The 164,338-nt window shown below is 44.1% G+C and carries 142 protein-coding genes, 1 other RNA gene, 1 pseudogene and 1 riboswitch (1 of these 145 running past the window's edge); of the genes and pseudogenes, 52 read left to right on the top strand and 92 right to left on the bottom strand.

Annotated features, from left to right (window positions below; genetic code table 11):
• The 3 genes from recB to AACT19_RS00275 all read right to left on the bottom strand — a co-directional run.
• Positions 1–3,020, bottom strand: the 5' portion of a protein-coding gene (recB, locus tag AACT19_RS00265; protein ID WP_076644746.1) for an exodeoxyribonuclease V subunit beta. The gene continues 655 nt to the left of window position 1, outside the view; only the first 3,020 of its 3,675 coding nucleotides appear in the window; its start codon is at positions 3,018–3,020; its stop codon lies beyond the left edge, outside the window.
• 446 nt (positions 3,021–3,466) lie between these two features.
• Complete coding sequence (gene recC / locus AACT19_RS00270) at positions 3,467–6,943, bottom strand: exodeoxyribonuclease V subunit gamma (protein WP_076644747.1); 3,477 nt, start codon at positions 6,941–6,943, stop codon at positions 3,467–3,469.
• Between the two features lie 127 nt (positions 6,944–7,070).
• Entirely contained in the window at positions 7,071–8,066 is a 996-nt protein-coding gene (locus AACT19_RS00275; RefSeq protein WP_076644748.1) for a TDT family transporter, read from the bottom strand.
• Between the two features lie 163 nt (positions 8,067–8,229).
• On the opposite strand from AACT19_RS00275, the gene AACT19_RS00280 reads away from it, so the two are divergent.
• The 5 genes from AACT19_RS00280 (at position 8,230) to AACT19_RS00300 (ending at position 12,519) form a co-directional block, all read left to right on the top strand.
• Entirely contained in the window at positions 8,230–9,126 is an 897-nt protein-coding gene (locus tag AACT19_RS00280; protein ID WP_004735186.1) for a LysR family transcriptional regulator, read from the top strand.
• A gap of 88 nt (positions 9,127–9,214) precedes the next feature.
• Positions 9,215–9,508 (top strand): YebG family protein, encoded by a 294-nt coding sequence (locus AACT19_RS00285; protein ID WP_004735185.1) that lies wholly within the window; start codon positions 9,215–9,217, stop codon positions 9,506–9,508.
• 155 nt (positions 9,509–9,663) lie between these two features.
• Positions 9,664–9,747, top strand: a riboswitch (Fluoride riboswitch).
• A gap of 194 nt (positions 9,748–9,941) precedes the next feature.
• Positions 9,942–10,634 (top strand): iron-sulfur cluster assembly scaffold protein, encoded by a 693-nt coding sequence (locus tag AACT19_RS00290; protein ID WP_076644749.1) that lies wholly within the window; start codon positions 9,942–9,944, stop codon positions 10,632–10,634.
• Between the two features lie 24 nt (positions 10,635–10,658).
• Entirely contained in the window at positions 10,659–11,648 is a 990-nt protein-coding gene (locus AACT19_RS00295; protein WP_017087715.1) for a GGGtGRT protein, read from the top strand.
• A 229-nt stretch (positions 11,649–11,877) separates the two neighbouring features.
• Positions 11,878–12,519: a MarC family protein gene (locus AACT19_RS00300; RefSeq protein WP_076644750.1), complete on the top strand. Its 642-nt coding sequence runs from the start codon at positions 11,878–11,880 to the stop codon at positions 12,517–12,519.
• Between the two features lie 132 nt (positions 12,520–12,651).
• Here the strand turns inward: AACT19_RS00300 and AACT19_RS00305 are convergent, their stop codons facing one another.
• On the bottom strand, positions 12,652–14,646 hold the full coding sequence (locus tag AACT19_RS00305; protein ID WP_076644751.1) for a bifunctional metallophosphatase/5'-nucleotidase: 1,995 nt from the start codon (positions 14,644–14,646) through the stop codon (positions 12,652–12,654).
• A 505-nt stretch (positions 14,647–15,151) separates the two neighbouring features.
• Between AACT19_RS00305 and dapD the strand changes: the two genes are divergently transcribed.
• A complete protein-coding gene (gene dapD / locus AACT19_RS00310; RefSeq protein ID WP_076644752.1) occupies positions 15,152–16,183 on the top strand; it encodes a 2,3,4,5-tetrahydropyridine-2,6-dicarboxylate N-succinyltransferase in 1,032 nt (343 codons plus the stop codon).
• Positions 16,184–16,301: 118 nt separating this feature from the next.
• On the opposite strand, the gene AACT19_RS00315 is transcribed toward dapD, so the two are convergent.
• Together AACT19_RS00315 and purL are read right to left on the bottom strand one after the other, a co-directional pair.
• Complete coding sequence (locus tag AACT19_RS00315; protein ID WP_017084444.1) at positions 16,302–16,835, bottom strand: DUF3332 domain-containing protein; 534 nt, start codon at positions 16,833–16,835, stop codon at positions 16,302–16,304.
• 264 nt (positions 16,836–17,099) lie between these two features.
• Positions 17,100–21,011: a phosphoribosylformylglycinamidine synthase gene (gene purL, locus AACT19_RS00320; RefSeq protein WP_076644753.1), complete on the bottom strand. Its 3,912-nt coding sequence runs from the start codon at positions 21,009–21,011 to the stop codon at positions 17,100–17,102.
• A gap of 328 nt (positions 21,012–21,339) precedes the next feature.
• Between purL and mltF the strand changes: the two genes are divergently transcribed.
• Together mltF and AACT19_RS00330 are read left to right on the top strand one after the other, a co-directional pair.
• Positions 21,340–22,908 carry a membrane-bound lytic murein transglycosylase MltF gene (gene mltF, locus AACT19_RS00325; protein WP_076644754.1) on the top strand — a complete coding sequence of 523 codons (1,569 nt, stop codon included), beginning with the start codon at positions 21,340–21,342 and terminating at the stop codon, positions 22,906–22,908.
• A gap of 318 nt (positions 22,909–23,226) precedes the next feature.
• A complete protein-coding gene (locus tag AACT19_RS00330; RefSeq protein WP_004735176.1) occupies positions 23,227–23,361 on the top strand; it encodes a hypothetical protein in 135 nt (44 codons plus the stop codon).
• Positions 23,362–23,419: 58 nt separating this feature from the next.
• Here the strand turns inward: AACT19_RS00330 and tadA are convergent, their stop codons facing one another.
• The 7 genes from tadA to AACT19_RS00365 all read right to left on the bottom strand — a co-directional run bounded on the left by tadA (position 23,420) and on the right by AACT19_RS00365 (position 30,412).
• Positions 23,420–24,076, bottom strand: coding sequence for a tRNA adenosine(34) deaminase TadA (tadA, locus tag AACT19_RS00335; protein ID WP_076644755.1), 657 nt, complete (start codon positions 24,074–24,076; stop codon positions 23,420–23,422).
• Between the two features lie 85 nt (positions 24,077–24,161).
• Positions 24,162–25,451 carry a hemolysin family protein gene (locus AACT19_RS00340; protein ID WP_076644756.1) on the bottom strand — a complete coding sequence of 430 codons (1,290 nt, stop codon included), beginning with the start codon at positions 25,449–25,451 and terminating at the stop codon, positions 24,162–24,164.
• Positions 25,452–25,692: 241 nt separating this feature from the next.
• On the bottom strand, positions 25,693–27,255 hold the full coding sequence (locus AACT19_RS00345; RefSeq protein WP_004735172.1) for an AbgT family transporter: 1,563 nt from the start codon (positions 27,253–27,255) through the stop codon (positions 25,693–25,695).
• 297 nt (positions 27,256–27,552) lie between these two features.
• Positions 27,553–28,002 carry a prepilin-type N-terminal cleavage/methylation domain-containing protein gene (locus AACT19_RS00350; protein WP_076644757.1) on the bottom strand — a complete coding sequence of 150 codons (450 nt, stop codon included), beginning with the start codon at positions 28,000–28,002 and terminating at the stop codon, positions 27,553–27,555.
• Complete coding sequence (locus tag AACT19_RS00355; RefSeq protein WP_076644758.1) at positions 27,992–29,296, bottom strand: hypothetical protein; 1,305 nt, start codon at positions 29,294–29,296, stop codon at positions 27,992–27,994. The genes AACT19_RS00350 and AACT19_RS00355 overlap by 11 nt, the downstream gene beginning before the upstream one ends.
• A complete protein-coding gene (locus AACT19_RS00360) occupies positions 29,293–29,925 on the bottom strand; it encodes a PilW family protein (RefSeq protein WP_076644759.1) in 633 nt (210 codons plus the stop codon). Before AACT19_RS00360 ends, AACT19_RS00355 begins: the two co-directional genes overlap by 4 nt.
• Positions 29,906–30,412 (bottom strand): GspH/FimT family pseudopilin, encoded by a 507-nt coding sequence (locus tag AACT19_RS00365; protein ID WP_004735168.1) that lies wholly within the window; start codon positions 30,410–30,412, stop codon positions 29,906–29,908. The genes AACT19_RS00360 and AACT19_RS00365 overlap by 20 nt, the downstream gene beginning before the upstream one ends.
• A gap of 102 nt (positions 30,413–30,514) precedes the next feature.
• On the opposite strand from AACT19_RS00365, the gene AACT19_RS00370 reads away from it, so the two are divergent.
• Positions 30,515–30,946: a type IV pilin protein gene (locus AACT19_RS00370; protein WP_076644760.1), complete on the top strand. Its 432-nt coding sequence runs from the start codon at positions 30,515–30,517 to the stop codon at positions 30,944–30,946.
• Between the two features lie 137 nt (positions 30,947–31,083).
• On the opposite strand, the gene dnaJ is transcribed toward AACT19_RS00370, so the two are convergent.
• From dnaJ to grpE, 5 genes are all read right to left on the bottom strand, one after another.
• Complete coding sequence (gene dnaJ / locus AACT19_RS00375) at positions 31,084–32,229, bottom strand: molecular chaperone DnaJ (protein ID WP_004735166.1); 1,146 nt, start codon at positions 32,227–32,229, stop codon at positions 31,084–31,086.
• Positions 32,230–32,514: 285 nt separating this feature from the next.
• Complete coding sequence (gene dnaK / locus AACT19_RS00380) at positions 32,515–34,428, bottom strand: molecular chaperone DnaK (RefSeq protein ID WP_004735165.1); 1,914 nt, start codon at positions 34,426–34,428, stop codon at positions 32,515–32,517.
• 389 nt (positions 34,429–34,817) lie between these two features.
• On the bottom strand, positions 34,818–35,855 hold the full coding sequence (locus AACT19_RS00385) for a polysaccharide lyase family 7 protein (protein WP_076644761.1): 1,038 nt from the start codon (positions 35,853–35,855) through the stop codon (positions 34,818–34,820).
• A gap of 255 nt (positions 35,856–36,110) precedes the next feature.
• On the bottom strand, positions 36,111–37,385 hold the full coding sequence (locus tag AACT19_RS00390) for a dicarboxylate/amino acid:cation symporter (protein ID WP_004735163.1): 1,275 nt from the start codon (positions 37,383–37,385) through the stop codon (positions 36,111–36,113).
• Between the two features lie 392 nt (positions 37,386–37,777).
• Entirely contained in the window at positions 37,778–38,359 is a 582-nt protein-coding gene (grpE, locus tag AACT19_RS00395; RefSeq protein ID WP_017059864.1) for a nucleotide exchange factor GrpE, read from the bottom strand.
• A 143-nt stretch (positions 38,360–38,502) separates the two neighbouring features.
• Between grpE and nadK the strand changes: the two genes are divergently transcribed.
• From nadK to bamE, 3 genes are all read left to right on the top strand, one after another.
• Complete coding sequence (gene nadK, locus AACT19_RS00400) at positions 38,503–39,387, top strand: NAD(+) kinase (RefSeq protein ID WP_076644762.1); 885 nt, start codon at positions 38,503–38,505, stop codon at positions 39,385–39,387.
• A 294-nt stretch (positions 39,388–39,681) separates the two neighbouring features.
• Positions 39,682–41,346: a DNA repair protein RecN gene (recN, locus tag AACT19_RS00405; protein ID WP_076644763.1), complete on the top strand. Its 1,665-nt coding sequence runs from the start codon at positions 39,682–39,684 to the stop codon at positions 41,344–41,346.
• Between the two features lie 167 nt (positions 41,347–41,513).
• Complete coding sequence (bamE, locus tag AACT19_RS00410) at positions 41,514–41,873, top strand: outer membrane protein assembly factor BamE (protein ID WP_004735159.1); 360 nt, start codon at positions 41,514–41,516, stop codon at positions 41,871–41,873.
• Positions 41,874–42,089: 216 nt separating this feature from the next.
• On the opposite strand, the gene AACT19_RS00415 is transcribed toward bamE, so the two are convergent.
• Entirely contained in the window at positions 42,090–42,401 is a 312-nt protein-coding gene (locus AACT19_RS00415) for an RnfH family protein (protein WP_004735158.1), read from the bottom strand.
• Between the two features lie 3 nt (positions 42,402–42,404).
• Positions 42,405–42,833 (bottom strand): SRPBCC family protein, encoded by a 429-nt coding sequence (locus tag AACT19_RS00420; RefSeq protein ID WP_004735157.1) that lies wholly within the window; start codon positions 42,831–42,833, stop codon positions 42,405–42,407.
• A gap of 119 nt (positions 42,834–42,952) precedes the next feature.
• Between AACT19_RS00420 and smpB the strand changes: the two genes are divergently transcribed.
• The 3 genes from smpB (at position 42,953) to AACT19_RS00435 (ending at position 45,273) form a co-directional block, all read left to right on the top strand.
• Positions 42,953–43,438 (top strand): SsrA-binding protein SmpB, encoded by a 486-nt coding sequence (gene smpB, locus AACT19_RS00425; RefSeq protein ID WP_004735156.1) that lies wholly within the window; start codon positions 42,953–42,955, stop codon positions 43,436–43,438.
• Positions 43,439–43,504: 66 nt separating this feature from the next.
• Positions 43,505–43,871, top strand: a transfer-messenger RNA (tmRNA) gene (gene ssrA, locus AACT19_RS00430).
• 160 nt (positions 43,872–44,031) lie between these two features.
• A complete protein-coding gene (locus AACT19_RS00435; protein ID WP_076644764.1) occupies positions 44,032–45,273 on the top strand; it encodes an integrase domain-containing protein in 1,242 nt (413 codons plus the stop codon).
• A gap of 39 nt (positions 45,274–45,312) precedes the next feature.
• Here AACT19_RS00435 and AACT19_RS00440 read toward each other — a convergent pair whose 3' ends face one another.
• The 8 genes from AACT19_RS00440 to AACT19_RS00475 all read right to left on the bottom strand — a co-directional run bounded on the left by AACT19_RS00440 (position 45,313) and on the right by AACT19_RS00475 (position 59,025).
• Positions 45,313–45,516, bottom strand: a complete 204-nt coding sequence (locus AACT19_RS00440) for a helix-turn-helix transcriptional regulator (protein WP_076644765.1) — start codon at positions 45,514–45,516, stop codon at positions 45,313–45,315.
• Between the two features lie 114 nt (positions 45,517–45,630).
• Positions 45,631–46,956 (bottom strand): McrC family protein, encoded by a 1,326-nt coding sequence (locus tag AACT19_RS00445; RefSeq protein WP_076644766.1) that lies wholly within the window; start codon positions 46,954–46,956, stop codon positions 45,631–45,633.
• Entirely contained in the window at positions 46,946–49,435 is a 2,490-nt protein-coding gene (locus AACT19_RS00450; protein WP_083717858.1) for an McrB family protein, read from the bottom strand. The genes AACT19_RS00445 and AACT19_RS00450 overlap by 11 nt, the downstream gene beginning before the upstream one ends.
• A 51-nt stretch (positions 49,436–49,486) precedes the next feature.
• Positions 49,487–50,842: a restriction endonuclease subunit S gene (locus tag AACT19_RS00455; RefSeq protein WP_076644767.1), complete on the bottom strand. Its 1,356-nt coding sequence runs from the start codon at positions 50,840–50,842 to the stop codon at positions 49,487–49,489.
• A complete protein-coding gene (locus tag AACT19_RS00460) occupies positions 50,842–52,416 on the bottom strand; it encodes a class I SAM-dependent DNA methyltransferase (RefSeq protein WP_076644768.1) in 1,575 nt (524 codons plus the stop codon). The genes AACT19_RS00455 and AACT19_RS00460 overlap by 1 nt, the downstream gene beginning before the upstream one ends.
• 181 nt (positions 52,417–52,597) lie before the next feature.
• Entirely contained in the window at positions 52,598–56,101 is a 3,504-nt protein-coding gene (hsdR, locus tag AACT19_RS00465) for a type I restriction-modification system endonuclease (RefSeq protein WP_076644769.1), read from the bottom strand.
• 269 nt (positions 56,102–56,370) lie between these two features.
• Positions 56,371–58,650: an ankyrin repeat domain-containing protein gene (locus tag AACT19_RS00470; protein WP_076644770.1), complete on the bottom strand. Its 2,280-nt coding sequence runs from the start codon at positions 58,648–58,650 to the stop codon at positions 56,371–56,373.
• 228 nt (positions 58,651–58,878) lie between these two features.
• Complete coding sequence (locus AACT19_RS00475) at positions 58,879–59,025, bottom strand: hypothetical protein (protein WP_019823990.1); 147 nt, start codon at positions 59,023–59,025, stop codon at positions 58,879–58,881.
• A 175-nt stretch (positions 59,026–59,200) separates the two neighbouring features.
• On the opposite strand from AACT19_RS00475, the gene radC reads away from it, so the two are divergent.
• From radC to AACT19_RS00490, 3 genes are read left to right on the top strand one after another with little or no spacing between them, the layout of a single operon-like run.
• The gene (radC, locus tag AACT19_RS00480; RefSeq protein WP_076644772.1) at positions 59,201–59,668 is read left to right on the top strand and encodes a RadC family protein; all 468 of its coding nucleotides are present in this window, start codon (positions 59,201–59,203) and stop codon (positions 59,666–59,668) included.
• Complete coding sequence (locus AACT19_RS00485) at positions 59,665–60,111, top strand: DUF2787 family protein (RefSeq protein ID WP_076644773.1); 447 nt, start codon at positions 59,665–59,667, stop codon at positions 60,109–60,111. The genes radC and AACT19_RS00485 overlap by 4 nt, the downstream gene beginning before the upstream one ends.
• 38 nt (positions 60,112–60,149) lie before the next feature.
• Entirely contained in the window at positions 60,150–60,587 is a 438-nt protein-coding gene (locus AACT19_RS00490; protein ID WP_019823996.1) for a DUF2787 domain-containing protein, read from the top strand.
• Between the two features lie 3 nt (positions 60,588–60,590).
• Here the strand turns inward: AACT19_RS00490 and AACT19_RS00495 are convergent, their stop codons facing one another.
• On the bottom strand, positions 60,591–60,932 hold the full coding sequence (locus tag AACT19_RS00495; RefSeq protein WP_076644774.1) for a YkvA family protein: 342 nt from the start codon (positions 60,930–60,932) through the stop codon (positions 60,591–60,593).
• Positions 60,933–61,071: 139 nt separating this feature from the next.
• Between AACT19_RS00495 and AACT19_RS00500 the strand changes: the two genes are divergently transcribed.
• Together AACT19_RS00500 and AACT19_RS00505 are read left to right on the top strand one after the other, a co-directional pair.
• Complete coding sequence (locus tag AACT19_RS00500; protein ID WP_076644775.1) at positions 61,072–61,323, top strand: hypothetical protein; 252 nt, start codon at positions 61,072–61,074, stop codon at positions 61,321–61,323.
• Between the two features lie 181 nt (positions 61,324–61,504).
• Positions 61,505–62,473 (top strand): helix-turn-helix transcriptional regulator, encoded by a 969-nt coding sequence (locus tag AACT19_RS00505; protein WP_076644776.1) that lies wholly within the window; start codon positions 61,505–61,507, stop codon positions 62,471–62,473.
• Here AACT19_RS00505 and AACT19_RS00510 read toward each other — a convergent pair.
• Positions 62,470–62,697, bottom strand: a complete 228-nt coding sequence (locus tag AACT19_RS00510) for a helix-turn-helix transcriptional regulator (RefSeq protein ID WP_076644777.1) — start codon at positions 62,695–62,697, stop codon at positions 62,470–62,472. The two genes, AACT19_RS00505 and AACT19_RS00510, sit on opposite strands and share 4 nt — an antisense overlap.
• Positions 62,698–62,774: 77 nt before the next feature.
• Here AACT19_RS00510 and AACT19_RS00515 point away from each other — a divergent pair, with 77 nt between their 5' ends.
• Together AACT19_RS00515 and AACT19_RS00520 are read left to right on the top strand one after the other, a co-directional pair.
• Positions 62,775–63,764 (top strand): GTPase family protein, encoded by a 990-nt coding sequence (locus AACT19_RS00515; RefSeq protein WP_076644778.1) that lies wholly within the window; start codon positions 62,775–62,777, stop codon positions 63,762–63,764.
• A 107-nt stretch (positions 63,765–63,871) separates the two neighbouring features.
• A complete protein-coding gene (locus tag AACT19_RS00520; protein ID WP_076644779.1) occupies positions 63,872–64,318 on the top strand; it encodes a hypothetical protein in 447 nt (148 codons plus the stop codon).
• Positions 64,319–64,357: 39 nt separating this feature from the next.
• Here AACT19_RS00520 and AACT19_RS00525 read toward each other — a convergent pair whose 3' ends face one another.
• The gene (locus AACT19_RS00525) at positions 64,358–65,005 is read right to left on the bottom strand and encodes an inovirus Gp2 family protein (protein WP_076644780.1); all 648 of its coding nucleotides are present in this window, start codon (positions 65,003–65,005) and stop codon (positions 64,358–64,360) included.
• A 180-nt stretch (positions 65,006–65,185) separates the two neighbouring features.
• The gene (locus AACT19_RS00530; RefSeq protein ID WP_076644781.1) at positions 65,186–66,268 is read right to left on the bottom strand and encodes a hypothetical protein; all 1,083 of its coding nucleotides are present in this window, start codon (positions 66,266–66,268) and stop codon (positions 65,186–65,188) included.
• A gap of 130 nt (positions 66,269–66,398) precedes the next feature.
• On the opposite strand from AACT19_RS00530, the gene AACT19_RS00535 reads away from it, so the two are divergent.
• From AACT19_RS00535 to AACT19_RS00555, 5 genes are all read left to right on the top strand, one after another.
• On the top strand, positions 66,399–67,082 hold the full coding sequence (locus tag AACT19_RS00535; protein ID WP_131825214.1) for a hypothetical protein: 684 nt from the start codon (positions 66,399–66,401) through the stop codon (positions 67,080–67,082).
• Positions 67,083–67,303: 221 nt separating this feature from the next.
• The gene (locus tag AACT19_RS00540) at positions 67,304–68,593 is read left to right on the top strand and encodes a tyrosine-type recombinase/integrase (protein WP_076644783.1); all 1,290 of its coding nucleotides are present in this window, start codon (positions 67,304–67,306) and stop codon (positions 68,591–68,593) included.
• Positions 68,594–68,848: 255 nt separating this feature from the next.
• Positions 68,849–70,006, top strand: a complete 1,158-nt coding sequence (locus AACT19_RS00545; RefSeq protein WP_076644784.1) for a site-specific integrase — start codon at positions 68,849–68,851, stop codon at positions 70,004–70,006.
• A gap of 82 nt (positions 70,007–70,088) precedes the next feature.
• Complete coding sequence (locus AACT19_RS00550; protein ID WP_076644785.1) at positions 70,089–71,324, top strand: helicase RepA family protein; 1,236 nt, start codon at positions 70,089–70,091, stop codon at positions 71,322–71,324.
• A gap of 239 nt (positions 71,325–71,563) precedes the next feature.
• Positions 71,564–74,341, top strand: a complete 2,778-nt coding sequence (locus tag AACT19_RS00555; protein WP_076644786.1) for a TrlF family AAA-like ATPase — start codon at positions 71,564–71,566, stop codon at positions 74,339–74,341.
• 66 nt (positions 74,342–74,407) lie between these two features.
• Here the strand turns inward: AACT19_RS00555 and AACT19_RS00560 are convergent, their stop codons facing one another.
• Positions 74,408–74,752 (bottom strand): hypothetical protein, encoded by a 345-nt coding sequence (locus AACT19_RS00560; protein ID WP_076644787.1) that lies wholly within the window; start codon positions 74,750–74,752, stop codon positions 74,408–74,410.
• A gap of 177 nt (positions 74,753–74,929) precedes the next feature.
• On the opposite strand from AACT19_RS00560, the gene AACT19_RS00565 reads away from it, so the two are divergent.
• A complete protein-coding gene (locus AACT19_RS00565) occupies positions 74,930–75,769 on the top strand; it encodes a hypothetical protein (protein ID WP_076644788.1) in 840 nt (279 codons plus the stop codon).
• Positions 75,770–76,061: 292 nt separating this feature from the next.
• Here the strand turns inward: AACT19_RS00565 and AACT19_RS00570 are convergent, their stop codons facing one another.
• Entirely contained in the window at positions 76,062–76,388 is a 327-nt protein-coding gene (locus AACT19_RS00570) for a M48 metallopeptidase family protein (protein WP_339373535.1), read from the bottom strand.
• Positions 76,389–76,870: 482 nt separating this feature from the next.
• Between AACT19_RS00570 and AACT19_RS00575 the strand changes: the two genes are divergently transcribed.
• The 6 genes from AACT19_RS00575 to AACT19_RS00600 are packed head-to-tail and all read left to right on the top strand — an operon-like array spanning position 76,871 to position 78,984.
• A complete protein-coding gene (locus AACT19_RS00575) occupies positions 76,871–77,332 on the top strand; it encodes a hypothetical protein (RefSeq protein WP_083717859.1) in 462 nt (153 codons plus the stop codon).
• Entirely contained in the window at positions 77,322–77,654 is a 333-nt protein-coding gene (locus tag AACT19_RS00580; protein WP_054542203.1) for a hypothetical protein, read from the top strand. The genes AACT19_RS00575 and AACT19_RS00580 overlap by 11 nt, the downstream gene beginning before the upstream one ends.
• A complete protein-coding gene (locus AACT19_RS00585; protein WP_076644790.1) occupies positions 77,644–78,345 on the top strand; it encodes a hypothetical protein in 702 nt (233 codons plus the stop codon). The genes AACT19_RS00580 and AACT19_RS00585 overlap by 11 nt, the downstream gene beginning before the upstream one ends.
• A gap of 59 nt (positions 78,346–78,404) precedes the next feature.
• The gene (locus AACT19_RS00590; protein ID WP_065682674.1) at positions 78,405–78,686 is read left to right on the top strand and encodes a ParE family toxin-like protein; all 282 of its coding nucleotides are present in this window, start codon (positions 78,405–78,407) and stop codon (positions 78,684–78,686) included.
• Positions 78,687–78,701: 15 nt separating this feature from the next.
• Positions 78,702–78,845 carry a hypothetical protein gene (locus tag AACT19_RS00595; protein ID WP_165689831.1) on the top strand — a complete coding sequence of 48 codons (144 nt, stop codon included), beginning with the start codon at positions 78,702–78,704 and terminating at the stop codon, positions 78,843–78,845.
• Position 78,846: 1 nt separating this feature from the next.
• Positions 78,847–78,984, top strand: coding sequence for a hypothetical protein (locus AACT19_RS00600; protein ID WP_165689832.1), 138 nt, complete (start codon positions 78,847–78,849; stop codon positions 78,982–78,984).
• A gap of 156 nt (positions 78,985–79,140) precedes the next feature.
• On the opposite strand, the gene AACT19_RS00605 is transcribed toward AACT19_RS00600, so the two are convergent.
• The 4 genes and pseudogenes from AACT19_RS00605 to AACT19_RS00620 form a co-directional block, all read right to left on the bottom strand.
• Complete coding sequence (locus AACT19_RS00605) at positions 79,141–81,021, bottom strand: ATP-dependent zinc protease family protein (protein ID WP_076644791.1); 1,881 nt, start codon at positions 81,019–81,021, stop codon at positions 79,141–79,143.
• 305 nt (positions 81,022–81,326) lie between these two features.
• Positions 81,327–82,136, bottom strand: a pseudogene (locus AACT19_RS00610) (M15 family metallopeptidase).
• Between the two features lie 82 nt (positions 82,137–82,218).
• Complete coding sequence (locus AACT19_RS00615; RefSeq protein ID WP_076644792.1) at positions 82,219–82,947, bottom strand: DUF429 domain-containing protein; 729 nt, start codon at positions 82,945–82,947, stop codon at positions 82,219–82,221.
• A gap of 46 nt (positions 82,948–82,993) precedes the next feature.
• A complete protein-coding gene (locus AACT19_RS00620) occupies positions 82,994–83,827 on the bottom strand; it encodes a YeeE/YedE thiosulfate transporter family protein (protein ID WP_371690344.1) in 834 nt (277 codons plus the stop codon).
• Between the two features lie 216 nt (positions 83,828–84,043).
• Between AACT19_RS00620 and AACT19_RS00625 the strand changes: the two genes are divergently transcribed.
• The 4 genes from AACT19_RS00625 (at position 84,044) to AACT19_RS00640 (ending at position 89,454) form a co-directional block, all read left to right on the top strand.
• Entirely contained in the window at positions 84,044–84,982 is a 939-nt protein-coding gene (locus AACT19_RS00625) for a hypothetical protein (RefSeq protein WP_017091456.1), read from the top strand.
• 197 nt (positions 84,983–85,179) lie between these two features.
• The gene (locus AACT19_RS00630; protein ID WP_076644794.1) at positions 85,180–85,947 is read left to right on the top strand and encodes a 1-acylglycerol-3-phosphate O-acyltransferase; all 768 of its coding nucleotides are present in this window, start codon (positions 85,180–85,182) and stop codon (positions 85,945–85,947) included.
• Positions 85,948–86,094: 147 nt separating this feature from the next.
• Positions 86,095–87,450: an MBL fold metallo-hydrolase gene (locus tag AACT19_RS00635; protein WP_076644795.1), complete on the top strand. Its 1,356-nt coding sequence runs from the start codon at positions 86,095–86,097 to the stop codon at positions 87,448–87,450.
• Positions 87,451–87,906: 456 nt separating this feature from the next.
• Positions 87,907–89,454, top strand: coding sequence for an alanine/glycine:cation symporter family protein (locus tag AACT19_RS00640; protein WP_017084421.1), 1,548 nt, complete (start codon positions 87,907–87,909; stop codon positions 89,452–89,454).
• Between the two features lie 159 nt (positions 89,455–89,613).
• On the opposite strand, the gene AACT19_RS00645 is transcribed toward AACT19_RS00640, so the two are convergent.
• The 5 genes from AACT19_RS00645 to guaB form a co-directional block, all read right to left on the bottom strand.
• On the bottom strand, positions 89,614–90,207 hold the full coding sequence (locus tag AACT19_RS00645; protein WP_004735131.1) for an acetate uptake transporter: 594 nt from the start codon (positions 90,205–90,207) through the stop codon (positions 89,614–89,616).
• A 547-nt stretch (positions 90,208–90,754) separates the two neighbouring features.
• The gene (locus tag AACT19_RS00650; protein ID WP_076644796.1) at positions 90,755–92,305 is read right to left on the bottom strand and encodes a Na+/H+ antiporter NhaC family protein; all 1,551 of its coding nucleotides are present in this window, start codon (positions 92,303–92,305) and stop codon (positions 90,755–90,757) included.
• A 276-nt stretch (positions 92,306–92,581) separates the two neighbouring features.
• A complete protein-coding gene (locus AACT19_RS00655) occupies positions 92,582–94,291 on the bottom strand; it encodes a chitinase (RefSeq protein ID WP_076644797.1) in 1,710 nt (569 codons plus the stop codon).
• A 323-nt stretch (positions 94,292–94,614) separates the two neighbouring features.
• Positions 94,615–96,168: a glutamine-hydrolyzing GMP synthase gene (gene guaA, locus AACT19_RS00660; RefSeq protein ID WP_017079884.1), complete on the bottom strand. Its 1,554-nt coding sequence runs from the start codon at positions 96,166–96,168 to the stop codon at positions 94,615–94,617.
• Between the two features lie 202 nt (positions 96,169–96,370).
• Entirely contained in the window at positions 96,371–97,834 is a 1,464-nt protein-coding gene (gene guaB, locus AACT19_RS00665) for an IMP dehydrogenase (protein ID WP_004735127.1), read from the bottom strand.
• Between the two features lie 269 nt (positions 97,835–98,103).
• Between guaB and xseA the strand changes: the two genes are divergently transcribed.
• Positions 98,104–99,450, top strand: coding sequence for an exodeoxyribonuclease VII large subunit (gene xseA, locus AACT19_RS00670; protein ID WP_076644798.1), 1,347 nt, complete (start codon positions 98,104–98,106; stop codon positions 99,448–99,450).
• Positions 99,451–99,557: 107 nt separating this feature from the next.
• Here the strand turns inward: xseA and ureG are convergent, their stop codons facing one another.
• From ureG to trmJ, 34 genes are all read right to left on the bottom strand, one after another.
• Positions 99,558–100,196, bottom strand: coding sequence for an urease accessory protein UreG (gene ureG / locus AACT19_RS00675; protein ID WP_076644799.1), 639 nt, complete (start codon positions 100,194–100,196; stop codon positions 99,558–99,560).
• Between the two features lie 46 nt (positions 100,197–100,242).
• Positions 100,243–100,923 carry an urease accessory protein UreF gene (locus tag AACT19_RS00680; protein ID WP_076644800.1) on the bottom strand — a complete coding sequence of 227 codons (681 nt, stop codon included), beginning with the start codon at positions 100,921–100,923 and terminating at the stop codon, positions 100,243–100,245.
• 42 nt (positions 100,924–100,965) lie between these two features.
• Positions 100,966–101,562, bottom strand: coding sequence for a HupE/UreJ family protein (locus tag AACT19_RS00685; protein WP_076644801.1), 597 nt, complete (start codon positions 101,560–101,562; stop codon positions 100,966–100,968).
• Positions 101,563–101,636: 74 nt separating this feature from the next.
• Complete coding sequence (ureE, locus tag AACT19_RS00690) at positions 101,637–102,089, bottom strand: urease accessory protein UreE (RefSeq protein ID WP_004735122.1); 453 nt, start codon at positions 102,087–102,089, stop codon at positions 101,637–101,639.
• 112 nt (positions 102,090–102,201) lie between these two features.
• Positions 102,202–103,905, bottom strand: coding sequence for an urease subunit alpha (ureC, locus tag AACT19_RS00695; RefSeq protein ID WP_017084416.1), 1,704 nt, complete (start codon positions 103,903–103,905; stop codon positions 102,202–102,204).
• 39 nt (positions 103,906–103,944) lie between these two features.
• Positions 103,945–104,280: an urease subunit beta gene (locus tag AACT19_RS00700; protein ID WP_076644802.1), complete on the bottom strand. Its 336-nt coding sequence runs from the start codon at positions 104,278–104,280 to the stop codon at positions 103,945–103,947.
• An 11-nt stretch (positions 104,281–104,291) separates the two neighbouring features.
• Positions 104,292–104,594: an urease subunit gamma gene (gene ureA / locus AACT19_RS00705; protein ID WP_004735119.1), complete on the bottom strand. Its 303-nt coding sequence runs from the start codon at positions 104,592–104,594 to the stop codon at positions 104,292–104,294.
• A 133-nt stretch (positions 104,595–104,727) separates the two neighbouring features.
• Positions 104,728–105,675: an urease accessory protein UreD gene (locus AACT19_RS00710; protein WP_076644803.1), complete on the bottom strand. Its 948-nt coding sequence runs from the start codon at positions 105,673–105,675 to the stop codon at positions 104,728–104,730.
• Positions 105,672–106,367: an urea ABC transporter ATP-binding subunit UrtE gene (gene urtE, locus AACT19_RS00715; RefSeq protein WP_054542217.1), complete on the bottom strand. Its 696-nt coding sequence runs from the start codon at positions 106,365–106,367 to the stop codon at positions 105,672–105,674. The genes AACT19_RS00710 and urtE overlap by 4 nt, the downstream gene beginning before the upstream one ends.
• A gap of 1 nt (position 106,368) precedes the next feature.
• Entirely contained in the window at positions 106,369–107,211 is an 843-nt protein-coding gene (urtD, locus tag AACT19_RS00720; RefSeq protein ID WP_004735116.1) for an urea ABC transporter ATP-binding protein UrtD, read from the bottom strand.
• Entirely contained in the window at positions 107,208–108,380 is a 1,173-nt protein-coding gene (gene urtC / locus AACT19_RS00725) for an urea ABC transporter permease subunit UrtC (protein ID WP_076644804.1), read from the bottom strand. The genes urtD and urtC overlap by 4 nt, the downstream gene beginning before the upstream one ends.
• Before the next feature lie 10 nt (positions 108,381–108,390).
• Positions 108,391–110,019: an urea ABC transporter permease subunit UrtB gene (gene urtB / locus AACT19_RS00730; RefSeq protein WP_076644805.1), complete on the bottom strand. Its 1,629-nt coding sequence runs from the start codon at positions 110,017–110,019 to the stop codon at positions 108,391–108,393.
• Between the two features lie 133 nt (positions 110,020–110,152).
• Complete coding sequence (urtA, locus tag AACT19_RS00735; protein WP_076644806.1) at positions 110,153–111,439, bottom strand: urea ABC transporter substrate-binding protein; 1,287 nt, start codon at positions 111,437–111,439, stop codon at positions 110,153–110,155.
• Between the two features lie 294 nt (positions 111,440–111,733).
• The gene (locus tag AACT19_RS00740; RefSeq protein WP_004735111.1) at positions 111,734–111,961 is read right to left on the bottom strand and encodes a zinc ribbon domain-containing protein; all 228 of its coding nucleotides are present in this window, start codon (positions 111,959–111,961) and stop codon (positions 111,734–111,736) included.
• A gap of 36 nt (positions 111,962–111,997) precedes the next feature.
• Positions 111,998–112,999: a sensor domain-containing diguanylate cyclase gene (locus AACT19_RS00745; protein ID WP_076644807.1), complete on the bottom strand. Its 1,002-nt coding sequence runs from the start codon at positions 112,997–112,999 to the stop codon at positions 111,998–112,000.
• A 289-nt stretch (positions 113,000–113,288) separates the two neighbouring features.
• Positions 113,289–114,209: a metal-dependent hydrolase gene (locus AACT19_RS00750; RefSeq protein WP_076644808.1), complete on the bottom strand. Its 921-nt coding sequence runs from the start codon at positions 114,207–114,209 to the stop codon at positions 113,289–113,291.
• Between the two features lie 133 nt (positions 114,210–114,342).
• The gene (gene der / locus AACT19_RS00755; RefSeq protein ID WP_004735108.1) at positions 114,343–115,824 is read right to left on the bottom strand and encodes a ribosome biogenesis GTPase Der; all 1,482 of its coding nucleotides are present in this window, start codon (positions 115,822–115,824) and stop codon (positions 114,343–114,345) included.
• 158 nt (positions 115,825–115,982) lie between these two features.
• A complete protein-coding gene (gene bamB, locus AACT19_RS00760; RefSeq protein ID WP_017084409.1) occupies positions 115,983–117,143 on the bottom strand; it encodes an outer membrane protein assembly factor BamB in 1,161 nt (386 codons plus the stop codon).
• Between the two features lie 10 nt (positions 117,144–117,153).
• Positions 117,154–117,768 (bottom strand): YfgM family protein, encoded by a 615-nt coding sequence (locus tag AACT19_RS00765; protein WP_076644809.1) that lies wholly within the window; start codon positions 117,766–117,768, stop codon positions 117,154–117,156.
• 79 nt (positions 117,769–117,847) lie between these two features.
• On the bottom strand, positions 117,848–119,116 hold the full coding sequence (hisS, locus tag AACT19_RS00770) for a histidine--tRNA ligase (RefSeq protein WP_004735105.1): 1,269 nt from the start codon (positions 119,114–119,116) through the stop codon (positions 117,848–117,850).
• Between the two features lie 70 nt (positions 119,117–119,186).
• Positions 119,187–120,308, bottom strand: a complete 1,122-nt coding sequence (ispG, locus tag AACT19_RS00775) for a flavodoxin-dependent (E)-4-hydroxy-3-methylbut-2-enyl-diphosphate synthase (protein WP_004735104.1) — start codon at positions 120,306–120,308, stop codon at positions 119,187–119,189.
• Between the two features lie 7 nt (positions 120,309–120,315).
• Entirely contained in the window at positions 120,316–121,251 is a 936-nt protein-coding gene (gene rodZ, locus AACT19_RS00780; protein ID WP_017090952.1) for a cytoskeleton protein RodZ, read from the bottom strand.
• A 440-nt stretch (positions 121,252–121,691) separates the two neighbouring features.
• A complete protein-coding gene (locus AACT19_RS00785; RefSeq protein WP_004735102.1) occupies positions 121,692–122,834 on the bottom strand; it encodes a bifunctional tRNA (adenosine(37)-C2)-methyltransferase TrmG/ribosomal RNA large subunit methyltransferase RlmN in 1,143 nt (380 codons plus the stop codon).
• 473 nt (positions 122,835–123,307) lie between these two features.
• Entirely contained in the window at positions 123,308–123,742 is a 435-nt protein-coding gene (gene ndk, locus AACT19_RS00790) for a nucleoside-diphosphate kinase (RefSeq protein ID WP_004735101.1), read from the bottom strand.
• 106 nt (positions 123,743–123,848) lie between these two features.
• Positions 123,849–125,144: an aminopeptidase PepB gene (gene pepB / locus AACT19_RS00795; RefSeq protein ID WP_076644810.1), complete on the bottom strand. Its 1,296-nt coding sequence runs from the start codon at positions 125,142–125,144 to the stop codon at positions 123,849–123,851.
• 206 nt (positions 125,145–125,350) lie between these two features.
• Entirely contained in the window at positions 125,351–125,551 is a 201-nt protein-coding gene (iscX, locus tag AACT19_RS00800) for a Fe-S cluster assembly protein IscX (protein ID WP_004735099.1), read from the bottom strand.
• Positions 125,552–125,643: 92 nt separating this feature from the next.
• A complete protein-coding gene (gene fdx / locus AACT19_RS00805) occupies positions 125,644–125,982 on the bottom strand; it encodes an ISC system 2Fe-2S type ferredoxin (protein ID WP_076644811.1) in 339 nt (112 codons plus the stop codon).
• Positions 125,983–126,002: 20 nt separating this feature from the next.
• Positions 126,003–127,853, bottom strand: coding sequence for a Fe-S protein assembly chaperone HscA (hscA, locus tag AACT19_RS00810; RefSeq protein ID WP_076644812.1), 1,851 nt, complete (start codon positions 127,851–127,853; stop codon positions 126,003–126,005).
• 22 nt (positions 127,854–127,875) lie between these two features.
• Positions 127,876–128,391: a co-chaperone HscB gene (gene hscB, locus AACT19_RS00815; RefSeq protein ID WP_009848288.1), complete on the bottom strand. Its 516-nt coding sequence runs from the start codon at positions 128,389–128,391 to the stop codon at positions 127,876–127,878.
• Positions 128,392–128,471: 80 nt separating this feature from the next.
• The gene (gene iscA, locus AACT19_RS00820) at positions 128,472–128,795 is read right to left on the bottom strand and encodes an iron-sulfur cluster assembly protein IscA (RefSeq protein ID WP_004735095.1); all 324 of its coding nucleotides are present in this window, start codon (positions 128,793–128,795) and stop codon (positions 128,472–128,474) included.
• 103 nt (positions 128,796–128,898) lie between these two features.
• Complete coding sequence (iscU, locus tag AACT19_RS00825; RefSeq protein WP_004735094.1) at positions 128,899–129,276, bottom strand: Fe-S cluster assembly scaffold IscU; 378 nt, start codon at positions 129,274–129,276, stop codon at positions 128,899–128,901.
• Positions 129,277–129,309: 33 nt separating this feature from the next.
• Positions 129,310–130,524 carry an IscS subfamily cysteine desulfurase gene (locus AACT19_RS00830; protein WP_076644813.1) on the bottom strand — a complete coding sequence of 405 codons (1,215 nt, stop codon included), beginning with the start codon at positions 130,522–130,524 and terminating at the stop codon, positions 129,310–129,312.
• 27 nt (positions 130,525–130,551) lie between these two features.
• Entirely contained in the window at positions 130,552–131,073 is a 522-nt protein-coding gene (gene iscR, locus AACT19_RS00835) for a Fe-S cluster assembly transcriptional regulator IscR (RefSeq protein WP_017079865.1), read from the bottom strand.
• A gap of 116 nt (positions 131,074–131,189) precedes the next feature.
• Positions 131,190–131,918, bottom strand: coding sequence for a tRNA (cytosine(32)/uridine(32)-2'-O)-methyltransferase TrmJ (gene trmJ, locus AACT19_RS00840; RefSeq protein WP_004735091.1), 729 nt, complete (start codon positions 131,916–131,918; stop codon positions 131,190–131,192).
• A gap of 180 nt (positions 131,919–132,098) precedes the next feature.
• Between trmJ and suhB the strand changes: the two genes are divergently transcribed.
• Positions 132,099–132,902, top strand: a complete 804-nt coding sequence (gene suhB, locus AACT19_RS00845; protein ID WP_004735090.1) for an inositol-1-monophosphatase — start codon at positions 132,099–132,101, stop codon at positions 132,900–132,902.
• Positions 132,903–133,148: 246 nt separating this feature from the next.
• Here suhB and secF read toward each other — a convergent pair whose 3' ends face one another.
• The 5 genes from secF to queA form a co-directional block, all read right to left on the bottom strand.
• Complete coding sequence (gene secF / locus AACT19_RS00850; RefSeq protein WP_004735089.1) at positions 133,149–134,096, bottom strand: protein translocase subunit SecF; 948 nt, start codon at positions 134,094–134,096, stop codon at positions 133,149–133,151.
• Positions 134,097–134,110: 14 nt separating this feature from the next.
• Positions 134,111–135,967 (bottom strand): protein translocase subunit SecD, encoded by a 1,857-nt coding sequence (secD, locus tag AACT19_RS00855; RefSeq protein WP_004735088.1) that lies wholly within the window; start codon positions 135,965–135,967, stop codon positions 134,111–134,113.
• A 20-nt stretch (positions 135,968–135,987) separates the two neighbouring features.
• Positions 135,988–136,317, bottom strand: a complete 330-nt coding sequence (gene yajC, locus AACT19_RS00860) for a preprotein translocase subunit YajC (protein WP_004735087.1) — start codon at positions 136,315–136,317, stop codon at positions 135,988–135,990.
• A 110-nt stretch (positions 136,318–136,427) separates the two neighbouring features.
• Entirely contained in the window at positions 136,428–137,564 is a 1,137-nt protein-coding gene (gene tgt / locus AACT19_RS00865) for a tRNA guanosine(34) transglycosylase Tgt (protein WP_004735086.1), read from the bottom strand.
• A gap of 194 nt (positions 137,565–137,758) precedes the next feature.
• Complete coding sequence (gene queA / locus AACT19_RS00870) at positions 137,759–138,811, bottom strand: tRNA preQ1(34) S-adenosylmethionine ribosyltransferase-isomerase QueA (RefSeq protein WP_076644814.1); 1,053 nt, start codon at positions 138,809–138,811, stop codon at positions 137,759–137,761.
• Positions 138,812–139,145: 334 nt separating this feature from the next.
• On the opposite strand from queA, the gene AACT19_RS00875 reads away from it, so the two are divergent.
• Both AACT19_RS00875 and AACT19_RS00880 read left to right on the top strand, forming a co-directional pair.
• Positions 139,146–139,589: a CBS domain-containing protein gene (locus AACT19_RS00875; RefSeq protein ID WP_004735084.1), complete on the top strand. Its 444-nt coding sequence runs from the start codon at positions 139,146–139,148 to the stop codon at positions 139,587–139,589.
• Between the two features lie 275 nt (positions 139,590–139,864).
• On the top strand, positions 139,865–141,805 hold the full coding sequence (locus tag AACT19_RS00880; RefSeq protein WP_076644815.1) for a HAMP domain-containing methyl-accepting chemotaxis protein: 1,941 nt from the start codon (positions 139,865–139,867) through the stop codon (positions 141,803–141,805).
• Positions 141,806–141,913: 108 nt separating this feature from the next.
• Here AACT19_RS00880 and AACT19_RS00885 read toward each other — a convergent pair whose 3' ends face one another.
• Positions 141,914–142,819, bottom strand: a complete 906-nt coding sequence (locus tag AACT19_RS00885) for a hydrogen peroxide-inducible genes activator (protein WP_004735078.1) — start codon at positions 142,817–142,819, stop codon at positions 141,914–141,916.
• 209 nt (positions 142,820–143,028) lie between these two features.
• Between AACT19_RS00885 and AACT19_RS00890 the strand changes: the two genes are divergently transcribed.
• The 5 genes from AACT19_RS00890 to AACT19_RS00910 all read left to right on the top strand — a co-directional run bounded on the left by AACT19_RS00890 (position 143,029) and on the right by AACT19_RS00910 (position 147,050).
• Positions 143,029–143,637 (top strand): peroxiredoxin C, encoded by a 609-nt coding sequence (locus tag AACT19_RS00890; RefSeq protein ID WP_004735077.1) that lies wholly within the window; start codon positions 143,029–143,031, stop codon positions 143,635–143,637.
• Positions 143,638–143,956: 319 nt separating this feature from the next.
• Positions 143,957–144,700 (top strand): copper homeostasis protein CutC, encoded by a 744-nt coding sequence (locus AACT19_RS00895; protein ID WP_076644816.1) that lies wholly within the window; start codon positions 143,957–143,959, stop codon positions 144,698–144,700.
• A 99-nt stretch (positions 144,701–144,799) separates the two neighbouring features.
• Complete coding sequence (locus tag AACT19_RS00900; protein ID WP_076644817.1) at positions 144,800–145,729, top strand: LysR family transcriptional regulator; 930 nt, start codon at positions 144,800–144,802, stop codon at positions 145,727–145,729.
• Between the two features lie 128 nt (positions 145,730–145,857).
• Entirely contained in the window at positions 145,858–146,409 is a 552-nt protein-coding gene (locus tag AACT19_RS00905; RefSeq protein ID WP_076644818.1) for a porin family protein, read from the top strand.
• Between the two features lie 149 nt (positions 146,410–146,558).
• Positions 146,559–147,050, top strand: a complete 492-nt coding sequence (locus tag AACT19_RS00910; protein ID WP_017087862.1) for a hypothetical protein — start codon at positions 146,559–146,561, stop codon at positions 147,048–147,050.
• A 9-nt stretch (positions 147,051–147,059) separates the two neighbouring features.
• On the opposite strand, the gene phoU is transcribed toward AACT19_RS00910, so the two are convergent.
• From phoU to AACT19_RS00930, 4 genes are all read right to left on the bottom strand, one after another.
• Entirely contained in the window at positions 147,060–147,758 is a 699-nt protein-coding gene (phoU, locus tag AACT19_RS00915) for a phosphate signaling complex protein PhoU (protein ID WP_004735072.1), read from the bottom strand.
• A gap of 75 nt (positions 147,759–147,833) precedes the next feature.
• Positions 147,834–148,652, bottom strand: a complete 819-nt coding sequence (pstB, locus tag AACT19_RS00920; RefSeq protein ID WP_004735071.1) for a phosphate ABC transporter ATP-binding protein PstB — start codon at positions 148,650–148,652, stop codon at positions 147,834–147,836.
• The gene (pstA, locus tag AACT19_RS00925) at positions 148,653–150,362 is read right to left on the bottom strand and encodes a phosphate ABC transporter permease PstA (protein WP_017087861.1); all 1,710 of its coding nucleotides are present in this window, start codon (positions 150,360–150,362) and stop codon (positions 148,653–148,655) included.
• 120 nt (positions 150,363–150,482) lie between these two features.
• Positions 150,483–152,699: an ABC transporter permease subunit gene (locus AACT19_RS00930; protein ID WP_076644819.1), complete on the bottom strand. Its 2,217-nt coding sequence runs from the start codon at positions 152,697–152,699 to the stop codon at positions 150,483–150,485.
• A 200-nt stretch (positions 152,700–152,899) separates the two neighbouring features.
• Between AACT19_RS00930 and ppk1 the strand changes: the two genes are divergently transcribed.
• Together ppk1 and ppx are read left to right on the top strand one after the other, a co-directional pair.
• Positions 152,900–154,996, top strand: coding sequence for a polyphosphate kinase 1 (gene ppk1 / locus AACT19_RS00935; protein WP_076644820.1), 2,097 nt, complete (start codon positions 152,900–152,902; stop codon positions 154,994–154,996).
• Positions 154,987–156,498 (top strand): exopolyphosphatase, encoded by a 1,512-nt coding sequence (ppx, locus tag AACT19_RS00940; RefSeq protein WP_076644821.1) that lies wholly within the window; start codon positions 154,987–154,989, stop codon positions 156,496–156,498. Before ppk1 ends, ppx begins: the two co-directional genes overlap by 10 nt.
• A gap of 90 nt (positions 156,499–156,588) precedes the next feature.
• Here ppx and AACT19_RS00945 read toward each other — a convergent pair whose 3' ends face one another.
• The 3 genes from AACT19_RS00945 to phoB are packed head-to-tail and all read right to left on the bottom strand — an operon-like array spanning position 156,589 to position 159,584.
• Complete coding sequence (locus AACT19_RS00945) at positions 156,589–157,566, bottom strand: PstS family phosphate ABC transporter substrate-binding protein (RefSeq protein ID WP_076644822.1); 978 nt, start codon at positions 157,564–157,566, stop codon at positions 156,589–156,591.
• Positions 157,563–158,861, bottom strand: coding sequence for a phosphate regulon sensor histidine kinase PhoR (gene phoR, locus AACT19_RS00950; RefSeq protein ID WP_004735065.1), 1,299 nt, complete (start codon positions 158,859–158,861; stop codon positions 157,563–157,565). The genes AACT19_RS00945 and phoR overlap by 4 nt, the downstream gene beginning before the upstream one ends.
• A 33-nt stretch (positions 158,862–158,894) precedes the next feature.
• Positions 158,895–159,584 carry a phosphate regulon transcriptional regulator PhoB gene (phoB, locus tag AACT19_RS00955; RefSeq protein WP_004735064.1) on the bottom strand — a complete coding sequence of 230 codons (690 nt, stop codon included), beginning with the start codon at positions 159,582–159,584 and terminating at the stop codon, positions 158,895–158,897.
• 193 nt (positions 159,585–159,777) lie between these two features.
• Between phoB and rdgC the strand changes: the two genes are divergently transcribed.
• The 3 genes from rdgC (at position 159,778) to AACT19_RS00970 (ending at position 162,604) form a co-directional block, all read left to right on the top strand.
• Positions 159,778–160,692 carry a recombination-associated protein RdgC gene (rdgC, locus tag AACT19_RS00960; RefSeq protein WP_004735063.1) on the top strand — a complete coding sequence of 305 codons (915 nt, stop codon included), beginning with the start codon at positions 159,778–159,780 and terminating at the stop codon, positions 160,690–160,692.
• Positions 160,693–160,898: 206 nt separating this feature from the next.
• Positions 160,899–162,317, top strand: coding sequence for a prephenate-dependent tRNA uridine(34) hydroxylase TrhP (gene trhP / locus AACT19_RS00965; RefSeq protein WP_017087856.1), 1,419 nt, complete (start codon positions 160,899–160,901; stop codon positions 162,315–162,317).
• Positions 162,318–162,349: 32 nt separating this feature from the next.
• Positions 162,350–162,604, top strand: coding sequence for a YfhL family 4Fe-4S dicluster ferredoxin (locus tag AACT19_RS00970; protein ID WP_004735061.1), 255 nt, complete (start codon positions 162,350–162,352; stop codon positions 162,602–162,604).
• 42 nt (positions 162,605–162,646) lie between these two features.
• Here the strand turns inward: AACT19_RS00970 and AACT19_RS00975 are convergent, their stop codons facing one another.
• Complete coding sequence (locus AACT19_RS00975) at positions 162,647–162,955, bottom strand: hypothetical protein (protein ID WP_017079848.1); 309 nt, start codon at positions 162,953–162,955, stop codon at positions 162,647–162,649.
• Positions 162,956–163,230: 275 nt separating this feature from the next.
• Positions 163,231–164,070 carry a penicillin-insensitive murein endopeptidase gene (mepA, locus tag AACT19_RS00980; RefSeq protein ID WP_017092456.1) on the bottom strand — a complete coding sequence of 280 codons (840 nt, stop codon included), beginning with the start codon at positions 164,068–164,070 and terminating at the stop codon, positions 163,231–163,233.
• Positions 164,071–164,338: the final 268 nt, after the last annotated feature.

Consider the following 164,338-nt stretch of genomic DNA (forward strand, 5'->3'; position numbering starts at 1 on the left):
AAGTGAGTGATTACTTGCGCGTTATGTACACTGGTTGCTGGCTCGGTAAATTCAACATCCTCAAACAAGGTATGTAAGAAGGTTCCCGGACGAGCGCCACGAGGGAAGGTGAATATAGAACGTTCCGGTTCAATCAGCTCAGACTCATCTTGCTCATCCGCCGAATCAATATCAAAGCCAGACACCTCAATCGTGGCATCATGACTTGCGCCGTGACTGCCTTGTTTTACAAGCCCCGAGTAACTGGTGATTCGCCAAGCTCGGTCAATTGAAGCCTTCAATTCACTAGCATGTAAGTCTTCACTCACTTGCTCTGTCTGTACAAAAACGTGCTCGTGCGCGGTAGGCGTTTCAGACAGTAATACGCTTGAATTCTTACTCTCAATCGCTGACAAAGCTTGATTCAACTCAGCAATGCCTTGTTCTTGTCCGTTTTGAACCAAGTAGCCCATCGCACTTAAGTGAACGCCAGTTGGCTCTTTAGTTGAACGCCCTTTACGTAGCGGTGCCATGCCAATAAAACATCCATAAACAGCACGAGTCAGCGCTACGTAGATCAAGCGTAAGTCTTCCGCTAATCGCTCTTTATCGGCTTGCGCTAAGGCACTATCGCTACCCGTAATATCAAGCACTGTGGTATCTGAGTCGTGATCGTAGAACTTGCCTTCACTCGCTTCACGGTAGCTCGCGACAAACGGCAGAAATACTAGATCATATTCCAGACCTTTCGATTTATGAATAGTAACGATTTGAACTAAGTTTCTTTCTGATTCAAGGCGTTGAATGTCGTCATCACTCCCGCCTAAACCATTTTGTGCATCTGATATCACTTCTGCCAACCAACGCAACAAGCCATAGTCACTGTCGAGTTCTTGTCTTGCTTGTTGCAACAACTCGCCAATGTGCATTAAATCAGTGAGTGAGCGCTCACCATTTTCTTCTTCCAGTAAGCGTTCCGCGAGATGTCGTTTACTGATCACGCTGCGCAGCATTGGCAGCACGCCGCGCTGAAGCCACAACTTACGATATTCTCGAAATTCGTTAACGACGTTTTCCCAAACCACTTCATCGTTGTTGAGTTCATCCAATGATGCCGCATCCAAAGCAAACAACTCTGAGGCTAAACTGGCGCGCAACGCGCGGTCGTTTTCAGGTGTCAGCACCGCTTGCAATAGGCGTTGGATGTCTTGTGCGACCAAACTGGTGAATACACTGTCTCGGTTAGACAAGTAGACACTCGCAATGCCTTGCTCAGACAGCGCGTTCTTGATCAGACGACCTTCACTACCGGTTCGAACCAAAACAGCAATATCACCCGCATTCACGGCATGTTGTTTTTTGCCGTTATCAAAATAGGCTTGTTGATTTTGAGAAGCGATCAGAATGGTTTGAATTTGACTCGCTGTCGCCTCGGCCATGGCTTTGTGATATTCGCCTTTCGGCAATGGCTTATCTTCCGCTTCTTGTAGCCAAAAGGTCAGTGCATGCTGGGTTTCTCCGTTCATCACCCATTGGCGTTTATCAGCCGATGGGCTAGCAGCAACGGGTAAGAATGGAATGTCTTGATCGTAGATAAACGGGCTATCCGAATTCATAAACACTTGGTTTACCGCGCTGACCATATCAGCACTCGAACGCCAGTTAGTCCCTAGCGTGTAGTGAGCACTAACTTGGTTTCTCGCCTTAATGTAGGTAAAGATATCCGCGCCACGGAAGCCGTAAATTGCCTGCTTCGGATCACCGATCATAAACAAACCGCATTGCGGGTTATCTAAATAGATTCGGCTAAAAATACTGTATTGCAACGGATCGGTATCTTGGAATTCATCAATCATCGCTACTGGGTATAAGGTGCGAATTCTCTCCACCAGCCGTGATTGCTCATCTACATCGATTGACGCGGATAACTGAGTCAGCAAATCATCAAACGATAACCACTGCTTCTGCTGTTTAGCCTTAGCCAACATAGTTCGACAATGAGTAATCGCATGTGCCAGCAAAGGAGCTTTTAGATCTGCTGGAGAATTTAAGAAGTCTTCAATCGCTTCGAAAACTGCGTGTTGAGGTGCAGTGCCTTTTGGTGTTTTTTCAATTAACGTTGCTTGTGAGAACTTCTCTAGTTTATCTGGAAACTGGTAATCATGAGTGTCGCTTTGCGCCCATGCTGTGACGGCTTCTAACCAAGTCGGCAAAGACTTCTTAGTGTAGCTGCGCTTATTCACATCCGATCCAGAAATCAAAGCCAAAAAGTCCGCTTCGGATTCACACCACAACGCCTTAAGTTGCTTCACTTTATCTAGGTTTTGATTGTGCAGAGTTTGCAGGTCGCCCGACATTGCTTCGACGGTTAGCTTTAGTGGAGAACCCGTCAGATAACGATTTACGTCAGCCAATAGAGAAGCGGGAGAACCCCAGATATTACGAACCTCACCTGCTAATTGAATTGGCAATGGGTAGAACTGTTTACGCCAATAGTCGGCAACCACTTGTGCTTTTAGGTGGCTTTCATCGGTCACAAATTCATTATCAAAGCGGCTTCCAGACTCGAAGGCATTTTGAGTCAACATTCGCTGACAGAAACCGTGAATGGTGTAGACCGCTGCTTCATCCATTTGTCTTTCAGCGTTAAGCAGAGTTTTAGCTGCGCCAGCATGATCATCGATGGCTTGTAACAAAGGAGCAATCACTGGGTCGTCACTTTGCCCACGTGCAAACGCAATCCGTGCATCATGGATTCGAGCACGGATACGATCTCGCAGCTCAGCGGTAGCCGCTTCGGTAAAGGTCACCACTAGAATTTGGTCTACAGTTAGTGGCTCATGGTGTCGTGTAGCTTCCGTCAGATCTCCTTGCGGCGCAGCAGTGCCGTGCCCCAGCAGTAAGCGCAAATACAAGCCAGCAATAGTAAATGTTTTACCCGTACCCGCCGATGCTTCAATTAAACGCGCGCCATGAAGTGGAAACGTCATGGTATCGAGTGTTTTTGGAGCGATTACCTGAACACTGCTTGTGGTCGTCATGCCTTACTGCCTTTTGATAGATGAGTCTGTTAAAAATGTGACTATTGTTACAAATGTGACTATTGTTACAAATGTGACCTAGCGTGGAAAACGTCATTCAATTTACGTCCTACGCATATTTGTTAATAGTTAGTGCGATCTCTCTCACGGATCAATTCAGATCGCCTCGCTACTATGCGCCCACGAGTTCAGGAGCGCCTATGAGTTTTGTACTTTACGGCGTTACTTTGAACCACAGAATAATGGTCCCTCTGACCTGTGGCCGTACAGCGAACGCCCTACACTAATAATGATTTACTGGCGGCCACTTTATTTCCTGTACCTTACTTCCCTTCGCCTTGATTCCCTTCACCTTGAAAGCACGCATCCCAAATGCTGACCAGCAACTCTCTTTCGTTTTTCATTAATTCAGCACACTCGTTATCGATCTTGTCGATCACAGCCACTTACTCCTGATCTTCCAGATCGGCAGCAGCCAACCTTGCCGCCTGTAACACAAGCGTTGAATACATCCGTGACTCAGCAGCCAACTCATCGCCCCATTTAGACCAGATTCGTGAGATGTAGGTATCTCTACCCTCGCCCGTGAAGGCGAAGCTGTCATTAAAGGTATCGGCCATTTTCTTAAGGGACTTTTCTTCGTCATCGACCCATTTCCCACGACTAAAGCCCGCTTCAACACCAGCTAATGCGGTTTTCGGGAAGTAAGGCAATGGCGCTGTCATGCCTTGATAAAACAGTCGTACTAACTCAGCCAGCAAACTCTTCGCCTGCTGTACATCGCCAATCGGTTGTAGCGTTTGGTGAACCACGCCTTCTTTTCTGTCGTAGCCAATAATATGGGTCGTTTTTCCGTGTCCCATCACTGCACAACATAGATGATCAATCCACGCTGCCAAATAATCTTGAGAGCGTATTTTACCGCTACGGAAACGAACTAGACCCGATTGATAGTTTTGAGTTAACCAACCCATCAAACGAACAGGCTTACCTTCGCCTAACACATCAAATTCGATATTCACTTCGAGATCTTGCTGCGGTGATCCGCTCACAAATCGAATCTCTTTGGCTAAGTCTTCCGCTTGAACACGGTTGGTTTCAAATTCGATATCACCAAAGGCGCCGACCGGTAATCGGCCCTGTGCTTTTTGCTCAGAGACAAACAATCGAACCGCTTCGTCTGCACCTTCAGGGTGGTCTAGCAGCACTTGCAGCAAAGCATCCTTAAGTTGGAAACTCTCTAAACCATTAAGTACAAATGGCTCATCGTCTTCCATCACAGGAAGTGGCGGCTCAAATACCACTTTTAGGCGGCGATTAAAGAAGTACTGCACTGGCAAACGCCAAAAACGCTGTAACTCAACCAAGTCGAGTTCTAACGGGTACGTCGCACCCAGCAAATAATCATCCAATGCACGATTGAATTCACCACTGCGTTCGCCAGAACGATTTGCCGCAGGTAGCCACTCTTTGGCGTAGCTCAATACATGGCTTGCGTCACCTTGAGTAAACGCAGCAGGGCTGAACGGTGTCATGGTGTGTTCAAAGCTGATCGCTTGAGTCAGGTTGATGCCTGAATCATCACTTGGTAATGCTTGATCTTCACTTAAGCAATAGTTCTGTTGGCAGTACTCGATCAACTCTGAAACCAATACCGATGGCACTCGCTCGGTATTATCTTGAATAGAGCGGCCGACATAGCTGATGTATAAGCACTCTTGTGCTGACAACATCGCTTCTAAGAATAGATAACGGTCATCATCACGACGAGAACGATCACCTGGACGAGTGCGCCCATTCATTAAATCAAAACCTTCTGGGGGCATTGAGCGAGGGTAAACCCCGTCATTCATGCCTAATAGACAAACGGTTTTGAACGGAATAGAACGCATCGGCATCAAGGTACAAAAGTTAACTTGCCCCGCTAAGAAACGCTGGCTAATACGTGCACCAGATAACTTATTATTGAGGTACTGGTAGATAATGCTTGGCGACAACTCTTGCTCATACAAGGCATCATCAAGCTGTTCATTTAATTGAGAAAGCGCATCACGAATCGACTTAAGCACCATCTCGCCTTCTAGTTCAACCGCAAAGAAATCATCAATCATTTGCAGCAAGGTTTCACGCCACATATCGATAGATTGTGTTTCAGTTAAAAGTTGACGGTAATGGGCAATACGATCGATAAAGTGAGCTAACTTGCCTGCAAGTTCGGCGTTAATGCCTTGAACTTCGTTATAAGCGGCAATCGGAGAGTGTTCAGTTTCAAATAAACCCGCAGAGTCCGACATCGCATAGCCTAATAACATTCGCTGAATGCCGAATAGCCAAGTGTTTTGCTCGGTCGCAGGTAGATCAAATTCTGTCGCCGTTGAAGCATCAACCCCCCAACGGATACCCGCTTCTTCAACCCACTGCTTGGCTTGCTCGAATTGAAACTCGTCAATACCAAAGCGTGCCATCATCGCAGGAATTTCTAATAGCTCTAGTAACTCAGAGGCTAAACAGCGCGTGTTCGGTAGCGCGACTAACTGCATGAAGGCGGTCAGAATTGGGCTTTCTTGGTCTGCGGTTCTATCAGAGATCGAGTAAGGGATATAACGCTCACCAGGAGCATTACCAAATACCGCCTGAATCGCTGGGCTATAAGCATTAATGTCAGACACCATCACGATGATATCGCGTGGCTTCAGTGTCGAGTCGGCATCAAACATCGCCAATAGCTGGTCATGAAGAACTTCAACCTCACGCATTGGGCTGTGACACGCATGTACGGTCAGAGAGCGATCACCAAGCTCAACCACCTGTTTATGGTTGCTAGAATCTAAGATGTGGTCGTCTTGATGTTCTTCTAGCTGGAGAATATCGGCTTGCAGCTGATGAAGTAGGCTGTCTCTCTCAACATCAATGAAAAACTCGTGCTCTTCGCTGTCAGATTGAGATAACAAGAACAGGTTATCTCTGCCTAATTTACCCATAGACGCCAGCAAACTATTACCGACAGCTTGGCTGGTGTGTAGTTCGTCTTCAACGTTGGCTTCAATGCCATCTTTCAGTGGTGAAGCTTCACCTTCCAATTCAGGTAAACCATCAATCAAAGCAAACTGCTTGCGGCGCTGTGCTTCGACTCTTGCCAAGTATTTACGATCGCGAATATCGCCCCAGTAATGTTGGCAAGGATTGGTAAACATCAAGTGCACATCAATCTGCTCGCCAAGCGCTTTCAATGCATCCATGTAGCGAGGAGGCAACGAAGAAATACCAAACACAAATAAGCGTTTAGGCAGATGTTGCAGTTGACCTTGTTGCTTGGCTAGCGCTTCAATGAAGTCGTGATACAAGTTGCCACGGTGATACTTAGATTGGCCTTGAGACAAGGTTTTCTCATAGAGTGCTTGCCACAAAATCGGTTGCCAAGGGTGCTCTTGTTGTCCCTCATCATCGATAAGTTCTGCAACGGGCTCTCCCGCTTCCCACATCGCTATCCATTCAGGTCTATACACCAAGTAGCCATCGAAGATATCGGCAATTTTTTCTGCCAATTGGTACAGTTTCGAATCATCTTCGTCGTTTTCAAGGTAGCGTTGTAGAGGTAAAAAATCAGGGTGGTCAAGCTTAGCGGGTAGCAAACTCATCAGCTTCCACGTCATCGCTTCTTTGTTAAAAGCACTGCGTTTAGGAACATCTGGAAGTACTTGGGTAAACATATCCCAAATGAAGGTTGCTGGAAGTGGGAAATCGATATTTGCTGCTACGCCAAACTCTTTGGCGAGTTCCATCTTAAGCCATTGAGACATACCTGGGCTCTGAACCAAGATCTGCTCTTTTTCGAAAGGATTGGCTAAAGGATCACTTTTGATTAAGTGAACGAGAAGGATTTTTAAAGTATCAACTTTATTGGAATGGTAAACAGTAAACAAAGTGCACTCACGCTAATCTTGCCACAATATAAAGCCAGATTAGCATAAGTGCCGTGTTTGGATTAGGAATATAAGCTTATGAAATACTGAAAACTTAAGGTCCGTTTATCTTTTGAACTATTGCTTCTTACAATCTACTACCTACCGCACTTAGAACACGGTGAGGTTTGTAATTCATGTAATAACGAACCGCCACATAACCCACTACAAACGTTGCCACAATTAATTCTAGATACGCTAGGTTGAACACTTGATCCACATAGTGAGCTTCCACACCAACAGTTTGCATCCAAGCCGCCAATTTGAATAACGCCGTTGCACCAATCACGATTGGGAAAGTAAACGCCGCATAGCCTGGGCTGAATGGCAGACGAAGTAGTTTGAAGAACGCTGCGTAAATGATGAACGTCATTAGCACTGCAATACCAAACAATAGACCGATGATAACTGGCGAAGGATTTGCCGTCACCGTTAGGTAGCCAGCTAGAGATAGACTTGCTGGTGCCGCCATAATCGCAATGGTTGGCTTTGCTGCGTCAGGCACTTCATGAGAGAAGATCAAACGGTAAATCATGAGAGGTAGCATTACCGCATAAACCAATAAGCCAAAGACTAAAGTCGCGTGAGCAACGGGTTCTAAGATCGGGTTACCTGAAAAAGAAACGTCTGCCACGATAATACCGATTGGTGGTACAAACCAGCTTGGCACCATGTGGTGAATCTCAAAGTTTTTAGCTCTGTGGTATAAGAAGCTCACCAAGAACACGACATGCAAAGCTACCGAAGCGAGCCACACCGCTTCTTGTAAGAATTGAGAGATTGGAGCCAACGAAGCAGACACCACCATACAACCCATCGCGAATGTGGGTACAACACTGCCAACAACAGGATGTGCAAGGTCTTCACGTAATAAGTGGCCGTGAATCAAAAATTTCACAGCTAAAACAAGAAGTAATACCGCCGCAATGCCAGCACTGATCCACTGCACAAAACCCGGTGTGTGTAAGATACCTTGTGCGACTAAAACACCATCCCAACACCAGCCTAAGCTTGCAATTGCGAGAGCTAACCCTGCCATGGGTGTTGGAGCTCCTGTTAATCTATATTTAATACGTTGAATCATGTCAGCCTCTCTTAAACTTAATTCACTAAACTTGTGAACTCATCAGCTTGTTGAAGCCATAATACGCTTGCGCTTCGTTAAACAATATCCAATTATATATAACAAGTGTTCATCAATACTGAACAGAATCCATTTTCACCAGCAGAGTAAAACTAGGAATCTGATGGCTAATATTTCAATTAAACAACTCAAAGTGTTCGTCACTATTACCCAGCACTCGACATTGACCGCAGCCTCTGAGGCTCTGTTTCTGTCTAAGGCCGCTGTCAGCATGGCGCTAGGCGAAATGGAGAAACAACTCGGTCACTCTCTATTTGACCGGGTTAATAACCGATTAATTCTCAATCAAGAAGGACAAAAGCTTCTTCCTTTGGCGGATGAGATATTACATCGTGCTGCTGGTATTGATGTTTTGTTCCGTGACGACCAGCCTTTAAGTGGCAATCTAAAGGTCGGTGCGAGTGACACAATTGGTAATCAGGTCGCACCGTTTATTCTGTCTGGCTTTCGTGAACGAACTCAACATCAGGATCAAAGCTTGTTCATTTCAAACAGTGCGCTGATCTGCCAAAAGTTGGTGGATTATGAACTTGATATCGCGCTAATTGAAGGAAAAACATTACACCCTGAACTCATTTCGAGTCAGTTTAGCAGCGATGAAATGTGTATTATTGTTAGTAATCAACATCCTCTCGTTTCAAAAGAAAAAGTGACTTTAAGCGATTTAGAAGATAGTCACTGGATTCTACGTGAATCAGGCTCAGGGACTCGCGAGTTTTTCCTTCGTGCCGTCGCACCGCGTATCGAACACTGGTATGAATCCTTTGAACTCAACACCACCGAGGCGATCATCAATTCAGTTTCTGCCAATCTTGGATTCGCGTGTTTATCACGACTGGCGGCGCAACGAGCAATTGACTCAGGCCGAGTGAAAGCACTCGATGTCCCACTCGACATGAAACGACGTTTCTGGATGCTGGTACACAAAGACAAATACCAGAGCCCGCTGCTGAAATCTTTCATGAGTTATTGTGAAGACTGGGCTACACATCAAGATTGAGGCCGCATTGTTAGGGCTCCAACTGGACTTTTAACATCAGAAACTGTATAAAAAGCCAGTAAAATTTATCAAACTTAGAGGATTAACCATGGCTGTTATCGTCAAGTACGTGGTCGAACGCAACGGAGAAGAGAAAATGACTTTTACCTCTAAAGCCGAAGCTGACGCATACGACAAAATGCTGGATATGGCTGATGAGCTTTTTGAACTGTTAAGCAAAAGCGACTTAGTTGAAGATGAAGGCAAGCAAGAAGAACTTGCAATGTACCTAGCGAAGAATAAAGAAGAAGTTCTTTATGCATTAGGTGCTAAGCGCAAACCAGCTCCGAAAAAAGAAAAGAAACTTGAAGCTGTTGAAGACGCAGAAGAAGATGCAGCGTAACTAGCTGATACCTCTGTTGAAAACGTCAATGACACCTCTAATTAGAGCTCGTTATTGGCGTTTTTTTATACTTATCGAAATATAATGAACTCTGTTTATAGTCGAAATCGCTCTAAACATTCGCTTGCATGAAAGTGTGATAAAGATCTAATCTATAGCCATCAGGTGATGGGGTTCCACCTAAGCTTTTGCTTCAACCGCCCGTTCTTTCGAACAGTGCTAATGACTCCTACAGAATCGAAAACAGGTAATACTGTTGGATGTATCGCTATTCCTCCATTTTGAAATGGGCTTAGTCTCTTAAGACCGAGCTTCATGACACCTTTGGATTATCGATACTCAAGATCTGTAGTGAATTAGCCGCACCTCTTCCAACACGTCCTGTTTTCTCAACACTCTAGGTCTTCAATGACTCTAACTGTGAGAAAACATTATGCACTACTCTTCAGAAATTCAATCAATGTGCCCTATTCAAAGGGGTGATCTGCACACTTCATCGCCAATTCCAGTTGAAGGCGCTATGGTTAGTCCAAAAGACGTTATCGCTATTTCTGGCTTAAGCCATGGCGTCGGCACTTGTGCACCACAACAAGGTGCAGCAAAACTAACGCTGAACGTAAAAAACGGCATCATCGAAGAAGCACTAATCGAAACGATTGGTTGTTCAGGCATGACTCAATCAGCCGCGATGGCAGCCGAAATCCTCACCGGAAGAACCATTCTTGAAGCCCTAAATACCGACTTAGTGTGTGACGCTATTAACGTAGCAATGCGCGAGATCTTTCTGCAATTTGTTTACGGTCGAACTCAGTCTGCTTTCTCTGAAGGCGGTCTAGAAATTGGCGCCGCATTAGAAGACTTAGGTCAAACACAACGCAGCCAAGTGGGTACTAGCTACTCAACCGCAGCGAAAGGCGTACGTTACCTAGAGCTTGCAGAGGGTTACGTGACCAAGCTTGCACTTGATGACCACAGCGAAGTGATTGGCTACGAGTATCTCAACCTCGGCAAAATGATGAAGGCGATTAATCAAGGCGTGTCAGCCAATGAAGCAGCAGACCTTGCTATGGGAACCTACGGTCGCTTCGATGAAGCTGTAACCACCATTAATCCACGCCAACAATAATTTTTGCCAATTTAGAGGAAAGATATGATGAACACTCAATTTAATGAATCAGTAACTCGCGTATTGGCAGAAATGAACTTCGACTCTTTAGAGCAAGCGAACCAATACTGTAAATCACACAATGTCGACCCAAAAGCCATGGTGATGGACACCCAACCTATTGCTTTTGAAAGCGCTGCCGATGCTTATATCCTTGGTTCAGCACTAGCAATATTTCGCGAAGCCACCAGCGCAGAACAAGCAGCGAATATCATTGGTGAAGGGCTCCAAGCATTTACCAAACCCGGCAGTGTTGCTGAACAACGCCAAGTCGGTATCGGCCACGGCGCATTGGCTGCGCGTCTTCTCAATGAAGAAAGCCACTGTTTTGCTTTCCTTGCGGGCCATGAATCTTTTGCTGCTGCAGAAGGTGCGATTAAAATCGCACTCAACGTCAACAAATCACGTCACAATCCATTAAAGGTAATCCTAAATGGTCTAGGTAAAGATGCGGCTTACTTAATCTCTCGCATCAATGGTTTTACCTATGTTCGCACTCAATACGATTACCAAACGGGTGAACTTGTTGAAACAGAACGTCGCCGCTTCTCACAAGGCCCTCGCGGAGAGATCTTGTGTTACGGCGCTGATGATGTACGTGAAGGCGTGGCAATCATGCACAGAGAAGAAGTGGATGTAAGTATTACGGGTAACTCAACTAACCCAACGCGCTTCCAACATCCTGTTGCAGGTATCTACAAAGCAGAACGTACTCGCCAAGGTTTACCTTACTTCTCAGTTGCTTCAGGCGGCGGTACAGGTAGAACATTGCACCCAGATAACGTGGCCGCAGGTCCAGCGTCTTACGGCATGACAGATACCATGGGCAGAATGCACGCTGACGCTCAGTTCGCAGGCAGTTCTTCTGTTCCGGCTCACGTGGCAATGATGGGCTTCATCGGTATGGGTAACAACCCAATGGTCGGTGCAACGGTTGCATTAGCTGTGGCAGTGAGCGAATCTCTGAACGCATAACGACAAAATTGAGCGCCACGATTTATCCATAGAGTAGAGTCCGTTAACTGAGAAAAAAGTAATAACAAACGACCAAAACTCTACACCTATCACTAAAACCAAACAGCCAGCCTTATGCTGGCTGTTTTTTATTCACACTTGCTCTACTATCTATTTCTAATAATTATTTGTATCTAAGATTAAATACACAAACCATTGGTATTTAACTGCATCTTTTCAAAGGAATAATATGAAAGAGCTCATCATTCATACCATTACCGTGTTCATGGGCTTTTTTGCCATCATGAACCCTATCGCTAATACGCCAATATTTCTTGGATTAACCGGTGACAATGACAGGGAAACGGTTAAATCTATCGCATTCCGATCGGTACTCATTGCCTTCGTTATCGTCAGTACTTTTGCGATCTCTGGCAAACTGATCTTTGACCTCTTTGGTATCACGCTGTACGCGCTGCGTATCACAGGTGGTATTCTGGTCTTTTTGATTGGCTTCCACATGCTGCAAGGTGATTCAACACATTCAAAAGCAAAAGAGAAAGTAAACTCAGATGCCCAGCGAGACGCAGCGCTAAGTATCACCGTATCACCTTTGGCCATGCCCATACTGGCTGGACCGGGCACCATTGCCACTGCGATGAACTTTGCTAGTACCGAGGGGATTTACGAGACCATCATTACCATTGTGGCATTTGGCCTCCTCTGCACCCTAACCTATGTCTTATTTGTATTCGGCGAACGCTTCGTTAAAGCGGTCGGACCAAGCGCATTGAACGTGATTACTCGAATGATGGGCTTGATACTCGCCGTTATCGGTATGCAGATGTTGATTGAAGGGATTGAGCAGGCTTATAAGGCGTTGTTTATCTAGATTTTCTCACTAAGTTTTATACAAAAATAGCCAGCGATTTGCTGGCTATTCTCTTTTACGGTCAATATAAAACTTTGTATTTTAATACTTTTATTTACAATACATAACGATCCGATAAGAGCGGCATCAGTATTATTTGTATTCCATCGTTGTTGTTTCAAAGCCTAGTGGTTCTAATACTTTCTTATGCTCAGCCCAAGAAATAAATGATTCTGCATCAGTATTACATTTTTCACCTGAACCATCCGCACATGGTTTAATACCACCGTCATAGTTGACGCTATATTTCTTGGTATTTCCATCGTATGTCAAGTTGTTAACTTTGTACGTTTTAAAACTATCGCCTGAAATGACAATGTCTTGACGATCTGTAGATGTTAGTTGAGCATCGCCTAATGCATTCCAACCATCACTACCACTTGCATTATAGTTATTAACGATAACAGTGTAGTTAGTAGCATCGCTCATTGTCGTCCAGACTGGATTTTCTTCTGTTCCAGTATTTACCTCAAGAGCCGTCACTGTGCCAGATACACCTTTCACATCTTCTGTAAACGTGTAACGCATGCCCGATACGTAAGGGAACTTACCAGCATGAGCACCTTCCACAAGCGTCGGCTCAATTGTGCTGTCAATGAGGTCTCGAATCACCTCGCCTTTAACGGTTAAAATCGACAAGTAGTTCGAGAATGGTAATAATTCTAATGTAGCATTGCCTTCCCTGAAATCACCTGACGCAATATCCGTTCGAACACCACCAGCTCCCACCAAACCAATCTGAACATTTTTGCCAGTAACCGCTGTTACCGATGGTTGATTTGCCCAATAAATCATACCTTGAGCAATCATAGGAGCAACATCTGAACCGTGCTTATCAGTTCCAGCATCACCTGGACGGCGCTCATGACTGATTTCAGTCGGTGCAGCTGCAACAACATCACCATAAGCAGCTTCGAGAGCTGGCTTATAAGTTGCGTCGATACGGGTTCTTAAATCAATATCTTCCTCTTTTGTTGTGATTTTTTCATTATTATCAATAAACGAAGTTACATCATCTTTATCAGTGCTAATCATTTGATGTTCTCGATGAGAATCATGATAGAACTCATCATTTGATAATAAAGTATTGTTCCCAACGCATGACATGAGATTGCCATTTATGTCAAATGATACATCAACGTCTCCAATAGCTTCCGCATATTGGCCAGCTTGAACCACACAAGTATTTTGTGTTTTGTCTTTTTGTGGAATCATTTCGGCGTAAACACCATTATTACCTTGATCAAGATCGGTAAAATCACCAAGTAAAGTATGAGAATGACCGCCAACAATGATATCGATACCCGTTGTATTGGCAGCAAGCTCCTTATCGGCAGCATTACCTATGTGTGATAGAACGATGATTTTATTCACACCCTTGGTTTTTAAATCATTTATAGTGGCTTGAGTTGCTGTAATTTGGTCACTAAATGTCACATCACCAGTGCCGGTAGCAATCGTTGGCATATCCCCCAAAACAACACCGATTACCGCAACAACTTTCTCATCATCACTTGCATCAGAAACAGAGGTAATTGCTCTTTTTTCTGAGCCTTCAAATGCAAACAGTTGATAAGGGTATAAATTATCTACATTACTTAAAGACTGATCTTTTGATGCATCCATATTATTTGCTAGCACGGGAAAACTAACCGTATTGATGAACGATGCGAGCTTGTCGGTATCTAAATCGAATTCATGGTTCCCAAGTACCATTGCATCTAACCCCATGCGTGACAACAAGTCTGCGTTTGCAGCACCTTCATTTAACTTAAAGTAAGCAGTACCTTGCCATGCGTCACCACCATGCAAGAATAACAAAGGTTCTTTGTCAGCTTTAGCATATGCTTTGATATCATCAGCGGCTTTCAATAGGCGAGGATAACCGCCAAATTCGTTATAAACCTTCTTGCCATCAGTACCCATAGTAAAACTGGATTTTACAGGATCAAAATTTGAGTGAGTGTCATTCACATGTGCTATGCGCAATGTCATATCTGGAGCAATAATATCGTCATCATTATCCGAGCCACAACCAACCATCGCTACGCCGATAGAGAGCACCAGTAAAGACTTAGTAAAATTCATAGAAGATCCTTTATTAATCGTTTTAATGTCGTTATGGCAGGCAATATACTGACATCTTGCAGGGTTTTAGTGATCGTTCTCTTAATTACACGTCTGGAAAATTGAGTATTTACCCTAACTGTAGGCACAAGCGATTAATCAACAGAAGTCGAATAATTCTGATAATAAACATGAATTTATAAAGAAAGTGTGACTCACTCTATTGATACTGCTAACAAGAGGATGAGCTAAAGATAAGTGTCAGGTGTGGAAATGAAATGGCACCGCGTTACTTGAGTAAGCACGCCCATATTTGAAAGCGAGGTATAATATCCGGATAATGAAAACTATCTCTCAAAAGACAAGCAATATCATTTTACAGACTTTATCCCGATACGCCCTTTCATAACGAGGGCGCTCTCTTTATGATGAACGCAATTAAATTAACTTTGCTAACGGCAGCGCTTGTTATTCGAGCCGCTGTTATGGAATAGCAAAATCAAGACTCAACACATGGAGATTCAACATGGCTTACTTTTCACTAGCCTTCGGTACGGCAACCAAAAACCGCGACAATAAAATCATTGAAGCGTTCTTCCCTAACCCACTTCTAAACCCAAGCGACGCTCTTGTAGCAGCTGTAGCTGAAGTGTCAGGTTACGCTGAAGGCAACCAAGCTATCGAAATCTCTGCTGCACAAAGCGCAGAACTAGCGAAAGCATTCGCAGCAAACGGCGATGTAGCAAACGCATCTTTCGCAGAAAAAGCAGCAGCATCTGAGCAACCACTTGTTCTTGTTGTTCTTGCGACTGACGAGAAGCCAGCATCAGTTGCTGAAGGCTTCCTAAAGCTACAACTTATCTCTAACCGCCTAGTACAACCACACGGTACAGTACTAGACGGCATCTTCGGTCTACTGCACAACATCGCATGGACAAACGAAGGCCCAATCGACCTTCCTGAGCTACCAGAGCGTCAAATCGAAGCTCGCCTTGCGGGTCGCGCTCTGTCTGTAGATTGCGTAGACAAGTTCCCTAAAATGGTGGATTACGTAGTACCAACAGGTATTCGTATTGCTGATACTTCTCGTGTTCGTCTTGGCGCACACGTAGGCGAAGGCACAACGGTAATGCACGAAGGTTTCATCAACTTCAATGCGGGTACTACTGGCGTGAGCATGGTTGAAGGTCGTATCTCTGCGGGTGTTGTTGTGGGTAACGGTTCAGACATCGGCGGCGGCGCTTCTATCATGGGTACTCTGTCTGGTGGCGGTACTATGGTTATCTCTATCGGCGAAAACTGCCTGCTAGGCGCAAACGCGGGTCTTGGCTTCCCAATGGGCGACCGTTGCACGGTTGAGTCTGGTCTTTACGTGACTGCGGGTACTAAAGTTCGCATGCTAGATAAAGAAGGCAACGAAGTAGAAATCATTAAAGCCCGTGACCTTGCTGGCGTTTCTGACCTTCTATTCCGTCGTAACTCGATTACTGGCCAAATTGAATGTCTTGCGAACAAGTCAGCTGTTGAACTGAACAGTGAGCTACACAGCAACAACTAATCTACGCGCTAGATGCTAAATGCTAGATGCTAGATGCTAGATGCTAGATGCTAGAAAATACGAAGCCGCTGGGGTTAAATCCAGCGGCTTTTCTTTTATAGCGGTAAAACAGGGAAGGTTATGCTTTTTCTGCTGCTAGCTGTTCAAGAGCTTGAATCGAAGTCTCTGAAACCAATGTTCCATCCATGTAGTAACTGACCTTGTCACCATCACGAATCCCCGTCAGAACAGCCTTCTGACCATCGTTATAAGTGATGTCCATTTGAATGGTGTTCTCATCGATCTGTTGCATCTCACCCCATTCAATATGGCGATTATTGAACCCAAGTGGTGCATCTTTCAGTGAATCGTCAAGGCTATCGTTCACATCAATCATAGTATCGACTTTACTATCGAATATATGAGGCGCGCCAGTCAGTGGGTTTTTCCCTGCCCAGAATTCGATCGAGTTAAATACGATGTAATCGGCTGCGAATGTTAAAGCGTAAACTGGAGCAAGCAAGAAGTTGACCCCTGCACGAGCGTAACGGTTATCTACAACCTCAACGTTGAACTTCATTAATTTACCAGTAACGGCATTACTACCGACACACCCAGCTAACGACATGACAATCGCTGCCACTGCAACTGCTTTTGTGATTGTTGTTTTCATAGATCCCTCTTATGCCACGATGATTGATTCAGTTTTTGAACGGCCAAATTGAATTGTTCTTGTATGAACACAAGAAATGATGGCCTAACAAATTGATTCCATAACATTTAGCGTAGTGGAGATTTTTAGAACAGCAAACTGCAAACCTAATTTGTTTCACTCTGGTTCCTGAAGAGTTGCCAATAAAAAAGCGCAGACCTTTCGATCTGCGCTTTTCGTTTTTGCTTAACCTAGCCTAGATTAATGCGGCCTGTAAGAAAGTGATTAACCCACATTCTTACGTGCGTTTTGGAACATACGCATCCAAGCGCCGTTCTCGCCCCAACCTTCTGGAGACCAAGAGTTTGCAACCGTGCGGAATACACGCTCTGGGTGCGGCATCATGATAGTCACGCGGCCATCGGTCGTTGTTAGACCTGTGATAGCGTTTGGCGAACCGTTCGGGTTGTTCGGGTATTGCTGCGTTTGGTTACCGTTGTTATCAACGTAACGTAGAGCAACCGTACCTGAGTTTTCAATCGCGTTTAGGTGGTCGTTGTCACGCACTTCTACGCGGCCTTCACCGTGAGAAACAGCGATTGGCATACGAGAACCTTCCATGCCGTTGAAGAATACAGAATCAGACTTCTGAACTTCAACGAGGCTGAAACGAGCTTCAAAACGTTCTGATTCGTTACGAACGAAACGTGGCCAGTACTCTGCACCAGGGATAAGTTCACGCAGGTTAGACAACATCTGACAACCGTTACACACACCTAGAGAGAAAGTATCTTCACGCTTGAAGAAGTTTTCAAATTGGTCACGCGTAGAGTCGTTAAATAGAACCGACTTAGCCCAACCTTCACCAGCGCCCAGTACATCACCGTAAGAGAAGCCACCACATGCCACAAGGCCATTGTACTCTTCTAGTACCGCTTGACCCGTTAGGATGTCGCTCATGTGAATATCGGTTGCTTCGAAGCCTGCGCGGTCAAATGCTGCTGCCATTTCAACGTGAGAGTTAACACCCTGCTCACGTAGAATCGCCATCTTAGGCTTAGCGCCCGTGTTGATGTAAGGGGCAGCAATATCTTCGTTTACATCAAAGCTTAGGCTAACGTTTAGACCAGGGTCTGAATTGTCTTTCTTCGCTTCGTGCTCTTGGTCTGCACAGATTGGGTTATCTCGTAAACCTTGCATCTTATGCGTCGTTTCAGCCCAGATAGTACGTAGTTCAGTACGATTACGTTGGATTACAACATCTGCGCCTGACTTAATCACTACTTCGTCTGATGCTTCAACAGAACCGATTACGTGTGAACACGCTTCTAGGCCATTGGCTGCAAGCGTAGAAAGGACTGCGTCTAGGTCGTCGTTACGAACTTGGATCACCGCACCTAGCTCTTCGTTGAAGAGTGCTGCTAGCGTATCTTCGCCTAGCGCCGCAATATCAGTATTAACACCACAGTGACCTGCGAACGCCATTTCAGCTAGCGTTACGAATAGACCGCCATCGCCTTTATCGTGGTAAGCCACAACTTGGTCGTTTGCTACAAGCGCTTGAACGCCTTCATAGAAACCTTTTAGTTGTGCTGCATTGTCTACGTCTGCTGGCTTGTCACCAAGCTGCTTGTAAACTTGCGCTAGTGCTGTAGCACCCATACGGTTTTTGCCGTTACCTAGGTCGATAAGAACCAGTGAAGTGTTGCCTAGTCCTTCAAGGTTATCAGGGGTGCGCAATTGAGGAGTGATTGTCTTACGAACATCTTCAACACGTGCGAACGCAGTGATAACAAGAGATAGTGGAGACGTTACTTCTTTCTGCTCGCCATTCTCTTCCCACTTAGTCTTCATCGACATTGAGTCTTTACCCACAGGGATAGTTAGACCCAGTGCTGGACATAGCTCTTCACCAACCGCTTTAACCGCTTCGTAAAGACCAGCATCTTCACCTGGGTGACCTGCTGGAGACATCCAGTTAGCTGACAATTTAATGTGTTTGATATCGCCGATGTTGGTCGCTGCGATGTTAGTGATTGCTTCACCAACCGCTAGACGAGCTGACGCGCCAAAGTCTAGAAGTGCAACTGGCGTACGCTCACCAAGAGACATTGCCTCACCGTGGTAAGAGTCGTAACTTGCTGCTGTTACTGCACAGTTAGCAACAGGAACCTGCCATGGGCCAACCATTTGGTCACGAGCCACAAGGCCTGTTACCGAGCGGTCACCGATAGTAATAAGGAATGTTTTCTCTGCCACTGTTGGTAGGCGAAGAATACGGTCAACCGCTTCGTTTAGTTCGATACCAGAACGGTCAATCGCAGGATTGTTTGCTTTTAGCGTCTTCGCGTCACGGTGCATCTTAGGTGTTTTACCTAATAGAATGTCCATTGGCATATCGATTGGCGTGTTGTCGAAGTGAGAATCTTCTAATTTAAGATCACGCTCTTCAGTTGCTTTACCAACAATCGCGAATGGAGCGCGTTCACGCTTACAAATCGCTTCAAATGTCGCTAAGTCTTTATCAGCAACCGCCATTACGTAACGCTCTTGAGATTCGTTACACCAGATCTCAAGTGGGCTCATGCCCGGCTCATCGTTTGGCACGTCACGTAGGTTAAAGATACCGCCACGCTCGCCATCGTCTACTAGCTCAGGAAGTGCATTCGAGATACCGCCCGCGCCCACATCGTGGATGAATGCGATTGGGTTCGCATCACCAAGCTGCCAACAACGGTCGATAACTTCCTGACAACGACGTTCCATCTCTGGGTTTTCACGTTGTACAGAAGCAAAATCTAAGTCTTCAGAAGAAGAACCAGAATCCATTGAAGATGCAGCACCGCCACCAAGGCCGATGTTCATCGCAGGACCACCAAGAACGATTAGGCTTGCACCTACTGGGATCTCTTTCTTCTGAACATGATCATCACGAATGTTACCTAGACCACCAGCCAGCATGATTGGCTTGTGGTAACCACGTACTTCTTCACCTGCGTGAGAGTTTACTTTCTCTTCGTAAGTACGGAAGTAACCTAATAGGTTTGGACGACCAAATTCGTTGTTGAATGCTGCGCCACCAAGAGGACCTTCAAGCATGATATCCAAAGCAGTAACGATACGGCTTGGCTTACCAAAGTCTGTTTCCCAAGGTTGAACGAAGTTCGGGATCTTCAGGTTAGATACAGAGAAAGCAACCAGACCCGCTTTTGGCTTACCGCCAATACCAGTAGCGCCTTCATCGCGGATTTCACCGCCTGAACCTGTCGATGCGCCCGGCCATGGAGAGATTGCCGTTGGGTGGTTGTGCGTTTCAACTTTCATCAAGATGTGTGTTTTTTCTTGGTGGTAGTTGTATTGGCGAGTTTCTGGATCTGGGAAGAAACGACCGACTTCAGAACCTGTCATTACCGCTGCGTTATCTTTATAAGCAGACAGAACGTGTTCTGGTGTCGTTTCAAAGGTGTTCTTAATCATCTTGAACAATGATTTTTCTTGCTTAACGCCATCGATAGTCCAATCAGCGTTAAAGATCTTGTGACGACAGTGCTCTGAGTTCGCTTGTGCAAACATCATTAGCTCGATGTCAGTCGGGTTACGACCTAGCTTCTCAGTGAAGCTTTCAAGAAGGTAATCAATTTCGTCTTCTGCAAGTGCTAGACCTAGGGTAACGTTTGCTTTTTCAAGCGCTTTACGTCCACCAGTTAGTAGGTCAACTTCCGCATAAGGAGCAGGCTCAGCAACAGTGAACAGTGCCGCCGCTGATTCGAAGTCAGTGAAAACCACTTCCATCATACGGTCGTGCAGAATGGCTTTCAGCTCAACAAGTTGAAGCTCAGAAAGTTCAGAAGAGGTTTCAATGTAGAAAGCAGTACCGCGCTCTAGACGTGACACTTTAGCCAGTCCGCAGTTGTGTGCGATATCTGTTGATTTTGAAGACCAAGGCGAGATAGTGCCCGGGCGTGGCGTTGCAAGCAGCAATAAACCTTCAGGTTCATGCTCTTCAATCGTTGGACCGTAAGTCAGTAGCTTTTCTAGCTTCTCAACTTCAGACGCATCTAGGTCTGCCGTTAAATCAGCAAAGTGGGCAAACTCAGCGTAAATACCTGTTACAGGTAAGCTTAATTCACGACAAAGCTCTAAAAGCTTGTTAACACGAAACTCAGATAGAGCTGGGGAGCCACGCAAAATTCTCATGTGCTTAGGTCTCTTATGCAGTTGATTAAGGTGATATTGGAATAAATTCAGTGGGTTATAGGAACAACCTAACTGTTTTCTTCGAAGCTATTCCCGAAGGTTAACAAACCTATGCCGATTCCACCTCTTCAATGCGAGCGCATTATAAAGCATTTCTTTTTGTGACGTAACACCAAAAGCAACCGTTTGCGTTATTTTTTTCATCTAACGATATAAATGACAGTTTTGCTGCATTTATCAGCACTTTTACAACTGTTTAAATAAACCTGCTTTGCCAGCCTTGCGGGGTTTGGTATAAAGGGCTTCCACTTTTCGAGATTTCATTTTGATGCCTAAATTTACGCTCATCTTTTCGTCTAAGTTCCTTCTGCTCGCTATTGCCCTTTTTGGGTTGGCTGGATGCCAGATTGAATCTGAACCTAAAAGTGTCCTTGAGCAGATACGAGAGCGTGGCGTTCTTCGTGTCGGCACCCTGAATAACCAACTCTCTTATTACATCGGTCCAGATGGTCCTGCTGGCTTGGACTACGAGTTAGCTCGCGAGTTTGCAGAAGAGCTTGGTGTAAAGCTTGAGGTTAAACCTGCTTACCGTCTATCCGGCCTATTTCCTACGTTAAAGAAAGGCGAGATCGATCTTATCGCAACGGGGTTAACACAAAACAGCAACCTGACACGTGCCTATCGCGCTGCGCCCGCTTATTATTATGTAAGCCAGCAAGTCGTGTACAAAAAAGGCCAGTGGCGCCCAAGAAACCTTGAGCAACTGATCAAGTTCGAGAATGAGCGTCAGGCTGATTTCGTAAAAGCACAAACTGAATCAGAAGAGATAGCGACTACTGACACATTGACGCCATCTTTGGTTGTAGTGAAAGACTCACACTTTGAGCCAACATTAAAACAGCTGCAAAACACACACGATGACTTTATCTACGATGCGATCGGCAATGCTGATATCAACGACTTGCTAAAAGAAGTCTCTACAGGGGAACGCTTGTTTACTGTGGCGGATTCGATTGAGCTGTCACTCGCACAACGTTTATACCCAGACGTCGCTTTGGCTTTTGAACTTACAGAAGACCAACCGATCTCTTGGTATTTACAGAAGTCTGAAGATGAGAGCCTTTATGCGCTGCTGATTGAGTTTTTCGGTAACCTAAAGCAGTCTGGTGAGCTCGCTTCACTGGAAGAGAAATATATTGGCCATATCGGCACCTTCGATTATGTCGATACTCGTGCCTTTATCCGCGCCTTGGATAGCAAGCTGCCAAAATGGTCTCCACTGTTTCAGAAATATTCGCAAGAATTTGATTGGCGCTTGATTGCTGCTTTGGCATACCAAGAGTCACACTGGAACCCTGTCGCACGCTCTCCAACCGGTGTTCGAGGCATGATGATGTTAACGCTACCAACTGCGAAGAGCGTTGGTGTGACCAATCGTCTTGACCCTAAACAGTCGGTACAAGGCGGGGTTGAATACCTGCGTCGTATCGTTAACCGAGTGCCCGACTCAATCACTCAACACGAAAAGATCTGGTTTGCGCTTGCCTCATATAACGTAGGTTACGGGCACATGATGGATGCTCGTCGCTTAACCAAAGCACAAGGCGGTGATCCTGACGCTTGGGGTGATGTGAAAGACAGGCTGCCTCTGCTAAGACAGAAGAAGTACTACAGTAAAACTCGTTACGGTTATGCGCGTGGTGATGAAGCAAGGAATTACGTTGAGAACATTCGCCGTTATTACCAAAGCATTATCGGCCATGTGAATAAGCGTAATAAAGAGGAAGAAGCGAGCCTTGAAGGGTTGGTGGTTATCCCACCTTTAGAGATCTCGGGCGCTGAATCGACAATCAGTGCGGCTGAATCCGCTGTCGATGAAGCTGAGTCTTCCAAATAAATAAAAAAGAGCAATGCTATATAGCGTTGCTCTTTTTTTTATACATGGGCCTTTGGCTCGTATTGGCTGTTTCGCATTAAGAAGCTAAACCAGCAAAGTGACCGTTAAATTTGAGGTGTCATATTGCAGTAACAATCGAACTTTATAACGTCACACCATAAGCGACATCATGCTCGGTTGGATTCAGATACTAACCATTGCAAGAGTGGTTCAGAAAGCTAACGCTAAGTTCGCGACAGAGCTCATAAACAAATAACCACTATAATTAAAACTGAAGTCATAATTACAAAGCCAGACGACAAATAGGAAATCGTTGAAATGATGAAGAGTAAACTGAAATCGAAGCGCCTTGATAAGACCGTTGCTGCAAACCGTCGTAAGCGTATGCTTTCAAATAATAAGAAGAAAATCATTTGGCGCAACCGTGCTTTCATGCAGATACTTTCTGAGTAAATATACCGAGTAAGTTTTCTGCGGCACTCTTGCTATCGAGAGTGCCGAAAGCTTGCTGTTATTTTTTGTTACAGACCTTGTTTTTGTTACAGACCTTGTTCTTGTTACTGACCTTATTCTTATTACTTGCCTTGTCAGATTCTAAACACTGCTCTTCCAACAGACGGTCTTGCTTTCGCTTTTCTTTTATCTCTTTTCTACGACGCTTGAAAAACGCTTGCAGTTGCTCACGGCACTCTTGTTCTAACAAACCATTTTCCACGTCTGCATAGTGGTATGAGGCTTGGCTTTCAAAGAGGTTCAATACCGTACCTGCTGCGCCTGCTTTTAAGTCAGGAGCCCCAAACACAATGCGCTTTACTCGGCTGTGTAACAAAGCACCTGCACACATTGGGCAAGGCTCAAGCGTGACGTATAAGGTGGTATCGAGTAAGCGATAGTTTTCTAAAGCTTGGCCCGCTTTACGCAAGGTTTCGATCTCTGCGTGTGCCGTGGCATCGTGGCTTCCAATAGAACGGTTCCAACCTTCAGAAATAATCTCACCCTCTTTTACCAACACGGCACCAACGGGAACCTCTCCCTCTTTCTCTGCTTGCTTAGCAACCTCGATGGCGCGTCGCATGAAGATTTCATCTTGAGGGGTGAATTGATGGTCTGACAAAGGGAACTCCAGAAAACAAAGGATAAGAACAAAAAAAGGTATGCGGAGAAGCATACCTAATCTTAGTAATAATGAACAATAAAGAGATAACGAACAACAAGCGCGGGCTTGTTCGTTTAATCTCTAGCTAGCGGCTTATCTAACTAACAGCATCGCCTAGCTCATTGACTATTTTTGTCGCTTTCACACTCACAATACGGTTGTTCTCGACCGAGATAATTTCAAACTGCCATTGCTGGCACTGAACGACTTCTCCCGTATCGGGTAAACGCCCGATTAACCAAGTCACAAGGCCATTCAATGTTTGGAAGCCTTCGCTTTCCCCTTCTAACTCTGACAGCTCTAAGCGGTTCTTGAGCTCACTGATAGGGATTAATCCATCCACCAGCAATCCGTCTTCCACTTGCTCTGTCCATAGGTCATTGGGGTTATTGGATAACTCACCTGCAATCGCTTCGAGAATATCGTAATGAGTCACAAGGCCTTGCACATCGCCATACTCGTCAACAATGAATGCCATCTCAGTACCCGACTCTTTAAAGTAGCCAAGTAACCGCAGTGCCTTCATCGATTCTGGAACATAGATCGGTGACTTAGACAGCCCCATGATGACTTGAATACTTAAATTGCCCGCCTGATTCAGCAAGGCTTTGGACGACACCGTACCGACCACTTTATTGAGATGATCTTGGCACAATGGAAATACACTGTGCTTTGAAGAGCGCAGTTTCTTAAATATCTGCTCTACAGGTTGCTCAATATCTAGAAAGTCGACGTCTCGACGTGGCGTCATCAAAGAGCTTACAAGGCGATCATCAAGCTGCAAGATATTGCGAATCATCTCTTGCTCGCCACGCTCAATCACTCCAGATTCTGAGCCCTCTTTCACCAGTGCATGGATATCGTCTTCAGTGACACTATCTTCTTCACCGCCACGCCCCATCAGCTTTAAGATGCCTTCGGTTGACGCAGACAACGCAAACACAAACGGCGTTGCGATTTTAGATAACCAGAAGATTGGTAGCGCGACTAACACAGCAATATTTTCAGCTTGAGACTGAGCAAAACGCTTTGGTACCAACTCACCCACAACAATCGCGAAGTAAGTAATACCGACAACGACTACCGTAGTAGACAAGATATTCGCTTGTGTTGGGTCGAATCCCCACAGCTCAAGTTGAACGGCCAGTGGCGCAGAGAGCGTCGCCTCGCCCACAATGCCGCTGAGTAAGCCGATTACCGTAATACCGATTTGAATGGTTGAAAGGAAGCGGGTTGGGTTTTCTTTGAGCTCAAGAGCAATCTGAGCGGAGCGATGTTTTTCGGCTAAGCGTTTCAGCCGACTATTTTTTGCTGCTACCAATGCAATCTCTGACATGGCAAACAGACCATTTAAAACAATTAACCCTACTAAAAGCAGAATCTTCATGTGGTTTGGATTTCCTAATTTTACCGGCCAACAATTAGCCGTGATCCGGAGTATAAGCTGAGTGCCTTTATTTTGAATATAAAAAGTTTTGGATATAGAAAGTTTGGGATATAAAAAGTCTTGGCTATAAACATCTTGGATAAAAAACGGAAAAAGATGGCGAAAAAAAGCCCGCACATTTCGGTGCGGGCTTCGATGATTTTTATGTTAGTTCGTTTGGCTTTTCTTAGCTTTACTTATCTTACATTGTGTAAGTGTAAGGAGCTTGGATACCTAGTGGGATACCAAGAGCCCAGTAACCTAGCAAGAAGATAGACCAACCGATTAGCATAGCAATCGAGAATGGCATCATTAGAGAAGCTAGAGTACCAATACCTGTCGACTTAACGTAGCGTTGACAGTAAACAACAACCAGTGGGAAGAACACCATCAGTGGAGAAATGATGTTAGACACTGAGTCACCTACACGGTAAGCCGCTTGAGATAGCTCTGGAGAGATACCCACAACCATTAGCATAGGAACTAGGATAGGACCAATCAGTGCCCACTTAGCTGAAGCAGAACCTACAAGAAGGTTAACTGCAGCCGTTAGTAGAATCATACCAACAACCGTTGCTTCACCAGGAAGATCCATCGCTTTCAAGCCTTCAGCACCGTAAAGCGCCAGCATAGTACCGATGTTTGATTGAGCGAATGCAGATAGGAACTGAGCACAGAAGAACGACATTACAATGTATGCGCCCATCGTGGCCATTGTCTCAGACATCGCTTTGATAACATCGTTACTATTCTTGAATGTACCCGCTACACGGCCGTAGACGATACCCGGAATAATAAACAGAATGAAGATCAGAGGAACGATAGACTTCATTACTGGTGCTGAGAACGCCGTTAGTTCACCTTCAGGCGAACGAAGTGCTGAGTTTTCAGGAACCAAAGCAGCGATAAGCAGACCAATACCTGCAACCATAGCCCAACCAGCGAATTTGAATGCTTTAGATTCAATCGCTGTGAACGTACCTAGATCAGGTGCTTGTTCAGCATCTTCATCTACTGGAGTTTTTGCAAGACGAGGTTCAATGATCTTCTCTGTCACGTACCAACCGATACCAACAATGAGAACTGAAGACAAACCAGTAAAGAAAATGTTCGCTAGAGGGTTAACCACGTATGCAGGGTCAAGAACGTTTGCCGCTGTTTGAGTGAAGCCTGCTAGTAGCGGGTCAATACCTGAAGGAATGAAGTTCGCTGAGAAACCACCTGATACACCAGCAAACGCTGCTGCAATACCCGCTAGAGGGTGACGACCCGCTGCGTGGAAGATGATACCGCCAAGAGGGATTACTAGAACGTAACCTGCATCTGCTGCTGTGTGAGACACGATAGCAACAAGGATTAGCATTGGCGTTAATAGCTTAGCTGGCGTGAAGTTCAGCATCTTCTTAAGGCCAGTCGTAATGAAGCCTGAAGAGTCAGCAACGCCAACACCTAGCATAGCAACAAGTACGATGCCTAACGGTGCGAAGCCTGTGAACGTGGTAACCATATTCGCTAGGAAGCTAGCAAGCGCTTCACCAGTTAATAGGTTGTTTACTTCTAGAGCAGCACCCGTTTGAGGGTTGATTAGGTCGAATGAAAGATTCGATAAAAGTGCAGATGCTACCCATACGATAACTAGAGCCCAGAAGAACAGAATTGCAGGGTCTGGAATTTTGTTGCCGGCGCGTTCAATGAAGTTTAGAAAGCGGTCCATCCCACTGATCTTCTCAGTCGATGGTGCTTTTTTTACAGCTTGGTTACTCATTGTAACTCCATATGTGATGTTGTTTGTTTAGGCCTAATAAAAGTTTTGACCATGGCCTATTGGTACAGCACATATTCTATTAAAGTCGCTGTTAAAAAGCACAAGGTTCCACATCATTTTCCATAAATGGAGACATATTTTGCAAAAATACTGTACAACAGCAACAATATAAAAACACAAAAAACACCATTCCATATACAGAGTTTTAACTGGCACGTAAACAATGTCCGAGGAGTGAAAACTATCAGTAAAGAGGATGCTTAGGCCTTGGCATGCAGTAAACGTTTGCTTAATAGATCAATCAAACTCACTGTATTTGGAGAGCATAGTCTCGAGGTAAATGCTTTGCGAATGGTTCATACGATCTTGCCATGCAACGGAAACAGTAATGCTTTTTAACGCACTAGACAAAGCGCCAGCAGCATTCTCCACCTCACAAGTCATCGCATACCCAGAGTCCGACAAACCGGATAAAGGATCTGAGCTTGCCGTGTTGAGACAATAGTTCGCTTTATTGAGTTGCGAAAAAGGAATAAGCCCTACTGCCCCACTCACATCCGAGACTCGCGTTCGATAATATTCCATTTGCCTTTCAGCAAAGTGAAGTGCCTCTACACTGTGAAGCGCAAAGTCCGACTTTTGCTCCGCATAAACTTGCAGCTTAACCAACCCTAGAGAAGCTACACCGATCAATAGAAAAGAGATAAGAACCTCTATCAGGCTAAAACCTGAGTGTTTAGAAATCATTCCATGATCCTCGCTTCCATTTAGCTTTCAAAGGAACACTATGAGGGTTGTATTCACCGATATAATCCAGATTGATTGACCCCTGAATTGTCGATAACCCACCAACGGAATCAAAGAACATCCCTCCTTTAGGAAAAAAAGAAGCAAATCCAATATAAACCGAATTGATCTGTACTAAACCTGCGATAGGAACCGTATCTGGAACTTTAGCCCACAAACCACTCAATAGGTCGGTATCGACATCGGGAGAATTAGGATTATCAAATATACTCATATCATTTAGATGATAAAAAGATCCATCAAATACGCTTGCGTTGCCGTTCGCAACGATGCCGTCTTGAATCACTAATGAACGTGGCGTAATAACTCCTGGGATAGGTTCAACGACATTAATCGCAGGTGAGTAAACCACACAATCACCTATAACCCAGACCTTATTTTCCCCACTTGAAAAGGCATCATTAATGGCTTTACTACATTTACTACCTTGATATTTCCCACCAACCAAGTCTGTGTGTTTAGGAGGAGATGTAGTCCGGTCAATAAGGTCGATAACATGATAATCAAGCTTAATTTGGTCGATGTTCTCTGAAGTTTTTGGCACTCCAAAGTAGTTAGAGAAAGTATCGATATCCGGATCGAATTTGAAATCTGATTGAAATGAGTTTGAAGGTAATGAACCCGAAGAATCGATAATTGCATCACTACTAATATTGGTGGTTTGCTGGCAAGACTCGAAGGAAGGAAAAGGAGGTGACTCTGGTGTAATTGTCTTTAAACGTCCTCCTCCCTTTTGCTTATAGATGACACTATCTAAAAATCGAACAGAGACACACTCGTTAATACCATCAGCAGCAGTAAGAGCAATATCGGGATTGATGTCGATGTTGTGATCAGAAATAAATTCTAAACTTGCATTGGTTTGCATTACTCCTAATCCCGAGGCATCTTCAAAGCTAATCTCTTTGCTCAGCGATAAAGATTGATAACTCGATACCAACAAATTCGGTGTGAGAATTTCTGATTCCAAAGTAACGACTTTCGACTGCTGGCAATGATCCATTAAACCATGGGGAATAACAGTAAGATCATTTTCAGCTATGTAAGTGAAGCCACACTCTAAACCACCTTCTGCTAACCAGTGAGCTTTGCGCCCTTCCACCTCATTCTGAGCCACTTTAATTTGATGAAACACACTGCGATACGTGCCTAACGTCACCACTAAAGCACCAACTAAAAGCACCGATGTGATCAACAAGGTCACCACGCCGCGTTGCTTTCTAAACACCATCATTGCCAGTTCCTTTGTTTAACGGAAACCGAAACCGATTTGGTAACACCTGCGGTTGGAATTGAAGCCGTAATGCTGATATCGGTAAACGTGGTTTTAATAGAGTTCTGCTCTAATAACTGAGCATCAACGCTGAATGCGTCTACCTCGATCAGGCTGTCATCGAAAAGTGAGTAACATCCAGTAACCTGATTAAAAATAGGAATCGCCTCAGATACAGTGGTGCCCTTCTCACAAATTTGTAGCTTGGTTCCATCTTTCCGATAAACGATATTTCGATTATTTTTATTTCCGTTCGAGCCCTCTCTGAAATAGACAAACCCAACGGCAACACCGCCACTCACTTGGATGGTGTTACTCGCTCCAGACAGCTTGATTGAGTAACCATTAGAGCCATCGTAGCCCGCCCGTTGGATATCCTCCTTCATCACCTGCATCGTGCTTGTTAGGTTTTGTAGCAGCAATAATTCAATGCCTTTGTCTTTGGCTATTCTCTGCCCTGTTATAAAGACACTACCGATAATCGAAATCGCGAACACACCAATCACAGACGCCACCATTAACTCAATTAATGATGTGCCTTGCTGCTTGCTAGGAGCTACCGCTGTCGATTTAACAGGCATCATAGCCATACTGTGCACTCGATTCACCGCACACCTTAATTCGCCCCGGTGGACTGGATAATTTGATCAACATCCGATCGGTTGAAGCTGTATTAGGAGAAAGGTAAATCGTCCCTCTTGCTGGCCTTCCTCTCACACTCTCAAAGCTAATTCTTGCGCCTGTGTAGTTATGAGAAAACGAGACATCTCGAAACGGTTGACCCGATAGCATCACCAGCGTTTCGCCGGAGAGATCTTCGGTCGGCTTCAACAACAGACTCCACTCCCCTGTAGATTGCTCTTCATTTTTATCCATCGAGAAATGAACCCAAAGATCTTGATTCCTTTTTACTGACTCTGACTTAGCCTGAATAAGAAAACCATTCAACTCGCCAGCCAATCGCTGCATCTTCACGGTTTGCGTTACTGAACTAAAACTCGGGGCAGCCGTCGCTATCAGTATCGATAACACCGACACCGTGATTAACAGCTCTATTAAAGTAAACCCGCGAGTCATTTCCCAATTTCCTATGTAATACTGCTCGTAACCGTATTTAATCTTGCGCCGATGCTACCACCGGAGAAAAATAGGCAGAGATATTAAAGGAAACTACTCGCGATGATTCGAAGAAATATATGCAACAACAACAACTTAAGCATTAGGGGGATGACATTGATCGAATTATTGATCGCTATCGCCATCGTGGGGATACTTGGTGCCATTGCCTATCCAAGTTATACGAGCCATGTAATTAAAGCGCACCGAGTCACCGCGATAGCTGATATGACAAAGATACAATTGGAAATGGAGACGCTGTACACGGGAAACTATGCATCCGCAGCGGAGAATATTATTTCCGGAGGGACATGTTTGTTTTGCGATACCGACACCAGCCGATACACGTTAGCGATTTCGGCGAGTAGTACAACCTATGCCATACAAGCAGAACCACTTTCACAGCAAGTGAATGATGAATGTTTAGACTCGAATACCGATAAGTTGGAATTGCACCACTCAGGTGTTTCAGAGCCAGAAGCGTGTTGGAAGTAACAAGAGCAACCACCAAAGGGCTCGATAATTTATCTGAAAAATCTAGACTCTTTCTTCTCTGATCTTCTTTTCTCTGATCTACAGATACAAAAAAGCCTGCACACTGGCAGGCTTTAAAAATTTCAATTCACTATCAATTACTTAGTTAGGTCATCGAAGAAGTTTTTAACACCGCTGAAGAAACCTTCAGACTTTGGCTTGTGCTTGCTTGCCGCTTCACCACAACATGTTTCTTCGAATTCACGCAGTAGTTCTTTCTGGCGAGAGCTTAGCTTAACCGGTGTTTCAACCACTAGTTTAACGATTAGGTCACCCACACCGCCGCCACGAACGCCTTTCACGCCTTTGCCACGCATACGGAACATACGGCCCGTTTGTGTTTCTTCTGGCACTTTAAGGTTTACACGACCATCTAGTGTTGGAACTTCAACTTCACCTCCTAAAGCAGCCATAGAGAAGCTTACTGGCACTTCACAGTAAAGGTTGTTGCCGTCACGCTCAAAGATGTTGTGCTCTTTTACGTGTACTTGTACGTACAAGTCGCCAGCTGGAGCGCCGTGCTCCCCTGCTTCGCCTTCGCCAGATAGACGAATGCGATCACCAGTATCAACACCTGCTGGGATCTTAACGTTAAGCGTTTTCGTCTTCTGTTTGCGACCTTGACCATGACATGAGTTACATGGGTCTTTGATGATCTTGCCTTTACCGTTACAAGTAGGACAAGTCTGTTGAACCGCAAAGAAACCTTGGCGCATTTGTACCTGGCCGTGGCCATGACAAGTACCACACGTTTGTGCAGAAGAACCCGCTTTCGCGCCGCTACCGTCACAAATATCACACTCTACAAGAGTTGGTACTTCGATTTCTTTAGATACACCACGAACGGCTTCTTCTAGAGAAAGCTCCATGTTGTAACGCAAATCAGAACCACGTTGTGCACGCGCTTGACCACCACCGCGACGACCGCCGCCAAAGATATCGCCAAACACATCACCGAAGATATCGCCGAAATCACCTTGGCCACCGCCGCCGTAACCGCCGCCACCCATGCCACCTTGTTCAAAAGCTGCGTGGCCGTATTGGTCGTAAGCTGCTTTCTTTTGAGAATCGGTTAGGATCTCGTACGCTACTTTTACTTCTTTAAATTTGTCTGCTGCGCTGTCATCACCCTGATTACGGTCCGGGTGGAATTTCATCGCTAAGCGTTTGTACGCTTTTTTAATATCGCGCTCTGATGCATCGCGGCTTACGCCTAATACTTCGTAAAAATCACGTTTTGACATGTTCTAGGTCACCAAATAATTGCTACTACCGAATGATCACTTCAGTAGTCTATGTATCAATCTAGATAAAAGTTCTGCCGGCTGAAACGCCGAATAAAGCTATTATCTAGATCGACAAGTCTAAATACAAATTTACGGGCGTGAGAGTTACCTCTGACGCCCGCAATAATAAGTCTTTGAGACAAATATCTAAGCAGATAGCTTGAGTCCTAAGTGGAAGCGCGGAGCCTACGTTAGTAGGTGAGCACTTCCGACAACGAAATCAGGCTACTCTGCGACGAAAAATTATTTTTTGTCTTCTTTAACTTCTTCAAACTCTGCATCAACAACGTCGTCATCTTGCTTAGGTTGTTCACCAGCGTCAGCACCAGCTTGTTCAGCTTGAGCTTTCTGTTGAGCAATTTCCATTAGCTTTTGAGCTGCTTGCATAAGTTCTTGAACTTTAGCGTCGATAGCTTCTTTGTCGTCACCAGACTTAACTGATTCTAGAGCTTCGATAGCTGCTTCGATTTTAGCTTTCTCGTCTGCAGGTAGAGCTTCACCAGCTTCTTCTACTTGCTTCTTAGTGCCGTGAATCATTTGGTCAGCTTGGTTACGTGCAGTTACTAGCTCTTCGAACTTCTTGTCAGCTTCTTTGTTAGCTTCTGCTTCTTGAACCATTGCTTCGATCTCTTCCTCAGACAAACCGCCTGATGCTTGGATAGTGATCTTCTGCTCTTTACCTGTCGCTTTATCTTTAGCAGATACGTTCAGGATACCGTCAGCATCTAGGTCGAATGTTACTTCAACTTGTGGCATGCCACGTGGTGCTGGTTGGATACCTTCTAGGTTGAACTGACCAAGAGACTTGTTGTAAGTCGCTTGCTTACGCTCACCTTGAAGAACGTGGATAGTTACTGCGCTTTGGTTGTCTTCAGCTGTAGAGAACACTTGATCCGCTTTAGTAGGGATAGTTGTGTTTTTCTCGATAAGCTTAGTCATTACACCGCCCATCGTTTCGATACCGAAAGATAGAGGAGTAACGTCTAGAAGAAGAACGTCTTTAACTTCACCAGCTAGTACACCACCTTGAACAGCAGCACCCATTGCAACAGCTTCGTCAGGGTTCACGTCTTTACGTGGCTCTTTACCGAAGAACTCAGTTACTTTAGCTTGAACCATAGGCATACGAGTCTGACCACCAACTAGGATAACGTCAGTGATTTCGCCTACAGATAGGTCAGCATCTGCTAGAGCAACTTTTAGTGGCTCAAGAGAACGTTGAACTAGGTCTTCAACTAGAGACTCAAGCTTCGCACGAGTCACTTTGATGTTCATGTGCTTAGGACCAGTCGCATCAGCAGTAACGTAAGGTAGGTTTACGTCAGTTTGAGTAGTAGAAGAAAGCTCGATTTTCGCTTTTTCTGCTGCTTCTTTAACACGCTGCATTGCTAGTGGATCAGATTTAAGGTTGATACCTTGCTCTTTCTTGAACTCATCTACTAGGTAGTTGATCATGCGGTTATCGAAATCTTCACCACCAAGGTGAGTATCACCGTTAGTTGAAAGAACTTCGAAAGTCTTCTCGCCTTCTACTTCATCGATTTCGATGATAGAGATATCGAATGTACCACCACCAAGGTCGTATACAGCGATAGTGCGATCACCACCTTGCTTGTCTAGGCCGTAAGCCAGAGCAGCAGCAGTAGGTTCGTTGATGATACGTTTAACATCTAGACCAGCGATACGGCCAGCATCTTTCGTTGCTTGACGTTGAGCATCGTTGAAGTAAGCAGGAACAGTTACAACTGCGCCAGTTACTTCTTCGCCTAGGAAGTCTTCAGCTGTTTTCTTCATTTTCTTAAGAACTTCAGCAGATACTTGAGGAGCAGCCATTTTTTGGCCTTGCGCTTCAACCCATGCATCACCGTTATCAGCTTTAACAATGTTAAAAGGCATGATTTCGATATCGCGTTGAACTTCTTCATCTTCAAAACGACGACCGATTAGACGCTTAATCGCGTATAGCGTGTTTTGAGGGTTAGTAACTGCTTGACGTTTCGCAGGTTGACCAACTAGCGTCTCGCCTTCAGTGTATGCGATTACCGATGCTGTTGTGCGTTCGCCTTCAGCATTTTCTAATACGCGTGGTTTGTCACCGTCAAGAACAGCAACACAAGAGTTAGTAGTACCTAAATCAATACCAATGATTCGACCCATCAGGCTTTCTCCGAATAAATTCTATTTAGTTTTTTGCTATACCCACTATGTGGGGGGTAGTAATCAGGGATTCAACCCTAATACACAAATTTAAGTGCAAATGTAATTTGCTTTCGTATGCACCATAGATAAGGGCTGCAAACTAATTTTCAAGGGAAATAGGTAAAAAAAATCTGTTTTTCCCCCTATCTTTCTACTTAAAGGTAAAAAGTGGCTTACCCCTTACTGCTTAAGGCTCGAAAGTTGACATATTCACGCGTTCATCTTCATAAATAAAATGTCTCCCTATTCTATCTCGCATAAAAAAAGACCTTCATATGGAAGGTCTTTTTTCAACTAACAGCGAGTCGAACCGTTATTGATTCTGCACTATTTTTGATTCGGCAATATTATTGATTAAGAACTAACTGGTAGAAGCTTGCTTGGGTGTAGTCACCCGCTTCCATACCACGCCACTCACAGGCAGAACTCGACTTCTTAGTATTACACTGGTTATACGCACCCGCTTTGAAGTACATCCAGTCTTGACCGTAACCAAGATCGATATCGTGTCCCTGATATTTGCCCTTTGCCAAGTCAACATCATAGGTCTTCACAATAGGATAGGCTGAATTTGGATTTTTAGTAAAGGTTAAGTGCATGATGTTATCTTTGATATTCACATCATATGAGAACACTTCACCTAGCTTGATACCATCAGTAGGATCAGAGCTGCCTTTTTTCAGATTGTATTGGCCAAATACATCATGGCGAATGTCTTTACGAAGCTTCTTACCGTTTTCATCCTTCGCATTTTTCATCTCTGTCGGCGGGTTTAATTCATAGTTCCACGTTAGCGAACCATGCTCATGCTCTGGCAATTTGCGGTAAACAATTTTCAGAGGTTCATTATCCGACCCATGGATTTGACCAATAACCACAGAGAATGCACCGGTTTTCTTATAGTTACCGCTGGTGCTCACCTGATCAACAGAAAGTGTTGCCGTCATCTGCCCACCGATAGAGCCAAACTCTTCCGCGTTCTTATGGCTTGAAATCGCGAAGTTGTTGCTCGGCGCAGAGTAGCTATCCGCTAGCATCGCTCTTAGCTCACTACGCGTGTTTTTACTGTTTGGCGTCGTTGGAGCTGTATTCGGAGCCACAAACACCATCGCACCAGATTCAGCATCCGTGTAGAACCATTTAGGGTGAACGTAAGGCGTGTCTACATTCGACAGTTCCTTTTTACCAATCTCCAGCGTTTTACCTTTTCTAGACCCTTCAGTCGTCAGCTCCGGTAAGTTAATTTTCCATTTAGATAAATCGAAGTTTTGTGCTGGTGCTTTTGCAGGGTCAAGATTGAACTGTTGACCAATATCGTGATTAGAAGCAAGAGCGGGAGCGGCTAAAAGGCTGGCAGTCAGTAGGCTAAGGTAAGACAGCTTCATTATTGGGTTTCCTTTATGTCGTCATAATGTAGGTTGCCAGAACAATAAAATAATATTGTATTATTATATGTGATCTATATTAAAGATTGAAAACTGATGACCAATTCGGCGCGAATAAAAAGAAAAAATGAGACTTAACACCAATCAAAGATCTTTTTAGCCAAGTTATCAGATAGCCCAAAGCACTTATCATCAGAAACAAAAAGCCCCGCTCTCATTGAGCGGGGCTTCTAATTATCAAATCTTAATTAAGAATTATGCTTCTGCTTTCTTTAGCTCAGCTTCTTCGTTAGCTTCAACGCCGATTTCGTTTTCAGATTTCGCTACGATAGTGTTAACCGCAGTATCACCAACAACGTTAGAAGAAGTACAGAACATGTCACAGATACGGTCAACAGCAGCAACAATCGCTAGACCTTCTGGTGGCAAACCTAGTTGGTGCAATAGAACACCGACCATAACCACACCACCACCAGGAACACCACCAGCACCGATAGACAGTAGCAAGATAGTTAGACCTAGAGTAAAGATATCAGCAGTGTTGATTGGCTGACCGAATGCGTTTGCTACGAACATAGTTGCTAGTGCGATGTAGATAGATACACCAGACATGTTCATTGTTGCACCTAGTGGTACACCGAAACCTGCCACTGACTTAGATACGTTTAGTTTGTCCGTTAGAGTACGCATTGTTACTGGAATCGTCGCGTTCGAGCTTGCAGTCGATAGTGAGAAAAGGATTTGCTCACGAGTTGCACGTAGGAACTGCTTTGGAGAAATACCAGTGAATGAACCAACCATCATTGGGTAGAAGAAGAAGATCCAGAACACAAGCATCGCTACAACAAGCGCTACATAGCCAGCAACTGACATTAACGTGTTTGCATCAAGTGTTGCACCTAGTTGAATCATCAGAGCAAATACACCGTATGGCGCAAGGCTCATTACTAGGCCGATAAGCTTCATCATGATCTCGTTAGCCATCTTGAATGTCTTGATAGCTGGGCCACCACGAGAATCAAGAGCTTGGATAGCAAGACCAGTCAGAATAGCCATGAAGATGATTTGCAGCATGTCTCCACTTGCAAATGCTTCTACAGGGTTGCTAGGAACGATATTAACAACAAGAGAGAAGATATCTGGCGTTTCAGTTGTTGTAAGCGCAATTGTCTCAGAAACTGTACCCGCTAGATTCGCACCAGCACCCGGTTGGAAAATAAGACCAATCGTTAGCGCTGCAGAAATCGCGATGATGGTGTTAATAATGTAAAGACCAAAGGTTTTACCACCAAGACGACCGAATGAACGAATATCTTTTAGCTCAACGATACCGCAAACAATAGATACGTATACAAGAGGTACTACAAGCAACTTGATAAGTGATACGAACATACCACCAGCACCTTCAGCTGCGCCGAGTAGGTACGTATCAAAAATAGCAATGCCGCTGAATAGGTACTGAATAGCAGTACCAATAATAAGGCCGGCAAACAAGCCTACAAAAATCTTACTTGAGAGCGATTTATCCATCGTTCTTCTCCAGTTTGTTGTGTTTAAAAATTGTACTTTTATAGTTATATATGCGACCCAAATCGCTATATTGCAGTGGATTTTACATACAAAGGTAACAATTAAAAGCATTTATTTACAAAAACACTACAAGCGTGACATCAAAACATTTCTTCATTAACAACCAGTTTCATAATATAAAACTCTAAATTACTGTTCTGGATAAAATAAAAAGAACGACATTCTTAATGCGATTTTGGTGACTATTCACGTGGACTCTCAAGTTACAGGCATAAAAAAAGAGAGGCATATGCCTCTCTTTTCATTTCACGTTAACCAGTGAATTATTTTGTCGCCGCTATTTTGTTACTTCACAATTGCAATAATCAACTGCTTGGCAAACGGCCACTCAATTACTTAGCAACCATTACCATTGCAGGGCGAATAACACGGCCGTTAAGCTCGTAGCCTTTCTGCATAACAAACATCACAGTGTTTGACTCGTGGTCTGGGCTTTCTTGAATCGACATGGCTTGGTGGAATTCAGGGTTGAATGCTTCACCTTCAGGGTTGATCTCTGTAAGACCAAATTTAGCCACTGTATCTACGAACGTTTTGTGAGTTAGCTCAACACCTTCAAGAATCGGCTTAACCGCTTCGTTCTCAGCATCTGCAGCTTGTACTGCACGCTCTAGGTTATCGATAACAGGTAGTAGGCCTTCAGCGAATTTGTTTAGCGCGTATTTACGTGCTTTATCCACTTCTTGCTCAGTACGACGACGCATATTCTCAACTTCAGCCTTTGCGCGAAGAACAGAATCTTGCTGCTCTTTCACTTTAGACTCACTAGAAAGCAGTGCGGCTTCTAGTTGAGCAATTTTTGATTCCTGCTCATCAGCCGCGTCTTCATTCAGTTCAGCTTCTTCAACTTTCTCAGCTTCAGCAATGATCTGATCTAGTTCTTCTTCGGTTACTTTGTTTTCTTCGTTGCTCATGATATCTCCAGAATTCGTTTTCAATGCCAGTGACAGGCGTGTTTGCGCCTCAAATTGATATAAAACACTCGCATAGACGTTCAACTTGCCTTTATTATGGGGATGAAGAATTTTGATTCAAGCCTAATTCGTTTGGAAACGTTATGAAAAAGCCATTTGAAGTCATCGCAATTATTGGTAAACCTCGAGATCAGCAAGCAATTCAGACTCATAGAGAGCTCTATCAGTGGTTAAGTACTGAGAGTTATCAAGTGTTTGTTGATGATAGGCTCTCCAGCATTTTGGACGATATCCCACAAGAACATTTTTCTAGCCTGATTGAATTGGGTAAACGTGCCGATCTCGCAATTGTTGTGGGTGGTGATGGAAATATGCTCGGTGCGGCTAGAATCTTGTCACGTTTCGATATTTCAGTGATAGGTGTTAACCGAGGTAATCTTGGTTTCCTAACCGATCTCAACCCTGAAAACTTTCAGAGCGCGCTGACTGATGTGCTTAAGGGAGAGTTCATGGAAGAAGAACGCTTCTTACTTGAAACTGAAATTCATCGTCACGGCCAGATAAAAAGCCACAATGCAGCCCTTAATGAGGCTGTACTGCACCCCGGCCAAGTCGCGCACATGATCGAGTTCGAAGTGTATATCGATGACAGCTTCGCCTTCTCACAGCGCTCTGATGGCTTGATCGTCTCAACACCGACAGGTTCTACCGCTTATTCGCTTTCTGGCGGCGGCCCTATCCTGTCATCAAGCCTAAATGCTATCTCACTAGTGCCAATGTTCCCGCACACCCTTTCAAGCCGCCCACTGGTGGTGGATGGAAAGCGTCGTATCAAGTTGATCGTATCGCCTGATAACCGCGGTACACAGGAAGTCAGCTGCGATGGCCAAATCTCGCTACCGGTTTCGCCTGGCGACGAGATCCATATTTACCAAAGCCCGAATGTACTCAAGCTGATCCACCCTAAAGACTACAACTACTACCATGTTCTACGTAACAAACTAGGCTGGTCGAGTAAGCTGTTCTAAAAGAATAAACGCTCCAGTGGTAACCGAAAATTTGAAAGGCTGACGACATTCGTCAGCCTTTTTTATTGCCAGTAAAAAGCCCGTCGGCTCACGCTTCTCTTCAATTCCTTATACCGGCAGTCCCGAGAAGGAGGAACGACTGAGTTGGGAATCTATAGCGGTATCAGTGATCTACGGACGCACTCAATTCTGAGTTCGGTCACAAAAAATTTTCACCTGTCGACTTTACTGTATAAAGAAACAGTATATACTGATCTTATATACAGTATTATTCAGTTATACAGGTAAATAAAAATGCTGGCTCATCTAAGTGTTAATAATTTCGCTATTGTTAAGTCTTTACAGCTAGAACTCTCTAAAGGCATGACAACAATCACCGGAGAAACTGGTGCGGGTAAATCTATCGCTATCGACGCTTTAGGCTTATGTCTTGGAGGAAGATCCGATGCAGGAATGGTTCGACAAGGTGAAGAAAAAACCGAAGTCAGTGCCGCTTTTTTACTTGAGAACAATCTGCACGCTACTCGCTGGTTAGAAGACAACGAATTGCTTGATGGCAGTGAGTGCATCCTGCGCAGAACCATCTCAAAAGAAGGTCGTTCTCGTGCATTCATCAACGGTAGCCCTGTCCCTCTTTCGCAATTGAAATCACTTGGACAACTGCTGATCAACATCCATGGTCAACACGCGCATCACCAGTTGATGAAAAGCGATTACCAAATGGCGATGCTTGATCAATACGCAGGCCACTTGAACCTGTTGAAATCGACACGTAACGCCTACCAAGCCTGGCGACAAGCCGATAACCACTTAAAAGAGTTACGTGAAAATAGCCAGCAAAACCAAGCTCAAAAACAACTTCTTGAATACCAAATCAAAGAGTTAAATGAGCTGTCTATTGGGGAGGAAGAATATGAAGACCTCGAACAAGAGCATAAGCGCCTCTCCAATAGCGGAGAATTGGCCACAACCTGTCAGCAAGCTATCGAGCTTATTTATGAAGGCGAAGAAGTTAATGCGCTTGGTATTCTGCAATCGGCCAATAACTCCCTGATTCAGTTAGCTGAGCTTGATGAAAGATTGGCTGAATTGCCGAGCTTATTGTCTGAAGCCATTATTCAGATTGAAGAGACCAATAACGAATTAAGAACCTACCTAGACAGCATTGATGTCGATCCGGGTCGTATGGCTTACGTTGAAGAGCGTTTCTCTAAAGTGATGTCGATGTCTCGTAAGCACCACGTGTTACCAGAAGAGCTTTACAAGCACCATCAAGACTTATTACAACAGGTTGAAGCACTTGATTGCTCGGATGAAAAACTCGATGAATTGGCCAATGATGTCGAGAACCAATACCAGTCGTTCGTTGCCAAATCAGAGAAGCTTCATAAATCTCGAACTCGTTATGCAAAAGAGCTCAACAAACTGATCACGCAAAGCATGCACGAACTGAGCATGGAAAAAGCGCAGTTTGCCATTGAAGTGAACAACACAAACACGCACCCTTCCCCATTGGGTATGGATAACGTGACCTTCATTGTTTCGACCAACCCAGGCCAACCAATGCAGCCAATTGCCAAAGTAGCTTCTGGTGGTGAGTTATCACGAATCTCACTGGCGATTCAGGTGATAACAGCTCAAAAAGTGGATACACCAAGTCTTATTTTCGATGAAGTCGATGTGGGTATCAGTGGACCAACGGCTGCGGTTGTCGGAAAAATGCTACGTAAGCTAGGCGAATCTACGCAGGTGATGTGTGTGACTCACTTACCTCAAGTTGCCGGTTGCGGTCACCAACAACTGTTTGTTGCGAAGAACACGAAATCAGGTAAAACCGAGACTCAAATGCACACGCTTGATGAACAACAACGCGTTTCAGAGCTTGCTCGACTGCTTGGTGGCAGCCAAATTACCGAATCGACACTTGCCAATGCAAAAGAGTTATTAATCGCAGCTTAGGTTACATATTCGGCAACTTTCTGATAATTTACCGAAAATTCTTGGCAATTTTGCAACTTAATTCAAAATTGCCAGTCATAACAAGCTCAAAGCGCAAGGAGCTTTTTACTTCTTGCTGGAGCTTGTTTATTATCAGGCAGTATTTTAGCGAAGAAAGATCTCAAACTATGCGAATTAAAAAGTGGTTAGTTGCAGTTCCACTTGCACTAACAATGTTGACCGGTTGCTCCCTACTAGAGAAGTTGGTTTATCGAATTGACATCAATCAGGGTAACTATGTTGAACAAGAAGCTGTCGATCAGCTCAAGTTTGGCATGACAAAAACACAAGTTCGTTACGTTATGGGCTCACCAATGCTTATCGAAAACGGCTACCCAGATACGTGGTACTACATTTACCACCACCAAAAAGGCCATGAAGACCCTATTCAGAAAAACCTAGTCGTTAACTTTGATGCCACAGGCACTCTAGTAACGATCAACGGTGATTTTGAAGCCAGTGATGAGTTCTTCGAAAGCCTTCGCTAGCTTTCAACTAACAAAGCTTTCCAGTCGACAAAGCTCTTAGCCGATAAAGCTATCAGTCGACAAAACTATCAGTCGACAAAGCAAGAATCGCAAAAGCCTGCTCACATGAGCAGGCTTTTTAATATCTGCTAACAAATTAGCTGCGTTGTCTAACCAGCAAGCACAAAAAAGCTCGCCAACATAGCGAGCTCTCTTCTTAGTCAAACTTGTTTGGCATTACGATTTAGCAGCGGCCGCTTTTGCTTGTTCAGCACGCTTACGGCGAATCTCTTTTGGATCCGCTAACAGTGCTCGGTAGATTTCGATACGGTCTTTATCACGAACCGTCGCATCTAGCTTAACGTTGCGGCTGAATACGCCAACCTTGTTTTTCGCTAAGTCGATTTCTGGATACAGTTCCAAAACACCAGACTGCGCAATAATCTCTTCCACAGTCGCGTTCTTGTTCACCACCAAGGTAAACACACGCTGCTCGTGCGGAAGCGCAAACACAACCTCTACGTGGATCATATCCGATTCAATAGTCATGGCTTAATAAACCTGTTTCGCGCGTTGAGTAAAAGCACTGACCATATTGCTCGTCAGCTCATTGAAAACCTTACCAAATGCCATTTCAATCATTCGGCTAGAAAATTCAAACTCCAACTTAAGCTCAACCTTACACGCTTGCTCATCGAGCGGAGTAAAATACCAACCACCCTGCAATTTTTTGAACGGGCCATCCACCAGCTCCATCAAGATCTCAGCGCCATCCGCTAAGCGGTTCGATGTGGTAAATGTTTTGCTGATACCAGCTTTAGAGACATCAACCGAAGCCACCATAGTTGAATCTGAAGATTCGATCACACGTGAACCAGAACACCCTGGCAAAAACTCGTGATAACGAGCAACATCATTGACCAAGCTGAACATCTGGTCGGCACTAAACGACACTAATGCTGAACGAGTAACCTTTGGCATATAGACTCCTGTTAAAGACAGCGTTACATTAACACAAACTGCAATTTTAATTGTATTGGGCCAGAGCGCAAATAAAAAGGATTCCCCAACTAGGGTGCAATCCGTATAATGAGGCCATTATGGCAAAGAATAAATCAAAATCAAAAGCCGGTAGTAATACCATTGCGCTTAATAAGAAAGCTCGCCACGAATATTTCATCGATGATGAGATAGAAGCGGGGCTTGAGCTACAAGGCTGGGAAGTAAAATCCCTACGTGAAGGCAAAACCAATATCGCAGAAAGCTACGTCTACATCCGAGACGGCGAAGCATTCATCAGTGGTATGACGATCACTCCGCTCACTCAGGCGAGTACTCATATCGTGGCGAACCCAACACGTATCCGTAAACTACTTATGTCGAGAAAAGAGCTCGACAACCTTATCGGTCGTATTAACCGTGAAGGCATGACACTTGTCGCAACCGCACTTTACTGGTCTCGCTCTTGGGCGAAGATTAAAGTTGGTGTCGCGAAAGGTAAAAAGCTGCACGATAAACGTACTGATATGAAAGAAAAAGATTGGGCGAGAGATAAAGCACGAATTATGAAGAGTAATTTGCGTTAATTTTAAGCACTTAAACGCACAGTGCTAGACAGGCAATGCTTTTCTGGTACTATGCAAATAACACTTGGGGCTGATTTAGGATTCGACAGGAATTTTGAAGTCTGAGGTGCATGCCGTGGGGCGGTTGGCCACGTTAAAAGCCGCAAAAAAATAGTCGCAAACGACGAAAACTACGCACTAGCAGCTTAATAACCTGCTCAGAGCTCTCTTACCCTAGCTTCCGCTCGTAAGACGGGGACCAATAAGAGATCAAACCCAAACTAGCTAGCGCGGATTCTCCCACCTGAGAGGAAAAGCGCGAATAACAATTCAGGTTAGCCTTTAACTAGCGTGTCGGTTCGCAGGTTGCTGGTGAAATTAAAGATCGACTAAGCATGTAGTACCAATGATGAATGATTTTTGGACGCGGGTTCAACTCCCGCCAGCTCCACCAATTCATAGAAAAAGACGTCCTAGGGCGTCTTTTTTTATACCCGAAGAAAAGTAAATCAATAACTTAGCGTGCACACTAGTCCTATCTCGTTCTGGACAGCTCATTTTTTTAGCAGTACGCTTAGCAGTACCGATTCGATAATGCTAACTTTGGTACTGCTATGGCGAGAACAACGAAACCTCTAACTAATACGGAAATTAAACAAGCGAAGCCAAAAGAGAAGGTTTATGACCTGCGAGATGGTCAAGGACTTGTACTCCGTATAAAGCCTAATTCATCAAAGCTATGGCTGTTTGATTACTATCGACCATACACTAAAAAGCGCACCACCCTTAGCTTTGGTAGCTACCCTGAAGTCTCTCTAGCTGAAGCTCGTGAACTTAGGTCACAATCACGGAAGCTACTATCGGATAATATCGATCCAAAAGAACACCGAGAACAAATCGCTTTAGAGCAACAAGGCCACCGTAGTGCAACACTCGAAGTTGTCGCTAAAGATTGGTTCGAAATAAAAAGAAAAAAAGTAACACCAAACTATGCAGATGATATTTGGAGCTCTCTTAAGCTTCATATCTTCCCCGCTCTTGGACCGTATCCAATATCAGAGCTACGCCCTCAGCACGCTATAGATACAATGAAGCCTCTAGCCCACAAAGGTAACTTAGAGACCATCAAGCGGCTTTCTCAACGTCTCAATGAGGTTATGACCTTTGCATTGAATACAGGACTGGTGGATGCAAACCGCCTAACCGGTATAAAGGCGGCGTTTGAAACACCGAAGAAAAAACACATGCCGACAATAACACCGAAAGAGTTACCTGGTTTAATGCTCGCCATTAACAAAGCCAACATAAAACTCACGACTCGATGTCTTATTGAATGGCAACTTCATACTATGTCGCGCCCAAATGAAGCTGCTGGAGCTAAGTGGGATGAAATTGATTTTGATAATAAATATTGGGTGATACCTGTCGAGCGTATGAAAATGCGCAAAGAACACGTGATACCGCTCACAGAGCAAACCTTGGGATTATTGGATGTAATGAAACCAATCAGTGGTCATCGTGAGTTTATCTTTCCTTCAGACAGAAACCCAAAAACTCATATCAACCCTCAAACGGCGAATATGGCATTGAAGCGTATGAACTACAAAGGGAAGCTAGTTGCCCATGGACTCAGAGCTTTAGCAAGTACGACGCTCAATGAGCAAGGGTTTGATTCAGATGTTATCGAGGCTGCACTCTCTCATATTGATTCAAATGAAGTGCGTAAAGCGTACAACAGAGCTGACTACTTAGACCGACGTAAAAAACTCATGGCTTGGTGGAGCAATCACATCTCGAAAGCATCTCAAGGTGACCTTTCAGTTACAGGTACTCGTACACTTCGCGCTGTCGGGTAAAAAATAAAAAAAGCTAACCACCAAGGTTAGCTCAAATATTCACACTTCACGTCGGCTTTCTTGAACTCGCTGATCAATCCATTGCTGAACTTCACTTTCAACCCATGCTACACAGCGATAGCCCAATGATATTTGTGCAGGAAATTTATTCTCTCTCACAAATTTATAAACACTCGCTCTCGAAAGTCCAGTCATAGCTATGACCTCTTTTAACCTGATTAGTCGCGTTGGTAGTTCTTGCATATATTCACCCTATGTCTGTTAATGTCATTAGGTAATATATGTCTATAAACTTTTTGCTGAGATCCCACCAACCTAAAGCCGTATACTAATATCGACTAAGGGCACTCGCTGCTCTTATATTAATCGACATTCTTTAGGCCAGACCACTCCAGCAGTGGATCCCTCCTCGATTACAAACGGTACAATCCACAACTTCAACTTGTTATCACCACTGGTATTGAAGTCGAAACTCTGCCCTATGGCTGTCTCAAAACCATCGTGTGCGGGATAGATCAGAAACATCTCCCTTTCATCTGAATTATCATCGAAATAGTGTTGTCCATAGGCAAACATCTGATAAAAATCGCTTTGCGATAGACCGTACTTATCGGAACCGTTGTCTTTTGTCTGGTCCACTAGCTTCCACTTAGTATCCAAAACACTCACAACACATCCACCCTTTTCAAGCAACAAGTCGGGCTGTAACTTAAACCAACTCGCTTGTTTATGCTCCACCAAGCTTTTACGTTTAACCTGACTTTTCACAATAAAATCATCAGGCACCTGCTGACGTAAAACCTTGGCTACATAGTCTTCGAATACTCGTTCCATTGGAAACAGAAGAGAGATAGCTCGGTTACTTCCTTTCATTGTCTGAGGTGAAAAGCCGTTGAGTATTAACGTAGCCCAAGCAATAGGGGCGTGGTAGTAACTCATTCCCCTATCTAACCTTAATCTCGATAGATCGCTTTTATAGTCACGGCTTAAAGGAACCTCTTCGAAGATAAAAAAGAGTTCCTGTAATTGCTTCTTGTGCTTAGGGATACGGGAAAGTTTGGCAACAATATTCAATGCAGAATGGAGCAGCCTATTAGCAGGTCGATCCACCAAATACTCTTGATATTCGCAATAGAACTTGTGTTTAGTGACCAGGTTGTTGCGCAATTGACCTGCGGCAACGAGCTTACCTTTCTGATAGGCAAGGTTGTCTACAGTCTGCACATAATCACTTTTCAAGCCCTTCTTAACAAGGTTAAGGACTGAATTAATAAACTGACCAATAAACACCTCAAGCAGAGGCATTTTCTCTTCATGAATTAACGCACTAGACGTTTGAACATGTGAAAAACCTTTAAGAGCGCGAAGCATGACCAATAATGATTTTCGAGCGAGTGTCGGATTAGACGACGTTCGACCAATTTTAGGCAACACTTCGATATGAGTACCATCGGGAGTAAAGATCACTCCCGCATGATTACGCACCTGTAGTGCTTCACTCCCTGATTTTTTACAAAGCCGGAACAGCTTATTGTCTTCTTTCGAACCTAGTGCTATCTGCTTTAGAAAAACGAAGGCTGAGGGCGCTATAGGCTCTACATGATTCACTTCTCTACATACATCACTAGACTCACTGACCAGATAAGAAAACTCAAACAGGGAGATCTCTTTGTTAGTTCTCATCCATCACCTGTGCGGCAAGCTCCTCACTCAACTGTGGCTTGTAGACAGCAAGATAGCACTCACCATTGGTCCAGATATCATCGTTTTGATCGGCTAAAGTATAACGATACTCGTCTGATACGTAGCCATCGGGTTCATACTGATTGCCGAACAGCCGTTGGTACTCAACCTTTTCTCGGCGCACAAATTGCAGAGCTTGCAGTTCTTTTCGATCACTACCGAGCTTTTGACTATCCCCTAGCACGAGACGGATCTTGCTCCAGTCATCATGAAAATACTCTTGAAGCAAAGGAACGATTTTACCGATAAAAGCCTTGGCGAGGTTTGATAGCGCCTCATCATGATTCCCAGCTTTGGCAGCATTATAGGCAGGAAAGAAGAAGGCATGCCCTAGCGTATGTTCCCTGTCGTATAAGGCTTCGATACGGTCATTCAGCGACTTCAATAACTCAGCGAGATCAATATGTTGATTATTGCCAATATCGATTAAACCATCGGACTCAAACAAGCGGATATCTGGCATCATTTCGATGAACTCGAAACGTCTGCGTAACGCTGTATCCATCAAGGCGATAGAGCGGTCAGCTGTATTCATTGTGCCGATGATATCGACATTCGAAGGCACGCTAAATGGTCTACCGCTATAGGCAAGATTGACAGACATAGGGTGAGCACCATCCTTACGTTTGTCGGTCTCTACTAGCGAGATCAACTCACCGAAGATCTTCGAGATGTTGCCACGGTTAATTTCATCAATAAACATGGCGTATTGAGAGTCTGGATCTTGCTCTGCTCTACGGCATAGCTTTAGAAACTCTCCGGGCTCAACAGAATAATGTACGTTTCCCTCACCATCCGTGGAGGCTCTAAGCCCTTCAATGAACTCTTCGTAACCGTAGGACTGATGGAACGTGGTGGAGGAAAAGCGTTTCACAACCGTTCCGGGTGGTGGTCCTTGCTCTAACTCTTTATGTAGAACCAGTAGTTCATCCACCAGCTCCAATTTGTCATCGAGAAGGTGCCAAACCGAATCACTTGTTTTATCAAACACCGCAGGTTCACCACGGCCTTTGTAATTAACGGTTGTCGAGTTCGGTACAGTGAACTTCTGTAAGTAACTCCATGCAGTCTGGCTTAAATTCCCGTCTCGATTATTCACCTTTGCTTTAGTCTGGAAGTATTTACTGGCAACGATATCAGACACTTTCGCCTTTTTATCTAAACTAAGAAGTGACAGCACTAACACTTGCATCCAATTCAGTGGCGCTATTTTTTCTTGTAGCCAAAGATATGCATCAACACCTTCTGTCTGACTTTTATACTTGGCTTGCAGTTGCTGTAGTTTGTAAGTTTTACCCGTACCCGGAGGCCCAAAAAGAATCACATTTTGAGAGCTTGAGGTTATCTCCTTTTCCACGCTGTACTCCTCTCCATCTTCTTGTATCTGGTCCATGTCTTCAATTTTCTTGTGTCGTTTAGTTGCCCATTCGTATAAGTTCCACAGATGAATATTTCTCGTATGTACATCCCAGTCATCTGGAATCAAGGTGTTCACTACCTCAACTAGCTTTTGATTATCAATGATCCAGTTACCTGTTGGTTTAATAGATAATTGAAACTGTTTTTTAAGACAGTCGATAACGGTGCTTAAATAATCTCTGCCAGCGATACTGGTATACTGCTCTGGAGATGCAGCACCAAATAACCTATGAATGACAGTCCACAGTACACGATCAAACTCACCGTCCGTACGCCAATTTTTTAGAGTACTTTCATAAGTCTCTTTCGCGGGGGACTTAATAATTTTTTCCGTCAGCTTTTGCAAATAGCTAACGTTATTGCTTAGCTCTCGTTTGTACATAAAGCCCTGCCCAACACTGGCAATACCGTTGGATTTCTCATACCAGAGCTTATGTACATCCTCCTCTGATACCGTTTTTCCTTCTTTTATCTGCTTAGCCAACTGACAGGTATCTTGATAGTCTTTATACCAACCATTGGGGTTAAAATGACTTTGTTTATCCCAAGATAGCAATTGCGTTAATGAATGGTTGTTCTTGCCAGAATCCCATAACTCCACCAATACCTCTTCATATTCATTTTTAACCAGAATACCTGATGTTTGTGGGCTCCACTGTTGGTCTGGCATCGCTGAGTTAAGAAGTAACATAGGCAATAAACCCTCTTCGCAAGAGTGGCGAATGTCTTCTAGTTCAAATCGAATATAGGCTGTCTGCTTTTCTGGATTTTTCCAACCTGAATCCAAGTAGCTTTCTTTTGTCACCTTACCTCTTGCGATAATTCCTCTAGGCTCAGCACCTAAGCGGATTAAGTAAACTACATCACCTATCTTGGGCTTCTTACTGTGACAAGACCAACGGACTTCATCTCCGACTTCGTAATCCAACTTACCGCTTTCGTTTCCATCACCACCTGTAATGAAATGCTTTGGGTTCCACGTTAATAAATACTCTGACATTTTCATACCCACAAAAAAGCACGCTCAATGGCGTGCTTATATAATTATCAATTATGCTTTCGCTGCGCGTTTTTTGGCAGCTTCCGCTTTCTTAGCTGCTTTGGCTAACGCTTCAGCTTCCTCGCGGGCCTTAGCGATACGCTCTAGCAGCTTGTCGGCGGACTCATCGTTTGGATCTTGCAGCACTAACTCACCTCGGAAGGCTTTGGCTAGAATACTTTGTGTAAGGTTATCAACTCTGACTTGGGCTTTTTTTACCTGCGCTTCGATAGTGTTAGCAAACACGAAATATTGGTCGACCAAGCGGACGATTTCTTTTTGCTCTTCTTTAGGGGGCAAAGAACAATAGAAAGCTCGCATTTTTTTTATACCAAAGGCAGACTGAGAGGTTGAGTTTGCTTGTTTCGCTATCTCTTCCATAGTTAATGGTGAAGATAAAAAGTATTGGATATATTTAGGTACAGTCAATTCTAGTGCTGGTTGAATCAATATTACGTTAGCCGATAGGGTATAATCGATTCCCATAGGTAAAACAGTCGCTTTTCCAAGCGTTCCTATTTTCCCAAAAACAAAGTCGCCTTCTTTCAAGGTATATCGCTCATTGTGTTCTTTCAAAATCTCAAAAGAAACTTTTCTCGCATTATCAAAATCAATTGAGCCATCTTCACACAAATCACCAATACTAATGTAAGGTACACCTCCTTCGACGACTTTTGGCGTTCTATGACTTGGGTGAGGATCCTGTATATGAGCAGCTTCTTTTAGAAGAATGTTTTTCCAAGAGCCATTTAACGCCTCACCACGCCACTCCTCTGTCAGCTTTCCGGAAACCGCTGAAGCCAGTACCGATTGGCGAAAGCGTTTGAGCAAATCAGGGATACCATCTAAACGTGCTTTGATGGTGTCGACCTGCGCCAATACTTCATCAAGTTTTTCTACGATGCGTTTTTGTTCGGCTAGTGGAGCCACTTTAAATGGGGCTTCGGAAAACTTACTTTTATTGATAATGGGAACAGTAGTTGCCGACGCATTAAATTTAAGCCAACTCGACAGTGTCCTACAATAATAAAATGCATACTTAGGCAGAATTAAATCGTCAAATTCTATAGAGTTAATTTGTTGATTTGTTGCCATTGGCTGCGTCGCCAAACCGACGCGACCTATGTTGCCAATACACGTTACAAGAACACTCCCTTTTTTGAGAACTCTTGCTTTACCGCAACCAAGGTCCGATAAAGTCTCCTCTGCCTGACTTAGTTCTTTATCGAAATCTATATCTCCAGGTTTAACAAATGGTATATTCCCATCATAGAACTCTGGGTTCTTCCTTGGCGGTGTATTTCCCGTCACCGTATTTCCAACAACAGACAATTTTGAATTTAACCAACCTTTTGGCAGTTCACTCATTACTTTGCCTCCGGCTTTTCTGCTAAGCCAAATGCTTCTTCAAGTAATTGTTTTTGAGCCTCAGCTTCATCATTCGCACCAAGTGATTGCATTAGTTGGTAAATTTCTGACATTGCTTCGGTCAGCTCTGCCATGGCTTCACCCGCTAGTAACTTAGGCTCTGGCAGGTTTTCTGCGCTGGTAGCTTCTAGGTCTTTCAGCCAAGAAATATCTAAGCTATCGCCTTTGGTGTCACGGATGTACTCGCGGCTAAACTTCTTCCAGCGAGCATTTTCTATTGTGTTTTCAGCGTCACTCTCAACTTCACCAAGCTGTTGCCATACACCTTCGTTACGCGGTGATTGACCGTTAGCATCGCTACCATAAGCTTCAATAAAGGAAGCGAAGTGTTTTTCAGTCAATGGACGTCGTTTACCAAAAGTATTCATGTTAGTACGCATGTCGTACACCCATGTACTGGTCGTGCAGTTTTCTTCTTGATCTTCGTTTTCTGGCGTGCCTTTTTGGAAGAAAAGCACGTTGGTCTTCACCCCTTGGGCGTAAAAAATCCCTGTAGGTAAACGCAAGATGGTGTGAAGGTTACACTTGTTCATTAGGTCCGCTCGAACCTTTTGCCCAACTCCCCCTTCAAACAAAACGTTATCAGGGAGTACGACAGCCGCGCGACCACCCGGTTTTAGATGACGATAAATGTGTTGCAAAAACGCCAGTTGCTTATTACTGGTTTCATAGGTCAAATCATCACGAGTTGGACCACCACCGCCTTTGGATGTGCCAAACGGTGGGTTAGAAAGAATCAGGTTCACTTTCGGTAGTTGTGCCCCTTCGCCACTTAGGGTATTACCTTGATGAATAGCACCTTCGCCCTCACCTTCAATACCGTGTAATAGACAGTTCATCAAAGCTAAGCGACGCGTAGAGGGAACCAACTCCATGCCGTTATAAGCTTTACGCTTTTGAAAATCTTGCTCTTTTTCACCTAAATCATAAAGGTCATCGGTTTTATCTTTAATAAACTCATGAGCAGCGATTAAGAAGCCTGCCGTACCTGCTGCGGGATCTTGAATCGTTTCCCCAGCTTTCGGATTCATTAACTTAACAATCGTGTCAATTAGAGGACGTGGAGTAAAGTATTGACCTGCACCCGATTTGGTTTCATTAGCATTCTTCTCTAACAAGCCTTCATACAAATCACCTAGACCATCTTCACGCGCTGAGAACCAATCAAGTTCATCAATACGCTTCACTAATTGACTAAGGTGCTTAGGCTCTTTAAGGCTTGTTTGTGCACCTGCATAAATTGCAGCAAGCAATGGATCATGGTGTTTACCCAGATCAAGCAGCATTTGACGGTAGTTATCATACTGTTTAATACCGGTTTGAGTTGCGATATCCGACCAACGACACCCTTCAGGCAATACATGTTGAGTAATTCCGGCTTCCGCTTGTTCGGTTTCCATTTTTATGAACAACAACAGCACTAATTCAGTGACGTAGTCCGTGTAAGTAATACCGTCATCACGTAGTACGTCACACAGTTTCCAAAGTTTTTGTACGATTTCATTGTTGTTCATTTTGCTTTTTCCTAGCAGGTGCACAGCTTGTTTTATGTAAACGAGCTGACAAAATACAAATAAAAATAATTAGGCTGAGTGTATCACTCAGCCTTTAAATTAGCTTTGGCCTTATGACCGTTCATTTACTGATTGACGACAATACCACCAGTACCGCCTTAGAGCGGAATGCAAGTTTTTGTTAACCTTGTTGCTGCCAAATGTGCTCATTTAGTGCTGCTAAGACTTGCTCTAGCTGCCCATTCAAACGCTTATCTAACTCCATACAGCCGCCATCTTGAGCAAAGCTTCGATTAATATCATCCGTTTGTAATACAATTTCTTTCTTAAGTTGCTTAGCAATGCGATCCAACCATTTGAGCTGAGGCTTAGTCCATGAGTGCATGGCATAGATACTATCCATTGCCATATCAATACGTCGCTCATAAGGCATTAGCGCTTCACCTAGCGCCGCCCTGCGTATGTGACCAACTATCGACGCAGCAATATCGCGATTCGTTGTCTTCTTCCATGCGCTTTGTAAATCGGCTTCTTTAAAATCTTGGTTATCCAGTAAGATTCGAATCTCTTTTAACTGAGCACGAGTTAGCTCTTTGGGCTTACTCACAACGGCATTAAGAGCGGCATTACTATTAAGATTGTCTTTAATAAAGCGCTCAAAGGCGGTGAGATAATCCTCTGGTTTACTGTAAGCGGAAAAGTTCTGCTCTCGAATGATAAACTCATCCTCATGATCAGAAATAATGTATTTCTCACCTCCATTTAGCATCCCTCGCACACTCTCAACTCGCTTAGCCAAACTACTGTGCTGCTTTAGCATTTGTGCTGCTTGCTCAGGTCCAGCTTGGTGCAATTGCTGGTGGATTTTATCAGCAGGACATCCCCACTCTTGTTCAATACTTTCCAGCTCTTGTTTCAGGATTGGGTCTTTTTCTGCTCGCGTCTGCGCCTTGCGCATAACACGCATGACCTTTTGGCTTAGTTCATCAAGAGCATCTTCTGCAAAGCTGCGTCCTTCTTCACTGCCAGCTAAATCAAGATTACGCTCGTCAGACACTTCATCAATCAATTGCTCAATTGTAATATTCGGTCTTTTAACCACTGGCTTCATGGTGTTCACTTGCTCTAACGAGGCATACAGGTCAACCGGGTCAAAGATTCTAAATACGGTTTTTCCAATTTCATCACAACGACGGGTAGCTCGACCTAACATTTGTTCGTACAAAATGCGCGACTTAACTCTGCGCATAAAGACAAGATTACAAATCTTAGGTACATCAATGCCTGTAGTAAGTAGATCGACCGTAATTGCTACATTGGGGAAAGTTTCGTTTTTAAACTTACGAATGGCTTGCTTCACTTTATCCGTGCTACCCGTAATTTTTTGCACGGCATGAGCTGGCACATCATCACCGTGGACCTTCTGGAGGGCTTCCACCAGTAAGCGTTCTACTCTATCTGCGTGTTGATCGGTAACACAGAAGATCATGGTTTTCTCTTGGCTGGTTGGATCGATATCTTCAGCTAGAGCTTCACACACCGTACGATCAAAATTCTCGTTAATCACAGTGCGGTTGAAATTCTCAACATGAAAATCAAGCTCGTCCTCAAGCTCTACACTATTCACTTCTCCCGATAAGGTATCAACAACGTCGACTTGCTCACCTTGATTGAATTTTATACCCGCTTGGTTAAGCCTTGTTTTATAGGTGATTGGAGTTTCATGATCGATAAGATAATCTTCAGCCACCGCCTCGCGATACGAATAAGTGTAAACGGGGTGACCAAAAATCTCTGCGGTATGCGCGGCTGGTGTGGCAGTTAAACCGATTTTTACGGCATCAAAGTAATCAAGCACACGACGGTAACTAGAACGATAAAGGTTAGGGTCTCGCGCTACTAACTCAGCTTCACCCAACTCTTGATCCAATGTATAACCACGGTGAGCTTCATCAACGATAATACAATCGTATTGGTCAACGGGTAGGATCACCGCATTATCATTGTCGCTGTCTTTGTCTTCAAACAAACGCTTCACCATGGCCTGCACGGTCGCAACATGTACGCGAGTCTCGGCCTCTGGCAACTTATCTGACATTTCTTTTATGTCATAGATTTTGGACAAACGACGTTTTTGCTCTAAAGGTGTTTCATCGAAAGCTTCAGTCGCTTGATCACCTAGAGCAGAGCGGTCGACGAGAAATAAGATACGCTTAAATCTTTCCGTTTTCAGGAAGCGGTAAAGCAGACCAATGATTGTCCGTGTTTTACCCGTACCTGTAGCCATGGCTAATAAGCTTTCACGTTTATTTTGAGCTAGTGCTTCTTCTACCGCGATAACAGCCTTTTTCTGATATGGTCTCAGCCCAAGGTACTCAAACGGCTCAACAACCATCTCTTGCTGTGCTTTATGGTGATCTCGATGCAGTAAGTCCAGTAGCCCCGCGGGACTCATAAAGCTCTGACAGGCACGTTTTGCATTAGAAGCTAAACGACAATCACGGAACCATGTTCCGCTTTGCTCTTGCATTTGACGTAAGAAAGGCTTGCCATTACAAGCAAAGACAAAAGGTAGTTTATAGTTGGCTTCACCTTCACATCCTTGCCACGATTCGCTGCGTCCAGCCTCTATCCAAGCTGGCTTAATCTCGTCTTCAAGGTCAACGATACTTTGAGGATCAAACTCTCTGCTATAACGCTCTGCTTGAGCAATTGCGCCAGAAACGTTAATGCGCTTTCTTTTCGCTTCAACGGCTGCAATAGGGATTAAGCCAACAAACAAGACATAATCAGCACGATGCTTCTGCCCCTGCATTTCCCACTCTGCAATTGCCATATTACGTCCTTTCTCAGGACGAACACCTTTACGGTAATCAAGAACAACTGAGTCAGCTTCCCACCCGGCATCTCGTAACTGCTGATCGATAATGAATCGAGTTTGCTCTTCCGTTAAGTCAAAACGGCTATTTTTAAGTATCTCGACACGCTGCTTGAGCGTTTTAGCTTCTTCAGCTTCATCGAGGTTGGTCGGTTGTTCTTGGCTGCGCTCACGTAATTGGGTTTCTAATTCACGAATGCGAGCTTTAGCTTTCTCTACACTCATTGAATCATTGGCTTCTAATACGGATAGCTGCTGCTTGAATCCAACCAGAGATTTGAATTGACGGTGTGGTAAAGCAAAGTCAACGGATTGCTGCGCTTCCAACTGCTCAATAACTTCTTTTAATCGCGCAATCTCTTTCTTGGATTGCTCGACCAATTCAGCTGTTTGCTCTTCAACTGGCGGGACATACTTTGGTGGCTGAAAATTAGCTTCACCTGTCTTAACTCGATAGTAAATCGTCGCAGCTTTATGAGAGATTTCTAAAGCGTGGCCTGCTGCAACCGGATTATTGTAATAACCATGCGCAGCTTTGTTGCCATGCTTTCTCAGTGCATGAAATATTGTTAATCGTTCATCATCTAAGAGTCCCCGATTTCCCAACTCTTTTAGCTGGTCAAAGGTTGATAAATTCGGAGCGAGCTTAACTAGCTCTGCGATAAAGCCAACGATCTCTTCGGAGAGTAAACGAACCTTAAACAAGGTAGTGTGAGGGTCTTGGTGTAAATTGCGCTCAGCCGAAAGCGCAATCGCATACAAGGTGTCATTAACCCCTTGTAAAAAATCAAAATTGGACGAAGCCATGAGTGTCCCTGAGCCAACTGAAACTGTGGCTCAGTTTACACTAGATGTTTAATATTTCTGCACTTTTTTATTATACTTGGGGTAAGAAATACTAGTTAGACACCTTAAAAAGTCTAACTTAAAGTACTTCTAGTTTTAAATCTGTTTGCTCTTCTGGGGCTTACAATTTTTTAAGGAGTAACAAGATAACAACCTCACACTCGCGGTTAGACAATTCAGAAAATAGAACAACAAGAGCCCGTGTGTTCAGGTTCTTGTTTCGAGAATAGTTAGAAGGAGGTATTCGGTTCTAATTCGGGAAATAAGTAATCCAGTACTTTCTCAGAGTTCCATTTGCACGCAATGTCAAATAGACCAGCACGCAGATTTTCCGCACGAGTAAAACAGGTACCTTGCAGATCAACTTTATGATCTTGAGATTCTATCATCGTCTGTATTAACTCGACTTCATCGAATTCGACCGCTAACATCAATGGTGTGTAACCTTCTAATGCCGTGCTATGTTTCGCATTAGGGTTGGCACCATGTTTAATCAAGTGCTTTGCGATATCTCGAAAACCTTCTGCTGTCGAGTGTTTTAAAAATGCTTCCTTTTCAAGCTGCAAATTTATACGGGATATTTCTTGGAAATCTTCGTCTTGAGACATTTTCTCAATCGATCTTTTCAATTGTCCTAAATCATGAGGAAGCCATCCAAAACCATGTGCTCGAAGTGATTTTAGGTTCATGTCAGAGAACTTCATTTGCTCTGTGGTCCTAGTTACCTCTTGTGGGCGTGTATGGCGAGCTATCAAAGCAATAGCAGTAAACAAAGGTGTTTCATTCCCCACGTCATGTCGTTGGTCAACGTTGGCTCCCATCTCAATCAGCTTTTCAACTACGTCGAGACGGCCTGTCTGCACACCACAACCAAGCGGCGTAAGCTTGCGTTTCGCCGTTACGGTATCTAGGGTTTGTGGAGTATGGTTATACTTAGCTAACTCCCAAAAGTTATCGTCCCGCAAAGTACCAGTAGGAAATAAAGTCACTTGCATTTCTTGTACGGCAAAAAGAATAGCCGACTCCTGATTCGTAGATAGATTATCAACATCCGCCCCAGCCTCTAGCAACTTAGAGACAGACTTTGATTTACTCATCATAGAGAAATAGACTAGTTGAGGCATTTTCTTGCTACCCCCTCCCATTAAGCCAATGTTGATTTCTTTATTCGGTTTACTCAAATCAACATCAGACTCACTACCCTCAATTAAACACACACTACTGTCTTTTGGTGGGTTATCAGGATATACAGCACCAGGGAAGAAAGACTCTTTGGTAAAGTAAGAGTCAAACATATTAGCAAAGGCTAGGATCTCCCACTCTTCGATATCCGGTGCTTTTTTCCTCGTACTCTCATTTTGCGGGCCATCAGGTGCCATATCGATATCTAACATTACAGCCATACGACGTAAACGGTTGATAAATGGTTTATCCGGTTTGGGCATTCGGCATGCGGCGATAATAGCCTCCCGAATGATACAGACAGCATTCTCGCCTTGACGATAAATAACCTGCTCGAACGCTTTTTTATACTCGCCAATCGCAAGTTCTAGCTCACCACAATGAAGCTCAAGTCTCGCTTTCATCCAATGACGAAAATATGAAGTTTCATAATCTTTATCTAAATCGCTTTCATATTTAAGCCTTCCAAACAAAATTCGACAATGCTCTTCCGAATCAACCGTTTTAGGCTCACGTAAGCGAAGTAGATAATAAAGTTCCAAAGCCAAAGGCACTGAACGCTGGTGTTTTAGGCTCGCCTTTTCTAATAGCGCCTCCAGGGCACTGCGATAACTATCCTCTATGCTTTCAAGCGCACTAGTATGCAGTAGCGATACATCCATTTTCGGGAATTTTCTGAAGAAGTAATCCCATAAGCGTGCAACCAAGAAATTGACCTTGAATGCTAGCCAGGATTTCTCAGTTCGAAGCTTTCGACCAATCAGATTGATAGAGCTGAGACTTGGTAGCTCAGCTTTATCAGGTAAAGCCCAAGTTCGTAATCTTTCCTTACTTTCAGGAGAGAGAGAACGATAGTGCTGTGGCCATTGAGGTAGTTGTTTCAATCCATTAATCACAATAGAAACGAATGACTGTTCACTTTGAGCGACTACTATTGAGTTAAGGGGAACATCACCAAGAATATCGTCACAGAATAAGGACAAATTAAAAGTAAGAAAGTAACGGTCCAAGAAAGCGCGAGCATCTTCAACCTTTACACCATCTAATGGCGCCGCCATCATTAACTCACGATATTGCTCTACGAATCGATCAAACCCAGCAACAAATCGTTGTGCCATAGATTCATTAATAAAACCTTTTACGGGCTCATAGATCAGTTTCTGTTTGAGTTCATGATAAAGCGCTGGTGTGATTTCATTATTTTTACAAGCACCATCGATTTTTTTCGCGATACTACTATCAATACCCTTGGTTCCTAGCCCATTAGCAAACTCGCGTAGCAGAAACTGGATGCTGTAATAAGGTGTTTCGATTTTTTGTTTAGTCATACTGAACGTTGAATATCTTTATTAAAGTTTTGAAAAGCTCGTCTATCACTTGGCGTACTTGGGACTGTGAATCGCTTCCCTGCTGGCGAAAAAATAGAGCCATGTTTTTTACAGCGTTGGAACCGCCAATTACTTTTCACCAAATGGCAAACCAACTTCTGTATATCCTTGTTATTGCTATATCTTTTCATAATTGATGAGGGGGAAATGTTATCTCCCCCGCACTCCCTACGATTGACTATTTTTCGCAGCGGCTGATTGAGCTCTCGCAGCAAAACTTCCTTTGGCTACTTGACCACCATTTGCTTTCGCTTGTCCGCCTTGAATGCGTGCAGCGGCTGACGGGGTCATTGGTGTTGATTTCGCTTTAGACATGTTCATTTCTCCTTGTGTGTTTGAACACAAACAAGTTAACAATCGCTGCTTAAAAACGCACGGGGGCAACTGGAGAGTTTTTTTATTACTACCCGCCCACGCTAAAAACATAAATAATTTCAGATATATATCATCTTCGTGCACCTACTACTCAACTCATTCTAAGGAGTGTTTCATGCACGATAACAACTACTATTTTGATGGTCCTGTCACCGCCGACAGGGTGCTCGACGCAGCCGCAGAAATCCTTGCAGCACGGGGCCTCCGAGGCGATCAATATTGCAATCCAGAACTCACTAAAACCTACCTTTCTTGCAAATTAAAAGCTTATGAGAGAGAGGTCTTTGCTGTAATGTTTCTTGATAACCAACATCACCTTATTTCATTTGAAGAGCTTTTCTTTGGCACCATTGACTCAGCCAGTGTCTACCCTAGAGAAGTGGTAAAAGCCGCATTAAAGACAAATGCCGCAGCAGTCATCTTTGCTCACAATCACCCTTCAGGGGATGCAACACCGTCACAAGCTGATAAGCGAATCACTCTAAAACTAAAAGATGCATTAGCTCTGGTGGATATCCGGGTTCTTGATCATATTGTCATTGGGGATAGCGCCGTCTCTTTTGCAGAAAGGGGGCTACTATGATTCAGAAAAGATATGGCGACATTGCCTTAAACGATACCTTTCATCATTGCTTACTCGCGATTATCAAGCAGTATGATATCCCTAGTCATGCTCAGCGAATTATTCTTAACTGTAGAGAAACAAGCTACTACAGAACCAAAGAAGGGCTACACCCGGTTGAAATTCAACTCTACCGAATATCCCTTTCCACTCCTTGGCAGCTTATCTGTCTAACAAGCTTTTCCTACTCAGATACTCAAAGCCACGAACTAGAACCTGAACTCTATTTTCACTTGCCTAACCTTTGGTGCTATCAGCCCGATTGTGGGTCGGTAAGTCTTGAGCACCCCAAAATTAAAACGCTATTAGAAGCGTGGATGCAAACCTTAGCCTGTCATTTAACGCAGTGTAATTATGATGATATCCAACTAACAATGACCAGTACCTTTGACGCCACTTCATAGATCGAAACCCCATTATCACCAACACTAGGAGACGTAATATGTCGACTCTAAACTTTGCCCCGCCATCTCTACCAGTATCAAAACAACTCCAAACTTTACTTAGTCAGTACTGCCAGAATTTCTTTTCTTCAGAAGAGACCAAAGCCACCAGCCCTACAGTCACGATTAACTTTCGAGACAAGAGTTATAGTGCAGAGGAAGGGGGTTACCATCCTGTAGAAATAAGCCTCAACATTAAGGAAGACCACACGCTAGACATTCTCTACATCACTGATTTTGCCTATATGGGTAACTACTACCCAGAACTAGAACGCTGCATAGACTTTGATTTTGGGAATCAAGTGGTCTTTACAGTGGCAACCGGATGGCAAAGCATTCGCTCTGAAGGAATTGATGAACTGTACAAAATGTGGGAACAAAATTTTCTGTATTACGTTAAATCTGAATGCTTCGACAACATCGAGCTTACCCACTAACCCCTACCTTTCTAGCCAGACTTTCACTTGTTGCTTTGCTTCTTCCTTATGCTCTTGTTTTACATGGGCCCCAACAGAAGCTAACGCAGCCATCAATACACTAATGTCATCACTGTAGCCTACACCCACCAACACATCCGGTATAGCGTCAATAGGGAAGACAAAGTAACCCAGAGCACTCAATATCGCCGTTTTAACCCAACGTGGTGTATCGCTATCTTTCGCACAGTAATAAAGGGTTAAGGCTGTTTCAATAACATCGCGTCCTGCTTTTCTGGCGTAGCGTTTGAGCTTATTCCAAAACGAGTGCTCATTAAAATGTCTTTGGTGCTGGGTGTCTTGCATCGTATGCCCTCCATTAAAGCTTCAGGATACTGGCTAGCACATTCATTTCTAAGACCAACCTTTAGCGAAGGCGACATAAGTTAACGCATCAATTTGTATTATGCATTGGCACTCAACACTTAATAAAAAGGATCACCAAATGGGATTTTGGGACAACGTTGGAAAGCTTGCGAAAGCAGGCGCACAAGCAGGAGCTAAAGTAGCTTCTGACACGTACGGTGACATGAAAGAGGCACAAGCCGATGCGGCAAGTAAGGGAGATGATCAGTTGGCACGTACCCTTGCAAATCGTTCAGGCGGTACATGGGCTATAGGAGCCGCTCGTCAGGAGCTTAAAAATCGCGGATATAGTGATGATGCGATTCAAAGCATGATAAGTCGTCACCGCTAGTGATAACTAAGGGACACGGTAAACTTCCGTGTCCGATTCTTTCTTTATTTTAGTCAAAAACACTGCGACACAAGTCAACGCAGCGCCTCGTAAACTCTCTTCAATCAATTCGTTAGCTCATTGTCTTTACTCATTTCATACATGAGCGGAGAGGTGTGCGCTTAAAAAAATAAAGCCATCTATGGACGATACCAAGCTTAATCGCTCACAACATTACATACAGCTGGTTCTTGAGATTTATAAGCGTATTCCTAACAGTCGCAAGATCACAGCAAAAGAGATCCAACTGCAACTCAGTGAAATCGGCATTGCTCGTTCAGAGCGGACCATTCAGCGTAATCTCACCGATATTGCTCAGTTCTTTGATGATGTCGATGTAGATACGCGCGATAAACCTTTTGGTTACAGTCGCCGCTCACAGAACTTGTTATCACATGGACCACAGGAGGCTGTACTGCTCAGCCTAACTGAAAACTATCTACGCTATCTTCTTCCTGTCAATTTAATGAAAACGCTCGACAGTGTTTTCAATGATGCTAAACAACACCTTTTCCCAACCACCAGCAATATGAAAGAACGCCAATGGTTAAGAAAAGTGTGCTTTGTTAATGAGGGCGTACCACTACTCCCTCCCCATATCGACAACAAAATATTTGAGAAGGTTAGTTATGCTCTCTTCCACAATCGTTATCTATCTATTTGTTATACCAATGCCAACTTAGAGTACAAAAGCAAAGACGTCATGCCATTGGGTCTAGCACAACAAGGCAGTCGTCTGTATCTGGTGTGCCGCTTCCATGGTCACACCAACGAACGCTCTCTGGCATTACATCGCATCAATAAAGTCAATGTATCTACTTTTGATTTTACTTACCCAAGTGACTTTGACCTAGAACGGTATGAGCTAGATGGCCGCTTTTACTTTGGTGAAGGAAATGAAGTAAACCTATCTTTTTGCATTACCCATGAAAGCGGGTATCACCTACTTGAAACACCCTTGTCGTTGAAACAATGTGCTGAGTTAGTGGACGGAGGATATCAAATCACTGCAACGGTGATCGATTCACCTCAACTTGATAGATGGTTACGTGGTTTTGGGGATGATGTTTGGGACATTACTAAACAGAAAAGTTCTGAGAAAACCGCTTAGGCTATTCTCTCTTGATCCAAGATTGGTGAGCGTACTCCTAAGCGCTCATCACGATCCGCCACTCTCTCTATCACCCAATCTTGAACCTCACTTTCTACCCATGCCACACATCGATAGCCAAGCGAGACAGACTTAGGAAACTGGTCTGCATCCATCAGCTTATATACATACGAACGGCTCAAGCCCGTCATTTCAATTATTTCTTTTAATCGAATTAGTCTCATTTTTCTTTCCTCATGAATTACTCGTCATAAGGAGAGAGCTAGTTGTAAATTTTTCGCACTCTAACCAAGGAGCACCTATGCCTGAACATCACGACCTATTCACCACGCTTGAAAGCGAGATACGTCAAGCACCGCTTAATGAACAAACGCGAACTAAGCTACTCGATAACCTTGAACAAATGAAAACCACAGAACTCAATATCCTGATCACGGGAGCTACTGGAGCTGGAAAAAGTTCTACGATAAATGCCCTTTTCGACATGGCGATTGCAGAAGTAGGTACAAGCTGTGAGCCACACACCCAAGGAATTAGTCAGTACCGCTTGAACAACCTAATTCTTTGGGACAGTCCGGGCTTAGGGGATGGAGTCGAAGAAGATGAGCAACACGCTCGCTTACTAGAAAAGACATTGAAAGCCAAAGATGACCAAAAACGTTTTGTGATCGACTTAGTCCTTGTCGTTCTTGATGGGGGTTCACGTGACTTAGGGACACCCACCACTTTAATCAACGACGTACTTATTCCTGCATTAGGGAAAGAAGCTCAGCACCGTCTAATGATTGCCATCAATCAAGCAGATAATGCTTTGAAAGGGAACCAAGCCTGGAACCATGAAAGTAATACTCCAACTTCCGCAGCAAAAGCTCACCTAGAAGCCATGGTGAACTCCATTCATCGCCGTGTACTACGGGCTACAGGGGTTTATTTAAAACCGATTTACTACGTCGCTGGTCACTGTGATGGCACAACCAAACAACGTCCCTATAACCTCTCCAAGCTGTTGTATCTGATTGTTGAACGCCTACCAAAAAATAAACGGCTCATACTGGCGAATCGTACGCTTTCCCCTCGACATGAGAATTGGGAAGACAACGATGCCAGTGATTACAACAAAAAAACCAGTTTTAGCTTATGGGAAGCCATCTTCGATACGACAACTAAAGGTGCAGAGTATGGGGAGGAAATAGGAAGCATCTTTGGCTCGACAGGCCAACACATTGGGAAAGTCATAGGAGGCGCGCTAGGAGCCTGCCTAGGTGGCTTGCGTTACATCTTCGGCTGGTAGGTAGTCTCATACAGCCCAACCTCACAAACCAACACTCTCTTCGACACAAGTTGTCGTAGCCATCTTTTAGTATCAATTCATTGAATAATAGATAAAGGATATCTCTCATGAAACCTATTGTAATTACCGCAGCACTAACAATGCTTATGACCTTTACTGCGTCTGCTGAAGGCTACAAAGTCGAATACAAAGACATCAACACCCGATGGGGACCAAAAACGAAAATATATGTAACGTCCCTCTTTGACTACTCAACTGTCTTCGGTATCGAAGTCAACCGAGGTAACTGTGAAGTCGCTAGACCTGAAACACCAAAGATTACCGTCAACAAGAATAAGTACAGCCAATCTGAAGTGTTACTCAAGAACATGAGTAACCCTGATTACAAAAAGCCATCCAATAATAGCAAGTCTGGTGGTGTGAAATGGCTTCCTTATCCCGAAGTGGATTTGAAGTACGGAGAGTCTACTGGTTATGTCACTACAACGCCCTGTAGAGTCCTACAAATTGACATTCACTCTAGTGAAGGTAGTTACCGCTTTAATGCGGATTAAACAACTGAAAGGCCACAGGGGCCTTTCTTTTTTGCCTTATCACTTACGACTGCTACCAAAGTTTTTCTCTCTGCTCCCATACTGTTTACTTTCTCCCTTAGCAAAGTAACTGACTCGGTAGAAGGCTTGCTTGTATTGTTCCTCAAAGATTTTGCTATCGTTCCGCCTATTAATTTCATAGCGACCATTATCTGGGAAGTTAATAACACTATTTACTTGTTCGACCTTAATACCTGTAGCGCTTGCCCAAGCTTTAGAAATCATGCCTGAAATATAATCACTCGTAATGTTGTCATAAGGCCCGATACTTTGAAAAACATCACCGTTAAGCAATACAGCAACATGGTAATGAGGATGCTCAGAAGACACTACTTCCTTGCACCAAATAAATCTTGGCTTACATTGTCGTTTGTTACCCTTCCGCTTTAAGTAGGCAGATAACATCTCTTTAAAGGATTCTTGAAATTTAGTGATTTGCTTACTTGATACTCCCCCTGTTGAAAGCACAGTGGGGTACTTTAAATCCACACGCAGTAATAACGTTCGTGGATGTTGACCCAGTGCATTATCAAACGCTTTCTTGATTGAAGAGAGATAGGATGCTTTTAGTTGTCCTTTCTTGGAGTATACCGGCAAGTCCATATCATCAATGGTGAGTATTTCTGCATGTTCAAGATAATTGTTCATTTCTATCATTCCTATTGGTTAGTGTTCTCAATAGGTAGATAGGTTGTTGTAATTAATTAGATAAGATTAAAGGTAATAATATTATTACCGACAGTTTTCGCCCCCGACCTTTAGTAAGGTTCCTTTGCATAGTAAGGGATTATCTTAGGTATAAACTTGCAATTGTTACTCTGATAAAAACTAATCGAAAAAGACTAAAAACCTCTCCATGGGAGACTTATAACTTAACTCAATGTTATCCAATGATAACTCGGTAATGGCGTCCTGTTGTCTAAGAACAAAATGACAAATCCTGATTGCCCTCTTTACCATAAACTCTAGCAATTGCCTCTGATACTCATTAGTAATATCCAACCTCTCGAAAACAGTTGTAATTGCATTTCGATAGTCCTCTATGCAAGTTTCCTTAGATATTTTTTTACAATTTATTAGCCCCAGAACTAACACTTCTAACTTGTAATCAATCTGACGCAGTAAACTATGAGTTAATTGTTGCTCCAAGACAACATAGTAAGCAAATCTGCCTAACGTCCTTCTATCAGATTTAGGTTTATTGTTTCTATGATACTCTCTATCAACATCAACCAGAGAGACGATACTCCCCCCTTCTGAAAATAGGATCTCTGTACCTTGGGGACGTTTTATTCCTAACGTCTGTAAATCCAAAAAGTACACTGCTTTACATTTACCCAGGTAGTGATGACAAACTCCGGGAATATAATGCTTGATGGTTTCCATCTGCTTCAATTTCTTCACCATCGATTGAACTCTCTTTTCAGTGCACCCCATCCAATGAGCGATTTCGACAACACCGACGTTATCTACAGTCCCCACTCCATTTGATACCCCTACCAATATTGTAGCTAGCATCCTACAACCGGGAGCGAGAATGCTCTTACTACGAATTAGCTTTCTAATTCTGGATAAAGCTAAGGAGCTCAACTCCACCGAACTTTTTTCGATAAGGCTATCCAAAACCTGTTGTTCGATTTGATAACTCGATACTTGTCTTCCTCGCGATCGCTTATCATCGGTTTTAACATTCGGAACAATAACTCCCAAGTTCAGCAGTTGCTTTTTACTCTTCACAATCTGAGTTCTAGAGAAACCATAATCTTCAACCATATCTATTAGTCTCTTGCTGTAATTTTGTGTTGGTGACATGTCCCTACACATAAAAATAAGCAACATTTTGCTTTCAGCACTTAAACCTTTAATGCGTGAATAAACTATCTTTGCGTATATCAAACTATTTAAATCCATACTCAGGGGTATTATTTCCAGACTTTATTATAAATCTGGACTATGTACTGTGACTAAGTCCTCAGACATAACTACAACAAAGGCTGTACAATTCTCAAACAAAAAAAGCAAGAAATGTGTGGTTAGGAAATTGAAAATACTGAAAGACTTTAGCTTTAAAAATGAAAAGCATACCGCTTGGCTCACCCAATACTTAAAGAACTCCCGTGAAAAATCTAATCCGCGTCAACAAAATTTTTTTCAATTATTACCAATCTTTGAAGATGTAAATGGAGAGATATTTGAGCAATTTGTAAGCTCACTGCCGAAGGACGATGCCGAAGCAATGGTATTACTAAAGAGACTAAAAGCAGCTTGGACAAAACAACTAACTAGAAGTAAAGATAAGAGTAACGGTGCAACATATTACAACTTAGAGTTGACCTCACAGCTTAAAACAGAGTTAAAAAAATTAGCAGGAAAGAATAGCTACAAAGAAACAATAGAAGGCCTAATAACTAGTGCTTTTCAGGAAGAACAGAAAATACGAAAAAAGAAAAATCAAGAAGAAACTCTGACACTCCAAAACCTTAAAGCCATTGAGCTAAGTAACGAGCTAAAAGCGAAAAACCTTCAAATTATTGAACTGAACGACGAGTTGAAGTCGAAAAATGAAGAGGTTGTAAAACTACATACAGAGCTAGAAGCACTTAGGCTAACTTCTAATAAGCCAAGGAAGCCTAGCCACCCAGAGGATGACCTACCAGTTAAGCTGACACTATCTCGCCGTACCAGAGCTACTCTTTATGTGAATTCTAAAGAAAAAAGCAATTAGTAGAACTTAACTCTTCAGGATTGATATTTAGCAGTACCATTAGCAGTATTTAAATAATCAAATTAACTTTAAATCAAATGAAAACAAAGAGATAAAACACCAATTCAGATGACGCCAGCCCACCAAACGTTTGGAAAGGGCGATAAGTTACTGACTTATCGCCCTTTTTTTATTTTTGGATTCGATTATTTGGCTGTTTGTACTAAAACTTGGTACTAAACATGCGATATCTCACACAATCAAAAACAGGAATTTGGTATTTCCGATTTCAAATTCCAGCGATACAACGCCCCCTTTTTGGTGGACGTCGAGAAATAAAACGCTCTCTGCGTACCACAGTTCTTGAACAAGCAAAAATTACCGCCCTCGAGTTAGAGATAGAAACAAGAAAAATGCTTCTATCCCAGTCTCAAGAACCGATTATCAAAGCAAGCTCATACGACAAGCCTACGACGTCCTCAAAAAGAACGTTGAAGAAAGAACTCACTCCGTTCGAATTATTAGAACTCTATTGCACTTACAAGTCGGACTACGTCACCTCCAAGACATTAGAAGGACAAAAGGCGAAGTGTAGAATAGTGCTTGAGCTATTGAACAAGGTGAAGTTAAAGGATATCAGGAGAGCTGACGCAGAGCGCATTCGCTACCAACTCAAAAGCTTCCCTGCGAATTCGAAAAAGCTTCCCGAGTTCAAAGGGCTAACTAACTTACAGATCTTAAGTCTCAATCAAAAGGTAAAAAAACAGGGGCTCTCCGAATCCAGTATAAAAGACTATGTACAAAAGCTGTCCTCATTCTTTGAATGGTGCTTGCAGAATGAACATACTGACGTAAACCCATTCAAATCAATTAAGTTTAAGAAGACTCGCAAAGATAGTGACTCAAAGAATCATTACACAACTGAACAACTTCGAAAGATATTCAGTAACGACATCTTCACCAAAAAGATATTCAAGCACCACTACCAATATTGGTTGCCGTTACTCGCAATATACACTGGAGCTAGACTAAATGAGCTTTGCCAACTTTATACCGATGACATCGCCAGACTCGATGAAACATGGTGTATTCGGATTAGAGCAGTACACCCCGACCAACGACTTAAAAATCTAAACAGCGAAAGAGTTATCCCTATTCACAACGAACTTCTTCAACTAGGCTTCCTCGACTTTGTAAAAGCTCAAACACACGACCGATTATTCAGTGAGTTAACGCTCAAGCGTGACGGGTACGGAACAGTCGTTAGTAAGTGGTTTGGACGCTTTAAGTCAGACCTTGGCTTCAAGAAGGGACACGACTTTCACTCATTTAGACATACTTTTGCAACCTTCTTAAAGTGTGCCGATGTTAACGTTGTAGTCGCAGCCACAATCTTAGGTCATGGGAGTGGCTCAATTACCTATGACCACTATGGGAAACGACACACCCTGTCCAGATTAAATGAAGCAATCAACACAGTCCCCCAAATATCCCCCCAGACAAGTAGAACGATTTGGAATATAGGGGCGTAAATTAATTAAAAAGAGGAATAAAAAGAAAAACTGCCAGTTCGAGAAGCTGTTAGATTACGGTAAGAAATTATTCTTGTTAAAGCATAAACATCCACTTGTTATTACCAAATGCAACCAAGCTGTCAACACTAAAAAACATTATATTTCATACACTTAAAATAAAAAATCAATAGTGCATGAAAAAATATATTGGTTGATGGTGGCTCACTACCGAGACTAAAGTGTGCCCGAAGCTTACAGCAACAGGTAGTAACAATGAAAACATCATTCGTATCAAAGCAAGTCAAAACAGCCCTTTCAGTTCATGATTTGAAGAGTCAAATAGGATTCGCAAAGCTGCGTAGTGAGAAGGAAAAAGAAGAGCTCACACTAGCTCAAGAAATAAGCCAATTCCTAGAGCGGGAGAAAAAGAAGCACAAATCCAGAAAACACATGCGCTCACTCGAGTACAGTCTTGAACTACTCAAGGAGCTTAGCAATGCAGGGTCTATCAAAGACATCGACTTTCAATGTGCGGAAGATCTAACACAGGCATTATTTTTGTTTCCTGCACGTAGGAATCAACAGCCGAAATTAGAGAAACTTCAAGGATATGAAGCCATTGTGGCCACTCTAGAACACGGCTTAGATACTATCGAAAAGTCAACCGTCCTAGGTATCGTTCAACGTTGGTCTTCTTTCGGAAAGTATTGTGTCAAACGAGAGTTCACCAAAACCAATGTGTTCTCAGGTTTAATATCTAAATCAGAAGTGACTTATAACAAACGCCACCCATTCAGTGACGAACAACTAAGCAAAATTTTTGCTATGCAAGATTATGCTAACCACAAGTATCTGCATCCATATTACTACTGGATCCCACTTTTGCTTCGTTTCACTGGAGCTAGGTTAAATGAGCTATGTACGTTGTATACATCCAGTATTGTGAACGTCGACAGCATCCCTTGTTTAGTCATAAACGATACCTTAGAAGCTCAACGAATCAAAAACAGAAACTCTGTACGCTTGATACCAATACATCATCGGCTAATTGACTTGGGTTTTCTCAAGTTCGTTAATTCACTAGAAGACGGACTAATTTTCAAAGAATTAAAAGAGGTCAATGGTTACCTCTCCCATAATGTATCGAAATGGTTTAGTCGACGTCGTCAAAAACTAGAACTGAAGAAAGGGTTCGATTGTTACTCATTTCGTCATCGCTTTATCACTGAACTGCGAGAGAGGGACGTCTCCTTTCCTTGCATTATGAGTCTCGCAGGACACTTATCCAACGATGAAGAAAAAGATCTAGACCAATGGTTGAATTCGCATACAAATCGAAGCTATTCGCATCCAATGAGCCCAAGAGTAACTCAGCCAATCATCGAATCTATTGATTGCAGTCATACCAAGCACTTACGCCCTTTTTCTTAAATATCTAATTAACGTTACCGCCTAGCTACCTAGGCGGTTCTTAGTGCCACATTCTTATTCTTCGAATCAAGTTAACTTAAATATGTTAAATAAAATCATAAGCTTTTTCTTTACCCGAACTACAAATAACAATGAGGGCAGCGCTTCTGAAAGAAACGTAGCACCACCTCTACACAAAAATAAATTGGAACCACATTTATCTAATCAGAATGTCGTAAGAGAAACGAAAGATCGATCTACCCCCTCTACTTCAAATTCCCCTAAAAAGAAGGTCATCAATGACTCATCTCCTGAGTCAAAGAACATCACCCCCCACAAAGTATTGAGGTTTCTTAGAGGCTCACAAGGTTTTGACCGCTCTGTCACATGGTGTATTAACAACATCATTCCTGCGAGGTCTCTTGGTGCAATTGTTGCGCCTTCGTCATCGCTCAAATCATTCATTGCAATTGATCTAGCGTGCTCAATTTCAGCGGGAATGGATTGGTGTGGTAATAGTGTAACTCAGGGGGCGACACTATATGTCGCTGCCGAAGGGGCGTTAGGTGCTAGTCGTCGAATCCGAGGTTGGGAAATTAAAAATGATGTCGACGCAAAAAATTTGTTTGTACTAGATCATAGTATATTCCTAACTTCTCATGCTGATAAAAGTGCGTTAATCAGCATGATAACTTCCATAGAAAAAGAGAATAATGTGAAGTTTACATTGATCATATTAGATACTTTGGCTCGAAACTTCTCAGGCGATGAGAACACACAAAAAGATATGGGTGAGTTCATTAACGAATGTGACTCATTAAAATCAGAAATAGGCTGCTCGGTCTTATTAATTCACCATACAGGTAAAGATACTTCGAAGGGAGGTCGCGGCAGCTCTTCCCTTCGTGCCGCATGTGACTATGAATTTCAAATTCAGCGTATCCACAATACTCATTCAGCAAACTTCATCTGTACAAAACAAAAAGATGCTGAGGAGCATCCCCCTGTTGAGATTTGCTTAGAGACTATCAATTTAGGTATTTTCGATGACGAGGGGATAGAAATAACAACACTAGTAAAATCCTCCGACTCCATCGTAAAACAAACCACGAACAATGAACTAGCTAACCGAATGTTTCTCTTTATCGAAGAACAGCCTGATGGAAAAACTACAAGAAAGCAGATGAGGGAGCACCTTTACCCTTTGCAAGACAAGCTAGATGATAAAGAAAGAAAACAGTTACAAAGAGCCATCACTGAGCTTTTAAGGTCAGATAGAATTCGTATTGCTCAACAAGGAAAGCGAGCGGAAGACGGCGATGAGATTTCCGTACTATAAAAGCCTAACGTGACATGTGACAGACATATATGTCTGTCACATGTCACGTAAATATATAATCGCTCCTCGCGTTGAATTGAAAATTCAATTCGAGGGGGGATTCCCGCGATAGCGGAGCTCTTCTTAACTACGCCCCCACCCCCAAATTTGCGAACGTCAAAGTAGTCACCCAGTTTCTGTTGAAGTAAAATCTATGGCATATAAATTATTCTTAATTTAACCGTCCTAGAAGGTTTGCAATGTCATTAGGTTCTAAGTGGTACAAATTTGATTTCCATACACACACACCCGAGTCTGAAGATTACCGTGACTCTCGAGATATAACCCCAGAGCAGTGGCTCAAAGCAGCAATGGCTCGTGAAGTCGATTGTATCGCTATTACTGATCACAATTCAGGTAGATGGGTTGACGCCTTAAAAAGCGCTTATAGCGAGTTAGACACAAGTGTTGATTGGTATAGACCTTTAAATATTTTTCCGGGTGTAGAAATTACACTAGCTAACGGTGGAAATAGAATTCACCTTCTTGCAATCTTCGATCCTAACGTCAACCAAGACACCATCACTGCAGTTCTTGGTGGGTGCGGTATTACAAGTGGATTCGGCGACCCAGATACCACGTCCAGTTATAAATCAATTTCCGATGTTATCACTGTGGTAAATGACGCAGGTGGCATTGCGATCCCAGCACACGCTGACGGCGCTAAAGGTCTTTTGGAAAATACAACAACCTGCACACCAGATTTGAAAAGTATTCTAAATGAGATCATCGCGATTCAATATCTAGATAAGGATCATCGAACATCAACCTCTCTCGATATTGAGCTGCAACGGGCACTTTCAAATGTTGCGGTTGTACGAGGATCTGATGCTCATAAACTCGATGACATTGGGAAAGATGGAGGCTGCACTTGGGTCAAGTTAGGGGCTATAGATATAGAATCTCTGCGCCTTTCCCTTCAAGACTCTGAATTCAGTGTACTTAACCAATCTTCAAACCCTAACTCTCTCCCTAATGCTTACATCAATGATATTACTATCCAAGGGATGGCACATTGCGGTGCAAGAGGAGTACCACCAAAAATCGAGTTGCACCCTCACTTCAATACTATCATCGGTGGACGAGGTACTGGTAAATCAACCGTCATCGAATCTATGAGACTAGCTTTATCGCGTGAGCACGAACCTCAAGAAAACGACCTAAAATCAATCGCCGCTGAGATAGAGTCTTTCCATAAGGATGTTGTAAAGCCAGAAACTAGGGTAAGTCTGAGCTTTACACGTAATCAAACGAAGTACAAAAGCGAATGGTACCAAGGCACAGTTAGCAGTGTAGAGAAGCTGGACGAAAATGGTGCATGGAACAACGATGGAAATAATATTAGAGAACGATTCCCAGTAAACATATACAGTCAAAAGCAAATTCATGCCTTTGCAACAAACACTACAGGTTTGCTTGAAATCGTCGACAGAGACACCGATGTCAACGCTAGTGAGTGGAACACAAAGTTCCAAGAGCTAAAGTCGTCTTACGATGAAGTTTGTTTGTCTATCAGGACTATAAATACAAAACTAGAAAATGAACTGGAGATCAACTCAAAGCTTAAAGATCTAAATACTGACATTAGTCGTTTCGAAAAAAGCGGTGTCGCTTCTGTTTTTGAAGACTACCGCAACGCATTAACTATTGATAGAGCTCTTAAAGAACATACTGATACAACACCTTTAACAGTCCTACTAGATGAAATCGGTCAGTTATCATTCGATCAATTAGGTTTACCTGAAACAACTGATCCATTTACGCAAGACCACATCACCGAAGTGCAATCTTTCCACACATCTTATCTAGAAGAGATTCAAAAGGTATTATCCTCAGTCGTAACTTTGAAAACCGATCTAATAACGGCGAAGCAGAAGTACGAAGAGAACATACAGAAATCTAGTTGGAATACAAAAAACCAACAGGTGATTGATTCGTATAACGCAATTTTGGCGTCAACAGAAGACACAGCCGACGCTAACGCAGTAACTACACCAGAACAATATAAGGGCTGGGTGGCTGAACGAGACAAGCATCTTGTCTCAATCCAAAAATTCGAAGAGCTAAAAGAAGAACTGATAGAGCTTCAAGAGCAAAAATCAAAATTAATTGAAGATGCAATTGAGTTACGAGAAGAGCTTCATCGCAATCGTCAGAGATTTCTCGATCAAGTATTAGATGGCAACCAATATGTAAAAATGACGTTAAAGCCCTATATAAACAAGAGTCATTTAGAAGAGAAATTCCGAAATCTATTGGGCATAGATGCTGAAAAGTTCTCCAGCGCTATTTTTGACAGCGAAGGTCATACAGGCTTACTTTGCGCGATGATGGATATAGACTTATCGAAGAGTACACCTGACATACAAGCACTTGCGATAGAAGAGCTCAATAAAATAAAAGATGAAGTAATTACAATTGCTCAAGGGGGGACTTCATCAGTAAGTGGTGTCAATGGGCATTTTACAAACTACATCAAGAAAAAAGCAAAAGATAGCCCTACTTTCTTAGATGAAATCGAGTTCTGGTTACCTGATGACTTTTTAGATGTAAGGTTTGCGAGAAATATGGGGCAAGGAAGCACTCCTCGTTTCACAAGTATAACAAAGGGTTCTGCTGGGCAGAAATCTGCTGCTATCCTTGCTTTTCTTCTTAGCCACGGCGAAGCACCTATCATCGTTGATCAGCCCGAAGATGATTTAGACAATGCACTAATTTACAATCTTATTGTGAAACAAATACACGAAAATCGAACACGTAGACAGATAATCATGGTTACTCATAACCCGAATATCGTCGTTAACGGTGATGCGGATCTGGTAAACGTTCTCCATTTTTCTGGAGGTCAAGTCTCTTTGAAAGTTGGAGGAGGACTCTCCCTTGAAGAAGTGAGAAAAGAAGTTTGCGACATTATGGAGGGAGGACAAGAAGCCTTGAGGAAGCGTTACAAACGAATTTCTAGTGGCGACACAATCTAGTCCATTGGTGAGCTCAGAATTTGATATCGCACTAACAGTGGGGATCCATTATTAGTGCGATATTGATTAAGTCAGAGGAATCTGTATCTGTAAAAGCCTTGTCGACATTAGCTCTATAATCTCTTCTGCCATATCATCTAAGTCATCATAATATAGCTCCAAATCTAAAACGCCTTTGACCTTTAGAGGTGACTTCCTTCGTAGACTCAACGCTTCATAATCGTTACGAATAACTTTTTTCACCCACAGGTACTTAACGCTCGAGCTGTCTTCATCTTGCTTTGAAATAAACCCTCGATTCATACATTTTTCTAAAACTATTCCTTCTACCTCTTTCCTAATATTGCTTGCTGTATCTATCTGGATCGCTTTCGCTAGAGCGTCTGCAAGTTGGGTATGTTTATTTGTCATGGTATACGCTTTCTTTAAGCATACATATTTTTGCGTCAAGCAAAAATCGGGGGGAGTTAAGAGGGGCTCCCCTCTTACCAGTGGTACAAAGCGAAGCAATTGTCCTATCTGGAACTACAGGCTTCCACAAACATTGACTTACTATTTGTTTTACAAAGATCTACCCTTCAAGAAAACATGTTGAAAAACTGGACGGTGACAACGCAATCGGTAAAAAACGCTGCTTTCGGCGTCATGACTAGAGAAGTCTACTTAACTTCTACCACTCACAAAAATCATAAAGATACAGAGTGCATCATAGAACTCATAGGCTCCCAAAAAACCTCACAAAGAATAGCTCTAAAAGGAGAGCAGTTTAGAGCAAATCAAATTGCACATAGGAGACGGGGTAGGCCTCTTTCCAGTTACGCCGTTGAGTTTTGCCTTACTCTTCCTCGAGGTATACGTCCGAGTGTGGAACAATGGAAACTAGTCTTAAACGACTGCTGTAAAGCACTCTCTAAACAGTTAAACCTAAACGAGCAAGAGCTAGCTGAGTTTAAATATTTAGTTCGAGCCGTTCTTCATCAACAGCCTCAAATGGGTAAGCTAGGGGCTGGGGATCATGTTCATTTAATGATCGGCAAAGTTGTCGCCAACCGCATATTAAAAGATATACAAAGAAAGCAATCCACCAAACTAATCAAGACTTCCTTTAATGCCGCCATCCTCAAACACTGTTGCATAGATCATAAATTATATGAGCCTCACACACCTGCTCGTGGACGCCGCCTAGAAGAATGGCGATATCAACAACAAGAAGCCAAAAAAGCTCACCAAACAGTAAAGTTACTTAATACCCTACAAAGTCAGGTAGAGAAGTGGTTTACAGCAAGCATAGAAGAGAATCTAAGACAGAAACGCCGACAAGAAAATAGAATAAGAAAGTCCCTCACAGAGCTCAGGTGTCATCATTTATCCCCTCACCAGACCCAGTCAATTGAACGTCTGACAAGTACCCTCCCCTTTGCTAAATAATATACAACTGCTGTAGGTTCATCTCCCATATAGGGAGTTGAACTGGCGTCCAACATTTTCATTTAGTAGATTCTTTTCATAGCCTTACAATACCGGTAAAGTAGTGCCCTAAGACACGGTACTAAGGTACCTTTTCAACAACTTACAATTACAACTAAGTGATTGAATAGTATGGTTTTGGTGGTAACTCCCGCCAGCTCCACCAAACGTTTGGAAAGGGCCAACTCGAAAGAGTTGGCCCTTTTTTTATGTCTCATTTGAGGATGTCTTTTTACATTAGTGAACGTACGCACTATATGATTAGATTTTGTGCATTTCCTCTAAGCCACTCTTTATGCTCTTTATAGTCGGGCATGACTCGTTCAACTTCTTTCCAGAACTGTGGCGAATGGTCATGGTGGATTAGATGACAAAGCTCATGCACCACTACGTAATCAACAACCCTGTTGGGAGCCATGACAATCACCCAGTTAAATTCTAAATCACCGTAAGGGGTACAACTGCCCCATCTGCTCTTAAACTCTTTAGTACGAACAACTCCCGTTTCAACGCCCACCAACGATTCGTAACGCCTTACCTTCTCTCGAATCTTCTTATCAGCATGGCTGCTTATACCAATTCGTTAAAGCTCGGCGAATATAGTGCGTTTGTGTGGATGGGTCGGGAACGGTGACCGTAATACGTCCATTAAGTAGTTTTGTAGGCTTTAAGTCGCCTTTAAGCACTTTTAAGCACTTTTAAGCACTTTTAAGCGATAATTCCGCCCTAAGTATGGCAATGACTAACCTGACACATACTCTCGCATTGTCGTAGGGCTGGTGGGGCAATGAAAGAGTGCAAACACAACAAATCATCGATGCAATCCATGATTTGCATAACATTTCATATTAATATCTATTTTTTATGCAATTAAACACCCGTGATGTATGTAAAATATCTATTACGTAAACAAATCATGAGCAGAGCACTATCAACAACGATACCCCGAAGCCCAAATTGGCTACGCCCTCTTTAAAACACTATTTACAGCAGGCTGATTGGACATTAAGTCGCTTGCTAGGATTTATTTTAAAAGCGTTAATTTACATTTTCCTCGTCAGTATGAGTATTGCAGTCATCAGTTTTGAATTACTCAATATTTTTGAATATCAAGATGGGTTCTCTGATGTATCAACCATCGAGATTATCTTTTTTATCTCATTTCTTGTGTTGCTAAAACGCTATTGGGTATATACAAAAAAAACCTCACTTCGCTGGTGGCATATCATTAGCACCCCGTTTTTATGGCACGGAAAATTCATTACGGCTGCGTTACTTTGTGCCAGTACGATTGTTTTTATTGACCTATTCGAAGGTACCGAGCACTTTAAAAACCTGTTATTGCTAGAGCAAAGTTACGACCAAATATTTTCTTTCAGCATTATATTACTGTGCTTGTATATTGCAGTTCCAAGCCAGGATCTGATTCTAAACCTAGGCTCAGACACCCCATTAGAAACCCCAAATAACGACAACGATACTAAACAAGAACAAACGGACGCTGAGGTAACAAATGCTCAATAAAAAACACGCCATGCTTGCTATTGCACTAGCGATCTTACCAATGGTTTCCAATGCTAAAAAACTCTCTCTGGTCGATAGCTGTGTTGAACTTATCAATATTTATGACTCCAAAAGTTCGAAACGATTGTTAGCGGCACAAACCACATCGCTATCAGAAAGTTTACGTGCAGGATACTGCTTGGGAGTGATTGACCAATATGAAAAGTCCGAATATGGCTGCCGTTCAGATTGGTATGAGCGAGCACAGTTTATTGCACGCGAGTCATTAAAAGATAAGCCGTTGCCAGAGCGAAAACTATTGGAGCTATCGTGTGAAATCTAACGATAGCTACACCTCAACCGATAGCTACATCTCAACGCCTGATGCAATTAAGAAGCTATTTAACATAAAGTTAGCCGAACATAAATCATTCAAAGATTTGGTGTACCCACTAGTAAGAAGCAAAGGTTTCTTTGAGGTTAAAAAAGAGCCTATGGCGCTGGGCTCAACAAAGAACAACTTGCTCATTGCAAGTAATAGCCTAACCAAACTCCATAATGCCGTTTTGCTACAAGGGTTCTTTGCTGATAGTAAACGAGTCAAAGAGATCTTTTCTCATTCTAAAAAACGCATAGAAGCGGCGGACTTTTTAGAAACAGTCGTCATGGGTAGACAATCTATTCTCGCAGTTGGCATTCAAACGACTACGCTGTCAGAGCTGATCGTAAAATTAAAATCAGAACACATCGACCTGAGTAAGGAAAAGTTACCAAAACCTTTTCAAGAGTTACCGCAACTTTCTCTCAATGGCGTAACCAGTGTAATGCAGACTCTATTGGCTCAAAGCGCCTTGCTGACACAAGGTGAATCAATGATCATGCACTTTTTCAATCAGGATATAGAAAAAGCCTACCTTGCAGCATGCTCTCTAGGAAATACAACTCCTGCGCTGGCTCAATACCAAACCCTTATCAAGCAGAAATACCTCGAAGCCGTCGAGTTCGATGACCTATTAAATAATTTATTAAATTAGTTGTTGCGAGTGCAGTGCACTCAATCATTCTTGCTATCAGTTCATCAGGGAGAGCAAGAATGACTTCAACTAAACAGCTTATTGATACATTCCAATCTCAACTTCCTCCATGCTATGCAGAGCGAGCTTTCAGTATTGAAGCCCAACTCCGAGCTGGAGCTTTATACCCAAATTTAGGGGGTAAAAAGATCCGCTCTTGTCCGACCTATATTAGGTTTAAGTTGGGTAGAGGGTTCCGGTTTGTTTGGCGTGTTGCTCCTGATGGGCTTTATCCCAAAGCAATCACAACTAGGCAAGGATTTGAGCGAATCATTAAACAAATCCGCAAGGCTAGTTATTAAACAAGGAAATTGACAATGGCTAAGAAAATCACACCAGCAGACAATGCAGCAAACATCCCTAATGCCAACAAGGGAACAAGCGGCACTAACCGTCAGTATGATCAGAACAAAGGCAACCGCGGTAAACAACTAAACCCTAATCAACAAGGGAAGAAATAATATGCCAAACTCAAGTGATATGTCTCAAGACGAGCTCGATGTATGGTCAGATATCAACAACCCAAACAACGATGCTGATATGGATGATTGGTCTGATGCACATAACCCAAATAATGATGATTATTTAGGTGATGACTAAGTAATAAGCGGCTCTCTAAGGAGCCGCTTTTTTTAACTTGTTCACAAGGCATTGATGGTTAGCCGTTTAGGCTCTCAATAAAAAACCACACATCCTATTGTTGAAATGTGTGGCCATTTGGAACTGCTTTACTGCGAACTAAAGCTGGTTTAGGTGTTACTCCATATCACCTAACAAGTAATCTTCATCACTGCTCACTACTGCGCCGTGCTTTAAGAAGTTCTTACCTAAGATCATGCTGTATTCAAAGCGAGAGCGATCTTGAAGGTTTACCCTCACCTCTTTCTCTAGGTCTCCGAGCTTAACCTTCATTTCTACTACAGGACGAATGTTCACCTTCTCGCCTTTCTTGGCTTTGATGCGCATTACATCAATCACTGGCTTGGTGAAATCTTGCTTATCGCCTTGGTTGTTTTGATAGGTAAAACTCACCATGTCTTGGCCGTCTTTCTTAAATCGTTTGATGTTGACTGCGTTCATTGAGCTCACATCCGCGCCAGTATCCAACTTGGCTGGGAACTTCATGCCGTTGACTTCAACAACTTCAATGTGTCCTACTTTAAACAGCGGCTCAGCTTTCAAAAGATAGTCAGAGCGAGTGTTCACATACACACCGTCTTTTGCCATCTTCTTGCCTAAAATAAAGTACGCTTCTTTCTCATTCGTATTGAGCACATCGATGGCAAACTCTTGCGTACGAACGTTTCCAGAGACCGCAAACTCACCACTCACTACCGGACGAGTATCATCACCGACTTTAAGCTTCTTAATAATTGGCTTGGTCACCTTCTGCTTCTCACCGTTTACATCCGTAAGGTAAAATTCAACGGAGGCATCTTTGCCTTTACCTGTCATTTCAAAACTGTCGACCTTTAACAAAGGCGTGTTGACAGTGAATGAGGCAACGGCCTTTAGAGGGAAGTCATCAAGGGTGATGTCCTCTTCTGGAGAAATAACCAAAGGTTCACTCTTTTTAGCAACATCACTAAAGCTCTCTGAACCTTCAGAAAGAATATTTTCTGCATTGGTGTCAATCATGAAAAGTTCACTGGCTGTACTGGTACCAAATCTCAACTGCGACTCACTATTCGAGCGCTCACGTAGGTACACCAGAACGTCTTTAGTTGTGTTTTCATCGAGTTGAACCGGCACATACACCAAAGGTCTTTTCTTACCACTCACGCTTAACATACGAACTAATGGCAGTGTCATCTCTTTCTGCTTGCCATCGTTGTCGAACACATCAAACGTCACTTCACTGTTCTTTTTATCTACATCGATGTCTTTTGCATGAAGGATGCTGTAGCGATTTTTTAATGAGAAGGTCGCGTTCATCGCCATTCCCGAGATAGACACCACCTCTTTTCGGCCAACAACCGTCGCGTTTTCCTGCTCTTGCAAGTAGTCATAGCCCGCAAACACTAAAGCGTTGTCAGCAAGGAAGGTTTTACCAATCAGCACTGGCGCAGAGAAATGGCTTCTGTCGGTCAGGTTAACGTCGGTTTTTAGCTCTTGGTCTGCAATGGTGAGCGACATTTTTACGGTAGGACGAAGCAAAGGCGTGCTGCTGGTGCGGCTTCGTATCATGCTGACACGCTCTAAAGGCGCTTCGATTAATACCATATCTCCCGTACGTGGGTTTTGAACCTTAAAAGACACCACAGCTTCATATTTCGCAAAGGTACTGCCATCCCAATCATCGTAATCAACATCGGAATTATTCAACAAGTCTTCGGTTAACGCCGCCATCAACTCTTTGTCTTTAAGATTCTTGTAATCGGCATTCGTGCTCTTCACATGAATGTCTTCCGCATGCATAGAAGTGGTTTCTGCACCGGTATCAATTTTACCAATGAAAGGAACGTCTTTAAGCCCTTGAACGCTAGAGAGGTACACATTCTCTGTACGGCCTAATACCGCCTTACCATCGAGTTCGTAAGTCGGGTTTTGAGTGGTAGGTGAAGTATCAGTAGCCAAAGTATATTGTGAAAAAAGTAGAGTGCTTAAAAGAGTTAGAGCCAAAGGTATCTTTTTCATTAGTTGGTCCGTTGTGATCAGTTCACTAATAATACTGGCGATTCGGTAAAGAGTTCCCCCACCAGTAATGGTTCTCACAAAACGTTAACGCTATGAGTTTTTCAATGACAAACCGATGACTTTGCGCTGCATTCACTTATCGATTATTGACTAATGGATACCCAATAACCTTTTCAATGCTCGGTGTTCTATTGGAGAAATGAATACAAAAAAGGCCAACGACGAGCGCTGACCTTAGCTATTCAAAACACACCTGAAGCGAGTTTAACTTGCTAAAACACAAACGGTTCTAGATAAACATAGCACTAAAAAGTCCCGACTGTTTTCTTTGCACAGATAGCCCGAGCTTTTTCTGCGTCCTCACCTTTATTTTTGAGATAGCACTGTCGATAAGATTCGACGTAACGCTCAAATAACACCTTGGCTTCAGGTTTTGGTTTAAAGAGCAGTTGATTGACGAACTTTCTTGAGCCGACCTCAAAATGTTGAGTATCGATGGGGCTATTCCAATCCCCTCCCCAGATCATAAATCCGTGATGGGCAAACAGCGCCACTACATCTTCTGCCATGCCGCTGCGTTCTATTTCATCACGCGCACGAAAGCGAGTACGGTTCACATAACTTGTCGCAGATTATGAAGGCTTTACCGTTATTTTTCCGTTGCTATCGAACTCTAAGAAAGGGTTTTGAACTGGGTTGATGTCGATTGCCACACCATAGGCATGCTTCGACCAACCTCCTCCGCCTGTAATAGGACGAGCGTTAAACGCACTGCTGTTGTTCGCGTCCATTGAGGCGTTATCGTCACCTCTGAATTCACGCATTAAGCGAGCAGAATGAAGAGGGAAATTGCGCTGTTTAAGCTCTGAAAAGATTTGTTCAACAGCAGGCGCAATAACATCAAGCACGATCATATTGCCCTGTTGCATTTCCCCTTTGAAATTAATGAAATCGAAATCCACCTTAGATAGTCGCTCACAACCAACAGGCGCGCCACTACTCAAGACATTGTTCTTTTTCATCGTGTCGCATTGCCATTGAGATATAGGGGCAACTTGGGCATAAGTCGCAGCACTGAGCACAATGGCCAGCCAGCCGACAATAAAACGTTTCATATCAAAGACTCAAAAATAGTAAGAGTGAAAAGTAGCAGAAGTTGGAAAATAGCATATTAAGCCAAGTTGAGCGCACGCTTTGTTAGCGCGCTTTACTCCAATAGACAATCTCTCGAACTCGTCCGTTCTGGTCGACATCCGCTTCTCCACCAACATCAGAAGGCTCAGGTAAGGTCGATAATTGCGGAGCGTAATAGGCAACCAACATCAGTACGAACGCATCGTAAATATCGTCTATCGCGACGTCTTTACGCTTGGTATTTGAAATGGCCAACGACAAGCGGTCACACCATTGAGGGGCGAGTTGCTGAATAATAGAAAGCCGTTCCTCTTTACCTTCTTGAGTTCTTTTAGAAAACGTCAATGGTTCGCCTTTCAAAGCTGCAAACACGACCTCTGGATGTGATTCCCTGATAGAAAGATTGGGATGAGTTTCAATGAACTCATCAAGCTCGCGGATCTTAGGCACAATTCCCCAAGTCTGTTTAGAAAACTTCTTGTCAAGCTGCTCCACATTAGCATCACACGCTGCGATGTAATCGGTTTGGTAAACCGCCTCACGACACGGAACAGGAAAAACGGAAGAGCCACGCTTGTTGGTTAGAAAGCGCCTTGCTGCTTTATCGCATAACCTATCTGGAGTGAGCGAGTCACTAAAGCCAATCGGCATATCGATTAACGTCGTCGAACCTGTAAGTTCATCGACCAACTCATCGAGCGTGTTGACCACTTTGAACGTAGGGATCTCGTTGTTAGAGACAATCCAAGCGATCCAACCCGCCTTGCAGCCATCAATTCCGATGTATTTCATTGTGTTCTCAAATTACGTGCTCATGTTATTTACGTACTGTCGCTAACTATCGGCTTTGAATCAACTTAACTCCGGTATATATGCCCACAATGATACTCAACACAGAAAAAACACCCGCCAACGACAGCACTGGCATCGCCACTAACAGCTGAGTATCGTTCCCGCCACCTGCCATTACGGCTCCAAAGCCCATAAGCACACCAGCAACCAAGTGTTTACCCAATCGACGTATCGGACTCAACCTCAAAGAAAAAGACCCAGTAAACAACGCGGCGCTGACCATTCCAACTAACAGAGAGATCATCAATATAAAGCGCTCACTGCTTGGCCAATCTTCGGCTTTGCCGTGCCAAAGAGAAGTCCCCATAGATTTCAACAATCCACTTGGCGTCCAGTGTGGCTCATACAAGAAAACAAAGCCTGCCATTAACCCAATCCCCAACATTGAGAACCATAACTTGCGATTTACCGCATTCATGAAGTAGCAACTCACCACAATAATGAACGAAATGCCCCCAAGGAATGCATATCGGGAAAAATCAGATAAAACCAACCGAGAACCTTTTAACTCCGTCGGTAAAGCTGGAGCAAACAACAACCAAGCAACGAACCACCCTAATATGGTCGCCAACATAACCACTTCGCCACGAGCTAAACGACTCACCGTAGAGACGCCGCAACCACTATTAATTGCCGCGCCAATACCAAACAGAAAACCACCAAACAGAGAAAACAGACTCGGCCAAAACGCAGAAGATAACGCTCGTCCTTCCACTGCCGATCCTAATGCCATAAACACCCAAGCCAATGAGCCACTAAACACAATCGCGACAATCAACATTGGTGATCCGCTTGTCGCCTCTTTAACGCCCCGAACCATGCAAAGGCCGGTAGTTTGGGCAAGATATCCCAACAAGAAGATGCAGAGCAAAGCGAGAATAAACAACATACATGGCCTCCGAATTACGTTGATTTTATTATTGTCGTTGGTTAAATATAGTCAGAAGACCCAATAACAGCGTGCAAGGACAAGCCCGAACAGGGATAATTGTTTTGATAATTAAACCAACCTCAAACACCCAGCCGATAAAGACTAATGACCACATATTCGTATATAGACATCCCATTTAACCTGCGCCACACCTGTTGGTTTTGTGGTGAACCTTCCAATGATGTTGTTGAATTCCCTAAGACTGCACAGGCTATTGCCAAGATAGACTACTCACCGATTGCACTGCCGGCTTGTAAAGAGTGCGCGGGTGTTAGGTATGCAAAAGATCTAACCTCAATTTGGGCGGTGCGCGATCAGATAAAACACGCACTCATCGATAAGTACGCAAAGCACCTAGGCATCGGTGAGAACTGGACGGAGCAAGAGCTTATTGATTCTGACTTTTCAGGTTCGACACTTGGCGGGTTTGGGCGCAGTGCTTGGAAGATGTATCAAATCGCCAAACAGCGAATCGACTATAAAGGTTGGCCTTTATCCGTTGATGACATTGTAATAGAGGTCTACGACGAAACCAGTGGCTTTGAATTTGACGGTACTCGTTATGCTTCAATCAATTCGTGTATCGATTATTTCACCAAGGCTGCGGGCGTAGACAAAGAGCTGCTATCGCAACTTGTCGACATCGTTTCAACAGACCGTTTTAGCTACGCACTACGAATAGCCAAGCTAAACAAGAATGTCTCTAATACCAAACGCTCAGAGATCGTCGAAGAGGTGTTACAGCAAGAGTCTGAACAAGAAGAGATACTGCTTGAACAAGCAAATTCACTATTCAACCCAAATGTCGAAGAGGTCAGCATTTCAGGTTCGACGGCTCCGGTGTTCGCTATTCAATGGGCAATGATGAATAACGTTAAAGATTTAGCTCACCTTTGCGCGCTCGAGGATGATTATTTTGACTATTTCGAGCATCTTGGTGGCCCTGCGGCTTTCATGTCTTATAACGGCCTACAACTCTATTTAGAGTCGCGTCAAGATCCTGAATGGATAGAAAAGTCGGATCCAAATAAACAGTATTGGTGAACATGCCTACCTACTGGTGAACACGTGTAAGCTCGATGATCGTGTCAAACACCCATTGTTAGTCCTTGTTTTATATAAAGATCTAAAAACAGAACCCTATAACAGTTAATTGTTGCAATTCGGTTAAATAGAGTGAAAACTTCAAGCATCTAAAACTATTTAATCACTGCAATCTTGCGGTGAGTAAGGAGTGAATTGTGCTTGCTGTTCTTCGTATTATTTTGGCTACGGTGTTTATTATTTTCACCACCCTCTGTGCTTTTGTTTACTGCTTGTTTAGCCCCAAGAACCCCAAGCATGTGTACGTTTTCTGTCGTTGGTTCAACCAGCTACAAAAGATCGTCGGTGTAAAACTGATGCAGCGCGGCCTAGACAATGCGCCGACATCAGAAAAAAGCGTCTACATCTCTAACCACCAAAGCATATTAGACTTTGTGACTGACCCTGGGATGCTAAGGCCTCGTACCGTTTCTTTAGGCAAGCGCGATTTGTTGTATGTGCCTTTCTTTGGTCTGCTGTATTGGATCACCGGTAACATCATGATTAACCGCGAAGATAAGTCGAAAGCACGCGATACCATCAAGCAAGTGGCAGAAGCCATTCATCAGCGAGATCTGTCTGTTTGGGTTTACCCTGAAGGAACGCGCAGTAAAGGGCGTGGACTACTGCCATTCAAAACGGGCGCTTTTCGAATGGCGATTGAAGCTGGCGTGCCTATCACCCCGATGTGTACCAGCACCACACACAATAAGATTGACCTCAACCGAGTTAATAATGGCGTTGTGATCACCGAGATGCTTGAACCTATCGATGTGTCTGGATACAAGATCAGCGATGCGAGAGAGCTAGCCAATCGCTGTCACGCAATCATGGCAGAAAAAATAGCAGAGCTTGATGACGAAGTGGCTCGTTTAGAGGCGCAGCAAAAACCAGAACTGGATTCAGACGGTTCTTCTACGAGCTAACTCGCAACGAACCCACTGAGTCATCGCTCAGTTACTTAAAAAGACACTCAACGATCGCAACTCTCATTGTTCTTGTTTTACATGCCGGCACTTATCCGCAAAATAAAAACAGGCGTTAATGGCTTTAAAGAGCAATGGGAGTAAACGATGGAAGTGATTCACCATGGCGGAAAACATACTGTCACAGGATCTTGTCACGAACTAAGAGATTCAGGCCAAGCGGTGCTCATCGATTGTGGCTTGTTTCAAGGTAAAGAGTCCCAAGGTTCGGACGCACGCCCTCTTGATATTGAATTTGAAACGTCCCACCTCAACGCTCTGCTACTGACCCATACTCACATTGATCATATTGGCCGATTACCTTGGTTACTCGCCAGTGGATTTAACCAACCTATTTATTGCACGCAAGCCACCGCCGAACTCGCTCCTTTAATGATTGAGGATGGGTTAAAACTACAAGGGCTCAGCAATAAACAATCGAAGCTGATACTCAAAAAGATTCATTCGTTGATAGCTCCCAAGCCTTACGGGGAATGGTTTCCACTCATGTCTAAACAGCAAATTAGTGGAAAGGATCATCATAGGCCAAATACTCTGCATGCTCGCTTTCAACCTGCTGGGCACATCTTAGGTTCTGCCTATATCGAGATTAAGTTACCCAACCAAGAAGTAGTTGTGTTTTCTGGCGACTTGGGCCCGAGTAACACACCACTACTGCCGGATCCAAAGCCACCACAGCAAGCCGATTATCTGTTTATCGAATCCACTTACGGCACTAGTACACATGACGATATTGCAACGCGATCAGAGCGCTTGAAGGCGATCATTGATCGTTCGCTGCTTGATGGTGGCGTTATTTTAATTCCGGCTTTTAGCATAGGCAGAACACAAGAACTGCTGTTTGATATCGAAAATCTGATCTTTGAGCATCAACTCAGCAGCAATATTCCTATCATCCTCGATTCGCCTATGGCTCAGAAAGTAACGCGATCCTACCGACGCTTTAAAGGGCTGTGGGGACAAGAAGCAAAGCAACGTCTTGAACTAAAACGTCACCCACTCGCTTTTGAGCAATGCATTACTGTTGATGGGCATAGAATGCACAAGAAAATCGTTAACCGCCTCAAGTCGACAGGTGAACCCGCGATTGTGGTCGCAGCTTCTGGAATGTGTCAGGGCGGCAGGATAATGAACTACTTATCCGCCTTACTTCCCGATAAACGAACCGATGTGATTTTAGCGGGCTATCAAGCGCACGGAACGCTCGGGCGAGAGCTGCAACAAGGCGAAATGCAGGTTTCTATAGATAACAAAGACGTTGAGGTTAACGCTCAAATTCATGGCATGTCTGGCTATTCAGCCCATGCCGATAAAGAAGATCTCTACCGATTCATAGAAGGCATGGCGACTCCACCGAAAGAGGTGCATTTGATTCACGGTGAGCCAAATACTCAGTCTGAATTCGCTCAAGAACTAAAGGAGCGAGGGTTTGTGGTTGTTTGAAACACGCATCAAACTAGCCACTTTCACTCAGTAAACATGAAATCCTCAACTATCGAACCTTCAAAAAACACAGTTTCTTATACCTGCGAGATCACTCGATGCAGGTGATATATTCCAATCAAATCCATCTCACCACTCATATATCAGCCGTTCATGCTAAGCGATTTTAACCGCTGTTTTTCTCGATTTTGTCTCATCTGCATGGCTCAAATTTCCATTTTTGTATTAATCACTATTTATTCACTCTGCAAAACGCCAATAAATACACACAGTTGCATATAAAGTTAAATGGAACGATTATCGAATTAGAACTAAGCGTTAACAAACCCCCTCTGTAACTTGCTTTATGTCACAGTAATCCTAATGCGCAGTTAAATAATTTAACACTTGGGTTACAAGTGAAGTATTGTGTTGTTCGAAAAACAATCATAAGTAAAACTAACAGGGAAAATACTCATGCAGTCATTCGTTGATTTTTTGAATGGAATAATCTGGAGCCCAGTACTTATCTACCTATGTTTAGGTGCAGGTTTGTTCTACTCCATCATGACTCGATTTGTTCAAATCCGTCACTTCTTTGAAATGTGGCGCTTGCTACTATCAGGTAAAAGCTCTGCAAAAGGCATCTCGTCTTTCCAAGCTCTTGCCGTTTCGCTATCTGGCCGTGTAGGTACAGGTAACATTGCTGGTGTTGCTGCCGCTATCGGTTTCGGTGGCCCGGGTGCAGTATTCTGGATGTGGGTTGTAGCCTTCTTTGGCGCCGCGACTGCTTACGCAGAATCTACGCTAGCGCAAATCTACAAAGAAGAAGACGAAGGCCAGTTCCGTGGCGGTCCGGCTTACTACATTGAAAAAGCAATGGGTCAAAAGTGGTACGCATGGATCTTCGCTATCTCGACTATTTTTGCATGTGGTATTTTGCTTCCAGGTGTTCAGTCAAACAGTATTGGTAATGCTGTAGAAGCTGCATTTGGCTCAGGCGACATGATTGAAACAGCTATCGGTACATTCAGTTTCGCTAAAATTTTCACTGGTACTGTTGTTGCTATCATCCTTGCTTTCATCATCTTTGGTGGTGTTAAACGTATTGCGAACTTCACACAAATTGTTGTTCCATTCATGGCATTGGCTTACATCATTATCGCGTTCGTTATCATCTTGCTAAACATCGGCCAAGTGCCAGCGGTTTTCGGAATGATTCTTGGTGATGCATTCACACCTATGGCGGGCTTTGGTGCTGCAATTGGTTGGGGTGTTAAGCGTGGTGTTTACTCAAACGAAGCGGGTCAAGGTACTGGTCCTCACGCGGCAGCGGCGGCAAATGTCGATCACCCAGCTCAGCAAGGTTTGGTACAAGCGTTCTCTATCTACATCGATACTCTTCTAGTATGTTCTGCTACAGCGTTCATGATCATCATCACTGGTGCTTACAACGTTCACGGCGGCGCTGAAGGTGTGTTCCTTGTTCAGAACCTAGCAGCAAACATTGGTGCGAATGGTCCTGTATTTACACAGCTTGCTATTGAAAGTGCACTACCAGGTATTGGTAAGCCATTCATCGCATTTGCTCTGTTCTTCTTCGCATTTACAACGATTCTTGCTTACTACTACATCGCTGAAACGAATATTGCTTACCTACGTCGTACCATCAAGATCCCTGGCATGATGTTCGTACTTAAGCTTGTTCTTATCACTGCAGTTTTCTATGGCACAGTCAAAACAGCTAACCTTGCATGGGCAATGGGTGATGTTGGTGTTGGCTTGATGGCATGGTTAAACATCGTTGGTATTCTGATCATCTTCTTCATGTCTAAGCCTGCGCTTAAAGCACTTGCTGATTATGAAGAGCAACAGAAACAAGGCGTAACTGAGTACACATTCAACCCTGTAAAACTAGGCATTAAAGGTGCTACTTACTGGGAAGAAAAGTACAAGCGTAAAACAGGTAAGTCTCCTGAAGCAGAAGCTGCAGACACTAAACCTGTAGAGCAACCTTCAGCTTAAGATTACCTTAACAAATAGATTGCTTTAATAAATAGATCGCTTTAACTCGCGCTATTAATAACGCATAAAAAAGGGGTTAGCCATTTCGGCTAACCCCTTTTGTTTTATTCATAACCAATAAACGGCTTATAACAAACTAACTGTTCCCAAGTTAGAGCATTAAGCAGCGATTTCTTGTGTTGCCATTTGCGGTGCTTTCTTCTCACCAACAGGCAGTACTGTGCGGCCGTATTCGTTGTTGATTACTTGTGCCATAGCAAAGTAGATAGCTGAAGCGCCACAGAAGATACCTTCAAAACCAGCGATAGTGCCGATTAGTTCGCTGCCAGTGAAATCACGAGCTGCAAGTAGGAAGAACAAGATAGTGAGTGAACCGAATACTACTTGCTTCGCTACTGGGTAGCATAGAGAACCAATGAACATGAAGCCTGTGAAGATGCCCCATAATAGTAGGTACCAACCCATGAATGCTGCAGGGCTTGCTGGTAGACCCATGTAAGGCATTACAATCAAACCAACCAAAGACAACCAGAATAGGCCGTAAGAAGTAAACGCAGTTGTACCGAACGTGTCACCACGTTTGAAACACATTGTGCCCACGATAACTTGGCTTAAACCACCGTAAAAAATACCCATCGCAAGGATCATTGAATCCATTGGGAAGAAACCTGCGTTGTGGATATTAAGAAGAATAGTGGTCATACCGAAACCCATTAAGCCTAGTGGCGCTGGGTTAGCTAGTTTGGTCGACATTGCGAATTTACCTTATTAAAGTGGTTGATTAAAAAAAATCTACAAAGTTTGTAAGAAAATTTTAATCTATAAACCGCTCAACTAGGTAATCCAGTTATCGAAAACTAAGATTGTGTAAATGATCTTATGGAAAATTGGTTTCATAACAATGCTAATCAATTCATAGAAACTATAAGTAAGCAGATTCCCTATCACGCTATAAAAAAAGATACGAGATGCGAAAAGAGTCTTTAGATTCGAGTAAGCGCCCCCTTAATAGCAAACGTAGGCAACAGAGGGCGAGCTTTTCGTTACCCGTTTACTCGCATCCCATATCTATTCATTAGATCGTCATTCCAGAATCGAGGGACGAGATATCTGGAATCTGCCTTTCAATATATACACCAACGGTAAACGCGAGAGATTCCCTACTACGCTCATACCTCGCTATAAGGAATGACGGATAGAGTAAGGAATATGAGGTATAAAGTGACGAACGATAGGGAGCGAGCTTTTCGCTACTCGTTTACTCGCATCCCGTATCTAGTCTCTCATTTGTAATCTTAAATTACGCTTGTTGTGGTTTAGATTCAGACACTTGAGATTGAACTTCTGAAGAAGCGTTTTTACTCGCATCTCGTTTAGCTAACAGAGTCACAAGAATAAGCTGAGCAACAAGAGCGCCCAACACAACCAGTGCACTTCCAGTAAAGCCTGCCACTACAAAACTAACCAAAGCGATAGAGCCGTTCATCAACGCATAAGGAAGCTGTGTCTTAAAGTGTTCAAACTGGTCACACCCTGCCCCTGTTGAAGAAAGAATCGTTGTTTCAGAGATCGGTGAGCAATGGTCACCAAACAAACCACCAGACAACACAGCGCCAATTGCGACGAGTAGCGGTGCATCAATCGCAATCGCGGTTGGAATAACCAATGGCATCATTATCGCGAAGGTTCCCCACGACGATCCCGTTGCGAATGAAATAATCCCCGACAACAAAAAAGCGACCGCTGGTACTAACCAGTATGGAAAACCACTCTGTGCTTGCTCGGCAATATAAGCGGCTGCGCCCAACTCTTTACCGACTGTGCTTAACGCCCAAGCCAATACCAAGATGATCGCGACTGGCATCATGTTTCCCATACCTTTTAAGTACACAGAAACGCCATCTGAAAGCTTTCTTACACCGTAGTAAGCCATTAGCGAGATTAAGGTAATCGCCGCAAAGAAGTAAGCCGATGATAATGCAGCTCTGAACGATGAGCCTGCGACCTTTTGGAATGGGAAACCTTGTGGTACCAACATGGCACACAACACCACCAGCATCACTAACAATGGTGCCCAGACAAAAGATGCCTTTGCATTTTTATGCGAGAACGGATTCAGTGATTCGTTATTCACACCAGAGTTAATTCCCGCTTGGCAATCACGCTCGGCTTTTGCCATTGGCCCAAAGTCTAAACCTTTAACGGACACTAACGGGACGATGAAAATCGCGAGGAATGCGTAGAACTGAAAAGGAATCGCACCGATGAAAGCATCCCAATCAGACATGTTGATATTCAACGCCGTGAACTCTTTTTGAATCAGACTCATGATGTAAACGCCCCATCCAATGAAAGGGATAAGAATAGCGACGGGCGATGAGGTTGAATCAATGATGAATGCTAGCTTCTGTCTTGAGAGTTTTAGTTTATCGAAAAGAGGACGAAAAACAGGGCCAACAATTAACGGAGTACCTAAGTCTGAGAAAAATATAACGATTCCACCCAACCACGCGGACAATTGAGCTTGGCATTTGTTGCTTACCCATTGAGTAACACGCTTGGCAAATGCAACGCCACCACCCGACTTCTCCATCAAAGCAACAAAGCCACCGATGAACACCAACAGCATGATCACACCTGCGTTATAGCTGTCGGTAAGTTGAGGGACTAAGTAACCTTTCACCATGGTACCAAACGTATCAAGCGGGTTAAGTTCGCTAAACATACCAGTGAGCATTGCCACACCACTCAGCACGCCTGCAAATAGGCCTATCACTACATTCCTTGTCGCCAACGACAACACCAAAGTAATCACAATGGGGATGAGTGACGTGATATCTGTCTGTTCCATAGGTACACCTTAACCCTAAAATAAAAGAATAAATATAAATTAAATTTGAATATAAATTCACAACCACCATTTGTACAGAACTTTATCCTCTAACTGGATAATTAGTCTTTAAATGCGCTTCAACATAGAGCCAAATAGACCAATAGCCCTCCTTAGATAGCCAAGTTCGAAACGAAAAAAAGCCGAAAGTAGAAACTTTCGGCTTTTGACTATTTATATCATTATGGTCGTACGACTGAACTCGTAACTTAGGTCACGTCCTCAGTATTCAGACTATCAATTACAAGTGATTTCATCCCAGAACCAATTCGATTGAACAGGGCTTTCCCATACACCCGGACCGTTTTTAGCTACGAAACACTTGCCATTATGTGCCACCTTATCGCCATTACTCACTTGGCTAACGCCCGCTTGCCATGTGATAAACACCGATGGGTCAACGACGACAGGCGGCTCGGTAACAGGTGGTTCAACTGGTGTTGGGTCTACCGGAGCAGGATCAACAGGTGTAGGATCGACTGGCGATGGATCTGTCACGGGTGGAGTTGGCTCTCCAGCAACCAATTTCCAAGGGCCGCCATTGGCAGGGTCATCCCCTTGTGTCCACCATTTCGCTTCGTAGGTTGCACCATTGTGAGTAACTTGGTCTCCAGCGTTGTAAACCTTCGTCGCACTCCAACCGTTACCACCGGGATCAGTACCAGGGTCTACCGGATCAAGCTTATCGACCACTTTCACTTCAGGCCAGCTCGCATGAGAACCATAAAAGTTGGTCACACACTTCTCGTAATCGCCAGACACCAGCGCTGAGTATGCCGTTTGGAATCCAACCAACTCACATTCAAATGAGTAGCCTTCTGGGCGGTCTGCGTAGTATTTCCAGTTGCCATCCCAGTTGGTGTACAGCACATCGGTCGCGCCGTTGAGATTCAAGCTTCCGTAAGGTGTTTGCTGCCAACAAGTATTGGCTTCATCCGCCTCTACAGGAATTTGATAATGCGCTGCTAACCCTTCCCAATAACGAATACGGTTAACGGGTTGGCCTTTGTCTTTGTTCTGCTCACCACACTCGATACCACCATTAATCACGTTGATCGTGGTACCAAAGCCATAACCAATTCCCGCATCCAACTCGCGTTGAGAGGGAGTCCAAGTACGGTCAATCACGTGCAGCATGGCTGGTTTAGGAGCTTGAGGCGTAAGGAAGAACCAGATAGCAGAAGCCAAGTTCAACCAAGAATCAGCAACCAAGCCTGGATTATTCAATAGAACCGTCGCATCACCATCAAACATCACTTCCGAGAACGCGCCGTAGTTAAAATGGTAAGAAAGCTGTTTAGCACCACGTCCGAAGTAACCCTGCCCCGCGGCACATGGCCAACGTGCATTCTGCCAATCGTTCTGACCACAACCCGTGGTATAACCTTCTTGGCCTTCAGACCAACCCATTTCACGAACATGCACCAGCGCTTGCTGCCACTCTTCTAGAGCTAATGGGTTATCAGAGGTGTTGTCTATCGCGATGTGACCGCCCGTCTCTTGTGAGAAATGAGCAAAGGCCGTAATAATGGACTTTTTACAGATGGCGTCGGAGTCACGGCCGTCGGTGTACTCTCCACAGAAGGCTGGGAATTTACCAATCGCGCGTAAGAAGCGAGTGTATGTGTATTCTGGCGCAGCCATCTGAGTGAGGAAGTCCCATTCAGATTGAGGGAACACACGCTCGACTCGTTTCACGTTTTCAGGATTCGAGGCTAAGCCCGGTTCTATCGCTTCAACAATACTATTGGAACGAGTTTGTAATGCTTGTGACCAGATCGCATACATAGGATCGGATGTTTTCGCTTGTTCAGCAGCTTGTAATGCCGATTTTTCAACAAGGTAACCATTCGGGTTTTGCGGATCAGGTTGGATGTTCAAAGACGCATGACTTTGCGCTGCTAATGTGCAGCCGAGCACTGTCGCCAAATATTTGATTTTTAACATGATGGATTCTCTTATCTGTCCTTAATAAGTCCATCAAAGAGTATGCTTCACATGTGAAATGGCCTAGCTGTAGCGGTGTGAATTTATAAAAAGTGCGAGTGATCTTTTTGATATATAGCTCAACACAACAAAGCGTCTCATGGTTTCTTGAGCTGATATCTAGTTTCCAACTGATTTGGTGTTTAGTTGTCAGCTATAAGCTTTTAATACCCTGAGTCAGAAATAAAAAAGCCCCGAACTGAGTTCGAGGCTTTTAATAACTAAGTCAAATCATGGCTAAGTCAAATAATAGCTAAATCAAAACTGGTTAAATCTCTAAGAGATTATTCCCACTCGATAGTTGCTGGTGGCTTACCAGAAATATCGTAAACAACACGTGAAATGCCGTTAACTTCGTTGATAATACGGTTAGAAACCTTACCAAGGAAGTCGTATGGTAGGTGTGCCCAGTGAGCAGTCATGAAGTCGATAGTTTCTACAGCACGTAGAGATACAACCCAATCGTACTTACGGCCATCGCCCATTACGCCAACTGAACGTACTGGTAGGAATACCGTGAATGCTTGAGATACTTTGTGGTAAAGGTCAGCAGCGTGAAGCTCTTCAATGAAGATAGCATCAGCGCGACGCAGTAAATCACAGTACTCTTTCTTCACTTCGCCAAGTACACGAACACCTAGACCTGGACCCGGGAATGGGTGGCGATAAAGCATGTTGTATGGAAGACCAAGCTCTAGGCCGATCTTGCGTACTTCATCTTTAAACAGCTCACGTAGAGGCTCAACAAGGCCCATTTCCATATCATCAGGAAGACCACCAACGTTGTGGTGAGATTTGATTACGTGTGCTTTGCCAGTCTTAGATGCTGCAGACTCGATTACGTCTGGGTAGATAGTACCCTGAGCAAGCCATTTAGCATTCTTCAGTTTCTTAGACTCTTCGTCGAAGATATCTACGAATACGTGACCGATGATCTTACGTTTCGCTTCTGGTTCAGCTTCGCCTTCCAGAGCGTTAAGGAAACGTTCTTCAGCATCAACTTTAATGATGTTAAGGCCGAATTTGTCACCAAACATGTCCATAACCTGCTCGCCTTCGTTTAAACGAAGAAGGCCGTTATCAACAAATACACATGTTAGTTTGTCGCCGATAGCTCGGTGAGCAAGCATCGCTACTACAGATGAATCAACACCACCAGAAAGACCAAGGATAACTTCGTCGTCACCTACTTGTTCTTTAATGCGTGCAACTGCATCTTCAATGATAGACGCTGAAGTCCACAGACCTTCACAACCACACGCGTTAAGAACGAAGTTCTCAAGCATTTTTAGGCCGTTTTTAGTGTGCGTTACTTCTGGGTGGAATTGAACACCGTAGTATTTCTTATCTTCGTTTGCCATTGCTGCATATGGGCAAGTGTCTGTCTCTGCGATTTTTGTAAAATCAGCAGGGATTTCAACCACTTTGTCACCGTGGCTCATCCAAACGTCTTGAGTTGTCTCAAGGTCAGCGAAAAGTGCAGATTCACCCGTTACTTGTACCGCTGCGTAGCCGAACTCGCGCTCAGTAGACGTTGCTACTTTACCGCCAAGTTGCTCAGCCATAGTTTGCATGCCGTAGCAGATACCGAAGACAGGAACACCTGAATCAAATACGTACTGAGGTGCACGTGGAGAATTCTCTTCCGTTACACTTTCAGGGCCACCAGATAGGATGATGCCGTCTGGATTGAATTCACGAATATCCGCTTCTTCTACGTCCCAGCTCCAAAGTTCACAGTAAACACCGATCTCACGAATACGACGAGCTACTAGCTGTGTGTATTGAGAACCGAAGTCCAGAATTAGAATACGTTGGTCATGAATATTTTTAGTCATTGTAAGCAGTCTTATTGGCTATGTGATAAAACGGAGGCGAGTTTACTCACCTCTGATTAACTCTTCAAGAAATAAAGCAAACGTTTTCGTTAGATATCTTTAACCACGTGTTTTGAGAAAATCGGACTTTTAACAAAACAGATGGTAGATAAAATAATGTGCCGACTAAATCAGCACATTATTCAAACGTTCGGACGTATTATTAACCTAAACGGTAGTTAGGTGCTTCTTTCGTGATTTGAACATCGTGTACGTGAGATTCTTTCATGCCCGCACCAGAGATACGAACAAACTCAGCTTTAGTACGCATGTCTTCAACAGTTGCAGAACCCGTTAGGCCCATGCTTGAGCGTAGACCGCCCATCTGTTGGTGAACGATCTCTTTTAGACGACCTTTGTATGCGATACGACCTTCAATACCTTCTGGAACAAGCTTGTCTGCAGCGTTGTCAGATTGGAAGTAACGGTCAGAAGAACCTTGAGACATAGCGCCAAGAGAACCCATACCACGGTAAGACTTGTAAGAACGACCGTTATAAAGGATAACTTCACCCGGTGCTTCTTCAGTACCCGCGAACATTGAACCAACCATCACACAAGATGCGCCAGCAACGATAGCTTTACAGATATCGCCAGAGAAGCGAATGCCGCCATCTGCGATTACTGGAATACCGTATTCGTTTGCTACTTCAGCTGCGTCTGCGATTGCTGTTACTTGCGGAACACCAACACCAGTAACGATACGAGTCGTACAGATTGAACCCGGGCCGATACCTACTTTAACCGCACTAACACCCGCTTCGATAAGAGCACGAGCGCCAGCGCCAGTTGCTACGTTACCACCGATGATTTGTAGATCAGGGTATGCAGCACGCGTATCACGGATACGGTTAAGTACGCCTTCAGAGTGACCGTGTGAAGAGTCGATAAGTAGAACGTCTACGCCAGCTTCAACAAGAGCAGCTACGCGCTCTTCGTTACCAGCACCAGCACCAACAGCTGCACCTACACGTAGGCTGCCGCGCTCATCTTTACAAGCGTTTGGTTTACGTTCTGCTTTATGGAAATCTTTCGCAGTGATCATTCCAGTTAGTTGGAAGTCATCATTTACAACAAGAACTTTTTCAACACGCGCTTCGTGCATTTTCTCTTGAACTTCTTCACGAGTTGCACCTTCTTTAACAGAAGCAAGGCGAGCTTTAGGCGTCATTACTACATCAACTTTCTTAGAAAGGTCAGTCACAAAGCGAACGTCACGGCCAGTAATAATACCAACAAGTTCGTTTGTTTCAGTAACAACAGGGAAACCGGCAAAGCCGTGTTTTTGAGTAAGGGCTACAACATCAGCGATTGTCGCATCAGGGTTTACAGTAACAGGGTGAGAAACCACACCTGCTTCGTAAATTTTAACCTGGCGAACCATTTCTGCTTGCTGTTCAATAGACATGTTCTTATGAATGAAGCCGATTCCGCCTTCTTGTGCCAGTGCAATCGCTAGGCGAGCTTCTGTCACAGTATCCATCGATGCAGAGATCATTGGGATGTTTAGGGAAATATTCTTCGTCAGCTGAGTGCGAAGATCAGCTGTATTAGGGAGAACGGTGGAGTGTGCTGGCACTAGCAGTACGTCGTCGAATGTCAGCGCTTCTTTGGCAATTCTTAGCATTTGCAATATCTCACAATAATAGGAGTAAAAAGAAACAATCCAATCTCATCGTTTCGCCTAATGAGGGCAGCCAATTAAGGAAAATCAAACTGCATTTGGATTAGATATTGCGGACGGATTATACGGCCAACGAAATCGCTTGGCTACACATTTTTGTATTTTTAATTTGCATTTACCCCCTTGCTATGTATTATATTGCCGCTATCTTCCATACTCACGCCCTGTGAGATTCCAAGAAAGACCTTCCTTCAAGGAAAGATAGTGCTTCTATGACTAATCCAAACATCTTTACTGTTTCTCGCCTCAACTCAGAGGTTCGTCTCCTATTAGAAAACGAAATGGGAATAGTCTGGCTCGTTGGTGAAATCTCAAATTTCTCTGCACCTGTCTCTGGTCACTGGTACCTCACGCTTAAAGACTCTCGCGCTCAAGTTAAGTGCGCTATGTTTCGTGGCAATAACCGCCGTGTGACTTTTAAGCCCCAGAACGGTAATCAAGTTTTAGTCAAAGCACGTTTGTCTCTTTATGAGCCACGCGGTGACTATCAACTGATCATCGAAAGCATGCAGCCAGAGGGTGATGGTAAGCTTCAGCAAGAATTTGAAAAACTTAAGATGAACTTAGCGGCGGAAGGCTTATTTGCTCAATCCAGTAAGCAGATTCTGCCAGAACATCCTAAGTGCGTCGGTGTCATCACCTCTAAAACAGGCGCAGCCCTCTTCGATATTCTCGATGTACTGAAAAGACGCGACCCGTCATTGCCAGTCATCGTGTATCCGACCATGGTACAAGGTGAAGGAGCTTCGATTCAGATCGCTCAAGCGATTGGACGTGCCAATGAGCGCAACGAGTGTGACGTATTGATCGTTGGTCGTGGCGGCGGTTCATTAGAAGACTTATGGTGTTTCAATAACGAGATCGTTGCTCGCACTATTGCAGCAAGCCAGATCCCGATTATCAGCGCCGTTGGCCACGAAGTTGATGTCACTATCGCCGATTTCGTCGCAGACATGCGTGCTCCAACGCCATCAGCAGCCGCTGAATTGGTTAGCCGTGACAACAGTCATAAAGAGCAAGCTTATGCCTCTAAACGTGCTCGCTTAGTGAGTGCGATTCGTCATGTGTTAATCAAACAAGCACAATCAACTCAAACGTTGAAATACCGCTTAGAGAAAAAACACCCGAGCTACCAACTGCAAAAGCAGAGTCAGCAGCTTGATGACTTAGACATGCGTTTACGTCGCGGTATGACCCAATACTTAAAGCAGCATGCACAGCGTGTTGAACGTAAACAGCACCAGCTTCAGTTGAACTCACCAGTGAAGCGCCTTGGTGAACAAAAACTGCATCTACAACGTTCAGAGCAAAAGCTATTAGATGCGATGGATAAAACACTGCTAACCACTCGCCACCAGCTAGCCATGGCTGCCGAGAAGTTAGAGACCGTTAGTCCACTTGCAACCCTAAAGCGTGGCTACAGCATTACTCATTCCGCATCGAGCAAGACTGTGTCATCAATCAACGATGTTGAGGTGGGTGAAGTGATCACCACCCAAGTTGAAGACGGTGTAATTGAGTCGCAAGTGACAACAAGAGTCGCGAAGAGCGAGCTTTAGATTCAACTAGGACGTTAAAAATCATTTAAAACCAGAAAGCCCTATCGAATAATCGACAGGGCTTTTTTGTGTCTACTGGCTTCAAAAGAAACGACCTGATTCAAATCCTACTCAGTCGTAGAAGGCTCCTTCATGGTCAGCATCCCTTCGGTCACAATAAAGTTGATAATGAAATCTAAACCTTGGCTCTCTTTTAGGTTGGTGAACACGTATGGCTTAGTTGGTCGCATGCGTTGAGTGTCTTGTTCCATCACTTCAAGCGACGCACCTACATACGGTGCTAAATCGATCTTATTGATAACCAACAGATCAGAACGTGTAATACCCGGCCCGCCTTTACGTGGGATCTTCTCCCCTTCCGCCACATCGATTACATAGATAGTAAGGTCGGCTAATTCAGGGCTGAACGTGGCACTGAGGTTGTCGCCACCGCTCTCTACAAACACCACATCAAGGTTCTTATGCCGCTTAGCCAGCTCTTCGACTGCAGCAAGGTTCATCGAGGCATCTTCACGAATCGCCGTGTGCGGGCAGCCACCTGTTTCAACACCAATGATGCGATCCGGTTCCAGAGCTTCAGCTCGCGTGAGAATCTTTGCGTCTTCTTGGGTGTAGATATCATTGGTTACTACGGCAATGTTGAGCTTGTCTCTAATCGCCTTACATAGCACCTCTAACAATGCTGTTTTACCAGACCCTACCGGGCCGCCAATACCAATTCGAAGTGGTTGCTTATAACTTTCCATTGTCTACTTCCTTATATTCTTTTTACTACATCGTTTGTGCTGACCGCTACGAACGAAATAGTCTCGTGTATTGTGTTTCGTGCAGTGAACTTGCTAATGCCATTGATGGCGAAAAGCTACCTATCATCCAATCTTCTATCGAGCGTGCCTTTTCGATCACCTCAGGAAAGGTGTTGGTGATATTAATCAGTGCCAACTGCCCGTCGGTTTGACCTAAAGGCACCAACTTGACCCCTGCGGTAACGATATTTTCAAGCCAACTCCATAAGTAACCTTGCTTGAGGCTCTCTAAATCAATACCCCAATGCTGAGCCGCCATACACATGCCCAACAATTGGTTTGGGTGACTATCAACAGAATCCACCAGCGAAATATCGATATCCAAGCGCTTCAACAAGGTGTTCAATGCATGCCCACGCTGCTTTTCTTCCGCTCGCAACTCACTGGTTTCACGGCTTGAGTATAAGTAGTTACACCAATGCTCAATCTCATCGATTTCACCCTTTTCTAGCGCGTGATAAAGACGCTCTAAGATAGGTAATTCCAAAGTTGCGACACTGGAACTGACGATGGTATTAAGCCACTGTTCCATGCTGTTGCGATCGGTCACCCACCCCGCTTCAACCGCTAACTCTAAGCCTTGCGAATAAGTGAACCCACCAATCGGCAACGATGGACTGATCAATTGAAACAGACGATAGACGGCTACATTTTCTGTTGTGGTCATAATCGTGCCCTCAGTCTTCCAGAATCAAATAAGTTCGAGAGCCTACGCGCCTAACAACAATAGTGCGCTTGCTGAAGCCACGCCGACTGACAACCATTTAGAGTAAACCGCGCGACCAACAAAAGTACCGATAACCATCAGAGCCAAAGCACTGATACTCATGCCTGTTGCGAACTGAGTCAGGTTGCTCGCGGCTTCAACGCCGTGTGCGTAACCATGGAAGAACAACATAGCAATCGAAGCAACTAATACGCTGTTTACACGCTTGGTTGATGGTGAGAATACATGCCATAAACATAAGCTGACGACAAACAGAGAAGCGATAATGGCAGGCTCAACAATCACAGAGAAACCTAAGGCTTGGCCTGCGATAAGCCCTACCACTAAAGACACCAATCCACCGCCAATCAGAGCTGCTTTTGTCTTGGTGGAAAATGACAGTGCGCCAATTAATAAACCGAAAGCGATCAGCATGATCAGATGATCCATGCCAGTCACAGGGTGAGTTAAGCCAGACATAAACGAGTGAGACTCATGAACCGAATGCGCCCCATGTCCTGGGTGAGCGAAAGCCAATGTTGATGTTGTTAGAGAAGCTATTGTGAAAGTGCATAAGCCTGCAGCTGTTTTAAAGTTCATCGCGAGTTCCTTGCGTTTATAGTTATTAATATTTGTTGTTATATAAATCGTTTAGTGAGTCATCAATGACTCGATTAATGATGGTGATGATGTCCACCTGAGCGACCGCCATAAGCACCGCCTTCTGGTTCAAACGGTTGTTTCTCGGTGGTCACTTTCGCGCCTAAGCCTTCAACCATTTCATCCAAAACATGGTCGTGTTGGTAACGAACCCAACCCGCTTCTACTTGCAGCGGAACATGACGGTTGCCAAGGTGATACGCCACTCGCGTTAACAGGAGCAAGTCTTCACAATAAACGGTTGAAACGGTTTCCGGTGCCGCTTTCACTTCTACGACTAAACCGCATTCACTTGAGAGTTGTTCGCCGCCACGCAAGATATGACCTCGCGGTAGAAACAGGCCGGCATTACGTCCGTCATCTAACATCACCTTAAGACGGCTCTTAATACGGCTATCGATCGGCAGGCTCAAATAGCCATCCGGTGCATTTTGTATTTGAGTATTCAGTTGAGTCAGTTCAATCATGCTATTACCTCAATCTCCTTGTGAGATTTATAACGTTTAAATTAGGAGCCTTCAGCCTAAAAGCCCTTAGCTAAGAGCTAGAACAAGAGCCCTCAAGCCCTCAGCCGAGCTCTTAAAATAGAAAATACCGTTGTGCCATTGGTAGTTCTTCAGCAGGCTCACACGTTAGCAGTTCACCATCGGCGCGTACTTGATACGTCTGAGAATCCACCTCAATTTTTGGCATCCAATCGTTGAGCTTCATGTCGGCTTTGCTGATATTTCGGCAGTTGCTCACAACACCAATCAAGCTCTGCAAACCCAATTGCTTATCAATGTTCTGCGCCTTGGCTTCCTTAGAAACAAACAACATTGATGTGTTTTGACATGCCTTGCCGTAGCTACCAAACATTGAACGGTAGTGAACTGGCTGAGGGGTTGGGATTGAAGCATTTGGGTCACCCATCGGCGCCATGGCGATCATACCGCCTTTCAAAATCACACTCGGTTTCACACCAAAGAAAGCGGGCTTCCACAACACTAAATCCGCCAGCTTTCCTGCTTCAATAGAGCCGATTTCATGAGACATACCATGAGTGATCGCTGGGTTGATGGTGTACTTAGCGACATAGCGTCTTAATCGGAAGTTATCGCTGTAGTCTGAATCTTCTTTTAGGCTGCCGCGCTGAACTTTCATCTTGTGCGCGGTTTGCCAAGTTCGAGTTATTACTTCACCCACTCGCCCCATAGCTTGTGAATCCGAAGCGATCATCGAGAACGCGCCTAAGTCATGAAGAATGTCTTCTGCGGCAATGGTTTCACGGCGAATACGCGATTCGGCGAACGCAACATCTTCAGCAATCGATGGTGAAAGGTGATGACACACCATCAACATATCCAAATGCTCATCGACGGTATTGATGGTGTAAGGTCGTGTTGGATTGGTTGAGGAGGGCAAAACGTTCGGCTCACCTGCAGCACGAATAATATCGGGAGCATGACCACCGCCCGCACCTTCGGTGTGATAGGTATGAATCACGCGATCACCGATTGCGCCAAGTGTCGATTCAACAAAACCAGACTCATTCAAGGTATCGGTATGAATCGCGACTTGTACGTCCATCTCGTCAGCAACACTTAAGCAGGTATCGATTGAAGCAGGGGTTGTTCCCCAGTCTTCGTGCAACTTCAAACCCACTGCACCTGCCGCTACTTGTTCGCGTAGAGCTTCTGGCTGGCTGGCATTGCCTTTGCCTAACAAACCAAAGTTCATTGGGAATTGATCGAGCGATTCCAGCATGCGGTGCATGTTCCAAGGCCCCGGAGTGCATGTGGTTGCGTTAGTGCCAGTGTTTGGCCCAGTGCCGCCGCCGATCATGGTTGTCACACCCGACGCCAGTGCTTCTTCAATCTGTTGTGGGCAAATAAAGTGGATGTGTGAATCAATGCCACCAGCAGTCAGGATTGAACCTTCACCGGCTAAAATCTCCGTGCCCGGGCCAATCACAATATCAACGCCCGGTTGAACATCTGGGTTGCCCGCTTTGCCCAATGCCTGAACTCGACCATCTTTGACTGCGACATCGGCTTTTACGATGCCCCAGTAATCCAACACAATCGCGTTAGTGATCACCAAATCTGGAGTTTCGGCACTTGGACGTTGGCTTTGCCCTTGTCCATCACGGATAACTTTGCCCCCGCCGAACTTCACTTCGTCGCCATATACGGTGTAATCTTTTTCAACTTCTAGCCATAAATCGGTGTCAGCAAGACGCACTCGATCACCGACTGTTGGCCCAAACATTTCGGCATAAGCCTGTCTGGATATCGTCGCCATGTTCAATCCTTTGTTGTTTTCATTATTCCGTGGAAGCGCTTATAGCTTGCCCATCACTTTTCCTTGGAAGCCATAGATCTCTAACTTACCGGCGTAATGCACTAACTCGACGCTGCGCGACTGACCCGGCTCAAAGCGGGTTGCAGTACCCGCAGGGATATTGAGTCGAAAGCCTTTAGTGGCTTCTCGGTCAAAGATCAGCGAAGGGTTTGCTTCATAGAAGTGGTAATGAGAGCCAATTTGAACAGGACGATCGCCAATGTTTTGAACCTTAACGGACGTTGTGTCACGGCCTTCATTGAGAGTGATGTCACCGGGAGCGGTTTCGACTTTTCCGGGAACGAATCCTGAGTATTGTTTTGTGGAACCAGCCATATTACTTCTCCCTACACGATAGGTTCATGAACGGTCACCAGCTTGGTGCCATCAGGAAAAGTGGCTTCGACTTGTACATCAGGGATCATGGAAGGGATCCCCTCCATAACGTCATCGACAGTAAGCAGTGTGCGTCCAAAATCCATCAATTCTGAAACGGTTTTACCCTCACGGGCACCTTCGAGAATGGCACTGCTGATCAGTGCAATAGATTCTGGATAGTTGAGTTTTAAGCCTTTTTGTTTGCGCTGCTGTGCCAGCATTCCTGCGCAGAAGATAAGTAGCTTATCTTTTTCTCTTGGTGTTAATTCCATTTAGCCGCCCGCTGTTAGTGTTGTTTTCTTATTGCTCAAAAACGCATGAGCAGTAAGTGGGATTCAATGACAGCAAGCTTGAAAAAATGTACCTAGGGTCGGAAGTCACCCTAGGTACAAAAAGGGCTAATCGCTAAGTCGCCCAAATCCTTGGTAAATCAGGAGTCGTACCACATAAATGAGAGCGAGTTGCTTGCCATATCTGACCAAAGGCCTGGAGGATATCTTCACTCCAATTACCCAAGGCTCGCACCACAATCAATCCTTCTATCTGAGTCGCGCCCAATATTAATGTGGGTTCACTCGACGTTTTTGATGTAACTGATTGCTGTGAAGCTTGCTGTGTAATAGATAAGAGCAAGCTCTGTACCAACTCTAAATCTTGCTTCTTATTTGAGGTAATATAAAAGGTTCCCATCATTGAATAATCAAGTAAGCCCATATTTATCATTAACTTATCGCCACCGTGAAAATTAAAACCTTCAGTCAGAAGCCTTTGATTATCAAGATAGATTTCTGTTTTCCCAACGAGGTGACCATGCTCGAATCCCTCATTCTGTGCAGGGCGTCCAAAACAGTGCATCTCCCACCCCCAAAATTGTGCACCCTTTTCTAGGCGAATTTCAGTGTCTAAACGAACGTGTGCATTCGGGAAAAAGATGTTCTCTTGCGGCATCCATTCTAAGCGTGCATCTTTCTTCACTCGCAGGGTCTGCTTCTGCTTGGCGTACTTGTTGTTTGAGCGGTAAAACTTGGTCGCACCGGGTGTGGTGATCAACGCATGCGCACCGCTTTCGATGGTCGCTTCAATATTGAGAGTGTCACCACCTACCACTCCGCCGGGGGGATGGAGTAAGTAGGTGTGACACGTTTCCCCATCAGGATACAAGGGGCGCTGCACCGCAAGCGGACCAGACTGCTGACGATTCTTTAAAACGGTTTTATCACCGCGGTCAACAAAGGTGAGGTTTAAGCTCGCTTGCCAACCGTCTCGAATATCTTGTTCGATGGTCTCATTCAGAGACAACACTCCCGCTAAAGAAGCATTTATTGCTTCACTCGAAGAATATAGAGAGCTCATACGGTTAGGTACTCCTTAATCAGGGACTCATTGAGCCCTTTCATTTCACCTTCAGCTACCTGACGACCACGGTCGATAATGCAAAATCGGTCACCGACCTTTCTCGCAAATGGCAGCTTCTGTTCAACAAGCAGGACGGTGAGTCCCATCTTCTCGTTGAGCATGCGAATGATGTCGCCAATCTCTTGCACAATATTGGGCTGAATACCTTCTGTCGGTTCATCCAAGATCAACAGCTTGGGATTAACCACCAGCGCACGCCCAATCGCCAGTTGCTGCTGTTGACCACCAGATAAGTCACCACCGCGGCGATGCAACATCTCTTTTAACACTGGGAATATATCGAAGATGAACTCTGGGATCTTACGGTCGCCCTTTTCGCGAATCGGCAAGCCTACTTCTAGGTTTTCTTGAACCGTGAGCATCGGAAAGATCTGGCGACCTTGCGGCACATAACCGATACCTTGGCGAGCACGCTCTTCGGCATCGGTTTTAAGAAGAGACTCACCCGATAACGAAATGTCACCGCTCTCGACCTTAACTAGCCCCATGATGCATTGCAGCAACGTCGTTTTACCGACACCGTTTCGTCCCATTAACACTGTGCACTTGCCTTCAGGGATCTGCATATCCAAATCCCACAGCGTGTGGCTCTCACCGTAATATTGATTAACTGATTTAACCTCTAGCATCCTATTCTCCGAGATAAACTTGTTTAACTTCTGGGTGAGCCTGCACTTGGTCCATGGTGCCTTCAGCCAGCACATGACCTTGATGAAGCACGGTGACATGGCTGGCGATAGAACGAACGAAATCCATATCGTGTTCAACTACCACAACTGAGTGCTTGCCTGCCAGAGAATTGAGTAACTCAGAGGTACGGTCCATCTCTTGATGAGTCATGCCTGCAACGGGTTCATCCACCAGCAATAGCCTAGGGTTTTGCATCAATAACATGCCTATCTCTAACCACTGTTTCTGACCGTGAGACAGGTTACCTGCCAAATTCGCCGCTTCGTCTTTTAAATGAATCAGCTCAAGTACCGAGGTCAGCTTGTCTTTCTGCTCACCAGACATCACAGCAGTGAAAGTCGCCCACACTGAACGGTCACCAGCCATGGCTAACTCAAGGTTCTGCCACACGGTTAAACACTCAATCACGGTCGGTTTTTGGAATTTACGCCCAACGCCTGCATTGGCGATTTCGGCTTCGTTCATCTTCAATAAGTTGATGTTCGAACCCAACCACACTTCGCCAGTATCTGGCTTAGTTTTACCTGTGATGATGTCCATCATGGTGGTTTTACCTGCGCCATTAGGGCCAATGATGCAGCGAAGCTCTCCTTCATTGATGTAGAGGTTCAGATCGTTTATCGCTTGGAAACCATCGAAGCTTTTGTTGACGCCTTCGACATACAACAGCACGTTATGGCGAGTATCGATGGCAGGATGAATATCGGGTTTGAGGTAATCAAAGACTTGGTCTCGACGAGTGAACGCCTGAACCGATTCCTTTACGCTATTAAATGTGGTCATGCGATCACCTCCTTGGCCTTGTGCTGATTATCCTTATCTTTATCTTGGTTTTTCCCATTTGATGCCTTGCGCAGCTGCTGCCATTTTTCACTGACAAAGCCAATTACACCTTGTGGGAAGTACATGGTCGAGAGAACGAATAATCCACCCAGAGCAAATAACCACACCTCTGGGAACTCAACCGTAAACCAGCTCTTGGCGTAGTTGATAATCAATGCACCGACAATGGCGCCAAACAGAGTGGCACGACCGCCTAAGGCAACCCAAACCACAATCTCAATCGAGTTAAGCGGAGCAAATTCTCCCGGGTTAATGATGCCAACTTGAGGGACATATAAAGCCCCAGCAATACCCGCGATAACCGCTGAAAGAACGAAGACCCACAGCTTGATGCCATCAACGTCGTAGCCCATAAAGCGAGTACGTGACTCTGTATCTCGAATCGCCAGTGCCACACGACCTAATCGACTGGTCACCACCATGCGACACGCGATGTAGCTGAGAATAAGCGCAATACCAGTCGCGACAAACAGACCTATCTTGACCGCATCACTCTGTAAACTCAGGCCAATGATGTCTTTGAAATCTGTCAGTCCATTGTTACCACCAAAGCCCATCTCGTTGCGGAAAAATGCCAGCATCAATGCGTAAGTTAACGCCTGAGTCATGATAGAAAGATAAACCCCGGACACACGAGAGCGGAAAGCTAAATAACCAAACAAGTAAGCCAATGCGCCCGGCACCAACACCACCATTAAGCAGGCGAACCAGAACTGATCAAAACCCTGCCAGAACCACGGCAACGCAGACCAATCAAGGAACACCATAAAGTCAGGCAGGATTGGATCACCATAAACCCCACGGTCACCAATCTGACGCATCAAGTACATGCCCATCGCATAACCACCAAGCGCAAAGAAAGCACCGTGGCCTAGACTCAAGATTCCGAGATAGCCCCACACTAGATCGAGCGCCAACGCCAACATTGCGTAACTCAGGTATTTGCCCATCAGTGAGATAGTGAAAGTCTCGACATGGAGCGGGTGCCCACTTGGTAACATGGTGTTAGCCAGTGGGATAAGAATGACGGCCGCAAGAATGGCAAGGATGGTCAGTTGGCCACCTTTATCACCACGCATCGCCGAAAGTACAAATGATTTTGACTGCATGATGTTGTCCTTAACCTTCAGCCGCACGACCACGTTGCGGGAAGAGCCCGCGTGGGCGTTTTTGAATAAATAGAATGATGAAAACCAGTACCAGAATCTTGGCGAGAACCGCACCAGCCCATGGTTCTAAAATCTTATTGAACAGACCAAGACTTAAACCTGCGACTAGCGTACCCCATAGGTTGCCAACACCGCCGAACACCACCACCATGAATGAGTCGATGATGTATGCCTGCCCCATATTTGGACCCACGTTGGTCAGTTGAGAAAGTGCCACACCCGCGACACCCGCAACGCCAGAGCCTAAACCGAAGGTCATCGCATCAACTCGCTCAGAACGAATACCCATCGCACGAGCCATGCCACGGTTTTGAGAAACCGCACGAACCTGTAAGCCTAGTGGTGTCTTTTTCAGCACCATTAATAAGCCCATAAACACCAAACCACAGAACAAGATGATATAAAGTCGGTTGTAAGTCAGAGACAACATTGGGTTCAATTGAAGTGCGCCAGACATCCATTCAGGTGTGCTCACTGAGCGGTTCAAAGGAGAGAAAATCGAGCGAACGGCTTGCTGCAAGATCAAGCTGATACCAAAGGTCGCGAGTAAGGTTTCCAATGGGCGACCATAAAGATGACGAATCACACTTCGCTCGATCACAATGCCCACCAAACCTGAAACAATAAACGCAGCAGGGATAGAGAGTATCAGTGCCAAACCAATATGATTGGGCATCAACAATTGCATGACATAGGTGGTATAAGCGCCAATCATGATCAACTCGCCATGAGCCATGTTGATAACACCCATCACACCAAAGGTAATCGCTAAGCCGATACCCGCTAACACCAATACCGAACCTAAACTCAAACCGAAGAATACCGTTTCTACCCCCGAATAGAGTGCTTGGCTTTGCTGATAGCTATCCATCGCACGTTCTGCTGCAGCGGTAATGCTTGGATCTTGCTCACTGTTCAGTAGTTGGTTCAGTGTTTTCAGAACGACCGAGTGTTTGAAGTCGCCAACTCGTTCAATTGAAGCCACACGATCTTCAATGGTGGCACTGTTATTAAGAGAGGTGGAAATCGCTAACGACAAATCCATTAGCTCAGCTACTTTGCCATATGATTCATTGATTCTGAGTTCAGTGAGTCGTTCGATGATGTCAGCGTCTTTGGTTCCTAACAAATCCAAAACCGCTTTATAACGCACATCAGGGTTGCCGCTGCTCAGTCCAATAGAAGCAATTTCCCCGCGCAAGATGCCGCGAAGTTTGTTATTCACACGAACCTTTTTAAACTGTCTAGCATTCTCGATATTAAGCGTTGAATCAGTCCATACTGACTGAGCTGACGTTGCCGTTTTGATGTTTTGAATGAGGTAGAGCTGTTTGTACTGCTCGCTCTGTTTCTCATTGAAGTAGTAAAGGTTTCCGTTTAACCAGCCATCTAAAATAGGTTTCGACACATCTTCCGTTTGCGTCTCAATCACCCAATCAATAGCTAATTCTTTATCCGGTGTTTTCTTACCAACTAGCGCCTTGGTAAAGCTAGCTTCATCCGTTATTCCCGCAAAAGCCAACTGAGCACTGACTGCCATGAGCAACAGCGCTTTAAATACGTTTAATACGTTTTTCATCCCTGCTTCCTTAACCAACCAAGTTAGATATTGTTATTTTTACTTGGAGGATGTGTGGATAGTGGTTGTTACCTGAAACGATGAGCCTTCCCTTGGCTTGATTTGCCAAAGACAAGGCTCAAAATTAATGACTCTAGTTACCGCCAGAACACTTCTTAGTTTCGACGTTAAACGCACCACATGAGAATGGCTTCGACCAGCTAGAGAACAGTTTTGCCGATTCAGGTAAGTAACTCGACCAAGCATCACCCGCCACTAGGCCAGTGGTTTCCCAAACGATATCGAATTGACCATCGTCTTGGATTTCACCGATCAGGACTGGTTTGGTGATGTGGTGATTTGGTAGCATGGTAGAGTAGCCGCCAGAAAGGTTAGGTACAGACACGCCAATCAAGGCATCTTGCACAGATTCAGGATCGGTTGTGCCCGCATTAGTGACCGCTTGAGCCCACATATTGAAGCCAACATAGTGCGCTTCCATTGGGTCATTGGTGACACGCTTTTCACTCTTGATGAACGACTGCCACGTTTCAACGAACTCTTCATTGGCTTCGGTATCAACACTCATGAAGTAGTTCCAAGCCGCTAGATGACCCACCAGTGGTTCTGTGTCCATGCCTGACAGTTCTTCTTCACCAACAGAGAATGCAATAACTGGGATGTCTTCAGATGAAATGCCTTGAGCGCCTAGCTCTTTATAGAAAGGTACGTTCGCATCGCCGTTCACAGTAGAAACAACAGCGGTTTTCTTGCCCGCTTCACCGAACTTCTTGATGTCTGAAACGATAGATTGCCAATCAGAGTGACCAAATGGCGTGTAGTTGATCATGATGTCTTCTTCTGCGACACCTTTATCTTTTAGGTAAGCTTCAAGGATCTTATTGGTGGTACGTGGATAAACGTAATCGGTACCTGCAAGTACCCAACGCTCAACTTCAAGCTCTTCCATCAAGTAATCCACTGCAGGGATCGCTTGTTGATTTGGCGCGGCACCGGTGTAGAAAACGTTTTTAGAAGACTCTTCGCCTTCATACTGTACTGGGTAGAAAAGGATGCTGTTGAGTTCTTCAAAAACAGGCAGCATGGATTTACGTGATACCGATGTCCAACCACCGAACACCACACCTACTTTCTCTTTTTCGATAAGCTCACGCGCTTTTTCTGCAAATAGCGGCCAGTTTGACGCAGGGTCAACCACGACAGGTTCTAGCTTCTTGCCAAGCAAACCGCCCTTTTTGTTCTGCTCTTCGATAAGCATTAGCACGGTATCTTTTAGCGTGGTTTCACTGATCGCCATAGTGCCAGAAAGTGAGTGTAGAACACCGACCTTGATGGTCTCATCAGCAGCAAACACTGTTGCAGAAGAAAATGAAAGTGTTGTACACAGTGCAGCTAGCGATAAATTGAACACCTTGTTCATGATATTACTCCATAATTGTATTTTTGTTATTCAATTACAGAGTTACAAGAAGAGTGCCAAACTTAAAAAGCAATCAATAAATTTATAAGCTTTTGTATTAATTAAACTTAATAGCAAGCCACACCAATAAAGTGCATATCAATCATGTCACTATGTTTCATACTGGTGCAGTGACGATGAGAATGAACCAAGATGACACATTCCTGTTCATTAGATACAAAAAAGACCCAACACTTTGGTATTGGGTCTCTGGTATAACATCACCGATGGCCGTTTAAACCATGCTGTTTAAGGCTATTCCGCTGGTTGGAATTCGAATTTTACTCTCGACTTAGACTTCAATTCGTTGCAATCGGCATTACAAAAATAGCTCGCCGCACCACAGGCTTGAAGCTTCTCAAGTTGGCTGCTGCACTCAGGGCAAAACCCAACTTTAGTAAAGTGAGCCTGACAACTTTCACAGTGATACTTGCCATCCCAAGCTAGCTCAGACTGACACTTAGGGCAGATATTTTCACTCATTAGCATTTCCTAATTCACGACTATTTTTACAATCTACTACCGCTGAGACTTCGCTTGCTTGATTTGGTACATGTTCTTATCAGCTTGTGCGATCAACTGGTCTAATCCTTGAGGATCTTTCTCACAAGACAACCCAACACTCACTGAGAACTGCACATCATTGATATAAAGCGCTTGTTGCAGTGCTTTCTCTAAGCTGTGGTAGAAGCTAACAACGCTTGCTTGATCATCAAAGCAAGAGAACACCACAAACTCATCGCCACCATAACGCCCTATCTTGGCACATGCTGTGGTTGCCTCATCAAGAACTTCGGCAACTGCCAACAGCACATCATCACCAAAACTATGACCATAGGTATCGTTGATCGATTTGAACTTATCGACATCAACAAACAAACACGCCATCACCTTTTCTGAAAAGCATCGCTTAGCCAACACTTTCTCAGCTTCATTAAACAATGCGCGACGATTCAAGCAATGGGTTAGAGAATCACGATTAGCGAAAAAGTTAAGCTGATTCTCCAGCTCAAACTTCTCTAGTGCTACCGAGTACAGGGAAGCCAGTAGTTCTAAGATCTCGAGCTCAAATTCATGCGGTTCAGATATGTACTGACTATAAATAGCGAAGGTACCCAACACATTACCGCGCGACGAGATGATAGGTACCGACCAACAGGCATGCAGATTCGCTTGATTGGTGAGGGCTAAAAAAGGTGCCCAGTTTGGGTGTGCATTTATGTTGGAGACCATCACTGCTTTCTTAAGGGCAGCCGCCTCGCCACAAGAACCAATCCCTGCACCAATCCCAACCCCTTCTATCTGCTGATTGTAAAAATCAGGCAGGTTTGGGGCATATTCAAGATGTAAAGTTTTAGACTCTGAGTTGAGCAGTAAAATTGAAGCCATACGCTCCCCAAAAATCTGCTCGGTAAGCTGAATGATCTTATGGTTTAAATCTTTGCGATCCATCCCAAGAGCAAGCTTGCGCAGCAAACTATTGACGGCTCGGTGGCCTTCTAATAAAAATTGTTGTTCCATTCACTAAAGCTTTCAATTGTGTAATAGGGTACAGCTTGTTCTTATGCAAGCTTGCTATTGGTTAATAATAACACACTAAATAAGCCGTACACACAATCGAAGATCATAGGTTGATCTTTCGCTTTATCTATTTTGATCAGCGATCTACCCCAAAAAGAATATTTATATCACCACACACCGAAAGCATAAGTTACATGTGCTGCATTTCAATTTTAAATAGTCATTTATATTAAAAGTTACATATAAAAACAAAACAAACAGCACAAGCTATTTCGATCTGTAGTCTAAATCATCGCATTACATGCGTCAGCATTTCAATATGCTGGTCATCTAACTGGGTTAACTTAACCGATAAAGACTTAAGCTCTGACGTATTCTCAATGTGAGTACCACCACACGGGATAGACACTAAAGTATCGGCATCCAACTGCCATTCCCAGTAACGAGAGTCTGTTAATGCCTCACCTTCCAGTCTCATTGCTACTGGCGTTGAGTCTGCGAGCCAACCTTTAATCATCTGATTGATGTCGGCTTCGATACCATCAAGATTGGTTAGCATGTCTGCAACGTTCAAACCGCGTTTCTTGAGGGTTTTGCCCAAACGATACTTGTCTGTACATAATTCTGGCGTCACAAAACTGGTGACTTGAGCGTAGCTATTGAAGTCGTAGCTGCCGAGTGGATCTTTTCTATCTGCATCTTTACGCCAGTAGCTCTCAGCCAATACTTTATTCAAGGCTAGGAAAGCGATGTGGCCAGCGCTGTGACCACGGCTCAAACTAGCTTGATACTCTTTATCAACCGACAACATGACTTCGTCGTTAACCTTAATCATAGAAGCAGATGCGGGGAGCTGGTGGACAACCACAAACGCCCACCCTTCCGCATCACGCTTAACAGGGATATCTACTCCGATATGAAGCTTGCCAGTAGATTGTTCTATTGCACCAACAAGACAGTCTTCAACGGGATATTGCACGTCACCAACATTCACAAAGCCTCGGTCTGCAGGGTGGTCTGGCCAAATATGACTTACTGGGTGGAAAGGTGTCATGTCGGTGATCAGGTAGGTTTTGCTGTCATCGTTTTCAACGTACAACGCCTTTGCATTGATCTGCCAAGCCTGATGACAAAATTGAGTAATGGTTGGTGTGATAACTATTATTGGTTTCATGGATGTCGCTGGTGTCATTGGATCGCTAGTGGTCATATCGTTCTTCTTTTGAAATTGAGTCTAATTCGTTAACCCATCACGATATGGAGATATGAGGTTATGGCTTAACGTGAATTTTACTTAAAAAAATACCCGAGACAGGCTCGGGTATCAAATCTATTGGAAAGGTTTACTTACGACCTTTAACCATGCTCATCATACGCTTACGTTTGCGTTCTTGAGAAATTGTCAGCTTGGTTGTCTTAGCTTCAAATGGGTTCTCGCTGTTCTGGAATTGAATGCGAATAGGTGTACCCATAATCTCTAGTGAACGACGGTAGTAGTTCATCAAGAATCGTTTGTATGAATCTGGCAAGTTACGTACTTGGTTACCGTGGATAACGATAATCGGTGGGTTGTAGCCACCAGCGTGCGCGTATTTCAATTTAACACGACGGCCACGAACCATAGGCGGTTGGTGATCATCAGTCGCCATCTTCATGATACGAGTTAGCACAGAAGTACCAACACGAGTCGTTGCTGACTTGTAAGCTTCTTGAACAGATTCAAACAAGTGGCCAACACCTGTACCGTGAAGTGCAGAGATAAAGTGAATACGTGCGAAATCAACGAAACCTAAACGACGGTCTAGTTCTTTCTTAACGCGATCTTTAACATCGCTGTCTAGACCATCCCACTTGTTTACTGCAATAACAATTGAACGACCAGCATTCAACGCAAAGCCTAACAAGCTTAAATCTTGATCAGAGATGTTGTCTCGAGCATCAATAAGCAGCAATACAACGTTAGCATCTTCAATTGCTTTCAGTGTTTTAACCACTGAGAACTTCTCTACTGTTTCGTTGATATTTTTACGACGACGAACACCTGCAGTATCAATCAGAACGTATTCACGCTCATCACGCTGCATTGGAATGTAGATAGAGTCACGAGTTGTGCCTGGCATATCGTAAACAACAACACGTTCTTCACCAAGAATACGGTTAGTTAGTGTTGATTTACCAACGTTAGGACGGCCAATGATCGCTAGCTTAATTGGTTGATCTTGAAGGCGCTTGAATTCTTCTTCAGCTTCTTCTTCAGTGAAATCAACTTGCTCTTCTTCTTCGTCTTCAAACTCAGTTAAATCGCTTACTTCGCCATTCTCTGCTTTTAACGCTTCTGCGAACGGGTTAAGAGCAAGATCAATCAACGCTGTTACGCCACGACCGTGCGCTGCAGCGATTTGGTACATGTCTTCTACGCCTAGTTGCCAGAAATCAGCACTTGCAGCATCAGGGTCGATACCATCAACCTTGTTTACTACTAGCATTGAAGGCTTTTCTAGTTGACGAAGGTGCTTAGCAATCGCCACGTCTGAAGGTGTTAGACCTGCACGGCCATCTACCATAAATAGAACGACATCAGCTTCATCAATCGCCGCTAGCGACTGTTCAGCCATTTTAGTTTCAACACCTTCTTCGGTACCGTCGATACCACCAGTGTCAATAACAATAAAGTCATGCTCGCTAAAATGAGCATGACCGTATTTACGGTCACGCGTTAAGCCAGGAAAATCCGCAACCAATGCATCACGAGTTCGAGTCAATCGGTTAAATAACGTAGATTTACCTACGTTCGGACGCCCTACTAGAGCAACAACAGGTACCATAACAACCTCTACAATTTCTTCTCTAAATGTAGTTATAGGTAAGCACTTGATCGCAAGTTTAAACTCTTACCTATAACCACACGGTTTATTAATTCATAACAACAAAACGGCTCCTAGCTGTTACCAACCAGGAGCCGACTGTGAATTGTATCACGCTTTTATTGGCTAATCGTTAGTTTCTTTACATCGCCATTGCGAGTCGTCACTAAGTAGCCTTCGGGCATTTCAATTGGCGCAACCGCAAAGCCGCTATCATCGACGAGCTGTTGAGCAACAAACTCACCCGATGAACGATCTAACCAGTGCAGATAACCTTCTGTATCACCCACAACTACATAACCATTAATAATAGCAGGTGCTGTCAGTAAGCGGTTTTCTAACAATGGAGTGCTCCAAAGTTCAGTACCACTACGCGCATCAACCGCAACCACATGGTCTTTGTCGGTAACAACGAACAAACGGCTACCATCACTCGCTAAATCAATCGCTGACGAGTAGTTACGCTTCCAAATTGGCTTACCAGAACGAAGATCGATAGCGATTAGCTGACCATTGATACCTACGGTATACAGGGTTCCGCCAAGAACAATCGGTGATGCATCAACATCAACCAAGCGATCGATTTCCGTTGCACCTTTTGGTGTGCCTACTGGCTGTTGCCAAATAAGCTGACCACGGTCAACAATAGCGGCTGCTAAACGACCATTTGCAGTCCCCCAGAATACACCACCAGAAACCGCAACAGGCGAGCTATCGCCACGAAGTGTTAGGCTTGGAACTTCAGTGCTAATCGTCCATTTTTGTTCGCCGCTTTCTTGATCTAACGCGATCAACATACCGCGACTGGTATGAACAATAACCATGTTGCTTTCAGTTGCTGGGGATGCAAGCACCTCACCATTCACTGATACACGCCACAGCTCTTCACCAGTTGATTCATCCATCGCGATCACTTCGCCATTTTCAGAACCAACAAATACTTTGCCGTAAGCCGCCGTTAAGCCACCCGATAAACGAGCCAGTACTTCTTTCTCAAGATCGACTTTCCACAGCTCTTTACCTGTTTCAGGGTCCAGCGCTTTAACCATACCTTCACGGCTCGCAACAAACACTTTGTCGTAAGCCAATTCTGGCGTTAGTTTTGAAAAGTAGTGGCCAACACCATCACCAACCGACGTAGACCATTCCTGACTAGGAGTGAACTCGCTATTTACTGTTGGTACTGGCGCCATGATGACGGTGTCTTCTTCACCCGCACAGCCAGCCAATAGGCCAAGAGCAATCGCACACAACGCCGCTTTTGGAAACATCTTCTTCATTCAAAGCGCCTTATTTAGCTAGGTCGTCAAGTTTGATTTGAAGCGTTTGGCTCGCATCAGCTGCTTGTTGTGCTTCAGAGTAAGCACTGTAAGCCGCATCTGTATCGCCTTTACGAAGTGAGATATCACCACGCAGTTCAGCAACACGGCCTGTCCAAGATTCGTCAGTCATCGCTTCAAGATCAGTCAATGCTGCGTCAAATTCACCTTGCTCAGCTTTGATACGTGCAGCACGGTAAGTCAGTAGTGGCGTAAGTGCCGCATCCTTAGTTGCCGATTTTGCCCACTCAAGCTGTTCAAGTGCAGCTGCAAGGTCACCCGATTGAACTTGCGCTTTTGCTAATTGCATAGCAGCAAGTACAGAGTATTCAGCGTCTTTGTTAGCGTCGATAAAAGCTTGAATATCAGATTGAGCATCAACGCCCTTAGCATCAAGAGCTGAAATTACAGAGGTGTAGCCTTCTGAAGCGACTTCACGCGCTTCAACGACTGAATCTTGGTAATAGCGCCAGCCAAATAGACCGCCTAAACCAATAACTGCACCAAAGATTACGGCTTTACCGTTCTCTTTCCACCAATCTTTAATGGCTTCAACTTGTTGCTCTTCGCTATCGTAAAGTTCCACTTCCTGTCCTCTTTAATTCTTTAAACGCCAGCATAGTGCTGACGTTGATATTCATGATGAGCGTTTGCTCAATGGCTAATTAGATTAGCGCAGCAACTTTCTCTGCAACTTCCGTTTGAGACACGGTTTCTTGCTCGCCGCCAACCAGATCTTTTAGCACAACTGTATTGTCAGCAACTTCGTTCTCACCAAGTACCAGTGCTACAACAGCACCTACTTTGTCAGCACGCTTGAATTGCTTCTTGAAGTTACCACCACCGAAGTGGTTCATTACACGTACGCCTTCAACGGTGTCGCGTAATTGATTCGCTAACTGCATGCCTGCGATCATAGTACCTTCGCCAGCAGCAACCACGTATACGTCAACGCTACGGCGAACTTCTGTTAGCTCTAGCGTTTCCATCATAAGAACCAGACGCTCTAGACCCATAGCAAAACCAACAGCATTGGTTGCTTTGCCGCCTAGTTGCTCAACAAGACCATCGTAACGACCGCCGCCACAAACTGTACCTTGAGCACCAAGGCTATCAGTGATCCACTCAAATACTGTGCGGTTGTAGTAATCTAGGCCACGTACTAGACGCTCATTAACTTGGTATTCGATACCAACAGCGTCAAGAAGTTCACACAAACCAGCAAAATGTTGCTTCGATTCTTCACCTAAATATTCAGATAGTCGAGGTGCGTCACCTAAGATCGCTTGAACATCCGGGTTCTTAGTATCAAGTACACGTAGAGGGTTAGTGTGCATGCGACGTTTGCAGTCTTCATCTAGCACATCAATGTGTTGCTCAAGGAAAGCCACTAACGCAGTGCGGTAGCTTACGCGATCTTCTTGAGAACCGATTGAGTTCAGCTCGAGACGAACGTGCTTATCGATGCCTAGTTCACGCCATAGACGTGCTGTCATCATGATAAGTTCTGCGTCAACGTCTGGACCGTCTAGGCCAAACACTTCAACACCACATTGGTGGAATTGACGGTAACGACCTTTTTGAGGACGCTCGTGACGGAACATTGGACCCATGTACCATAAGCGCTGCTCATCACGGTTGATAAGGCTGTTTTGAATACATGAACGTACACAACCTGCTGTGCCTTCTGGACGCAGCGTTAAGCTGTCGCCATTACGGTCATCAAAGGTGTACATCTCTTTAGAAACAACGTCTGTCTCTTCACCAACCGCACGGCTAAATAGGTTCGTTTCTTCAACGATAGGCATACGAACTTCGTTGTAACCGTATGCACTCACCACACTTTTAACTGCGCTTTCTACTTTCTGCCACAGTGGTGATTGAGTTGGTAGGCAGTCGTTCATGCCTCGAATTGCTTGGATATTTTTAGCCACAGTATTTATTCCGTAATTTCTCACGACCAGGTGTTAGTGCGAATAGACAATCACACCCCATCGCGTTGTATTAATCTTCTAAGTTTTCTACATCAATGCGATTTGCTTTATCAAGCACCGATGCTTTTGCTCGGATCTTCGCTTCAAGCTTGTCGACAAGGTCATCGTTGTCAAAACGCTCTTTCTGACGCTTACCGTCTTCGTAGAAGGCACTCTTACGAGCACTACCCGCAAGGCCTAAGTGAGACACTTCAGCTTCACCAGGGCCGTTAACGACACAACCGATGATAGAGACATCCATTGGAGTCACTATGTCTTCTAAGCGTTCTTCAAGGGCGTTAACGGTGTTGATAACATCGAATTCTTGACGAGAACAGCTTGGGCACGCAATGAAGTTGATGCCACGCGAGCGAATGCGCAAAGATTTAAGAATATCAAAGCCAACTTTGATCTCTTCGATTGGATCTGCTGCTAGCGAGATACGCAGCGTATCGCCGATACCTTCAGACAATAACATGCCCAAACCTACAGCCGATTTCACAGAACCCGCACGTGCTCCACCCGCTTCAGTAATACCTAGGTGAAGTGGTTGGTCAATCTGCTTAGCAAGCAAACGGTAAGAACCGACGGCTAGGAATACATCAGAAGCCTTCACGCTGACTTTGAATTGATCAAAGTTCAGACGGTCTAGGATATCGACGTGACGCATTGCAGATTCAACCAGCGCTTCCGCTGTAGGCTCTGTGTATTTCTCTTGGATCTCTTTTTCAAGAGAACCACCGTTAACACCAATACGAATCGGAATATTCATATCACGAGCACAATCCACAACAGAGCGAATGCGGCTTTCGTTACCGATGTTACCTGGGTTGATACGCAGACAGTCAACCCCATACTCTGCCACTTTAAGAGCGATACGGTAGTCGAAGTGAATGTCAGCAACCAAAGGAACAGAGACCTGCTGCTTGATTAGCTTAAAAGCTTCAGCGGCCTCCATAGTCGGTACAGATACGCGAACGATATCTGCCCCCACTTTTTCCAAAGCTCTAATTTGAGCGACGGTCGCGGCGACATCTGTTGTTCTTGTGTTGGTCATGGATTGCACAGCAATTGGTGCACCATCACCGATCGGCACATCACCCACATAAATACGGGTTGATTTGCGACGAATAATAGGAGATTCGTGTTGCATATTAACTCTAAGGTAAGGTTATTCTAGCTACTTTGCCTGAAGTATACCCAGAAAGGTCGACAGGTTCACTTGCAAATGTCATCGATACGCCTTCAGGCGCACCCAGAATCACTTTATATGGTGCAGTTCCAGAAAGATTTAATGTCTGGCCTGCTTTTTTAATGCCAGTAGATAACGTTTTGCCCGAAGCATCTTTCACTTGGATCCAGCAATCAGCAGAGAACTGCATCACTAGCTCGTTAACCACAGCTTCAGGCGCTACAGTCTCAGGTTCCGCAGTAACCGAAGCAACGTCTGCTGCTTCTGGTGCTTCTTCAAGGACTTCAACAGGGTCAAGAGTTACTGAATCTTCAGCTGAACTCACTTCAGTAAGCTCATCAGAATTTTCAGTAACAGGAGATGTCTCTGTGTTTTGTTCTGCTTCAATCACTTCGAGTGAAGTCAGTTCAGGATCAAGCGACTCTTCTACCACTAGCTCTTCCGAGCTTTCAGTATTGGCTAAAGATTGGGATAAGGTATCTTGCTGTTGGTTCTGCCACCACCAAAGTGAGGAGATACCCACAATCACAGCAAAGATGCTCCAAGTAAGGAGCATAATACGGCTGTTGTGCTTCTCGGTTTTAGTCTTACGAGAGAAGCTCAACATTTCTTGTTCTTGATGTTGGGCATCACCAGAATGATGAAGCGCGTTCAACACGACTTTTTCATCAAGATTGACGTATTTCGCGTATGAACGAATGTAACCACGCATAAAGGTGGCAACCTGATCTGACTCGAATTGGTTTTCTTCAATTTGCTGGATAAGCGTAACGCGTAGCTTCAAGCGATCAGAGATCTGCTTTTGTGTTAAACCAAGAGATTCTCGTTTATTTTTGAGCAGCGTTCCCGCTTCAATTGCTGGAGCGACAGTTTCTTGCGTTTGTGTTTCTTGTTCTGTGTTCATAGAGAGTGAACTTCTAAAGTATTATTGCAGGTTGATGAGAGCATTTTTTATTTTCGTTTAAGCTCAATCTTACAACCTACTATGTGGAATTTTTCCTGTCACCCGGTTCATCAACCCTTAAAGTAGAAAACCACACACTGTTGGTGAGCGACTTTCTCAGGAAGCTAGTTTATCAAGTAGCCAACCTAAATAGACACATTGACGATTATCGGGTAACAAGCGAGCACTTAAATTAATTTAAGATTATTTAATCATAAGCTAATGCCATTACAAGGCAAAAACACTTTCGACAAAATTTACCGTCAGCTCATGGTTTTGTCCAAAATTTAACGAAAAATGTAAGAAAGCGTGGGGAAAAAATCCAATTTTTGGAAATTCACCTTCCAGAAAAGCAACAAGCCAGAAGGAATCCTTCTGGCTTGTTTAGATCTAAATGGTATTTAAACCGCTTTTACTTGAATCACATCACCTGCGATTAAGTTAGCTTCAGAGGCGGCTTTCAGCATTTTAGTACGCTTGGTTCTATCAATGACATCACCAACCAACTGACCACATGCGGCATCAATATCATCGCCACGTGTTTTACGAACCGTTACTGTGTAGTTGTATTCCATCAGCGTTTTTTGGAAGCGATCAATACGAGAGTTGCTTGGCTTCTTGTAAGGCGAACCCGGATAAGGGTTGAATGGAATCAAGTTGATCTTACAAGGCGTCTCTTTCATTAGCTCAGCAAGTTCACGAGCGTGGTCCATATCATCATTCACATGATCCAATAGAACGTACTCAACCGTTACTTTACCGCGGTTAGCATTTGAAGAAGCAATGTAACGACGAACCGATGCTAGGAAATCTTGGATATCCCAACGGTCGTTGATTGGCATGATTTGGCTACGTAGTGCATCGTTTGGTGCGTGTAGAGAAATCGCCAGAGCCACATCGATGTTGTCTGTCATCTGATCAAGACCAGAAACAACACCAGATGTTGATACTGTCACACGACGCTTAGACAGTGAGAATCCTAGATCATCAAGCATCAGCTCTAATGATGGAATTAGGTTCTTCATGTTAAGCAGAGGCTCACCCATACCCATCATTACGACGTTAGTAATTGGACGACGACCCGTATCTTTCTCTAAACCGATTTCACGTGCAGCACGCCAGATTTGACCAACGATCTCTGAAACTTTCAGGTTACGGTTGAAGCCTTGTTGAGCCGTAGAGCAGAATTTACATTCTAGTGCACAACCAACCTGTGAAGATACACATAGCGTCGCACGGTCACCATCAGGGATGTATACCGTCTCAACGTCTTGGTCACCAACGCTCATAGCCCATTTAATGGTGCCATCTGCAGAGTGCTGAGCTTCAGAAACGATAGGTGCAACAATCTCACAGCGATGCAGAAGTTTCTCGCGTAATTTTTTGTTGATGTTGTTCATTTGTTCGAAGTCATCGACACCGAAGTGATAAATCCACTTCATCACTTGCTCTGCTCGAAACGCTTTCTCATTCAGTTCTTCTGTGAAAAATTTACGAAGACCTTTACGATCAAAATCGAGTAGATTGACTTTAGCTGTGGTCATGATGCCTCTCAATGACGGAACAATAATTAAGGGCGCGAATTGTACAGGCTTTACGCAACTTCAACAAGCGCTGTAAAACCCTGTGTTTATTAAGACATTCAAAGTTAAGCGATTAAAACTTGAACAATTGTTTTGTTCGGTCTGAGAATACCTAAATTAAAGAAAAGATTCCCGATTACGCTCCTCAGTCGCTTTCGGGAATGACGTAAATAATCTCCACAAGCTCACCAATACTTACCACAAGATTGTGGCTCCCGCCATTCATCGCTATCAGGTCATGAACGCCTCAAAGCCCGTCATTCCAGAACTGAGGAACGAGGTATCTGGAATCTCCAACAACTAACAGAGATTCCGATTACACTCCTACGTCGCTCTCGGGAATGACGACTAAATAGGTTATCGAGAATGCAAAGTCCACATACGAAAAAGGCTTCACCGAAGTGAAGCCTTTATTGATACTTGCTGTTGTCTGCTTATTCAGCAGGACGTGGGCAAATTTCAGATTCAGGGAAGAAGAATTCGATTTCGCGAGCTGCAGACTCAGGGCTGTCGCTGCCGTGTACTGAGTTGTAACGCATGCTGATTGCGTAGTCAGCACGGATAGTGCCGCATGCCGCTTCTTCTGGGTTAGTTTTACCCATTAGTTCACGGTAACGAGCAATCGCGTTTTCGCCTTCAAGTACTTGAACCATGATAGGACCAGAAGTCATGAACTCTTTAAGTGGTCCAAAGAACTCTTTACCTTCATGTTCTGCGTAGAAGCCACTTGCTTGCGCTTCAGTAAGAGAAACCATTTTAGCGGCAATAATCTGTAGGCCTGCTTTTTCAATGCGGTGGTAGATTTCACCAACAAGGTTACGCTTAACTGCATCCGGCTTAACAATTGAGAACGTTCTTTCTAGAGCCATAGGGATTCCTTCACTTCATTTTTTTGTTATTAAATACTGAAATTACTGAGATCATTCGATCTGAGTTGATGAATAAGCGGTATCGAAATACCGCTCACTCTTATTATTATTTTGCTTGGTCGATAAGAAGACGAGCCAGTGTACGAACACCCATACCGGTCGCGCCTGCAGCCCACTTATCACTTGATGATTTACGGTAAGTACCCGCGCAGTCCATGTGAATCCAACCTTTTTTGTAGTCATCGACAAAGTAAGAAAGGAACGCAGCAGCTGTACTTGCACCCGGAGTGTAATCACCAGAGCTGATGTTTGATAGATCAGCAAAATTTGAAGGCAACATGCCACGGTGGAAATCAGCAAGAGGCAATGGCCATAGGCCTTCTTTCTCTTGATTTGCAGCCGTTAGTGCTTGGTGAGACAACTCATCATCGAAGCTCAATAGCGCGTGGTAGTCGTTACCTAATGCATTTTTAGCCGCGCCGGTTAGCGTTGCACAGTCGATGATCAGCTCAGGGTTTTGTGCACTTGCGTACATCAAACCATCAGCAAGAACCAAGCGACCTTCCGCATCGGTATTCATGATCTCAACCGTCTTACCATTTTTGTAAGTAATGATGTCGCCAAGCTTCAATGCACGACCCGAGATCATGTTCTCTGCACAACATAGGATAAGCTTGATACGCTTGTTCAGACCGCGTTCAATCGCTAGACCTAGACCACCAGTAATAGTTGCTGCGCCACCCATGTCAGCCTTCATTGCTGTCATGAATTGACCTGGCTTGATGCTGTAACCGCCTGAGTCGAAAGTGATACCTTTACCAACCAGACAAGCAAATACAGGTGCGTCTTCGTCGCCGGTAGGGTTGAAGTCCAGTTGAAGCATTGCAGAAGTACGCTCAGAGCCGCGGCCTACCGCGTAGATGCCTTCCCAACCTTCGGTTAGTAGGTCTTTGTCTTTAACGATTTTCGCTTTAACTGTGCCCGTAGGAGCCACTGACTTGATGTATTCCGCAGCCATCGTCGCTAATTGACGAGGTGCCACTTCTTCAGCGGTTTTGTTGATAATGTCACGAGTCCAATCAGTAGAGCGAATGCGAGCTTCTAGCTCAGCTTGGTCGGTTTCTGAAAGTGCATCCCATTCCAATGCATTCTTTTTCTTTGGTCCACGGTAGCCTTGGTAGAAAGCCCAAACGCTTTCTAAATCCCACCCTTCACCGCTAAGTGAAACCAATGCGATACCTTGTCCGTCAAGCGTACGACCAGCACGTTGAACCGCCCCTAAATCGTGGCCTTCACCAATGTGAATTGTCGCTCCCGCTTCAGAAAACGATAAAATAGCTCTTGCTCCCCACTGAGGCTGGGCAGCTTCTTGACTTAAAAATACTGACATCTGTGTAGACATGATTTCTCCTTGTCATGAACCACCTTGAGTGTGTGGTTCTGATTATTTTTTATTAGCGGACTGATGTTAGCATTATGTAGGAGAAAAATGTCATTTTGATAAAAAAACGGACCATAAGGTCCGCTTTTTTTAGTAAGAATTGTTAACTTGGCTGTGTTTTATATTGGATAAATTCCAACCAACGGCCAAATTATAGAACAAGAGGGCTAGTCCATCTCATCCATCCAGCACAAAATAATGGCCTCTAGAATTTTCTCATTCGAGTGATTCGGCTCATCATCAAAATCTTCGAGATCTAACACCCATTGATGCAAGTCCGTAAAACGCACCGTTTTAGGATCGGTATCTGGGTATAAATCACATAGTTCAATCGCAATATCTCGCGAATCAATCCATTTCAAGCTCATAACACTTCCTTATATTTATCAGCGACGATTTGTCATCTTCATGATTTATATTCTATGCCAGTTTTACTAACAGTTTTAGCCGAGCTGAGTTCTTAGTGCTCTTCAGAAGCTAGGTTCAATGTGTACTTTGGAATCTCAACAACCAGGTCAGTATCCGCCACTTTAGCTTGGCAACCAAGACGAGATTCCATTTCCAGACCCCATGCTTTATCAAGCATGTCGTCTTCTAGGTCATCACTTTCTTCTAATGAGTCGAAACCTTCACGAATCACAACGTGACATGTAGTACATGCACACGACTTTTCACATGCGTGTTCAATACCAATACCGGCCTTCAGTGCAACATCAAGAACCGTCTCACCAGCTTTTGCTTCTAAAACAGCGCCTTCTGGACATAGATCTTCGTGAGGTAAAACAATAATCTTTGGCATGTTTATCTATTCTCTAACTATTAAATATTATCGACTGACTGACCTGACAGTGCAGCTCGAATTGATTTATCCATACGACGAGAAGCAAAGTCTTGGCTCGCTTTGTCGGTATTCTTAATTTCTAGTTCAATGGCATCGGCATTATCGCCGTTGCGCACTTCAATCAGTGCTTCAATCGCTTGAACAAGTTGTTCTTTGCCTTGCTCATCAAGCAGCTCGTCACCATCGGCTTGCATTGCAGCAATTAGCCCTTCAATAACGCGGTCCGCTTCTACGCGTTGCTCAGCTAGAGCACGCGCTTGCATGTCTTCTTTTGCAAACGTCATCGAATCTTTCAGCATACTAGCCACTTCGTTGTCACTTAGACCGTAAGAAGGCTTAACTTGGATTTCAGCTTGAACGCCAGTGCTCTTCTCCATCGCGGTAACCGATAGCAGGCCATCAGCATCCACTTGGTAAGTGACACGAATATGCGCAGCACCTGCTGTCATTGGCGGAATGCCTTTCAGAGCAAATCGAGCCAGTGAACGACAGTCGTCGACCATTTCACGCTCGCCTTGCACGGTGTGCACTGTCATTGCCGTTTGACCGTCTTTGAACGTGGTAAATTCTTGTGCGCGAGCAACAGGGATCGTGGTGTTACGAGGGATGATCTTTTCGACCAAGCCACCCATAGTTTCGATACCTAAGGAAAGTGGGATAACATCTAGAAGTAGCATCTCAGAGTCAGGCTTGTTGCCAACTAAGATATCCGCTTGAATCGACGCACCAATCGCAACCACTTCATCAGGGTTAATGCTGGTTAATGGCGTACGACCAAAGAAGCCACCGACCATTTCACGGACAAGTAAAGTACGAGTTGAACCGCCAACCATAACCACTTCCAGAACTTCGTCCGCGTCAACTTCAGCATCTTTCAGTGCGCGACGGCACGAAAGTAGCGTTTTCTTAACTAGTGGCTTGATGAGCTCTTCGAACTCTTCACGAGTTAATGAACCAGACCAACCTAGTACGTCAACATCAACACTTTCAGCTTCAGATAAGCCAATCTTCGCTTCTGTTGCTGCGTCTAGAAGAATACGGTTCTGTTCTGCCGTTAGCTCTGATAAGCCCATTTGCGCTTGGAAATGCTCTGTAATCAAATGGTCAAAGTCATCGCCACCTAGCGCAGAGTCACCACCGGTTGCTAAAACTTCAAAGACACCTTTAGATAGGCGTAGGATAGAAATATCAAACGTACCACCACCCAAGTCATAAACGGCGATTACCCCTTCTTTACCTGAATCCAGACCGTAAGCAATCGCTGCGGCAGTAGGTTCATTAAGAAGACGTAACACGTGAAGACCAGCAAGTTGCGCCGCGTCTTTCGTACCAGCACGCTGCGCATCATCAAAGTACGCAGGAACGGTAATCACTGCACCAGATAGCTCGCCACCTAGTGTTGACTCAGCACGTTGACCTAGCGCTCGCAGAATGTCTGCTGATACTTGAATTGGGTTCTTGTTGCCTTGCTCAGTGCGAATCACAGGCAAACCATTATCACTTTCTTCAAACTGATATGGCAGAGATGGGTATCGCTGTTGAATATCTGACAGTGAACGACCGATTAATCGCTTAACTGAGATAATGGTATTTTTAGGATCAGTCTGTGCATTTGCACGCGCTTCATCACCAGTCGTATAAGATTCCGATTGGTAGTGAACAACTGAAGGTAAAATGCTTCGACCTTGTTGATCAACGAGTGTACTCGCCTCGCCACTGCGTACTGCAGCAACCAACGAGTTTGTTGTACCTAAATCAATACCCACAGCAAGCTTATGCTGGTGAGGAGCGGCGCTTTGCCCTGGTTCTGCAATCTGAAGTAGTGCCATGGAGGTGTCCTTGTTATACAAACTAGCCGATCAAACGATCTTCAACTAATTCGATTTCATTCTTTAATTTTGCAATAAACTTAAGCTTTCTTACTCGGTCTGCAGCTTCAAGCCAAGCTTCGCTTTCGAGTTCTTGTTGGATAGCGCTTAATTGTTGTTTATACATTTTGCTAACCTTGCCTTCAAATGCAAATAGCGCATCTTCGGGATCAGAACTGTCTGCGATGTCTTCTAGCTCTTCACGCAATTCCATCTGCTCCATCAGGAACATCGGATCTTGCATGGTTTGTTGTTCGCCACGAATGTCTTCACCGTGTTGAACCAGCAGGTATTCTGCTCGGCTAATTGGATTCTTCAATACCTGGTACGCATCATTGATTTGTGCCGCTTTTTGCACGGCTAATAAGCGATCTCGCTCAGAAGCTATCGCGAATTTATCAGGATGGAATTGGCGTTGCAGATCTCTAAACTGAGAAGAAAGAAGGCTACCATCCAGTTGAAACTGAAGTGGTAGCCCAAATAATTCGAAATGATTCATGTAAAGGTGGTCCTAAGTTTAGGCTCTTTGTTCAGAGCCTAATTTTATTCTTCGCTTACAACGCTTAACGATTCAAGCGTTTAAACATTGAAGCTCTCACCACAACCACATTCGCCTTTCGCGTTCGGGTTGTTGAATTCAAAACCTTCGTTTAGGCCTTCTTTTACATAATCAAGCTCAGTACCATCTAGGTATACTAGGCTCTTTGGATCAATGATGACCTTAACACCTGAATGCTCAAACACTTCGTCTTCTTCGTTAAGCTCGTCAACGAATTCCAGTACATACGCCATACCCGAACAGCCAGTAGTTTTTACTGCTAAGCGTAATCCGAGACCTTTACCACGGTTATCTAGGAAAGCTTGAACTCGGCTTGCTGCCGTATCTGTCATGGTGATGGCCATACTACAACCTTGTGTTTTATATAAATTGAGAACTCAGGTGGGAGCACAAAGGGTGCTCCCAAATATTACTTATTTTTTCGACGTGATTACGGTATTGAAGCGATTAGTGCTTCTTTTTGTAATCCGCAACCGCTGCTTTGATTGCATCTTCAGCAAGAATTGAACAGTGAACTTTCACTGGTGGCAACTCAAGCTCTTCTGCGATTTCAGAGTTTTTGATTGCAGCTGCTTCATCAATACTTTTACCTTTAACCCACTCAGTTACTAGTGAGCTAGAAGCGATTGCGCTACCGCAACCGTAAGTCTTGAATTTTGCGTCTTCAATAATACCTTCTGCAGATACTTTGATTTGCAGTTTCATTACGTCACCACAAGCTGGAGCGCCAACCATGCCGCTACCTACACTTGGGTCTTCTTTATCAAACGAACCTACGTTACGTGGGTTTTCGTAGTGATCAATTACTTTTTCGCTATATGCCATGATAGTTACCTCGAATCCTCTATTTCCGTGAGATTAGTGATGAGCCCACTCAACAGTGTTCAAATCAATCCCTTCTTTATACATATCCCATAGAGGAGACATGTTGCGTAATTTATTTACCGCTACACGAATTTGTGCAATCGCGTAGTCGATTTCTTCTTCCGTTGTAAAACGGCCGAATGAGAAACGTACTGAGCTGTGTGCCAGTTCATCGTTCAGACCAAGAGCACGTAAAACGTATGAAGGCTCTAGGCTTGCTGATGTACATGCAGAACCTGATGATACTGCTAGGTCTTTTAGAGACATAAGCAGAGATTCACCTTCAACGAAAGCAAAGCTCACGTTTAGGTTGTGTGGTACACGTTGGTCTAAGTCGCCGTTTACGGTTACTGCTTCTAGATCTTGAACACCTTTCAATAGGCGCTCACGAAGTGCTAGTGCGTGATCGTAATCTTTCTGCATGTCTTGTTTAGCGATAGCAAACGCTTCGCCCATACCCACGATTTGGTGAGTAGCAAGAGTACCAGAACGGAAACCACGTTCATGACCGCCACCGTGCATTTGCGCTTCAAGGCGAATACGTGGCTTACGACGAACGTACAAAGCGCCGATACCTTTAGGGCCGTATGCTTTGTGTGCAGACATAGAGATAAGATCAACTTTCATCTCTTTTACGTCTAGTGGGATTTTACCCGCAGACTGCGCCGCATCAACGTGGAAGATGATCTTGCGTGCACGACATAACTCGCCAATTGCACCGATATCTTGGATTACACCAATCTCGTTGTTAACGTGCATGATAGAAACTAGAACAGTATCTTCACGCATTGCAGACTGTAGCTTGTCTAGATCAATGATGCCGTTTGCTTCTGGCTCAAGGTAAGTAACCTCAAAACCTTCACGCTCTAGTTGGCGACATGGATCAAGAACCGCTTTGTGTTCTGTTTTACACGTGATTACGTGCTTACCTTTCTTCTCGTAAAAGTGCGCTGCACCTTTGATAGCAAGGTTGTCTGACTCTGTAGCACCTGACGTGAAAACAATTTCACGTGGGTCTGCATTTAGTAGATCGGCAATTTGCTCACGAGCATTATCTACTGATTCTTCTGCCTGCCAGCCGTAACGGTGTGAACGAGATGCAGGGTTACCGAAGTTACCGTCCATCGTCATGCACTGAACCATTTTTTCAGCAACACGTGGATCGACTGGGCATGTAGCTGAATAGTCAAAGTAAATAGGCAGTTTCATTTTCTACTCCAATGTAAAAACTGACCGCTAAGAGCGGGCATTAACACCGTGAGGTGCTGCACTAATCGTTGTAGTGCTCGTATTTTTATGTGCAAAACCATTATTAACCGCAAGATCGATATCTTGACGATCAGAAATCTGTAAAACTTCGTTATCTTTCATTAGCTCACCGAGCGTAATGTCGTTTAAGAAGCTGCTGATTCGGGAGCTTAAATCACGCCATAAAGTGTGAGTTAAACAACGACTACCACCTTGGCAGTCTGCTCGACCGTGACACTTAGTTGCGTCCACTGATTCGTCTACTGCAGCAATCACAGTTCCGACAGCGATGTCGCTCGCTTCAGCACCTAAACGGTAACCACCACCAGGACCACGAACACTAGCAACTAAGCCAGCTTTACGTAACTTAGAAAATAGTTGTTCTAAGTAAGATAACGAGATGCCTTGTCGCTCTGAAATGTCAGCCAGAGGAACTGGGCTCTTTTGCGAATGCAGTGCTACATCTAGCATAGCTGTTACCGCATATCTTCCTTTAGATGTAAGTTTCATATCACACCGTATCCACATTGTTTATGTGGTTGGAATTTTCCCATACCCGACTAAATTGGTCAAGTATTTAGTTGACTATTTTAGTCAGGTATTCATCCCTACAAGCAGAGTGGGTTTTATTTGTCGTTTTTGCTCTTCTCAATTGAAGTCAAAATACCACGTAGAGTATTGATCTCTTGCAGTTCAGGACGAGCTCGGCTGAACAGACGACGTAGCTTGTTCATCACCTGACCCGGTTTATCCTTAGAGATAAATTGGGTATCAATGATCACTTTTTCAAGGTGTTCATAGAACATTTCTAGTTCTTCGTGACGTGGGTACTCATCTTGTTGCTGTGGCTGATATTGGCTCGCAACCATATCAAGGTGTGCCACGCGAACTTCATAGCTTAGCGTTTGCACAGCCATCGCTAGGTTCAATGAACTGTACTCAGGGTTGGCTGGGATACATACATGGAAGTGGCACTTCTGAAGCTCATCGTTAGTCAAGCCCGTGCGCTCACGGCCGAAGACTAATGCGACTGGGTGTTTTTGACCTTCAACGGCAAACTTTTGTCCGCACTCACGAGGCTCTAGCATTGGCCATTCAAGCGTTCTTGAACGAGCACTTGAACCGACCACCAAACCACAGTCTTTTACTGCTTCATCCAATGTAGACACAATGGTCGCGTTTTCTGCGATGTCACCAGCACCCGCAGCCAGTGCTAAGGTCTGCTCGTCAACTTCACATTGAGGGTCTACAAGAACTAATTGACTCAAACCCATCACTTTCATTGCGCGAGCTGCTGATCCGATATTCCCTGAATGAGACGTACCAACCAGAACGACTTTTACATTGTCTAACATGCTATATGACACCACTTTAAAAATAATCGCGAGATATTAACACATAGCAAAGTAAAATGGTCAGACCCTTCTCGTAATGTGAATTCAAGAGTTCAAAAAACAACCACTTCCCTTTTGCAAAAAATTTGGTATACTCGCCGCCGCTTTAAACTGTTCTTTAACATCTTGTGGGAAAAACCTATGCATCCAATGCTAAACATTGCGATACGCGCTGCGCGTAAAGCTGGCAACCATATTGCTAAATCTCTAGAAACAACTGATAAGATCGAATCGTCTCTAAAAGGTAACAACGATTACGTTACTAACATTGCTCAAGAAGCTGAGTACATGATTATTGAGACAATCAAATCATCTTACCCAGAGCACAGCATTATTTCTGAAGAGTCAGGCCTGACTGAAGGTAAAGATTCTGACGTACAATGGATCGTTGACCCACTAGATGGCACCAACAACTTTGTAAAAGGTTTCCCTCACTTCTCTGTATCTATTGCTGTTCGTATGAACGGTCGTACAGAAGTTGCTTGTGTTTATGACCCAATGCTAAACGAGCTATTCACAGCTCAACGTGGCTCTGGCGCTCAACTTAACAACGCTCGTATGCGTGTTACTCAGCTTAAAGACCTTCAAGGTACTGTTCTAGCAACTGGTTTCCCATTCAAGCAAAAACAACACTCTGAATCTTTCATGAAGATCATCTCTGGTCTATTCGTTGATTGTGCGGACTTCCGTCGTACTGGCTCTCCAGCACTTGACCTATGTTACCTAGCGGCTGGCCGTGTTGACGGTTACCTAGAACTAGGCCTTAAGCCATGGGATCTAGCAGCTGGCGATCTAATCGCTCGTGAAGCTGGCGCTATCATGACTGACTTTGCTGGCGGTACTGATTACATGACGTCTGGTAATGTTGTTGCTTCAAGCGCACGTGGTGTTAAGTCTATTCTTAAGCACGTTCGTGAGAACTCTAACGAAGGTATGCTGAAGTAATTCAGACCTTACGTTAATGCTCCTTTTTTCAAGGGCGCATAGAAATTTCAAAGCCTCGCTATTGCGGGGCTTTTTTGTATCTGCGATACGAGCTACGAGCTACGACCAAGATTGCGGTTAGTTGCGACGAGCACAACGCACTTCGCCGATACATTACGTTGAGTTTATCGACAGAATACAGACGTAAAAAAACCGCTAGTTGCCTAGCGGTTTTTTTTGGTTTAGCGAAACGTATTAAGCCAAGGCCTAAGGCATCTCGTCAAACTCTTCACCTTCTTTATCCACTTGTGGTGGCATTAGGTGTTCACGCGTAATACCCAACTTCATAGCGAGTGCAGATGCAACGTAGATAGAAGAATAAGTACCAACGGTAATACCCAATAGAAGTGCAGTCGCGAAGCCGTGAATCATAGCACCGCCCTGAGCGAACAGCGCGATAACTACGAATAACGTTGTACCAGAAGTAATCAATGTACGGCTCAATGTTTGTGTGATTGAGCTGTTCAGTACTTCAGGTGCTTCACCCTTACGCATCTTGCGGAAGTTCTCACGAATACGGTCAAATACGACTATGGTATCGTTGAGGGAATAACCGACTACCGTTAGCAAGGCTGCTACGATGGTAAGATCCACCTCAATTTGCATTAGAGAGAACACACCCAGTGTGATGATAACGTCGTGCGCCAGTGCTAATACCGCACCTGCTGCCAAACGCCATTCGAATCGCACTGACACATAGATCAAGATACAGATCAGAGAAACAAGGATAGCAAGGCCACCCGCTTCTGTTAGCTCGTCACCCACATTAGGGCCAACGAACTCGATACGACGCATCTCAACTTGCTCACCGGTACCATCTTTAATTGCAGACAGGATCTGGTTACCAAGCGTTTCGCCAGCAACACCGTCACGTGGACGTAAACGAACCATGACCTCACGTGCAGAACCAAAGTTCTGTACCGTTGCATCACCGAAACCTTCCGCTTCTAGTGCACTACGGATATCAGGTAGGTTTGCTGGTTGCTCAAAACCCACTTCAATCAGCGTACCACCGGTAAAATCCAGACCCCAATTCAACGATTTCGTTGTTAAGGTAAAGATGGCAGTACCAATCATCAAGATTGAGAATAAAAAGGCAACCTTTGACCAACGCATAAAGTCGATCATTTTTTCTGCTTTTAGAATCTGAAACATATTAATTCCTAGCCTTAGATCGACAGTTTCTTAACGCGTTTGCCGCCATACATCAGGTTCACGATACAACGTGTTCCGACAATAGCTGTAAACATTGAAGTTAAGATACCGATAGACAGCGTTACCGCGAAGCCTTTAATTGCACCTGTACCTACAGCAAATAGAATGATTGCTGTTAGTAGTGTGGTGATATTGGCATCGGCGATGGTGCTAAATGCGTTCGCATAACCTTGGTGAATCGCTTGTTGTGGACTGCGTCCATCTCGAAGTTCTTCACGTATACGCTCAAAGATAAGTACGTTGGCATCGACCGCCATACCAACCGTCAATACGATACCGGCAATACCTGGAAGAGTCATAGTAGCCCCCGGGATCATTGACATCACACCGATAATCAACACCAAGTTAGCCATCAGAGCAACGTTCGCAATCAAACCGAAAGTACGGTAGTAAAGCAGTGTAAACAACATTACTGCAGCCATACCCCAAACCATCGCCATGATACCCATATCGATGTTTTGTTGACCCATAGATGGACCAATCGTACGTTCTTCTACAATTGAGATAGGCGCAATCAACGCACCAGCACGTAGTAAAAGTGCCAAGTTATGAGCTTCAGCCGTTGAGTCGATACCCGTAATACGGAAGTTACGACCTAGCGCAGATTGAATCGTCGCTTGGTTGATCACTTCTTCGTGCTTACTTAAGATCACTCGACCTTCAGGTGTTTTACGACCACTGTCTTTATACTCTGCAAATACCGTAGCCATAAGCTTACCGATATTCTGACGAGAGAATGTAGACATCTTGCTACCACCTTCGCTATCTAGCGAGATGTTAACTTGTGGGCGACCATATTCATCAACACTTGAGCTTGCATCAGTAATACTTGAACCGCCTAGAATAACGCGCTTCTTAAGTACCACAGGGCGACCATCACGGTCTTGCTTGATTTCGCTACCCGCAGGGGCACGACCAGAAGCGGCAGCGGCTAAGTCAGCACTACTATCAACTTCACGGAACTCAAGTGTCGCCGTTGCACCAAGAATTTCTTTAGCGCGCGCCGTGTCTTGAACACCAGGCAATTCCACTACGATACGGCTAGCACCTTGACGTTGAACCAAAGGCTCAGCAACACCAAGTTCGTTAACACGGTTACGTAGAATGGTAATGTTTTGCTCTACTGCGTAGTTACGGATTTCTTGAAGACGAGCATCTGTAAAACGAGCAACCAAAGAGAAACGACCATTAGATTCTGAATCTACGAACGTCATATCTTGGTGCTTAGATTGCAGTAGCGATTTCGCTTCAGCAAGCTGCTCTTCGTTACGTAGAATCACTTCAACTGCATCTTTACCCGATGGGCGAATAGCACGGTAACGAATTTTTTCTTCACGAAGTTCACTACGGAAGGCTTCTTCTTGTTGGCCAACTAGCTTTTGCATCGCAGCATCCATATCCACTTCCATTAAGAAGTGAACACCACCACGTAGATCAAGACCCAGTTTCATTGGTGCAGCACCAATAGACTCAAGCCAATCAGGAGTTGAAGCCGCAAGGTTTAAAGCAACGATAACATCATCACCTAGTGCTTCTGTGATGATATCACGGGCACTAATTTGCGTATCTGTATCGTTAAAGCGAACAAGAATGGAACCGTTTTCTAGAGCAACGGATTTAGTAGAAAGGTTCTCTGCTTCCAGAGCATTGGTGACAGCATCCAGCGTAGACAGATCTACAGAGGCGCCACGCGCCCCTGTAACTTGAACTGCCGGATCTTCACCGTATATATTCGGAAGTGCGTACAACGCGGCGATAGCGATGGCAAACACCACCATCAAATACTTCCATAACGGATAACGGTTTAGCACAGCGAGGATCCTCTAGCTGTTTATAGTGATTTCAGAGTACCTTTTGGTAGCACTGCTGTAACGAAGTCTTTCTTGATAACAACTTCGTTGTTTGCGTTCAGTTCGATAGCAACGTAGTCGCTGTCTTCTGCAATCTTAGTAATCTTACCGATTAGACCGCCGCTTGTTAGAACTTCATCGCCTTTGCCCATAGAAGACATAAGGCTCTTATGCTCTTTTACGCGCTTAGCTTGTGGACGGTAGATCATGAAGTAGAAGATCACAGCGAACATACCTAGCATGATAAGCATTTCGAAACCGCCGCCTGCTGGTGCACCTTCTACTGCTGCGTGAGCTTGAGAAATAAACATTAAAAACATCCTCTATTATATTTTGGTAATTGTTTGTCTAATTGGGTTGTATCCCTTTATTTTCAAGCCCCAACTCTCGGAAGAGAGATGGGGCTCGCAAAAAAGAAATACTAAGATTCTTTACCTAACGGTGGCACTTCACGCCCCATTCTTGCGTAGAACTCAGCAACGAACTCTTCAAAACGGTCTTCATCAATAGATTGACGAATGTCTGACATAATTCGTTGGTAGAAACGCAGGTTATGAATCGTGTTCAGTCGAGCACCTAGGATTTCGTTACAACGATCCAAATGATGCAAGTACGACTTGCTGTAGTTCTTACAAGTGTAACAGTCACAATCTGAATCTAGTGGTGTTGTATCCGTTTTATGCTTCGCATTACGGATCTTGATCACACCTTCAGTGACAAACAGGTGGCCATTACGTGCATTTCGCGTTGGCATTACACAGTCAAACATGTCGATACCGCGACGAACACCTTCAACTAAGTCTTCAGGTTTGCCTACGCCCATTAGGTAACGTGGCTTATCTTCCGGCAGTTGAGGGCATGTGTGCTCAAGAATACGGTGCATGTCTTCTTTTGGTTCGCCTACTGCTAGGCCGCCAACAGCGTAACCGTCAAAACCAATTTCTGTTAGGCCTTTAACGGATACGTCACGAAGGTCTTCGTATACGCCACCTTGAACGATACCGAATAGTGAGTTCGGGTTTTCTTGCTTGTCAAAGTGATTGCGTGAACGCTGAGCCCAACGAAGAGACATCTCCATCGAGTCTTTAGCTTCTTTATGCGTTGCAGGATAAGGCGTACATTCGTCAAAGATCATTACGATGTCTGAGCCTAGATCTTTTTGGATTTCCATCGACTTTTCAGCGTCCATGAAGATCTTGTCACCGTTTACAGGGTTACGGAAGTGAACACCCTCTTCAGTGATTTTACGCGTCGCACCTAGGCTGAATACTTGGAAACCGCCTGAGTCAGTCAGGATAGGTCCTTTCCAGTTCATGAAATCGTGCAAGTCACCGTGCAGTTTCATGATTTCTTGACCAGGGCGTAACCATAGATGGAACGTATTACCTAGCAAGATTTCAGCACCTGTGTCTTTCACTTCTTCAGGTGTCATTCCTTTAACCGTACCGTAAGTACCTACAGGCATGAATGCTGGTGTTTCAACGCTACCACGTTCAAACTGAAGTTGACCACGACGTGCGCCGCTGTTTGTTTTTTTAAGTTCGTATTTTAATTTCACGAAGCCTCCAATATGCCAGAGAAACAATCTGACTGATAATTCAGAACCTTAAGCTAAACAGAAGTTCAATCTAGCGAGTTCTATGAGGAGCGGTCGCGTATTCCTTGCGAGAGATTAGACAGACACCCTGCCCGACTCCTAGCTTACTGCTAGCACCCGTAAATTCTGCTTATATCGTTTATAACCAGCTAAAATTAGCTCGTTTTCTTATTGATGAACATCGCATCACCGTAGCTGAAGAAACGGTATTCGCTCTTCACTGCGTGCTCGTATGCGCCCATCACATTGTCATAACCAGCAAATGCACTCACCAACATGATCAATGTTGATTCTGGTAAGTGGAAATTGGTAATCAAGCAATCCACCAACTGGTATTCATAACCCGGGAAGATGAAGATTTCTGTGTCACCAAAGAAAGGAACTAACTCAGTGCCATTTTTCAATGCATCTTGAGCCGCACTTTCTAGTGAACGCACAGAGGTTGTACCGACAGCGATAATGCGTCCGCCGCGAGCTTTTGCTGCTGCAACGGCATCAACCACTTCTTGCGGTACTTCAACGTACTCTGCGTGCATGTGGTGATCGTTAATATTATCTACTTTTACCGGCTGGAACGTGCCAGCACCAACGTGAAGCGTCACGTAAGCAAACTCGACACCTTTTTCTTTCATGCCAGCCATTAGCTTATCATCAAAGTGAAGGCCTGCTGTTGGCGCTGCAACCGCCCCCGGCTTTTCATTATAGACAGTCTGGTAGCGCTCTTTATCTGCATCTTCATCAGGACGATCGATGTAAGGAGGCAGTGGCATGTGACCAACACTGTTAAGAATTTCTAGAACGCTTTGATCGGAAGTGAAATGGATTTCAAACAACGCATCATGACGCGCTACCATTTCAGCTTCATACTCATCATTCTCACCAAGGAACAACTTGGTACCCGGCTTCGGTGATTTAGAACAACGAACATGCGCAAGAATGCTTTTCTCATCGAGCATACGTTCCACTAGCACTTCAAGCTTACCGCCTGAGGCCTTGCGACCGAATACACGAGCAGGAATCACGCGAGTATTATTAAAAACAACAAGATCGCCTGGCTCAACCAAGTCTAAAACGTCTTTAAACGAACCATCAGCTAGGTTACCGCTGTTGCCATCTAATTTAAGCAGGCGGCTTGCTGTGCGCTCCTCTTGAGGGTAGCGAGCAATGAGTTCATCTGGTAGGTCAAAGTGAAAATCTGAAACTTGCATGTTTGTAGTCTTGTCTTAGTTGATGAGATTTGTGCTGTTGACGAATAATAAATCATGGTTGCAAATCAATCGTTACGGTAAGTCAATCGTTACCAGAAACACATCACAAACACGACTAAAAATTTCGCAGTGGGCTAGTATAGGCACACGAGCCGCAATAGCAAGGTTTACAGCACTGGATTATTGTAAAGAGGCGTAAAATAATGCTACTGATTCACCACCTCAAACTAAAGAATTAGTTGCATAAAACTCATCCAAGAATGCGTCAGATCTCAGTTATTTTTTGGATAAAAAACTATAGTAATAGCAACAAATAAAAAAGAAGGAGGTTCGTATGATCAAGGTTGAAGATATGATGACTCGCAACCCTCATACTCTATTGCGCTCACACTCACTGGCCGATGCTAAGCACATGATGGAAGCGCTTGATATCCGCCATATTCCGGTCGTTGATTCCGACAGGCAACTACTTGGCGTCGTCACACAGCGAGACGTTCTAGCCGCTCAAGAATCCAGCCTACAAAACATCCCACAAGCTCAATCTTTTACTCTTGCCACTCCCCTCAACGACATCATGCACAAAAGTGTTATGTCAGTAGAGCCGCGTGCTGGATTAAAAGAATCGGCTATCTATATGCAGAAACACAAAGTGGGCTGTTTACCTGTCGTAGAAAATCACGAACTAGTAGGCATTATTACAGACAGCGACTTTGTCACGATAGCGATTAACTTATTAGAGCTACAGGAAGAAGTCGAACCAGAAGAAGTCGAAAGTTAACCAGCGTTGTGCTATCCACTATCCCCCTAGAGCCTTTCAACCCAAGGCTCTTTACATGTCCAACTATCACATATTCACAGTGAAACTCACTACAACCCTCATTTCTTCTTAGAGACCAGTTCCAAAGTTCAGGCCTCTCAATAAACCGACCTCACTTACTGTTTTTATATATGAGAATGTAAGGCTCCAATTGGATTTATTGATATATTTCTCGTTGGAATAATGTAAGAATTTGTTAGAAATGAAAACAAGCTGCTTCATTAGGAATGATATCTATGAGTTTAAAGAAATTGCTGTCCTTGGGTTTTGGCGTGATTCTCGCGCTGATCTTAGTTATTTCAATCGTTGCTTCATTGCGCTTTTATCAATCAAGTGATGGATTCAATACCTACCGTTCTCTCGCACTCACGAGTGTATCTACTGGACGAATTCAAGCCAATATATTGGAAGCTCGTTTATCTGCGTTAAAATACGTAAAGAACCCTGTTCCATCTCATGCATCAGAGCTAGATAAACGTATCACGACATCAATTCAATTGATCGAAGGAGTGTTAGAGGCTCATCTTGACGACCTCCATAAAAATGAGTTCTTAGCGATAGAAAATCAGCTTAAGCAATACAATCAAGGATTCAAAAAGGTTGTTCAACTGGTAAACACTAGAAACAACTTAGTTAAAGAAGATTTAGACCCATCAGGTTTAAACATGCGAAAAGCAGTAACTAACCTGATGAACCAAGCTTCTGCTGAAGAGGATTTAGAGGTTGCAGTTAGTTCAGGACAACTTCAACAACACGTATTGCTATCAAGATTGTATGCTTCTAAATTTCTGACCAGTAACAACACAGAAGATGCTCAGCGAGCAGAAAAAGAATTTGCATCAGCAGCGTTGCTTGTAGAAACAATAGAATCTCAACTAATGTCGAACGAGCAAATACGATACTTAACTGATTTTAATACCGCTTTTAAAGCCTACCGTCTGGCATTTTCAGAAGTCGTTGACACAATAAACGAACGAAACCGTATCGTTTCTGGCACCCTTGATGTTGCTGGTAGCAATGCGGCGAAAACAATTGAAGAAATAAAGCTATCTACCAAGTCACAACAAGACTCCGTCGGACCAAGCATGGTTGAACGATTTTCAAATGCTCAATTTATCTTAGGTGCTCTTTCAATTATTGTTATCGCGATTGCCCTTGGCATTGCCATCTCGATTTATCGTAGCGTCTGGAAAGTCGTAGGGGGAGAGCCTAGCGATATTCAAGCAATTGTCGAAGAAGTTGCTTCAGGCGATCTTTCAAAACAGATTCCAGTAACAGGTAAAGAGACGGGTATATACGCCAACATTTTAGAAATGCGCCAAGAACTACGTCGTATCATCGATGGTTTCCACCAAATTTCAGACAATGTATCAGCAGCTTCAGTTGAGTTAACAGCCGTAATGAGCCAAACCGAGGGGAACGCTCAACAAGAACTGAGTCAAATGGAACAAATAGCAACAGCCATCAATGAGCTTTCTAGTACGGCGAATGAAGTCAGCCACAATGCTGCTAGTGCTGAGAACGCGGCAACTGGTGCAACTTCCAATGTCAAAGAGGGAGGAGTTTCACTCGATGCATCCGATGATATCTCTCGCAAGGTTGAAGACTCAATCGAAGAAACATCAAACATCGTCAATCAACTGCAAGAGTATTCGGTAGAGATCGGCACTGTTATTGAAGTGATCAACTCGATTTCCGGACAAACGAATTTGCTTGCGTTAAATGCAGCAATTGAAGCGGCACGAGCTGGTGAGCAAGGGCGTGGGTTTGCTGTCGTTGCTGATGAAGTTCGCTCTCTGGCGGCTAAAACACAACAATCAACCGTTGATATTCAAGAGATAATCTCTCGACTTCAAGCGCAAGCGAAAGATGCCAATCAATTCATGCAATCTAACCTATCGTTAGCCGTAGAGTCGCGTCATTACAGCGAACAGCTTAGAACTGCATTTGCATCAATAACTGAATCCGTGAGCCTGATTTCAGATATGAATACACAAGTAGCGACAGCATCTGAAGAGCAATCAGGAGTCACACAGGATATTTCACAAAATGTTTCTTTGACCTTTGATATCGTTCACCAAAATGTTTCAGGTATTGAACAAAGCAAGCAAGCGAGTGAGGAGTTATCTTCATTAGCCGTTAAACAAAAAGACTTGCTGAGTTTTTTCAAAATCTAATGCTGTAAATAAATTTCCAACGCCACTGTTTGTGGCGTTTTTCTTCTCAAATGAACAAACAAAAAGAGCGGCTAAAATGGCCGCTCTTTTTGTTTAATGTTCTAAATTTTACAGCAGTTCAGACACCACATCCGCTAACTGATGGAATGTCTCTAGACGAGACGAACTTGGTCGCCAGACCAGACCAATATCTCGGTATGCCTGTTGGCCTGGAGGATCGATCACCACTAGGTTTTGGTTTTCAAGCAAACCGTGGTCGATGGCCATCTGCGGAATAAAGGTGGTTCCTAAACCATTGGCCACCATTTGCACCAATGTGTGGAGGCTTGTGGCGGTGAACGGATTTATCTTCTCTTTGTCGGTTAACTTACAAGCTGATACCGCGTGCTCGGTTAAGCAGTGCTCGTTCTCCAGCAAAAATACAGACTCATCTGGCAAGTCATCGTATTTAATCGGAACACGAATGCCATCTGCTTGATTACGACTGATCACCATTCTGAACGGGTCTTGCCCAACAACTTTGCTCTCCATGTTGTCGATATCAACAGGCAAAGCCAGAATCAACACATCTAACTCACCATGACGTAATGCAGCCAATAAGTTAGTCGTCGTGTCTTCACGTAACAGTAAGTTCAACTGAGGAAAACGATGATTGGCTTCTTGAACCAAATCACACAGAAGGAATGGCGCAATGGTAGGGATACACCCGACTCTTAGCTGCCCTTGCATCGCATCCCCATTACACAAGTTTCCAAGTTCGACAAGATCTTGCCCTTTCGCCAATAGCTCTCGACCGTGCTTAACCACCAGCTCACCCGCTTGAGTGAAAACCAATGGGCTCTTTTTATCTTTCTTCTCATAAAGCGGACAACCAATCAGCTCTTCGAGGTTTTGAATGCCTTTACTTAGCGTAGATTGACTGACGAAACAGCGATCCGCAGCGTCGCTAAAGTGACGAGTTTCGTGAAGGGTAACAAGATAATGAAGCTGCTTTAGACTTGGCCATTTATTCATGAAATTACTTTGTAATATGAGTAGGATAAGTTACGTAAAGGTCAGTAGACCTAAGGACTGGGCAAAGATTAAGCTCATCGCTTTTTTCGATTAACTTAATCTATTTAATTCGCTTTTTTCTATAGTACCGATTGTACTATAGTTTGTCCCGTAGAAACGGAGCCCAAACAAAGATGTGTTGGGCCAACTAATTTTTTAGGAGATTCCAAATGGTACTAGTAGGTCGTCAAGCCCCTGACTTTACTGCAGCAGCTGTTCTAGGTAACGGTGAGATCGTTGATAACTTCAACTTCGCAGAATTCACTAAAGGTAAGAAAGCTGTAGTTTTCTTCTACCCACTAGACTTCACTTTCGTTTGTCCTTCAGAGCTAATCGCTTTCGACAACCGTCTAGAAGATTTCCAAGCTAAAGGCGTTGAAGTAATCGGTGTTTCAATCGATTCTCAATTCTCTCACAACGCATGGCGTAACACTGCTATCGCTGATGGCGGTATCGGTCAAGTTAAGTACCCTCTAATTGCTGACGTTAAGCACGAGATCTGCAAAGCATACGATGTTGAGCACCCAGAAGCAGGCGTTGCTTTCCGTGGTTCTTTCCTAATCGACGCTGACGGCCTTGTACGTCACCAAGTAGTTAACGATCTTCCACTAGGTCGTAACATCGACGAAATGCTACGCATGGTAGACGCACTAAACTTCCACGAGAAGAACGGTGAAGTTTGTCCTGCACAATGGGAAGAAGGCAAAGCAGGTATGGACGCATCACCAACAGGTGTTGCTGCGTTCCTATCTGAGCACGCTGACGACCTAAGCAAGTAATTACCTCTTAAGCCTGAACTCAACTCAGGTTAATGGTTGGAAGACTCTCTATAAAGAGAAATAAAGCATAAGCTAATAGCGCAAAGCGCACCGCCAATCAGTTAAGAAGTAAAGTCCTATTAAAAGCCCGAAGTTAACGCTTCGGGCTTTTTTCATATCTATTCGACAGCCTTCCACTTCCCCAAAGCTCCCTCTGCAACAATTAATAGAGGTAATTACAAAAACAAACTTTACCCCTATTTTCCTCTGCGACCACCTATTCATATCCGTATCTAGATTGCTATGATTTCATCAGTATCTTTTTGAACGGATAAACATGATGAACACCGAAATTGAAGTCTGTATCGATAACTTAGAATCTCTACATAACGCACTATCTGGTGGCGCGAACCGAATTGAGCTTTGCTCTTCATTGGCACTTGGCGGGTTAACTCCAAGCTTCGGAATGATGAAGCAAGCGGCAAAAATTTCGTCCGTTCCTGTCTACGCGATGATACGACCAAGACAAGGCGACTTCATTTTCGATAATGACGATATGCTCTGTATGCTTGAAGATATTGAAGCTTGTGCAAGTACAGGGTTGGATGGAGTCGTACTGGGTGTATTAGCGCCGAACGGAAGTATTGATATGCCAAAAATGCAGCAACTGGCTGACAAAGCGTACTCATTGAAGCTTGGAATGACGTTCCATAGAGCTATTGATCAAAGCTCTGATTACCAAACAGCATTAGAACAGGTCATCACACTTGGATGTGAAAGAATCCTAACATCAGGGCTTGCTGTTAATGCTGAGCAAGGCATCAATGTGCTCGCAGATATGGTCAAACAAGCCGATGGAAGAATCGATATCATGGCTGGCGCTGGCGTCAATGCAACGAATGCTAAGATGATTCAAAGCACCACCCAAGTACCTGCACTTCACCTTTCAGGTAAATCGACAAGACCGAGTCTAATGGAAAGCAACTCAAGCGCTCAAATGGGCAGTGATGATATTGATGATTATCAGATACCAGTAACTGATGCTAGCAAGATATCCAGTATGAGAGCCGCTCTCATCGCTTAGGGCAATAGTCGCTAACACAAATCCAGAGAACCTCGCTGACTAATCTAACTGACTGACGTATATTAGATTTAATAGCGCAGAAAATTTTCATGGATAGATATGGCTAAAGACTTATTCAGCTCTCTTGATTTAAACCTGTTACGAACATTTCTGATTGTTTATCAAGAACAAAACACCAGAAAGGCTGCGGAGCGTTTATTCGTTTCTCAGCCAGCGGTTAGCCAAGCCCTGCAAAAGCTAAGACACCACTTCAACGATGACCTTTTCGTTAAAGTTCATGGAGGTTTGCAGCCTACCGCTTTCTCAGAACAACTCACCAATGAAATAAAGCCGTTCATGGACGGTCTATCTGTCGCGATCAATGCATCAAACATTTTTGATCCAAAAGAGATCGATTACACACTCAAAATAGCGCTATCACCTATCGTGCTATCTTGTTTATCTGGTTCTTTATTTAAAATGATAAGAGAGCAAGCACCGAATGCGAATCTAGAATTAGTCTCTTGGACCAATGCTTCTGTTTCTGACATTCAGAAAGGTGAGGTGTTGATGGGGATCAGTTACCTTGGCAGTAAAACGAGTAAAGAAGTTTATACGAAAAAGTTAATTGAACTAACAGGGCGTATTTTTGTAAGAAAAGACCACCCTTTAAAGCAAGAAATCGTTACACCTTACGATGTGGCAGGCTACGATATCGCTTCACTAGTCACACCCGGTTGGAACGACAACCATAGTTTGGCATCGGATATCCTAACTGATCTCTCCGTTGAACATAATGTTGGTTTCCGTAGTGAGCTAATTATGGCGGTCATTGATGTCATTCAACACACAGATATGTACATGCCACATTCGAATCTTTTCCTCGTTGATAATTACCCAACCCTACGCGGAATCGATGTTGTGATAGATGGCGAGCCTCCCAAAACTCCTGTTTACTGCCATTTACATACTAAAAACAGAAACTCCCCTATTACCAATTGGCTATTTGAGTTAATACAAAAAGCACTATCAACTCAGGTTAATAAGTAATGCTTATTATAGAGATACCAATATCTACTTAGCCGAAAAATAAAACACTGTTTAATATTAGCCCTATCAAAACGGATACTGAACTACGAAGGATCGTGCAGTTAAGTTAACCCTAAATAGAGACTAATATGAAAATTGCACTTACTACCCTAATTTCAGCTTCACTACTTTCTGTTCCAGTTCTTGCAAACAACTTTGACAGCCAACACCGTGTGGGTATTGGTTACAACCAAACTCAGGTAGACGATTGGCTAACCGATGACACAGTTGATTGGGGTAACGGTATCAAACTTGAATATGGTTATGAATTTAACCGTATCGTAGGTATCAATGTTTCTTACGCAACGAATAGTGACGACGAAAACGTTGAAGGTATAAAAGCCGAGATCGATGGTTACAAATTCCAAGTTGATGCTGATATCGGTTATAAATTTGAATTAGATGGCTTCTCTTTGAAACCTTATGGTGTTCTGGGCCTAGCTCGTCAAAGTGAAGATAATTCAATTAGCATCCTAGACAAAAAGTGGACTGAATCATATAACGATACCAGCTTCGTTGTTGGCCTAGGTGGTCGAGCTGAATTCGGATCACACCTATACACTGACATGCGCTTTGAATTCGCGAGCTACGATGACGTAGATTACGACACATTCTCATGGACTGTCGGTTACCGCTTCTAATAGATTGAAAAAGCCAGTGTCTAAACTGGCTTTTTTGCGATCAGTCAATTGCTGGGTTTTAACACCTCATCAAAGTTGACTCACTTTTGAACAATTCTCGAATCAAAATTCATTGCAGCCACGGACGGCTAATTGCTTTAGGTATTTTTATGAAGATAAAAACTTCCCTGCTTTTACTTTCTGTCCTCTCCACTTCCGTTTCAGCAAGTGCTCTTCATTTATCCCCAGAACTAAAGATTGGTTCTTATCATGGCTTTGGAGTACAGGCGGGTATTACTGATGTGGCCAGTTTAGGTGCCGTTTACCTAAGCTACTCTCATATTTGGTATGACAGCGATCGATATGATGAAACGGTTGATGCGTATCGCGTTGGTATCCAGAACATGTTTGGAAGAAACCAAAACCACGGCTTTCAGGCTGAAATCGGTGTGGCAAGCTATGACGGTACAAAAACGCGCTCAGGCGAAGTTGAAGAGAAGACAGCACATGGTTTAAGCCTAGGCGGCGCCTACGTGTACCAAGCGACACCAATGCTTGGACTACGTGCAGGTGTTGATATGAATATTTTTGATCACAATAAAACCTTTGTGCCTTACGACACGACGGTCAATTTCAACCTTGGTGCCATTATTAGCTTTTAAAGGCTCTACCTACTTCAGTGCGTCATCAAGGCTTTGATCGCCTAGGTGACGTACATCTTTACCCTTCACAAAGTAAATAATGTATTCGCAGATATTTTGGCAACGGTCTCCCACTCGCTCAATCGCACGAGCTGACCACATCACCTGTAAAATATTTGGGATGTTCTTAGGATCTTCCATCATATACGTCATTAACTGACGAATGACTGCCTCGTATTCCGCATCCAACTTATCATCAAGTTTGTGAACTTCTGCCGCAGCATCGACATCCATACGAGCAAACGCATCTAATACTTGGTGAAGCATGGTGATTGCCTGACGACAAAGAGGCTCTAATGAGACATGAAATTTTTGCTCTTTGGTCGAAGGGATCTCGATCGCGCCTTGAGCAATTTTAGAGGCAACATCGCCAATACGTTCTAAGTCGGTAATGGTTTTGATGATCGCCATAATCAAACGCAGATCTTTTGCGGTCGGCTGACGCTTCGCAATAATACGAGTACATGCTTCATCGATTGAAACTTCCATCGCATTCACTTTGTGGTCATCACGAATCACTTTCTTGGCCAGTTCCGCGTCATCTTTATGCAGAGCTTGCATCGCAAAGGACAACTGCTGCTCTACCAATCCACCCATAGTTAATACGTGTGTACGGATAGATTCTAATTCGACATTAAACTGTCCTGAGATGTGGCGACCAAAATGCATGTCAGCTCCTTAAAAGAAATGAATAAAGCCGTTTATTTCAGAGAGACTTAGCTCTAGATGGCACGAACTTAAACGCTAGCCATACCTACCAGTAATGTAGTCTTCCGTTTGATTTTTCAATGGCGAAGTAAATATCGAATCGGTATCTGAGTACTCGATCAACTTCCCCATATGGATAAAAGCAGTATGGTCACTCACACGCGCCGCTTGTTGCATGTTATGAGTAACAATAACCACGGTGTATTGGGTCTTCAGTTCATTGATCAACTCTTCAATCGTCAAAGTAGAAATCGGATCGAGTGCCGAGGTCGGCTCATCTAATAAAAGCACTTCAGGTTCGATAGCAACCGCACGAGCGATAACCAAACGCTGCTGTTGACCACCCGATAAACCAAAGGCGTTCTCATGCAAACGGTCTTTCACTTCATCCCATAACGCAGCTGCACGCAGAGAGCGCTCAACCGCATCATCCAGATCTCGGCTGTTGCTCACGCCTTGTAGCCTCAAACCATAAACCACATTCTCATAGATAGATTTAGGAAAAGGGTTCGGTCGCTGGAATACCATGCCAACACGGCGTCGTAAAGTCGCGACATCCACCTTAGGGTGATACACATTCTTGCCATGAAGCTTCACTTTCCCGGAAACCTTACAGCCTTCAACAAGATCGTTCATGCGATTAATGCAGCGCAGCAGAGTCGACTTACCACACCCTGATGGACCGATAAACGCGGTCACCTGCCCCTTAGGGATCTGCATTGAAATATCATCGAGTGCTTGGCTCTCTTTATAATAAAGATTCAGCCCTTCAATCGAGATAGCGATTTGCTCATCCTTCAGGTTGTGTACATCAAGTGGTGCTTGGTAACCCAAGGTTTCATTAATGGAAAACATCTAATCTTGTCCTAAGGTTCGGTATTTTTCACGCAAGTTATTACGGATATTGATAGCGGTTAAGTTCAAGCCAACAATCACCGTAACCAGTAAAAATGAAGTCGCATACACTAAAGGTCGTGCTGCTTCGATATTAGAAGTTTGAAAACCAACATCATAGATATGAAAGCCTAAATGCATGAACTTTCTTTCTAAATGTAGATATGGAAACTGACCATCCACTGGCAAACTTGATGCTAATTTCACTACACCCACCAGCATAAGTGGGGCCACTTCCCCCGCAGCTCTCGCGATTGCCAATATCAAACCGGTGATAATCGCAGGGCTTGCCATCGGTAAAACAATACGCCAAAGCGTCTCAAATTGAGTAGCCCCAAGCGCTAATGAACCGTGCCTCACGGAACTAGGAATACGCGTTAAGCCCTCTTCCGTAGTTACAATAACAACGGGTAATGTTAATACCGCTAAGGTCAGAGCAGACCATAATAGGCCCGGTGTACCAAATGTCGGAGCGGGTAATCGCTCTGCATAAAATAAGGAATCGATTGAGCCACCGATGGTATACACAAAGAATCCTAAGCCAAATACGCCATACACAATCGACGGTACACCCGCTAAGTTAATCACGGCAATACGAATCAAACGTGTTAGTGCGTTGTTTCTTGCATATTCATGAAGATATATCGCTGCAACTACGCCAAGTGGCATCACTACGATCGACATGAGAATAACCAGCAACACAGTGCCGAAAATAGCAGGAAACACCCCACCTTCAGAGTTTGAGTCTCGCGGGTTCTCTGATAAGAACTTCCAAACTTGTTTGCCCCAATGCCCAACCTTTTCAAGATAAGACATATTATTTGGGTACCAATAATCCAAGATATGACTGAGCGAAATTTCAACCTGCTCTCCTGTCATATCTTCCACCAACAAGCTTTCGACATTGAGCTGTGTTCTAAGATGCTCAAGCTTTACTTCTGCTTCAGCTAACTGGCTATTTAATTCCAATTTAGTTTGAGTATAGGTTTTAAGGTATTCATCGCTCACTGACTCATTGAGTTCAAGCTTACGTTTTTCTAAGCGCAGATTTTCCAATTGCCAACTGATATTGCGGATTTCTTGGTTCACAACACGCGACGTTTCTTTACGTAACGTATCAGCGAACGCCAAGCCTTGTTCGAGCTTTTGGTCTATGTTCGAATTAAAGGTGCCAGAAGCGGTTTTAAAACCCACAGGCTTACCAAAGAAATAACCACCTCGACTTCGTTCAATCACAATCCAATCAAGCGGCGTTGTTGGTTCACGTAAATTGACATCCAGAATGGAAACAAAATCCGCAGGGTACAGTTCTCTGTTGGCGACTTTGATACTTAAGCGCTGAATTAGTCCCGTCGACAAATTTTGAGGCGACAAGAGGTCGTGTACTTGTGGAACTTGCTCTATCGGGATGTATTTACGTTCATACAACTGGCCAATCAATACATCTTGCTTTGATACCGTTTCGTCAAGATCGACCACTAACGATAGGTCTTTGGAGTCGACTTGCCATTGATATAAAGGAGCAGGCCAAAAATAGGTTAAGCCCTTCCAGCCAATCAACAACATAAGGCCAAGAACAGAAAGCATACTGATGCTCACCGCCCCGCCCGTAAGCCAGATCCACGGAGATCCCGATTTAACCCAAGATAATAATGACTTCAATTTGTTCATCATGATCGACCTTGCTCTTGACGTGCTGAAACCAAGAAACAGCCAAGTTCGCGAGATACGCTAGCCACGCTAGTCACGCAACGAAAAGCCATTGAGACACATTGAGGTGAACCTTTAAAACTACAGCGCACGATATTTATCTCTCAGTCTTTGTCTAACCCACTCTGCGACTGAGTTCACCGCGAACGTGAAAATAAACAGCAAGAGTGCCGCTAAGAACAACAAGCGGAAGTGAGAACCACCCACCTCTGATTCTGGTAGTTCGACAGCAATCGTTGCGGATAGCGTCCTCATCCCTTCCAAAATATTCCAGTCAAGAATTGGTGTGTTACCTGTTGCCATCAAGACAATCATGGTTTCGCCAACCGCTCGCCCTAGTCCCATCATGACCGCTGAAAAGATACCTGGGCTAGCCGTCAATAACACCACATAAATAAGGGTCTGCCACGCCGTCGCACCCAACGCTAATGAACCATCGGATAAGTGTTTAGGCACCGAGAAAATAGCATCTTCGGCGATAGTAAAAATCGTTGGGATGACAGCAAAACCCATAGCAAAACCAACCACCAGCGCATTACGTTGGTCAAAGTCGATGCCATAACTCGCTAAGAAAGTTCGAATATCACCACCAAACAACAAGGCTTCAATGCTGTTTCCACCAGCAAAGACAGCCACCACCGTAATCACCAGTACCGGGATCAATATTAGGGCATGCCAACCGTTAGAGAAACGACTCGTCACCACCTTCGGTAAGCAGAACCAAACAAACCCCGTCAGCAATGTACTCAACGGTAATAACACCATTAATGAGAAGACGGCCGTTAAATGCGTTTCGACAATTGGAGCAAACCAAAGCCCAGCCAAGAATCCGATAATCACGGTCGGAAGTGCTTCCATCAGTTCTATCGAAGGCTTCACCACTCTTCGCATGCGTGGAGACATGAAGTAAGCGGTGTAAATAGCTCCGAGCACAGCAACCGGCACGGCAAACATCATCGCAAACAGAGCGGCCTTAATAGTACCGAACGTGATAGGTACTAAACTGAATTTCTCTTCAAAGTCATCGTTCGCCGAGGTTGATTGCCAAACGTATTGTGGCTCAGGGTAACTTTCATACCAGACCTTTTGCCAAAGCGATGAGAATGAGATCTGTGGGTATTCATTGTCGACTTTAGCCACACTGATGTTGCCATCAATCAGCGTCGCCAGATGCAGTTCATTGGCAGACATAGCGGCTAATTGTGGTGATTTATCAAAGGCTCGTTCAAACAACGACAGCTTTTCACTGGTCGTATAGTGGCTTTGTAATGTGCCGTTCTTATAGAAGCTATAAAACCCCTTTCTATAAGTATCAGGCAAAATAAATTGCACTTGTTCAGCTAGTTGGAAATCTCGAATATGGGTCAGGCTACGCTTTTCATCTTTGAGTACATCGAACCACTGAGAAACCTGTCCGTCCTCATGCGTAGCCAACAGTGAATAAGCTCCAGACAGTAAATCGATACTTTTCACCGAATGCTTCGCATCATTCAAGCTAAGATCAATCACTTCACGAACATTGAAGCCGCGATCTGATAGCTTCAAAACCACTAAATCCGATTGAGATCGGAGATATAAGGTTTGGCCATCAGGTGTGACTAACAGCTGTTGCTGCAAGCCCAACTTATCCGATAGCCATTGGCTCTTCTGAAAAACATACTGACCCGTAACGTCACTTTGGTACCACTTCACTAAGACTCGTTGGTCACTTAGCTGAGCGGCAACCGTGATACCACGTCCATTCTTAGAGAACGCGAATTTTTCGATTGTCGTCCCATTTGACGATTCATCATTTAAAAATGGTTCAGGGAGATCGATTTGCTCAATTTTAGGATCGGCTTCACTGCCCTTTTGCAGCACAGGCGCACTATACTCAGGATAGAAAAAAGTAAGGTTGCTTGCACTATCGGCAAAGGCAAACCAGTTTTCTGATGGGGTATTTCGAGAGAAGGCAACAGGATTGGCTAAAACATTTCGCTCAAAGTAAGAGTGTGTATTTTGAGACTCTAAATCCCAAAACTGCACCAAGCCAGATTTTTCGATAGTAAATGCATGCTGACCGTATTCATCAACAGATAAGGCGATAGGCTTTTCTACAGCAACGGTCTTTACTGCTTGGTCTGTCTCTAAACCAGTATCAGAAAACACCGGTAAAATGACCATCGCCAAGTAAACAAAGATCAATACCAGAGCAGCTAGAACACTGACGGCACCACATGTCACTGAAAAACGGACGAGACGATCTTTCAACCATCTTTTTTTGTCACGCTCTTTCAATGAAAATTGGGCTGAAGCCATCTGTTTATCTACCTTTTTTTAGCTACTGACATAATATGTACGTTAGATGACAATTATATTACAAGTTACGTTAAACAACTGAAACTAATAACAAGTTTGTTGACCATATTTCTTAAAGTAAGATCATAGATTTTGTGAATTTTGTCATTCTAAATTAAAGTAATCAGCTCTATAGCCAGCACTCAAGGATTATCATCTCGATGGAAAAAGACTATGTCACAAAAGAACTTAGCTGGTTATCCTTCAACGAAAGAGTGCTCCAAGAAGCAGCCGACAAGTCAGTTCCCTTAATCGAAAGAGTTCGTTTTTTAGGTATTTACTCAAAAAACCTCGATGAGTTTTACAAAGTCCGATTTGCTGACGTGAAACGAAAGATCTTACTTCAAGATCCTCAATTACCTGCCAACTCGCAGAAAACCTTACTCACTCAAATGCAGAGCAAAGCAAGTAAGCTCGATGCTCGATTCCATGAGTTGTATAACGACCTATTGTTGGAACTGGCGCGCAATCGTATTTTTTTGGTCAACGAACAACAAATCAGCGAAGAGCAAAGTGAGTGGATCAAAAAGTACTTTAAGAAAAAAGTGCTGCCACATTTAACTCCGTTTCTCTTGAACGAAGATCGCCAGTTGCTCAATATTATGAAAGACGAGCAAAGTTACTTAGCCATCGACATCGAGCGTGAGGCATCTTCTCAATACGTATTACTCGAAATCCCATCAGAAGCACTCCCTCGATTTGTTAAGTTACCAGACACCTCGGGTTCTCAGCGTACTACTTTGATCTTATTAGATAATATAGTTCGGTTTTGTTTAGATGATTTACTTAAAGGGTTCTTTGAGTATGACTCAGTGCGTTGCTTTGCTATAAAAATGACTCGCGACGCCGATTATGACCTTCAAGAGAACAATGAAAGCAGCCTATTAGAATCGATGTCTTTAGGTTTAGAACAGCGCTTAACGGCACTACCGATACGCCTTATCTATGAGTCAGAAATGCCAGCTGAAATGCTCAGTTTCTTACAAGTCAGACTAAAACTGTCTGACTACGATAGTGTTATTGTCGGAGGCCGCTACCACAACTTCAAACACTTCTCTGAGTTCCCAAGCCTTAACCGACGTGATTTAGTTAATCGCCCGTTACCCGCAATTAAGTGCGCGCATTTTAGCCACCATCCAAACTATTTTGAAGCGATCAAAGCTCGTGACATCTTGTTGCATTACCCTTATCACACCTTTAATCACATCACTGAGCTCGTGAGACAGGCTTCCTTTGACCCGAAAGTAACCTCCATAAAAATAAACGTTTACCGTGTTGCAGAAGGCTCCAAACTCCTTAGCTCAATCATCGATGCGGCGCACAATGGAAAAAAGGTCACAGTGGTTGTCGAGCTGCAAGCTCGCTTTGATGAACAAGCCAATATTCAGTGGACAAAGAAACTTCAAGAAGCCGGTATAAAAGTCATCCATGGCATCCCAAGTTTGAAAGTCCACTCCAAACTGCTGCTCATTAAACGGAAAGAAGGCAAGCATACGGCGCATTACGCCCATATTGGCACCGGTAACTTTCATGAAGTAACAGCGCGCGTGTATACCGATTTTTCTCTGCTCACTGCGAATGAAGATTTGACCCAAGAGGTGAGACAAGTCTTTAAGTATATTGAAAACCCTTATCAAAAATCACAGTTCAAACAACTGATTGTGTCACCGAAGAATACAAGAAAACGTCTGTATCAGTTGATAGATAATGAAATACAAAACGCGATGGAGAGCAAGCCTGCAAGCATCACTCTAAAACTCAACAATTTGGTCGACCGAGAGATCATTGAGAAGCTCTATCAGGCCAGCCAAGTCAATGTAAAAGTGAGAATGGTCATTCGTGGCATGTGCTCTCTTGTCCCTGGCATACCCAACATCAGTGACCATATTGAGATTGTCAGTGTGGTCGATCGTTTTCTTGAACACCCAAGAGTGATGATCTTTGGTAACGCTGGAAAGCCGAAAGTCTATATATCTTCAGCTGACTGGATGACGCGAAACTTCGATCATCGGATCGAAGTCGCCACTCCAATTTTAGATCCAACTATCAAGCAAACGATTATCGATATCACCGAATTTCATTTCGATGACAGCAACAAAGCTCGAGTGCTAGACCAAGCGATGAGCAACCCTTACATAGAAGCACCAGCAACCCAACTCGATTACCCGACGTCACAACTCTCCACTTACCACTATATTAAACGTATGGAGAAACTTGCTCGCAAGAAGTACAAACAAGAGAAGAAATCATGCCGCTAATTGATAATAAACATTCTCGATGTATTGCCGCTATCGATTTAGGTTCAAACAGCTTTCATATGGTGGTTGCCCGAGTATTCGATCAACACCTGCAATTAGTCAGCAGACATAAACAGAAAGTGAGATTAGGCGATGGGTTGAATGAGCGTAACTTCTTATCCGAAAGCGCTATCGAGCGAGGTTTGGAGTGCCTCAAGGTATTCGCAGAACGACTAGCGGATTTTGAACTTGATGATGTCAGAGTCGTCGCGACTCATACCCTAAGAAAGGCTAAAAATACCAAAGACTTCTTAGAGCAAGCTAAACCATGGTTTCCGTTTCCAATAGAGATCATCTCAGGTCAAGAAGAAGCTCGAATTATCTATAACGGCGTAGAGCACACTCAAGCTGCTTCCGAATCTAAATTAGTTATTGATATCGGTGGCGGGAGTACCGAAATCGTCGCAGGACAAGGCTTTACACCCCAAATAATGCGTAGCTTACCGATGGGATGCGTCAGTTTTACTCAGCGTTTCTTTGCCGATGGAGGGCTGACATCACAGCACTTCTCCGATGCTTATGTCTCTGCTACTCGCCTGTTGATGCCATTAATTGAAGAATACAAACAAATCTCTTGGGAAGTTGCCTTTGGCTCATCAGGAACCGCCAAATCAATAAAAGAGGTACTCATTGGCTTAGGGTTCACCGATGGTCTCATTACGCCGCAACGCCTATCCTATTTGAAGAACCACTTATGTGAATTTCCATCTTCTAAGGGATTAGGCCTTTCAGGTTTAAGCGATGAAAGAAAGCCGGTGTTTGCCGCTGGCGTCACGATTCTTTCAGCAGCTATGGATATGCTAAACATCAATGAATTGCATTTCTCCGATAGTGCCTTAAGAGAAGGGGTGCTTTATGACATGGAAGATCGGTTTAAAGATATTGATGTTCGAACAAGAACCGCCGAAACGCTTGTCTCTCGATACCATGTTGACGTAGTTCATGGCCAGAAAGTCAAAGCACTCGCCCTTTCATTACTGAAACAAGCGCAACCTCAGGTGAATACTGCGGTAAATAATGAACTTTATGATCTGATTGGATGGGCTGCATTGCTTCATGAAGTGGGACAAAGCATCGCATTCCAAGGCTATCACCGCCATTCAGCTTATCTGCTTAAACATACGACTATGCCCGGTTTCAATACTGAGCAGCAGCGTCTGATCTCAGCATTAGTTCGCTATCAAAGAAAAGCAATTAAGCTTAGTGACTTACCGGATCTCACGCTATTCAATACAGGGCAGATAGCGTTGTTAATTCGAATACTGAGGATAGCAATCCTGCTCAATCGACAGCGAAACCAATCGCCAATACCGAATGTAAAATTAACCATTGAGCAAGATGAGAATTGGTGTTTAGAAGGAGATACCATCGACTGGTTAGCTGAAAATCAACTGCTTGATTATGAACTCAAAGAAGAACAACGACGCTGGCAAGATGCTGGATGGTCGTTGAAGCTTGAATGATGCGCCGACAAAATAAAAAACAGCCTGCGGCTAGCAAGCTGTTTATACGTTAGGTTTCTACGTTAAATTTCTACGTTCATAGTACCTAAATCAGAGTCCGATTTTTGCCAATTCTTGCTCAGCGAACTCTGACGGTATAGCTAAATAGCCATCTTTCTCTACCAGTTCTTGCCCTTGCTTTGAGAACACAAAAGTGAGGAACTCCCTCTCAACAGGAGAAAGTGGTTTATCTGGGTGCTTATTCACATACACATAAAGAAAGCGAGATAGAGGGTAATCACCGCTCAAGATATTCGTTCGAGTCGGCTCTACATAATCAGAACCATACTCTGCGATAGGAATTAACTTAACACCGGCCACTCGATAACCAATACCTGAGTACCCTATCCCGCTGATTGATGAAGCAACCGACTGTACAACCGATGCAGAACCTGGCTGCTCATTAACTCGGTTCTTAAAATCACCGCCGCACAGTGCATTTTTTTTGAAATAGCCGTAGGTTCCCGAAACGGAATTACGACCAAACAGTTGGAATCGATGTTTTGCCCACGGCTGGTCAATGCCCAAATCTTGCCAATTATTTAGCGGCTTAGTCGCGCCGCAGCGCAATGTCTCTGAGAATATACTGTCAATCTGGTGAAAGTTGAGCCCTTCAATAGGGTTATCACGATGCACAAAAAGTCCAATCGCATCGATAGCAACTCTCAGTGCTGTCGGCTTATAGCCATGCTCTCTTTCAAACGCTTCGACCTCTCGTAGGCGCATTGGACGACTCATTGGTCCAAGGTGAGCAGTCCCTTCCGTTAACGCAGGAGGGGCAGTAGAAGAACCAGAAGCTTGAACTTGAGCGTTCACATTCGGGTAGTAAGACTTGAACTCTTCCATCCATAATGTCGTCATACCCGCCAAGGTATCCGAACCAACAGACAATAGGCTCCCTGAAATACCCGGAACTTTAGCGTAATCAGGAAGTGAGTCGACACCCTGTTCGGCATGAACTGGGTTAACCAAAGCAAATGTTAACAATAAGCTGACGGGTAAACGCGTCCTGCGAGTCAAACAACTCATGACACGGTCAATCGATTAGGTAGCGTGAAATGGAATCGGCTACCAACGCCAACTTCACTTTGAATTTCTAAATGTGAGTCATGATGGCTAAGCGCATGCTTCACAATCGCTAACCCAAGACCACTACCACCAGTATCGCGTGAACGCGCTTTATCAACACGGTAAAAACGTTCTGTGAGTCGATGTAAGTGTTGTGGTTCAATACCGTCTCCGGTGTCTGACACATCCAAACACGCGCCTTGACTGGTTTGGTACCAACGCACCTTAACCGTTGCGCCCGGTGGTGTGTATTTAACTGCGTTATAAACCAGATTCGATATCGCACTTCTCAGCTGATCTTCATCAGCTAGAACTCGTAGACTCTTGTCGATATCAAATTCAAGTTTATGTTCTCGATCACCACTTAAACTTGCGGCTTCTTTTTCAAGAACCTCAAGCATAGCCGGAACATTCACCACTTCATCGAGCTCATGCATCGGTGCAGCTTCGATTTTTGAAAGTGTTAAAAGCTGATTCACTAGGCTGTTCATGCGATTCAACTGCTCGGTCATCACACCATGAGCCTTAGGCCACATAGGCCCAACGACCATGTCTGGATCTTCCGTCATTTCAAGATAGCCCTGAAGTACGGTCATTGGAGTGCGTAGCTCGTGAGAAACGTTAGCGAAAAAGTTACGACGCATGCCTTCTAGCTGTTTTAGCTGAGTAACATCACGTACGACCATGAGGTGTTCGCCCTCGGTATACGGCACGATACGCAGCTCGAGCATACGTTCCACATTAAGTGGCGACGGCATCTCTAACGGCTCTGAGAAATCTTGTTTATTAAGGTACTTGATGAAGTCCGGCGTGCGGATCAAGTTGGAGATAGGTTGCCCAGAATCGTCTGGCCAGCGAAAGCCCAGTAAATATTGAGCAAGCTTGTTACACCAAACGATGTTTCCTTCACCACGAAACACCACAACGGCATCGGGTAAGGATTCAGCACCATTTCTGAAACGGCGGATCAGGTTAGTCAGTTCTTTTCTTTTACGACGCTGCCTCTGCTGCATACGATAAATACCGTTAAACAGAGATTCCCAGTTTCCAGAACCTGATGGTGGTGTTAAACGCTTTTCATCCCATAACCAAGCGGATAAACGCATTTGATAATGTAGATGCCAGCCGAGCTGCAATACCGTAGCAGCCAGCAGTAACCAAGGTAAGTAGCCGAATATCCAACCGACTAAAACCCAAGGTGCGTAAAAAAAAGCCAGCTCCCAAGCCAGCTTTTTCCAGGTTAACTTTTCAACCATTCAGGACTCCGTAAACTGGGTAGCGAAGCCACATTAAGCCTTTGTAGAAAAACGGTAGCCCGCGCCGCGAACCGTTTGGATTAGCTTATCGTGACCTGCAGATTCAAGTGCTTTACGCAGGCGTCGAATATGTACATCAACAGTGCGATCTTCAACGTAAACGTTGGTACCCCAAACGTTGTTCAGTAGTTGCTCTCGACTGTACACTCGCTCTTGGTGAGTCATAAAGAAATGCAGCATTTTGAACTCGGTTGGTCCCATATCAACTGGACCTTCGCTTGCGGTAACACGATGAGATACTGGGTCTAGCTTAAGACCTTGTACATCAATCACATCTTCTAGTGCAGTAGGCGTTACACGGCGGATAACCGCTTTCAGGCGAGCAACAAGCTCTTTGGGTGAAAATGGCTTGGTGATGTAATCATCAGCACCCACTTCTAAACCACGCACCTTATCTTCTTCTTCGCCACGAGCCGTCAGCATCACCACTGGGATGTTGCGAGTTAACTCTTCACGCTTCATGTGCTTGATAAAGTTTATCCCGCTACCACCAGGTAGCATCCAATCTAGTAATACTAGATCTGGGAAAGGTTCACATAGCTTGTTTACCGCTGTATCGTAATCTTCAGCCTCTACTGCTTGGTAGCCTTTTTGTTCAAGTACAAAACACAGCATCTCACGAATAGGTGCTTCATCTTCAACGACCAGAATCCTTCTCGACATAATTGAATAGCCTTAGTATTTAATCAACGCATTGCATTATCTGGTTTAATTATGACACTTTTGTGACCTTTGAAAACAAATTTTCATATAACTGTCTCAAACATTTCACTTTTAATTTTTATTGCAGGTATAAGACAAATGGATCGAAATCTCCTATGATGAGCGTCTTCAGATAAAGGTATGAGAAATATTTATGTGGTTTAAGAATTGCCTCGTCTATCGCTTTAATCGTGATATAGACTTCAACGCAGATCAGCTAGAGAAACAACTTGAAGAGTTCCGTTTTACCCCTTGTGGTAGCCAAGACAAACAGAAGTTTGGTTGGGTAAACGCGATGGGTAGACACGGCGATATGATGACGCACGTATCAGAAAACCGCATTCTCATCTGTGCAAAGAAAGAAGAGAAAATGCTTCCAGCTTCTGTGATCAAAGATTCATTGAATGCAAAAGTAGAAACGCTTGAGGCAGAGTCTGGTACTCCTCTGAAAAAGAAAGAGAAAGACAGCCTAAAAGAAGACATCATCATCGATCTTCTTCCTCGTGCTTTCAGCCGCAGTAACTTCACTTACGCACTGATCATGCCGAAAGAAGGCTTTATTGTGGTTGATGCTAGCAGCTACAAAAAAGCAGAAGACGTATTGGCATTACTACGTAAAACGATGGGTAGCCTGCCAGTAGTACCAGCTATTCCAGAGCAAGCGATTGAAACGACTCTGACAGAGTGGGTGAAATCAGGTGATACGCCTCAAGGTATCACCATGCTCGATGAAGCAGAGCTAAAGTCTATTCAAGAAGACGGCGGCATTGTTCGAGTTAAGAAACAAGAACTAGAAGCTGATGAGATTAAAAACCACATTGAAGCCAACAAAGTTGTGACTAAGCTTCTGATCAACTGGCAAGATCGCATAGAGTTCATTCTTGCAGAAGATGGCAGCATCAAGCGCCTGAAATTCAGCGATGAACTAAAAGACGAAAACGACGACATTCCTCGCGAAGATCAAGCTGCGCGTTTTGATGCAGACTTCTCTCTACTTTGTGGTGAGTTCAGTGTTTTCCTACCAAACCTATTTGAATCATTAGGCGGGTTAACTCAACCTAACGCTTAATTGTTTCGATTTGAAGCTCAGGTATCGACGATACCTGAGCTTATTTTCTTTGCCACTCCCGCTTATCAATACCTATCAACTCGCTTCTTAATACCATTATTATCTTTAGGGCTATCAACCAAACTCATTTTAGCGTAAAATTTGCGCCCCTTTGATATCACTTGGTGGTATCAACCTGACTTGAGATCAGATTAGAGAACGAAGCAATGACTACACAAAAACCATTTGTACCTGAACTATTATCACCGGCAGGAAGCCTTAAAAACATGCGTTACGCATTCGCCTATGGCGCAGATGCAGTATACGCAGGCCAGCCACGTTACAGCCTTCGTGTTCGTAACAACGAGTTCAATCACGAAAACCTACAAATCGGTATCGATGAAGCTCATGCTCAAGGCAAAAAGTTATATGTTGTATGTAACATTCAGCCACACAACTCTAAATTAAAAACATTCATTCGCGACCTTAAGCCAGTTGTTGAGATGGGCCCAGATGCACTTATCATGTCAGACCCAGGTCTTATCATGATGGTACGTGAATCATTCCCTGAAATGCCGATCCACCTTTCAGTTCAAGCAAACGCAGTAAACTGGGCGACCGTTAAGTTCTGGTCAACTCAAGGCGTTGAGCGTGTGATCCTATCTCGTGAGCTATCTCTTGAAGAAATCGAAGAGATTCGCGAACACTGCCCAGAAACAGAGCTAGAAATCTTTGTTCACGGTGCTCTATGCATGGCTTACTCTGGTCGTTGCCTACTTTCTGGCTACATGAACAAACGCGATCCAAACCAAGGTACTTGTACTAACGCTTGTCGTTGGGAATACAAGACCGAAGCTGCGAAAGAAGACGAAAATGGTCAGATCGTTGAAGCAAACCCAACAGGTGTTGCTATTCAAGAAGTAGAAACTCAAGGTATTGAAGTTCAAGACGAACGCCCAGACAACACTCTAGGCCTTGGCAAGCCAACAGACGAAGTCGTGTTGCTTTCTGAGTCACACAAGCCAGAAGAGAAAATGGCAGCGTTTGAAGATGAGCATGGTACTTACATCATGAACTCAAAAGATCTTCGCGCAATCCAACACGTTGAGCGTTTAACTAAGATGGGCGTTCATTCATTGAAGATTGAAGGTCGTACTAAATCTTTCTACTACTGTGCACGTACAGCACAGGTTTACCGTAAAGCTATCGACGATGCTGTTGCAGGCAAACCATTTGATGAGAGCCTTATGGGTACGCTAGAGAGCCTAGCTCACCGTGGCTACACTGAAGGTTTCTTGCGTCGTCACACTCACGACACATACCAAAACTACGAGTACGGTTACTCTATCTCTGATACTCAACAGTTTGTTGGTGAATTCACTGGCAACCGCCGTGGTGACTTAGCGGAAGTCGAAGTGAAGAACAAGTTCCTAGTTGGCGATAGCTTAGAAATGATGACACCAAAAGGTAACATCGTTTTCAAATTAGAAGTTATGGAGAACCGTAAATCTCAGCCAGTAGATGACGCAAAAGGTAACGGTCACTTTGTATTTATTCCAGTACCGGCTGATCTTGACCTAGAATTTGGTTTGTTAATGCGTAACTTGAGCGCAGGCCAAGATACACGTAACGCTTCAGGTAAATAACTTTACCTAGAAACTCTACTGAGAAGAAAGCAATGGCTCTGTTAATAACTGACAAGTGCATAAACTGCGATATGTGTGACCCAGAATGCCCAAATGGCGCAATCACGATGGGTGACAGTATCTTCGAAATCGATCCTGATTTATGTACTGAGTGTAAAGGTCACTATGAGAAGCCAACATGTCAGTCAGTGTGCCCCATTACAAAGTGCATAATCACTGACCCAAACCATATTGAAACTGACGACGAATTATTAGAAAAGTTTGTCATCATTCAAGGCTTGACCTAAAAGAAAAAAGGTTCAACTTAATCATCAAGTTGAACCTTTTTTTTAACCCGATTTTTCAATGGGGTATATGTTGCAGAACATCTCTTTCTCAAATTGATATTCGAGTTGTTCTCGCCAGTTTTTAGCTTGAGATACCGGTACCAAATAAAAGTGCTCCCGACTGGTATCAGTGACAAACGCCAATCCATGCTGCATCAGTTCATAATGAACATCATTCACAAAGCTAGGGTCTAATCGCTGTCGACCTGTTAGGTGATTTATATCTTCTCTAGAAATTGAAATACCGACATTTTCACTACTGAATCTATGTCTTAACCATTTAGAGAATTCCCTCGCGCAAATCATAGTCATTGTCATATCCTTGGAATTTTTATAGACGGGTATCAGACTCTGATTTTCATATACTGCACATAAGCCGCATCTTTCACCCAAGAAACACGCCATCCCTGACTAAGCATTATCAAATTGATCGTTGTTTTTGCTCTTGTCGTTATTCGTTTGTTTTGATATCAAACGATGTTCTTAATTACGTGTTTATAAACTCTAGACAAAAGTGTGACATTTCTCCAGTTTTAGAGTCGAGAAAACCAGTGGCATTACCACTGTAAAACACCTCGATAAATACATTACCTATTCGATATCAAGGCCAAACACTGACTCGGCATCACTTTAACTTTCTTTTTTTTCTTAGTTTTAGCCACTTTTTTAGGTGGAGGAACTGGAATGGTCTGCGGAGCCCAACTTGCAAGTTCATCGCCACAACCATCACCTTTAGGCGGATTTGCTTGAGCGATACAGTTAGAGCTGCCTTCAGGGCATTTTAAACGAACATGAAAATGGGAATGATGCCCCCACCAAGGTCTGATTTTGCCTAACCAGGTTCTATCATTGGCATCAGGATCTTCTTGTTCACAAAGGGCTTGTTTAATCACTGGATGGACAAAAATACGCACCACTTTTTCATCTTTCGCGGCATAGCGAATGACTTGGAAGTGATCATCAGTCCAATTCGATTTGCGCAATTTGTAGTTGGTAAGATCGACAACGCTGATTGGCTTAGGAACAGCGAGTTCATTTTCGGACAGCCTCTTATCAGTGAGCCTTAACCATATATCAATATCCAAGCCAGTCTGGTGACTTGAATGACCAGACGAAAAGCGCCCTCCTCGAGGTAGAGAAATATCACCAACCAATAAATTAGTGTTGAGCTGTTCGCTCGCGGTCACACCTAGCCTTTCAATAAACTGAATGGCCTCTGTATGTCCATAGTAGCGCTCTCTCTGAGGACGAATCACTTGGTAACCTTGACCGTCAATTGGCAAAGCCTGCGCACCGTCTAGACAGCCATTAGCGTAACTACCGATAGATGAGGTTGAATTTCTTGTCGGGCTCTTTTCTTTTTCCCATGGGGTTGCCGATACGTAAAACGAACAAAAGATAAGAGCTGATGTACAAAATAACCTCATAACAATTCCAAATAAATGATCTCTATTTTCATACTAGTCGTCATTAGGAAATAGGTGCATATCGAGGATGATATTTTGAAGATAAAGAGGCATTTTCATTTGGAGAGAGGGTTAATATCCAAATAATAGAAAGCAAAAAGGCTCTAGCATTTCTGCCGGGACGCGCAGTCTAGAGCCTTAAATATGGCAGGGGTGGACTGAGCCGGCACTCCGGAGATTAGACCGGGCTGGCGTTCCAGCTCACAACATTATACCAATTCCATTAAAT

Source organism: Vibrio sp. 10N.222.47.A9, assembly GCF_963872585.1.
In the GTDB taxonomy this organism is placed as follows: Bacteria; Pseudomonadota; Gammaproteobacteria; order Enterobacterales; family Vibrionaceae; genus Vibrio; species Vibrio splendidus.

Bases quoted from the DNA above. Each gene is read 5' to 3' on its own strand.
- AACT19_RS00275 (WP_076644748.1), bottom strand. From the start codon at position 8,066: ATGATTCAACGTATTAAATATAGATTAACAGGAGCTCCAACACCCATG.
- AACT19_RS00280 (WP_004735186.1), top strand. From the start codon at position 8,230: ATGGCTAATATTTCAATTAAACAACTCAAAGTGTTCGTCACTATTACC.
- AACT19_RS00285 (WP_004735185.1), top strand. From the start codon at position 9,215: ATGGCTGTTATCGTCAAGTACGTGGTCGAACGCAACGGAGAAGAGAAA.
- AACT19_RS00290 (WP_076644749.1), top strand. From the start codon at position 9,942: ATGCACTACTCTTCAGAAATTCAATCAATGTGCCCTATTCAAAGGGGT.
- AACT19_RS00295 (WP_017087715.1), top strand. From the start codon at position 10,659: ATGATGAACACTCAATTTAATGAATCAGTAACTCGCGTATTGGCAGAA.
- AACT19_RS00300 (WP_076644750.1), top strand. From the start codon at position 11,878: ATGAAAGAGCTCATCATTCATACCATTACCGTGTTCATGGGCTTTTTT.
- AACT19_RS00305 (WP_076644751.1), bottom strand. From the start codon at position 14,646: ATGAATTTTACTAAGTCTTTACTGGTGCTCTCTATCGGCGTAGCGATG.
- dapD (WP_076644752.1), top strand. From the start codon at position 15,152: ATGGCTTACTTTTCACTAGCCTTCGGTACGGCAACCAAAAACCGCGAC.
- AACT19_RS00315 (WP_017084444.1), bottom strand. From the start codon at position 16,835: ATGAAAACAACAATCACAAAAGCAGTTGCAGTGGCAGCGATTGTCATG.
- purL (WP_076644753.1), bottom strand. From the start codon at position 21,011: ATGAGAATTTTGCGTGGCTCCCCAGCTCTATCTGAGTTTCGTGTTAAC.
- mltF (WP_076644754.1), top strand. From the start codon at position 21,340: ATGCCTAAATTTACGCTCATCTTTTCGTCTAAGTTCCTTCTGCTCGCT.
- AACT19_RS00330 (WP_004735176.1), top strand. From the start codon at position 23,227: ATGATGAAGAGTAAACTGAAATCGAAGCGCCTTGATAAGACCGTTGCT.
- tadA (WP_076644755.1), bottom strand. From the start codon at position 24,076: ATGCTTCTCCGCATACCTTTTTTTGTTCTTATCCTTTGTTTTCTGGAG.
- AACT19_RS00340 (WP_076644756.1), bottom strand. From the start codon at position 25,451: ATGAAGATTCTGCTTTTAGTAGGGTTAATTGTTTTAAATGGTCTGTTT.
- AACT19_RS00345 (WP_004735172.1), bottom strand. From the start codon at position 27,255: ATGAGTAACCAAGCTGTAAAAAAAGCACCATCGACTGAGAAGATCAGT.
- AACT19_RS00350 (WP_076644757.1), bottom strand. From the start codon at position 28,002: ATGATTTCTAAACACTCAGGTTTTAGCCTGATAGAGGTTCTTATCTCT.
- AACT19_RS00355 (WP_076644758.1), bottom strand. From the start codon at position 29,296: ATGATGGTGTTTAGAAAGCAACGCGGCGTGGTGACCTTGTTGATCACA.
- AACT19_RS00360 (WP_076644759.1), bottom strand. From the start codon at position 29,925: ATGGCTATGATGCCTGTTAAATCGACAGCGGTAGCTCCTAGCAAGCAG.
- AACT19_RS00365 (WP_004735168.1), bottom strand. From the start codon at position 30,412: ATGACTCGCGGGTTTACTTTAATAGAGCTGTTAATCACGGTGTCGGTG.
- AACT19_RS00370 (WP_076644760.1), top strand. From the start codon at position 30,515: ATGATTCGAAGAAATATATGCAACAACAACAACTTAAGCATTAGGGGG.
- dnaJ (WP_004735166.1), bottom strand. From the start codon at position 32,229: ATGTCAAAACGTGATTTTTACGAAGTATTAGGCGTAAGCCGCGATGCA.
- dnaK (WP_004735165.1), bottom strand. From the start codon at position 34,428: ATGGGTCGAATCATTGGTATTGATTTAGGTACTACTAACTCTTGTGTT.
- AACT19_RS00385 (WP_076644761.1), bottom strand. From the start codon at position 35,855: ATGAAGCTGTCTTACCTTAGCCTACTGACTGCCAGCCTTTTAGCCGCT.
- AACT19_RS00390 (WP_004735163.1), bottom strand. From the start codon at position 37,385: ATGGATAAATCGCTCTCAAGTAAGATTTTTGTAGGCTTGTTTGCCGGC.
- grpE (WP_017059864.1), bottom strand. From the start codon at position 38,359: ATGAGCAACGAAGAAAACAAAGTAACCGAAGAAGAACTAGATCAGATC.
- nadK (WP_076644762.1), top strand. From the start codon at position 38,503: ATGAAAAAGCCATTTGAAGTCATCGCAATTATTGGTAAACCTCGAGAT.
- recN (WP_076644763.1), top strand. From the start codon at position 39,682: ATGCTGGCTCATCTAAGTGTTAATAATTTCGCTATTGTTAAGTCTTTA.
- bamE (WP_004735159.1), top strand. From the start codon at position 41,514: ATGCGAATTAAAAAGTGGTTAGTTGCAGTTCCACTTGCACTAACAATG.
- AACT19_RS00415 (WP_004735158.1), bottom strand. From the start codon at position 42,401: ATGACTATTGAATCGGATATGATCCACGTAGAGGTTGTGTTTGCGCTT.
- AACT19_RS00420 (WP_004735157.1), bottom strand. From the start codon at position 42,833: ATGCCAAAGGTTACTCGTTCAGCATTAGTGTCGTTTAGTGCCGACCAG.
- smpB (WP_004735156.1), top strand. From the start codon at position 42,953: ATGGCAAAGAATAAATCAAAATCAAAAGCCGGTAGTAATACCATTGCG.
- AACT19_RS00435 (WP_076644764.1), top strand. From the start codon at position 44,032: ATGGCGAGAACAACGAAACCTCTAACTAATACGGAAATTAAACAAGCG.
- AACT19_RS00440 (WP_076644765.1), bottom strand. From the start codon at position 45,516: ATGCAAGAACTACCAACGCGACTAATCAGGTTAAAAGAGGTCATAGCT.
- AACT19_RS00445 (WP_076644766.1), bottom strand. From the start codon at position 46,956: ATGAGAACTAACAAAGAGATCTCCCTGTTTGAGTTTTCTTATCTGGTC.
- AACT19_RS00450 (WP_083717858.1), bottom strand. From the start codon at position 49,435: ATGTCAGAGTATTTATTAACGTGGAACCCAAAGCATTTCATTACAGGT.
- AACT19_RS00455 (WP_076644767.1), bottom strand. From the start codon at position 50,842: ATGAGTGAACTGCCAAAAGGTTGGTTAAATTCAAAATTGTCTGTTGTT.
- AACT19_RS00460 (WP_076644768.1), bottom strand. From the start codon at position 52,416: ATGAACAACAATGAAATCGTACAAAAACTTTGGAAACTGTGTGACGTA.
- hsdR (WP_076644769.1), bottom strand. From the start codon at position 56,101: ATGGCTTCGTCCAATTTTGATTTTTTACAAGGGGTTAATGACACCTTG.
- AACT19_RS00470 (WP_076644770.1), bottom strand. From the start codon at position 58,650: ATGACTAAACAAAAAATCGAAACACCTTATTACAGCATCCAGTTTCTG.
- AACT19_RS00475 (WP_019823990.1), bottom strand. From the start codon at position 59,025: ATGTCTAAAGCGAAATCAACACCAATGACCCCGTCAGCCGCTGCACGC.
- radC (WP_076644772.1), top strand. From the start codon at position 59,201: ATGCACGATAACAACTACTATTTTGATGGTCCTGTCACCGCCGACAGG.
- AACT19_RS00485 (WP_076644773.1), top strand. From the start codon at position 59,665: ATGATTCAGAAAAGATATGGCGACATTGCCTTAAACGATACCTTTCAT.
- AACT19_RS00490 (WP_019823996.1), top strand. From the start codon at position 60,150: ATGTCGACTCTAAACTTTGCCCCGCCATCTCTACCAGTATCAAAACAA.
- AACT19_RS00495 (WP_076644774.1), bottom strand. From the start codon at position 60,932: ATGCAAGACACCCAGCACCAAAGACATTTTAATGAGCACTCGTTTTGG.
- AACT19_RS00500 (WP_076644775.1), top strand. From the start codon at position 61,072: ATGGGATTTTGGGACAACGTTGGAAAGCTTGCGAAAGCAGGCGCACAA.
- AACT19_RS00505 (WP_076644776.1), top strand. From the start codon at position 61,505: ATGGACGATACCAAGCTTAATCGCTCACAACATTACATACAGCTGGTT.
- AACT19_RS00510 (WP_076644777.1), bottom strand. From the start codon at position 62,697: ATGAGACTAATTCGATTAAAAGAAATAATTGAAATGACGGGCTTGAGC.
- AACT19_RS00515 (WP_076644778.1), top strand. From the start codon at position 62,775: ATGCCTGAACATCACGACCTATTCACCACGCTTGAAAGCGAGATACGT.
- AACT19_RS00520 (WP_076644779.1), top strand. From the start codon at position 63,872: ATGAAACCTATTGTAATTACCGCAGCACTAACAATGCTTATGACCTTT.
- AACT19_RS00525 (WP_076644780.1), bottom strand. From the start codon at position 65,005: ATGAACAATTATCTTGAACATGCAGAAATACTCACCATTGATGATATG.
- AACT19_RS00530 (WP_076644781.1), bottom strand. From the start codon at position 66,268: ATGGATTTAAATAGTTTGATATACGCAAAGATAGTTTATTCACGCATT.
- AACT19_RS00540 (WP_076644783.1), top strand. From the start codon at position 67,304: ATGCGATATCTCACACAATCAAAAACAGGAATTTGGTATTTCCGATTT.
- AACT19_RS00545 (WP_076644784.1), top strand. From the start codon at position 68,849: ATGAAAACATCATTCGTATCAAAGCAAGTCAAAACAGCCCTTTCAGTT.
- AACT19_RS00550 (WP_076644785.1), top strand. From the start codon at position 70,089: ATGTTAAATAAAATCATAAGCTTTTTCTTTACCCGAACTACAAATAAC.
- AACT19_RS00555 (WP_076644786.1), top strand. From the start codon at position 71,564: ATGTCATTAGGTTCTAAGTGGTACAAATTTGATTTCCATACACACACA.
- AACT19_RS00560 (WP_076644787.1), bottom strand. From the start codon at position 74,752: ATGACAAATAAACATACCCAACTTGCAGACGCTCTAGCGAAAGCGATC.
- AACT19_RS00565 (WP_076644788.1), top strand. From the start codon at position 74,930: ATGTTGAAAAACTGGACGGTGACAACGCAATCGGTAAAAAACGCTGCT.
- AACT19_RS00575 (WP_083717859.1), top strand. From the start codon at position 76,871: ATGAGTATTGCAGTCATCAGTTTTGAATTACTCAATATTTTTGAATAT.
- AACT19_RS00580 (WP_054542203.1), top strand. From the start codon at position 77,322: ATGCTCAATAAAAAACACGCCATGCTTGCTATTGCACTAGCGATCTTA.
- AACT19_RS00590 (WP_065682674.1), top strand. From the start codon at position 78,405: ATGACTTCAACTAAACAGCTTATTGATACATTCCAATCTCAACTTCCT.
- AACT19_RS00595 (WP_165689831.1), top strand. From the start codon at position 78,702: ATGGCTAAGAAAATCACACCAGCAGACAATGCAGCAAACATCCCTAAT.
- AACT19_RS00600 (WP_165689832.1), top strand. From the start codon at position 78,847: ATGCCAAACTCAAGTGATATGTCTCAAGACGAGCTCGATGTATGGTCA.
- AACT19_RS00605 (WP_076644791.1), bottom strand. From the start codon at position 81,021: ATGAAAAAGATACCTTTGGCTCTAACTCTTTTAAGCACTCTACTTTTT.
- AACT19_RS00615 (WP_076644792.1), bottom strand. From the start codon at position 82,947: ATGAAATACATCGGAATTGATGGCTGCAAGGCGGGTTGGATCGCTTGG.
- AACT19_RS00620 (WP_371690344.1), bottom strand. From the start codon at position 83,827: ATGGTTCGGGGCGTTAAAGAGGCGACAAGCGGATCACCAATGTTGATT.
- AACT19_RS00625 (WP_017091456.1), top strand. From the start codon at position 84,044: ATGACCACATATTCGTATATAGACATCCCATTTAACCTGCGCCACACC.
- AACT19_RS00635 (WP_076644795.1), top strand. From the start codon at position 86,095: ATGGAAGTGATTCACCATGGCGGAAAACATACTGTCACAGGATCTTGT.
- AACT19_RS00640 (WP_017084421.1), top strand. From the start codon at position 87,907: ATGCAGTCATTCGTTGATTTTTTGAATGGAATAATCTGGAGCCCAGTA.
- AACT19_RS00645 (WP_004735131.1), bottom strand. From the start codon at position 90,207: ATGTCGACCAAACTAGCTAACCCAGCGCCACTAGGCTTAATGGGTTTC.
- AACT19_RS00650 (WP_076644796.1), bottom strand. From the start codon at position 92,305: ATGGAACAGACAGATATCACGTCACTCATCCCCATTGTGATTACTTTG.
- AACT19_RS00655 (WP_076644797.1), bottom strand. From the start codon at position 94,291: ATGTTAAAAATCAAATATTTGGCGACAGTGCTCGGCTGCACATTAGCA.
- guaA (WP_017079884.1), bottom strand. From the start codon at position 96,168: ATGACTAAAAATATTCATGACCAACGTATTCTAATTCTGGACTTCGGT.
- guaB (WP_004735127.1), bottom strand. From the start codon at position 97,834: ATGCTAAGAATTGCCAAAGAAGCGCTGACATTCGACGACGTACTGCTA.
- xseA (WP_076644798.1), top strand. From the start codon at position 98,104: ATGACTAATCCAAACATCTTTACTGTTTCTCGCCTCAACTCAGAGGTT.
- ureG (WP_076644799.1), bottom strand. From the start codon at position 100,196: ATGGAAAGTTATAAGCAACCACTTCGAATTGGTATTGGCGGCCCGGTA.
- AACT19_RS00680 (WP_076644800.1), bottom strand. From the start codon at position 100,923: ATGACCACAACAGAAAATGTAGCCGTCTATCGTCTGTTTCAATTGATC.
- AACT19_RS00685 (WP_076644801.1), bottom strand. From the start codon at position 101,562: ATGAACTTTAAAACAGCTGCAGGCTTATGCACTTTCACAATAGCTTCT.
- ureE (WP_004735122.1), bottom strand. From the start codon at position 102,089: ATGATTGAACTGACTCAACTGAATACTCAAATACAAAATGCACCGGAT.
- ureC (WP_017084416.1), bottom strand. From the start codon at position 103,905: ATGGCGACGATATCCAGACAGGCTTATGCCGAAATGTTTGGGCCAACA.
- AACT19_RS00700 (WP_076644802.1), bottom strand. From the start codon at position 104,280: ATGGCTGGTTCCACAAAACAATACTCAGGATTCGTTCCCGGAAAAGTC.
- ureA (WP_004735119.1), bottom strand. From the start codon at position 104,594: ATGGAATTAACACCAAGAGAAAAAGATAAGCTACTTATCTTCTGCGCA.
- AACT19_RS00710 (WP_076644803.1), bottom strand. From the start codon at position 105,675: ATGAGCTCTCTATATTCTTCGAGTGAAGCAATAAATGCTTCTTTAGCG.
- urtE (WP_054542217.1), bottom strand. From the start codon at position 106,367: ATGCTAGAGGTTAAATCAGTTAATCAATATTACGGTGAGAGCCACACG.
- urtD (WP_004735116.1), bottom strand. From the start codon at position 107,211: ATGACCACATTTAATAGCGTAAAGGAATCGGTTCAGGCGTTCACTCGT.
- urtC (WP_076644804.1), bottom strand. From the start codon at position 108,380: ATGCAGTCAAAATCATTTGTACTTTCGGCGATGCGTGGTGATAAAGGT.
- urtB (WP_076644805.1), bottom strand. From the start codon at position 110,019: ATGAAAAACGTATTAAACGTATTTAAAGCGCTGTTGCTCATGGCAGTC.
- urtA (WP_076644806.1), bottom strand. From the start codon at position 111,439: ATGAACAAGGTGTTCAATTTATCGCTAGCTGCACTGTGTACAACACTT.
- AACT19_RS00740 (WP_004735111.1), bottom strand. From the start codon at position 111,961: ATGAGTGAAAATATCTGCCCTAAGTGTCAGTCTGAGCTAGCTTGGGAT.
- AACT19_RS00745 (WP_076644807.1), bottom strand. From the start codon at position 112,999: ATGGAACAACAATTTTTATTAGAAGGCCACCGAGCCGTCAATAGTTTG.
- AACT19_RS00750 (WP_076644808.1), bottom strand. From the start codon at position 114,209: ATGACCACTAGCGATCCAATGACACCAGCGACATCCATGAAACCAATA.
- der (WP_004735108.1), bottom strand. From the start codon at position 115,824: ATGGTACCTGTTGTTGCTCTAGTAGGGCGTCCGAACGTAGGTAAATCT.
- bamB (WP_017084409.1), bottom strand. From the start codon at position 117,143: ATGAAGAAGATGTTTCCAAAAGCGGCGTTGTGTGCGATTGCTCTTGGC.
- ispG (WP_004735104.1), bottom strand. From the start codon at position 120,308: ATGCAACACGAATCTCCTATTATTCGTCGCAAATCAACCCGTATTTAT.
- rodZ (WP_017090952.1), bottom strand. From the start codon at position 121,251: ATGAACACAGAACAAGAAACACAAACGCAAGAAACTGTCGCTCCAGCA.
- AACT19_RS00785 (WP_004735102.1), bottom strand. From the start codon at position 122,834: ATGACCACAGCTAAAGTCAATCTACTCGATTTTGATCGTAAAGGTCTT.
- ndk (WP_004735101.1), bottom strand. From the start codon at position 123,742: ATGGCTCTAGAAAGAACGTTCTCAATTGTTAAGCCGGATGCAGTTAAG.
- pepB (WP_076644810.1), bottom strand. From the start codon at position 125,144: ATGTCTACACAGATGTCAGTATTTTTAAGTCAAGAAGCTGCCCAGCCT.
- iscX (WP_004735099.1), bottom strand. From the start codon at position 125,551: ATGAGCTTGAAATGGATTGATTCGCGAGATATTGCGATTGAACTATGT.
- fdx (WP_076644811.1), bottom strand. From the start codon at position 125,982: ATGCCAAAGATTATTGTTTTACCTCACGAAGATCTATGTCCAGAAGGC.
- hscA (WP_076644812.1), bottom strand. From the start codon at position 127,853: ATGGCACTACTTCAGATTGCAGAACCAGGGCAAAGCGCCGCTCCTCAC.
- hscB (WP_009848288.1), bottom strand. From the start codon at position 128,391: ATGAATCATTTCGAATTATTTGGGCTACCACTTCAGTTTCAACTGGAT.
- iscA (WP_004735095.1), bottom strand. From the start codon at position 128,795: ATGGCCATCACCATGACAGATACGGCAGCAAGCCGAGTTCAAGCTTTC.
- iscU (WP_004735094.1), bottom strand. From the start codon at position 129,276: ATGGCATATAGCGAAAAAGTAATTGATCACTACGAAAACCCACGTAAC.
- AACT19_RS00830 (WP_076644813.1), bottom strand. From the start codon at position 130,524: ATGAAACTGCCTATTTACTTTGACTATTCAGCTACATGCCCAGTCGAT.
- iscR (WP_017079865.1), bottom strand. From the start codon at position 131,073: ATGAAACTTACATCTAAAGGAAGATATGCGGTAACAGCTATGCTAGAT.
- trmJ (WP_004735091.1), bottom strand. From the start codon at position 131,918: ATGTTAGACAATGTAAAAGTCGTTCTGGTTGGTACGTCTCATTCAGGG.
- suhB (WP_004735090.1), top strand. From the start codon at position 132,099: ATGCATCCAATGCTAAACATTGCGATACGCGCTGCGCGTAAAGCTGGC.
- secF (WP_004735089.1), bottom strand. From the start codon at position 134,096: ATGTTTCAGATTCTAAAAGCAGAAAAAATGATCGACTTTATGCGTTGG.
- yajC (WP_004735087.1), bottom strand. From the start codon at position 136,317: ATGTTTATTTCTCAAGCTCACGCAGCAGTAGAAGGTGCACCAGCAGGC.
- queA (WP_076644814.1), bottom strand. From the start codon at position 138,811: ATGCAAGTTTCAGATTTTCACTTTGACCTACCAGATGAACTCATTGCT.
- AACT19_RS00875 (WP_004735084.1), top strand. From the start codon at position 139,146: ATGATCAAGGTTGAAGATATGATGACTCGCAACCCTCATACTCTATTG.
- AACT19_RS00880 (WP_076644815.1), top strand. From the start codon at position 139,865: ATGAGTTTAAAGAAATTGCTGTCCTTGGGTTTTGGCGTGATTCTCGCG.
- AACT19_RS00885 (WP_004735078.1), bottom strand. From the start codon at position 142,819: ATGAATAAATGGCCAAGTCTAAAGCAGCTTCATTATCTTGTTACCCTT.
- AACT19_RS00890 (WP_004735077.1), top strand. From the start codon at position 143,029: ATGGTACTAGTAGGTCGTCAAGCCCCTGACTTTACTGCAGCAGCTGTT.
- AACT19_RS00895 (WP_076644816.1), top strand. From the start codon at position 143,957: ATGAACACCGAAATTGAAGTCTGTATCGATAACTTAGAATCTCTACAT.
- AACT19_RS00900 (WP_076644817.1), top strand. From the start codon at position 144,800: ATGGCTAAAGACTTATTCAGCTCTCTTGATTTAAACCTGTTACGAACA.
- AACT19_RS00905 (WP_076644818.1), top strand. From the start codon at position 145,858: ATGAAAATTGCACTTACTACCCTAATTTCAGCTTCACTACTTTCTGTT.
- AACT19_RS00910 (WP_017087862.1), top strand. From the start codon at position 146,559: ATGAAGATAAAAACTTCCCTGCTTTTACTTTCTGTCCTCTCCACTTCC.
- phoU (WP_004735072.1), bottom strand. From the start codon at position 147,758: ATGCATTTTGGTCGCCACATCTCAGGACAGTTTAATGTCGAATTAGAA.
- pstB (WP_004735071.1), bottom strand. From the start codon at position 148,652: ATGTTTTCCATTAATGAAACCTTGGGTTACCAAGCACCACTTGATGTA.
- pstA (WP_017087861.1), bottom strand. From the start codon at position 150,362: ATGAACAAATTGAAGTCATTATTATCTTGGGTTAAATCGGGATCTCCG.
- AACT19_RS00930 (WP_076644819.1), bottom strand. From the start codon at position 152,699: ATGGCTTCAGCCCAATTTTCATTGAAAGAGCGTGACAAAAAAAGATGG.
- ppk1 (WP_076644820.1), top strand. From the start codon at position 152,900: ATGGAAAAAGACTATGTCACAAAAGAACTTAGCTGGTTATCCTTCAAC.
- ppx (WP_076644821.1), top strand. From the start codon at position 154,987: ATGCCGCTAATTGATAATAAACATTCTCGATGTATTGCCGCTATCGAT.
- AACT19_RS00945 (WP_076644822.1), bottom strand. From the start codon at position 157,566: ATGAGTTGTTTGACTCGCAGGACGCGTTTACCCGTCAGCTTATTGTTA.
- phoR (WP_004735065.1), bottom strand. From the start codon at position 158,861: ATGGTTGAAAAGTTAACCTGGAAAAAGCTGGCTTGGGAGCTGGCTTTT.
- phoB (WP_004735064.1), bottom strand. From the start codon at position 159,584: ATGTCGAGAAGGATTCTGGTCGTTGAAGATGAAGCACCTATTCGTGAG.
- rdgC (WP_004735063.1), top strand. From the start codon at position 159,778: ATGTGGTTTAAGAATTGCCTCGTCTATCGCTTTAATCGTGATATAGAC.
- trhP (WP_017087856.1), top strand. From the start codon at position 160,899: ATGACTACACAAAAACCATTTGTACCTGAACTATTATCACCGGCAGGA.
- AACT19_RS00970 (WP_004735061.1), top strand. From the start codon at position 162,350: ATGGCTCTGTTAATAACTGACAAGTGCATAAACTGCGATATGTGTGAC.
- AACT19_RS00975 (WP_017079848.1), bottom strand. From the start codon at position 162,955: ATGACTATGATTTGCGCGAGGGAATTCTCTAAATGGTTAAGACATAGA.
- mepA (WP_017092456.1), bottom strand. From the start codon at position 164,070: ATGAGGTTATTTTGTACATCAGCTCTTATCTTTTGTTCGTTTTACGTA.